The sequence below is a fragment of the Saccharibacillus sp. CPCC 101409 genome (genome assembly GCF_030518235.1).
Classification (GTDB): domain Bacteria; phylum Bacillota; class Bacilli; order Paenibacillales; family Paenibacillaceae; genus Saccharibacillus.
Window position 1 is genome coordinate 1 of the sequence record NZ_JAULSA010000001.1, and the last position, 230,686, is coordinate 230,686.

The 230,686-nt window shown below is 58.0% G+C and carries 197 protein-coding genes, 1 pseudogene and 2 riboswitches (1 of these 200 cut by a window edge); of the genes and pseudogenes, 132 read left to right on the forward strand and 66 right to left on the reverse strand.

The genetic code is table 11. The features are described from left to right. Window positions 1-559, forward strand: a 559-nt coding sequence (locus QWJ34_RS00005; protein WP_302724998.1) for a type II toxin-antitoxin system VapC family toxin, incomplete at its 5' end; no start/stop codon positions are given. A 54-nt stretch (window positions 560-613) separates the two neighbouring features. Here QWJ34_RS00005 and QWJ34_RS00010 read toward each other — a convergent pair. Together QWJ34_RS00010 and QWJ34_RS00015 are read right to left on the reverse strand one after the other, a co-directional pair. Next, complete coding sequence (locus QWJ34_RS00010) at window positions 614-1,153, reverse strand: hypothetical protein (protein WP_302724999.1); 540 nt, start codon at window positions 1,151-1,153, stop codon at window positions 614-616. A gap of 237 nt (window positions 1,154-1,390) precedes the next feature. After that, window positions 1,391-1,801 (reverse strand): YtxH domain-containing protein, encoded by a 411-nt coding sequence (locus QWJ34_RS00015; RefSeq protein WP_302725000.1) that lies wholly within the window; start codon window positions 1,799-1,801, stop codon window positions 1,391-1,393. Window positions 1,802-1,987: 186 nt separating this feature from the next. Between QWJ34_RS00015 and QWJ34_RS00020 the strand changes: the two genes are divergently transcribed. The 5 genes and pseudogenes from QWJ34_RS00020 to QWJ34_RS00045 all read left to right on the forward strand — a co-directional run bounded on the left by QWJ34_RS00020 (window position 1,988) and on the right by QWJ34_RS00045 (window position 5,698). Continuing rightward, window positions 1,988-2,647, forward strand: a complete 660-nt coding sequence (locus QWJ34_RS00020; protein WP_302725001.1) for a M48 family metallopeptidase — start codon at window positions 1,988-1,990, stop codon at window positions 2,645-2,647. A 157-nt stretch (window positions 2,648-2,804) separates the two neighbouring features. Continuing rightward, window positions 2,805-4,147: pseudogene (locus QWJ34_RS00030) on the forward strand (serine hydrolase domain-containing protein). An 83-nt stretch (window positions 4,148-4,230) separates the two neighbouring features. Next, on the forward strand, window positions 4,231-5,073 hold the full coding sequence (locus QWJ34_RS00035; RefSeq protein ID WP_302725003.1) for a WD40/YVTN/BNR-like repeat-containing protein: 843 nt from the start codon (window positions 4,231-4,233) through the stop codon (window positions 5,071-5,073). A gap of 65 nt (window positions 5,074-5,138) precedes the next feature. Continuing rightward, window positions 5,139-5,441 (forward strand): MerR family transcriptional regulator, encoded by a 303-nt coding sequence (locus tag QWJ34_RS00040; RefSeq protein WP_302725004.1) that lies wholly within the window; start codon window positions 5,139-5,141, stop codon window positions 5,439-5,441. Continuing rightward, window positions 5,399-5,698 (forward strand): hypothetical protein, encoded by a 300-nt coding sequence (locus tag QWJ34_RS00045; protein ID WP_302725005.1) that lies wholly within the window; start codon window positions 5,399-5,401, stop codon window positions 5,696-5,698. Before QWJ34_RS00040 ends, QWJ34_RS00045 begins: the two co-directional genes overlap by 43 nt. A 243-nt stretch (window positions 5,699-5,941) precedes the next feature. Here the strand turns inward: QWJ34_RS00045 and QWJ34_RS00050 are convergent, their stop codons facing one another. After that, entirely contained in the window at window positions 5,942-6,751 is an 810-nt protein-coding gene (locus tag QWJ34_RS00050) for a polysaccharide deacetylase family protein (RefSeq protein WP_302725006.1), read from the reverse strand. 256 nt (window positions 6,752-7,007) lie between these two features. Here QWJ34_RS00050 and QWJ34_RS00055 point away from each other — a divergent pair, with 256 nt between their 5' ends. From QWJ34_RS00055 to QWJ34_RS00085, 7 genes are all read left to right on the forward strand, one after another. Further along, on the forward strand, window positions 7,008-7,595 hold the full coding sequence (locus QWJ34_RS00055) for a hypothetical protein (RefSeq protein WP_302725008.1): 588 nt from the start codon (window positions 7,008-7,010) through the stop codon (window positions 7,593-7,595). Between the two features lie 20 nt (window positions 7,596-7,615). After that, complete coding sequence (locus tag QWJ34_RS00060) at window positions 7,616-8,512, forward strand: ornithine carbamoyltransferase (protein WP_302725009.1); 897 nt, start codon at window positions 7,616-7,618, stop codon at window positions 8,510-8,512. Window positions 8,513-8,603: 91 nt separating this feature from the next. Further along, the gene (locus QWJ34_RS00065; RefSeq protein WP_302725010.1) at window positions 8,604-8,795 is read left to right on the forward strand and encodes a hypothetical protein; all 192 of its coding nucleotides are present in this window, start codon (window positions 8,604-8,606) and stop codon (window positions 8,793-8,795) included. A gap of 191 nt (window positions 8,796-8,986) precedes the next feature. Further along, window positions 8,987-9,544, forward strand: coding sequence for a sigma-70 family RNA polymerase sigma factor (locus QWJ34_RS00070; RefSeq protein ID WP_302725011.1), 558 nt, complete (start codon window positions 8,987-8,989; stop codon window positions 9,542-9,544). Further along, the gene (locus tag QWJ34_RS00075) at window positions 9,541-10,938 is read left to right on the forward strand and encodes a hypothetical protein (RefSeq protein WP_302725012.1); all 1,398 of its coding nucleotides are present in this window, start codon (window positions 9,541-9,543) and stop codon (window positions 10,936-10,938) included. Before QWJ34_RS00070 ends, QWJ34_RS00075 begins: the two co-directional genes overlap by 4 nt. Before the next feature lie 394 nt (window positions 10,939-11,332). Continuing rightward, complete coding sequence (locus tag QWJ34_RS00080; protein WP_302725013.1) at window positions 11,333-12,181, forward strand: MerR family transcriptional regulator; 849 nt, start codon at window positions 11,333-11,335, stop codon at window positions 12,179-12,181. A gap of 110 nt (window positions 12,182-12,291) precedes the next feature. Then, entirely contained in the window at window positions 12,292-14,295 is a 2,004-nt protein-coding gene (locus QWJ34_RS00085; RefSeq protein ID WP_302725014.1) for an FAD-dependent oxidoreductase, read from the forward strand. 86 nt (window positions 14,296-14,381) lie between these two features. On the opposite strand, the gene QWJ34_RS00090 is transcribed toward QWJ34_RS00085, so the two are convergent. Then, window positions 14,382-14,777 carry a hypothetical protein gene (locus tag QWJ34_RS00090; protein ID WP_302725015.1) on the reverse strand — a complete coding sequence of 132 codons (396 nt, stop codon included), beginning with the start codon at window positions 14,775-14,777 and terminating at the stop codon, window positions 14,382-14,384. Window positions 14,778-14,780: 3 nt separating this feature from the next. Beyond that, window positions 14,781-15,116, reverse strand: a complete 336-nt coding sequence (locus tag QWJ34_RS00095; RefSeq protein ID WP_302725016.1) for a hypothetical protein — start codon at window positions 15,114-15,116, stop codon at window positions 14,781-14,783. A gap of 383 nt (window positions 15,117-15,499) precedes the next feature. On the opposite strand from QWJ34_RS00095, the gene QWJ34_RS00100 reads away from it, so the two are divergent. The 6 genes from QWJ34_RS00100 (at window position 15,500) to QWJ34_RS00125 (ending at window position 20,249) form a co-directional block, all read left to right on the forward strand. Next, on the forward strand, window positions 15,500-16,369 hold the full coding sequence (locus tag QWJ34_RS00100; protein ID WP_302725017.1) for a hypothetical protein: 870 nt from the start codon (window positions 15,500-15,502) through the stop codon (window positions 16,367-16,369). Between the two features lie 195 nt (window positions 16,370-16,564). After that, on the forward strand, window positions 16,565-16,882 hold the full coding sequence (locus QWJ34_RS00105) for a DUF2087 domain-containing protein (RefSeq protein ID WP_302725018.1): 318 nt from the start codon (window positions 16,565-16,567) through the stop codon (window positions 16,880-16,882). Window positions 16,883-16,904: 22 nt separating this feature from the next. Beyond that, entirely contained in the window at window positions 16,905-18,311 is a 1,407-nt protein-coding gene (locus tag QWJ34_RS00110; protein WP_302725019.1) for an MFS transporter, read from the forward strand. A 5-nt stretch (window positions 18,312-18,316) separates the two neighbouring features. Then, window positions 18,317-18,925, forward strand: a complete 609-nt coding sequence (locus QWJ34_RS00115; RefSeq protein WP_302725803.1) for a histidine phosphatase family protein — start codon at window positions 18,317-18,319, stop codon at window positions 18,923-18,925. Window positions 18,926-19,017: 92 nt separating this feature from the next. Beyond that, window positions 19,018-19,455, forward strand: coding sequence for a copper amine oxidase N-terminal domain-containing protein (locus tag QWJ34_RS00120; RefSeq protein WP_302725020.1), 438 nt, complete (start codon window positions 19,018-19,020; stop codon window positions 19,453-19,455). A 182-nt stretch (window positions 19,456-19,637) separates the two neighbouring features. Then, entirely contained in the window at window positions 19,638-20,249 is a 612-nt protein-coding gene (locus QWJ34_RS00125) for a DUF2087 domain-containing protein (protein WP_302725021.1), read from the forward strand. Between the two features lie 54 nt (window positions 20,250-20,303). Here the strand turns inward: QWJ34_RS00125 and QWJ34_RS00130 are convergent, their stop codons facing one another. The 6 genes from QWJ34_RS00130 to QWJ34_RS00155 form a co-directional block, all read right to left on the reverse strand. After that, window positions 20,304-20,579 (reverse strand): helix-turn-helix domain-containing protein, encoded by a 276-nt coding sequence (locus QWJ34_RS00130; RefSeq protein WP_302725022.1) that lies wholly within the window; start codon window positions 20,577-20,579, stop codon window positions 20,304-20,306. Further along, a complete protein-coding gene (locus tag QWJ34_RS00135) occupies window positions 20,536-20,934 on the reverse strand; it encodes a type II toxin-antitoxin system RelE/ParE family toxin (protein WP_302725023.1) in 399 nt (132 codons plus the stop codon). The genes QWJ34_RS00130 and QWJ34_RS00135 overlap by 44 nt, the downstream gene beginning before the upstream one ends. A 128-nt stretch (window positions 20,935-21,062) precedes the next feature. After that, window positions 21,063-21,479: a DoxX family protein gene (locus QWJ34_RS00140; RefSeq protein ID WP_302725024.1), complete on the reverse strand. Its 417-nt coding sequence runs from the start codon at window positions 21,477-21,479 to the stop codon at window positions 21,063-21,065. A gap of 192 nt (window positions 21,480-21,671) precedes the next feature. Further along, on the reverse strand, window positions 21,672-23,366 hold the full coding sequence (locus QWJ34_RS00145; RefSeq protein WP_302725025.1) for a cellulase family glycosylhydrolase: 1,695 nt from the start codon (window positions 23,364-23,366) through the stop codon (window positions 21,672-21,674). A 346-nt stretch (window positions 23,367-23,712) separates the two neighbouring features. Beyond that, a complete protein-coding gene (locus tag QWJ34_RS00150; RefSeq protein ID WP_302725026.1) occupies window positions 23,713-24,822 on the reverse strand; it encodes an aminopeptidase in 1,110 nt (369 codons plus the stop codon). A gap of 273 nt (window positions 24,823-25,095) precedes the next feature. Further along, window positions 25,096-26,814 carry a cellulase family glycosylhydrolase gene (locus QWJ34_RS00155; protein ID WP_302725027.1) on the reverse strand — a complete coding sequence of 573 codons (1,719 nt, stop codon included), beginning with the start codon at window positions 26,812-26,814 and terminating at the stop codon, window positions 25,096-25,098. A 239-nt stretch (window positions 26,815-27,053) separates the two neighbouring features. Between QWJ34_RS00155 and QWJ34_RS00160 the strand changes: the two genes are divergently transcribed. The 7 genes from QWJ34_RS00160 (at window position 27,054) to QWJ34_RS00185 (ending at window position 35,586) form a co-directional block, all read left to right on the forward strand. Further along, window positions 27,054-28,766: a methyl-accepting chemotaxis protein gene (locus QWJ34_RS00160; protein ID WP_302725028.1), complete on the forward strand. Its 1,713-nt coding sequence runs from the start codon at window positions 27,054-27,056 to the stop codon at window positions 28,764-28,766. Window positions 28,767-29,307: 541 nt separating this feature from the next. Beyond that, window positions 29,308-30,219 (forward strand): P-loop NTPase family protein, encoded by a 912-nt coding sequence (locus QWJ34_RS00165; RefSeq protein ID WP_302725029.1) that lies wholly within the window; start codon window positions 29,308-29,310, stop codon window positions 30,217-30,219. A gap of 75 nt (window positions 30,220-30,294) precedes the next feature. Beyond that, complete coding sequence (locus tag QWJ34_RS00170) at window positions 30,295-30,726, forward strand: NUDIX domain-containing protein (protein WP_302725030.1); 432 nt, start codon at window positions 30,295-30,297, stop codon at window positions 30,724-30,726. A gap of 122 nt (window positions 30,727-30,848) precedes the next feature. Further along, window positions 30,849-31,169: an AAA family ATPase gene (locus tag QWJ34_RS27075; protein WP_368046211.1), complete on the forward strand. Its 321-nt coding sequence runs from the start codon at window positions 30,849-30,851 to the stop codon at window positions 31,167-31,169. 165 nt (window positions 31,170-31,334) lie between these two features. Further along, window positions 31,335-32,882, forward strand: a complete 1,548-nt coding sequence (locus QWJ34_RS00175) for a phytoene desaturase family protein (protein WP_302725031.1) — start codon at window positions 31,335-31,337, stop codon at window positions 32,880-32,882. A 59-nt stretch (window positions 32,883-32,941) separates the two neighbouring features. After that, window positions 32,942-33,619 (forward strand): TetR/AcrR family transcriptional regulator, encoded by a 678-nt coding sequence (locus QWJ34_RS00180; RefSeq protein ID WP_302725032.1) that lies wholly within the window; start codon window positions 32,942-32,944, stop codon window positions 33,617-33,619. 125 nt (window positions 33,620-33,744) lie between these two features. Then, window positions 33,745-35,586: a hypothetical protein gene (locus QWJ34_RS00185; RefSeq protein WP_302725033.1), complete on the forward strand. Its 1,842-nt coding sequence runs from the start codon at window positions 33,745-33,747 to the stop codon at window positions 35,584-35,586. A 59-nt stretch (window positions 35,587-35,645) separates the two neighbouring features. Here QWJ34_RS00185 and QWJ34_RS00190 read toward each other — a convergent pair whose 3' ends face one another. Both QWJ34_RS00190 and QWJ34_RS00195 read right to left on the reverse strand, forming a co-directional pair. Further along, a complete protein-coding gene (locus QWJ34_RS00190) occupies window positions 35,646-37,352 on the reverse strand; it encodes an ABC transporter ATP-binding protein (RefSeq protein WP_302725034.1) in 1,707 nt (568 codons plus the stop codon). 469 nt (window positions 37,353-37,821) lie between these two features. Continuing rightward, entirely contained in the window at window positions 37,822-38,292 is a 471-nt protein-coding gene (locus QWJ34_RS00195) for a C40 family peptidase (protein WP_302725035.1), read from the reverse strand. A gap of 2 nt (window positions 38,293-38,294) precedes the next feature. After that, window positions 38,295-38,431: riboswitch (cyclic di-AMP (ydaO/yuaA leader) on the reverse strand. Between the two features lie 337 nt (window positions 38,432-38,768). Between QWJ34_RS00195 and QWJ34_RS00200 the strand changes: the two genes are divergently transcribed. The 9 genes from QWJ34_RS00200 (at window position 38,769) to QWJ34_RS00240 (ending at window position 49,398) form a co-directional block, all read left to right on the forward strand. Further along, complete coding sequence (locus QWJ34_RS00200) at window positions 38,769-38,924, forward strand: aspartyl-phosphate phosphatase Spo0E family protein (protein WP_302725036.1); 156 nt, start codon at window positions 38,769-38,771, stop codon at window positions 38,922-38,924. A gap of 214 nt (window positions 38,925-39,138) precedes the next feature. Beyond that, window positions 39,139-39,636, forward strand: a complete 498-nt coding sequence (locus QWJ34_RS00205) for a CYTH domain-containing protein (RefSeq protein WP_302725037.1) — start codon at window positions 39,139-39,141, stop codon at window positions 39,634-39,636. Between the two features lie 127 nt (window positions 39,637-39,763). After that, window positions 39,764-40,192: a hypothetical protein gene (locus tag QWJ34_RS00210; protein ID WP_302725038.1), complete on the forward strand. Its 429-nt coding sequence runs from the start codon at window positions 39,764-39,766 to the stop codon at window positions 40,190-40,192. Between the two features lie 89 nt (window positions 40,193-40,281). Beyond that, on the forward strand, window positions 40,282-40,560 hold the full coding sequence (locus QWJ34_RS00215) for a NifU N-terminal domain-containing protein (RefSeq protein ID WP_483314226.1): 279 nt from the start codon (window positions 40,282-40,284) through the stop codon (window positions 40,558-40,560). Window positions 40,561-40,823: 263 nt separating this feature from the next. Further along, window positions 40,824-41,495 (forward strand): vWA domain-containing protein, encoded by a 672-nt coding sequence (locus QWJ34_RS00220; RefSeq protein ID WP_302725039.1) that lies wholly within the window; start codon window positions 40,824-40,826, stop codon window positions 41,493-41,495. After that, window positions 41,495-42,283 carry a PP2C family serine/threonine-protein phosphatase gene (locus QWJ34_RS00225; protein ID WP_302725040.1) on the forward strand — a complete coding sequence of 263 codons (789 nt, stop codon included), beginning with the start codon at window positions 41,495-41,497 and terminating at the stop codon, window positions 42,281-42,283. Before QWJ34_RS00220 ends, QWJ34_RS00225 begins: the two co-directional genes overlap by 1 nt. Further along, entirely contained in the window at window positions 42,280-44,268 is a 1,989-nt protein-coding gene (locus QWJ34_RS00230; RefSeq protein WP_302725041.1) for a helix-hairpin-helix domain-containing protein, read from the forward strand. The genes QWJ34_RS00225 and QWJ34_RS00230 overlap by 4 nt, the downstream gene beginning before the upstream one ends. A 315-nt stretch (window positions 44,269-44,583) precedes the next feature. Then, window positions 44,584-45,291 carry a Na-translocating system protein MpsC family protein gene (locus tag QWJ34_RS00235; RefSeq protein WP_302725042.1) on the forward strand — a complete coding sequence of 236 codons (708 nt, stop codon included), beginning with the start codon at window positions 44,584-44,586 and terminating at the stop codon, window positions 45,289-45,291. Between the two features lie 174 nt (window positions 45,292-45,465). Then, window positions 45,466-49,398, forward strand: coding sequence for a collagen binding domain-containing protein (locus tag QWJ34_RS00240; protein WP_302725043.1), 3,933 nt, complete (start codon window positions 45,466-45,468; stop codon window positions 49,396-49,398). Window positions 49,399-49,547: 149 nt separating this feature from the next. Here the strand turns inward: QWJ34_RS00240 and QWJ34_RS00245 are convergent, their stop codons facing one another. Together QWJ34_RS00245 and QWJ34_RS00250 are read right to left on the reverse strand one after the other, a co-directional pair. Beyond that, the gene (locus QWJ34_RS00245) at window positions 49,548-50,735 is read right to left on the reverse strand and encodes a response regulator (protein ID WP_302725044.1); all 1,188 of its coding nucleotides are present in this window, start codon (window positions 50,733-50,735) and stop codon (window positions 49,548-49,550) included. Window positions 50,736-50,787: 52 nt separating this feature from the next. After that, window positions 50,788-53,919 carry a hybrid sensor histidine kinase/response regulator gene (locus QWJ34_RS00250; protein WP_302725045.1) on the reverse strand — a complete coding sequence of 1,044 codons (3,132 nt, stop codon included), beginning with the start codon at window positions 53,917-53,919 and terminating at the stop codon, window positions 50,788-50,790. 262 nt (window positions 53,920-54,181) lie between these two features. Here QWJ34_RS00250 and QWJ34_RS00255 point away from each other — a divergent pair, with 262 nt between their 5' ends. From QWJ34_RS00255 to QWJ34_RS00285, 7 genes are all read left to right on the forward strand, one after another. Further along, window positions 54,182-54,871 carry a Na-translocating system protein MpsC family protein gene (locus QWJ34_RS00255; protein ID WP_302725046.1) on the forward strand — a complete coding sequence of 230 codons (690 nt, stop codon included), beginning with the start codon at window positions 54,182-54,184 and terminating at the stop codon, window positions 54,869-54,871. Between the two features lie 159 nt (window positions 54,872-55,030). After that, window positions 55,031-55,438 (forward strand): response regulator, encoded by a 408-nt coding sequence (locus QWJ34_RS00260; RefSeq protein ID WP_302725047.1) that lies wholly within the window; start codon window positions 55,031-55,033, stop codon window positions 55,436-55,438. Between the two features lie 179 nt (window positions 55,439-55,617). Continuing rightward, the gene (locus tag QWJ34_RS00265) at window positions 55,618-56,256 is read left to right on the forward strand and encodes a deoxynucleoside kinase (RefSeq protein WP_302725048.1); all 639 of its coding nucleotides are present in this window, start codon (window positions 55,618-55,620) and stop codon (window positions 56,254-56,256) included. A gap of 66 nt (window positions 56,257-56,322) precedes the next feature. Then, the gene (locus tag QWJ34_RS00270; RefSeq protein ID WP_302725049.1) at window positions 56,323-56,997 is read left to right on the forward strand and encodes a deoxynucleoside kinase; all 675 of its coding nucleotides are present in this window, start codon (window positions 56,323-56,325) and stop codon (window positions 56,995-56,997) included. A 56-nt stretch (window positions 56,998-57,053) separates the two neighbouring features. Then, window positions 57,054-57,740, forward strand: coding sequence for a hypothetical protein (locus QWJ34_RS00275; protein ID WP_302725050.1), 687 nt, complete (start codon window positions 57,054-57,056; stop codon window positions 57,738-57,740). A 119-nt stretch (window positions 57,741-57,859) separates the two neighbouring features. Further along, on the forward strand, window positions 57,860-58,705 hold the full coding sequence (locus tag QWJ34_RS00280; protein ID WP_483314227.1) for an undecaprenyl-diphosphate phosphatase: 846 nt from the start codon (window positions 57,860-57,862) through the stop codon (window positions 58,703-58,705). Between the two features lie 533 nt (window positions 58,706-59,238). Then, window positions 59,239-60,132: a L,D-transpeptidase family protein gene (locus QWJ34_RS00285; protein WP_302725051.1), complete on the forward strand. Its 894-nt coding sequence runs from the start codon at window positions 59,239-59,241 to the stop codon at window positions 60,130-60,132. 151 nt (window positions 60,133-60,283) lie between these two features. Here the strand turns inward: QWJ34_RS00285 and QWJ34_RS00290 are convergent, their stop codons facing one another. Beyond that, a complete protein-coding gene (locus QWJ34_RS00290) occupies window positions 60,284-60,670 on the reverse strand; it encodes a hypothetical protein (RefSeq protein ID WP_302725052.1) in 387 nt (128 codons plus the stop codon). 3 nt (window positions 60,671-60,673) lie between these two features. Continuing rightward, window positions 60,674-60,874, reverse strand: coding sequence for a helix-turn-helix transcriptional regulator (locus tag QWJ34_RS00295; RefSeq protein ID WP_302725053.1), 201 nt, complete (start codon window positions 60,872-60,874; stop codon window positions 60,674-60,676). A 274-nt stretch (window positions 60,875-61,148) separates the two neighbouring features. On the opposite strand from QWJ34_RS00295, the gene aroD reads away from it, so the two are divergent. The 16 genes from aroD (at window position 61,149) to QWJ34_RS00375 (ending at window position 84,352) form a co-directional block, all read left to right on the forward strand. Continuing rightward, window positions 61,149-61,907, forward strand: coding sequence for a type I 3-dehydroquinate dehydratase (gene aroD, locus QWJ34_RS00300; protein ID WP_302725054.1), 759 nt, complete (start codon window positions 61,149-61,151; stop codon window positions 61,905-61,907). Window positions 61,908-62,164: 257 nt separating this feature from the next. Then, complete coding sequence (locus QWJ34_RS00305; protein WP_302725055.1) at window positions 62,165-62,722, forward strand: hypothetical protein; 558 nt, start codon at window positions 62,165-62,167, stop codon at window positions 62,720-62,722. A 255-nt stretch (window positions 62,723-62,977) separates the two neighbouring features. Then, entirely contained in the window at window positions 62,978-63,790 is an 813-nt protein-coding gene (locus QWJ34_RS00310) for a nucleotidyltransferase domain-containing protein (RefSeq protein ID WP_302725056.1), read from the forward strand. Beyond that, a complete protein-coding gene (locus QWJ34_RS00315; protein WP_302725057.1) occupies window positions 63,772-65,052 on the forward strand; it encodes a class I SAM-dependent methyltransferase in 1,281 nt (426 codons plus the stop codon). Before QWJ34_RS00310 ends, QWJ34_RS00315 begins: the two co-directional genes overlap by 19 nt. Window positions 65,053-65,098: 46 nt before the next feature. After that, window positions 65,099-67,795 carry an AAA family ATPase gene (locus tag QWJ34_RS00320; RefSeq protein ID WP_302725806.1) on the forward strand — a complete coding sequence of 899 codons (2,697 nt, stop codon included), beginning with the start codon at window positions 65,099-65,101 and terminating at the stop codon, window positions 67,793-67,795. 510 nt (window positions 67,796-68,305) lie between these two features. Further along, a complete protein-coding gene (locus QWJ34_RS00325) occupies window positions 68,306-70,363 on the forward strand; it encodes a hydantoinase/oxoprolinase family protein (RefSeq protein ID WP_302725058.1) in 2,058 nt (685 codons plus the stop codon). Further along, on the forward strand, window positions 70,360-72,537 hold the full coding sequence (locus QWJ34_RS00330) for a hydantoinase B/oxoprolinase family protein (protein WP_302725059.1): 2,178 nt from the start codon (window positions 70,360-70,362) through the stop codon (window positions 72,535-72,537). The genes QWJ34_RS00325 and QWJ34_RS00330 overlap by 4 nt, the downstream gene beginning before the upstream one ends. Window positions 72,538-72,781: 244 nt before the next feature. Beyond that, window positions 72,782-73,891 carry an ABC transporter substrate-binding protein gene (locus QWJ34_RS00335; RefSeq protein ID WP_302725060.1) on the forward strand — a complete coding sequence of 370 codons (1,110 nt, stop codon included), beginning with the start codon at window positions 72,782-72,784 and terminating at the stop codon, window positions 73,889-73,891. Next, the gene (locus QWJ34_RS00340; protein ID WP_302725061.1) at window positions 73,891-75,204 is read left to right on the forward strand and encodes an ABC transporter ATP-binding protein; all 1,314 of its coding nucleotides are present in this window, start codon (window positions 73,891-73,893) and stop codon (window positions 75,202-75,204) included. Before QWJ34_RS00335 ends, QWJ34_RS00340 begins: the two co-directional genes overlap by 1 nt. After that, window positions 75,201-76,106 (forward strand): ABC transporter permease, encoded by a 906-nt coding sequence (locus QWJ34_RS00345; protein ID WP_302725062.1) that lies wholly within the window; start codon window positions 75,201-75,203, stop codon window positions 76,104-76,106. Before QWJ34_RS00340 ends, QWJ34_RS00345 begins: the two co-directional genes overlap by 4 nt. After that, window positions 76,099-76,959, forward strand: coding sequence for an ABC transporter permease (locus tag QWJ34_RS00350; RefSeq protein WP_302725063.1), 861 nt, complete (start codon window positions 76,099-76,101; stop codon window positions 76,957-76,959). The genes QWJ34_RS00345 and QWJ34_RS00350 overlap by 8 nt, the downstream gene beginning before the upstream one ends. A 69-nt stretch (window positions 76,960-77,028) precedes the next feature. Then, on the forward strand, window positions 77,029-78,213 hold the full coding sequence (locus tag QWJ34_RS00355; RefSeq protein ID WP_302725064.1) for a M20 metallopeptidase family protein: 1,185 nt from the start codon (window positions 77,029-77,031) through the stop codon (window positions 78,211-78,213). A gap of 486 nt (window positions 78,214-78,699) precedes the next feature. Further along, entirely contained in the window at window positions 78,700-79,230 is a 531-nt protein-coding gene (locus QWJ34_RS00360; protein ID WP_302725065.1) for a helix-turn-helix transcriptional regulator, read from the forward strand. After that, window positions 79,223-80,014, forward strand: coding sequence for a CPBP family intramembrane glutamic endopeptidase (locus QWJ34_RS00365; RefSeq protein ID WP_302725066.1), 792 nt, complete (start codon window positions 79,223-79,225; stop codon window positions 80,012-80,014). The genes QWJ34_RS00360 and QWJ34_RS00365 overlap by 8 nt, the downstream gene beginning before the upstream one ends. A 316-nt stretch (window positions 80,015-80,330) precedes the next feature. Further along, window positions 80,331-81,002, forward strand: a complete 672-nt coding sequence (locus tag QWJ34_RS00370; RefSeq protein ID WP_302725067.1) for a LytR/AlgR family response regulator transcription factor — start codon at window positions 80,331-80,333, stop codon at window positions 81,000-81,002. 164 nt (window positions 81,003-81,166) lie between these two features. Beyond that, window positions 81,167-84,352, forward strand: a complete 3,186-nt coding sequence (locus tag QWJ34_RS00375; RefSeq protein ID WP_302725068.1) for an S-layer homology domain-containing protein — start codon at window positions 81,167-81,169, stop codon at window positions 84,350-84,352. 261 nt (window positions 84,353-84,613) lie between these two features. Here the strand turns inward: QWJ34_RS00375 and QWJ34_RS00380 are convergent, their stop codons facing one another. Continuing rightward, the gene (locus tag QWJ34_RS00380; RefSeq protein ID WP_302725069.1) at window positions 84,614-86,470 is read right to left on the reverse strand and encodes a DUF4127 family protein; all 1,857 of its coding nucleotides are present in this window, start codon (window positions 86,468-86,470) and stop codon (window positions 84,614-84,616) included. A 222-nt stretch (window positions 86,471-86,692) separates the two neighbouring features. On the opposite strand from QWJ34_RS00380, the gene QWJ34_RS00385 reads away from it, so the two are divergent. The 18 genes from QWJ34_RS00385 to QWJ34_RS00470 all read left to right on the forward strand — a co-directional run bounded on the left by QWJ34_RS00385 (window position 86,693) and on the right by QWJ34_RS00470 (window position 109,474). Then, window positions 86,693-87,037: a sigma-70 RNA polymerase sigma factor region 4 domain-containing protein gene (locus QWJ34_RS00385; protein WP_302725070.1), complete on the forward strand. Its 345-nt coding sequence runs from the start codon at window positions 86,693-86,695 to the stop codon at window positions 87,035-87,037. Then, entirely contained in the window at window positions 87,034-87,213 is a 180-nt protein-coding gene (locus tag QWJ34_RS00390) for a helix-turn-helix domain-containing protein (protein WP_302725071.1), read from the forward strand. Before QWJ34_RS00385 ends, QWJ34_RS00390 begins: the two co-directional genes overlap by 4 nt. Window positions 87,214-87,343: 130 nt before the next feature. Beyond that, window positions 87,344-87,769: a MarR family winged helix-turn-helix transcriptional regulator gene (locus tag QWJ34_RS00395; RefSeq protein ID WP_302725072.1), complete on the forward strand. Its 426-nt coding sequence runs from the start codon at window positions 87,344-87,346 to the stop codon at window positions 87,767-87,769. Between the two features lie 91 nt (window positions 87,770-87,860). After that, window positions 87,861-88,961: a YhgE/Pip domain-containing protein gene (locus tag QWJ34_RS00400; protein WP_302725073.1), complete on the forward strand. Its 1,101-nt coding sequence runs from the start codon at window positions 87,861-87,863 to the stop codon at window positions 88,959-88,961. Between the two features lie 128 nt (window positions 88,962-89,089). Beyond that, window positions 89,090-89,980: a radical SAM/SPASM domain-containing protein gene (locus tag QWJ34_RS00405; protein ID WP_302725807.1), complete on the forward strand. Its 891-nt coding sequence runs from the start codon at window positions 89,090-89,092 to the stop codon at window positions 89,978-89,980. A 359-nt stretch (window positions 89,981-90,339) separates the two neighbouring features. Beyond that, on the forward strand, window positions 90,340-90,966 hold the full coding sequence (locus QWJ34_RS00410; protein WP_302725074.1) for a LytR/AlgR family response regulator transcription factor: 627 nt from the start codon (window positions 90,340-90,342) through the stop codon (window positions 90,964-90,966). Between the two features lie 229 nt (window positions 90,967-91,195). Further along, entirely contained in the window at window positions 91,196-91,672 is a 477-nt protein-coding gene (locus QWJ34_RS00415) for a GNAT family N-acetyltransferase (protein ID WP_302725075.1), read from the forward strand. A 121-nt stretch (window positions 91,673-91,793) separates the two neighbouring features. Beyond that, window positions 91,794-93,101 carry an acyl-CoA dehydrogenase family protein gene (locus QWJ34_RS00420; protein ID WP_302725076.1) on the forward strand — a complete coding sequence of 436 codons (1,308 nt, stop codon included), beginning with the start codon at window positions 91,794-91,796 and terminating at the stop codon, window positions 93,099-93,101. A 249-nt stretch (window positions 93,102-93,350) separates the two neighbouring features. Then, a complete protein-coding gene (locus tag QWJ34_RS00425; protein ID WP_302725077.1) occupies window positions 93,351-93,773 on the forward strand; it encodes a hypothetical protein in 423 nt (140 codons plus the stop codon). Window positions 93,774-93,786: 13 nt separating this feature from the next. Next, window positions 93,787-98,889, forward strand: a complete 5,103-nt coding sequence (locus QWJ34_RS00430) for a DUF4132 domain-containing protein (RefSeq protein WP_302725078.1) — start codon at window positions 93,787-93,789, stop codon at window positions 98,887-98,889. A gap of 200 nt (window positions 98,890-99,089) precedes the next feature. Continuing rightward, the gene (locus tag QWJ34_RS00435; protein WP_302725079.1) at window positions 99,090-100,793 is read left to right on the forward strand and encodes an alpha-keto acid decarboxylase family protein; all 1,704 of its coding nucleotides are present in this window, start codon (window positions 99,090-99,092) and stop codon (window positions 100,791-100,793) included. Window positions 100,794-101,110: 317 nt separating this feature from the next. Further along, a complete protein-coding gene (locus tag QWJ34_RS00440) occupies window positions 101,111-102,577 on the forward strand; it encodes an N-acetylmuramoyl-L-alanine amidase family protein (protein WP_302725080.1) in 1,467 nt (488 codons plus the stop codon). 160 nt (window positions 102,578-102,737) lie between these two features. Continuing rightward, window positions 102,738-103,229 carry a hypothetical protein gene (locus tag QWJ34_RS00445; protein WP_302725081.1) on the forward strand — a complete coding sequence of 164 codons (492 nt, stop codon included), beginning with the start codon at window positions 102,738-102,740 and terminating at the stop codon, window positions 103,227-103,229. A gap of 206 nt (window positions 103,230-103,435) precedes the next feature. Next, the gene (locus tag QWJ34_RS00450; protein ID WP_302725808.1) at window positions 103,436-104,194 is read left to right on the forward strand and encodes a methionine ABC transporter ATP-binding protein; all 759 of its coding nucleotides are present in this window, start codon (window positions 103,436-103,438) and stop codon (window positions 104,192-104,194) included. 2 nt (window positions 104,195-104,196) lie between these two features. Continuing rightward, window positions 104,197-104,868: a methionine ABC transporter permease gene (locus QWJ34_RS00455; protein ID WP_483314237.1), complete on the forward strand. Its 672-nt coding sequence runs from the start codon at window positions 104,197-104,199 to the stop codon at window positions 104,866-104,868. 78 nt (window positions 104,869-104,946) lie between these two features. Beyond that, window positions 104,947-105,807, forward strand: coding sequence for a MetQ/NlpA family ABC transporter substrate-binding protein (locus QWJ34_RS00460; RefSeq protein ID WP_302725083.1), 861 nt, complete (start codon window positions 104,947-104,949; stop codon window positions 105,805-105,807). A 181-nt stretch (window positions 105,808-105,988) separates the two neighbouring features. Continuing rightward, the gene (locus tag QWJ34_RS00465) at window positions 105,989-107,692 is read left to right on the forward strand and encodes a methyl-accepting chemotaxis protein (protein ID WP_302725084.1); all 1,704 of its coding nucleotides are present in this window, start codon (window positions 105,989-105,991) and stop codon (window positions 107,690-107,692) included. Between the two features lie 153 nt (window positions 107,693-107,845). Next, on the forward strand, window positions 107,846-109,474 hold the full coding sequence (locus tag QWJ34_RS00470; RefSeq protein WP_302725085.1) for a glycosyl hydrolase: 1,629 nt from the start codon (window positions 107,846-107,848) through the stop codon (window positions 109,472-109,474). A gap of 427 nt (window positions 109,475-109,901) precedes the next feature. Here the strand turns inward: QWJ34_RS00470 and QWJ34_RS00475 are convergent, their stop codons facing one another. The 5 genes from QWJ34_RS00475 to QWJ34_RS00495 form a co-directional block, all read right to left on the reverse strand. Further along, complete coding sequence (locus QWJ34_RS00475; RefSeq protein ID WP_302725086.1) at window positions 109,902-110,318, reverse strand: nucleotidyl transferase AbiEii/AbiGii toxin family protein; 417 nt, start codon at window positions 110,316-110,318, stop codon at window positions 109,902-109,904. A 16-nt stretch (window positions 110,319-110,334) separates the two neighbouring features. Further along, window positions 110,335-110,976, reverse strand: a complete 642-nt coding sequence (locus tag QWJ34_RS00480) for a DUF6088 family protein (protein ID WP_302725087.1) — start codon at window positions 110,974-110,976, stop codon at window positions 110,335-110,337. A gap of 1,216 nt (window positions 110,977-112,192) precedes the next feature. Next, window positions 112,193-112,750, reverse strand: coding sequence for an NAD(P)H-dependent oxidoreductase (locus QWJ34_RS00485; protein WP_302725088.1), 558 nt, complete (start codon window positions 112,748-112,750; stop codon window positions 112,193-112,195). 110 nt (window positions 112,751-112,860) lie between these two features. Continuing rightward, entirely contained in the window at window positions 112,861-113,298 is a 438-nt protein-coding gene (locus QWJ34_RS00490) for a winged helix-turn-helix transcriptional regulator (protein ID WP_302725089.1), read from the reverse strand. Window positions 113,299-113,472: 174 nt separating this feature from the next. Then, a complete protein-coding gene (locus QWJ34_RS00495; RefSeq protein ID WP_302725090.1) occupies window positions 113,473-114,120 on the reverse strand; it encodes a stalk domain-containing protein in 648 nt (215 codons plus the stop codon). A 258-nt stretch (window positions 114,121-114,378) separates the two neighbouring features. Between QWJ34_RS00495 and QWJ34_RS00500 the strand changes: the two genes are divergently transcribed. The 3 genes from QWJ34_RS00500 to QWJ34_RS00510 all read left to right on the forward strand — a co-directional run bounded on the left by QWJ34_RS00500 (window position 114,379) and on the right by QWJ34_RS00510 (window position 116,181). Next, complete coding sequence (locus QWJ34_RS00500; protein WP_302725091.1) at window positions 114,379-114,876, forward strand: LURP-one-related family protein; 498 nt, start codon at window positions 114,379-114,381, stop codon at window positions 114,874-114,876. A 123-nt stretch (window positions 114,877-114,999) separates the two neighbouring features. Beyond that, window positions 115,000-115,578 carry an SLOG family protein gene (locus tag QWJ34_RS00505; RefSeq protein WP_302725092.1) on the forward strand — a complete coding sequence of 193 codons (579 nt, stop codon included), beginning with the start codon at window positions 115,000-115,002 and terminating at the stop codon, window positions 115,576-115,578. Window positions 115,579-115,671: 93 nt separating this feature from the next. Further along, window positions 115,672-116,181 (forward strand): hypothetical protein, encoded by a 510-nt coding sequence (locus tag QWJ34_RS00510; protein WP_302725093.1) that lies wholly within the window; start codon window positions 115,672-115,674, stop codon window positions 116,179-116,181. A 288-nt stretch (window positions 116,182-116,469) separates the two neighbouring features. Here QWJ34_RS00510 and QWJ34_RS00515 read toward each other — a convergent pair whose 3' ends face one another. From QWJ34_RS00515 to QWJ34_RS00525, 3 genes are all read right to left on the reverse strand, one after another. Next, the gene (locus tag QWJ34_RS00515) at window positions 116,470-116,970 is read right to left on the reverse strand and encodes a hypothetical protein (protein WP_302725094.1); all 501 of its coding nucleotides are present in this window, start codon (window positions 116,968-116,970) and stop codon (window positions 116,470-116,472) included. A gap of 123 nt (window positions 116,971-117,093) precedes the next feature. Further along, the gene (locus QWJ34_RS00520; protein WP_302725095.1) at window positions 117,094-117,873 is read right to left on the reverse strand and encodes a Cof-type HAD-IIB family hydrolase; all 780 of its coding nucleotides are present in this window, start codon (window positions 117,871-117,873) and stop codon (window positions 117,094-117,096) included. Between the two features lie 39 nt (window positions 117,874-117,912). Then, window positions 117,913-118,707 (reverse strand): Cof-type HAD-IIB family hydrolase, encoded by a 795-nt coding sequence (locus QWJ34_RS00525; protein WP_302725096.1) that lies wholly within the window; start codon window positions 118,705-118,707, stop codon window positions 117,913-117,915. A gap of 247 nt (window positions 118,708-118,954) precedes the next feature. On the opposite strand from QWJ34_RS00525, the gene QWJ34_RS00530 reads away from it, so the two are divergent. Both QWJ34_RS00530 and QWJ34_RS00535 read left to right on the forward strand, forming a co-directional pair. Next, window positions 118,955-120,361 carry an NAD-dependent malic enzyme gene (locus QWJ34_RS00530; RefSeq protein WP_302725097.1) on the forward strand — a complete coding sequence of 469 codons (1,407 nt, stop codon included), beginning with the start codon at window positions 118,955-118,957 and terminating at the stop codon, window positions 120,359-120,361. Window positions 120,362-120,587: 226 nt separating this feature from the next. Then, entirely contained in the window at window positions 120,588-121,358 is a 771-nt protein-coding gene (locus QWJ34_RS00535) for an SDR family NAD(P)-dependent oxidoreductase (RefSeq protein WP_302725098.1), read from the forward strand. A 327-nt stretch (window positions 121,359-121,685) separates the two neighbouring features. Here the strand turns inward: QWJ34_RS00535 and QWJ34_RS00540 are convergent, their stop codons facing one another. Further along, window positions 121,686-122,873 carry a helix-turn-helix transcriptional regulator gene (locus QWJ34_RS00540; protein ID WP_302725099.1) on the reverse strand — a complete coding sequence of 396 codons (1,188 nt, stop codon included), beginning with the start codon at window positions 122,871-122,873 and terminating at the stop codon, window positions 121,686-121,688. Window positions 122,874-123,042: 169 nt separating this feature from the next. Between QWJ34_RS00540 and QWJ34_RS00545 the strand changes: the two genes are divergently transcribed. Continuing rightward, window positions 123,043-124,029: an SDR family NAD(P)-dependent oxidoreductase gene (locus QWJ34_RS00545; protein WP_302725100.1), complete on the forward strand. Its 987-nt coding sequence runs from the start codon at window positions 123,043-123,045 to the stop codon at window positions 124,027-124,029. A gap of 287 nt (window positions 124,030-124,316) precedes the next feature. Here QWJ34_RS00545 and QWJ34_RS00550 read toward each other — a convergent pair whose 3' ends face one another. Continuing rightward, window positions 124,317-125,690 carry an LLM class flavin-dependent oxidoreductase gene (locus QWJ34_RS00550; protein ID WP_302725101.1) on the reverse strand — a complete coding sequence of 458 codons (1,374 nt, stop codon included), beginning with the start codon at window positions 125,688-125,690 and terminating at the stop codon, window positions 124,317-124,319. A gap of 109 nt (window positions 125,691-125,799) precedes the next feature. Next, window positions 125,800-126,699: a LysR family transcriptional regulator gene (locus QWJ34_RS00555; protein ID WP_302725102.1), complete on the reverse strand. Its 900-nt coding sequence runs from the start codon at window positions 126,697-126,699 to the stop codon at window positions 125,800-125,802. Window positions 126,700-126,908: 209 nt separating this feature from the next. On the opposite strand from QWJ34_RS00555, the gene QWJ34_RS00560 reads away from it, so the two are divergent. The 9 genes from QWJ34_RS00560 to QWJ34_RS00600 all read left to right on the forward strand — a co-directional run bounded on the left by QWJ34_RS00560 (window position 126,909) and on the right by QWJ34_RS00600 (window position 138,072). Next, window positions 126,909-127,568: a carboxymuconolactone decarboxylase family protein gene (locus tag QWJ34_RS00560; RefSeq protein ID WP_302725103.1), complete on the forward strand. Its 660-nt coding sequence runs from the start codon at window positions 126,909-126,911 to the stop codon at window positions 127,566-127,568. Between the two features lie 79 nt (window positions 127,569-127,647). After that, the gene (locus QWJ34_RS00565; RefSeq protein ID WP_302725104.1) at window positions 127,648-129,261 is read left to right on the forward strand and encodes an ABC transporter substrate-binding protein; all 1,614 of its coding nucleotides are present in this window, start codon (window positions 127,648-127,650) and stop codon (window positions 129,259-129,261) included. A gap of 96 nt (window positions 129,262-129,357) precedes the next feature. After that, on the forward strand, window positions 129,358-130,305 hold the full coding sequence (locus tag QWJ34_RS00570) for an ABC transporter permease (protein WP_302725105.1): 948 nt from the start codon (window positions 129,358-129,360) through the stop codon (window positions 130,303-130,305). A gap of 85 nt (window positions 130,306-130,390) precedes the next feature. Beyond that, window positions 130,391-131,728 carry an ABC transporter permease gene (locus QWJ34_RS00575; protein ID WP_302725106.1) on the forward strand — a complete coding sequence of 446 codons (1,338 nt, stop codon included), beginning with the start codon at window positions 130,391-130,393 and terminating at the stop codon, window positions 131,726-131,728. Continuing rightward, entirely contained in the window at window positions 131,700-133,073 is a 1,374-nt protein-coding gene (locus QWJ34_RS00580; RefSeq protein WP_302725107.1) for an LLM class flavin-dependent oxidoreductase, read from the forward strand. The genes QWJ34_RS00575 and QWJ34_RS00580 overlap by 29 nt, the downstream gene beginning before the upstream one ends. A 392-nt stretch (window positions 133,074-133,465) precedes the next feature. Then, the gene (locus QWJ34_RS00585; RefSeq protein WP_302725108.1) at window positions 133,466-134,170 is read left to right on the forward strand and encodes a copper homeostasis protein CutC; all 705 of its coding nucleotides are present in this window, start codon (window positions 133,466-133,468) and stop codon (window positions 134,168-134,170) included. A gap of 1,043 nt (window positions 134,171-135,213) precedes the next feature. Next, window positions 135,214-136,014 carry an ABC-2 family transporter protein gene (locus QWJ34_RS00590; protein ID WP_302725109.1) on the forward strand — a complete coding sequence of 267 codons (801 nt, stop codon included), beginning with the start codon at window positions 135,214-135,216 and terminating at the stop codon, window positions 136,012-136,014. A 218-nt stretch (window positions 136,015-136,232) separates the two neighbouring features. After that, the gene (locus QWJ34_RS00595; RefSeq protein WP_302725809.1) at window positions 136,233-136,970 is read left to right on the forward strand and encodes an ABC transporter permease; all 738 of its coding nucleotides are present in this window, start codon (window positions 136,233-136,235) and stop codon (window positions 136,968-136,970) included. A 13-nt stretch (window positions 136,971-136,983) separates the two neighbouring features. Next, entirely contained in the window at window positions 136,984-138,072 is a 1,089-nt protein-coding gene (locus QWJ34_RS00600; protein ID WP_302725110.1) for an ABC transporter ATP-binding protein, read from the forward strand. A 389-nt stretch (window positions 138,073-138,461) separates the two neighbouring features. Here QWJ34_RS00600 and QWJ34_RS00605 read toward each other — a convergent pair whose 3' ends face one another. The 3 genes from QWJ34_RS00605 to QWJ34_RS00615 all read right to left on the reverse strand — a co-directional run bounded on the left by QWJ34_RS00605 (window position 138,462) and on the right by QWJ34_RS00615 (window position 141,556). Further along, window positions 138,462-138,881, reverse strand: coding sequence for an HD domain-containing protein (locus QWJ34_RS00605; RefSeq protein ID WP_302725111.1), 420 nt, complete (start codon window positions 138,879-138,881; stop codon window positions 138,462-138,464). 272 nt (window positions 138,882-139,153) lie between these two features. Next, a complete protein-coding gene (locus tag QWJ34_RS00610) occupies window positions 139,154-139,984 on the reverse strand; it encodes an aldo/keto reductase (protein ID WP_302725112.1) in 831 nt (276 codons plus the stop codon). A 240-nt stretch (window positions 139,985-140,224) separates the two neighbouring features. Further along, window positions 140,225-141,556 carry an MFS transporter gene (locus QWJ34_RS00615; RefSeq protein WP_302725113.1) on the reverse strand — a complete coding sequence of 444 codons (1,332 nt, stop codon included), beginning with the start codon at window positions 141,554-141,556 and terminating at the stop codon, window positions 140,225-140,227. Window positions 141,557-141,858: 302 nt separating this feature from the next. Between QWJ34_RS00615 and QWJ34_RS00620 the strand changes: the two genes are divergently transcribed. Next, entirely contained in the window at window positions 141,859-142,365 is a 507-nt protein-coding gene (locus QWJ34_RS00620; RefSeq protein WP_302725114.1) for a DinB family protein, read from the forward strand. 180 nt (window positions 142,366-142,545) lie between these two features. Next, window positions 142,546-142,773 (forward strand): hypothetical protein, encoded by a 228-nt coding sequence (locus QWJ34_RS00625; RefSeq protein ID WP_302725115.1) that lies wholly within the window; start codon window positions 142,546-142,548, stop codon window positions 142,771-142,773. A 63-nt stretch (window positions 142,774-142,836) separates the two neighbouring features. On the opposite strand, the gene QWJ34_RS00630 is transcribed toward QWJ34_RS00625, so the two are convergent. Further along, window positions 142,837-143,148 (reverse strand): hypothetical protein, encoded by a 312-nt coding sequence (locus tag QWJ34_RS00630; protein WP_302725116.1) that lies wholly within the window; start codon window positions 143,146-143,148, stop codon window positions 142,837-142,839. Window positions 143,149-143,459: 311 nt separating this feature from the next. Further along, window positions 143,460-144,410, reverse strand: a complete 951-nt coding sequence (locus QWJ34_RS00635; protein WP_302725117.1) for an FUSC family protein — start codon at window positions 144,408-144,410, stop codon at window positions 143,460-143,462. A gap of 200 nt (window positions 144,411-144,610) precedes the next feature. On the opposite strand from QWJ34_RS00635, the gene QWJ34_RS00640 reads away from it, so the two are divergent. Beyond that, a complete protein-coding gene (locus tag QWJ34_RS00640; RefSeq protein ID WP_302725118.1) occupies window positions 144,611-145,270 on the forward strand; it encodes an HAD family hydrolase in 660 nt (219 codons plus the stop codon). Window positions 145,271-145,421: 151 nt separating this feature from the next. Here QWJ34_RS00640 and QWJ34_RS00645 read toward each other — a convergent pair whose 3' ends face one another. From QWJ34_RS00645 to QWJ34_RS00655, 3 genes are all read right to left on the reverse strand, one after another. Continuing rightward, window positions 145,422-145,799: a hypothetical protein gene (locus QWJ34_RS00645; protein WP_302725119.1), complete on the reverse strand. Its 378-nt coding sequence runs from the start codon at window positions 145,797-145,799 to the stop codon at window positions 145,422-145,424. Between the two features lie 35 nt (window positions 145,800-145,834). Further along, window positions 145,835-146,329, reverse strand: a complete 495-nt coding sequence (locus QWJ34_RS00650) for a hypothetical protein (protein WP_302725120.1) — start codon at window positions 146,327-146,329, stop codon at window positions 145,835-145,837. A 117-nt stretch (window positions 146,330-146,446) separates the two neighbouring features. Beyond that, window positions 146,447-147,265 carry a hypothetical protein gene (locus QWJ34_RS00655; RefSeq protein ID WP_302725121.1) on the reverse strand — a complete coding sequence of 273 codons (819 nt, stop codon included), beginning with the start codon at window positions 147,263-147,265 and terminating at the stop codon, window positions 146,447-146,449. A gap of 161 nt (window positions 147,266-147,426) precedes the next feature. Here QWJ34_RS00655 and cypC point away from each other — a divergent pair, with 161 nt between their 5' ends. Genes cypC through QWJ34_RS00670 form a run of 3 tightly spaced genes read left to right on the forward strand, consistent with a single transcriptional unit; the run spans window position 147,427 to window position 149,973 of the window. Beyond that, entirely contained in the window at window positions 147,427-148,692 is a 1,266-nt protein-coding gene (gene cypC / locus QWJ34_RS00660) for a CYP152 family fatty-acid peroxygenase CypC (protein ID WP_302725122.1), read from the forward strand. Window positions 148,693-148,732: 40 nt separating this feature from the next. Continuing rightward, window positions 148,733-149,791 (forward strand): TIR domain-containing protein, encoded by a 1,059-nt coding sequence (locus tag QWJ34_RS00665; protein WP_302725123.1) that lies wholly within the window; start codon window positions 148,733-148,735, stop codon window positions 149,789-149,791. Continuing rightward, the gene (locus QWJ34_RS00670) at window positions 149,788-149,973 is read left to right on the forward strand and encodes a hypothetical protein (protein ID WP_302725124.1); all 186 of its coding nucleotides are present in this window, start codon (window positions 149,788-149,790) and stop codon (window positions 149,971-149,973) included. Before QWJ34_RS00665 ends, QWJ34_RS00670 begins: the two co-directional genes overlap by 4 nt. A gap of 82 nt (window positions 149,974-150,055) precedes the next feature. Here the strand turns inward: QWJ34_RS00670 and QWJ34_RS00675 are convergent, their stop codons facing one another. Beyond that, a complete protein-coding gene (locus QWJ34_RS00675; protein ID WP_302725125.1) occupies window positions 150,056-151,258 on the reverse strand; it encodes a MalY/PatB family protein in 1,203 nt (400 codons plus the stop codon). Between the two features lie 363 nt (window positions 151,259-151,621). Here QWJ34_RS00675 and QWJ34_RS00680 point away from each other — a divergent pair, with 363 nt between their 5' ends. The 4 genes from QWJ34_RS00680 to QWJ34_RS00695 all read left to right on the forward strand — a co-directional run bounded on the left by QWJ34_RS00680 (window position 151,622) and on the right by QWJ34_RS00695 (window position 156,278). Then, window positions 151,622-152,608 carry an S-layer homology domain-containing protein gene (locus tag QWJ34_RS00680; protein ID WP_302725126.1) on the forward strand — a complete coding sequence of 329 codons (987 nt, stop codon included), beginning with the start codon at window positions 151,622-151,624 and terminating at the stop codon, window positions 152,606-152,608. A gap of 231 nt (window positions 152,609-152,839) precedes the next feature. After that, complete coding sequence (locus QWJ34_RS00685; RefSeq protein WP_302725127.1) at window positions 152,840-155,155, forward strand: glycoside hydrolase family 3 N-terminal domain-containing protein; 2,316 nt, start codon at window positions 152,840-152,842, stop codon at window positions 155,153-155,155. A 155-nt stretch (window positions 155,156-155,310) separates the two neighbouring features. Next, a complete protein-coding gene (locus QWJ34_RS00690; protein ID WP_302725128.1) occupies window positions 155,311-155,748 on the forward strand; it encodes a hypothetical protein in 438 nt (145 codons plus the stop codon). Between the two features lie 254 nt (window positions 155,749-156,002). Continuing rightward, on the forward strand, window positions 156,003-156,278 hold the full coding sequence (locus QWJ34_RS00695; protein WP_302725129.1) for a hypothetical protein: 276 nt from the start codon (window positions 156,003-156,005) through the stop codon (window positions 156,276-156,278). Window positions 156,279-156,347: 69 nt separating this feature from the next. Here QWJ34_RS00695 and QWJ34_RS00700 read toward each other — a convergent pair whose 3' ends face one another. Then, window positions 156,348-157,148, reverse strand: coding sequence for an SDR family NAD(P)-dependent oxidoreductase (locus QWJ34_RS00700; RefSeq protein WP_302725130.1), 801 nt, complete (start codon window positions 157,146-157,148; stop codon window positions 156,348-156,350). Between the two features lie 101 nt (window positions 157,149-157,249). Further along, complete coding sequence (locus QWJ34_RS00705; protein WP_302725131.1) at window positions 157,250-158,617, reverse strand: MFS transporter; 1,368 nt, start codon at window positions 158,615-158,617, stop codon at window positions 157,250-157,252. 253 nt (window positions 158,618-158,870) lie between these two features. Here QWJ34_RS00705 and QWJ34_RS00710 point away from each other — a divergent pair, with 253 nt between their 5' ends. The 5 genes from QWJ34_RS00710 to QWJ34_RS00730 all read left to right on the forward strand — a co-directional run bounded on the left by QWJ34_RS00710 (window position 158,871) and on the right by QWJ34_RS00730 (window position 166,145). Continuing rightward, window positions 158,871-160,640 (forward strand): ABC transporter ATP-binding protein, encoded by a 1,770-nt coding sequence (locus QWJ34_RS00710; RefSeq protein WP_302725132.1) that lies wholly within the window; start codon window positions 158,871-158,873, stop codon window positions 160,638-160,640. Beyond that, complete coding sequence (locus QWJ34_RS00715) at window positions 160,633-162,489, forward strand: ABC transporter ATP-binding protein (RefSeq protein ID WP_302725133.1); 1,857 nt, start codon at window positions 160,633-160,635, stop codon at window positions 162,487-162,489. Before QWJ34_RS00710 ends, QWJ34_RS00715 begins: the two co-directional genes overlap by 8 nt. 142 nt (window positions 162,490-162,631) lie before the next feature. Beyond that, entirely contained in the window at window positions 162,632-163,846 is a 1,215-nt protein-coding gene (locus tag QWJ34_RS00720; RefSeq protein ID WP_302725134.1) for an NAD(P)/FAD-dependent oxidoreductase, read from the forward strand. A 22-nt stretch (window positions 163,847-163,868) separates the two neighbouring features. After that, complete coding sequence (sigJ, locus tag QWJ34_RS00725; RefSeq protein ID WP_302725135.1) at window positions 163,869-164,798, forward strand: RNA polymerase sigma factor SigJ; 930 nt, start codon at window positions 163,869-163,871, stop codon at window positions 164,796-164,798. Between the two features lie 237 nt (window positions 164,799-165,035). Beyond that, window positions 165,036-166,145 carry a M20 family metallopeptidase gene (locus QWJ34_RS00730; protein ID WP_302725810.1) on the forward strand — a complete coding sequence of 370 codons (1,110 nt, stop codon included), beginning with the start codon at window positions 165,036-165,038 and terminating at the stop codon, window positions 166,143-166,145. A gap of 146 nt (window positions 166,146-166,291) precedes the next feature. Here the strand turns inward: QWJ34_RS00730 and QWJ34_RS00735 are convergent, their stop codons facing one another. After that, window positions 166,292-166,732 carry a hypothetical protein gene (locus QWJ34_RS00735; protein WP_302725136.1) on the reverse strand — a complete coding sequence of 147 codons (441 nt, stop codon included), beginning with the start codon at window positions 166,730-166,732 and terminating at the stop codon, window positions 166,292-166,294. Between the two features lie 3 nt (window positions 166,733-166,735). Continuing rightward, window positions 166,736-166,939 (reverse strand): helix-turn-helix transcriptional regulator, encoded by a 204-nt coding sequence (locus tag QWJ34_RS00740; RefSeq protein WP_302725137.1) that lies wholly within the window; start codon window positions 166,937-166,939, stop codon window positions 166,736-166,738. A gap of 202 nt (window positions 166,940-167,141) precedes the next feature. Here QWJ34_RS00740 and QWJ34_RS00745 point away from each other — a divergent pair, with 202 nt between their 5' ends. Continuing rightward, window positions 167,142-167,405, forward strand: a complete 264-nt coding sequence (locus tag QWJ34_RS00745) for a hypothetical protein (RefSeq protein WP_302725138.1) — start codon at window positions 167,142-167,144, stop codon at window positions 167,403-167,405. A 50-nt stretch (window positions 167,406-167,455) separates the two neighbouring features. Next, window positions 167,456-167,671, forward strand: a complete 216-nt coding sequence (locus QWJ34_RS00750) for a type II toxin-antitoxin system HicB family antitoxin (RefSeq protein ID WP_302725139.1) — start codon at window positions 167,456-167,458, stop codon at window positions 167,669-167,671. Window positions 167,672-167,711: 40 nt separating this feature from the next. On the opposite strand, the gene QWJ34_RS00755 is transcribed toward QWJ34_RS00750, so the two are convergent. The 4 genes from QWJ34_RS00755 to infC form a co-directional block, all read right to left on the reverse strand. Next, the gene (locus QWJ34_RS00755; RefSeq protein ID WP_302725140.1) at window positions 167,712-169,628 is read right to left on the reverse strand and encodes an ABC transporter ATP-binding protein; all 1,917 of its coding nucleotides are present in this window, start codon (window positions 169,626-169,628) and stop codon (window positions 167,712-167,714) included. Beyond that, a complete protein-coding gene (locus QWJ34_RS00760; protein WP_302725141.1) occupies window positions 169,625-171,598 on the reverse strand; it encodes an ATP-binding cassette domain-containing protein in 1,974 nt (657 codons plus the stop codon). The genes QWJ34_RS00755 and QWJ34_RS00760 overlap by 4 nt, the downstream gene beginning before the upstream one ends. A gap of 94 nt (window positions 171,599-171,692) precedes the next feature. Continuing rightward, a complete protein-coding gene (locus QWJ34_RS00765; protein WP_302725142.1) occupies window positions 171,693-172,157 on the reverse strand; it encodes a pyridoxamine 5'-phosphate oxidase family protein in 465 nt (154 codons plus the stop codon). Window positions 172,158-172,170: 13 nt separating this feature from the next. Further along, the gene (infC, locus tag QWJ34_RS00770) at window positions 172,171-172,644 is read right to left on the reverse strand and encodes a translation initiation factor IF-3 (RefSeq protein ID WP_302725143.1); all 474 of its coding nucleotides are present in this window, start codon (window positions 172,642-172,644) and stop codon (window positions 172,171-172,173) included. 308 nt (window positions 172,645-172,952) lie between these two features. Here infC and QWJ34_RS00775 point away from each other — a divergent pair, with 308 nt between their 5' ends. The 7 genes from QWJ34_RS00775 to QWJ34_RS00805 all read left to right on the forward strand — a co-directional run bounded on the left by QWJ34_RS00775 (window position 172,953) and on the right by QWJ34_RS00805 (window position 182,627). Continuing rightward, a complete protein-coding gene (locus QWJ34_RS00775) occupies window positions 172,953-174,479 on the forward strand; it encodes a glycoside hydrolase family 32 protein (RefSeq protein WP_302725144.1) in 1,527 nt (508 codons plus the stop codon). Window positions 174,480-174,606: 127 nt separating this feature from the next. Further along, window positions 174,607-176,010 (forward strand): zinc ribbon domain-containing protein, encoded by a 1,404-nt coding sequence (locus tag QWJ34_RS00780; RefSeq protein WP_302725145.1) that lies wholly within the window; start codon window positions 174,607-174,609, stop codon window positions 176,008-176,010. A 322-nt stretch (window positions 176,011-176,332) separates the two neighbouring features. Continuing rightward, entirely contained in the window at window positions 176,333-177,232 is a 900-nt protein-coding gene (gene gnd, locus QWJ34_RS00785; protein WP_302725811.1) for a phosphogluconate dehydrogenase (NAD(+)-dependent, decarboxylating), read from the forward strand. A 129-nt stretch (window positions 177,233-177,361) separates the two neighbouring features. Then, on the forward strand, window positions 177,362-178,033 hold the full coding sequence (locus tag QWJ34_RS00790) for a GntR family transcriptional regulator (RefSeq protein ID WP_302725812.1): 672 nt from the start codon (window positions 177,362-177,364) through the stop codon (window positions 178,031-178,033). Between the two features lie 96 nt (window positions 178,034-178,129). Further along, window positions 178,130-179,491, forward strand: coding sequence for a GntT/GntP/DsdX family permease (locus QWJ34_RS00795; protein WP_302725146.1), 1,362 nt, complete (start codon window positions 178,130-178,132; stop codon window positions 179,489-179,491). A gap of 128 nt (window positions 179,492-179,619) precedes the next feature. Next, window positions 179,620-181,167 (forward strand): gluconokinase, encoded by a 1,548-nt coding sequence (gene gntK, locus QWJ34_RS00800; RefSeq protein ID WP_302725147.1) that lies wholly within the window; start codon window positions 179,620-179,622, stop codon window positions 181,165-181,167. A 376-nt stretch (window positions 181,168-181,543) separates the two neighbouring features. Next, a riboswitch (SAM riboswitch) is annotated at window positions 181,544-181,675 on the reverse strand. Window positions 181,676-181,838: 163 nt separating this feature from the next. Then, window positions 181,839-182,627, forward strand: coding sequence for a carbon-nitrogen family hydrolase (locus tag QWJ34_RS00805; protein WP_302725148.1), 789 nt, complete (start codon window positions 181,839-181,841; stop codon window positions 182,625-182,627). Between the two features lie 45 nt (window positions 182,628-182,672). Here QWJ34_RS00805 and QWJ34_RS00810 read toward each other — a convergent pair whose 3' ends face one another. From QWJ34_RS00810 to QWJ34_RS00845, 8 genes are all read right to left on the reverse strand, one after another. Continuing rightward, a complete protein-coding gene (locus QWJ34_RS00810; protein ID WP_302725149.1) occupies window positions 182,673-183,782 on the reverse strand; it encodes a glycosyltransferase family 2 protein in 1,110 nt (369 codons plus the stop codon). Between the two features lie 30 nt (window positions 183,783-183,812). Then, window positions 183,813-185,342, reverse strand: a complete 1,530-nt coding sequence (locus QWJ34_RS00815) for a phytoene desaturase family protein (RefSeq protein WP_302725150.1) — start codon at window positions 185,340-185,342, stop codon at window positions 183,813-183,815. A gap of 52 nt (window positions 185,343-185,394) precedes the next feature. Continuing rightward, window positions 185,395-186,705, reverse strand: coding sequence for an aldehyde dehydrogenase family protein (locus QWJ34_RS00820; RefSeq protein WP_302725151.1), 1,311 nt, complete (start codon window positions 186,703-186,705; stop codon window positions 185,395-185,397). A 73-nt stretch (window positions 186,706-186,778) separates the two neighbouring features. Further along, a complete protein-coding gene (locus QWJ34_RS00825; RefSeq protein WP_302725152.1) occupies window positions 186,779-188,287 on the reverse strand; it encodes a phytoene desaturase family protein in 1,509 nt (502 codons plus the stop codon). A gap of 66 nt (window positions 188,288-188,353) precedes the next feature. Beyond that, window positions 188,354-189,175, reverse strand: a complete 822-nt coding sequence (locus tag QWJ34_RS00830; protein ID WP_302725813.1) for an alpha/beta hydrolase — start codon at window positions 189,173-189,175, stop codon at window positions 188,354-188,356. A gap of 240 nt (window positions 189,176-189,415) precedes the next feature. Beyond that, window positions 189,416-191,212, reverse strand: coding sequence for an S-layer homology domain-containing protein (locus tag QWJ34_RS00835; protein WP_302725153.1), 1,797 nt, complete (start codon window positions 191,210-191,212; stop codon window positions 189,416-189,418). Window positions 191,213-192,112: 900 nt separating this feature from the next. Then, window positions 192,113-192,946 carry a 1,4-dihydroxy-6-naphtoate synthase gene (locus QWJ34_RS00840; protein ID WP_302725154.1) on the reverse strand — a complete coding sequence of 278 codons (834 nt, stop codon included), beginning with the start codon at window positions 192,944-192,946 and terminating at the stop codon, window positions 192,113-192,115. After that, the gene (locus tag QWJ34_RS00845) at window positions 192,943-193,644 is read right to left on the reverse strand and encodes a futalosine hydrolase (RefSeq protein ID WP_302725155.1); all 702 of its coding nucleotides are present in this window, start codon (window positions 193,642-193,644) and stop codon (window positions 192,943-192,945) included. The genes QWJ34_RS00840 and QWJ34_RS00845 overlap by 4 nt, the downstream gene beginning before the upstream one ends. A 161-nt stretch (window positions 193,645-193,805) precedes the next feature. Between QWJ34_RS00845 and QWJ34_RS00850 the strand changes: the two genes are divergently transcribed. The 3 genes from QWJ34_RS00850 to QWJ34_RS00860 all read left to right on the forward strand — a co-directional run bounded on the left by QWJ34_RS00850 (window position 193,806) and on the right by QWJ34_RS00860 (window position 198,432). Next, window positions 193,806-194,324 (forward strand): mismatch-specific DNA-glycosylase, encoded by a 519-nt coding sequence (locus tag QWJ34_RS00850; protein WP_302725156.1) that lies wholly within the window; start codon window positions 193,806-193,808, stop codon window positions 194,322-194,324. Between the two features lie 161 nt (window positions 194,325-194,485). Further along, window positions 194,486-196,936, forward strand: coding sequence for an EAL domain-containing protein (locus tag QWJ34_RS00855; RefSeq protein ID WP_302725157.1), 2,451 nt, complete (start codon window positions 194,486-194,488; stop codon window positions 196,934-196,936). Between the two features lie 587 nt (window positions 196,937-197,523). Continuing rightward, the gene (locus QWJ34_RS00860; RefSeq protein ID WP_302725158.1) at window positions 197,524-198,432 is read left to right on the forward strand and encodes an aldo/keto reductase; all 909 of its coding nucleotides are present in this window, start codon (window positions 197,524-197,526) and stop codon (window positions 198,430-198,432) included. Between the two features lie 107 nt (window positions 198,433-198,539). Here the strand turns inward: QWJ34_RS00860 and QWJ34_RS00865 are convergent, their stop codons facing one another. Further along, complete coding sequence (locus QWJ34_RS00865; RefSeq protein WP_302725159.1) at window positions 198,540-198,845, reverse strand: hypothetical protein; 306 nt, start codon at window positions 198,843-198,845, stop codon at window positions 198,540-198,542. Window positions 198,846-199,321: 476 nt separating this feature from the next. On the opposite strand from QWJ34_RS00865, the gene QWJ34_RS00870 reads away from it, so the two are divergent. Both QWJ34_RS00870 and QWJ34_RS00875 read left to right on the forward strand, forming a co-directional pair. Then, window positions 199,322-200,506, forward strand: coding sequence for a polysaccharide deacetylase family protein (locus QWJ34_RS00870; RefSeq protein WP_302725160.1), 1,185 nt, complete (start codon window positions 199,322-199,324; stop codon window positions 200,504-200,506). 363 nt (window positions 200,507-200,869) lie between these two features. After that, the gene (locus tag QWJ34_RS00875) at window positions 200,870-202,141 is read left to right on the forward strand and encodes a methyl-accepting chemotaxis protein (RefSeq protein WP_302725161.1); all 1,272 of its coding nucleotides are present in this window, start codon (window positions 200,870-200,872) and stop codon (window positions 202,139-202,141) included. Window positions 202,142-202,238: 97 nt separating this feature from the next. Here the strand turns inward: QWJ34_RS00875 and QWJ34_RS00880 are convergent, their stop codons facing one another. Then, entirely contained in the window at window positions 202,239-203,159 is a 921-nt protein-coding gene (locus QWJ34_RS00880) for an AEC family transporter (protein ID WP_302725162.1), read from the reverse strand. A 283-nt stretch (window positions 203,160-203,442) separates the two neighbouring features. Between QWJ34_RS00880 and QWJ34_RS00885 the strand changes: the two genes are divergently transcribed. After that, window positions 203,443-203,913 (forward strand): hypothetical protein, encoded by a 471-nt coding sequence (locus QWJ34_RS00885; RefSeq protein ID WP_302725163.1) that lies wholly within the window; start codon window positions 203,443-203,445, stop codon window positions 203,911-203,913. A 142-nt stretch (window positions 203,914-204,055) separates the two neighbouring features. On the opposite strand, the gene QWJ34_RS00890 is transcribed toward QWJ34_RS00885, so the two are convergent. After that, entirely contained in the window at window positions 204,056-204,982 is a 927-nt protein-coding gene (locus QWJ34_RS00890; RefSeq protein ID WP_302725164.1) for a LysR family transcriptional regulator, read from the reverse strand. Window positions 204,983-205,220: 238 nt separating this feature from the next. On the opposite strand from QWJ34_RS00890, the gene QWJ34_RS00895 reads away from it, so the two are divergent. The 6 genes from QWJ34_RS00895 (at window position 205,221) to dhaK (ending at window position 214,604) form a co-directional block, all read left to right on the forward strand. After that, complete coding sequence (locus tag QWJ34_RS00895; protein ID WP_302725814.1) at window positions 205,221-206,462, forward strand: amino acid permease; 1,242 nt, start codon at window positions 205,221-205,223, stop codon at window positions 206,460-206,462. Window positions 206,463-206,851: 389 nt separating this feature from the next. After that, window positions 206,852-207,649 (forward strand): DUF4261 domain-containing protein, encoded by a 798-nt coding sequence (locus QWJ34_RS00900; protein ID WP_302725165.1) that lies wholly within the window; start codon window positions 206,852-206,854, stop codon window positions 207,647-207,649. A gap of 264 nt (window positions 207,650-207,913) precedes the next feature. Further along, entirely contained in the window at window positions 207,914-208,576 is a 663-nt protein-coding gene (locus QWJ34_RS00905; RefSeq protein ID WP_302725166.1) for an SGNH/GDSL hydrolase family protein, read from the forward strand. Window positions 208,577-208,760: 184 nt separating this feature from the next. Further along, a complete protein-coding gene (locus QWJ34_RS00910; protein ID WP_302725167.1) occupies window positions 208,761-210,608 on the forward strand; it encodes a diguanylate cyclase in 1,848 nt (615 codons plus the stop codon). 1,033 nt (window positions 210,609-211,641) lie between these two features. Next, window positions 211,642-212,778: a glycerol dehydrogenase gene (locus QWJ34_RS00915; RefSeq protein ID WP_302725168.1), complete on the forward strand. Its 1,137-nt coding sequence runs from the start codon at window positions 211,642-211,644 to the stop codon at window positions 212,776-212,778. 65 nt (window positions 212,779-212,843) lie between these two features. Then, window positions 212,844-214,604, forward strand: a complete 1,761-nt coding sequence (gene dhaK / locus QWJ34_RS00920; protein WP_302725169.1) for a dihydroxyacetone kinase subunit DhaK — start codon at window positions 212,844-212,846, stop codon at window positions 214,602-214,604. A 520-nt stretch (window positions 214,605-215,124) separates the two neighbouring features. Here dhaK and QWJ34_RS00925 read toward each other — a convergent pair. Continuing rightward, window positions 215,125-216,051, reverse strand: a complete 927-nt coding sequence (locus QWJ34_RS00925; protein WP_302725170.1) for an NAD(P)H-binding protein — start codon at window positions 216,049-216,051, stop codon at window positions 215,125-215,127. A 211-nt stretch (window positions 216,052-216,262) separates the two neighbouring features. Here QWJ34_RS00925 and QWJ34_RS00930 point away from each other — a divergent pair, with 211 nt between their 5' ends. From QWJ34_RS00930 to QWJ34_RS00945, 4 genes are all read left to right on the forward strand, one after another. Further along, window positions 216,263-216,643: a winged helix-turn-helix transcriptional regulator gene (locus tag QWJ34_RS00930; protein ID WP_302725171.1), complete on the forward strand. Its 381-nt coding sequence runs from the start codon at window positions 216,263-216,265 to the stop codon at window positions 216,641-216,643. Window positions 216,644-216,676: 33 nt separating this feature from the next. Further along, entirely contained in the window at window positions 216,677-218,737 is a 2,061-nt protein-coding gene (locus QWJ34_RS00935; protein ID WP_368046212.1) for a beta-galactosidase, read from the forward strand. 79 nt (window positions 218,738-218,816) lie between these two features. Further along, window positions 218,817-219,527: a pirin family protein gene (locus QWJ34_RS00940; RefSeq protein WP_302725172.1), complete on the forward strand. Its 711-nt coding sequence runs from the start codon at window positions 218,817-218,819 to the stop codon at window positions 219,525-219,527. Window positions 219,528-219,549: 22 nt separating this feature from the next. Then, on the forward strand, window positions 219,550-219,900 hold the full coding sequence (locus tag QWJ34_RS00945; RefSeq protein WP_302725173.1) for a hypothetical protein: 351 nt from the start codon (window positions 219,550-219,552) through the stop codon (window positions 219,898-219,900). 10 nt (window positions 219,901-219,910) lie between these two features. On the opposite strand, the gene QWJ34_RS00950 is transcribed toward QWJ34_RS00945, so the two are convergent. The 7 genes from QWJ34_RS00950 to QWJ34_RS00980 all read right to left on the reverse strand — a co-directional run bounded on the left by QWJ34_RS00950 (window position 219,911) and on the right by QWJ34_RS00980 (window position 229,212). Further along, window positions 219,911-220,435 (reverse strand): arsinothricin resistance N-acetyltransferase ArsN1 family A, encoded by a 525-nt coding sequence (locus tag QWJ34_RS00950; protein WP_302725174.1) that lies wholly within the window; start codon window positions 220,433-220,435, stop codon window positions 219,911-219,913. Window positions 220,436-220,740: 305 nt separating this feature from the next. After that, on the reverse strand, window positions 220,741-223,545 hold the full coding sequence (locus QWJ34_RS00955) for an endo-beta-N-acetylglucosaminidase (RefSeq protein WP_302725175.1): 2,805 nt from the start codon (window positions 223,543-223,545) through the stop codon (window positions 220,741-220,743). A gap of 157 nt (window positions 223,546-223,702) precedes the next feature. Then, the gene (locus QWJ34_RS00960) at window positions 223,703-224,395 is read right to left on the reverse strand and encodes a hypothetical protein (RefSeq protein ID WP_302725176.1); all 693 of its coding nucleotides are present in this window, start codon (window positions 224,393-224,395) and stop codon (window positions 223,703-223,705) included. Further along, window positions 224,392-225,081, reverse strand: a complete 690-nt coding sequence (locus QWJ34_RS00965; RefSeq protein ID WP_302725177.1) for an AAA family ATPase — start codon at window positions 225,079-225,081, stop codon at window positions 224,392-224,394. The genes QWJ34_RS00960 and QWJ34_RS00965 overlap by 4 nt, the downstream gene beginning before the upstream one ends. A 180-nt stretch (window positions 225,082-225,261) precedes the next feature. Beyond that, complete coding sequence (locus tag QWJ34_RS00970; RefSeq protein WP_302725178.1) at window positions 225,262-225,603, reverse strand: AAA family ATPase; 342 nt, start codon at window positions 225,601-225,603, stop codon at window positions 225,262-225,264. 230 nt (window positions 225,604-225,833) lie between these two features. After that, complete coding sequence (locus QWJ34_RS00975; RefSeq protein ID WP_302725179.1) at window positions 225,834-228,269, reverse strand: glycoside hydrolase family 94 protein; 2,436 nt, start codon at window positions 228,267-228,269, stop codon at window positions 225,834-225,836. 184 nt (window positions 228,270-228,453) lie between these two features. Then, on the reverse strand, window positions 228,454-229,212 hold the full coding sequence (locus QWJ34_RS00980) for a hypothetical protein (RefSeq protein ID WP_302725180.1): 759 nt from the start codon (window positions 229,210-229,212) through the stop codon (window positions 228,454-228,456). A 215-nt stretch (window positions 229,213-229,427) separates the two neighbouring features. On the opposite strand from QWJ34_RS00980, the gene QWJ34_RS00985 reads away from it, so the two are divergent. After that, window positions 229,428-230,219 (forward strand): DUF3891 family protein, encoded by a 792-nt coding sequence (locus QWJ34_RS00985; protein ID WP_302725181.1) that lies wholly within the window; start codon window positions 229,428-229,430, stop codon window positions 230,217-230,219. A 54-nt stretch (window positions 230,220-230,273) separates the two neighbouring features. Here the strand turns inward: QWJ34_RS00985 and QWJ34_RS00990 are convergent, their stop codons facing one another. Next, on the reverse strand, window positions 230,274-230,686 hold the 3' portion of the coding sequence (locus tag QWJ34_RS00990) for a hypothetical protein (protein ID WP_302725182.1). The gene runs 160 nt beyond the window's last position; only the last 413 of its 573 coding nucleotides appear in the window; the start codon falls outside the window, past its right edge; the stop codon is at window positions 230,274-230,276.

Below are 230,686 nucleotides of genomic sequence, written 5' to 3' on the forward strand. Positions count from 1 at the left end.
GGCTGGAGATCTACACACGAATCTTTTCAAAACGAACTGTTGCACTTGGATTGACAATTCGTCTTATTATATAGATGCAAATTCCTCGTATCATGCTTCGGTTGTGGAATTTTTTAAACGCTGTCGTTCAGAGGGGGACGATTTTTTTATTTCTACAACTACCTGGAATGAATTGAGGCGGCAGGACATTTTACTGCCTGCGAAGCAAAAAGAAATTTTGAAATTATTTTTGAGGGCTTTCGACCCTATTTCTCCTGAAGATCGGTATGACCGTCGTGCAACAAATTTAAGACGATTCGTTACCTGGATGAAAGAGCATCACCGAAAAACACATTGTTCAAACAGTCCGGTTGTCCCAGCTTTGGCGGATGCCCAGATTTGTGTAGTGGGTTTGCAGGAACAAATGACTATTGCGACCCATAATGTGAAAGATTTCAGCGTAGTTCGTTTTTTGGGTTTAGAGGTCTACAACCCTGTTACCGGGCGGCATTATCCACCTATAAAACTTACTAAGCAGCCGCCGTATTATTGGGATATTGCAGCAGCGGTATATATTTAAATAAGCCTCCAGAGATGCTTTATACATCTGGAGGCTTATTTGTTCAGGTCTGTGTTATAGTCCCAACTGCTCCTGCAAATGCGCAATCACATGCTCTTCGCCGAATACGTCCTCGTCCGACATAGCATGCGCGTAAACGAGCGTGCGTCCGCCGATATCGAAGTAGTCCGCGTGCACGTAGAAATTTTCTCCGTTCGGCACGGTCGGACGTTCTCCGATCTCGATATACGCGCTGGCAAAAACGTGCTTCTCCGTATAGCTTTGCTCGCCCCAATCCTTCAGAATCGGCAGATAGACGGACGCGAATTCGCCGTCCTGCGGGTTTTCAAGAATAGAGACGATCGGATCGTGCGCCCATACGCCCAGGCCTTTGCCGTCGAGCACGACGATGCCCATCCGTTCTTCGTTGGCCAGCAGCATCAGCTTGGTCGGATGCTCGGCGTCGGTGGAGTAGCCTTCGTCCACGATCGCATCGCGCTCATGGAAGCCGTACGTGCGAAGATTCGAAGACAGGTTGAAAAAGAAAAAATAAGCGAACAGCAAAACGGCAATCGCGACGATAAACGTCAGTTCCACATTTCTGCGTACTCTCATTCAATCCCTCCTTGTGTAAGATAGGGCCGGGATCGTGAAGTCTCGCATCAGATGCTAAAAAGCCCTTCTGCTTCTATTGTAAAGTTCCTCGGCGCGAAAGGCCAGGCTTTGAACGGATTTATCGGGGGATCGCCATATTTTTAGAAGAAATATCAAAAAGCCGCTCCCGGAAGTTTCGTTTCCGGGCAGCGGCTTTCGATTGGATTAGGACTGTTTAAGCTGTCGCAAGCGGGAATTTTAAATACTTCCCGCACTGCCGTCTTTCGGCTTATTCGGCGCCGCAGCGTTGCCCGCCGCTGCCGGGGTTTGCATCGCTTCGTTGTAGTCTGTGCTGTTGGACGAGCTCTTTACCGATTCCTGGACGTTCGACTTCACGTCGCGCGCGACCGAAGCGGTTTCGTCTTTCAGTTCTTTGACCGCGCCCAGCGTTTCCTTGACGACGCCGGTTACGTCCTGGCTTTTCTCCGCCAGGGCATGAACTTTTTCATTCACCTGCGGGCCTGTTTCGCGCAGAGCGTCGACGGCGTCGAGTACGGTATGGCGAATCTGTTCGCCCCGCTGCGTAGAGATCAGAGCGGCTGCGCCGGCCCCGATCAGGGCTCCGGCTGCGGCTCCGATAGCGGCTGTAGAAATAAACGATTTATCCATGAGTGTGTGTCTCCCTTCGTAATCGAGCTTTTCTGCTTGTTATTTACCCGGAAGACCGCGTATTGAACGTACAAGTCGGAATTATTCCTGCAACGAGGCGAAGAGCAGCCGACAATTGAAAGGATATCGAGACAGAAGTTACATCCTTTTCGCCTCGTTTCTAAACTTTTGTCATATAATAATTTCATGAATATTACTCACAACGAACAACTTATCGAATTTCACATCGAATACGCCAAGCGCAAGAAAATCTATATTCGTATCGAAGACAACGGCCTCGTGACGGTCAAAGCGCCGAACGGCATGCCGGAAGAAGAGATTCAAGCAGCGGTGGCGCAGCAGGCGGAGCGGATCATGGAAGTGCGGTCCCGGCTGGACAAAGCGCGCGAAGCGCCCAAAGCCAAAGAATACCGTGAAGGCGGGGAAGGGGACTTTCTGCATCTGGGTCGACGCTGCGCGCTGGATCAGCTGATTCCGATCGAAGGGCGCAGCGAAGAACAGCTCCGGGCCGACTTGAAGAAGTTCTACTTTTCCAGCTGCAAAAAGATCGTGAACGAACGCATCGGCGCTTATGCCAAACAGCTCAAAGCCGAGCCGAAGTCGATCGAGATCGTCGAATCCGCGACCAAATGGGGCAGCTGCGACTCGAGAAAACGTCTGAACTTCAACTATCTGCTGGCGATGGCTCCGGTGTACGCAATCGACTACGTGATCGTGCACGAGCTGTGCCATATCCACCATATGAATCACGACCGCTCGTTCTGGCGCAAGCTGGGCAGCATCCTGCCGGATTATAAAGAAAGGGAGGAGTATTTGAACCGGTACGGGCGATTTATGGTGATGTGAGCAAATAAAATTCGGCGTGTCCTTGCTCGTAATATTTCCACAGAAAGAAGGAACGGATTTGTCGTCTCAACTATTCGAATCGGCCGAACTGCTCGATCGGATCGAACGATCCGGCCTGGAAGTAAACAGCCTGATCCTGCTGCGCGGCGGGGAAAAGGTGCTGGAATTCTACCGCGAGCCGTATCGACGAGGCGCGGCGCAGCTGCTGTACTCGCTCAGCAAAAGTTTTACTTCGATCGCTGTCGGCATCGCGCGGGATCTGGGGCTGCTGCGGCTGGACGATCCGGTGATTTCTTTCTTCCCGGACAAGCTGCCGGCGCAGATTCCGCCCAACCTGTACGCCATGACGGTGCATCATCTGCTGTGCATGAATGCCGGTCACGACAGGGATATTTATCCGCTCGTTGTGCGCGAAACCGACTGGGCGGAGCATTTCTGGCGCAGCCGGTCGAGCATGAACCGGGCACGCATTACCGCTACAGCACGCCTTCGACCTATATGCTGTCCGCGATCGTCGAGCGCGTGTCGGGCATGAACCTGGTCGAGTTCCTGATGCCGACTTTATTCGAGCCGCTTGGAATCGGCAGGCCCGTCTGGGAAACGTGTCCGCTCGGCGTCGCCGCCGGCGGCATAGGCCTGAGTCTGCCGACCGGAGCGGTGGCGAAGTTCGGGCAAATGCTGCTGCAAAACGGGGGATACGCGGGACGCCGGATCGTATCGGCGGATTATATCCGGCTGGCCGCCGCGGAGCAAAGCGACAACCGCGAAGGCGTCAACCCGGAACGGATCGACTCGGCGCAGGGCTACGGCTACCAGTTCCATCTGTGCCGCTTCGGCGCTTATCGCGGCGACGGTTCGTTCGGCCAGCTGTGCCTGGTATCGCCCAAGCACGATCTGGTCGCCGCGGCCAACTGCGCATTCCCGAGCATGTCCGGCCTCCAGCCGCTGCTGGACTGGATCTTCGAGCTGGCGGGAGAAAAGGATGCGAACACGGCAGCTTCTTCCAGGTTGTGGACCGCCGCCGCTCCCGAGCCGCCGCGAGCGTCGCCCGCCGAATCGGTACGGTCTGCGTCCGACTCCGCCGCTCGCGAAGTATGCGCCGGAGCCGGCCCGCTGCCTTTTCAAACCGATACGACCTATAAGCTGGACGACAATCCGGTCGGACTGCGCTTCGTTCGATTCCGCTCCTCGCCCGGCAATCGCCCCGAACTGCATCTGGATTACGGCGACGAACGCAGCGGCACACTGCCGTTCGATCCCGCCCGCCCGCTCGAGTCGCGCAGCGTATTCGCCAAAGACCTGTCGCTGCATCTCCAGAGCGTCGTCATTTCGGCCCGCCGCCCGGACGAATCCACGCTTGAGCTTACGCTGCGCTATATCGAAACGCCTTACGTCGTCATCTATACAATCCGCTCTCAAGGCGACATAATCGTATTCCGGTACGACATCAACGTATCGTTCGGCTTCAAACATTACGAGTCGATCGGGTATCCGGTTTGATCCAAAAGTTACAAATCGGCATTAGAGTGTTACCTTTCCAGTTTCGCAGGCTGTTATGCTGGAACGGGAAAGGCGGGATGTGAATGAACAAGCTCAGAAATACAACCGCGAAATTTTCGGCGATTGCCTCGATAACGGCCGCGCTCGTACTGTCGGGCGGACTGCTGGCAGGCTGCTCGGCGGATCGGGAAGCGGCGGCCGGCGGTCGAGCCGAACTCTCCGTTTTAGTGGCGGCGCAGCCGGTGAAGTTGGCGGCCGAACATACGGAAACAGCGAATAAAGCCGACCGGAAAAAAGCCGATTCCAAGCAAGAAGAACGTGAAGAAGTTTCGACGACGGACTCCATCCTCTTCGATCTGCCGGACCGACAAACAGGCTGGAAACTGGCCTACGAAGCACAGGGGATGTTCAGCGTGGACAATACGTTGTACCGGACAGACGACGGCGGAACGAGTTGGCGGGAGATCGGGGATTCGACAACGGGCACGCTGCCGTCCGAGGCGGTAACGGATCTGCTTTTTGCCGACAAGGATCGAGGTTGGATCACGACCGATACGCCGCGGGAGAACGATCCGCGTCTGTACGAGACCCGCGACGGCGGACTTTCCTGGTCCAAGACCGAACTCGAACTCCCGGACGGCTTCGGACCGGTCTGGTTCGATGCGCGGACGCCGGTGCTGTTTGAAGGCACGGAGACCGGGCTGTTTATCGCGAATGCGGGCTATATGGGCAGCGGCCGCGAAGCGCCGACAGAGCTCCCGCTGCTGTTCTACATGACGACGGATGGAGGCGCCCGCTGGTCGCCTCCGATTACGAAGGAGTCAGGATCGCTGGGCGGCGTCAGCTGGCAGACGAAGAGAGCTGCGGACGGTAAACGGAGCTGGAAGGTTACGGAGGACGGGCATACGTGGACTTTTAAATCGTAAATTCCAAACGCCGCTTGACTCTCCCCCTGGGCATGGGTTTAGCATGGAGTCGGGAGGCGACCACGATGCGGATAAACGAAGTATGCGAAATGTGCGGGCTGACCCGCAAAGCGGTGGATTATTACGAACGGCAGAGACTTATTGCGCCGGAGCATGGGGAAAACGGCTATCGGAACTTTGGCGAATCGGACATTGGGCGGCTGCGTGAAATTTCCCTGCTGCGCGGAATCCGCTTGAGCATCTCCGAAATTCGGAGAATGAACGTCAGACGGGATATGCTGGAAGAAATTGCGGCAAAAAGATCGGAACTGAGCGACGCCGGAGTATGGACTTTCTTGCCCTGCGCGAAGCCGCTGAGCACCCCGTAGAAGCGATAGAAAAACGCCGCGAAACAATCGAAGCCTATCTGATATTCCGTCAGACCGCCGAATACCGTTCGAGCCCAGCGTATCTGCTCCAGCGGGAAATGACGGAGTTTCAGCAGACCTCCGGATACACCGACATATTTTTACCGCAATTGAAAGCTTTGAGTCCGGCCTACCGCGATTATTGCGAACGCCTTGAACGCGCCAATGCCGAATTTTTGGCTCTCTATCCGAAAGCGTCAGATCCATTCACCTCATAAAAAAGAGCGAGCCGAAGGCGGAAAAGCCTTTGGCTCGATGTGTTGAGAAGGTCTGGTTTTAAAAAGCCAATTAAGCAGAGGAGAAAATTTCGTGAAGGAGACCTGGCGTTCGCCTTTGAAACCGGGAAGATTCTACTTGAATCTAATCCAACTTCCTGGTTTCAACACGCGACCGAAACGAATTTTCTCCGCAGCCTGCACGGCTGTTTTACGGATTGGACTTTCTTGACAGTCAGAGCCGCATCAAGCCTCGATTCGTCGCGTGCCCCCGCCCACAATTTCCACCGCTTCCCCGTTCACCGTCACCCACACCGCAAGCGCCGACGGATTATGCACGAGCATCCCGTCGACGGAAAACGCCAGCCTTTTCAGCGCGTCCAGGTAGTCGATGATCTCGATATTCGTCGCGTACCAGATGTCCGTGCGGTCCGCCATTTTCGCGCAAAACTCCTCGATTTCGTTCCAATTGTCGTCGTTGTCGAACTCGTAGCTGTGGCCCCAGACGTAGAGCAGCGACAGATCCGTGTAATGCGGCGGCGGATCGAGCGCGAGAAACGACTCCCCGTGCTCCTGCATCTGTTTGTGGTGACAGGTCGGATGCCAGGTCAGCGGATGCTCGGGAACTTTGAAGCCGGAAGTGGATTTCACCGTGCGCGAATAACGGATGCCGAGCGAACCGACCGCTTTCGCCACTTCCTCGTTGTACGTCCCGTACGGATAAGACATGCCCCGCACCGGATAACCGGCCAGTTCCTCCAGCGAGCGCCGGTCGTCCATGATTTCCGTAATCAGCCGTTCGCGCGGAATGCGTTCCAGAAAAGGATGCGTCACCGTATGCGCGGAAATTTCGTGTCCCGCGTATAAATCGGCGACCTCGCCATGCTCCACATAACCGTCATCGCCGAACTTGCCGGAGTTGAGGTGAAACGTCGCTTTCAGGTTGTGCCGGTTGAAAATTTCGACCAGACGCCGGTCCTGATCGCGGCCGTCGTCGTAGCTGAACGTCAGCGCTTTGAAGCGCGCGCCCGGAAAAAGATTGAATCGGATATCCATCGTTATCCTCCTTGAATTCACATCGTCACACTAAGAATACGCTTACAACACAGCAGGGTCAACGGCTTGTCTTTTGCTTCGGAAAAAGAAAGCCGCTGCCCGAATACCGTTTTCCGCCGCAGTTCGTCAAAAAAACGTTCGATCGCGCTGCCTATCCGCCTCTCAAGCGGGTAAAATACGGGTAGAGAAGCAAGCGCGGCGGAAGCAGCCGGATCGCGGCGCCGCTTCGCACACCTGAGAGCGGGAGGAATCGCCGATGTGGAGATTGTTTATCAGACCGGAGAAAAAAGTGCAGAAACGCCATGTGCCCACCCGGGAGGAACGCGAAGAGCAGTGGTACCGCTATTTCTACGAAACCCATCCCCGGCTTGAAATGAAGGAATGGGCGCGCCGCATGTCCATTTTTCGTTTTTGCCGCGCCAACGCGGACCAGACGGGAGAACGCGACCGGTTAATGGCGGCGGTACGGTTTTCTTCGCGCGAAGAACTTGAAGAAACGTGCGCGCTGCTCGGCATCCCGTTGACGGAGATTCCGTCCGGCAGCGATGCCGCCGGCGTCTCGGAACGTGTCCGGGTTCAGCCGTATCCCGAGCTGCGGCAGCCCGGACATATCCGGCTGATGAAACTGCCAGCGCATGTCTGGATTCAATCCGATCGGATCGCCATCTCGCTGTTCGACGCCGACGATCCGACCGGTGTCACGGGACGCACGATCAAATCGGCGGCCGCGATCGAAAGCAGGCTCGAAGCGTTCAAAGACCGGCTGATCGATCCTCCGCTCAAAGACCGGCACTGCCTGTGCCCGAAATTCTATCCCGATCTGTTCCCGGACGCGGCCGAATAAAAAGACGAGAGGAGAAAAAGATGACCAGACATCTGCTGAGTATCGGGGAGCTGACGGAGCCGGATATCGGCGAGCTGTTCGAATTGGCCGACCGGCTGCGCGAGTCGACTCCCCATGCCCCGCTGCTGCGGGGCCGCACGTTTCTGCTGTTTTTTCCGGAATCGAGCCTGCGCACGCGGCTGACGTTTGAACGCGGCATCCGCGAATTGGGCGGAGAATGCGTGCTGTTTCCGCCGGAGACGCTCGACAAATCCGAGGATTTGCGCGACGTCGCCGGCTACGCGGCCAACTGGGCGCACGGGCTGATCGTGCGGCATCGCGATTACGCCCGGCTGCGGCAGCTGGCCTCCCGTTCTCCGCTGCCCGTCGTCAACGCGATGACCTCCCGCAATCATCCGTGCGAGATTCTGGCCGATCTGTACGCTCTGCGGTTGCGGCGGCCTGATTTTCGCGAATTGACTTATACATACGTGGGACCGATGAACAATATCGGGCGCAGTTGGGCGGAAGCGGCCGAGGTGCTGAGGCTGGATTTCCGCCACGTCTGCGCCCCGGGATACGGGCTGATATCTGAGCCTGCGGATTCTGGACCGGGCGTCGGGTCCGCCGCTTCGTCGCGGCACTACACGTTCTGCACAGAACTGGAATCCGCGCTGCCGCACACGGATATCGTGCTGACCGATTCGCTGCCCGGCGAGCTGAAAACGACCGAATATATGGACAAATACCGGATTACGCCGGAAGTCATGCGGATCGCGAAGCCCGGCGCGCTGCTGAATCCGTGTCCGCCTTTTTACCGGGGCGAAGAGGTGTCGGCGGAAGTGATCGATTCGGATTATTTCGTCGGCTACGACTTCAAAGAGCAGCTGTTGACCGTGCAGCAGGCGATCGTGCTGCTGTCGCAGCGCGGATATTGAAAGGAGGCATTCCAACGACGGCGACCGTCTGCTGGCGGCGGTATCGGCAGACAGCCGGGCGGAACTGGCGGGGATTCCGGCTCATGTCTGGGTGTATCCGAACCGGCTGACAATCAGCGTCTCGGACGCGGACGATCCTTACTCCGTGAGCGAATACACGGTCTCGGCGGCCGCGGAACGTCTGGAGCCGCTGCTTAATCCGCTTAAGGACCGCCTGATCGATCCGCCGCAGGACGATCGGAACTGTATTTGCCCCGGGTATCATCCGGAGCTGTTCGGGTGAAGGGAACGGATTTGAAGGCGCTCCCCGGCACCGGCATCCAAGAAGAACGCTCTATTCCGGCAGGTTTGCGCGTATCGCGCGGGCCTGCCTTTTTTTATTTTGCGAAAGGCTGAGAAAAAATGAAACGCCGAGCGAATACATAAGCGAATCAGGAAAGAAAAACATCGACTCGCGAAGGAGGGGGTGATTCCGTGAGGAACGACAAGGAACTCCGCGAAGCGCTGATCCGGCGCGAGCCGGAAGCGATCGAACAGATCATGAACGCTTACGCGGGGCTGCTGTGGAAAGCGGCGCAGCGCGTGCTGCACACGTCCGCGGCCGAAGAAGTCGAAGAATGCGTGGCCGACGTCTTTTTCGACCTCTGGCAGCATCCGCAGGCTTACGACCCGCAGCGTTCCGGCCTGAAAACGTACCTGACGCAGGCCGCGCGCTACAAAGCGATCGACCGCTGCCGCAAAGCGGGGCGAAGCGAGGCTTATCCGCTGCGCGAAGAAGAAGCGCGCAGCGGCGACGTACTGGACGAGCTGACCCGGCGCGAGAGCGCCGAAGAACTGCGGGAAGCCGTGCAAAGTTTGCCGGAGCCGGACCGCGAGATTGTAAGCCGCCGCTTTTACGAGAACCAGAAGCCGGATGAAATATCCGCCGCGATGTCGCTTCAGACGCGCCAGGTGAACAACCGGATCTACCGGGCGAAGCAGCGGCTGCGGGAATGGTGGACGAGCCGAAAAGGAGAGGAGCGAAGCCGATGAAAACGGAACGTAAGCGGGAAGCGCGTTTGACGGCGGGGAGTCTGGAACGGATCAAAACGGATGTGTATCGGAGGGCCGAACTGCCAGCCCCGGCCGGCCGAAGCCGTACCCGGGCCGGAAGACTGGCGCGTATGACAGGACGCAGAGCCGGAGCCGCGGCGTCGGCTGTACTCGTGCTCGGGATCGCGACAGGCGCGGCGAACGCGGCGGGGCTGATCGACCTGAACGCGGCGCTGGGTTTTATCGGCGGAGAGCGGGTGGGCATCTTGAAGCCGATCAACCGCAGCAGCGAGGACCAGGGGATTATGATGTCGGTGCTCGGCGCGGTTCGCGACGGCGATACGGCGGAAGTGTATGTGACGATGAAAGATCTGGAAGGAGACCGGATCGACGATAAGATGGATGTCTACGACTATTTCCTGCAGGGAGGAACCTCCTACAACGCCGAGCTGATCCGCTACGATTCGCAGCAGCAAGAAGCTACTCTGCGTTTTCTGGCGAGCGGCGCAAAAATGAACAGCCGGATGACGATGAATATCACCTCTTTTTTGCGGGGAACGCATGAGGAGAGCGGCTACGACGCACAGCTCGATCTGCAGAAACTTGCGGCTTCGCAGCCGGAACAATCCGATCGGACACTGAGCCGGCTAAAGGACGGCATCGGCGTGGCGTCTTCGGGCGAAACGTCGAAAGAGTTGGACAAGCTGGATGAATTCCACGTTCTGCCTCCTGGAGACCTGTCCGTGGAACTGCCGGGCCTGGACTGGCTGCAGCTGTCGAATATCGGCTTCGTCGACGGCAAACTGCATATCCAGTTCAATCCCGACAACGACATGGGGCGCTATAACCGCGCGGATTTTTATCTGACGGACGGCGAAGGGAATCGGCGGAACATCGAATATTATCGTCTGAGCTGGGGCGAATACGAAAAAGACGGCGTCGTCTACGGCGGCGATTACGAGGAGTACGTGTTCGATATCTCCGACCATTCGCAGTTAAAAGGGCTGAGGCTGATGGGGAGCTTGCTGACCTACCAGGAAATGGTGCGCGGACACTGGGAAACGACATTCGACCTGAAGCAGGAAAGCCGAATGCTGAAAGGGGCTGCGGACGTAAAACTTGACAGCGCGCAGATCACCGGCGCCGAAGTCTCTCCGCTGGGCGTTACGCTGACGGGCACGGGTTTCGACCGGGCGATTGAAGAAGACGAAGATATCCTGGGCAGGATGCGGCTTGCCGTCCATTTCAAGGATGGAACGAAGCTCGCAGCGGCAGGCGGATTCATACGCTCGGAAAACGGCCCGATCAAATGGCTGGCGCCGGAGACGCTTGCGGTGGAGGATGTGGATTACGTGAGTTTGAACGGGGAGAAGATTGTGCTAAGCGAATCGTAAGCGGGATAGAGAAGCCTTTCGAGGCTTCTTAATGTGTCGGAAAATTTGTTTTCAAAGCGGATAAGCGGAGAGAGAAATTCAGTGAAGGTACAAACTTTCGAAGAAAGTTACGTCGGAAGCATATGCTGATAGTGATCGCCTTTGAAATCGGGAAGATACCATTGAAATCTAATCCCTCTTCCCGATTTCAACACGCGACCGGAACGAATTTCTCTCGCAGCGTTTAGTCTGATTTTGCGAATAGGATTTTCTCGACACTCTCAGAAGCCTTCCAAGGCTTCTTTTTCACGAAATCGCATTCTCCAAGTCCAAAGTGAATCAATTCACAACATTTTTAACGTTCTTCCTTTATGCTGGTAACACAAGCGCAACCGCATACAAAGAGGGGATAGCAATGAGATATTGTATCAAAGAATTCGCGTCGATGCTGGGGCTGACGGTGGACACGCTGCGGCTGTACGAGAAGCATGAGATTGTAACGCCGGAAAAAGACGACCGCAACAATTACCGCTACTTCGGCGATCTGGACGCGCGCGGGCTGCTGATGAGCCGCTGGTATCGCAGCATGGGCGTTCCGCTGAACGAAGCCGCCGGACTGCTCAAGGAAGGCACGCTTGCGGACGCGGCGGCCAGTATCGGCGAAGTCCGGTCGAAGCTGGAAGAAGAGATTCGCCGCAGCACGCTGCTTCTTGCGCGGATGAACGAGATCGGCGCAGAGCTGGAAGGGCTGGGGGAACGGCTGTTTCGCTGCACGCTCAAGCGCACCCCGGGATTGTACCGCCTCAAGCAGACCGAGCGGAACCGGCTGCTGCGAGGCGACGAGTTGAAAAATGCGGCGGGAGACTGGATGGAGCTGCTGCCGTTTGCGTTTTACTCTTTTCGCATCGAGCCGGAGGAGCTGCCGCGCAAAGAAAAAGAATCGTTCGATCATAACTGGGGGCTGGCGCTCGAAGAAGAAGCTTACGCCCGGGCCGGACTCGAAGAATCCGCCAATCTCGAATATCTGCCGCCCGCCGTCTGCTTGTCCGCGATCGTCGCTTCGTCGGATGCCGGAATTCTGAGCCGGGAAACGCTGGGATTTATGCTGGAACCGCTTGCGGCAGCCGGCGGGCAGCCGGAGCAGGGCGCTTTCGGCAGACTGCTGCTGACGGAGAAAGCAGGGAACGGCCGCCGCGCGTATCTCGAAGTGAATATCCCGCTTCAACCGCCTGCCGTGGACAAGTTGATCATGCAGCTCCTTTAAGCAGGAAGAATAAGTTCTTTTTTTCACAAATGACTTGACCCTGGTCCGACCCCAACGTTTACGCTGTTAAAGAAGATCAATTCCGATAGCAGAGGCGGGGAAGTTATACCATGGGGAAAAGAAAAAGAATCGGTAAAACGCTGGCGACGGTGATGGGACCGGTACTGATCGTGTCGATGCTGGGCGCGTGCAGCGGGGAAGAAAAAGCGCAGACGGCCGCGGCCGATACGACGCAGACGGCGAAAACGACAGACGCAGCCGGACAGGGCACGGATCGAGAAACGGCCGCCGCATCGAATTTCAAAGCGGGCACTTATACCGGCAAAGCCGAAGGCAAAGAAGGCGAGATCGCGGTCGAGGTGGATATGAGCGAACCGGCGAAGATCGACGATATCCGGATTGTCGGCCAGTCGGAAACCGGCGGCATCGGCGCGAAAGCGCTGGAGCAGGTGCGGCAGCAGATTCTCGACAACCAGACGCTGACGGTCGACGCGGTTAGCGGCGCGAGCGAGTCCAGCAGCGGGCTGCTGGCGGCGGTCGAAGACGCGGTGACCCAGGCGGGCGGCGATGTGACGGCGTTCAAGTCGGGCGCAGTGACCAAAGCCGGCGAAGGCAAAACGGAGCAGCTTCAAGCGGACGTGATCGTCGTCGGCGCGGGCGCGTCCGGCACATCGGCGGCGGTTGCGGCGGCGGACAAAGGCGCGAAAGTCATCCTGCTGGAGAAAACGGCTACGATCGGGGGAGCGAGCAACCTGTCGTGGGCGGGTAAATTTTTCAACTCGTCCGCCGCGCTGGAGAACGGACTCAAAGTAGACGAAGAAGCGGCGATTAAAGAATGGATCGAGAACAATCACTGGCGCGTGGACGCGGCCGATATCCGTCAGTACGTCGCGCAGTCCGGCGAAACGTACGATTGGCTCAGCGAAAAAGGCTACAAAACGACGTTTATCAACTTCGCCGGCGAGCAGCTGCATATGCTGCCGGCATACGAGACGCGCGAAGACACGCTGCGCGCCATGCTGAAAGACTCGGTCGAGAAGACCGGCGGCCAGGTGCTGACGGAGACGACGGCCAAAAGTCTGACCACCGACGATTCCGGGGCGGTGACGGGCGTTGTGGCCGAGAAAGTCGACGGAACCACGCTCGAAATCACGGGTAAAAGTATCGTGATGGCGACCGGCGGCTACGCGGCGAACGCGGAGATGGTCAAAGAAAGCTTCGGCTTCGAAGGCGTCAACGGCGGGCTTGGACAAAACGTCGGCGAAGGGCTGGAAATGTCCTGGGCGGCGGGCGCGGCGGTGCCGGACAACTTCGGCGGACAGATGCTGCACCAGACGCTGGCACGGGCGACGGAGCATCTGAAAAAGCAGTACGATTCGTTCGAAGCCAGCTATCCGCTGATGGTCGGCTATCTGCCGAACTTTATGAACGTCGGCCAGTCCGGCGCGCGCTTCCGCGACGAAGCGGCGACGCTCGAAGCGGTGGCCGCGGCCAATACGAGCGCGTTCAACGGGCCGTATCATCTGGTCGTCGTCTCGCAGTCGCAGCTCGACGCGCTGACGAAGCAGGGCATGAACGGCGTCAAAGCGCCGAGCCTGCCGGGCATGCCGCCGGAATTCTACGCGGACTTCGCCGATCGGTTCAAGCTGGACACCCCGTGGAAAAACGCGCAGAACGTATTCGACGATATGGTCGCCAACGGCGACGGCTACAAAGGCGCGACCATCGCGGAACTGGCGAAAAACGCCGGCATGGACGAAAGCGTATTTACGCAGGCGTTCAACGATTACCGGGCAGCGATCCAAAGCGGCGTCGATACGGAATTCGGCAAAAATAAAGCGTACCTGACCCCGATGGGCGACAGCGGTCCGTATTACGCGGTGATCGCGGAGATCAACAATCTGGGTTCGGTTGGCGGCCTGGTCGTCAACACCCGGTTCCAGGTGCTGAACGACGACCGTGTGCCGGTATCGGGACTGTATGCCGTCGGCCTCGAATCCGAAGGCGTGCTGTTCAACGATACGTACGTCGGCAACGGCGTGGGCGTCGGTTACTCGTTCACTTCCGGCCGCCTCGGCGGAAGCGACGCGGCGGAAGCGGCGCTGGGCAAATAGGCGCGAACACCAGATGCCCAAAGAACCCTCACCCGTATACGGGCGAGGGTTCTTTCTTATTCGCTTGATTCTTTTGAATAAAAGTTCTACAGACGCGTGCTGGCCTGACTATAAGGGTCTTCGGGCGGACGGGGTTTTTCAAGTATACGAAATCCGATAGCCAGCAGCAAAACTTCGTGGGAAGACTCGTCGTAACGATAAATAATCCGCAGATCGGGATGTTCTTTCCGAGCGGGCGGATGCGAAAATAGTTTCACTTTGCGGTATCCCGCACTGCGAAGGGGTTCATATTCGCAGATCGGATTTTTATCTTCGACAGGCTTTTTGCGGATACGCTGCAAAGCTACGGTGATTCGGCTGCGGCATTCGTTCAGCGCTTCGGTATCATTGCCGAAGCGGCTTTCGATAGCCGCAATATCCGAAGCGATAGAAGGATGCAGAACCAGCACGGCGGGGAGTTTAGCGTTCATTTCTCCGGGCACTCCTTATTCCGCTTTCCGTGTATCCAGCCAATCGAACAGCGAAGCATCCGCCGGCACACGCTCCCATTGATCGCGATCGGTCTCAAGTCTCTGCTTCAGATTCAATTCTTGAAACAGCTCCTGCTCCTCCAGACGCTCCTGCAGCTTCTCGTACGATTCGATAGCTGCAACCATCGCCTCGTATTTTTTCATATCCAGTACAACCGCGGACAACTTATCTTTGATGACAATCCCGAGTTTGTCGTTTTCATCGAGGGAATGGAGAAGCTGTTTCTGATTAAGCGAACGCAGTTCTCCAAAAGCGACCATTTCTTCTTTTTTAAACGTTGTTGTCGGCATAAATCTTCCTCCTTTTTTTGTTCCGATCCCGAGCAGGGGTTAATTAGAGTATAGATCTTCTCTGTTTTTTGTTCAATAAAATGAGTAAAATGTTAAGCAAAATAATGCACAAAAACAATTATGCTTCAACTCTTATCCCCGGACTGTAATCTTACGTAGAAGCCCGATCGCGAGATCGGCCGACAACCATCCGTGCTGCGTGTATACCGCGATTCCGACGATGTTCGGTTCGTATGTGCGGCACGAGCCGTATGCGCCTAACCGCCGGACGAGCAGTACGGGCGGAGAAATCCCCTTTTGCAACTTTTCTCCGCGTGGTAGAATACATCAGTTGACCATACAGAAGCAATCGAGCATTGCACGCATTGGAGGAAAAAGAAAGCATGACTCTCGCACCACGCATTTACGCCACGATCCAGCATTTGTTTATGAAAGGCATTATCGACACGGTCGAGCTCCGGGAGAAGCCGGAACGCGAAGGCGACAAGCGCGATTACCTGCTGACCGAAAGCGGAAAGCCGAAGTACATGCTGCGCATGGATACGCCGGAAAATATCGCCATGGCCGAACAGCTGCATAAAGCTTATCCGGACAACCCGCTGCTGCCGAACGTCCTGTACGCCGATCCGGTCAAAGGCTATCTGGTCCAGCCGTACGCCGCCGGAACGACGGGAAGCGATCCGGCCGTCCGGGGCGCGAAGAAGGTCTGGCTTCCGGCGCTCGTCGCCGGGCTGCTGAATCGTTACGAAGCGGACGACGCCGGAGGCAAATGGGGCCGTTTGACCGAGCCGTGCTCGTCCTGGAGCGAATTCAACGAACGCGAGCTGTCGCGGGCGCGGGAGAACTTGAGCGGATTGCAGCCGGCCGAGGACTGCGAGCGCGTCGCGCTGCTGCTGGAGCCGCTGGCGGAAGCCGGAAGCAAATTCCTGCTGCACGGCAACGCGGACGTTCACCATTTTGTGTTTCTGAAAAACGAGCTGGCGGGCGTGCTTGAACCGCGGCCGACCGCCGGCCCGGTATTATACGATTTCGTGCAGGCGTTCTGCTCGACCCCGGACGATCTGTCGCTGGAAACGCTGTTCGACGCTTACAGCCTGCTGGATGCGAAAAGCGCGGATCAGGAGCGGCTGGTGCAGGAAACGCTGCTGCGTTTATACGGCCGGATCGGCGTGTGCGCGGCGGAAGGTTCGTCCGAGCTCGGCGAGTACCTGGCGGCGTGGCAGTTCTGGCGGATGCTGCTGCCGGAAGCGTAAGCTCGTTATCAAGCCCCAAATATCCAACCTTAAACCTCAAACGTTCGAAGCGCGGCCGCGATGCGGTCGCGTTTTTTGTGTTGACAAGGCGGCCGTCCGCCTTTATTATCTAGTTTAACGAATATCTAATTAGACAATTGTTAAATTAAAGCGAAGAAGCGAGGCCGGTTTCTTTGCCGCGAAGGAGAATAAGACATGACGGAACAACCATTAACGGAAACCGAACGCAAACTGCGGGATTCGGTGCTGCGGAACTTTTTCGGATCGGACGGACGGTTGAAAAGCATACCGGCGCAGCTCAAGAAAAAGCTGATCGTGCTCGAATATCTGGTGTTGAAACTGGAGCCGGAGCGGGCGTACGAAGAATCGGAGATCAATGCGTTTATCCGGTTGTATCACGAGGATTATGCGACGATTCGCCGCGAGTTTATCGTGCAGGGTTTGATGGCGCGCGAGCTTGAGATTTACAGGCGCGGTCCGCTGGCGGCCGCGCGGCGCTGGGAAGAACTGTAGGGAAAAGAAGGGGAGGAAAAAGATGAAAGAACTGCTTGAGCTGCTGCGGCGCGAGCCGGCCTACCGCAAACTGGCGGCGGCGAATTTCGTCAGCGGACTGGGCGACTGGTTCAGCAGCGTGGCGATCCTCGGCCTGCTGCTGCAAATTACCGGTTCCGGCATGGCGGTCGGCATTACGCTTGCCGCGCGGACGCTGCCGTATCTGGTCATGGGACCGATCGGGGGCGTCCTGGCCGACAAAGGCGGCAAGAAAACGCTCCTGATCGTGTCCGATTTCTCGCGGATCGCGCTGGCGCTGTCCCTGCTGCTGGTGGATTCGCCGGACCGGGTCTGGATCGCTTACGCGGCCACGGTCGGGCTGGTAATCTTCTCGGCGCTGGCGCTGCCGGCGCGGCAGTCGCTGATTCCGCGCATCGTGCGGAGGGAGAATCTGCCCGCGGCCAACGCGCTGGACCAGACGCTCGGCGGAATGAATATGACGCTGGGCGCCGTGCTCGGCGGCGCGGCCAGCGCGGCGTTCGGGCCGCAGCTGTCGTTTCTGTTCAACGCGGCGACGTTTCTGGCGTCGGGGCTGCTAGTCTGCACGCTGCCTTACGGGCGCGGGCGGAAGCCGGACGGTTCAGGCGTTAAAGGCGCCGGGCGGAAAAGCCGACCGGCGGCGGATGGTCCGGGGGTGGCGAGCGCGGAAAGCGCCGCGGCCGACGCCGGACAGGCGCGGCTTGCCGCCGGAGCGAACGCGGCTCAAGATCCTTTGGCTTCGGCAGCCGCGAACGCAGAGAACGAGGCGGACGCGTCCGCGTTCTGGAGAACGTTCCGCCGTTCGATGCTGATGAAGGTGGTCGCCGTGCAGTCGATAGCCTGGCCGATCGGCGGCGGAGCGATCAACGTATTGATCAGCGTATACGGTTATCAGGTGTTCGGCGGCGGAGACCGGGGCGTCGGCCTGCTGTACGGCTCGCTCGGAGTCGGGTTTGTGTTGGGCGGCCTGCTGGCGCCTTCGTTCAAACGATGGCCGGTCCAGGCGCTGATTCTGGGCGCGGCGGCGGAAGGGCTGGCGCATGTGGGCGTCAGCGCCGCGCCGAGTCTGCTGCCGGCCGCGGCCTGCATCATGCTGGCGACGCTGGGCGGGGGCGTCGGCAATACGGCGCTGACGACGCTGATTATGCGCGCCGTGCCGGAGAATGTGCACGGCCGGGCTTTCGCGCTGAACGAGACGCTGGCGAACGTCACGATGGGCGTCTCCATGCTGGTCGCCGGCCTGCTGCTCGATGTGCTGCCGGCGCGGACGATCGGGCTGATCGCCGGCCTGATGATCGTCGCTTCCTGTATTCCGGCGCTGGCATTGCTGCGGCAGCGGCGGACGCTGAACTCGGAAGCCGCGGGACAGGGCGGCGGTCGGCTCGCGCAAGCGGGAGGCGAAGCGTCGTGAGCGCGATGACGACATTCCGCTTGATCCGGCACGGGCTGAAAGTCCGGGAGATCGGAGACGTTCCGCTGACCGAAGCGGGTCTTGCGCAGGCGCGCCTTGCCGCCGGGGCGCTGCGGGAACGGAAGATCGCCGCGATCGTAAGCAGTCCGCTGCTGCGCGCCCGGGAAACCGCCGTCCCTCTGGCGCGGGAAACAGGACGTTCTGCCGTTGTGGACGATCGTCTGCGTGAGCGCGCGAATTGGGGCGACGTCCCCGGACAGACGTTTGCAGAATTCGTCGCCGTCTGGGAACGCTGCACGCGCGAGCCCGACTATATCCCGCCTTCGGGCGATTCGGCGCGGCAGGCGGCGCGGCGCATGACCTCCGCGCTGACCGACTGGGCCAGCCGTTATCCGCCCGGCGTCGAGATCGTCTTCGTTACGCACGGCGGACTGATTACCGACTTTCTCTCCTGCGCATTCAGCGAACAAGAACTGGAGAACGTTTGTCCCGGCTTTGCCGCCAGGCAGAGCGAGCTGATTCCGGAATGCTCGATAACGGATATAGGGTATGACGGAGGATGCTTTCGGTTGGGGAAGTTCGCGGATACCGGGCATTTACGGCAGGACGGATAAGACATCTTTTGAGTAAGAAAAAGAAATTTTGCGAAGTGTGCGTACAATACGACTCCCGGGGTTATTTAGTTAGTAAAAAGGAGGGATGTACGTTGAAAAAGACTATTGCACTGCTGTCCGTTCTGGTTCTGTTGTTTGTCAGCACGCCGGTCGGCCACGCGGCTTCGCCCGCCACTACTCCTGTTAAAGTTATCTTGAACGGTCAACAGATGAACTTTAAGCCTGGCGCGATGGTAATCGACGGAACGACGATGGTGCCTTTTCGTCAGCTGTTCGAAGCTTACGGAGCACAGGTAAGCTGGGATCAGAAAACGCAGGAGATCAAAGCGATCAAAGGCGATTTTAGCGTAACCATGACGCTGAACAATTACGAAGCCTTTGTAAACGGCGAGCGTATTCGCTTGACCCAGGCGCCTATGATGTACAAGAATTCGACGATGATCAATCTGCGGGCCGCCAGCGAAGCGCTTGGCGCGTGGGTGGTTTTCGATAAAGCGAAGATGACCGTCAATATTCGTATGAATCAATAAATTCATGCTGCGTAAGAGAGTGCGGGAATGAAGGTTTTCCTGTACATAGATTGCATTTGAAATTCTTGCAGGCCGCCATTTCTCAACAGAGGGCGGCTTCTTCTTGTGCCCGCTTGCCACTTTCGCCGGATTCGTGCTCTAATTAGATAAGAATCGAATCGACCGGAAAGGAGCGGATTAATATGCAGTTGGAGAAACTGGTCGCTTACCATAAAGCGCTGGCCGATCCGACGCGGATACGAATGCTGATCCTGCTCAGCGAAGGCGAGCTGAACGGACAAACGCTGGCGCAGCGGCTCAGCGTGACGCCGGCGACAATTACGCATCACGCCGCCAAGCTGCGCGCGGCGAGCCTGATCCGGGAGCGGCGCGACAAGAATACGATCTATTTCTCGCTCGACGAGTACTTTATCCGCACCGGCGGAGCGGCGACGGCGGATACGATCTACCGGCGCGGCGCGGATTCGCCTGGAGAAGCGGACCCGGAAGTGCTGGAGCGGCGGGAGAAAACGCGAGCTTCCGTACTGAAAAGCTTTTTTGCAGCCGACGGCCGTCTCAAAAGCATCCCGGCGCAGCTCAAGAAAAAGTTGATCGTGCTGGAGCATATGGTCGCGCGGCTGGAGCCCGGACGCAGGTACGGGGAGAAGGAAGTCAACGACTTCCTCAAAGAGTTCCATGACGATTACGCCACCCTGCGCCGCGAGTTCATCATGCACCAGTACATGTTCCGCGAGCACGACGTGTACGAGCTGAATCCGCCGGAGCTGTGGGAACGGTGGGAGACTCTGAAATAACAAGACAGGCTGACGGATCTTTGCCGGCAGCCTGTTTCTAAACAAGCTTATGAATTATTTGAATTGGATAATAAGTTCTTTGTCCATGCCTGCCGCAATTTCATCCAGCAGTTGGACAGATACGTTCATACTTCCATTCTCGATTCGTGCAATAGTAGACTGCGGCTTACCAATCTTCTCGGCTAACTCTCTTTGCGAAAGACCATTTTCCTCTCGAAGCTTCATCAAAGCAACTGCCGCTTTTAAGCGATGATCTTCCTTTCTAAATTCCTGTTCAAACACCGGATTATTTTTTCTCTTTTTTTCGATCAATTTGTTGATTGCGCTCATGCTGATCCTCCTTATAACGTTCACGAAGATTTTTGGCGTGCTCGATCTCTGTATGAGGTGTTTTTGGTGTCTTTTTTGTGAATCCATGAGTAATGACGTATTCGCTGCCGATTTTTTGAAAGTAAATAGCCCGCTGAATGTTGCTCCCTACTTTAGATCTTAATTCATAAAGATTGTCTTCCAGCTTTTTTACCCATTTCATTTTTATTGCAATACTTAGCCCTTGTTCTTCCGTATTTTTGATAACAGCCAATAACTTTGCCTGGTCTTTATCGGGTAGAGAATTAAGAAAGTCTTCAAATTCGCTCGAACCGTCTTCGTTGCAAATATATTCAAATTCTATTTGCTTTTCCATAACTCGATGATAGCGTATGTGCTATCTAAACTCAAGGAGTTTACTCGTCCACTTTTACTTTTTCAAAATAAAAAGCTGTCGAGAAATCTCGGACAGCTCAGTTTTATTGTGAAACTTTTTGAAAATATTCACCGCTGATTCTTCGGCGGCCGCGTGGCCCAGAGAATCCACCAGATCAACAGCGGCTGCGCCAGCAGGCGGAGCCATAGGAAGATCGGCGGCGTATCGGCCGGGCCCGGACCGGGGATATGGAAGATCGCTGCATAAATATTGGCCGGGAAAATGGCGATCAGGTAGATCGTAATTATAAGGCCCGTCAATTTGCGGATTCTCGGCACGAACAGCAGAATCGCCAGAATCCATTCGACCACGCCGGTGATCCAGATCACCCATTCGCGCAGCAGCAGCGGCAGGAAGTGAGGCAGCAAGGCGGCAAAACCGAGCGGTTCGAGGAAATGATAAATGCCGGCGGCAACAAACACCAGCGCAAACAAAACCCGCCCGATCGTACGCGGGACGGTGGTGGGGGGATTGCGGTCCTGCATGGATTCAACTCCTTTTGTAATCGCTATCGTCCATTACCCTCCCGTGAAGTGGTTCACGCCGCATCTTTCACGGTCCGTTCTTCCGCCGTGCAGGGTTCGGAAGCATCACGCAAAAAAAAGACGCACACGGCGAACCGCTTCGCCGAATGTGCGTCTTTGCGTCATTTTACACAGGCAGCTCGTACATTCACTTTACGAAGCCGTCCCCGTAACGTTCGAACCGTTCTTCACGATCGTGTAAGTCACTTTCTCGCCGCTCCAGAAGTAGAACGTCAGTTTGACGGTGCCGTCGTTCGTTTCGTTGAAAAAGGCCGGCTGGAGCTTGATCGAATTCGAAGTCGGGCTGAACGCCGTTTCGAATTCTTTGTAAGACGTCCAGTTCTGCGGACCGGCATTGCCTCCGTTGGCGTAAACGGCTTCCATCGTCGCGAGCTGATCGCCGTTAAAAGCGGTCGGGATCGAGAACGAAGACGTACTGCCGGTCGTGTTCGACAGCTTCGGCGTCTGGTAGAGCACAACATTGAACTTCCAGTCCGCTCCGCCGTTGAACTTTGCGGTAATCACGGCGCTTTTGCCGAGCGTGCCGGAAGAAGTCAGCTGCGTCAGGCGGGAAGCTTTGAACGTCAAAGTGCTGCCGCTGAGCGTGTAGTCCGTGCCGGATTTGAGCGTCGTGCCGTTTACCGTGAGCGAGGAGAGGGTGCGGCCGTTCAGGTTGAGCGTCACGCTTTTATCCGCAGCCGAGACTCCTTTTTTCACGTAAACCAGATCGCTCGAAGCCGTGGCGGAGCGCCCGCTCCAGCTTGCTTTCATGATGTTGAACAGATCGGTGTCGGCCCATTTATACTGCGTGCGGCTGAAGTGCTGACCGTTGTCCCACAGCATGGACGTGATCTGCTTTTGCTTCAGGTAGTAGCCGATATATTCGAAAAATTTCAGCTTCTCGCCCTGTTCGATTACGCCGGTGTTCTTGTCGAAGCCGAGCAGGCCGTATTCGCCGACGATCACCGGAATGCCTTTGGCGACAAACGTGTTGTAGACATTGTCGAACGTGGTCGTGATATCGCTCTGCACTTCCTGGTTAAACGTCGTATAGCCGGCGATATTTACGCTGAACGGCCAGAAGCCGTAGTAGTGCACGGTCGCGATAACATTTTTGTCGTTCCATTTGGAAATATTGTTGTACGTTGCCGTCATGCGCGTTTGCGTCGGCGAAGCTTCAAGCGTCGAGATCACGAGCGGACGCGCGGCATTGCCGCCGCCGGAAGACCGCACGATGCTGTGGAACGAATTGTTCAGCTCGTCCAGCAGCGCCTGCTGCTTGGCTTCGTCGGTCGTGCCGCCGTCGGTGAAGCGCGGCTCGTTGACGCTTTCGAACATCAGCTTGTTGGAGATGTTTTTGAAGGCGTTTGCAATTTGCGTCCAAACCGCGTTGTAACGGGCCAGCGTCTGGTCGTGGTTGTTTTCCATTTTGCTGATCCAGACCCACGAATCGTGATGCACATTGATCATGACGTACAGATTGGCGTCCAGCGCCCACTGCGTCACTTCCTTGACCCGGTTCAGGTAAGCGGCGTCGATCGTATAATTCGGCGCTCCGCCGATATGCGAATCCCAGGTCACCGGAATGCGGATACTTTTATACCCCTGCGCGGCGATGCCCTGAATCAATTCTTTGGTAACGCGCGGATTGCCCCACGCCGTTTCGTCCGAACCCACCGAGTCGAGCGAGTTGCCCAGATTCCATCCCGGCTGCATCGCTTCCACATACGATTGAGTCGCGCTGACCGGCGCCGCCGCCAAAACCGTTTTCGATCCCGGCAGCACAGACACCAGAAGCACCGCGACCATCATCAGCATACCGAACGATTTAACGAATCTTTTTCTCATACCCAATCCCCTTTTCATTAGAATTCAAAAACATAAAAACCAATGTAAGCGTTTGCTGATACTAAAATAACATATCCCTTATTTTGAGAACACCCTCAAAATCGGTTATTTTTTCACCCTAAAATTAGTGATTCGAAAACGGCGGCCGCTTTCGAAAAAGATTTGATAAAGCTTAAAAGATAAGCTGAAAAAGAGGAGGGAGTACTTCATGTAGGAACGGAAGTGTTCGCCTTTGAAACCGGGAATATTCCATATAAATACAATTAAATTCCTGGTTTCAACAAGCGACCGTAATGAAGTACTCCCGACTTTCGCAGTTGATCTTGATCTTTATCCTTATCTTTTTCTAAACCAGCATCTCCGGATTCAATCCGCTCAATTCCTCCACCACAAACCGACCGTTCTTGCTCACCAGCACATCGTCGAAATAAATCTCCCCGCCGCCGAATTCTTCCTTGAGCAGCAGCACGATATCCCAGTGGATCGCCGAAGAATTGCCGTTGTCCGCGTTGTCGTACGCTTTGCCGAGCGCGAAATGGATGCTGCCGTTGATCTTCTCGTCGAAGCCGATATCGTTCATCACGCGGTTGACGTAAGGGTTGACGCCGAGCGCGAATTCGCCGATATACCGCGCTCCTTCGTCGGTGTCGAGCAGCTCGTTCAGCTTGATGTCGTTGTCGCTGCGGCAGGAGACGATCCGCCCCCGTTCAAAAGTAAACGACACGTCGCTGAAACTCTGGCCCATATACGCCGCGCGCGTGTTGAACGCGATCGTGCCGTTGACCGAATCGCGCACCGGCGCGGTATAGACTTCGCCGTCGGGCAGGTTGACCTTGCCGTCGCATTTGACGGCCGGGATGCCTTTGACGGAAAAGCTCAGGTCGGTGCCCGGCGCTACGATGCGCACGCGTTCGGTCTTATTCAGCAGCCCGGTCAGCGGCTCCATCGCCGCGGACATCCGGCTGTAGTCCATGGTGCACGTGTCGTACAGGAACTGCGTATACGTGTCGGTGCTCATCTCCGCCAGCTGCGCGTACGCTTTGGTCGGATAATTGAACAGCACCCACTTTTTGCGGACCTGCTCATCGACGACGGGACGATAGATTTTGGTATACGCTTCGCGCTTGTCGGCGGGCACGTCGGCGTATTCGGATACGTTGTTCTCGCCGAGCAAAATGACGACCGCGTCCATCTGTTTCATCTGTTCCAGCTTCAGCGCCGCGTCGATACGGAACTGTTCTTCGCTGCCGTGGAGCATCATGCGCCGGTTGGTGGCATAGTCGCCGATATCGATAAACGCCAGGCCGCCGGCCCGATGGATTTCGTCGATAAAAGGAGCAAGCAGTTCAAAGTCGTGGACGTCGAGCGCGCGAATCAGAACTTTTTCGCCGGGCTGGACGTTTGTGGAATAGCCGACCGCCGTGCGGGCGAGCTGTTTCAATCTGGGATCTGTCATCAAAATTCCTCCGAAAATAGCGATTTGCCGCGCAGCCTGCCTTCAAGAATCGGAAACGGCGGCGAATCGGGATCGTTGTTCAAGCCTGCTGCGGGTTCTTGCTTCATCATACAGCGAAAGCCCGCGCTTGTCTTTGTCGTTTTAAGGCAGTTGTGCCAGCTTTTTAGTCAATAGGAACATGCAAAAATCGCCGTGCCCCGGATAACGGAACACGACGATCGCATGTACTCTGGTTCTGCTTGGGAAAATAAAGCCGAAGCGCGCAGCCGCGGATTACTCCGCCGGTCGGCCGCTGACGTTCGAGCCGTTTTTCTCAAGGATATACGTCACTTTTTCGCCGCTCCAGAAGTAGAACGTCAGCTTCACGGCTTCTCCGTCGCGCAGCGTATTGAGGAGATCCGGGCGCAGCACGATTTTTCCGCCTGCGTAGTCCGGGCTGAACGTCGTTTCGAACTCTTTGTACGATGTCCAGTCCTGCGGACCGGCATTGCCGCCCGAGACGTACACGGCTTCCATCGTCGCCAGCTTGTCGCCGTTAAAAGCGGTCGGAATCGCAAAGTCGGCCGTTGTGCCGGAAGCCTGGCTCAGTACCGGTTTGGCGAATACGGTCAGATAGAAATTCCAGTCCGGGCCTTTGGTGAAACCGGCGGTCAGGACCGAATTTACGCCGAGTTTGCCGGAAGCGGTCAGACGCTCGAGCGTTGCCGCCGGAATGGTCAGCGTTTCGCCGTCGAGTCTGTACTCTTTGTTGCGCACCAGACGTTTGCCGTCCGCTTTGAGCGAAGTCAGCTTGTTGCCGTTGAGTTGAAGTTGGACCGATACGTCTGCGATCTTGTCGCCCTGGCGCAGATAGATCAGGTCGGATTCGGCCACGGCGGAGCGCTGATTCTGCCCGGAGCGGATAATCTCGTACAATTCGGGATCGGACCAGGTATACTGGGTGCGGCTGAAATGCTGACCGTTGTCCCACCACATGCCGGTAATATGCTTTTCTTTGAGATAGGCGGTCAGGAATTCGAAAAATTTCAGCTTCTCGCCCTGCTCGATCACGTTGACGTTCTTGTCGAAGCCGAGCAGCCCGTATTCGCCCAGGATGACCGGAATGCCTTTGGCCGTAAACGTGTTGTATACATTGTCGAACGTCGTCGTAATATCTTTTTGCGTCGTTTCGTCGAATCTGGTCGTGCCCGCGATATTGACGCTGAACGGCCAGTAGCCGTAATAGTGCACGGTCGCGATCAGATTCTTGTCGGCTTTGAGCTGTTCAAAAGTCTTCGACAGCGCGTTCATCCGGTCCTGCGTCGGCGAAGATTCCAGCGTCGGCAGCACGAGCGGACGGGTGGCGTTCTTGCCGCCGGATGCGCGCACGATTTCGTGGAACGACAGGTTCAGCTCGTCGAGCAGCTTCTGCGCCGTCGCTTCGTCGGTCGTTCCGCCGTCGGTGAAGCGCGGTTCGTTGACGCTTTCGAACGAGAGTTTGTCGGATTCGTTTTTGAACTTATCCGCGATCTGCTTCCAGACGGCATTGTAGCGGGCCAGCGTCTGGTCGTGATCGTTTTCCATTTTGCTGATCCAGACCCACGAATCGTGGTGCACATTGATCAGGACGTAGAGATTCTCCGTGCGGGCCCAGCCGACGACTTCCGCGACGCGGTCCAGATAAGCCGGATCGATCTTGTAGTCGGGCGCGGGTCCGATATGGTTGTCCCAGGTGACGGGGATGCGGATGCTGTTAAAGCCCTGTCTGGAGATCTGCTTGATCAGCTCCCGGGTAACGCGCGGATTGCCCCAGGCGGTCTCGTCGGCGCCGACGGAGTCGAGCGTATTGCCGAGGTTCCAGCCGGGCTGCATATTGTCGACATACGTTTGCATTTTGCTTTTCGGCGGACTTGCGGAAGCGGCCGAAGCGGAAAAACCTGCGGGCAGCAGCGAAATCAGCAGAGCAGCGGCGAGCACCAGAGAAAACACGGGCGCAAAGCGGTTTTTGAACATTTGGGCCTCCCTATCGAAAAAGTATTGGCGAATCGCAACCGGAGCGGGACGATACCGTTATTTGTGTAACCGCTTTATTATTACCCGAGCCTGTAAGGACTGAACATAAAACGTTATCGGAATTTCAAAAAAACCTGGGGTCTTTATATTCCCGTCCAACTTGCCGATAACAAAAGACAAGGAAAGCCATTTATCGCTATCGTGGCTTTATTTGACAACAAGGGGTGTACAGCAGAGGGATGAAACGTTTGAGAATGTCTATCGCGGCCAAGATCGGCCTGGGGTATCTGGTTATTGTGCTCGGTCTGGTCGTGGCGGTCTTCGGCGTGCTGAGCCAGATCGACAAGCTGGAGACGGAGATGAATTTTATCGCGGGCCACGATATGGACGTGCACGACCGTGCCGGCCGGATCGAACAGAACGTCGTCAATATGGAGACCGGACAGCGCGGATTCGTGATTACCGGCGAAGACAGCTATCTGGAACCGTACAATACCGGCAAGCAGGACTGGGTCGAGAACTACGATGCGCTGCACCGGCTCGTCTCGGACAATCCGGCCCAGCAGGCCAAGCTTGAAGAGATCAGAGCGAAGATCGAAGACTGGATTCAGGTGGCGGGCGAAGCGACGATCTTGATGAAGCGCGCCGGCAATGCCGAAGGGCTGAACCAATTTTTCGCGGAAGATCCGGGCAAGCAGGATATGGACGCTTTCCGCGAGATGATGAATACTTTCGTAAGCACGGAAAAAGCGCTGACGGAAAAAAGAGTGGCGGCTCTGCACGCCAGCAACCAGTCGCTGAAATTCGCGCTGTACGTGCTGCTGGGCGGGGTCGTGATCGCGGCGGCGCTGCTGGCCTGGTTCACTTCCACCCGCATCAGCCGCAGCGTCAAATCGGTCGCCCGGACGATCCGGGAGATGGCGTCGTCCGGCGGCGATCTGACCCAGCGGATTCAAGTGCGCAGCAACGACGAGGTCCGCGATCTCGGCGACTCGACCAATCTGCTGCTCGGCAGTCTGCAGGAGATGATCGGCCATATCAAAGCCGATACGCTGCGTCTGACCGACGCTTCCGTGTCGCTGGAGCAGGGAGCGCGCGAGAACTCGCGCGCCGTCAAAGAAGTCACCACGTCGATTCAGCGCGTGGCGGAAGGATCGGAGCGTCAGGTGACCCAGACGGAAGATATCTCCGCCGTGATGCAGCAGACGATCGCCGGACTGGAACAGGTCGCGGGAGCCGCCGCGGATGTGGCGGAGCTTGCCAAAGAAACGCGCGGCATGGCCGCCGACGGCGAAAGCCGCATCAAGCAGAGCGTCGAGCAGGTACAGGGCGTGGCGGATACGTTCCATACGATCCGCGGCAGCGTCTCCGAGCTGGCGGAGCGCTCGAACGAAGTGCTGTCGATCACCGGTTATATTTCGGAAACGTCCAGCCAGACCAATCTGCTGGCGCTGAACGCCGCGATCGAAGCGGCGCGCGCCGGCGAGCACGGACTCGGCTTCAGCGTCGTGGCGTCCGAGATCCGCAAGCTGGCGGACCAGTCGTCGCGTTCGACCCAGGAGATCAGCCGCATCATTACGGCGATGACTACCGGCATTCGCGACATCGTTGAGCTGGTCGAATCGAGTTCCGGCGGCGTGGAGCACGGCGTGGCGTCGCTCGGCGACGCGGGCGCGGCATTCGACGCGATCGTCGACCGAATCGGCGCGCTCAGCGCGCAGATCGGCGAAGTGGCGGCGACGGTCGAGCAGATGTCGGCCGGCTCGCAGAGCGTGGGCACTTCCGTCATGGAGATTACGCGCGTGACCGAAGAGATGGCCGCGCTGACGCAGGAAGTATCCGCCATGAGCCAGGAGCAGTCCGCGTCGATGACCGAGATGGAAGGCACGTCGGTCCGTTTGAAAGAAATGGCGAATTCGCTGTCGGACATTGTGGATAAATTCAAGATTTAAGCGGTGAGCCTCCGGCGTAATTCCGGAGGCTCGAATTATCGAGAAACGATAGTCAAATTATCGAGAAACGATTGCATGTAAACCTGATAGGCAGGTTCGATTGAAGCGAAAGGCCGGAGAGGGCGAAAAGGCGGTAAAAGATGCACGTCGTTGAGTTTTCAAACACGCCCTAAAATAGCTGCGCATAGCTCCTTATTCAGGCTTAATCTTATGTTTTCGAGAAAATAACGACGCTCATACAATTATTTCAAGCTTTTTCGCTTCGCTTCGGCCTTTGGCTACCAAATAGTTGCACCTGCGTCGCTATTTGAACAAACCGAAGCGTTTATCCCCAAATAAGTGTACCTGCGGCGCTATTTTCCGTTTGGAACTCTAACCGGCTTTCTCGACACCCTGGACCTCCGGCGTACTGCCGGAGGTTTTCTTTGTTTATTGAGCAAGCGCGGTTTGGCCGTATCCGGGCAGATCGTTTAGAATAGCAGGACAGCTATTCGTTATGGAAGGAACCGATACAAGGAACCGAAGGAAAAGAGGCGATAACATGCAGCCGCGCTTGATTCTGGTCGAAGGACTGCCGGGCTCCGGCAAATCGACCACGGCCGTGCAGATCCGGTATCTGCTGTCACAGCGGTATCCCGAACGGGATGTGCGTTTGTTCGAAGAAGGCCGAAGCGACCATCCGGCCGATTACGAAGGCTTTGCGTATCTGACGATGAAAGAGTGGAGCGCTTTGCGGAACGCGCTGCCCGATTGGAACGAGCGTCTGGAGCGGACGTCGGAAGCCGCAGAGAATGGCCGGGTGCTGGCTTATCGCAGACTGGACGAGCAGACGGACGGACCGCTTCCGGAAGAGATTTGGCGCGCTATCGCCGGCCGGGATGTTTACGAGCTGCCGCTGGAACTGCATATGCGGCTGATCGCGGATCGCTGGACGTCTTTCGCCCTTCAGGCCGCACGGGAAACCAACGTCGTTTACGTGTTCGAATGCTGCTTCATCCAGAACCCCTTGACGATGGCGACGATTCGCTGCGGCGAAGAACCGGAAACCGTAATCGGCTATGTAAAGAGGCTGGAAGAGATTGTGCTTGGACTGAATCCGTTCGTCGTGTATGTGGATCAGCGCGACCTGGACTTTTCGTTCCGCAAAGCCGTGGCCGAGCGCCCGCGCGAGTGGTCGGAAGGATTTATGGCCTATTATTTGCAGCAGGGTTACGGAGCTGCGCATGTGTGCGGAGCGGATCGTGACGGCTCTGCCCGGAACGACGAAGAACGCGATATCACGGATACAATCGCGGTGCTACGGGCCCGTCGGGAGCTGGAGGAACAGATTCTGGATCGCCTGAACATACCTGTGCTGAAAGCGGACAATTCGCGCTACGACGAAGCCGAACGCGGTGACTGGCTGAGCGGCGGGCTGGAGCGCTTCTTCGGAAGCGGGGCTGCTGCGGAGTGAAGGATGCCGGGAAGAACATATAACCGCAAGATGTACAGCCAAATACATACACGATGAAGAGAAGGAGCGGATCGAATGTTTATCGTCAACGTGGAAGGCGCGATTCGCCGCGGCGATCGCTGGCTGTTGATTCGGCGCGGAGCGGCGGAAGAACACGCCGCCGGCACGCTCGCGCTGGTTGGGGGCAAAGTGGACGCGGACGGCCCGTCTTCGGATGTGCTGGAAAGCAATCTGCGGCGCGAAATCCTGGAGGAAGTCGGCCTGAACGTCGCGAAGCGGATGACCTATGCGCACAGCACGTCTTTCGTAACCGACCGGGGCGACGCCGTGGTCAACGTGGTGTTCGCCTGCGAATACGCGGACGGCGAAGCGTCGGCCGCCAGCCCCGACGAAGTCGCCGAGATCCTGTGGCTGACGACGCAGGAGATCCTGGAGCGCGAAGACGTGCCGGAGTGGACGCGGGCGAGCGTGGAGCGGGCGGAAGCGGTGTGGGGCGAGCGAGAGTAAACGAAGTATGGGCAGCGACAGAACTCGAAGTTTTCACTTCGGGTTCTTTTTTATAGAGAAGCCTTGAGACGGCCGGAACATGTATAATGAAGAAAGATTAAGAGCGCGAACACCAATTTATTTTGACGGGGTGCGAGTATGGAATACTTTATTTCAGCTCGTACGATCTGCAAGGCGTAGTCCTGATCGACGAGATCGAAACGCATCTGCACGTCAGTCTGCAAAAGAAAATCATGCCGTTTCTGACGACTCTTTTTCCGAAGATTCAGTTTATTGTGACGACGCATTCGCCGTTTGTACTGAACTCAATTCCGAATACGGTCATTTGCGATCTGGAAACTCGGACGGTCATGGAGGACTTCTCCGCTTACTCTTATGAGAGTATTGTAGAGAAATATTTTGGAACTGAATTATATTCCGAAGAGCTTCAAGAAAAGATCTAAGTGACTTTCTCGACAGCCTAAACGTAGACCCCAATCATTTGATGGGTCTGCGTTTTTTATTTCCCCCTTGCCTTTCCCCCCGAAAAAGAGTATTCTCTAATCAAAAGTTAACACTGTTAATTTATATTACAGTGTTAAATATAAATCGAACGGAGGCGTCTAATCGTGCAAAAAACAGACGTTATCATCATCGGATCGGGACTGGGCGGGTTGGCGGCGGGAGCGATACTGGCGAGAAAAGGACTGGAAGTTCAGGTATTCGAGCGGCATACGCTGCCCGGCGGATATGCGACGTCGTTCGAGCGGGAAGGATACCGGTTCGACGTCTCGCTGCACGGCATCGGCGGGCTGAACGAAGGCGGGACGGCGGACGGCGCGCTGAAAGCATGCGGAGTGGAAGGGCGGATCAAGCCGATTCGCAAGTCGTGCGCCTACTCGATCGAGTGGAAAGGCGAGAGCGTAGACGTGCCGGACAAAGCGGCGGAGTATGCGGAACTGCTGAGAACCATGTTTCCGAACGAGCGCGGCCCGATCGACGAGCTGTTTCGAAGAATCGAACAGTTTGAAAAAGGCTTCGCCGAATTCAATCGCATCCCGTCGGCTTTTCTGCCGAAACTGGCCGCTTTTGCAGCGCTGCCGCTGAAAGCGGGAACTTTTTTCAAATGGACGACGATGACCACCGCCCAGGTCATTCGCAGCTGCGGGCTGTCGGACGAGTTTATCGAATTTTTCGCCGCGCTCTGGCCGTATTACGGGCTGCCGCCGGAAGAACTGTCCGCGCTGTATTTTTTTATCCCCTGGCTGGGGTATCATAAAGAAGGAACGTTCTATATCGAAGGCGGAGGGCAGGCGCTGTCCGATGCGCTGACCGCGGTAATCGAGGAGAACGGCGGCAGGGTGCATCTGCGCTCGGGCGTAACCGAGATTCTGCGCGAGAACGGGACCTGCACCGGCGTACGTTTGAAAAAAGGCGGCGTCTGGACGGCGGAGCGCGTTATCTCCAACGCCAGTCCGCAGGCGACGTACGAGCTGCTGCCCGGCAGCGAAGCCGCCGCTTCCGCGCGCGTTGCCCTGCAGAAGCAGCAGATCGGCATCTCGCTGTCGCAGCTGTATATCGGGCTGGACTGCGAGCCGGCCGAGCTGGGGATCGCCGAAGAAGAACTGCTTATGCATAGCGGACTGCCGGCGTCCGAAGATTACCGGCTTGCGCTGGCGGGCGAGTACGAGCGGATCGGACTGAACCTGACCAATTACACAGAGATGGACCCTTCGCAAAATAAAGCCGGACAGGGTGTGCTGACGCTCACGCTGGTGGATCATATCCGCAATTGGCCGGAAGACCGGAGCGATTACCGCAAGCGCAAAGCGGAAGTAACCGCTATCCTGCTGGATCGGCTGGAGCGCCATTATCCCGGTCTTGGCGCACATGTCGCGGTCGCCGAACTGGGCACGCCGCGCACCATGCGGCGCTATACCGGCAATCCCGAAGGCGCGGTGTACGGCTTCGCCCAGACGGTGAGCCAATCCGGCATCAAGCGTCTGAAGCACACGTCGGCTCTGCGGAATCTGACGTTCGCCGGAGCGTGGACGCAGCCGGGCGGCGGTTATCTCGGCGCGCTGATGTCGGGCTATCAGGCGGCCGAAGCGGCTTCGCGCGGATTGACCGTCAAGCCGCCCGCAGAGAAGCGGCGGACTTCCGCGTCGGCGCTCTGAAAGCAGGGATCGATCCGGGATAAACGGAATTTCAACGAAGCGGACAGGAAGGAGCGGCAATGAGACATCGCAATAGACGGGAAAGAGAAAGCGAAGAACTGAGAAGCAAGATTCTGGACGCCGCCCGCGAGCTATTTGCGACGGAAGGCTACGCCCGGGTATCCATGCGCAAGATCGCGGACAGGATCGAGTATTCGCCCACGACGATCTATCATTATTTTGAAAATAAAGAAGCGATCGTGAGCCAGCTGCTGGCGGAAATCTATGCCGAGTTCTACGGAACGCTCCAGAGGCGCTACGACGAACTGATGGAAGCGGGCGCCGATCTGCCGGCCAGGCTGCTGCTGGTCTGCCGGGAATACGTCGAATACGGGATCACCCATCCCGAGCATTACGATCTGCTGTTCGTCAGCGATCTGGAAGGCGCTTCGCGTTCGCGGCTGGACAAGAACGACCGGTTGAACGGCTTTAATATGCTGCGAGACAGTATCGAAGAAGCGATCGGGCAGGATCTGCTGGACGCCAGTCCCGACGAATCCGCCGACATGATCGCCAAGTCCGCCTGGAGCGTGCTGCACGGATTGACCTCGACCCTGATCCGTTTCCCGGGCTCGGTGGAGATGTACAACGTCGGGCCGGATGCGGTTTCGCCGGAAGACCGGCAGATGATCGACTTTACGCTGCGGCGTTATTTCAGGAGTCTGCTGCGGCCGGGAACGGCGCTGCCGGAACTATAAAGACTATGCCTGTAGTTGAAATAAATACAACATACTTGCATAAATAAAAGCAAAGTATCAGTTACTTATAACTTGAAAGCATATGTAAAAATGAATAAAATGAAGAAGAGCAATAAAGGGCTGCGATGAGTCACCTTTATTGCTCTTCAACGTTTATTTTATACTTTTATATTAACTCAAATTCTTTTGGAAATCAAGAAAAGGGTGAGTATTTGCAAAGCGGAATGAATAATGATCGGCTTGAAAATGAATGGGGACTTTCTTCTAAAGGGCAAATCCTTTTTTGTCAAAAGTGGGCTGAGTTATTTCATCCAAACACGATAGATTCTTATAGATTCCGAACGAGGAATTTACATTCTTTACTTGTCGAACTGCTCGAATCTGTAAAGCATTTTAGAGAGCATTCCGAAGGATTTGCTAACATCAAGTCATTAATAGAAGAAGGTCGAGAATCAGCAGAATTCGATTATTCTTTAAAAAAGCATAACATGCCTCTCTACGGAAGAATGCTGGCAATTTTAAAAATTCCGAAGCAAGATCAAACACATGAACTTATTAAATTGGAATATCACCTGAAATTTGTTTTAAGAGAGCTTGAGAACAAGTATTTGAATTGGATTTTAGCCGATTTAGAAGAATCCGTCACTTTGGATGATTATAATCGCATAAATGAATTGAGTGGTGTTTTAGCAACAGAGCTTCTATACTTGGGATGGTCTCCAAGAGGATTGCTTAAGCTCATGGAACAAGAATTCAAACCAAGTCGATATTCTTTCGATCATAAGTGGCGGAATTTCAATTCCACTATATGTAGTGAACGACAACCTTTTTATTGTTACTTTCCATGGTCCGACAATATTCCTAAGAGTATTTTGAGGATGATTGGGATAAACGTTTTGGAGGGAGCAGCTCTTTGGAGGAAGCATCCGAAGTCCGGTTGCGGAAATTACATAAAACAAGACGGGGTATACATTGAATTGGAGGTTGAAGCTTTTTCGGGTGACATAGAAGAAGCAATAGAAAAGGCAAAAGAGATTTACCTCTCACAATGTTCATTGCTAAGTTATTACCACTATGAAATTAGTGAGATTGATACGGCTGTCGTGGTTCATTCGCAAGGTCTGCGAAGCCGTTCGGTTGAATTGAAAAAACTGTGGCATGTGATATCTCTACAATCAAACGGAAGATATTCGAATCTGGAGTATGTAGTTCCGTTGCTTACAACAAATACATTGGAAGAAACGAGCAGACAGAGATTGGCGAACGTATTTAGACAATATCGATTAGCAAGCACTTCTGTAGAAACTGAACTTGCATTTACAAATAGATGGATAGCAATCGAATCTTTAATGGTGACGGGAAGACATTCTTCTATCATTGAACACGTGAAGATTCTGCTTCCTTCAATTTTATGTACAAGGTATGTGTACAGATTGCTGAAGAACTTTATGTATGATTGTCAAAGATGCGGTGTAAGTGTAAAAAGCAAAGATCGCGAATTGAATTTAAAGAATCCTTCTCTGATCGATGTGGAAGCTGTACTGAACTTGTTTAAGACCGAAAACGATTATCAAGATCTTCTCAGGGCATGTTCAGTAAATAAGTTGTTATTTTTGCGCTGTGAGAGTCTTTTAAAGTCTTTCAAAGATGGGAAAGCGGTTAAAATAATGCTTGAAGCACATCATCGACGAGTCTCGCAGCAAGTCCAAAGGATTTACAGAGTAAGAAACAGTATCGTTCACTCGGCTAAAGTGGAAAAAGATCTAATGAATCTCACGATCAATATGGAATATTATTTGAATGCGGTTATTTCGGAAGTTGTTTTTAAGCTGAGCCAAGAAAGTTATTCTGATCTTAATGAGCTTTTTACTCACCTTGAGGAAAACTATCAGGCTACCCTTGGTTTTTTAGAGAGAGAACGCAATTACGATACACAGATGGTTATCAAAGGCCCTTTATTCATGTGAAAATTAAAAGCTGTTTCCGAGAGCTTGTGATACGGAAACAGCTTTTAATTATGCCTTATTTAATTTTCTCCGTCTTTACTCCACAATTCCCGGAAATAAGCGCTCCGCTCCAGCAGTTCGTCGAAGCTTCCTTCGCCGACCAGCTGTCCGCTTCGCATCAGCAGGATGCGGTCGACGCTGCGGATAGCGTGCAGGCGGTGGGCGACGACAATCAGCGTCCGGCCGCGAAAGCGGTCCAGCGCCGTTTTCATCAGCCGGCGTTCGCTGATATTGTCGAGCGCCGATACCGGCTCGTCGAGAATCACCAGCTCGCGGTCCTGCGCGAATACGCGGGCAAACGCCAGCCGCTGCTTCTCGCCGCCGGACAGCTTCATGCCGCGTTCGCCGACCGGCGTGTCGAGTCCGTCCGGCAGAGCGCGCATTTTCTCGCCGAGCAGCGCGTCGCCCAGCAGCCGGCGCAGTTCGCCGTCGTCCGCCGGTTCATCGAAAACGAGATTGCCGCGCAGCGTATCGTCGAACACCGGCGCGTCCTGCGAGATGTAGGAAAGGCGCGCGTACAAACTGTCCAACCGCAGTTCGTCGATGTCTTTGCCGTCCACCAGAATGCGGCCCGAGCTTTTCTTTAGCAGGCCGAGCAGCAGCTTAACGAGAGTCGACTTGCCGCTGCCGCTCAGGCCGACGATTGCGGTCGACGAGCCGGCGGGCAGGTGAAACGAAACGTCCCGCAGCAGAAGAGCCTGTTTTTTTCCATAGCCGAAACTCACCCGTTCAAACGCGATCTCTCCCCGCAGCTCCGAAATCTCCGCTCCGCGCTCCAGATTGCGGTCGGCCGGCGCGTTCAAGAAAGTCTCGAACCGTTGGTACGCGAGGCGGTGCAGCTTGTAGTCCACGTACACCACGTTGAAAATCGCGATCGGCGAATAGACTTTATCCACCAGCAGAAGCAGCGCCAGCGTTACGCCGATCGTCGAACGTCCCGCGATTATTTCCCGGATACCGAGCGCCAGCACCGCGATCTTGACCCCAACGACCAACAGCTCGAACATAGCGAAAAACGACTCGTGCACCATCCGAATCCGGACGTTCTTGCGCACTACGTCGTCCGCGGCGTCGTTCATGCGCCGAAGTTCGCGTTTGTAGCGGCGGTTCAGCCGGAACACGGCCAACTCCATGAAGCCGCGCACGGAATACCGGGATAGGCTTTCCTGGCTGGCCAGCAGCGATTCTTTGACCGAATACAGAAATTTCAGCAGCAGCCGGGTCAGTAGGAACACGAAGACGTAGCCGGCCGCGATCGTCAGCATGATAACCGGATTGTACAGGCCGATAAACAGCAGGCTGAACAGCAGCGTCGGCAGCAGCTCGTGCAGAATGCGCAGGTAGAATCCGTGCACGATGCCCGCGCCGGCTTCGGCTCCGTTGTCGACGATTTGGATCAGCTGTCCCGTTCCCATGTTTTGATAGGCGGCGTAATCCATTTTCGAAACGCGCGCCAGCGCAAGGACTTTCAGCTTCTCCGTAATCCCGCGCGGCAGCGCGGTTTCCGGATATTCGCTCAGATAGCTCAGCAGCGCGAATACCGCCAGCGTTCCTCCGTAGAGCAGCAGGGGAGCGGCGAGTTCGCCGAGACCGGACGCCCGGGGAACGGAATCGAGCAGCTGTTGAAAAAGATGAATGCCGTACGCGCCGCTGAACTGCAAAGCGAAGCCGAGCGCGACGTACAGCAGGATTTGTTTTTTGAATAAGGATACACAGGTTTTCAGCACAATAAAAGACCGCCTTCCAAATGGGTTTGCGCACCCGGACGCAGCAAAAAAGAGAATGCCCGCCGGGCACCGTCGTTGTAAATGAGTCCGATCGAGAAGGCGGACTACCCCCTTGATAGCCGGTACGCGTTTTGATCCGGCCCGAGACTCAATTACTTCGAACTGTGCGGCAGAACATTCTCCGATTCACCCCGTTTGGAAAGATGGGATTACTATAACAAAAAGCGGGAATGGCGGCAACGGAAGAAAAAGACAAAAAAATTTTTCTTGCGATGCAACTAAATGCGCGTTTCGCCCGTCAATGTATACGAGGAAAGCAAAAGAACGTGGATTAAGAAAATTCACCAAACATGAAACCCCGGACTGAACGATAGAAATATAAAACCCGTTCCCCGGCTCATGCGCCGGAAGGAACGGGTAAGTTGAAAGTCGATATGAGGAATCCGAAAACCGAAAACATACAGGGAAATTAGCCGTTGATCATCTGGCTGTATGCCCATTCGCTGGTTACGCGCTTGGCGGTTACATAGCGTTTGCTCCAATAGGAGTTGGACAGGCTGGCGATGCTTACGCCTTTGCTGCTGGAAGAATTGGCGAATTTGCCGTTGCCCACATAGAAGCCTACATGAGAAATGCCGCGTCCCGTCGTATTGAAGAACACGAGGTCGCCTACGCGCAGATTCGATTTCGAAACGGTCGTGCCCTGCTGTGCCTGGCTTGCCGCCGTACGTGCCAGCGTTACGCCGAATTTGTTGAAGATGTACTTGGTGAATCCGGAGCAATCGAAGCCGGATGTAGTGGTGCCGCCGAATTTGTAAGGCGTGCCTGCGACTTGACTGACTGCGGAACTGATCGGCGAAGAGCTTGCGGCATATGTACTTACCGTCCCCGATGTAAACAAGATGGCTGCTCCCAATACGGAAATCACTAGCTTTTTCAAAAAGTTTTTCCCCCTGATGCCTACGGAGTTAGCTAAGGGTTCGGTTGAAGGGATTCCCCTATACTCCCTCTGGAACAAGAATAATTCACCCGCGATGGTTCCCCCGTTTTCTTGCAAAGAAATTCGGCATTTATTAAGATTTTGTAACTATTGATACTCTACATGATGGCCTGCTGATTTGTCAAACCCAACTTCCGAACTTCTTGATACCGCATGATTATAACAGACCAAAAATGAATCACAAGTAACAGGTTTGTAACTAAATTCGCGTATTTGGCGTAGATTTGTTACAATTCAAAAAAAGTTCGTTCTGGAAGAAGCCTGTGTTTTAAACGGTCGACGTCCAAAAAATCCCGGTCCCAAACCAAAAAGGGGTACATACGAACGAATTTTGTCCATTTGCTGAATTTCCCCTTTCGTAGAAACGATCTTTTACCGATTTATGGTTTATAAGGGCTCGTGTGGGAGGAAGCGTGATGAACAAAGAAGAAATTCAAGACGAAATGGAACGTCAGCGCCGGCTTCTTCATCTGCTTGCGGATCAGTACGGTTTTATGGACGAGCGGGTGCTGGTGCAGTCCCAGAGGCTGGACCAATGGCTGAATGAGTATGAGCGGGAAAAGAGCCGGTAACGGACGGGACGGCGGCGCGGAAGAACCGGCGGACGGTCCGTTATCGACTTTCGAATTTCTACAGGCCTATGGATACCGACCGAGCTGCGGCCTTGTACCGCGGCCTTTTTTGCTGCGCGCTTTCGTTTCTTCCGGTCCGTTCGCGCCGCTTTCGCCGGGCCCGGCGTTCACGGTATACTGGAAGAGAAGGAACATGGACGAGGAGGAAGCGGATATGGGAATGGAGATCGAACGCAAGTTTTTGCTGGAGGCCGCGCCGGAAGAGCTGATTGCGCGGGGAGCGTTCGTCCGCAGATCGGAGCAGCGGATCGAGCAGACTTATCTGGCGCTGGACGAAGGGCAGGAAGTGCGGGTGCGCCGCTTGACCGACGCCGATACGGGCGAAGTGGAATACACGCATACGTTCAAAAGAGGCAACGGTCTGAGCCGCGAAGAAATCGAATATTCGATCTCGGCGAGTATTTACGAGCAGCTGTTTACCGCTTCGGGAGCGGTGCCGCTGACCAAAACGCGCACGACCGGCGAGTGGAACGGAGTTACCGTCGAACTCGACCGTTACGATCAGCTCAACCTGACGGTCGCGGAAGTCGAGTTCGATTCCGTCGAAGCCGCGCAGGCGTTTACGCCGCCCGACTGGTTCGGGGAAGACATCAGTTCCAAGCGCGAGTACAGCAACAAGAAGGTCTGGAAAGATTTGCAGAACCGCTCGTAAGATTCGGCTGCGCGCCGATTGATGGAGAAGGGTTGCGCGATAGGCCTTCCACTCCTTTCCACACCTTAGTAGAAAGAACGGCAGAAAAGAACAGTGCCTCTTTCCGCTTCGGCGGCAGGGGCTTTTTTTGCGAAGAAAAAGAAAAGCGGCGTTGTATATGCTGCTGGCTGTACTGGGAACCGTGCTGCTGGGTTTCGGATTTCCGGCGAGCGCGGGAAAATTCGCCGCCGCTGCAGGCGCCGCCGTAGGAATCGGCATAGCGGCGTTCGTGCTGGGACTCGGGCAATCGCTGCGGCTGCTGACGCTGTCTGACGAACAATTCGCGGCGGCGGCGCGCGCGGAGCGCATCGAGCTGCGCGACGAGCGAAACACGGCCGTTCGCACCCGGGCCGGAGCCGCCGCACACCGCGTAATCGTGCTGCTGCTTATCGCGCTGCTGCTCGGCCTGGGACTTTACGGAGCCGCGCTGCCGGTGATTCTGGCGGTTTCGGCCGTGCTGCTTACGGATCTGATTCTGCATATGGTTCTGGCCGGTTACTTCGCGCGCAGGATTTGAACGGCGCGGACGGGGCGCCGGTTATGGTACAATAAACGCGAACCAACAGGTCTCCGAACGCAGGCAGCGGCGGCCAATACCAAGAAGAGGTGATTCCCATCGCGATTCAATTTCAGATCCAACGCACTCCGAATCCCAACTCCGTGAGAATCGGCGCGGACGCGGTGCTGTTCGAAGGTCCGAAGAGCACATCCGTCAAAAAAGGCGAGCCGACCGACCATCCGCTGGCGGCGGCGCTTGTCGCAATCGACGGCGTGGACAATATTTTCGGCATGCGCGACTTCGTCACCGTAAGCAAAGAACCGGATGCCGATTGGGACAATATCCTTCCCGAAGTCGAAGCGGCGTTCAATACCGTTTACGAATAGCGGCAACTTCAATCGACCCGCAAACGCCTTTGCCGGTCCGGCGAGCATCGTCCGGATTCGCGCGGGGCGTTTTGCGGTTTCGCTTTTCGGAGTTCGCCGGCACGGTTATTAACTTATTAGAAGATACGGCGGCCGGGCGGCCGGAATCCGTTTGATAAAAAGACGGCAGGTAAAGCGGCTGCGTATCCCGAATCTAAGTAAAGATGCCGATATAACTCCGATATAACTAAAGATGCTTATTAACGATAAAGGTGGTTGTTCCGATGTTTGAATTCGACCAAATTCCATTTGCCGCCGAGTTTGCGGAAAATCCCGAGCCGAGATGTCCCTGCATTCTGCTGCTGGACACCTCGTATTCGATGAGCGGACAGCCGATTACCGAGCTGAACCGCGGCCTGGCCGCTTTTAAGGAAGAGCTGATGACCGACAGCATGTCCGTCAAGCGGGTCGAACTCGCGGTCGTCAGCTTCGGCCCGGTCCAGGCGACGTCCGAATTCGGGACGCCCGACGATTTCTATCCGCCGACGCTGACGGCGAGCGGCAATACGCCGATGGGCGAAGCGATCGAGAAAGCGGTCTCCATGCTGGAGAACCGCAAGAATGTGTACAAACAAAACGGCATTTCCTATTACCGGCCGTGGATCTTCCTGATTACGGACGGAGCCCCGACCGACAGCTGGCAGCGGGCGGCGTCGCTGGTGCGGGAAGGGGAAGCGGCAAAGTCGTTTATGTTCTTCGCGGTCGGCGTCGAGAACGCCGATATGAACGTGCTCGGACAGATTGCGACGCGCGCGCCGCTGAAGCTCAAAGGTCTGCGCTTTGCGGATTTGTTCTCCTGGCTGTCGAACTCGCTGAATTCGGTGTCGCACTCCACGCCCGGCGATCAGATCCGGCTGGAGAATCCCGCTTCGCCGGAAGGCTGGGCTTTGATCTGATGTGGAGGTATGCGCATGTCTCCGTCCGCGGCACGTCGCATGCGAAGACGGACAAACCCTGCCAGGACTTCTCGCTGTGCACGACGCTTGCCGGGCCCGGCGGAGCGCCGGTGCTGCTTGCGGCCGTCTCGGACGGGGCGGGCAGCGCCGAACGTTCGGATAAAGGATCGGAGCTGGCCTGCACCCTATTCGCCGAGGAGGTCGGCCGTCACCTCGAAAAAGGAGGAGACGTGTCCGGCCTGACTCGCGAATTCGGCGAAGCCTGGCTGGGCCGATTCCAGCGCGCGATACGCAAAAAAGCCGCCGAATCCGGCTGCCGTTCGCGCGAATACGCCTGTACGTTCCTGGCCGCTGTCGTAGGCGAAGATTCGGCGGTCTTTATGCAGATCGGCGACGGCGCGATCGTACTCTCTGGCGAGGAGGGCGTTTATATGTGGGAATTCTGGCCCCAGCAGGGCGAATACGAGAACACGACCTATTTCGCGACGCAGAGCGGAGCGCGCAAGTACTTGCAGCACAGTCTGCGCAGCGGAGCGGCCTGCGGCGAAGTGGCGCTGTTCACCGACGGTTTGCAGCGCCTGGCGCTGCATTACCAGACGCGGACGGCTTACGAGCCGTTCTTCCGTCCGTTCTTCTCGGCGCTGCGCAGGCAGGAGAAGCCGCAGGACGAACGCTATGGAGCTTCGCTGCGGTCGTTCCTCGATTCCCCGCGCGTCAATGAACGCACCGACGACGACAAGACCCTTGTACTGGCGACGCGTCTGGCCGGAGCGGAAGGTGCATCATGAAGAACGCGCACCGGATTGTAAACGGAAGCGGCGCGGAAGTGATCTTCGGCCGCGAACTGGGGCGGGGCGGCGAAGGCTCGGTGTTCGAGATTCCGGCGCGGCCGGGGCTGGTCGCGAAGCTGTATCATACGCCGCCGCCGAAAGACAAACAGGAGAAGATCGAAGCGATGGTGCGGCTCAAGACCGAGCAGCTGCTGCGCTTTACGGTCTGGCCTCTCGACGTGCTGCGCGATTCCGGACGCCGGATCGTGGGCTTTCTGATGCCTCAGCTTGCCGGCAAGGAAATCCATAAGCTCTACGGTCCCAAAACGCGGTTGAACGAGTTTCCGCAGGCCGGCTATCCTTTTCTTGTACATACGGCGGCCAATCTGGCCCGCGCGTTCGCGGCCGTGCACGAAGCGGGGCATGTGGTCGGCGATATCAACCACAGCAATTTCTATGTGACGGACCAGGCCACCATCCTGATGCTGGACTGCGACAGCTTCCAGATCCAGGCCGGCCGGAACCGTTTCGGCTGCGATGTCGGCATCCCGATGTATATGCCGCCCGAACTGCAGGGCGTAAAGTCGTTTCGCGGCGTAGCCCGCACCCGCAACCACGACAATTTCGGCCTGGCGGTGTTTATCTTTATGCTCTTGTTTATGGGCCGGCATCCGTTTGCCGGCAAATACGCCGGTTCCGGCGATATGCCGATCGAGCGGGCGATCCGCGAGTTCCGCTTTGCCTACGGCCCGTCGGCGCCGGCGCGCAAGATGCAGCCGCCGCCGGGCGCGCTGCCGCTTCAGGCGCTGCCGGCGCCGGTGCGGGAGCTGTTCGCGCGCGCTTTCTCGCAGGAGGCGATGACCAGGCGCCCGGATGCGCTGGAGTGGATCGCCGCGCTGCAGGAGATGGCCGGCGGCCTGGTGCCGTGCCCGCGCAGCGCCGGGCACCATTATCCCGCGGGCGCGGGGAGCTGCCCGTGGTGCGCCATGGAGGCTGCGACCGGCAGCCTCCTGTTTCACGCGTCGCCGGCCGCCCGCGCCGCGGCTTCGCCTTCCGGCGCCGCGCGCGAGGCGGCGCCCGAACCCGCCCAGGCGGCCGGCTTCCGCCTGCCGGCCGCCTGGGCCCAGATCCTGCGCGTGCCGCAGCCGCCGCAGGGACCGGCGCTGCCGGAGCCTGCGGCGCTGAGCGCACCGCCGTCGGCGCCCGTCGCCGCGTGGCTGCGGCGGCGGAGATGGCGCGCGGGCCTGTCGCTGCTGTCGCTGGCCTCGGCCGCGGCGGCCTGGACGCTCCTGCCGGGCGCCTGGATGCTGACGGCCGGCGTGCTGGCCGGCTTCAACCTGCTGCTCGTCGCCGCGGGGCGCGGACGCCGCGCCCTGCGCCGCGAGCGGATGAAGGACCGCGACGAGCTCCGCGTCCGCTGGAGCGAGATGTCCAGACGCTACGAGGAAGCGGGCAAAACCGAAGAGTTCGCGAGCAAGCTGCAGGAGCTCGACCAGGCCAGGCGCGAGTACCTGGATCTCGACACCGTCAAAGCGACCCGTTTGCGCCGCCTGAGCTCCAGACAGCGGAGCATCCAGCTGCAGGCTTATCTTCGGCAGCACCGGATCGACCAGGCGCAGCTCGACGGCATCGGCCCGGGCCGCAAAGCGACGCTGTCGCTGTTCGGCATCGAAACGGCGTTTGAAGTCATCCCGAACAAGCTGGCGCGGGTGCCGGGCTTCGGGCCGGCGAATACCCGGATGATGCTCGCCTGGCGCGACCGGATCGAGCGGCGCTTCGTATTCGACCCGGTGCGCGGACGCGTGCCCGGCGCCGAGATTATGGCGGTGGAGCGCGAGATCGAAGCGCGCACCAAAGAGCTGGAACGCCGCCTGGCCGGCGGCCCGTCCGAGCTGACCCGCATTTCCGGCGTTATCCGCGCCAGGCAGGAAGCCGTTCTGCGCGAAGCGAGCGGCACGGCGCGGGCGCTGGCCCAGGCCGAAGGCGATGTCGAAGCGCTGTGATTTCTGTCCGCGCCGCTGTCCGGCGGGTTTTTCCGTTGAATCGAAGCGAAAGATATTTCGTTTGCCTGCGGCAAAGCCGGCAGGAGAATCGCACATTCGTATAACCTCAAATTTCGATAATTGGATCCTGCGGGCTTTTGCTTTCGCCGGGTCTTTTTATTTGCGGCTTCGTTTGTTTTCCGAATACAGGTTCTTTTGTGTATAATGGAGAAAAGTACCCGCGTTCGAACGGCAAGTTCGAAACTTACGTTTTTTTACGGGCGTCGGGGCTGCCTGTTCAAAGGCAGAGAGGCGTATGTGCAGGATATGAGCAGGATGAGCGACAAAGATAAAGCCGTCAAGATCGCGGAAGGAATAGACAAACTGCTCCGAACGCGTTTCGGCAAAGCACCGGATTCACTGAATTTGTCGATGGATTCCGATTGTCTGGTGATTCATATGAAAGGGTTTGTACATCCTTTCGAAGCGGCGCTGCTGGCCGAGCAGAGCGAGAAGACGTTCCGCTACACGCGGGAATTGATGATGAAAGCGTTTGTGCCGGATCTGACCCTTCTGCTGGACGAGGAGAATTTGAACGCGGAAAGTTTTTATTACGATTGGAGCGCCGACGACGCATCCGGCACAATTGTCGCTTTGTTCCGGAGCGAGCCTTGTCATCGGCAGACCTATATCGGACGGGAAGAACTGCATGTGCGGCTCGATGCCGCTTTGTCGAGATCGCATAAAGTGCCTTCTTATATCGACTCCTGGTGGGTCGACCCCCGGACGCTCGTTATTTTTCGCAAAGGGATATTCGGGCTGTTGGAGAAAGAACTGTACGACCTGGATTATGAAGACATTTTAAAAACGGCCAAGCGCAGGCTGGAAAAAAGAACGATAAAACAAAATCTGGACATCGGCCGTTATGTGCGCAGGCGGATGAGCGAGATTTACGTCGATTGGAATTTTGGTAAAAGCGACAGCGTTCTCGTCTGCCGCTTCGACAGCGCCCAAAAAACAGAAGCCGGCCGAAGCATCGAATAGAGCGGCCGTTCCAGTCGTTTAAATACCCGGGACTCCCGCAGCGGAGTCCTTTTTTGCGTTGTCCAACTTCCCGCTGCGCATGTTCAGTTTTTGTATATGCGCGTGTCCTATGCTTCTATTCAGGCGAATGCCGAGCAAGCATGTCTACATAATCGTTGGGGAGGGTAACGCAAAATGAGAAAGAAAATGAGCCTGCTGGTCGTCGGCCTGCTGCTCGCTGTGCAGATCCTGCAGGGCTTCGGCTTTGCGGCGGGCGCGAGCGCGGAAGAAACGGCGGCAGCGGAGCGGGCGGCGGAAACGTCCGGGCCGGAGCAGACAGAAACACCGGGCCAGACGCAGGGTATATCCGAGCCGGATCAAGCACAGGATCATGCGGAAGAAGCCGCGCCCGAAACGGGCGGCGGCGAAGAAGCGGTCGATCCCGACGCAGCCGCGCAAGCGCAGGAGGAAGAAGTCTCCGCTCTGGCGGAAGAAGAACGCGAAGCGGCGCAGATCAAAGAAAACCTGCTTACAAACGTGGATCTTAAAATCAGAAACGGGGCCGGCGAGTATGTCCCGGTCGATAACGGCGTCGTATACGACCAGAATGCCGGCGTCGAAGTGTACTACGAATGGGCGCTGCCGAACGGCCACGGGTACAAAGGCGGCGACTGGTTCGTTTTCCGGCTGCCCGAACAATTCGTGCTCGCCGGCAGCTTGAGCGGCGATCTCAAATGGGGCGAAGGCTCGGTCGGGACGTTTACGATCGACAAAGACACGCTGGAAGTCAAAATGACGTTCAACGACTCCATCGCCGAATACGACGATGTGAGCGGAACGCTGTACGCCGAAACGACTTTCAATAAGCAAAAGTTTACCAACAGCACGGAGCAAACGATCGTATTTCCGATCGGCAGCGGGGAGAAGAAAGTCAGCGTAAAGATCAAACCCGCCGTGGACAAAGCCATTGTCAAGAAAGGCGTTTTCCGGAAAGACGAGAACGGCAAAGAAATCGCCTGGACGATCGACTTCAACCAAACATTGGCCGAAGTGCGGGACGCCAGGCTGACCGATGTCGTTCCGGCAGGCTTGACGCTGCAACCGGACTCGATCAAGGTCACCCGCCTGAACGTCAATATGGACGGAACGGTGACGCCCGAGGGAGAATTCACGGCTTATAAAGTCTCGAAAACGCAGGACGGCAAAGACTTTGAACTGACTTTCGACTCGGGCGGTATCGATTCTGCTTATCGCGTCGAGTATTCGACCGGCGTCGATGACGGCTTCGAAGGCACCAAAAAGTTTGTCAACACAGCCGTGCTTAGCGGCAGCAATACCGAATCGCTCAGCGCCGACGCTTCGGTGGAAGTAACGGTCGGCAGGCTGCTGGATAAAAAAATGACGAAGTACAATTCCGAAACGCAGCAGGTGGATTGGAAAGTTTACTACAACTACGGACAGAATCGGATTGCCGCGGGCGATGCCGTGCTGAAAGATCTGTTCAACGGTACGCAGGAACTGGTCGGCGGCACGGCTGGAATCAAAGTCTCCAGCGTAAATCCGTTGGGCGAGCGCGGCGAAGAAGGCAAACAGGAGATCGGTTCTTCGGAATACTCCGTTACCCCGATCGCGGGCGAGAACGGGCAGAACGGATTCGAGCTTCGCTTTGCCAAAGAGATTAGCTCGGCTTACGTGATCGAATACAGTACCAGAGCCGGCAATCCGGTTTACAACGTGAACAAAGAAACCGTAGTCAATACCGTCACAAGCGGCGACAAATCGGCTTCGGACCAGGTCGGAATCGGACAGGTGTTCGGAATCAAGTCTTACGTCAAAGCGAACGACAATTATGCGAATAAAACGGTCGGCTGGAAGATCGAGCTGAATCACAACAAACTGCCGATGAACGGCGTTACGATCACCGATAATTTCCCGAATAGCGGACTGGAACTGCTTCCGGACAGCCTGGTCGTCAACAAGATCGTTAACGGAAAGGTTTCCGGGAAACTGACGCTCGGCGACGATTATACGCTGGTTCCGGCGCAGGGCGGCGATTACGCGCAGGGATTCGCGATTGCCTTCGCCGATACACTCCGCGACGAGTACTCGATCGAGTACAACACGAGATTCAATCTCGACACGCTTCAAGCGGGCAAAACCTTTTTCCGCAACCAGGCGGTCGTCAAATGGACGGACGAAGCGGGGCAGGAGCAAAGCGTGACGACAAGCGCCGATTTTACGCCCAACGCGGCAACGCTCGCCAACGGCTCCAAATTCGGCAGCTACAACGCGGCAAGCAAAAAAATCACCTGGACGGTAAACGTCAACTACAACCTGAAGCAGCTTGCGCAGGCTTCGATCGTCGATACGCTGACGAACGGACAGAGCATGGGCGTAGAGGAATTGAACAGTCTCCGGGTCTTTGAAATGAAAATTGCGCCCGGAGGCCAGATTTCAAAAGAAACCGAAGTGCCGAAAACCGGGTATGAAGCGGCTTACGACAAGGACGGCGGAAAGCTGACCGTATCGTTCAAGCAGCCGATCGACACAGGCTATATCCTGATCTTCGATACGACGCTCGACGGAGCGGTCACGACCGGCAGAATTCCGAATACGGCCGTGCTGACGGACGGAGCGGCGGCGGTTTCCAAGCCGCTTACAAGCGCCGTCACCGTCGTGCAGGGCGGAGAATTCGTCGCGAAGACCGGCGAACAAAGCAAAGAAGACCAGGATGCTATCGACTGGACCGTCTGGATCAACCGCGGACAATCCACGGTCGACAAAGCGGTGCTTACGGACAAACCGAGCGCCGATCAGGTCATCCTGAAAGATTCGTTCAAATTGTATGCCGCGAACGTGGCGCAGAACGGAGCCGTAACGAAGAACGCGGACCGTTTGCTGCAAGCCGGCACGGATTACAAGGTTGACGTCACGGTCGACGAGAACGGAGCGGAGTCGTTCGTACTCGGCTTCGCGAAGCAAATTTCCACGCCTTACGTGCTGGAATACCAGACGCTGACCAATGCCAAGAACGGAACGAAAGTATCGAACGCGCTGAGTTTCATCGGAGAAAACGTCAATAAGGTCAGCCAGGAAACCGGCAAAGAAGTTCTTGTCGCCAGATCTTCCGGGGGAGGTACGGGCAGCGGGGTTTACTACCGTCTCTCCGTGCTGAAAGTCGAAGAAGGAGCGGCAAGCACGCTGCTCGAAGGGGCGGAATTCAAACTTGAGCGCGTCAGAAACGGCAAAAGCACCTTGATCGGAAACAACGTAACCGACGCGCAGGGCAAACTCGTCTTTACGAAGCTGCTGTCCGGCGATTACATCCTGACGGAAACGAAAGCGCCGAACGGCTATGAACTCGAACTCGACGAGAACGGGCAGCCGCTCGGAATCCCCGTAACGATCAACGGCGCGAACGCGGGAGAAGATCTGGTCGTGGAAAAAGAAGTCGCCAATAAAAAAATGCCGGCGACCCCGACCGATCCCGGAACGCCTCCCGTAGATCCGGGCACGCCGCCGACCGATCCTGGAACACCTCCGGGCCCGGGTACTCCACCGGTCGATCCTCAGCCGCCGGTCAACCCGGGACCTCCGGTCGATCCGGGTCCTCCGGTAACGCCGACTCCGGAACCGCCGGTACCGGTCCAGCCGACGCCGGAAACGCCGACGCCGAACACGCCGGGACTGATCCTGCCGGAATTTCCGCTTCCGGCGCCGCTGATTAACCTGCCGGAAGGCGGAACCCCTTCGGGCGGACTCGATGTCGAACCGGCTCCGTCGACGCCGGTCCAGCCGGAACCGACTCCGGTAACGCCCGAACCGGCAGCCCCTGTCGAGTCGGGTCCGGTTACACCGCCGGATAACGGAATCGAGATTACCGACGAGACGCCGCAGGGCGGTCTGGACGTTACCCCGGACCCAGCGTCCGTACCGGCCCAACCGTCGCCGGTCTACTCGCCGGACGGATCGGTTCCGGGCGCAGCGGTCGTAATCGAAGGCGGCGTGCTGCCGCAGACGGGCGAAACCGGCTCTCTGCCGACGCGCGCGGCGGGCTTCGCCCTGCTGCTGCTCGGCCTGACCGGATTCCTGCTCGTACGCAGAAGCGATGCGCAGAAACAGGATTGAATACGGAATCCGCCGCGCGATTTATCGGCTAGCGCATACACGTCCCGATCAAACCAAAAACCGCTTCCGAAGTGCGCACACTTCGCGAAGCGGTTTTTTTATGGTCCGGACGCATAGAGACGGAAGGGCTTGGGACTTCCGCAGCGAAATCAGCGGAAGTCCGTACGCAGGGCGGCGGGCAGAACGCCCGCGGCCAATTCGCCCGCGTTCCACTTCGTATACCACTCCGACAGCAGAAGCGGCAGCTCCAGGTCGAGTTCCTGTTCGAACAGCCGCTCCGCCTGCCGGTACTGCTCGTCCACCGCGCCCGGGTCGCTCAGCAGCGCGTAAGATTGCAGCAGCCCCAGATGCGCCTGCTCGACGTAAGGGTGCAGGTCCGTCAGCTTTTTGTATTCGGCCGCGGCTTCGGCGGCCCTGCCGCTTTCCAGCAGAAACAGCCCCAGGGCCAGGCCGTGGTTCAGCTGGACGGCGCGCAGCCGCTGGCGCTCGCCTTCGGCCCAGCCGTAATCGTAATCGACGAGATAATCGCCGATATAAAGCCGGGCCAGCCGCCGGTGCCCGGAGCAGTTGGCGAAGCCGATCGGCCCCAGCTCGCGGATGCCGCTTTCGAACCGGTCGATATCGAGTCCGACCTCGCGCAGATGCAGCGTATAGCCTTCTCCGCCGCTGGCATTGGCGATCTCCGCTTCGATCTTGGCCTGCTTCAGGCACTGGCGGATCTGATAGATCGTCGTATACAAATAAGTGGAAGCTTTCTTGAACGGCAGGTCGGGCCAGAACCGGTGAATCAGATTGTCTTTGCTGACGAAGCGTTCGCGGTGATGCAGCAGGTAAGCGAACAATTCCTGCGCTCGCGTGGTTCTCCAGCGGAAAGAACCGGCGTCCGCCGGCGCTTCCGGTCCCGCGTACGGACGCAGCGTCTTGAAGCAGCCGATCGCCGTATCGGCGGCGGACTGAACGGGCTGCGGCTCGTCCGCGCGCCTTATGTTCAGCCGCGAGAGCGTTTTGGCCAGCCGGGTCTTCTGCACCGGCTTGAGCACGTAATCGAGCGCGTTCAGCTCGAACGCTTCGATCGCGTAGCGGTCGTAGCCGCTCACAAACACGATATCCGAATCGGGGCTGGCCTGCTGCATCATTTCCGCCGCCTGCATGCCGTTCAGCTCCGGCATCACGATATCCAGAAAAATAACGTCCGGCTTCAGCCGGCGCGCCGCTTCCACGGCCGCCGCCGGGTCGGTATACGAATCGACGCTTTCCACGCCGGGCAGATCGCGCAGCAGTTTTTCCATATGCGCAACGGCCAGTTTTTCGTCGTCGATCAGCAAAGCTTTCACCATAATGGGGTTCACCTCGTTGCATTTTTATCCGAGTCGGGCAACTGCTTATTTTTCAGCTTCGGGGGATGCGGAACGCGACCGACGTGCCTTCGCCCGGTTTGCTGGCGACGGAAAGGCCCGAGCCGTACAGCCGCTTCAGCCGATGATCCGTATTGCGGATGCCGATGCCGCGTCCTTCGACGTGTCCGGGCGCCAGCAGCCCGCGCAGCGTCCGCTCGTCCATGCCCACGCCGTCGTCCTCGACGCGGAACGCGACAGACTCTTCTTCGGCCTCGATCGAGAGGGACACCCGGCCGCCGCCCGAGCGGCTGAGCACGCCGTGGCGGACCGCGTTCTCCACCAGCGGCTGAATGCAGAGCGGCGGCAAAGTCATCCCGGGATCGACGCTTTCGTCGATCGATACTTCGATGCTCAGCCGGTCCTCGAAGCGCATTTGTTCGATATACAGATAAGATTGGACCAGCTCAAGCTCGCGTTCGAGCGGGACGAGCGGCTGCGCGTTCCAGTAATCGAAGCTGATCTTCAGATAAGAACCGAACGCTTCGATCGTTTCGTTCATCCGGTCGAGATCGATCCCGCTCAGCGCCGTAATCGAATTCAGGGCGTTGAACAGGAAATGCGGCTGGATCTGCGCCTGGAGATAAGCGGCTTCGAGATTCAGGCGCTCGCCGACCGCGCGCTTGAGATCGGTCAGCGCTTTGACGCGGTGGGTCAGCTCCAGCGAATCGACCGGCTTGACGATATAATCGCTCGCGCCGGCCGCGAAGCCGGAATAAATATCTTCCGGCCGCCCGCGCGCGGTCAGCAGAAGGATCGGCAGTTCCGCTCTCGAATAGCGTTCCCGGATGCGCGCGGCCAGCTCGTAGCCGGACATCTGCGGCATCATCACGTCGGCGATGACCAGGTCCCACGGCCCGCCGCCGAGCTTCTCCAGCGCTTCGGCTCCGCTGAGCACGGCGGTCATCCGGTAGCGGTCCTGCGGGAGAATGCCGCGCAGCACGCGCAGGTTTACCGGGTCGTCGTCGACGGCCAGGATATTCGGCAGTTCGCCCCGCGGAACGTCCGGCTGCGCCGAAGCGGCGTTCGGTCCGCCCGGCCGGGAATCTTGAATGACCGTGTGTCCAATGCCGCCCGCCTCGCCCGGCGGTTCGCCGCCGAAGTCCGGCAGCGCTTCTTCCGCGGCGGAAGATTCCGCCAGCGGCAGCGAGAAGAAGAAGACCGAGCCTTCTCCGGGCACGGATTCGACGCCCAGTTCACCGCCGTGCAGTTCGGCCAGGCTGCGGCTGATGCTCAGACCCAGACCGATGCCTCCGCCCGCGGCGGCCAGCAGCGGATCGCCCTGTTCGTAAGGCGCGAAGATGCGCGCCCGTTCTTCCGAGCCGATGCCGGCCCCGGTATCCGAGACCCGGATCTCGGCGCGTCCGCCGATCAGCCGCGCGTCCACCGCCACCCGGCCGGATGTCGTGAACTTGATCGCATTGTGCACGAGGTTGAACAGAATCTGCGTCAGCCGTTTCTCGTCGGCTTGAACCGCCGGGAAGTCGGCGGGGATATTCTGCTCGAGCGTCAGCGCTTTGCCCGCCGACGTATAGCGCAGCATATCGAGCACGCCGGCGGCCGTCGATTGTACCTTGACGGGCTCGCGGCGCAGGATCAGCCGGTTCTCGCGCAGCTGCGAGACGTCGAGCAGATCGCCGAGCAGCAGCGCCATGCGCCGCCCGACCTGCGTCAGCAGCAGCAGGTCTTTGCGCGAGCGTTCCGTCAGCGCGTTTCCTTCGCCGCGCAGCACGCCGTCCGCGATATTGATCATGCCGTGCAGCGGCGTTCTCAGCTCGTGCGACGTGTTGGCGAGAAAGTCGTCCTTGGTCTTGTTCGCGCGCTGCAGCCGGTCCGTCAGTTCGACCAGCGCTTCGTTATTGCGGAAGTAACGCCCGATGCCGAATACGACCGTGCTGAGGAACGCGATCAGAATATCGAAAGCGTAGAAGCCGGAATCGGCGATCCCCGTATTTTTGAATCCGCCCCAGACGAGATTGGAAGCCAGGCTGCCCGCGGCCACCAGCAGGAACACCGCGTCGCGGTCTTTCTCGATCACATACCGGATCAGCAGAAACGGCACGACGATCGGCGCGATCAGCGTCATGAGACTGAATAGGCCCATATTGACGGTGATGAGCACCCACTGAATCGGGGCAAGGATAATAAACGCGCTGTAGAGGGCGGCCGGCACGAAATACAAGCGGTAAAATTTTTGCCTGGTCCGCTCCACGCAGAACGATACGGTCAGCTTCAGCATCAGCGCGGTCATCGCGTTGAACGCGACCAGGACCGTTTTCTTCGCTTCGACGAAATCCAGCGGGATCGCCGCCAGCAGAATCTTGTCCTCGTCCAGCGAAAGCCCGAACAGGGCCGCGATCAGCAGCAGCGTAAACCACAGGAACAACCGGTTTTTGCGGCTGAACAAATAGATGATTCCGATATAGACGGCGTGCAGCAGCAGGACGGCGAGCGTAATCAGCTGCATGCCGACGTTGTAGGTGCGCTCGGAATTGACGGCGTGGGATTCGCCGAACTTGATCGAGCGGGCGATGCCGCCGCGCAGCGGATTCTCGAAGTTCGAGACTTCGATCATCAGGTCGATTTCCGCCGCTTGCGGCAGAGTGAACAGCGCGGCGTTGACCTCCGCTTCGTGTCCGGCTGCCGTTTTAGACGTTCGGCCCAGTCCTTCCTCGACCTGCCCGTTCATATACAGGCGAAACGAAGTCTGAATATCTTTAATCATCAGTTTGTACGACGCGCCGCCGCGGTCTCCGAGCAGGATGCGCAGCCGATAGGTGCCGTAGCCGTTCGTTTTGGAACCGTCCGGAGCGGTGACGCCGCCCCAATTGCCCGGAACGTTCAGCAAAGCGGGGGCGGCGGCGGAATCGCCCGCGGGATCGGAGGCGATAAAGCGCTCCGGGTAAAATTCCCATTCTCCGTCGAGCGTCAGCGTATGACGTTCGTCCAGCGCGGCTTCGCGCAGATCGATGACTCCCTGCCGCGCCTGGGGCTGATTGTGCATGCCGTAAGGATTGGTCAATACAAGCCGGAGACCGGCAAGAAACAACAGCAGAAAAAAGAGCAGCAGCGCCACGGACGTTTTGGTGGTGAGGGCGGGCCGCCGTTTGGAGATTGAAGTTCTCATACTCCTACTTTAATCTCGATATACCGGCGAATCCACCTTTTATTTTTCGAATAAAGCGGTAAAATCAAGGAGATTTAAGGCTCCGATTCTTCCATTTATCACTGCGGGGGCGTTTTTTGCCTTTTTCTTCATAATCTGCTGTCGCCATTTTGTTAAAGTTGCAGTATACTGATACGGAATGCCCGGGTTCATGAATCGAAGTCTTACCGTGGTGCGATTAGTGAACGCGGTGCGTATCTTGTGAGCAGGTCCGGTGCTACATATGAATGAAAAAGAAATCGTAAGCCAGGCGACGAGCTACGTTGCCAAGCTGCTGCGAGCCCGGTTCGGCAAAGGACCTGAATCGATCGGCGTCTTCCTGTCCGACAAGTGCATTATGTTTCACTTGCGGAATTTTATGGGTCCCGTCGAACAGTTTCTGCTGACTCAGGAGGAAGAGAAGGCGTTTCGCCACACGCGTGAACTTCTGATGGAGTCGCTGCTGCCGGAAATGAAGATTTACCTGAAGGAAATTGCCGGACTCGGCATTTCCGAGTTTTACTACGATTGGGGGCTGCACAACGCCTCCGGAATGATTGTCGGCCTGATCCAGCCCATCCCCGGCGAACCGTCGGCGGATTACGAAGGCAAGGAACTGCTGCACGCGCAGATTGCGCAGGTGACGGCCGAGATCCAGAAAACCCCCGAATACATGGACTCCTGGTGGGTCGCTCCCCGGGCGCTCGCGGTCTTTAGACAGGGTATAACCTTACTGCTGGAAAAAGAAATGGTCGAGCTGGGTTATTCGGAAGTCCTCAAAGCGGCCAAGCGCCGTCTGGAAAAACGCAAGCTGGAGCAGGAAGTCGAAGCGGGCGAAATTCTGGACAAAACGGTGACGGACGTGTATGTGGACTGGGACTTCGATCGGGACAGAAGCATTGCGGTTTACATATTCAAGGAAGACGTGCGATGAATCAAAGCATATAAGCGTTGAAGCGTCATCGTATCAACAGCCGAATAGGTTTCGGTAACGATTCAGACATCCAGGTCGATGCGCTGATTAATCGGGCCGAAGAAAGGGTGGGAATCCACCTTTTCTTCGGCTTATTTTTTTGGAAGGATGGTCGAAAAGTTGCCGGAACAACCGCTGCAAGTCCTATACGTCGAAGATGATCGTTCAAGCATGCTGCTGATGCGGCATATTTTCAGAAAGAAGCTGCCCGGGATTGAGCTTTTGGAAGCCGCAACGGCCGAAGAAGGCGTGGCGATCGCCCGGAGCACTTTTCCTGCTTTGATCCTGACCGATATTTACCTGCCCGGATTGGACGGATTCGCCATGATTCAAAAGATGCGCGAGTACCCGGAAACGCGGAATATTCCGCTCTGGGCCGTCAGCGCCAGCGTGATGAAAGCCGATCTCGACAAAGGCGAACAAGCCGGCTTCGAGCGCTATATCCGCAAGCCGATCTCGACGCGCGTCCTGGTGGCGCTGCTCGAAGAGCGGCTCGGTTCGAAGAAAGAAACGGGGAACGAAATATGATTCCCGGAATCCGCCGGCGGCGGGCGGAAGATCCGTCCGGACAGAAGGAAGAAGCGAAGAGGCTTCTTCCTTTTTTTTGCCGTCCGATTTTCGGATTTGTCTATCCGGTTTTGCCGCGAGCTGTGATACAATGCTAAAGCGCGCACGGGGACGAACCCGCTCGCAGGCAGGAGGATTGGATGAATAAAGTTCCTTTTATCGCCGTGGAAGGACCGATCGGAGCCGGCAAGACGACGCTCGCGACGATGCTGGCCGCGGAATTGAATATGCCCGTATTGAAAGAAATCGTCGAAGAGAATCCTTTTCTGGGCAAGTTCTACCAGAACATCGACGAGTGGAGCTTTCAACTGGAAATGTTTTTTTTGTGCAACCGCTACAAACAGCTCGGAGACGCGGGGGCGCAGCTGACGGCAAGCGGGAAGCCGCTCGTTTCCGATTACCACATTTATAAGAACCTGATCTTCTCCGAGCGCACGCTCAAAGGAAAAGAACGCGACAAATACCGGCAGATCTATCACGTGCTGACCGACGACCTCGTCAAGCCGGGCGTTATCGTGTATATCCGGGCGAGCCTGGATACGCTGCTGGCGCGGATCGCGGGGCGCGGGCGTTCGTTCGAGCAGGATATGGACCGCGCTTATCTGGAGCAGCTGATCGAAGACTACGAGTCGGCCATGGCTTCGCTGGCGGTCACCGAACCGCAGACGCGCATCATCACGGTCGACGGGGACGCCGTCGATTTCGTCGCGAATCCGAAGCAGTTCGAAGACATCGCGGCCCAGGTCAGGGAATGGATGGGAAGCGGACAGGTCCGCTGATTACATTGCCGCCGGCGGGCCGATACGGACCGGGCGGAGCAAGCTATTGAAGAAGGAGTCCTGTTTATGACATCACACAATATTCCCGCGGACGCGCTGATTACGGTGGCCGGCACGGTGGGCGTCGGCAAATCCACGCTGACGGGCGCGCTGGCGCAGCGTCTGGGCTTCAAGACGTCGCTGGAAAAAGTCGACCACAACCCTTATCTGGAAAAGTTCTACCACGATTTCGAACGGTGGAGCTTCCATCTGCAAATCTATTTCCTCGCCGAGCGCTTCAAGGAGCAGAAAGCGATCTTCGAAGCCGGCGGCGGCTTTGTGCAGGACCGTTCGATCTACGAGGACACCGGCATTTTCGCCAAAATGCACGCCGACCAGGGCACGATGTCCGCGGTCGATTACGAAACGTATTCGAGTTTGTTCGAAGCGATGGTGCTGACGCCTTACTTCCCGCATCCGGACGTCCTGATCTATCTGGAAGGCAGCCTGCCGTCCATTCTGGGACGCATCACGGAACGCGGCCGGGAGATGGAGATCCAGACCGAAGTTTCTTACTGGGAAAAAATGCACGGACGCTACGCCGACTGGATCGGCGGCTTCGACGCCTGCCCGGTGCTGCGGCTCAATATCGACGAGTACGACGTCAACGATCCGGACTCGCTGGACGGGATTATCGGGCGGATCGGCGAGAAAATCGCGGAATCGCGCAGGGAGAAAGCGGCTGCGGACGTCATTAAATAGAGGTGGGCGGCCCGAATTCGGGCCGCTTTTTGGTAGGGAGAGAAAGGAGGGAGCGTATGAATCTGTTCGGTTTGTCGGCGGTGGTGCACGGGCGGGAGCGGATGGAGGAGTTTCTGGAGGACTGTTTCGTCAGTATCGGTTACCCGGGAATCGGCGATCCGGAAAGCGCGGACGCGCAGGAGGTTTCTAAGCGGCTCAATCGGGTGTATGGATATGAGGGGCGCGAGCTTGCCGGGCGGCTCGCGGCTGTCGAGACGTTCGTCCGCGGGATGCAAGACGGCGACTTCGTGCTGGTGCCGTATGGCGGGCATGTCTGGCTGGGCGATCTCGGCGATTATTATTACCGGGGCGACTACGACGACGAGGAGCAGGGCACCTGCCACCGCCGGGGCGTAACCTGGCTCGGCGTGCTGCCGGAGGAAGCGCTGAATCCGGCGCTGCGGCAATTTGCGGCGGCGGTACCCGTCGGCGCCGTAATGCGGTTCGACCGGCCGGCGGACGAGGCCGGGCTGGAAGGGTTTGCCGCGCAGGCGCCCGGCGGCGCGGGGCTTCCCGGGCCGGGCGCGGCGGCTGCGCAGCCGCGCGGGCAGGGGCCCGGCCGGGCGGAGGCGGAAGACTCCGCCGATCTGGCCGCCGCGGTAACCGAGGCGGTGGCGGTGCTGCGCGAAGTGCTGCGCGGCGGCGATGCGGAGCTGCGCGTGCGCGCGGCCGAGGCGCTGCTGCGGTACGCCGGCGGCAAATAGGACGCGTTCGCCCGGCGCCGTCGACGCCGGAGCGGACGGCCGCGGCGGGAGCGCGCCTTGCATTTGCTCCCGCCGCGGAGCCATACTGGGACTACACACAAACGGAGAGGCGGGAGAGCGTGGATTGGGATTTGTTTTCTTTGTTTAAATCGCTTATTTTGGGCTTTGTCGAGGGCATGACGGAGTTCGCGCCGGTCTCTTCGACGGGTCATATGATTATCGTCGACGATCTGTGGCTGAAGTCGGAACAGTTCTTCGGTTCGTCGTATGTGGCGAACACATTCAAGATTGTGATTCAGCTCGGCTCGATTCTCGCGGTCGTCATTTTGTTTCGCGAAAAATTTTACGAAATGCTCGGCTTCAGAGGCCGCCATTCCGGTGCGCCGGCGGGTACGCCCAAGCTGAATCTGCTGCACGTCCTGATCGGTCTGCTGCCGGCCGGCATTCTCGGTCTGCTGTTCGACGATTATATCGACGAGCATTTGTTCTCGCTGGAAACGGTGCTGGGCGCGCTTGTGATCGGAGCGATCCTGATGATCGTGGCCGACCTCGTGATGCGCAATTCCAGACGCCGGGTCATCGAGACCGTGGACGAAATTACATACGGAAAAGCTTTCTATATGGGGCTGTTCCAGTGCGTATCGCTCTGGCCGGGTTTCTCGCGTTCCGGCGCGACCATCTCCGGCGGCGTACTCGTCGGCATGAGCCACCGGGCCGCGGCCGATTTCACTTTTATCATGGCCGTTCCGATCATGCTCGGAGCAAGCCTGCTGTCGCTGGCGAAGAACTGGCAGTACTTTACGCTCGATGCGCTGCCGTATTTCGTGGTCGGCTTTATCAGCGCCTTTGTGTTCGCGGTGATCTCGATCCGCTTCTTCCTGAAGCTGATCAACAAAGTCAAACTGATTCCTTTCGCCGTGTACCGGATCGTGCTGGCCGCCGTGCTTTACTTCGTCTGGTTCTGATCGCTTTTTTTGCAAAGCTGCGCAGATCCATCGTTTGGTCCGCATAATCCGACGCCCACATCGCATCTTTGCGGAGCGGGCGTTTTTCTTATGCGCGGGCGGACAGCAAATGCGCGATTCCTGCCTTCCGCTTTGCGGATTGTTGAACGTTTTGTGAAACGTTTGCCCGCGCGGCGGCGTATAATGGAGCAAAGGACGGACGCGCAATGCCGGAAGACGTTCCCGGCGCCGGAGTGTTTACGATTCGGATACAATTCGGCGGTTTTTTCGCAATAAGCGGACGATAAAATGAAGCGGTGAAAGAGGAGGCGAGGCGGCAAAAGATACAGTTTTGACTCTTTTGCGCGAATCAATTGCAAGCGGCTTAGTTTGGGGTAAAATAGAACGGCGGCACTTCGGGCCGGGGCGTCGAGCAGAAGGAAAACGACATTTTCTGCAACTAATCGTACTTGTCCGGCGTCTAAAAAGAAGAGTAAGCGTTCGGTCCGAAGAAGAGAAAAGGATCAGACATAACGCATCAGGAGGGGAAGATATTGAAAAATTTACGTAGATGGACGGCCGTGCTTACGCTGCTGGCCTTGATTGTGGGAAGCTTCTCGTTTGTCGGTTCCGCGCAGGCGGCGGGATCGGAAGGGCAACTGATTATCATCAATAAGAAAACGAACCAGCTGGCCTTTTTCGATAACGGCAAGTTGAACTCGACCTTCCCGGTCGCGACGGGCAAATCGAACGATCTGACGCCGGAAGGCAAGTTCAAGATCGTGATGAAGATCAAGAACCGCCCTTACTACAAGGAACATATCGCGGGCGGCGATCCGAAGAACCCGCTGGGCGACCGCTGGCTCGGCCTTGAAGTCGGCAGCACCTACGGCACGACTTACGCGGTCCACGGCAACAACAACGAGAATTCGATCGGCAAATACGTCAGCGCGGGCTGTATCCGAATGCACAACGAAGATATCCGCTGGCTGTACGATCAGGTGGATAAAGGCAGTTACGCCGTCATCGTATCGTCCGACAAGAGCTTCGAGCAGCTTGCGGCGAACAGCGGCTACTCGCTGAACACCACCGACAAGTTTACCGGCAAAGTATTCGTGAACGGCAAACAGCAGAAGCTGGACGATGCGATCCTCATGATCGATTCCCGTCTGTACCTGCCGCTGCGCGAAGGCTTCGGACTGCTGGGCGGAATCGTAGATTGGAATCCCAATAACATGACCGTCACGGCTACCGTCGGCAAAAAAACCATTGTCCACAAAGCCAAGAGCACGACGGCCAAAGTCAACGGCAAGAGCGTCGAGATGACCGCTTCGCGCCTGATCGGCAACAAGCTTTACGTGCCGCTGCGCGACGTATCCAAGCTGTCGGGTTATACCGTTAAATGGAACGGCGAAGACAATCTCGTTTCGCTGATCGCGCCGAAGTAACAAGCCGTATTCCGCGGTTGAGCCGCATTCATCGCCATTACGATTTCGGGGTCCGGCATTTCGCCGCCCCGCTGGTCGAGGCGCTTTTTCCGAAAGGGAGAAGCGCCTCGACTTTTTTGTTGCGAAGACTTCGGCAGTTTCCCGTCCCTGTCTAACGATATCGGCGAACCTGAAAAAATTCGAGCATCGGATGCAGAAATATGCCGACGGCGAGCAGAATCAGCAGCGAAGGAGATTGGATGCCGTAAAGCAGCTTCTCGCCCAGCACGGACAGAAACAGCAGAATCAGCAGAATATAGTAGCCCAGCAGTCCGCTTTTTTCGGAAATGCGGCGTCCCAACTCCTCGTCCTGGCGTATGCCCTCCTCGCCTCTGAGCCCCCAGGTGATGCCGGAGAAGAACAGCATCAAAGCAATGCCGATCGAACTGAGCTCGCCGAACCCGATCTCCTGCCCGGCCGCCAGCCGGTACAGCGTAAAGCCGATCGTGAGCAGCACCGCCGCTATGCCGATCCATCCCAAAATTTTTCGCGTTTTCATTCGTCAGGCCTCCTTTTTCGGTATAAAGCATTCTTCCATCGTCAATTCCAGCACCCGGGCAAGATCGAAAGCCAGCTGAAGGCCGGGGTCGTACTTGTCGTTCTCGATCGCATTGATCGTCTGACGGCTGACATCGCAAAGCTCCGCCAATCGTCCCTGGGACAGACCGAGCCGTTCGCGCGATTCTTTAATCCGGTTTTGCACGGCAGCACCGCTTTCTCTAAAATGTGTAAAACATGTTTGACACTACGAGTGTAAACGAGACTGAGTCGGGTTGTCAAACATATTTGACATGATGGTTGGGTGCGTGGCAAACAGGCGGCGGATCAAGCCGTAGATCGAGCAGAGAAACAATGCGATTCGACAACGCCTCTGGCGTTCGGAACGGATATGCGTTACGGTAAAGGGACGAAGAATCATCAGCGTAAAAAGCGTAAGAACCGAGACGACAAACGGGTCGAAAGGAGCGGGAGCGGAAATGAAAAGAATCGTGGAAGTGAGAGGAATTAAACTGGGGGAAGGCGCGCCCAAGATTTGCGTGCCGATGACCGGGCGCACGCGCGAAGAGCTGCTCGAAGAAGCGGAGCTGCTGCGCGCAATCGATCTCGACTTTGCCGAATGGCGCGTCGATTTCTTCGAAGCGGCGGACTCGCTCGAACAGGTGCTCGCCGTGCTTGCGGAGCTGCGGGAACGCCTGGGCGGCATTCCGCTGATCTTTACGTTCCGCAGCGCGCGCGAAGGCGGGCAGCGGGAACTGCCGCTGCCGGATTACGCGCGCATGAACCGCGAAGCGGCGGCATCGGGTCATGCCGACCTGATCGATATCGAGCTGTTCACCGGTGAAGACGCCGTGCGCGAGCTTACCGGCGAAGTGCGGCGGCTTGGCGCTTACTCGATCGTCTCGAATCACGACTTCGACAAGACGCCGCCGAAGTCGGAGATCGAAGACCGCCTGCGCCGCGCCGCTTCGCTGGGCGGCGACGTGCCGAAGATCGCCGTTATGCCCCGCGATCCCGGCGATGTGCTGACGCTGCTCGAAGCGACCTATGCGGTCAACTCCGAAGGAATCGGGCCCGTCGTCACCATGTCGATGGCCGCAACGGGCGCGATCAGCCGCGTCGCCGGCGGCACGTTCGGCTCCGCGCTGACGTTCGGCGCGGCGAAGAACGCCTCCGCGCCGGGGCAGCTTGCCGCCGCCGAACTGCGCGGCATCTTGAAGACCCTGTACGGCGGCTGACTGCCTGAGCGCGATTGCCGCCGTTTCGGCCGGCCGAACGGTTCCCGTGCACATAACAACGGGAACCGCTCGGCCGAGCCGTTTTTTCCACGGCGTTTTTGTCAGCCGCTTCGCCCGATCCCGCATACCCGCGCGCCGCAATTTTGCGACGTTCAAAAAAAAGATAAAACTTTGTGAAAAAAATTACTTTATTCTTTAAATTTTATGATATACTGAGGTCAGTAAAGAGAATTATTCAAAAGGGGAGAGAAATCATCATGAAAAAAGTAGTAAGCTTGGGCCTGGTATTGGGATTCGCGCTGCTGGCGGGATGCGGCAACAACGAAGCGACGACGGAAACAACGAAAGGTACGGAAAATCCGGCTGCGGCGACGCAAACCGAAGCAACGGACGCCAAAACGAGCGCTTCGATCGTTAACGACAACGACGCATTTGTCAAAGCAATCAGCAAAGACGGCACCTGGATCATCGCCGCGCTGAACGACCTGACCATCGACCAGGATCTGGTTCTGGACGGACAATTTGAAAATAAAGGCGAACCGGCTCGTAAAATCGCCCTGTACGCACAGGATGCCGATCACAACGTAACCGACCGCTACACGCTGACCGCTCCTAAACTGACGGTTAATAGTGAAAACGCGCGTATCCAAGGCGGTACGTTTAAAGGCGACGTTTACGTAACGGCCAACGGCTTCCAAGTCGTCGACGCAACCGTGGACGGCAACCTGTACTTCTCGACTCAAGAGCAGTTGGACGCTTTCAAAATGGAAGACGGCGCGAAAGTAACCGGCGAAACGGCTGTTAAAGCCGAGTAATCCGGTATCGACCGATACGCCTCGATCCTTATATAACCGTACGATACAACAGCATGAGTAACTATGACCAAACGATGTACGGCTGTAACCCAAGCCCCGAACCGCACTGCGGTCCGGGGCTTTTTTGTATTCTTTTTCCGCAAAAGTCGCTATACTTCCGCCGTGTACCTCGTTCTCTTTGCCGCGCATAATAACATATATTCAACCCAAACCATCCCAAGCACGCATCTCCACAATAGACGAGGAGGAACCCCCATGACCGCCAACCCTGTCCGGCAAAAAATCGAAGAAGAATTGTCCCGCATCGAACGGGAAGAGAATGTGCGCATCCTGTACGCCTGCGAATCCGGCAGCCGGGCATGGGGATTTCCGTCCCGCGACAGCGATTACGACGTGCGTTTTCTGTATGTGCACGAGCCGGAGTGGTATATGTCCGTGTTCGACCGCCGGGACGTGATCGAGCGTCCGATCAGCGATCTGCTCGATATCAACGGCTGGGACCTGCGCAAAGCGCTGCGGCTGTTCCGCAAAAGCAATCCGCCGCTGCTGGAATGGCTGCAATCCCCGATCGTGTATCGGGAAATACCGGAAGCGGCGAATCCGATCCGCTCGCTGGCCGGCCCGGCTTTCTCGCCCAAAGCGTGCACGTTCCATTATCTGCATATGGCGAGCGGCAATTACCGCGACTACCTGCGGGGCGAGGCGGTGCGCAGCAAAAAGTACTTTTACGTGCTGCGCCCGCTGCTCGCCTGCCGGTGGATCGAGCGCTTCGGCGAGATGCCGCCGATGGCGTTCGATACGCTCAAAGACACGCTGCTGGAACCCGGCGAGCTCAAAACGGCGGTCGAACAGCTGCTGGAACGCAAAAAATCCGGCATCGAACTGAAAGAAGAACCTCGTATCGAGGTTATTAATCAATATCTGGAAACTCAGATTGCTTATTTTGAACAAAAGGCTCCGCGCATGCCGGACTCCGGCGAATCGGTCGACGACCGGCTCGATCCGCTGTTTCGCTGCCTGCTGCGGACGGCCTGGAAGGAGCAGGAGACATGGCAATCGTCCAACTAAGCTCGACGCACCCCGATTTTTCTTTTTTGATCCGCAAAAATCCGTCCACCGGCATGCTGATCCGCCCGATCCGCAAAGGACTGGCCTACGGCTGGTACGGCGATCCGCAGACGTTCAACGTGTATTTCAAAGACGCGGACAACGAAGTTTCCTACAAGCGCAGCGAGCAGGAGGAATTCGAGTATCTCAACGTTTCGCGCTACAACACGCCGCTGTTTCCGCTGAATGCGATCAACGAATTTTTCTCGCATCCCCTGAAACCGGACGAGCGCGATACCGAAGGGCATACGCACACCTTGTTTATCAACATGATCCATGTGGAGCGCGACCGCTATCTGCACTTTTTCGCCAAGCATCTGCCCGAGATTACGTTCGAGACGACGCACCTGGCGCACAAGAGCTATTCGATCAAAATGACCACGGACCGCAATCTGTATGTGCTGCTGCATGCGGCGAGCGTGCTGTTCATGTTCCTGTCGATGTTCGGCAAAGAATTCATGGACACCAGCGAGCCTGTACTGGAAAAGTATATCCGCAGCGTAAATATTATCGACGCGCCGTTCTATATCCGCAGCTTGTTCGTCCGCAACTTCCTTAATTCGCGCGCGCTGTTCCGCAAATATCGCGAAGAATTGGAGCGTACGGACCGTTATCGAATCGAGTTCGATTTCGGCGGCACGGCGTTCCAGCGGCGCAGCGCGATCACGAATCTGCTCTCGTTCGACAAGTCTATTCTGGATATCGGCTGCGGCGAAGGGTTCTATGCCATTCCGTATGCGGACCGGATCAAAGACGATTACAGCTATTACGCGATCGACGTGAACGAGGAAGTACTGGCCGAAACGGTGAGAAAAGCCGAACGCAAAGAACTGGACAATCTGATTCCGTTTGCTTCGCTGGACGCGTTTCTGGAAAACTACGGCGGCGAGCGAGTGGACGTGATCCTGACGGAAGTAGTCGAGCATATGGGCAAAAACGAAGCGGCGGCGCTGGTGCGGCGGGTGCTGGACCGCGTCGATTTCGCCCGCTTCGTCATCACGACGCCGAACGCCGACTTTAACCGCTATTACGAGCTGGAAGGCCTGCGGCACGAAGACCACGATTGGGAAATGAGCGAAGCCGAATTCAAAGCCTGGATCGGCGAACTGGCCGCGGGCCGCGAAGCGGAACCGGAATGGCTGGAGATCGGCGACCGGATCGACGGAGTTTCGACCACGCAGGGAGTCGTCTTGACGGCAAAAGGAGGAACGGCGCATGACTGAAATAACGAACCAAACAGCCGGTACGCAGCCGCAGCCGGTCAAAACGATGGAAATCCGTACCGATGTTCATACCATCCTGATGCTGATCGGCCCGACGGAATGCGGCAAAACGACATTCGCCGAGCAGGTGCTGATGCCTGCGCTGCGCTTGCACAGCGAGGAGCGCGGACTGCGTGGCAATGTGCAGTTGCTGTCGTCGGACCGCATCCGCCAGGAACTGCTCGGCTACGATTACGACAAATACGATTCGGTGATGCTGGAAGCGAGCGAGCAGACGTTTGCGCTGCTGTTCGAGCGGCTGCGGCTTGCGACGAGCTTTCCGCTCAATGCCGAATTCGTCATCGTCGATACGACGGGATTGTCCGAAGATTTCCGGGCGCGGGTGCTGGAGATCGGGCGGCAGAACCAGTACAACGTGGAAGCGATCGTGTTCGATTACCGCAAACGCAGCGATTATTACGCGTCGGAGCGCTCCAAGCGGCTGATCTCGAACCATATCAACCGGCTGAAAAAAGACGTGCTGCGCGCGCTGGCGGGGGAAGGCTATAAAGCCGTGCACCGGGTGCGGGCGAAAGATTTCGGCGAACCGGTCGTGCCGGAAATTGGCTTGGACGCGGGCGTTCCGGCACAAGCGGAAGCTTCGGACGCCGCGGCGGCGGAAGGCTCCAAACTCGTGATCTCGCCGGCGGAGGAAACGAAGACCGTTTATTCCGTTACGGTCGGCAACGAAGCGGACTATATCGCATCCGTCCTGCCGCAGAACCGCGATTATATCGTGATCGGCGACGTGCACGAGAGCGTCAACGCGCTCCGGGGGCTGCTGCTCGACTACGGCTGCAAGTTCGAAGGCGACAAGCTGCTCCTGCCGGACAAGCTGTCGCGGACACTGTTTATTCTGGCCGGAGACTGGATCGACAAAGGCAAGCGTACGCGCGAGATCGTGGAGTTTCTGCACGCCAACCGCGAGCATTTCCTGTTGGTCAAAGGCAACCACGAGAACTTCGTCTACAAATACCTGCGCGGGGAGATCGACGGCGTGGACGGCGAGCTGCTGGACAACTATTTCGATTCGATCCCCGTGCTGCGGGGCGACGAGGCGCTGCGTTTGAAGTTCGACGAGCTGGTCGAAGCTTCGCGCCCGTTCTACCGCCGTGTGGGCGTGGGCGAAGGACAGCCGTCTTTCTATGTGACGCACGCCCCGTGCGAGAACAAATATATCGGCAAGCTCGACGCGTACTCGCAGCGCCATCAGCGCACATTCCGGCTGCGGCCGGATATCGCCAAAGAAGAACAGCTTTCTTTCCTGCAGCAGGACGCGGTCGGCAACCATCCGTACCATCTGTTCGGCCATGTGGCGGCCAAGCAGGCGTTCCGGCTGCGAAACAAGCTGCACCTGGATACCGGCGCCGCGCACGGCAATCTGCTGACCGCGGTCAGCATGGGCTACAAGCCGTTCTTCAAATCGCACAAGTCGCTTTCGGCCGGCGTGACGGACGAACTGCCGACGCTGTTCCGCGAAGAACGGGGCCGGAGCATCCGGCCGCGCGTGCTGAGCGACGACGATATGCGCCGCCTGCGCTATATATCGCGCCACAAGATCAACTTTATCTCCGGCACCATGTCGCCGGCCGACAAAGACCTGAACGGCGGCGAGCTGGAATCGCTCCGCCGCGGACTGGATTACTTCCGCGGCCACGGCGCGGACGAAGTGGTGCTCCAGCCCAAGTACATGGGCTCGCGCTGCAACCTGTACCTGCACCGCGACGCGGAGCACAGCTTCGCGGTCAGCCGCAACGGCTACAAGATCAAAGGCGCCGATCTGACGAATATCTACGATAAGCTGCTGGAACGCTTCGGCGGATATATGGAGAAGCACGGGATCGCGATCTTGATCCTCGACGGCGAACTGATGCCGTGGCATACGCTCGGCGAAGGGCTGATCGAGCGGCAGTTCAAGCCGATCGGCGAAGCGCTGCGCAGCGAGCTGGACTTCCTGCGGGAGCAGGGCTTCGAACAGGCGCTGGACCGCCTGACCGAAGAATACGACGCCAGCGGCTTCGACCGCGACCGCATCCACGTGTCCAAAAGCAAGCTGATCGACAAGTACGGAAACGGCGCATACCAGAACTACAAATACGTGCACGAGATCCGGCAGGCGCGCATGCCGCTGGACACGCATGAAGAAGCGTATGCGGTCTACAAACGTCAGCTCGAGTTGTATGCCGGAGAAGGCGAAGCCGAGTACAAACCGTTCGGCCTGCTCAAGATCGTGTACGAAGACGGCCGCGAAGAGCAGCCGGGTCTGAACCGCGGCCAGTCCGAGCTGTACGAATTCCTGTCGGACGACGTGTTCCTGAAGCTGGACCTGACGCAGCCGGACGCTTACGAGCTCGCGGCCGAATTTTTCGGCAAACTGACGCTCGAAGGCGGAATGGAAGGCGTGGTCATCAAGCCCGAACTGCCGCAGGAAGGCATGGCGCCGAATCTCAAAGTGCGCAATCCGGAATACCTGACGATCGTGTACGGCTACGATTACCGGTTTCCACACAAATACGGCAAGCTGATCAAGCAGAAAAGTATCCAGCGCAAGCTGCGCACCTCGGTCGAGGAGCACAAGCTGGGCCTGCGCATGCTGGAAGTGCCGATCGGCGAGATCTCGCCGGAGCACGGGCAGTACCGGGAAGCCGCTTCGGATCTGCTGTTCGAGGTCGCCGGGGAGAAAGAGATCGATCCGCGGCTGTAAAGGCGCGGTGGCATCGTCCGGCAGACGGGAGACAGCGGGATTAACAAGAGCGAATCCGGCAAAAGAGCCAAACCGGCCGCTTCGGAACCGGACTCTCCGTCGAAGTACCTATATAGAACAGTTCTATAAGCAAGCGCCGTCGGTTGTGGGAGTTTCCTGTTGTTTGCAGGAAAAGCCCGGGCCGGCGGCGTTTTTGTCGTGCCGGTTATTAAACGCTTACAATAAAGCGCGCATAACCGAAGAGGAAACGCAGACGAAGAACAGGACTTTTCCGAACGAATAGCCGGGCAGCAAATCCAAATAAACTCTATACGAAATTCGCTGGATGAAAGATCAGGTTTTTTATGTATAGGGAAAATGAGGGAGAAAAATAGGGGTATTTGCTGAAATTTGACGAAAACAAGTGAAAAAAGTTGTGTTGCGCGATTGGTTGGACTATAATTCCGATAAAGTTAGTCTATTATAAAGGAATTAAAAAAAGCTGGGATACAGAAATAGGGGGTTACACAATTGGACAGCCGAAATTGGAGACTCGGTATCGATATCGGCGGCACCTTCACCGATTTGACCGTACTCGAACAAAGCAGCGGCCGAATGATTACGCTCAAGACCCCGACCGTACCCGCCGATCCGGCGCAGGGTATCGCCAACGGGCTTGAACTTTTGAAAAGACAGGGGATTTCCCCTTCGGATATCGGATACTTCGTGCACGGAACGACGATCGGGCTCAATACGCTGCTTCAGCGCAGGGGATCGAAGATCGCGCTGCTCGTCACCGAAGGATTCCGCGATATGCTTAACCTTCAGCGGCTGCGGCTGCCGGTTCCGTACGATTTTCGTTCCCGCCTGCCGGAACCGCTGGTGCCGCGGGAAAGAGTATTTACCGCCGAGGAGCGGCTGCTGCACGACGGTTCGGTGCATACGGAGCTGAACGAAGAAAAGCTGCGCAGCACGCTGGACGAGATACGCGCAAGCGGCGCGACGGGCGTCGTGATCTGCTTCCTGCACAGCTACAAGAACCCGGCGCACGAGAACCGGGCGGCGGAGCTGCTGGCGCAGTGGAGCGGCGGCGAACTGGACGTCTCGGCGTCGTCGGCGCTGTGGCCGCAGATGCGGGAATACGAACGCGCCGTCATGACGTCGGCGAACCTGTATATTCAAGCCAATGTGCAGAGATACTTTAGCACGCTGCAAGAGCGCTTGAACGCAGAGGGCGTGCCGAGCACGCCGTTTATCACGCAGTCCAACGGCGGCATCATGGATATTCGGTCCGCGGCGCAGGCGCCGGTGCGGACGCTGTTCTCCGGTCCGGCCGCGGGCGTCATCGGCGCGGCGCAGGCCGCCCGCTCGGCGGGAATCGGCAATGTGATTACCTTCGATATGGGCGGAACGAGCGCGGATATTTCGATTATCGAAGACGGGCAGCCGACTTTTTCGCAGAGCAACCATCTGGCCGGTCTACCGATCCCGCTGCCTGCGGTGTCGATGTATTCGGTCGGCGCGGGCGGCGGCTCGTACGGTTGGATCGACAACGGCGGCCTGCTCAAAGTCGGCCCGGAATCGGTCGGCTCCGATCCGGGACCGGCCTGCTACGGCAAAGGGGAATTGGCCGCGCTGACGGACGCTTTTCTGGTCTGCGGCTATTTGAACCCCGACCGCTTCGCGGCCGGAAACGTGCAGCTCTACGCGGATCGTTCGCTGACCGCGCTGGAGCCGATCGCCCGGCATCTGGGCATGGATGCCCGGAGCGCGGCCGATCGGATGATCCAGGTGGCGATCGCCAATATGTACGCGGAGCTGAGCGCCGTCATGGAGCAGCACGGCTTCGACCCGCGCGACTTCAGCCTGCTGGCGTTCGGCGGAGGAGGACCGGTTACGGCCAACTTCCTCGCCGACGAGATCCAGGCGCGCAGCGTCCTGATCCCGCCGAATCCGGGCACGCTGTGCGCGCTCGGCGCGCTGACGGCGGACTTTGCGCATGACGCGGTGCTGTCGCTCCAGCGCCTGGCCGCCGACGTGCCGTTTGCGCAGCTCGGCGGACATTACGCGGGGCTTGCGCGTTCGGCCGGGGAATGGCTGGACGCACAGGACGCGCCGGGCATCGAAGGACGGACGATTTACTACACGCTCGACGCCCGCTACAAAGGCCAGGCGTTCGAGATCGAACTGCCGGTCGCGCCGGAACTGCTGGAAGACGCCGATTATACGCGGCTTGAAGAACAGTTCCACGATCTGCACCGCCGCCAGTACGGGCACAGCGATCCAGGCGCGCAGCTTGAGCTGATCAATCTGCGGGCGCGCATCGTCGGCCATGTGCGCAAGCCGGAGCTTGCGACGATCGGCGCGGCCGAAAGCGCGGTGGTATCCTCCGGCACGCGCCGCACTCTGATCCGCGGCCGCGAATACGACGCGGCCGTCTACGCGCGCGGCGGACTGCGGGCCGGCCACACGATCCAGGGGCCGGCGGTCGTGGAGCAGGACGATACGACGATCGTCGTGCTGCCCGGCTGGTCCGGACGCACGGACGGCGCGGGCAATCTGATTCTGGAAAAGGAGGCGGAAGCATGAGAACCGATCCGGCAACGCTTGAGATTATGCGCAGTTATTACAACGCGATCGCAAGCGGCATGGGACATATCATCGAACGGACGTCGTTCACGACGTTCGTCAAGGAATCCGCCGACTTTGCGACGGCGCTGGCGGCTCCTTCCGGCGAATTCTACGTGTATCCGAAAACGGTCGGCGTCACCATTTTCCTCGGACTGAGCGTGGCGAAAGCCGTCGAGTCGGTCGGGCCGCTGGAAGAAGGCGATATCGTGATTACCAACGATCCGTACACGACGGACGGACTGGCAACGCATCTGCCCGACGTGCATGTGTTCAAGCCCGTTTTCTCGAACGGCGAACTGATTTCCTACGCCTGGGCGTTCGTGCACTGCAGCGACGTGGGCGGCCTGGTGCCGTCCAGCATTTCGCCGGAAGCGACGGATATTCACCAGGAAGGGCTGCGCATCCCGCCGGTCAAGCTGTACCGGCGCGGCGAGCGCAGCGAAGACGTGTATACGTTCCTGAATGCGAACAGCCGCGTGCCGCAGCTGAACGAAGGCGACGTGCACGCGATGGTCGCCGCCGTCAACACCGCCGAGCAGCGCCTGCTCGGGTTGGTCGGCAAGTTCGGCGAGCAGGCGGTCAAAGACAGCATCGAAGACCTGATGGACCAGGGCGAAGAGCGGGCGCGCAAAGTCATCCGGCAGATTCCGGACGGTACCTACACTTTCGCGGACTATCTGGACGACGATATGCTGTCCGATACGCCGGTGCGGCTGGCGGTCGACGTGATCGTCGACGACGGGAGCATTACGCTCGACTTTACGAAGTGCGATCCGCAGGTAAGAACGGCGTTCAATCTGGTCACGAACGGCAAGAAGCACTCGTTTCTGTACCAGGGACTGATCAACTACATGATCAGCGAAGATCCGTTTATTCCGGCCAACGGCGCGATCACGCGGCCGATCTCGGTGATCTCGCCGGTCGGCACGCTGGTCAATCCGGTGTATCCGGCGGCGGTCGGCGTGCGGCATACGATCACGATGCGCATGTATAACGTGGTGCTCGGCGCGCTGGCGCAGGCGATACCCGAACGGGTGCCGGCGGCCGGCGCGGGACAGTCGGCGATTGTGGTCTTGTCCACGCCGGACGCGGACACCGGGACGCGCAATATGGCGGTCGTGCAGCCGATGGGCGGCGGAGGCGGCGGAGGCGGCGGCCAGAGCGATATGGACGGCGCGGACGGCATCGACCATGCGTCGGGCTTCCTGAAGAACACGCCGATCGAAAGTCTGGAGCAGCATATCGACATCCTGGTGAAACGTTACGAATTCCTGCCGGACACAGCCGGCGCGGGGCTGAGCCGGGGCGGACAAGCGATCCGGCTCGACTTCGAGATCGTGCGCGAGAACTCGATCGTCACCGCCCGCGGCATGGAGCGGCTTCGCTTCCATCCGTGGGGCCTTGCCGGCGGAACGGCCGGCTCGCTGGGCCGCGTCGTGCTGAATCCCGGCACGCCGCAGGAGCGGCAGCTGCCGAAGATCAGCGTGCTGCATCCGCAGCCGGGCGACGTGGTCAGCATCCTGTCGCCGGGCGGAGGCGGCTGGGGCGACCCGCTGCTGCGACATCCGTCGCGGGTCGCGTCGGATGTCGCAGCCGGCCTGATCGCGCCGGACGCGGCGCTGGCGCAGTACGGCGTGGCGCTGGTCCGCGCAGGCGCGGACTGGGACGTCGACGCCGCCGCGACGGAAGCGGAGCGCGGTCGCCTTGCGGCCGAGCGCGATGCTCGGCCTGGCAGCGGCGGCAAGCCGGAGCTTGGGATAACACCGTCTCAAGAAGCAGGCGGGGCGGCCGGCAGTGCGGATCGCGAAGGCGGGGAAAACGCCGGCACGGTGCGGCTGACGGAAGGTTCGGCGTCCGCGCGCACGGCGGACGATACGGAGTCGTCCGCTCCGGAGACGCGGATCGACTTCGGTCCGGCGCGGATTGCTTACGAGGCGGTCTGGACGCCGGAAGCCAGCGACGAGCTGGCGCGGCTGCTTTATGAACTTCCGCCGACGCAGCGCGCGGCGCGCAAGCAGCGGGTGCACGAACGCGCGGCCGAGCTGTACCCGGAAGACGCGCTGGACGCGGACAAAGTCCGCGCGGTCTGGGCCGAATTCGCGGCCGCCGCATCGGCGGGCAGCCGGCTCTAACGGAACCGGCCGACGCTAATCCGCCGTTTACGCCGCTGCGCGGAAGCTAACGGAACTCAGGAGCGCTAATCGTCGGATTTCGGGCTTGCGGCCGTTTTTTTCGACCCGATAAGCGCGCCTCGTTCCGTTAGAATTCCGCAGAGGCCCAAAAGAGTGAAATAGCGGCGCTGTGTTCCGTTAGACCGTTAGACGCTATTTCATTCATTCGTTCATTCATCTTATTCCTATTCGAGGGGGCATTTATATGCGTTTAAAGAAAAAATGGTCGTTTTCCGCATTGGCATTGAGTTTGACACTGGCGGTATCGGGCTGCGGCGCGGCGGGCGACACGCAGAGCGCGGACGGCGGAGAGCCGAAAGCCACGGATACGGTCGTCATCGGCGTTTCGGGCGGCGCGTGGGAAGAAAATATCCGCTCGGCGGCGCTGGACCAGTTTGAAAAAGACACCGGCATCAAAGTGGAAGTCGTCGCCGGGACGGACGCCGAATGGTTCCCGAAACTGAAAGCGGCGAACGGCAATAATCCGAGTTACGACGTGCTGGTGCTCCAGCCGGATACGATCGAACGCGCGGCGGCGGCCAACCTGCTTCAACCGCTCGATACCGAGCACGTGCCGAATCTGGCGGATCTGTATCCGTCGGTGCAGGATCGTTTTACCAAAGACGGCAGTGTTTACGCGGCGGGCTTCAGCATGGGGCAGCTCGGCCTGGCTTACCGCAAAGATCTGGTGCAGACGCCTCCGACCAAATGGACCGACCTGTGGAACGAAGAATATAAAGGCCATGTGGCGATCTCGTCTCCGACCTACTCGGCGGGCCTGCAGTTCTTCTCCGGCCTGATCGGCGCTCTCGGCGGCAAAGCGGACAACGCGGCCGACGTGGACAAGACGTTCGCCAAGCTGGCCGAGCTGAAAAGCAGCGCGGTCGCGTTCCCGGACAACGCCGGTTCGATCCAGACGCTGCTTGAACGCGGCGACGCGTGGATCGTGCCGATGTGGGACGGACGCACATTCGCGATGGCGGACGGCGGTCTCGACGTAGGCTTCGCGTATCCGGAAGACGGTCCGGTCGCCGCGGTGGCGAGCTGGACGATTGCCAAAGGCAGCCCGAACCTGGCGAACGCCTACAAGCTGGTCGATTACCTGTCCAGCCCGGACGTGCAGAAGAAATTCTCGGATCTGTCCCTGTACGGCATGACGAACAAGAACGTGGAATACAGCGATTCGCTCAAAGAACGCGTGCAGGTCGGCGAAGACGCGTATAAGAAACTCACCTGGGTCGATTACAGCGTCGCCACGCCGAACCTGGCCGACTGGACGAACCGCTGGACCGAGGCGCTGGGCGGTGGGCAGTAATGAGCGGAATCCGCATTCAGGAGATTAGCAAAACGTTCGGCGACCAGACGGCGCTCAGCCATGTCGATCTGGAAGTCTTCGAGGGGGAGTTCTTCTCCCTGCTCGGCCCCAGCGGCTGCGGCAAAACGACGCTTCTGAATATGATCGCCGGCTTTCTGGAGCCGACGACGGGCGGGATCTTTATCGGGGGCCGGGAAGTGACCGGCCTTCCGCCTTACCGGCGCGAGATCGGGATGGTGTTCCAGGATTACGCGCTGTTCCCGCATTTGTCGGTCAGCGACAATGTCGCGTACGGTCTGCGCATCCGCAAAGTCCCGCGTAAAGAAGTGCAGGAGAGAGTGCGTGAAAGCCTCGCGCTCGTACAGCTTGAAGCGTACGCTTCGCGCATGCCGCACCAGCTCAGCGGCGGCCAGCGCCAGCGCGTGGCGATCGCCCGCGCGCTGGCGATCCGTCCGGCGGTGCTGCTGCTGGACGAGCCGCTCAGCAACCTGGACGCCAAGCTGCGCAAAGACATGCAGACCGAGCTGCGCAATATCCAGCGCCGCACGGGCATTACCACGATCCTGGTCACGCACGACCAGGAAGAAGCGCTCAGCCTGTCGGACCGGATCGGCATCCTCGGCGACGGACGGCTCCAGCAGCTCGGCACGCCGCTGGACGTGTACCGGCGGCCTTCGAACCGCTTTGTGGCCGAGTTTATCGGCCAGGTGAACCTGATCGCGGCCGCGCCGGAGGCCGCCTCGGCGGCGGGCGGCAGCTCGCCCGCCGAAGCGCCGCTCGGCGCTGCGGGCACGGCGCCTTATGCCGCGCCGGCCGTCCGCGAAGGCGGCGCGAACCTCGCCGCCTTCGCCGCGGCGCAGCTGCAGGCCGCGCCGGGCGAGCCGCTGCGGCTGCTCGCCGACCTCGCCGCGCCCGAAGGCGGCGCGGCTGCCTTTTCCGGCGCGCCTGCGTCCGCGCCTGCCGCCGCTTCCGCTTCGCCGGCTGCGCCCGGCTCCGCCGCGATTTCGGCGTCCGCCCCCGGAGCCGTTTCGCCCCAATCCGGCGAAACGCTGTTCATGCTCCGCCCCGAGCGCATCCGCGTCGCCGCGGCGGGCGAAGGCGCCGGCGTGAACCGTACGCCGGCTGCCGTATCCGGCGTCAGCTACGCCGGCAACGTGCTGCGCATCCGGTTCGAGCTGGCCGGCAGCGGATCGCTGACGGTGCACGCGTCGGACCCGGACTTTCCGGCGCTGCCGGAACCGGGGCAGGTGTATGACCTGTACTGGCGTCCGCAGGACCTGATTCCGGTCCTGCCCGGGGAGGGTCCGTTATGAGCGAACAGGGTACGCGAAGAATAAGCGCAAAGCGCGGGAAAGCAAGCGCAGGGCTGTTCCAGTGGCTGCTGCTGTCGCCTTCGCTGCTCTTCCTGACGCTGTTTCTGCTCGTCCCGTTCGTCATGCTGCTCGTACTCAGCTTCCGCGACGTGGACAGCCTGCTGACCGTGCTGCCGACTTACAGCTTTTCGCAGTATATCGACGTGTTTACGACGCCCGCTTACTCGCGGACGATCGGGTCCACGCTGTGGATGGCGCTCGTTACGACCGGGATCTGCGTGCTGATGGCTTACCCCGCGGCTTACCTGCTCGTGCGCACGCCGAGCCGGGGGCTGCGGACGTTCTTCTATATTCTGCTGGTGTCGCCGCTGCTCACAAGCGTCGTCATCCGCACGTTTGCCTGGATCGTGCTGCTGGCGCAAAACGGTCTGGTCAACGAAGTGCTGATAAACCTGCACCTGATCAACAAGCCGCTGTCGCTGCTGTGGAACATGAACGCGGTCATTATCGCGTACGTGCAGGTCATGCTGCCGTTCGCCGTGCTGCCGCTGGCGACGTCGATGGGCGAGATTCCGCCGAATCTGCGGCGCGCTTCGATGATTCTCGGCGCGGGGCGCATCCGCACCTTTTTCCGCGTGACGCTGCCGCTGACCATTCCGGGCATGCTGTCCGGCGCGGTGATCGTATTCTCGCTGGCGGCGGGCAGCTATATCACGCCGCTGCTCGTCGGCGGGCGGCTTCAGCCGCTGCTGCCGCTGGCGATCTACCAGCAGGCGGTGCAGGTGTTCAACCTGCCGCTCGCGGCCGCGATGTCGATCACGCTGCTGCTGATCGTCGGCATCTTCGTGGCGCTGGCCGGCTGGGCGACCAAACGATGGGAAGGGAGAATGCGCGATGTCTGACAATCATATCCCGGCAAACGGCTCTTCGGTTTCCGGCAGCTCCGCGCCTCGCCCGCGCAAACGCCGCCGCATCAGTCCGCTGACGATCGCGATCTGGGCGGCCGGACTGCTGGTGTACGGATTCCTGATCGTGCCCGTGCTGGTCATTTTCCTGTCGGCGTTCAGCCCGCAGGAATATCCGCAGTTTCCGCCGGAAAGCTTGTCGGTGCGCTGGTTCGAATCGCTGTTTACGAGCCGCCAGTGGCACAGCGCGCTGTGGAACAGCGCCCTGCTGCTGCTGATTGTCACGCCGCTGACGGTGATTCTGGGCACGGGCGCGGCTTACGCGCTCGGCCGGCTCCAGTTCCGCGGCAAACAGCTGCTGCAATCGTTCATGCTGTCGCCGCTGATGATTCCGCAGGTCGTGCTGGGTATCGCGCTGCTGTACGAATTGACGACGCTGCGGCTGATCAACTCGATCTGGGGACTGGTCATCGGGCATATGATCGTGGCGTTTCCGTATGTGGTCCGCACGGTCAGCGTCAGCGTATCGAGCCTCGATTCCAAGCTGGAGCTGGCTTCGATGAGCCTCGGCGCGGGACCCGTGTCCACATTTCGCCGCATTACGCTGCCGCTGATCCGTCCGGGCATCGTGGCCGGCGCGATCTTCTCGGCAGTGACTTCGTTCGGCGAAGTCTCGATCAGCTTGTTCGTATCCTCGCCGAAGACGATCACCGTCCCGGTACGGATCTTCGGTTATATCGACCAGACGTTCGACCCTTCGGTCAACGCGATCTCCGTGATCTTTATCGTCCTGGCGGTCGCGGCGCTGATCGTGATCGACCGGACGATCGGCCTGACCAAAGTCATGTAAGCTTCGAAGCCCGATAATTCTCGCGGATTATCGGGCTTCGTTAATTCATTGCAAGGAGGCGGTACCCGAATGAGCAATCTTGAAAAATGGCTGTCCCGCGCGGACGAAACCGATGCCCGCGTCAGGGAATGGCGGCGGCACTTCCACCGCTATCCCGAGCTGTCGTTCGAAGAGCACGAAACGTCCCGCTACATTTACGAAACGCTGGAGAACATCGGCGGGTTCGAGCTGTCCCGGCCGACGCCGACCAGCGTAGTCGCGCGCCTGTCCGGCGGCCGGCCCGGCCCGGTGCTGGCGCTGCGGGCAGATATCGACGCGCTGGCGATCCATGAAGAAAACACATTCGAATTCGCGTCCGAGCGTCCCGGCGTCATGCACGCCTGCGGACACGATTCGCACGCGGCGGTGCTGCTGGGCGCGGCACAGATTCTGGCGGCCGAGCGTCAATCGCTGCGCGGCGAGCTGCGTCTGATCTTTCAGCACGCGGAAGAAACGCCTCCCGGCGGCGCGCAGGAACTGGTGGAAGCCGGCGTGCTGGACGGCGTCGACGCGATCTTCGGCCTGCATCTGCTGAGCTGGCTGGACACGGGCAGGATCGGGTTGATCGAGGGCGCGGTAATGGCCGCGACCGACAATTTCGATCTGACCGTGCGCGGAAACGGAGGCCACGCCGCTTACCCGCATCACGGCGCCGACGCGATCGCCGCGTCCGCCCAGGTGATCGCCAATTTGCAGCATATCGTCGCCCGCCAGACCGACCCGATGCAGCAGGCCGTGCTGTCCGTCACCCGCATCCGCGGAGGCGAAGCGTATAACGTTTTCCCGGAAAAAGTCGAGATCGGCGGCACAGTCCGTTCGTTCGACCCGGAGCTGCGCGAAGACCTGCTGCGGCGCATCCGCCACACCGCCGGCCATATCGCCCAAGCGCACGGCGCTTCCGTCGAATTGTCGGTGCAAAAAGGCTATCCGGCGCTCTACAACGACGCTTCCCTGGTCGCCCTGGCCGAACGCGTGACCGTCTCGCAGTTCGGCGAAGCTTCGATCGAACGCTCCAAACCCACAATGGGCGCCGAAGACTTCGCCGCCTATACCCGACAAATCCCCGGAGCCTTTATCTACATCGGCGCCCGCAGCGAAGCCAAAGAAAGCCATTATCCTCACCACCACCCCCGCTTTACCGTAGACGAAGACGGCATGAAAACCGCTTTACGCTTCTGGCTGGCCCTCGTCGACCAATGGCAGCTCGAGCATTAATCCTCAAAGTAAGCCCGATCTCTTATCCTCCGGCCGCCGAAACCAAGGCGGCCCGCTCCTCCACCCACCAAAAAAACTCAAAAAAAGACCCCGATACCGGAACGCCGGTATTCGGGGTCTTAATATGTTGAGAAAGTCTGATTTTTATAAAAACCGAATAAGCGGAGGGAGAAATTCAGTGAAGGAACGATAGTGATCGCCTTTGAAACCGGGAAGATTCCACTGGAATCTAATCGATCTTCCTGGTTTCAACACGCGACCGCAACGAATTTCTCCCGCAGCCCACACACGATTCTTATACGAATAGGACTTTCTTGACATCCTAAGACCGAGAACCCCGGTCAACCCGGTATCGAAGTCTTTTTTTGAGAAAAACCAAAAAAAGGATTGACGAACCCTCGCATCGAGTCTATATTAAACGTATCAAATAGATATATCGTTTAGATATAAATCTGAAACGGTTCGAATAAACGGGAGGCTGAAAAAATGCTGGAGCAGGTAGCTCTGGGCGTGCTGATGCAGCAGCCGATGAGCGGATACGATATCAAGAAAGTGATCGACAGTTCGGTGGGCCTTTTCTACAAAGCGAGTTTCGGCAGTTTGTACCCGGCGCTCGGACGGTTGACGGACAAAGGCATGGTCAGCTTAACGGAACTGGAAGACAGCAAGAACAAGAAGATTTACACGATCGAAGAACCGGGACGGGCCGAATTTATAAGCTGGCTCCAAGAACCGCTGGAAGGCACGCGCAACGCGCACCTGATCAAGATCTTTTTCTACGATTACTTGGATGAAGAAACGAGGCAGTTCCGTCTGGCCGAATACGAAGCGGGACTGCGCGGCAAGATGGGACAGATCAAAGCGGTACAGGGAATCGTGGCCGGAGAGCTGGAGCAGATCGACAACCCCGACGATTATTATTACCGCATATCGGTGCTGAGTTACGGCTTGAAGCATTATGAGATGGAACAAAAATGGATCGCGCAGATCAAAGAGAGGATGAATCTAAATGACTGACATTCAAACATCCGCATCGAACGCAACGAAGTCCGGCAAGCTTACGTTTTCCCAGCGTCGCCCGGTCTGGGCCGTCGTCGTCATCGAACTGCTGCTGATGGTCGCGGTCGCCGCCGCCGGTACATACGCCACTTTGAAAGGATTGAGCTATACCGCGCCGGTACTGCTTTCCTTTATCCCGATCGCGCTGGCGCTGATCGTTTACATGACGCTGCGCAGAAGATGGGGCTACTACGGATTCCGCTCGCTCAAAAGCATTCCGAAATCCGGCTATATCTACTACCTGCCGCTGCTGGCCGTGCTGGTCGCGATCTCGTTCAAAGGCTTTCGTCCGCTGACGATCCAGGAGATTTTGTTTTTCCTCTTTTTCACCCTGCTGGTCGGCTTCGTCGAAGAAACGGTCTACCGCGGACTGATCTTCAAAACGATGCTGAAAAAAGGCGCGGTTGCCGCGATCGTCACTTCCAGCATCCTGTTCTCCATCACCCATGTGCTGAACGCGCTGTCCGGTCAAAGCCTGGCGGCGACGCTGCTCCAACTGCTGTACGCGCTGCTCGTCGGCTGCGCCCTGGCGCTGCTGCTGCTCAAGAACGGGAATATCCTGCCCCTGATCGCGTTCCATTTCCTGCACAACCTGATCCAGTTCCTGGGCGTGCAGACCGAATACATTCCCGCCGACGTCGTGGTCCTGGTTATCCTGGCCGCGCAGTGCGCATGGCTGATCGCCTCGATGAAAAAACGTCCGGCAGCCGCGATGATCGCGCCGACGGGAACGGTTTTGTAACTTCGGAAAGCCCCCAAGATCGCACAGCAAAAAGAGCCTCTTATACTGCCGCTTCGGGCAGGTGGGAGGCTCTTTTTTGACTGCTTGCTTTTTCCATAAAAGTTTAGTTAGGTATCGAGCAAGCATTCTGTTTATTTATGTAAAATGTGGATTTTGTATAGATTGACCTTTGAATTTTGCGTACTAAAATAGGGATATTCAACCAGAGAAGTCGTAAATTATCGTAAAGGAAGTGTCTATTAAAAAAGGTATGAGTATAAATGCGATTCGCCGGATCACGGTTGCGTATGGCGGTCCCCGGCAGCAGGAAAAAATTGTGCAAGAAATCGAAGAAAACTCGTTGTTGAAAGTCGGCGCGGCGATCGGCAATGCGTTCGAGTTGAGGCAGCTGCTGCGCGAACGCCGAGACTTTTCGGCGCTGCTGCTGGATACCGGGATCGACGGATCGTTCGTTTCGCCCGAATGGGAGACGGCCGCGCGGAATATCCCGGTTATCCTGCTCGCTTCTTCGCTGCCTTATCATCCTTACACAGGCGGGCTGAACGTGGTGGAGTTTATCCAGAAACCGCTGACGCCGTTCAAGATCCAGCAGGCCGAACTTCGGCTGCGGCGGTATTTGGGCAATCCTGCGGCGCAGTCTTCGCGAAAATCGGAGATTCCGGTCGTCAACGAAGAGATCGTTTATCTGGATTCATCGGACGTTTTGTTTATCGAATCGCTGAACCGGGACGTGATCGTACATACCCGGCAGGGCCGGTTTTCGACCCGCATCTCGCTCAAAGCGTACCGGAACAGTTTGCAAAATGAGTCTTTTATGATGACCCACCGTTCTTTTCTGGTCAATCTGCCGCACGCGGTCCGGATCGACGGGGAAGACCTTTTTTTCGAAGATTACGCACAGCCCGCGCTGATCTCGTCCGAAAAGAAAGCGGAGGTGCTGCGCGAACTTGCGCACTATGCGCCGAGGAACCGAATTGTTCAAATCTGAACATAAATTCCGTCTTTTGTAAAGAAGTATTCGTAACGACGAAAATCCATATCATTTTTGCGTTGTCAGGAATATACTTTCTTTTGTCTAAATTCTAGGAAAGCAGAACCGGGAGCCGCGGAAGATATGCATCTAAAGGCTTAAAGGTTCAGACGGAGGGGAACATGGGGAAACAGGGGAAATCGGGAAAAATCGCTTTTACAAGTATTTTGAGCTTGAGCATGGCGTTGGGGGCGGCCGGAACGGCCGGAGCGCAGTCCGCATCGGACATTCAGGGACACTGGGCCCAGAACCAGATTCAACAATGGTTGGATAAAGGAACGCTGCAAGGATATAAAGACGGAACGGTCAAACCGGACGGCACGATTACGCGCGCCGAGTTTGCCGCGATGGCCAACCGCCTGTTCGGTTATACCGAATCGGGCAGTGCTTCGTTCAGCGACGTATCGGCCGACAACTGGGCTTTTACGGACGTAACCAGAGCGATCAAAGCCGGTTACGTAGTCGGCAGCGCGGGCAAATTCCATCCGGGCGACAAGGTAACCCGCGAAGAAGCCGCCGTCATGGTCGCACGTATTCTCGGGCTCGACGCCAATACTTCCGCGAGCGCCAACGCGTTTACGGATGCTTCCGCTATTGCAACATGGAGCCGCGGCAGCGTAGCCGCAGCTGTAGATAAAGGCATTCTCAAAGGCTACGCCAACGGAACGTTCGCCCCGAAAAAAGCGCTGACCCGCGCCGAAGCCGTCGTGCTGCTGAACGCCGCGCTGGCGAATAAAGCGGTCGTTTACGACAAAGCCGGCGTGTACGGCCCGGAAACCGGAACCGCGGTGATCGACGGAGACGTGGTGATCGGAGCGGCCGGCGTGACGCTGCGTAATACGGAAGTCAAGGGCAACCTGCTGCTGGCCGAAGGAATCGGCAGCGGCGACGTAACGCTGAACGGCGTGCGCGTGCACGGCACAACCAACGTCCAGGGCGGCGGAGCCGATTCCATCCACTTCGTGTACAGCGTGCTGGTGAACATCGTCGTCAACAAAAAAGACGGCCTGGTCCGGATCGTAGCCGAAGGCTCGACCGTGACGGAATCCGTCGTCGTTCAATCCCCGGTCAAGCTGCAGGAAGAAGGATTGACCGGCGTGGGCTTTACCGACGTGGAGCTGGCGGCGGAGCTGCCGGAAGGCGCGCAGGTTACGCTCGACGGCAAATTCGACAGCCTGGAACTGAATGCGGCTTCTTTGTCCGTTCAGCTCGTGCGCGGTTCGGTGGACAGCCTGCAGCTTAACGCGGCCGCGGCCGGCGCTTCGCTGGATATCGCCGGCGGCGCAAGCGTCACTCGCCTGGTGCTGGAAGCTGTAGCCAAACTGATCGGTACCGGCACGATCCAAACAGCCGTAGTGAGCCAGGGCGCGGCCGGAACGACTTTTGCCACCACCCCGGCCAGCGTGCAGGGAAGCGGGGCCGCATCGGTAACGCTGCCGGCCGCGGCTGCGCCTTCCGCCGGAACCTCGACAGGCGGAAACGGCAGCACGGGCGGCAGTACCGGCGGCAGTACCGGCGGCGGAACGGGAGGCGGCAGCACTACGCCGACACCGACTCCGAGCGTAAGCAAAACGGCGCTGAATCAAGCGATTGAGGAAGCGGGCAAGCTGAAAGAAGAAGCCTACACGCCTTCCACTTGGAAATCGTTTAGCGAAGCCTTGACAGCCGCCAAAAGCGTATCGGCTTCTTCGTCTGCAACGAAGACTCAGGTGGACTCAGCTACCCTGAAACTGAACGAAGCTCAGAAATCATTGAAGGAAGCCGCCGATAAAACAGCGCTGAACGCGGCCATTGCCAAAGCCGAAGAACTGAAGCAGGCCGACTACACACCGGGAACATGGAGCAAGTTCAGCGAAGCGCTGACCGCAGCCAAGACAGCGGCCGGCGATGCGGAAATCGCGAAAGAAGAAGTAACGGAAGCGAAAACGAAATTGGAAGATGCGCAAGCCGCTTTGAAAGAACTGGTGAAAACCGAAGCACAACTGCGGCAGTTAAGCTCGATCAATGGCAATCACATTGAACTCGCCGGAGATATTACTCTGAGCGCAGAACTTAATATTACCGGCAAGAATATTGTAATCGACGGCACAGGCCATACGATTAAACTGCAAAACAACAACAAACTCGTAGTCCTGGGCGCAAACGATGTGAGTATCTCTAATGTGACCATCGTAGGCGCCGACGAATACGCGCTGCAAGCTTTCAAATCGCAGAACGTGAAGCTGAGCGGCGTGACGCTTCAAGGTGCGAAGAAAGGCGGCCTGCTCGTTAACGGATCGAGCGTAACCCTCGAAGCCGTGACGACTTCCGGAAACGCATGGGGCGGTATCGAAGTATCCCGGGGGAAAGAAGTCGAAGAGAAATCCGAGCTGACGCTCGGCCAGAGCAACCGCTTTACCGAAAACGTCGGCATCTGGACGATCAATCCGAAAGAAGGCGAAGCGGTCAGCGTTGTAACGGGCACCGGCACAGAAGACTTCGACATTTTGGAAAACGCCAAAGAAGACAGCACGGGCGTTTATACGTATTACCATACCAAAGGCGCGGCCTGGAACGTTTCTTCGGAAGCGGAACTGCGTAAGCTGAGCGCGATCGACGGTGCGAAAATCAAACTGGGCGCCGATCTCGACTTTGCCGACGCTCTGAACGTTACGGGAGCCGGAGTCGAAATCGACGGCGGAAATCACATTCTGACCGTGCAGGGCCAAAAGTTCGTCGTGCTTGGAGCCGATGATGTCAAAATTCACGATCTTACGATTGTAAACACACGGCGTTCGAACGACAACAAAGGCGAATATGCACTGCAAGTGTACAATTCGAAAGGCGTGAAGCTCGATAACGTGACGCTGACCAGCGCTTATAAAGGCGGCCTGCATGTCAACGGTTCGGAAGTGTTCGCCAGCAGCATTCATACAAAAGGCAACCCGTGGGGCGGCATCGAAGTATCCCAGGGCGTGGAATCGCCTGTTCCTTCGGTATTGACGATCTCCGGAACAAACACGCATGAAGACGCTGCGAATGTTGCAATCTGGATCGATCCGCAAAACAAAACGGGCGAAGGTTCCAAAGTGGTGGACACAGACGGGAAATACGATGCCAAGGCAGCTGTAGAAGCAGGGAAAGAAGGATTCATTTACTACACATTGAAATCCAATCAATCTTCCGCTCCGGTAGAAGAAACGGCTGCTCCGGAGACGCAGCAAAACGAGGATCAAGCCGGTGCGTCCGATCACGCGGGCGACGATGCAGCCGCTTCGGGCACAGATTCCAACGGCAGCGCTGAGCAGCCGGTTCAACAAACGGAATAAGTTAATCCGCAACCTTTTGCAGTCTTCGACAGACTCGACACACTTTAAGCCAGGCCGCTCATTCGTTGAGCGGCCTGTTTTTTTGCTGCTGCGGTTTTTCGTTGTTACGGTTTCCTGACGCGAAAGCCTTTCCCGCCCGGGTTCATTCACCGGATAATGAAGCCCGCGCTAAAAACGCCCCTCGCCCGCTTGAACAGCGGATAGAGGGGTGTTTGCACAGAGCCGAAACAAGATAGACTTGTCTCGACTTTCAATCCAATCCTACTCGCAATCCCCTTGAGCCGTGCGCTTCAAGTCCACTACCGGGCCCAGCGTAATCTCGAACGCGCGCCACCAGACGAAGTCCGGGTTCTCGCGCGGCAGCGAAGCGCCGGCGTACCGGGCGAAGCGCCAGTCGGACGGACTCGGCGCGGTGCCGCCTGCGGGGACGCCGAAGCGGCGCACGGCGCAGGAGGGCGAGTTCGAGCCGATGCCGAAAGCCGGCTGCGCGGCCAATTCGGCGGTCAGCCGCTGCATATCGGTACGCAGCAGTTCCGTCAGATAGTCGTAATCTTCCGGCGTATTGAAGATGCGCATATTCTGGTCGGCCGTTACATTGGTATACGGCGTGCGGGCGCGCGATTCCATACGGATCGCGGCGATCTCCAGCGTTTTGTACGAGTAGTCCTTGAGGAACCGTTTGAACAGCAGCGAGCCGTGCGCGTCGAGCGCGGGGCCGAGACTCCGCTCCTGCTTCTCGGTATGCAGGAAAGCGAAGCGCGACTGCGCCATGCCGAGCGCCATGCCGATCTTATTGCCCGCCGTGTTCCAGGCGCTGTAACCGAACAGGCCGCCGGTCGCCGAAGAAGCCAGCAGCTCCGGCGTGACGACCGTGCCGGCCGAGCCGCCGCGCGTGAAGTCGACGACCAGCGTCGGGATATGCGCCGTACGGTTGGCTTCGATCCGGGCGACGGCGTCCGCGATCCGGTCTTCGCTCGTCAGCGCGACGAGTTCAAGATCGTAGACCTGCCGGCCGCCGGCCGCCGGTCTTGCTGCCGCATCTTCCGGCTGCGCTTCGGCCTGCGCGATCTCGCCGGCTTGGGACGAACCCGGAGCGGTCCCGGTATTGTCGCCTGCGTACACGCCGCCCGCAATATCGATATGCCGCAGAATATTGGTATGCACATCCATATACTCGTACGAATTCACGATCTCCGATCCGTGCGTCCCGAAGTAGTTTACGGCAAAGCCAGGTTTGGCCGCCTGCGGACCGCCGAGCAGCGTCTGCGCCATGCGGCCCATGAGGGAGTGGCCGAGCCCGTCGGCATCCGGCAGAATGATCGCCCGCTCCGGATTCTGACCGCCGGTTCCGCCGAGCCGCTCGTCGATATGGGCTTCGATCCAATGGATCTCGTTCGCCTGGACGCCCTGCGTGGAAGCGTCGTCCACCCCGAAGGCCGCAAAGTCGACGCCGGCGCCTTGCAGCAGCGCTTCCAGCACATAGCGGTTGGTTTTGAATTTGCGGCGGCGCGCATTGTAATACAATTCCTTGTCGAAATAAACGGTCGGTTCATAATTCGTTCCGTCCGGCTGGAGATCGTAGCCGTTCAGGATCTCGTCGAAATCGCTTTGTTCCGGCCGCGGCTTCATCATCAGGGCGCGCGATTCGTTATAGGCTTCGAGCGTCAGCCCTTCCGCCATGGTCGTGGTCGCCAGCCGCATAATCGTATCGAGCACAAACACCGGCTTGTCCGGATAATCTTTTTTCAGACCCGCGATCGTGTCCAGCAGCAGTGTCGCCTGCGGATCGTAAGCGGGATAATCGCCGCCCGGGTCGCTTTGCAGCCTGCGGCTGCCGATCAGTCCGCCGTAGGCGAGCATATCGACCGAAACGATAAAGCCGTCCGCCTGCGCCGCATGGTCCAGCAGGAATCGGCGCACCGCCGAAGGATCGCCGTAAGACGCTCCGCTTGTGCCGACGACTTCCGTGCCTTCGACTTCCGCCCGGTCGTCGAGCCGGTTGCGGATCGCTCCGGCCGGCGGCGCCAGCACTTCGAGTCCCGCGCCTTTGCCCTGCAGCACCACGTCGTCGAGATTGGCCGGACGGTCGTCCAGCGGGATATATACGATTTTTTTCATGGGTATCGCTCCTTTGTCGGTGAAAGATAGTCGCCCTCGTATAAGAAGGAGAAAAACAGACCGTTTTTACAACCGGTCCGCAAAAAAAATTAGCCGGATTCTCTATGAATGTACGCCGCAGCTCTCCAATCGTTGTGGAATTTCGAAACTGTTTCTATCCAAAAGGCAAAGTTTATATTATAGTTAACGGGAACACATGTTCCTTTAAAAGGAGGAGAAAGAATGGAAGACGGGACGATGGAGCACTACCGGAGAGAGCTGCGGCGCACGGCCTGGAGAGCGGCTTACCGTCAGCGTATCCTTTATAGCAGGGAACTTCCGTGGCTGGAAAAAGACGAAGAGCCCGGTCCGGGGCAAAGACGGGCGGACGAAGCGGACAGGTCGGTGCGGGAGTTTGTCGATTCCATACCTTTTGACAAAGGAAAGGCCGTAATCGAAGCGCTGTTCATCGAAGACAAAACGGAAGCCGAAGCGGCCGCTTTACTGGGAATCAGTCAGCAGGGGGTGAGCAAATGGAAGCGCAAATCGCTGCTTTACCTGCGTCGGATGCTGAGTTCGTCGCTTTGATCCGGCGTTCCCGGGCGGGAGACGGCGAAGCGCTGAGGCATGCCGTGTCCCTGCTTGAACCGGAGATCGCGGCGCTGAGCCGGACGATGCGCATGGAAACGAACGACGCGGCGCAAACGCTGAGAACGAAGTTGATCGAATTGATTTTGAACGAATCGGGGCAAACCCGGGATTGACTTTGGCGAAAATCGTTCGATATAATAGGGCGTGCAATAAATGCAGATGCAACTATATGGGGCGGCGGTTCGATTGCGATGCAGCAGACCCCGTTGCGGCAGTCGAGTTCCGATCGTAAGGAGAATGAACATGGATCGTTACGGAGAAACGTTCGGTTTCCTGCTGTCGCGAACGTATCTGGCTTATGCCAGAGCAGCGGGCAAGGAAACGGCCGAACAAGAAATGACGCCCGAACAATACGGCGTGCTGCACCGATTGACGCTGGCCGACGGCGTTTCGCAGAAAAAGCTCGCCAGTCTGCATGTGCGGGACCAGACCTCGATCAGCAAAGTGCTGGACAAGCTGGAGCAAAAAGACATGATTGTCCGCCGCGCCAATCCCGCCGACCGCCGAAGCGTGCTCGTTTACTTGACGGATAAAGGCAGGGAAGCCGAAGCGGTGCTTACCCCTTTGATGCAGGCGCATAACGAGGCCGCGACGAAGGGGTTGAGCGAAGAAGAGCTGGAACTGTTCATTCGGGTGCTGGACCGGATTTTCGGCAACCTGTCCGAATGAATTTTTTTGGATATATAGTTGCACATTCATCTATTCAAAATTGAGACTTCGTCGCGATACGGGTCCGGTACACAAAAGGAGAGAAAACAGAGTGAAGAAGGCGTTTAAGAGTTTGATGGGCATTACGCAGACCCGGATCGGGATTGTATTTGCGCTGTTCGTTCCGCTGCTGTTTGTGCTGGTCTGGATGACCGGCTACCACGACGCGACCCAGCGGATCGACCAGCTGCGCGTCGCCGTGGTGAATCTGGACGGCGAAGCCGGACGCCCGGCAGCCGAAAGAATCGCCGCTTCCGCGCCTTTTCAGACGGAGACGGTGGAAAGCGAAGCGCTGGCGCACGCCCGAATGGACGCCGGACGATACGCGATGGTCGCGGTAATTCCGCCGGGCTTTGAGGAAGACGTCCGGACGGGGCGGGGCAAGCTGGTCTATACGATCAACCAGGGCACGTCCGAAGTGGCGGCCGCCATGATGGAAGGCGCGGCCGAACGATTGTCCGAGGGGCTGTCGCAGGCCGTGTCCGGAGCCGAAACGGCCGGAACGTCCGCGGTCGGAGCGGAGATCGTCAAAACGCACGAGCAGAGCAACTTTGCGGTCACGATGCTGCCCATGATTCTCGGCTTTATTCCGTATATCGCGATGATGACGATGAATATCCAGTTCAATATTTCGTCGCAGATTCTGAAGCGAGGCCACGGCAAATGGAACATCTTCTGGAGCCGGCAGATCCTGCTGGCGCTGGTCGCGCTCGGAGCGCCGCTGCCCGTGATCGGTCTGGCCCGGCTGTTCGCGGAACCGGCCGCTTCTTTCGGAAGTATGTGGCTGCTGCTGGTCTGCGTATTCCTGGCCAGCATCTGCGTGACGCAGATGAGCTTTGCGCTGCTGGGCAGCGCGGCTCCCCTGTTCAACGTGGCGCTCGTTCCGCTCCAGCTGATGACGGCGGGCAATATTGTTCCGTCTTCCATGCTGGCGCCGTTCTATCGGCATTTCGGCAGCTTCCTGCCTGCTCCGAACGGCATTCAGGGCTTTATGCGGCTGATCTACAACGGAGAAGGCGCAGGGACGTTTATGCTGCATCTGCTGCTGATCGCCGCCGTAACCTGGGGAATCACGCTGCTGCGGACGGGGCTGCAAAAGCCGGCTGTATCGCCGGCTGCGGGCGCGACTGCGGCCGCAGCCGCGGCGCACTGAATCGGAATACCGTCGGGATTCGGAATCCGGGGTTGAGCTTTTGCCGCCCGGGACACATAATAGACACAGAACCCAATCCGTCGACTGTGTCACCGGTCCACGTATTACATCCCGAAATGGAGCGCCGAATCTTGAAAACTTTCAAAAAAGTCTATATCGAAATTACGAGCGTCTGCAATCTGTCCTGTCATTTCTGCCCGCCGACCGCGCGCCAGGCCAAGTTTATCAAGCCGGAAACGTTCGAGCGGATTCTGGACAAGATCGATCCGCATACGAACCATATTTATTTGCACGTCAAAGGAGAACCGCTGCTGCATCCGAAGATCGACCTGCTGCTGGACGCCGCGCACGAGCGGGGTTTCAAGGTCAATATTACGACAAACGGCACGCTGATCGCCAAGAACCGCGACAAGCTGCTCGGCAAGCCGGCGCTGCGCCAGATGAATTTTTCGCTGCACAGCTTCGACGGTCATGCCGGCTCGACGGACCGCGACGGTTACCTGAACGAGATTCTTGCGTTCGTGCGCGATGCGTCGCGGCACGGGGTATCGGGCGGCGTGCTGTTCTCTTTCCGCCTTTGGAATCTGACCGAGGACAATATGACCAATGCCGCGCGCGAGCGGAACCGGGAAACGCTGGAGCTGATCGAGCGCGAATACGGTCTGGATTACCGGATCGAGGAGAAAGTGGAGCGGGGCAAAGGTCTCAAAGTTTCCGATAACGTCTACTTGAACCAGGACCACGAGTTCCAATGGCCGAGTCTGAGCGCGCCCGAAGACGACGGCAAAGGCTTCTGCCACGCGCTGCGCAGCCATGCCGCGATTCTGGTGGACGGCACGGTCGTGCCCTGCTGCCTGGACGGGGAAGGCGTCATCAATCTGGGCAACGTGCTGGAGCAGGAATTTTCCGAAATCGTCGAAAGCAAACGCGCCAACGATATGGTGTACGGATTCTCGCGCCGCGAAGCGGTGGAAGAGCTCTGCCGCAAATGCGGATACCGCAAACGATTCGGTGCCTGAATGTTCGGAAGTTCGCAAAACCGTTTCTTCGGAAACGGTTTTTTTGCGTGTTTTTTCGTATCCCGGGTAATAGACCGTAGGGCCTAGATTACATTTTGACGACAAAATTCTTACGAAACTATTTTATTTTCCTTTTTTTAGACTTAATTCTATTTATTCTCGTTGACATCTGAGTCCATGGAACTAAAATGAGATAAATAAACCAGTCAAATAGTTGTTATTCCAAAATAAAGCAGATAAGCGAGGAGTCAAACACCATGTCGGGCATCCATTTATTGATTGCGGAAAGTATTCCTGCGCAGCAAAGAAATCTGTCGGAAATAATCGGAAGAATCCCGGAAATCGGGGCTGTCGATTTTGTGGAAAACGTTGTTGAGCTGATGGAACGTTTGAAAGAAAGTTCGGGAATTTCGGCTTTGCTGCTGGACAGCGAAATGCCGGGATTGTTCGAAACGAGGGAATGGGAAGCGGCGGCGGCGGATCTTCCCGTCGTGCTGCTGGCGCCGAAGTCGGCGTATCTCAGCTACCGGGGCAGCTTGAATATTTTCGAGTTTATCGAAAAGCCCGTGACGGCGGAGAAGCTCGAACCGCTGATCTGGCGCTTGACGGGACGCCGTGCCGGCACCGGTCCGCTGCTGCATCACAGAATGGGCGTTCCGGTAGTCGGAGACAAAATCGTGAGGCTTGCGCCGTCGGAAATTCTGTTTGTCGAAGCGCGCGGCTCGGAAGTGATCGTACATACGCGCTACGAGCAGTGGCCGACGCGGATTTCTTTCGAGACGTATCGGAGTTACTTGAGAGAAGATCATTTCGTGCTGACCCATCCTTCTTTTCTGATCAATATGCTGAAGGTCGGCCGTGTCGACCGGGCCCAGGTGCATATCGAAGGCAGCGAGCAGCCCGTGCCGGTCGCGATCGAGGCGCTCGCGGAAGTCCGGCGCAAAGCGCGCAAATACGCCGCGTCGGAGAAGTCGATCCGCATTTGACGAAATACGCGCAAACGACGATACGGGCATACGAGGCGGTCCTTGCGGCCGGAAGAAACTCTGAAATACGCGGAAATGCGCGGAAATGCGCGGCGGGCGGATCGGAAGATTCGCCGCCGCTTTTTTTTGCGTTTGCGCCGGGCGGCCGCCGGAGAGGATAATAGAAGAAGCGGGCCGGGGCGCGCGAAGTCGGCGCGCCCCGGCAGCCATCGAAGGAGCGTGAACGATTGTGGAAGTTGTGATTCTAAAACCGATGAACGACGAGGAATTCAAACGGTTTCGCCGCGTCTCGGCCGCGGAATATGCCGAAGACAAAGTAAAAGCGGGAACATGGAAGCAGGAAGAAGCGCTTGGGCTGTCGGAAGAGGCTTACGCGAACTATCTGCCGGACGGCCTGCGGACGCGGGAGCATTACTTTTACAGTATCCGCCGGGAAAACGGTGAAGACAGCGCGGGCTGGATCTGGCTGCACGTTTCGGACGCGCCGGCGGGCAAACGGGCTTTCCTGTACGATATCCGGCTCGAAGAAGAATATCGGGGCCGGGGTCTGGGCCAGGCGGCGATGCGGGCGCTGGACGAAACCGCGCGGGCGCTGGGCGCGTCCGAGATCGGGCTGCATGTGTTCGGCCATAATCCGGCGGCGCTTCGGGTTTACGAGAAAGCCGGTTATGCGATTACCGATTATAAAATGGCGAAGAGTTTGTAGATCCGGCGAGGTGCGGAGAACGGGAACGAATTCCGAGTTGAGCGCTTTGCTTTTGAAGACTTCTTTTCTCTATAATGAGAAGAAGACAGACACAGCAGGCATACGGAAGGAATGAGCTGAAGTGACGAAGAAAGCGATCGATACGTTTGTAAGAAACGGGCGCGAAGCCGACCTGGCGCTCTGGGCGGACCGCCTGGCGGTCCGGTTTGCGGAGCGGGCGGCCAAGCACGACCGGGAAGGTTCGTTTCCGTTCGAGAACTTCGAGGAACTCAAAGCGGCGGGCTACGCCAAGCTGACGCTGTCCGAAGATGCGGGCGGAGACGGATTGTCGCTGTACGAGTGGCTGCTGGTGCAGGAGCGCATCGCGCGCGGCGACGGTTCGACCGCGCTCAGCGCGGGCTGGCACGGCGGCATGATGCTGCATTACCGGGAAACGGATATCTGGCCGGAGCCGAGTTACTCGGCGTTTAACCGGGACGTGGTGCGCCGCGGCGCGATGATCAATAAATTTGCGAGCGAAAAAGCGACCGGCAGCCCGACGCGCGGCGGCCGTCCGCAGGCGGCCGCGGTGCGCGAAGAAGGCGGCTGGCGGATCTCGGGCCGCAAAACGTACAGTACGCTGAGCCCGCTGCTGACGGACTTTATCGTCAGCGCGGGCATCGAGAACTCACCGGAAGTCGGCGACTTTATCGTCCGGCTGGACGAAGGCGGCGAATCGCCGGCGGTCGAAAGCGGTTCGCCGTTTGCGCCGGGCGGCGCCGCGCTGCCGGAGCCGGAGGAGTTCGGGCGCCGAGCGGAAGCGTCCGAGCGCCGAGCGGCCGAGCTGCGGCGGCGCGCGGGCGTGACGGTCGAGGAGACGTGGGATACGCTGGGCATGCGGGCGACCGGCAGCCACGATGTGGTGCTGGACGGCGTATTCGTGCCGGATTCGCAGGTTATGGGCATCTATACGCCGGGCGATCGCAAAGCGGGCATCGACGACGGGGACGGCTGGATGCTGCATATTCCGGCCTGCTACCTGGGCATCGCGCACGCCGCGCGCGATTATGCGCTGAAATTCGCGAAGAACTATACGCCCAACAGCCTCAAAGAACCGATCTCCACGCTGCCGCATATCCGCCAGTGGATCGGGCAGATCGAGAGCGAACTGCGTCTGGCGCGCACATTGCTGTACGACGTGGCCGACCGCTGGGACCGGAACCCGGAGGAGCGGGCGTCGATGCGTCCGGATCTGGGACTTGTCAAATACAACGCCACGCATCTGGCGGCGCAGGTCGTGGACAAAGCGATGAAGATCGTCGGCGGCGCCAGCCTGTCGAAAGACGTGCCGCTCGAACGCTACTACCGCGACGTAAGAGCGGGATTGCACAATCCGCCGATGGAAGACGCGGTGCTTCAGACCCTGGCGCGGCGGGCTCTGGAGGAATAACAACCGGAAGGCTCGCATCCGCCGCCCGAAGCCGTCTTTTATCGAATGCGTCGATTGCTTCTTACCGCGGACCCGGCTGCCTGAGCCTTCCCGCCTATCCGGCGCACACAGCCCGCCCGCTCTTTCGGCGGGTTTTTTCACGCATCGAATTCTGATACAATACAGTCAGATCCAATAGGAACATATATTCGGTATCGTTCGGCGAAAACGGCCTGCGGGCCGCTGCCGGGAACTCGGGAGGGAAAAGGAATGAAGCTGACCGCATGGGTGAAACGTCCGGGAAGCCGCCGGGGCATCGCGGGCCGGGAGCTGGATCTGCCGGGCATGCCGCGCACGCTGCGCGAGCTGATCGGGCAGACGGTGCTGCTGATGGTGGAAGAGTCCGGACGGAAGCAGGCCGGCGACAATCTGCTGCCTTACTTGACGGAAACGCAGATAAAGCAGGGAGCGCGGGACGGGAAAGTAGGCTTCGGAGCCGTTTACGACGAACGGGAACCGGACGCGGACAAATCCGTGGCGGCCGCGCTGCTTGGATTCGGGGACGGATTGTACCGGGTCTTTTTGCGGGGAGAAGAAGTGACGGAACTCGATGCGCCGCTGACGCTGGCCGACGGGGACGAAGTGGTGTTTATGCGTTTTACGATGCTTGCCGGAGGACTCTGGAGAAGATAAGGAGGCGTGTGCGATGGATGAAAGAGAGCGGGAAGAACGGTACTTTCAGACGTTGAAAAGCCGGGCGGAGAAGATGAAGGGAGAGGAAGGCGAAATCGCGGGACTGCTGATCGAGTTGAGCGATTCGACTTACATGCGCGAAGAAGAAGCTCCGTTCGTCCGGCTGAGGGAACTGCTGAACGGCCGGGCGCGGAACGAGCCGGATAAGCTGCTTGAGCCGCTGGTCCTCGCGGTAACGGAGCTGGCGGGCGAACGGGCGGGCGCGCGGGCGGCGTGGATCGCCGGGAACGCCGCCCGGTACCCGTATTCGTTCGGTTATCTGCGCAAACCGTTCCGCACCGGCGACCTCGATGCGCATCTGCCCCGCGTGCTGATGAAGATTTCGGCGCTGCTGTGGATGGAAGCGATGGAGTTCTCGCTGGACGGTTATTTGACCGCGCCGGATTACAAAGTAAGCAATATCTATCGCGCCAATCAGGCGATTCCCGACGTGATCGCGCAGCAGTTGGACGAACGCAGCGAAGCGGTCGAGTCGGCGCTGCGCGAGATTGTGCTGGGCGAGAACCAGACCGCGCTGCTCAGCCGGGACATGGTCTCCGGCATGCTGATGAGCCGGCGCGAAGATCTTTACAAGCTGGTCGGAGACCTGCTGATCGCGGCGCGGCTGCAGGAAGGGCTGCGGCAGTCGATCGTGGAAAGCATGGATTTCGGCACGCTGGACGCGCATTTGTACCTGCTGAAGCTGATTCGAGACAACGGCTTCGTCCGCTACGCCTCGGTCGTGCGCGCCACGTCGGTATGGACGGGCATTCCGCTGGAAGCGGCGGGACAGCGCGCGGCTTCCCAGGTGCTGGACAAGTTGTACACAGCGCTCAGCGACGCCGGCAAACGCCGGGATTGGCTCGATTCGCGCAGCGCGAACGAAGTTCACCTGGCGCTGTTCGCCCACGCGATGCGCGAAGAGCGCGATCTGCCGGAGCTTGCGGCGGGCCTGATGCGCGGAAGCGAGCATTACCGCAAAGTGGCGGCGCAGTACGTGCTGTCGATGAGCGGAAGCGCCGAGGTCAAGCATGCGTCCGCTCTGGATCTGCTCTACGGCGGCGAGACCGATCCGGAGCTGCTGAGCTGGATGATAAGCAACTATACATACGACTACCGGATCGAATGGATCATGGCGGACGACCTCGACGACCAATCGGCCTGGATGCGCGACGAGCCTCGCCGGCTCAATCTGCATCGCGCGCCGGGTCTGGCGGACAAAGAAGAGCGCAGACGTCAGTTCGAAGCGTTCGAATCCCTGCTGGAGACCGGTCCTTCAAAACGTATCGAAGCGGTGTCGGGCGCGCTCGATTTTCTGGTGTACGCCTACGAGCCTTCCGACGCGCTGCGCAAAATGATGGTTTTGACCGCTTACGATATGGACCCGCTCTGGGTGGAGAAGCTGATCGTTCACGCGGGGCGCATGCAGGCCGAACAGCGGCAGGAACTGTTGAAGTATTTTCTGCTGCACCCGGAAACCGAAGCGCAGCGCGCGTTTATCTTCGACTGTCTGACCGACAAAAATATCCGCAACCGGGAAACGGCGCTCAAGCGCGCTTCCGGACTCACGCTGTCCGAAGACGAGCTTCGGCGCGTCGAGGCGCTGCTCAAACTCAAAACGGGCACGCTGCGCCAGAGCGCGGCCAGGCTGCTGCTGTCGCAGCCGGCTTCGCTGCTGGAAGGTTCTTTGCTTCGGCTGCTCGGCGCCAAAGCGGAGCTTCAGCGGCTGACCGGGCTGGAGCTGCTGACCGAGCTTGCATCGGACAAAGAACGCGCCGGCGATTCCGGCAAATGGATTGCGCTGGCGCGGATCGCAGAGAATCCGACGCCCAAAGAAACGCAGCTTCTGGAGAAGCTGAACGCTTCGGGGCGGGCGGAATACACGCCGCAAAACGGCTTCGGACTGTACGATCCGCAAGCCGCGGAAGCCTGGCTGACCGGCGGCCGGGAGCGTGCGGCGGACCCGGAGCGCGTATTCACGCTGGACGCAGCCCGGGCGGAGCTGTTCCTGGAAGGACTGGAGCAGCGCATTCACAAGTTCCGCGACGTGGAATACGAAGTGGAGTATTACGCCGGCCGCAAAGAAACACTGCTGCTGGGCGCGGAACTGCGGCGTACGGCGCCGGCCGGCGGATGGATCCATTCGCTGGAACAAGATCGCTACGAGCGCCAAAATGCGCTGGATATGTATCCGCTGGCCGACGAATGGCGCGCTTATCTGGAGGAAAGCGGCTTCCGCGCCGACGAGCTGCTCCAATTGTACGTGCTGCGCCTGCTGGGCGATCTGGACGGCAAGCTGGACGACCACTACGGCGAATTCATCGCGCATTACGAATATCGTCAGCTTCAACGCATTCCGCTGCTCGAAGGCTGGCGCGAAGAATACGCCGCTTCGCTGCTTCCGCTTCAGCGGCTGCGCGAGCTGTCTAAGCTTCTGCTCCAATACGAGCGCGCGGGCAATCTTCTGGATGCTTTTTTCCTGGACAGCGAGCGCGAAGAATCGTTTGAGACGGCGGCTTCCGTGCTGGAGTCGCTGATTGCGGCGTATCCGCAGGACGCGCCGGCCCGGGACCGGCCGATCTGGGAAGTGCTGGCTTCGCCGTGGCGCGCGATCATGCGCGGCCGCGTGCACGACGACGATACGTTCAAACGCTGCCTTGCGCTGACGTTCCGGTTCGATAGCTGCCGCGAGCAGGAAGAGCCGAACGGCGAACAAGCCGTCGCGCTCGAGCTTCCGCTGGCGTTCAAAGCGTATACGCTCGGTATGGTCGGGGCCAACGAAGTATACAAAGCGATGCTGAACCGCAGCGCGTCTTATACGCTGCGCAGCCTGACCAACACGCACCACGCGTCCGACTGGCTCAAGCGCAGCGAAGATCTCCGGGACATGCTGAAGCGCGTCGTGGACCGGCTGCTGGAGATCGAGCTTGCGCGCGGCGATCTGGCGACCGCGGCCACGCCGCTGACGATGGCGCTCCAGCGGATCGAAGGGCTGGACGTCCTGATCCGCATCCTGGTCAGCCTCGGCGGCGAAACTTTCGTGCGCGGCTACATCTACGGCTACGGCGACAACCAGACGAAGAAAGAATCGCTGAGCCATCTGCTCAAAGTCTGCTATCCGTCCGAAAGCGACGATGCGCGGGGACTCGGCGAGCGGCTGGAAGGAACGGGCATCGCGGAGCGAAGACTGCTGGAAGCGGCCATGTACGCGCCCCAGTGGATCGACATCGTGGCGGAATATCTGGGCTGGCCCGGCCTGCGCAGCGCCGCCTGGTACTTTCACGCGCATATCAACGAAACGTTCTCGGCGGAAAAAGAAACGATCGTCGCGCATTATTCGCCGATCACGCCGCAGGAATTCAACGACGGCGCATTCGATGTGCAGTGGTTCGAAGATGCCTACGCCGTGCTCGGCGAGCAGCGGTTCAAGCTGCTGTACGAGTGCGCCAAATACATCTCGGGCGGCGCGAACCACCGCCGGTCGCAGTTGTTCGCGGACGCGGTGCTCGGCAGGCTCAAGCTGAAGGAAACGCGCGGCCAGGTCGCGGCCAAGCGGGGCAAAGACCAGCTGCTGGCGTACAGCCTGATTCCGCTCGACGGCAAACGCGAGTCCGATCTGCGCGAACGCTACGACTTTATCCAGAAGTTCCTGCTGGAAAGCCGGCAGTTCGGCGCGCAGCGCCGGGCCAGCGAAAGCGCGGCTTCGCAGATCGCGCTCGGCAATCTGGCGAGAAGCGCGGGCTACGCGGACGCGACCCGCATGCAGTGGGACCTGGAAGCCGGCAAGCTGGACGATCTGCTGGCATATACGCAGCCGTACGAGGTCGACGATGTGCGGGTGCGGCTCGTCATCGGCGACAGCGGACTGCCGGAGATCGAAGCCGGGAAGAACGGCAAGCCGCTCAAGTCGGTGCCTTCGCGCCTGAACAAGAACGAATACATCGTGCGGCTCAAAGAAATCAAAAGCGAGCTGACCGAACAGCATCGGCGCTTCGTGCGCGAGCTGGAACGCTCGATGGAAACGGCGGCCGCGTTCGCCGTGTCCGAGCTGGTCAAGCTGCACGGCAATCCGGTCGTTTCTCCGCTGCTGTCCGAAATCGTATTTCGGCTTGCGGGCGACGCGGCCGGCGAATCGTCGTCCGCGTCGGGAGAAGACGGGCTTCGTCTCGGCTGCTTCCGGCCGGAAGACCGCAGGCTGGTCGCGCTCGGCCGGGTGTCGGAGCCGCTGCCGGAGCAGGCGGAGCTTGTGATCGCGCATCCGGTCGATCTGCACGCAAGCGGGCTGTGGCCGAGCCTTCAGCGCGATCATATCGAACGCGGGCTGGAAGCCGGACGCAGCGACCGCGCCCCGCGCCGCCAGCCGTTCAAGCAGCTCTTCCGCGAATTGTATCTGCCGAACGCGGACGAGCGGGCGGCCGGCACGCTGTCTTCGCGCTACGCGGGACACCAGGTACAGCCGAGCAAGACCGTCGCGCTGCTGCGCGGGCGGGGCTGGACGGTCAGCTACGAATCCGGCCTGCAAAAAGTCGACTACGGCCGCAACGTAATCGCGACGCTGTACGCGATGGCGGACTGGTTCTCGCCGGCCGACACGGAAGCGCCGGCGCTCGAAACGATCGAATTCAGCGACCGCCGCACGCATAAGCCTATCAAGCTCGAAGACGTGCCGCCGGTGCTGTTCTCCGAGATCATGCGCGATATCGACCTGGTGGTCAGCACGGCGCACGTCGGCGGCGTCGATCCGGAAGCCAGCCTGACCACGATCGGGCTGCGCACGGCGATCGTGCGCGAATCGCTTGCGCTGCTGGGCACGGCCAATGTCCGGCTGGACGGCAATTACGCCCGCATCGAAGGCTCGCTCGGTGAATACGCCGTGCATCTGGGCAGCGGCGTCGCGTACAAGCAGGCGTCCGGCGCGCTCAATATCATTCCGGTGCACGCCGGGCAGCGCGGCCGATTCTTCCTGCCGTTCCTCGACGAAGATCCGCGCACCGCGGAAATCCTGTCGAAGATCGTGCTGCTGGCGGAAGATAACAAGATCAAAGACCCGCAGATTCTGGAACAGATCAAGAACTGAGCGCGCGAAGATCGGGCTTCGGGAGCGGCGGGGCGTGTCTTCAAACTTCGAAGAAAGCGATTTGAAGACACGGCCCGGCAAACGATTTTCAAAAATTCCGACCCGCCGGCCCGCTTCCGGGGTAATCATAGTTAGAGGTTTGCGGGCCGGTTCCGAACCGGTCCCGTCAAGCCGCGCGATCACGGAAGGAGCGTGCAAGCATGAACAAAGTCATTATGGGGAAAGTCCGTTCGAACACGCAGGGAGAAGGCGGAGCGACGCTCGGCACCTATCTGTTCGACTGTTTGAAAAAAGAAGGCGTGACCGAGGTGTTCGGCGTGCCCGGCGATTACAATTTCACTTTGTTCGATACGCTGGAGCAGTGCTCGGGCATCAAAGCCGTGCCGACGCGCAACGAGCTGAACGGCGGTTACGCGGCCGACGGTTACGCGCGGATCAAAGGACTGGCGGCGCTGATTACGACATTCGGCGTCGGCGAGCTGAGCGCGGTCAACGCGATCGCCGGCGCAAGCAGCGAGAATGTGCCGATTATCCATATCGTCGGCTCGCCGAAGTCCGAGAAGCAAAAGCAGCGCAAGCTAATGCACCATACGCTGATGGACGGCGACTACGACGCGTTCCGCAGAGTGTACGAGCCGCTGTCCGCGTATACGGCCGTCTTGACGCCGGACAACGCGATGATCGAGATCCCCAAGGCGATCTCGATCGCCAAGCGCTTCAGAAAACCGGTGTACCTGTCGGTGGCGATCGACCTGGTGCAGCAGCCGCTGGCGATGAAGGTGCCCAAGCTCGAAGCGCCGAAGACCGACGAATCGTCGCTCAAGTCGGCTTCGAAGCAGGCGCGCAAAATGTTGAAATCTTCGAAGCGGGTCGTGCTGCTCAGCGATGCCAAAGTCAAAAGCTGGCGGCTGGAACCGCTGGTGCGCGAAGCGGCCGAACGCTTGAAGATCCCGGCCGCTTCCACCGTCATGGGCAAAGGCGGCTTCGACGAAACCCATCCGAATTATATCGGGCTGTACGGCGGCAAGCTGGGCAGTGAAAAGGTGCGCGAAGTCGTGGAAGGAGCGGACTGCGTCGTCGCGGTCGGGTATGTGCCTTCGGACATCAATACGGCGAGCGAGACGGCCAAGCTGAATCCGAAAAAGATGATCGTGGTACAACCGGAGTCCGTAACGGTCGGCAATCAGGAGTATAAAGACGTACTGGCTCAGGATATGCTGCGCGAACTGGCCGGGCTGGGACTGACCGCGGAAGAGGAAATTCCGGCGGCCGACCATCCGTACGACAGCGGACAGCAGCTCGACGGCAGCCGTCCGCTGAAAGCGGCAGAGTACTATCCGCTGATTCAGCGGCTGCTGCAAAAAGGCGATATCGTGCTGGCCGAGACCGGCACGTTCGCTTACGGCCTGTCACAGGTCCAGCTTCCGCAGGGCGCATCGTATATCGGGCAGAGCGGCTGGCAGAGTATCGGCTACGCGACGCCGGCGGCGCTGGGCGCAAGCATCGCCGCTCCGAAGCGCCGGGTGCTGCTGTTTACCGGGGACGGGGCGCTTCAGCTTACCGTCCAGGAACTCAGTTCCATGATGGAGTACGGCTGCAAGCCGATCGTGTTCGTGCTCAACAACGGCGGCTACACGATCGAGAAGTTCCTGAACTTCCGCGTGCCGGTGGAAGAGCAGCCGTATAACGAAATCCCCGGCTGGAACTACACCAGGCTGATCGAGTCGTTCGGCGGCAATCCGTATACGGAGCGCGTGCGCACGATCGGGGAGCTGGCCCGCGCTTTCCGCGAAGCGGAACTGCAGCGCGAAGAGCGGTTGTGCCTGATCGAGCTGGTGGCCGATCCGATGGACGCGCCGGAGTATCTGCGCCGGATGAGCGAAGAACTGGAAGACCAGGAGTAAGCGGTGGCGTCCGCCCGTTTGTCGGACGCTGCGGCCGGTACAAAGCCCGGTCCAATCGGAAGCCGGAATTCTCTGCGGAGGATTCCGGTTTTTCGATAGGGAACGCAAACCGGCCCGGGATTCTTTTTTGAAATTTTCATACAGGCTTCGTTCCTGCCGCGCCGTTTCTTCGGTCTTCGGAATTTGGCAAAAGTTCGAAAAATCGCGTTTTGAACCTGAAACTTTTAAAAGGAGGTAAGCGTCTATACTTACGACGTGTCAAAATAAGGATGACCTGAACATAAAGGTCGAAAAGGAGCAAACGAGGTGGCAAAAGGATGAAGGTCAAGGCGTGGACGGCAGTAGGCAGCCGGGTCATTTTGGCGGCCGTTTTTGCTTTGGTGGCGGTGTTTTTCCTGTCGGTTCATACGGGACAGGCGGCTTCGAGCACGAAGATCGTGCTCGACGACAGGGAAGTGACCGGTGCCAGGGACGTGTTGACGGTAAGCGGAACGACGATGGTGCCGATCCGGGTGATCTCGGAAGAACTGGGATACTCGGTCGGCTGGAACAAGACGAGCAAGCAAATTACGATCAGCGGTTCGAGAGAAGACGTACAGCTTACGCTCGGAAGCAAGTCCGCCCGTTCGGCGGAAGGAACCACCGTGTCGCTGGAACAGGCGCCGCTGCTGCGATCCAATACGACTTATGTGCCGCTGCGGTTCGTCGGTACGCAGATGGGCCTGGCCGTTAAGTGGGACAACTCGGCCAAGACCGTGTACCTGACTTCCCGGCCCGATTCCGGAGCGCCGCTCGACGGCGTGGGTCCGAACGACGACGTCGATCCGCCGGAGCAGGTTCCGGGCGGCGTGCCGAATACGGCCGCGCAGGTGGAGCAGATCAGCTTCAGCGAGAACCGGCTGCTGATCGGCATCAGCGGCGATACGCAGCCGAACGTTACGGCGATCGATTCGCCGAACCGGATCGTGATCGATCTGCCGAATACGTCGTTCAGCCCGTTGTTCGCCGAAGGCCAGGGGCTGCTGATCGGCCAGCAGGGACAGATCTCGGCTCAAACTTCCGCGGACGTCACCGCAATCCGGTTCGCGCTGAACAACGATTCGCCGATGCGCGTGCGGGTCGTGATCGATCTGAACAAGACGAAGGGATATCAGGTGTACCGCGAAGGCAGCCTGATCTTCGTCGACCTGAATAAGCAGGGCGGCACGTCGACGCCGGGAGTGGGCGGGGACGGCAAGAAGATCGTCGTAATCGACCCGGGTCACGGCGGCAAAGCGACCGGGGCCATCTATAAAGGCGACGGCCTGACGCTTCAGGAGAAAGACGTCAATCTCCAGATGGCGCTCAAAGTCGAACAGCTGCTGAAGCAGGTGAACGGGCTCGACGTGGTGCTGACGCGCAGCGACGATACCGACGTTTCGCTTCAGGGACGGGTGGACATTGCGGAGAACCTGAACGCGGACATCATGGTTTCGATTCACGCGAACAGCATGCCGGTCGGCTCCAAAGCAACCAGCGGCACCGAGACGCTGTATACGAAGAACGAAAGCAAGCTGCTGGCGCAGACGATCCACAAATACGTGATCAAAGCGACCGGCCTGCCGGACCGCAAAGCCAAGTACCAGAATCTGCACGTGGACCGCGAATCCAACCTGCCGACGGCGCTGGTGGAAACGGGCTTCCTGTACGCGGGCGGCGATGTGCAGAAACTTACCGATCCGCAGTGGCAGGATCGGGTGGCGCAGGCGATCGTCGACGGAATCGTCGAGTACCTGGGCTTGTAAGCAGTACGGAACGATTGTAACGCATCGAACCAAGCGGACTGCCGGACATCGGCGGTCCGCTTTTTGTTTGGCTTCTGGTTTGCCGGAGCCGGCCGGGGTTAAATGCGTGTGAGGCGCGTCGGCTAAGGAGTCGAGAACGCCGGTTGAAGGAGGAATGCAAATGACAAAGGATTCCCGCTCCCGCATACGGAGAATCGCCGAATACGCCGCAGCCGGCCTGGCGGCGGGAGCCGTGCTCGGCTTTCTGCTCAAAGCCGTCCAGAGCCTGAGCGGACACCGGGTGTACCGGCTGCTGCTGAATGCCGACTATGTGCCGGTGCTGAACCGCTTCCACTTGAACGAAGCGGCGGAGTTCGGCATCCATCTGCTGATTTCGGCGGGGCTCTGCATCGTGCTCGGGCTGCTCTGGCGGCGCAAAGCGCGCGCCGTTCTTCCTTCTCCGGTCCGGATGGCGTCCGTTACGGCTGTGATCGGGCTCGCAGTCGGCCTGCTGCTGTATCCGACCACGCTGCTGTCCGCCGGAGGCACGCCTCCGATAGACAGCCTGCCGGCGCTCGCCTGGTGGCTGGCGGTACACCTGGTTTACGGCGCGGCCGCGGGACTGCTGCTTGCGCCGGCGGTCCGCGAAGGCGCCCCGGAAAGCGGCGGATAAAACGGCGAATCGAGCTTTCGAAACGTTTCTAGAGAAATAGGCTGACCTTTATTGTGCAAACAAGCATGCCCGCCGCTGCGGGAATCTTTAATTTTAAATTTGAAATGTTGTTAAAAATGGTGACACAGCGAATGAATTACCTTATAATTTAGTCGATTAAAGAATATAACAGGACAAAAAAATACTGATACAAGGAGGCGGCGGTTATCCTTTCCCTGCAGGAAGTAAGCAAGACGTATACGGCGCAGGGCCAGACTTTCCAGGCCGTTCTTCCGGTCAGCATGGAGATCGAGACGGGCGGCATCCACGGAATTATCGGCACGAGCGGAGCGGGCAAATCGACGCTGCTGCGGCTGATGAATCTGCTGGAACGCCCGGATACCGGCCGGGTCCTGTTCGAAGGACGCGATCTGACGGCGATGGGCGAGCGCGAACTGCGCGCGGAGCGGCGCTCGATCGGGATGATCTTCCAGCAGTTCAACCTGGTGCATAACCGGACCGTGCACGGCAACGTCGCCGCGGCGCTCGAACTGGCGAAGACGCCCAAGCGGGATCGGGAACGGCGGATCGCCGAGGTGCTGAAGTTCGTCGGTCTCCAAGACAAAGCGCGCCAGTACTCGGCCAGGCTGAGCGGCGGCCAGAAGCAGCGCGTGGGCATCGCCCGGGCTCTGGCAAGCAGTCCCAAGCTGCTGCTGTGCGACGAACCGACTTCGGCGCTCGATCCCCAGACGACGGAGGATCTGCTGAACGTGTTGCTGCATATCAACCGGACGCTGGGCGTCACGATCGTCGTCGTCACGCACGAGATGGAAGTGGTGCGGCAGATCTGCACGACCGTTTCGGTGATGGAGATGGGCGAAACGGTCGATACGTTCCATATTCCTCGGAGCGGAGCGGAGAGTATCCGGCCCAAGCTTTCGTACCGGGAACAAATTCTCGGAACGGCCAGGGAGGCGGACCGATGAGCATGGAGCGCTTTATGGAGATCTGGACGCAGTATCACGAACAGATCTGGGAATCGATCGGCCAGACGTTCTATATGGTGGGCATGTCCACGCTTGCGGCCGTAATTCTGGGCATCCCGCTGGGAACGCTGATCTTTTTGACGCGTCCGGGCGAGATGCTGTCGAACCGCACGGCATCGGCGGGTATCAATATCGTGGTCAATGTGATCCGTTCGTTTCCGTTTCTGCTGCTGGTCGTGTTTATGTTCCCGCTGACCCGGGCCATCGTCGGAACGACGATCGGGACCACGGCGGCGACGGTGCCGCTTGCGGTCGTGGCCGTCGCGGGTTATTCCAGGCTCGTCGAGCAGGCGCTGGTCGAAGTGCCGCGCGGCGTAATCGAAGCGGCCCGCTCGATGGGCGCGTCGAAGCTTGAGATCGTTTGGAAGTTTCTGTACGTGGAAGCGCGCTCGGGCCTGGTGCTCGGACTTACCACGTCGATCGTCAGCTTCATTTCGTATTCGACGGTCGTCGGCATTGTCGGCGGCGGAGGCGTGGGCGACTTCGCGATCCGCTACGGCTACCAGCGCTTCGAGATGGACGTCACGCTCTGCATGGTTGTGCTGATGGTGCTGCTCGTCCAGGCCGTGCAGGTCGGAGGCAGCTATATTTCTCGCAGGATCGACAAACGTTGAGTTTTCCGCTTATCCAACGATTTGGTGCCTTACCTTTAGCTTTGACAAGATCTTATCAATCGGGGGTTACGAATTATTATGAAAAAGTATTTATTCATCGTCCTGGCCGCGCTGATCGTTATCTTGTCCGGCTGCGGACAAAGTTCGTCCACGCCGGCGGCGCCAAGCGATTCCGGCACGGCAAACAAGACCGACGGCGCGGACAGCGGCGATACCAAGGAACTGACCAAGCTCAAAGTCGCTTCGCTGCCGGCGCCGATGGACGCGATTCTGCTGCTCGTGAAGCCGCTGCTCGTCGAAGACGGCATCGATCTGGAGATCGTCGAGATGTCGGACAATATCCAGCCGAACGACGCGCTGGCGCACAAAGAAGTGGACGCGAACTTTTTCCAGCACGTGCCTTACGCCGAAGCGTACAACGAAGCGCACGACAGCGACATAGTACCGGTGCAGCCCGTTTATAACGCTTTGTATGCCGGCTATTCGAAAAAGTACAAGTCGGTCGACGACCTGCCGGACGGCGCGATTGTCGCGATTCCGAACGACCCGCCGAATATTGCGCACTCGCTGCTGCTGCTCGAACAAAACGACCTGATCGAACTGAAAGAAGGCGTCGGCATCAAAGCGACTCTCCAGGACATCACGTCGAATCCGAAAAACCTGGACTTCAAAGAAGTCGATCTGCTGACGCTCAACCGTATGATGGACGACGCGGACATGGTTACGATGTATCCGGCGTACGCCAAACCGCTCGGCCTGTCGGCCAAGAAAGACGCGCTGATCGTCGAGAAGGATATGCAGGCGTTCGCGATTACGCTCATGGCGCGCGAAGACAACAAAGACGACCCGGCGATCCAGAAGCTGGCGGAACGCATGCGCGGTCCGGAAGTGGAGAAGTTCCTGGAAGAAGAATATACCGATACGTATCCGGCATTTTGACGAACTCCGGCTTTATGCCGGCACGGCCGCCGCGTATCGCATGACCGTTCGGCGGAAGCCGGGCGGTTTTTTTTCGCAAAAAAGCAACCAGGCATTCATAAAAGCCGGCAGGTTACCGAAGTAAGGTGTGGAGCAATTTAATTTGCACAAATATAGGCGGAACGGAAAAGGAGAGCACCAGTTGAAGCTTACGATTAAACAAAAACTGCTCGGCGGATTCGGCGCAATGATCGTAGTCATCGTCATCTTGAACACCATCACCAATTTGAGCACTTCCATGCTGAGAGACCGGTCGGATCTGCTGCGGGAGCAGAATATTCCGAACGTCGTTTCGCTTGAAAAAATGAACGATCGCCTGAAGACGACCGATCAGCTGGTGATGCGCAATATTCTGGATACGGACAACTCGAAAATGAGCGGCAGCCAAACCGAAATCGATCGGAACATGAACGAATTTACCGAAGCGCTGAGCGCTTATGCGGCTTCGCTGACTTCGGACGAAGAGAAACAGGAAGCCAAAGCGCTGAGCGCAAACTTTGCCGAGTATACAAGCTCCGTCGGACGGATTCTGGAGCTGTCGCAGGCCAATCGGGACGAAGCGGCGGCCCGGGTGCAGACCCAGGCGGAAACGATTGTGACGCAGATGACCCAATCGCTCGGCCAACTGATCGACCGCAATATCGAGGTCATGAACGGCGCGGCGCTGGAGCAGTCCGAAGCGACCCGCTCCATGTTGACCACTTCCATCGTGTCAGTGACGGTCGCTCTGGCGCTGGGCGTTCTGCTGGCTTTCCTGATCTCGGGCAGCATCACGCGCCCGCTGGGACGGATGACCCGGCAGGTGGGTTATATGGCGGACGGCGAGCTGGACAAGATCGACGAGCTGCCGACCGGACTCAAAGGCGAACTGGGACGACTGGCCGCCGTGCTGCGGCAGATGGGCGAGAACCAGCGCGAGATTCTGCTCGAAGTCGAGCGGACTTCCGGGGCGCTGGCGGCTTCGGCCGAAGAATTTAAATCGGTGGCGCAGGAGAGCGCGACCGGAGCGGAGCATTCGGCGACGTCCATGCAGCGCATGGCGGAAGCGAGCGAAGCCCAGCTGTCGAATTCGCGCCGGGGCGGCGATCTGATGCAGCGCATGCTCGACAAGATCGTGGTGATCCGCGACCGCGTCGGGGAAACGTCGGACACGGCCGGGGCGGCCGGCTCGCATTCCGACGAAGGCAGCCAGGTGGTTCAGGAAGCGGTCAGCCGGATGGAATCGGCATCCGCGGGCATGAGCGAAATGACGGAAGCTGTCGACGCTTTGAACCGCCGTTCGCAGGAGATCGGCGGCATCGTGCAGCTGATTACCAATATCGCCAAGCAGACCAATCTGCTGGCGCTCAACGCTTCGATCGAAGCGGCGCGGGCGGGCGAGCAGGGCCGCGGCTTCGCGGTCGTCGCCAGCGAGGTCGGCAAGCTGGCCGAGCAGTCGTCGGCTTCGGCGGCGCAGATCATCGAGATGATCGATCTGGTGCGCCGGGACGCGGAGCGGCTGAGCGATGTGATCGGCCAGGCGTCGGAGCAGGTAGCGGCGGGCCGCGATTCGGTCGATGCGACCGGCGGTCTGTTCGGCCGGATTCGCGAGACGGTCGGCCGGGTCGGCATGCAGAGCGATCAGGCGGTGCAGGCTTCCGGCGAGATGGTGCAGGTAGTCGAGACGGTGGCTTCGGCCATTATGGAAGGCGGCTCGCAGATGGAGCGGACGGCCGAAGAGATCCAGAACGTCTCGGCGGTGTCCGAACAGCAGGCCGCCGCGATGCAGCAGATGTCCGCAAGCGCCGTGTCGCTGTCGGAAATGGCCGGCGAGCTGGAGCGCATGGTCGGCCGGTTCAAGCTGTAAGTTGTTTTTGCCGCGTCCTCGATACGAAGTTGGACAGGGACCCCATTCCTAAAGGTTTGGGGTCTTTTTGCCGATAAAAGTCAAGATAGCCTGCAAGCAAGGCAGCGAGCGGACGATGCGAGAAACGCAGGCGGACAAAAAGGGAGTGGAAGCATGTTGGGGGACGGTAAAAAGAGATGGAAAAAAACGCTGGCGTTCGCGCTGGCGGCTTCGCTGCTGCTCGGGGGAGCGGCGGCGGTCGGACCGGAACAGGCGGAAGCGTACAGCGTCTGGAATGTGTACAGCGACGCGATGAAGCTGGAGAAGCAGGGGAACTACGCCCAGGCGATCGCCAAGTACGAACAGGCCGGGCGCGAACTTGCGGCCGGACGCGAATACGGCAACGCGGGCCGCATGTACCGCAACGCGGGCGAAGTGTACGTCAAGCTGTACCAGTACGACAAAGCGGTATCCAGCTGGGATCTGGAGTCTTCCTATTACGCCAAAGCCGGCCTGACCCAGGACAGCCTGGCGGTCAAGAAGAAAGCGGACGCGCTGCGCAGTTCCGTGCAGCTGTATTACGAGAACGGTCTGTCGGCCGCCGCGCTCAAGAACCGGGGACGCGGCCTGGCGCCGCTCGAACCGGCGAACGGCGCGCTGATCGGCGCTTACGCGGAGCAGGACAAGCAGGTGCACAGCAGCGCGGGCGGCAAATTCTATACGGACAACTTTCCCAAGCTGACCGGTAAAAAGCACGCGGGCTACCTGGTCTATTTCTCGTACGGCCAGCCGCTGTCTTCGGTCCGCACCCATATCGAGAAAGCGAAAAAGAACGGAACGGCGCTCGAACTCGGCGTGCAGCCGCTGTCGGGTCTGGGACAGGTCAAAGACGACGCTTATCTGCACCGGCTCGCCAAAGACGCGGCCGCTTCCGGCGTGCCGATCTTTCTGCGCTTCGCCAACGAGATGAACGGCAACTGGACGCCCTGGACGACCACGCCGAAAAATTATATCGAGAAATTCCGCCTGGTCGCCGACGTCTTCCACAAAGAAGCGCCGGACAACGTCGCGATGGTGTGGGCGCCTGGCGCGAATCCGGTCGATTCGATCCCGTCTTATTATCCGGGCGACAAATACGTCGATTGGGTGGGCGTCAGCCTGTATTCCATCTACAATCCGACCGGCGATCCGCTGGGCCAGGGCATGGACCGGACCAGCCATATCGAGAAGCTGGACGCAATCTACAAGCTGTACGCGGACCGCAAGCCGATCATGATCGCCGAAGGCGGCGTCTCGTATATGTATCCGGAGAAAAAGCGCGACGTGACCGAATGGTCCGTCTACCAGACGCAGCAGCTTTACGCGACGCTGCCGATGAAGTATCCCAAGGTCAAAGGAATCTTCTGGTTCGACGTCGATTCACAGGGAACCGGCGACCGGGTCAAATATTACGGCTTGTCCGGCAACGCCAAACTGCTGGCGGCTTACAAGAAGCTGGTGTCGAGTCCGTATTACCTGAGCACGGTGGGCGACGGCACCACGCTGGTCTACAGCCCGATCGCGCAGACGGTCCCGGCCAAGAGACTCAAAGTCTCCGGCTACGTCAAAACATGGTCGCCGACGCTCGGCAAAGTGGTCTACGAAATCGGCGGCAAACAGGCCGGCGTCTCGACCGCTCCTCCCTGGACGGCCGAGATCGACTTTGCCAAATACAAAGGCAAAACGATCACGATCAACGTCCGGGCGTACGATAAGCAGGGGAAGCTGGTGAATACGCAGGCGGTGAAGACGAAGGTGCAGTGAGCAGATCGAAAAGGCGCGCTTCCCAAAGGAAGTGCGCCTTTTTCCGTAAACCTACGCAAATAAATTTCTATTCAAAAACGCAGCTGCTCAAAAATCGGCTTCAAATAATCTGCGATCGAATCATAAGTCAAAGGAGATCGAAGCAGCTGTGCAGTAAGGACTTCGTAATCGTTTTGATAAAAATTCGAGTTTAACAATTCAAGCAGTTTCTCTGTAAAAGGATATTCAGGTGCGCAGGAAGGGTTGTGTATAAGATCGGCGGAAAGATCGGATTTCAACGATTGATACAGGGTGCGGAGTTCATTTTGATTGTGTTCGACCCGAGGCCAGAGGTGATATAAATCGTATAAGTGTCTGGAATTTCCAAGCGAATTTTTAAGTTCAAAACGATCGCATAAAGCGAAACATTTGTCGATAAACGTCCGGCTCAAACAGGGTAGGGCACAAAGTGACAATAAGTTTCAATCAACAAATGATTTTTCAAATGACTATCGGTATATACATTCGGATAGTTCACTTCGTAACGGTTAAACTTGCGGCGTGACTGAACATCCTCAAGATTACCGATCGCAAGCCCTGCTTCTTCGACGGATGTCAAAATCTTTCTTTTTAATGTTCGGCGCTGAGCATCTGAAGGAGGAGAAAGATTCTCTTGAAAAAAAGAAAGATCGATATCTTCCGAAAAACGATCGATTAATTTATAGGCTTTGGATAGAGAAGTTCCACCTTTGAAAATAATTTCGGGTATATGTTCACCGATAGTTTTGAGTACGACCGAGACATAATAATCTTTTTCAATAATAGCTTCGGCTATCCGAAAATATTCGCTTGCAAGAATCAACAATTATTGAAAAGTTTCTTTATCCTCGTATAAGTACATGATCCAATTCCAACTCCATCAGACGTTTGGCTGTTTTGTTCGGATAGTTTAATACGATTGTTCGGATTATCTCCGAGGAAAGTTGTAAATCATCCAAATAAGAAAAAGCTTTTCGTTTCAGCGTTTGAGTATCCACCTCGGCATAAATTTCGGTTTCGGATAGCAGATCAAGAATCTGAAGAAGTTTTACATTTTGCGCAGTTACAGGCACACGTGGAGATTTCAAAGTTAGCCGATAACTTTTTAGTTGGATCGTTCTTCGTTTACTGGCAGTTTTTTCTGTTACAATTTCAAGATGTTGGGGAACTTGAGTCGTAATCCCTAACTGATTAGCAAAAGCAAGCCCGGACAAATATCCGTAAACCCGGTCGCCCGAACGAATATATTTTCTTTCGACGACCAGGCGCTCGCTTAGTTTGCTATTTTGTTTAAGCACTGAATTCCATTTAGTGAAAAAATAGACGCCGTTACTAAACCGTTGGAGTTCTTCATTTTGCACCATTCGATTCAGGTTTCGACGCAGACTTTCTGCCGAGAGGTTGACATCCATATGTTTGAGTTCGTTAGCAATAATTGGTTCGTTATAGCCGTAATTTTCGAACAAAATTTCTTTGAGCGACATGGAATCTCTCCTTTCACTTATTGAAATTATACCCTATTTTTAAATTAAAAGTTCAAAAACGAGACAAAATGATGTTCAATGACTTTTTGCATCTGAATATTATTGTAGAAGTTTTATCGTGTTAATAGGGCTGTTTCTATACGCGGCCTTATAAACTCCGCATTCCGCTTCATTCTCGTTTTCGGCACTTTTTTTAGTCTTCAAATCGAGAATGAATTGGATTTTCGCGGGACAAACTGCTGGACTGAAAACTTAATCATTTTATATTTACGAAAGAAGGTTGAATCATGCCCGGCTTTTTTTATATCATACTTCCGATTCTTTGGTTATGTATTTGTCTTCAATTTATCCTTCGCAAATTCTATGTTGATGACTTATCGAATATCGGAATGAGCTTGTCGGGAATCTTGACGCTGTATGGATTCTCACATGAAACATCGATCTATCCTTCACTTTTATATTTTGTATACTTGAGTGCTACTATCGCATTTTTAATAGTTTCGATTATTAGCTTTGTATCAGCTAAATTTAAATTGAAAAGAGATTGAAACGGTTAGACTTTGTTGGGGACTCAGGATTTTCTTCGATTTCTCTATTTATTAAGCGCAGCGCAGCTTGTAAGCTGTGCTTTCAAAGTGCCGAGAAAGCCGGGTAGGGTGTCAAACCAAAAATAGCGGCACAGGTACACTTATTTCGGACGAAACGCTTCGGCTGCTTCAAATAGCTTCACTCATACAATTATTTTAGAGAAAAAGACCGAATAGGAGCGTAAAAGTTCGAAATAGTTGTACTAGCGCAGCTATTTGCTCGGAAATGCAAAATTTACCCGAAATAAAGGCCTATATGATGCTATTTTGAATTCTTGTTGACTCTTGCTTCGGTTTCCGTTTATTTTAACGCATCGTCGTGTCTCGACAATCTGGAAGCACAGCTTATAAGCTGTGCTTTTTTGTCATGCTAAATTCCGAGAATCTTGGGGCGTGTTTGAGAACTCCGAAGGAAGCAGATTTTGCCGAATTTTCGTTCTCCACAAGGAACTTTTTCGCAGTCGTGCCGGGGCACGTCAAGAGAAAGTGACGCCGTCGGCGAATGAAGCGTGTACGCTTCTGGTACGGTTCATTCGTTGAATGAAGCGTACACGCTTTAGGTACGGTTCGGTTCATTGGAGGGCGAAAAGGCGGTAAAAGATGCACGTCGTTGAGTTTTCAAACACGACCTAATTAGGCGATGCAAAAGACCGGTTTATCTTATACGACAGCAGATGCCGCGCATAAGCTTCCGCGCTGCGCGCGATCTCGTCGTCGCTCATGCGCGAGCCGGCTCCGTACAGTACGAACGGGGCTTCCCAGCCGGCTTCGAGGTAGCGGGCGGTCGTGGCGAGCGGGCTCAGCAGCGTGTGGATATCGAGACGGTACCGGCCTTCGCGCCGATAATCGTCTTCTTGGCTGCCCCCGGAAACAGCGGCGCCGATCGTTTTGCTCGCAAACAGGTCGATGCCTTTGCCGTATGCCCAGTCTTCCAGCAGTACTTCGTCCAGCCACTGCTTGAGCAGCGGCGGGGAGCTGAACCAGTACAGCGGGAACTGGAGCACGATTCGATCGTGATTCTCCGCCAGCCGCTGTTCGCGCGCAATATCGATGACGCCGTCCGGGTATTTTTCGTACAGCGAACTGATCGTAATTTCTTCGGGATAGCGCCGAAGTTCTTCCAGCCACCTGCGGTGGATGCGCGATTCGTGCAGCGCCGGGTGAACGGCGATGACCAGCGTTTTCATGGGACAATCCCTCCTCGTTTGAATTCCGGTGCGGAATACGGCTCATTGTAGGAGAGTCGAAGAACGTTGTGAAGTACGCACTTTTAGGTAACTGCACGCGGCCCGAACGGTTAGCGCGCGGAATTCTCCGCCGAATCTGCTGTTTGCGCCGAACGTTCGACGGCCGGATCTTCCCTGTGCTCGTCGTCGGCAAAATCGTCTTCCAGCATCAAAGACCTGTCGCCGTACACCCGGTCCAGATGCGCTTCGCCCCAGTGGCAGAAAAAGTCGAGCACGTCGATCAGGCCGCTTCCGTATTCGCTCAGCGCGTATTCCACTCTCGGCGGCACTTCTTCGTAATCGCGCCGAATCAGCAGCCCGTCCCGTTCGAGCTCCCGCAGCTGCTGGGTCAGCATTTTGGGACTGACGTTCGGGATCAGCCGCTTCAGCTCGTTGTAACGTTTGACGCCTTCGACCAGATGGTACAGGATCAGGCTTTTCCATTTGCCGCCGATTACGTCGAGCGTGACTTCGACGCCGATCCGGTACTTTTTTGACGGCTGCTGCATATGGGTTCACTCCTTTATTCGGCGTTCTGCGCGGTTTCGCCGGCGGTTTCTTTGCTAACAGCATAACAGACTGCGCCGCTTCGCCGCGATCTTCGGCCGCGCGCGAACAGCCCCGATTCCCGCAAAACGCGGAAACGGGGCTGTTTTTCGGTGCTCGACCGGCGGCGCAGTCTTTTACTTGCCGCTCCAGATCACGTCGATCCTGTTGTAGCCTTTATTGCTGCCGGTGCCGGGAGCGCCGTCCAGCGTAACGGAAAAGGCGCTGCCTGCGTCGATAATCGTGAAGGACGATGCGCTGACCTGTTCGGATTTGCTCGTCGCGCCTTTTTTGGCGAAGTACTGTTTGTACGTATTGCCGAGCGATTCCAGATCCTGTTTGGTCAGATAGCTGAACGTGACGGACTTCTGCCCGGCGGCCGATCCTTCGATCACATCGTAAACTTTGGCGTCCGAAGGCAGCGGGAAGTCGGCCGGCAGATTCTGCGGACGCTGCACCGTCGACGTGCCCGGGGAAGTCGTGCCGCCCGACGAAGACGAGCCTCCGATCAGGACTTTGCTGTTCTTCGCGTCGTAAGTCACCGAAGTGCCCAGCGCTTCGCCGACCGAGCGGACCGGCAGGTACGTGGTGCCGTTGTACGTGATCGGGGCGAGCGTTTTTCCGTTTCCGTCTTTGGGCGTATACGCTTTTCCGTTGACCACGATGCCCAGACCGTAGTTCAGCGACGCGCGGATATCCTGCAGATTGCTGCCCGCGTACACGCCGGCCGAAGCCGTCAGCGTCATGCCCAGCGCAATGGCGGTGACCGCCAGCTTTTTCTTCATCGTTCTATCCATCCTTCCGATTTCGAGGTATACCGACGTGCGTATTGTATGTATGTTCCATTGTATGTAAGGCCGGTAAAGTCAATTACCCAGAATCTTTTGAATTTTAAACGAGTTGGGCGGCACTTATGTGATCTTTTTCCAGGTAATTGATAAGAAACGGGCCGGTAAACGGATAAATGATGCAACTCCCGGCGCAAACGGGCGTAAAAAGGCGTAAGACGCATCGTAAAAAATCGTTCAAAGGAGCGTGACGACATGGATCTTTATTTTGCGGACAACTTTTTCAATATGGGCGTGACGAAGATTATGAACGAAGCCGGGGAGATGGCGGGCACGATCGATCTGAAGAGCGCTTTCGGTTCTTCCGTCGACGTTTACGGCTTGTCCGGATCGCTGCTGTACACAGGCAAATTCCAGCTGATGCTGAACCGGTGGAGAGTGCTGGACAGCGCCGGAAACGATATAGGGCTGCTGCGTCCAAGGCTTACTTTTTTTACCAAAAAGTTCGAATACGACGCGGGCGAAAACGGGGTGTACGAGATCGAATCGCCGAACTTTTCCAAAGAATACATCGTGACGGAACGCGGGCAGACCGTGGCGACTTTCGCCAAAACGAACGGCTGGCTGCGCACCGACGCTTACGGACTGCGCAATGCTTCGAGGCTGGACGATTACGAGCTGGTCGCCGTCGTGATGGGCGTAAACGCGATCCGCAAGCGGCAGAATTCGGCGGCAAGCTCCGGCGGCGCGTAACCGCGCAAATTCGGCCCAAGCCCGTCCGAACGCCTATGCAAACCCGCGGCGGGCGGCGCAGCGGCAAACTTTTCCCGGCTTATGGTACACTGAAAGAAAAAGATCGGGGAGGCTTTGCCGAACGTGAAAAATTTGCTGGTTACCGGCTACCGCGCAAGCGAGCTGGGCATCTTCAACCAGAAGCATCCGGGCATTCCGTTTATCCGCGAAGCGATCAAGCGCCGGCTGATTCCGCTGATCGAGGAAGGGCTGGAGTGGGTCATCACCCCCGGCCAGTACGGCGTCGATCTGTGGGCGTGCGAAGCGGTTATCGAGTTGAAAAAAGAGTATCCGCAGCTCAGGCTGTCGGTGCTGGCCGCGTTCGCGAATATGGACGAGAAGTGGAGCGACGAGAAAAAAGAATACTGGCAGGAGCTGCTCAAAGGCATCGACTATTACGGCCTGGTCAGCAAAGAACCGTACAGCGGGCCGTGGCAGTTCAAAGCGCGCGACGCGCTGCTGCTGCGCAAAACGGGCGGCATGCTGCTGGTCTACGACGACGAAGCCGCGCCGGGCAGTCCGCGCTACTTCAAGGAAGACGCGGAGAAGATGCGGGACGGGGAGGGCTATCTGCTGATCCAGATCACGCCGGAGGATATCCAGTCGGTGGCGGACGATATGCAGAGCGAGCTGGCCGATACGCAGGGCGGGGACTGGGGCTGATCGCCCGCATCGGCCTGATCGATTGAACGTGCGCCGACCGGCCGGGCGAGGAAAAAAGGAATGGCCGGTCTGCGAAAGAACGGAGGGATCCGGATGGAGCTGCATTTCGGCGGCAAAAAGCTGGCGGTCGGCAAAGACCGTATTCGCACGTCGGACGGCGCGCCGGCGGGAACGATCGAACTTCACGGCAGCAAAGGTTCCGTGTATGTGCTGGACGAGCAGGATTACGTGCTGTTCCGGGCTTTTTGCGAGCGGCGGCCCAAGCGCTGGTCGGTGCTGGACGACCGCGAGGAACTTGTCGGCACGCTGCGCATGCAGCCCGGGCTGCTGCGCCGCAGGGTGTTCGAATACAACACGTACGCGAACGGCGTTTACCGGATCGAAGGCATCCGGGGAGAGCGCGGATACCGGGTCGAAGGGCCGGATACGTCTTTTTTCCTTGCCCGCCGGCGCCACTGGTGGAAAATGAACGCGTATACGCTGGATGTGCCCGAGACCGGCGCCGTGACCCCGCACGAGTGGGCAGCCGTGGCGATGGGCATCGAAGTGCTCCGGGAGCGCTCGCTGATCTGGGCGGACCTGATCAGCGGCGTGCTGAACTGACGGCGCCGACTCTGCGGCTGCGGGATTCTGCGGCGGCCGATTCGAAACGAACGCAGACGATTCCCGCTGAATATTGCGCAGATGCATCATTTCGAGGAGATATCGGCTTTAAACTAAAAAATGTTGCGGAGGTGCATCATTTTTCGGCTTTTTCCAGGCGAAATACGGAAATGGGCTGAAAATGATGCGCTCTCGCAACATTTTTCGATAAACAGGCACAGCGGCGGCGAAAATGATGCGCATCGGCATCATTCGCGCCTGCCGCCAACGGTAGACGGGACTGCGGCGTTACCGGCGCGAGAATCCTTCTTCGGCCAGATATTCCTCGGCTTCTTCATGCGTTTCGAACGCCATTTCCAGACTGGACCCGGAGTAGATAAAGAAGGTCTCGTCCTCGCATCGAAGCGTCAGCTCCTGGCCTTCGGCGTCGGTCCAGACATCGGCGTCGCCGGAAGGGAAGGCGGAAGCCGCGGCGGACGGGCGGCACGCGCCTTGAGCGGGCGATCCCGGCGACGGCGCGAGCGAGCGGATCGAAGCGTCGACGATCTCGCGCAGCTGCGCTTCGGTATAGTCGCGCACGTTGACCAAGCCTTTGTCGTCCGTCTCGTAATCGCCGACCAGTCCCGCGTAGACGAATCCGTTGCCGTTTTTATGAAAATGAAAAGCGACCGTTTTTTTCTCCTGCGCGCTATCCGGATAATGGTAGTTGACCCGGCCGAGAGAAACGTCTTTGCGTTCCAGCTCCGGGAAAGAGTCGAGGATCGCGATTTTTTTATCGAAAGTCAGCATAATTGAATATAAAACCTCCAGGGGGATAAAGTCGTAAAGTCGGTGTTCGACGGTTCCGCGGCGCGAAAGCCGCCTGTTATTATAACACGGGCGGCATGCGGTCGGGCGGCGAAACGCGCTTTTTTACAGCAGTCCCGCCAGCTTCAAACCGTAGGCGATGCCGTCGTCCTCGTTGGTTCTGGTGACCCACCTGGCGATTTCTTTGACTTCCGGCAGGCCGTTGCCCATGGCGACGCTGTTCGGAACGCCGGCCAGCATCTCCATATCGTTCAGCGCGTCTCCGAACGCATACTGGCGCTCCGGCGGAATGCCGAGTTTCTCCGTGATCTTGCGGATACCGGCCATCTTGCTGCCGCCCGCGGGCAGTACGTCGGCCGACAGCGGCGTCCAGCGGATAAAGTCCAGCGCCGGGAAGATCGCTTCGTACAGCGCTTCGTCCGCCTCGCTGCAAAACAGCGAAGCCTGGTACACAAAGCGCTCTTTGTAAAAATGCGGGTCCGGCGTCGACAGCGAAATATAATTCAGCATCATGCCGAAGCCCTGGGCGACGAATTCGTCGTCGGGAACGGTCGCTTTCATTTCTTCGTCGTCGATCAGAATGACCGGGTGGTTATGCTTCAGCGCGATATCCGTCATCTGCTCCAGCGAGCGGGTGTCGATCGGATTGGTGTAGATGACTTCGCCGTTCAGGACGACATACTGCCCGCTGTAGCTGACGTACGTGTCGATGCCCAGCTCTTCGCGGATCTCGCGGAACATGAACTGCGGCCGTCCGGTGGCGATGGCGACGATATGTCCTCTGCGTTTCAGCTCGAATACGGCTTCCCTGGCGGACTCCGGAACTTTCTTGCGTTCGTCCACCAGCGTGCCGTCGATATCGAAAAAGATAATGCTCTGCTCCATTTCCGCGTCCTCCTCGAAATTTTTTTGCGATGTCGTCGGCTACAGCAGCCCCGCCAGCTTCAATCCGTAGGCGATGCCGTCTTCTTCGTTGGAGCGGCTGGTCCATCTGGCGGCGGCTTTGGCTTCCGGCAGGCCGTTGCCCATGGCGACGCTGTTCGGGATGCCTTCCAGCATCTCCAGATCGTTCAGCGCGTCGCCGAACGCATACTGGCGCTCCGGCGGAATGCCGAGCTGTTCGGTAATCCTGCCGATGCCTTTGAATTTGCTGCCACCGGCCGGGAGAACGTCGAGCGAAAAAGGATGCCAGCGCACAAAATCGAACGATCCGAACAATTCTTCGTACAGCTCTTCCTCGCCTTCCGCGCAGAACAGCAGAGACTGGTAGATAAACCGGTCTTTGTAGTAGAGCGGATCGTGCTTCGGCAGCGCGCCGATATTCAGGGTGCCGATACTTTCGGCGACCCGGTCGTTCCCGGACACATTGGCGCGCATATCTTCATGGTCCATATAAACGACCGCGTGCTTGTTTTTGAGCGCCAGATCGGTCAGCTTTTGCAGCGCGTCTTCATTCAGCGGATTGGTGAATACGACTTCGCCTTCGTGCACGACGTACGAGCCGTTGTAGCTGACATACGTATCGATATTCAGTTCCCGGCGCACATGTTCGAAAAAGAACGGCGCGCGGCCGGTGGCGATGGCGACGATATGGCCGCGTTTTTGCAGCTCGGCGATCGCTTCGCGGGTTGACGGATTGATCTCTTTGGCGTCGTTCAGCAGCGTGCCGTCGAGATCGAAAAAAACGATGCTGCGTTCGTGTTCCTGGCTTGCGCTCATATGGGTTTCCCTCCGTTTGCAAAGTCCCGCTTGCGGGCGGCGGACTTCGCTTTCTCTCGCGGTTGCTTTTTATTTGTCTGGTCCATTATAACACGACAACCGTTCGCGGCAGGGCAAGCCGTTCGGCCGCCGATGACTCTTTTACCCGCGGACTGTGTTATAATAAGTCCGGAATTCCAATGTAAGCGTTATCGAAGACGGCGAGCAAATCAAGCATCTTACTAAACCGCATTTCAGGAGGTAGACGATGGCCCTTGGAACAAGTATAACGATACGTTTGGAAATGGATAAAACCCGGGTCACGTTCGGCGAGGTGGCCGCCGCGATCGGCGAAGGCGGCGGCGACGTGGTGGCGATCGACGTGATCCACGCCAGCGCCGACAGCACGATCCGCGACCTGACGATCAATCTGCCGGAAAGCGCGCGCGAAGCGGTCCTGAAAGCGGTGGGCGAGCTGCCGGGAACACGGATCGTCAACGTCTCGGACCGGACTTTCCTCGCCCACCTGGGCGGCAAGATCGAGATCCGGGCGAAGACGCCGGTCAAGAACCGGGAAGACCTGTCGCATGTGTACACGCCGGGCGTCGCCAAAGTCTGCATGGCGATCCACGAAGATCCGCAGAAAGCGTTCACGCTGACGATCAAGCGCAATACGATCGCCGTCGTCTCGGACGGCACGGCGGTGCTGGGCCTGGGCGATATCGGACCGAAAGCGGCGATGCCGGTCATGGAAGGCAAAGCGATGCTGTTCAAGCAGTTCGCGGGCGTGGACGCGTTCCCGATCTGCCTGGATACCAAAGACCCGGAAGAGATTATCCGCGCGGTCAAACAGATCGCGCCGGCATTCGGCGGCATCAATCTGGAGGATATCTCCTCGCCGCGCTGCTTCGAGATCGAGCGCAGGCTGGCCGAGGAACTGGATATCCCGGTCTTCCACGACGACCAGCACGGCACGGCCGTGGTCGTACTGGCGGGGCTGCTGAACGCGCTGCGCATCGTCGGCAAGAGTCTCGAAGACGCGAAGCTGGTCGTGCTCGGCGTCGGCGCGGCGGGCGCGGCCTGCATCAAGATGCTGCTGGCGGCCGGCGCGAAGAACCTGATCGCCGTCGACCGCTGCGGCGCGCTGCACCGGGCGGAGAAGTACGACAACGAGATGTGGGAATGGATCGCGGGCAACTGCAACCCGAACGGGGAAAAAGGCGAGCTGGGCGACGTGATCGCCGGAGCGGACGTATTTGTCGGCGTGTCGCGGCCGGGCCTGCTGACGGTGGAACATATCAAGTCCATGGCGCCGGACCCGATCGTGTTCGCGATGGCGAATCCCGATCCGGAGATCGACCCGGAACTGGCCGAGAAGCATGTGCGGGTCATGGCGACCGGACGCAGCGATTTCCCGAACCAGATCAACAACGTGCTCTGCTTCCCGGGCATGTTCCGCGGCGCGCTGGACTGCCGCGCGCGGGTCATCAACGAAGAGATGAAGGTGGCCGCCGCCCAGGCGATCGCTTCGGTCGTGGAAGACGACGAGCTGAACGAACAGTACATCATCCCGAGCGTGTTCAACGACAAAGTCGTGGACCGCATCCGCCAGGGCGTCGTCGAAGCGGCGCTGCGCACCGGCGTGGCGCGCCGGACGCCGCCGGATTTCCGGTAAGCCAAGCGGCTTGCGTGAACCCTGCGGACTGAGCAGGGAGGACGGGACCGGAATATTTAAGACGCGTCGACGGAAGAATGATCCGTCGGCGCGCTTTTTTTGTTATGCGCCTGAATATGCAGCACGCCAAATACTTGCGCAAACAATATTTTCAAAACCGCAAGAAAGGGGTACAATATAATATATAGTATAAAAAATATAGTTACTACGGAAAAGAGGAAGAAACATGCAATTCACGGATAAAGTCGTTCTGATAACGGGAGCTGCCGGCGGCATCGGAATCGCCGCAGCCAAAGCGTTTGCCGCGGAAGGCGCCAAGCTGGCGCTGGTCGATCTGAAGCTCGAACCGCTGCAAAAAGCGGCCGAAGCGCTGGAAGGCACGGAAACGCTGCTGCTTACGGGCAACGTAGCCAAAGAAGCGGACGTGCAAAAATACGTCGAAGATACCGTCGCCAAATACGGCCGTATCGACATCTTCGTCAACAATGCCGGTATCAACGGCACGTTCGCTTCGATCGTCGATCAAACGGAAGAGAACTTCTCGAACGTCTTCGGCGTCAACGTGATGGGCGCGTTCTTCGGGCTCAAACATGTGCTGCGCGTGATGCAGGAGCAGAAAAGCGGCGCCATCGTCAATACCGCGTCGAACGGCGGCCTGCTGGGCGCACCGGGCATGGCCGCGTATGTCGCGTCCAAGCACGCGCTGATCGCGCTGAACAAGACGGCCGCGCTCGAAGCCGCCGATTACGGCATCCGCGTCAATGCGGTCGCGCCGTCGGGCGTCGATACGAACATGATGCGTTCGATCGAAACGAACGCCGCGCCGGGCTCCGAGAACGAAGCCCGCAAGAACTTCGAGAACAGCGTGCCGCTGAAACGCTACGCCGAAGCGTCCGAGATCGCCGACCTAATGGTCTTCCTCGCGTCGGACAAAGCGTCGTTTATCACCGGCTCGTACTACCGCATCGACGGCGGGCAGGGCGCGACTTCGGTCTGATTCCGCTTCATCGGGTCGAGAAATGTCTTCAAATATCAACCCAACCCCGAAACGATCATAGCCAGCGATAAAAAAGCGGAAAAAGCAGCAGTCCATTGATTATCATGGACTGCTGCTTTCTTTGACGATTTTTCAGCTCGTTAAACAAGTACTCGATTAAAAGATGCTCCTTGTAGATCCACCGATCTTTATTATTTTCTTGCATGGGGATCAACGTTTTCGGTACTCCGTTAAATCCTTATCGACCATGAGCAACGAAATCGGTTCTATCATTTATCGTCTATCGTCCATATAAAAGATTTTGATTTAATCCGCTTGATTTTGCTCTCATACAATTGCCGATCTTCTAAAAGCGTGTGGGGTAATGTGAAATTGTTCCTTGAATGCTCTTTGAAAATGGCTTTGGCTGGAAAAGCTAAGATACGAGCTGATTTCGCTAATACTTTTGTCGGTGAAGGCGAGCAGGTCTTTGCCTTCTTCCAACTTGCGCTCTTTTATGAAATCGCTTAGATTCTGTCCGAGTTCTTTTGAGAACCTTCGGGAAAGATAGGAGCGATTGTAGCCTACATGATCGGCCACGTCTGCAACGGTTATTTTTTTATTTGTGTTCTGTTCAATAAATTGGACGGCTTCGTATAACGTATTGTCCAATTTAGCGAATGAACCGGCGTTTTTGACGCGATGTGTGTAATCGCGCAGTACCTGGCTAAATAAATAAGAAATAGAAGAGCTATCGGTCATACGTTCGACATGTTCCAGATATACATTGTATAACTGGTATGAAATGCTTGGAGTAAGCCCTCCCCTGATAGCAGCCCGCGAAATTAAAGCGATTTTAGCTATGAATTTATTTCGAACCTGCCGAAGAGTATCACTTTCGTTCATACATATTCCCGATTTCTTTACTCTATCCGTTAACAGTCCCAAGCCGTCTAAATTTCCGGTTTCCACATAATGAAACATTTCCGTTTCCATACTATAATTATTGTCCAAAATTTCTTCTTCTTTGTAATCGTATAAGTCCGTCGAATATTGTTGATGAATGGACTGTTTGATTTTTCCTTTTGTACAAGCGGTAATGTCCCGAATGGTACATTGCAAATTATTCAAAGTAAGATTGATGAAAATAAGGGAATTCAAAAAAACATCCAAATTTTTCGAAGGTATGTTATGGAAAAACGCAGAAAATTCTTCTGTTTCAGATAGAGTTGCTGAAAATTCCTTGCCTATATGGAGTATCGTTTCTTCGGAATAGGAAATGTCGTTTATAGGGCCGATCACTAGCGAATAGCCGTATTTCTCAATCTTGACACATCCGTAATAAGCATGAAAGGAAGTCATGACATAAGAGACGATATTCGGTGTGTTCCACATTTGCGACAAGTAAGAAAGGGGCGGCAAAGTATCCTTATTTTGTTCAGGGTAACAAATCCTCAAGTCGTCGTGCTCGTATAAGTACACAGGAATATAAAACGTTTGATATAAATATTCGCAGTATTTCGTGAAGTCGTGCATTGCTGTCCCTCCGGAATCCCAATATTGAACCGTCCAAAGAAGTCTGCTCTACGATGTCGCTATTGTATAAAAAAACAAACATACATGCAATATTTTTAAGGGTGTCGAGTTTACAATAAGCATTGTAATCGGAAAAGGCAGTCCTTGTTTGTATGAGGACCCAATTTATTTGAATGAGGAGATGAAACAATTGGCAGCTGCTTTTGGCGCTAAATCGACGACGGAAGATGTTCTGGCCGGTATTGATCTTAAAAATAAGCGTTATCTTATCACGGGTGTTTCTTCCGGAATGGGCATTGAGATCGCCCGGTCGCTGGTGGCTCACGGTGCAGAAGTGGTTGGTACTGCGCGTAATCTCGCAAAGGCCGAAGAGGCAACGGGTCAAGTGCGTACGGCTGCCGAGACAAGCAGTGGAAGCTTTGATGTTATCGCTCTTGATCTGGCGGATTTGGAAAGTGTGCGTACATCAGCTGATAAGCTGGTTGCAGACGGCGGCGCCTTTGATGCAATTATCGCGAATGCCGGTATAATGGCGACCCCATTCGAAAGAACCAGGGATGGATTTGAAAACCAGTTCGCGACCAATTATCTGGGGCATTTCCTTTTCGTGAACCGTATCGCTTCTCTGATTCGGGAAGGCGGCCGACTCGTTACGGTTTCTTCAAACGGCCACCGCTGGGCCGATATCGATCTGGAAGACCCGAACTTTGAGAAAAGAGCTTATGATCCATGGGACAGCTACGGCGCAGCAAAAACGGCCGTTGTACTGTTCGCGGTTGAGTTTGACCGGCGGTACCGTGATCGCGGTATAAGAGCGACTTCTCTGATGCCGGGGGTAGCGAATACGGGGCTTGGCCAACACTTGACACAAGAGGATCTTGCGGCACTCATAGAAAGAACCGAACGTGAAAATGCAGCAGCGGATCTGCCGCCATCCGAGTTCAAAACAATCCCTCAGGTTGCAGCGACATCTGTTTGGGCCGCGGTCGCAGCCGACGGAGACGAGATTGGCGGACACTACTGCCAAGACTGCCAGGTTGTGCCGATTGACGATACACCGGGGCTCCGCAGTGCGGTAATGTCCTACGCAGTGGACCCTGAGCGTGCTAAATTGTTGTGGACAAAGAGTGAAGAATTGGTCGGCGAACACTTTTAAATCGTTGAATGTAAAACGGTCTTGTCCCGGGAATAAACCGGATCAAGACCGTTTTCTTTTTTTGTTTATTTGGATAAAAAATACTCACCGGATATTCCGCAACCTTTAAGACGGCAAGTAGTCCGTTTGATTGCTTGCCGATCTGAATAATCGCCATGAAATTCGTGACTATCCATAGGGCCGGTTTTTCTGCTTGCTGTCGTCGGCTCCGCTTTTTTTATCGCTGCGCGAACGTACGCGGGCGGGAACGGGCCGAGAACGCTCGCGGGAGGCTCTCCGCCGCGGGATTAACGCGCATCCGGCGAGGGCTGCCGGCGGAACGCCGCGCCGGGGTGGTCGTCTGGCAGCTTCCGGCGGCCCGGTCCGAACAGCCGCTCGCGCAGCGTGTCTGCTTCGTATTCGCGCCGGAACAAACCGCGCTGCTGAAGCACCGGTACGACCAGCTCGACGAAGTCGCGCAGCGTATCCGGCAGCAGATAGCGCTCCAGATTGAAGCCGTCGATATCCGCGGCTTCGGCCCATTCCTGCATGCCGTCGGCGATATCTTCCGGCGTTCCGCACAGCCGGATGCCGCGGAATTCTTTGTCCGCGAAGTTGTCGGCCACCTGCCCGGCGGTCTGCACGCCGCCGGAGTGGCGGGTATAGCGCTCGGTATGCGAGCGACCGCGCTCCGTGCGGATTCCGGCGAACGGAGCGTCCGGGTCCAGCGAAGCCAGGTCGATGCCGGTCGCGTTCTCGTAGGTGAGCAGCGCGGCTTCGCGGCTGCGGTAAGCCCGGTAATCGGCTTTTTTGCGCGCGGCTTCCTCGCGCGTGCGGCCGACGACGGCCGACAGGCCGGAGAAGATCTTGATGCCGCGCGGATCGCGCCCGTGCGCTTCGGCGCGCCGGCGGATATCGGCCGCCTGTTCGCGCAGCGCTTCGATCGTCGGCGCTTTGAGGAATACGCCTTCCGCGTGCTTCGCCGCGAAATCGCGCCCGCGCTCGGAGCTGCCGGCCTGGAACAGGACCGGCGTGCGCTGCGGCGAAGGCTCGCAGGCATGCGAAGCCTCGAGCTTGAAGTACCGTCCTTCGTGCCGGACGACGTGCACTTTCGAAGCGTCGGCGAAGATTCGCCGCTCTTTGTCGCGCAGCACCGCGCCGTCTTCCCAGCTTCCTTCCAGCAGCTTATAGCTGGCTTCTAGGAATTCGTCCGCCTGCTCGTAGCGCTCCGCGTGGCCTGGCGCTTCGCTTCGGCCGAACGCTTTGGCCGCGCTGCTTCCGCCGGACGCGACCACGTTCCAGCCGATTCGTCCGCCGCTCAGATGATCGAGCGTGGAGAAGCGCCGCGCGTTGGCGAACGGCTGCTCGAACGTCGGCGAAGCCGTCGTCACGAAGCCCAGCCGGGTAGTCGCGGCGGCCAGCGCCGACAGGATCAGCATGGGATCGGCGACCGGCGCGTACACTGCTTCGCGCAGCGCCAGTTCGGGCTTGTTCTCGGGGTAGCCGTAAGAGTCCGCGAAGAAAATAAAATCGAATTTGCCGCGCTCGAGCAGTTGGGCGATCTCGATCCACAGCGGCAGCGTGTTGTAGCGATGGGACTCATTGCGCGGATGCGCCCAGAGCCCCTGGGTCATCTGGTTGGGCGTGAGAATATCGAATACGCCGAGATGCAGTCTGGTCATCGGATAAAGCTCCTTTCCGTATCGTTCCTGTGAAATACGATCTACAATAACGGAATATTCGCGCCATATCCAATTGAAAAAGCGAAACTTGCAGTTTAATAAAACGAAATCAGTACGGCAGCGCGATCTCCGCCACGCTGTGCGTGATTTCTTCGATCAGGTCTTCGGTGATCTTCGCCGGAGCCGGCCCCCCGCGGCGGGTCAGCAGCCCGAGCACCGGGCCTTCCGACAACCCGTCGATCGGCTTGACGATCGTGCCGGGCAGCGGCGGGGACACGGCGACGACCGGGGCGAGCGCGATGCCGATGCCAGCCTGGACGAAGTATTTGATCGCCGTGATGCCGGCTACTTCGACGGGCGGCTGGCGCAGCGAACCCACCTGCACGGACAGCAGCGCTTCGATGCGGATACGGAACGGGCAGGTGCCGGGCGTGAACAGGAATTTCTCGTTTTTCAGGTCGCTCAGCCGCACGCGGTCCAGCCGTCCCAGGCGGTGGCCCGCCGGAAGGAGCAGCACGAGCTGCTCGTATACCAGCGGCGAGAAGTCCAGATCGAGATGCGATTCCGGCTGGTTGCACAGCGCGATATCGATCTCGTCGTCCAGCAGCATGCGGATCAGATCGCGCGAGGTGCCGATCTTGACCTGGAGCTGGACTTTGGGCTTGCGCGCGGTGAACGACGCCAGGATGCCCGGCAGCCGGTTGCTGGCCGAAGGTTCGGACGCCCCGATGCGCACGATGCCGGCTTCGCCCGACACAAAGTCGCTGATTGCCGTATTCATCGCTTCGTATTCGCGCAGCAGCGCTTCGGCGCGCCTGCTGAACAGCCTGCCCGCGCTGGTAAGCGTGATCGTCTTGCCGCGGTCGAACAGTTTGAAGCCGAGTTCGTCTTCGAGCTTCTTGATCTGGACGGTCACTGTGGGCTGCGAGTACTGCAGCGCTTCGGCCGCTTTTTGGAAGCTGCCCAGCTTGACGATCGTCTGGAACGTTTTAATTAAGCGAATCTCCATTCCCGCTCCTCCGTTTCTCCATAAATTCAACAGCTTTCGACAGCTTTGCGGCGGGCCGGATTGCGAGAATTTAATATTTTTAAATTGAGTGTTTAAAATTTTCAATTATACGTAAATCGTGATTTGTCCTATTATAACAGACATATACCCGACTAAATCAAGTGGAATACCTGACAAAAATATTTAACCCGAAAAGGAGTTTTCTAACGATGCCGAATGAAAGTTTGTACATCCGCCGTTCCCGGTCTTATTCCGCGGACTTCGCCGCCGCGAACCCGGAAGCGTTCAAAGCGTTCGGCGCGTTCAACGCCGCCGTGTTCGCGGACCGGGAGCTGAGCCTCCGCGTCAAAGAACTGATCGCCGTCGCCGTCGCCCACATCACCGGCTGCCCGTACTGCATCGAAGCGCATGTGCGCAAAGCCAAAGCGGCCGGCGTCGACGCCGCCGAACTGTTCGAAGCGTCCGCTGTGGCCGCGGCTGTCAGCGCGCATTCGAGCTTCTATAACGGGCTGCACGCGCTGAACGCTTACGAGGATTCGCGTCGGGAAGAACTGTACATACGCGCCGACCTCGAGCGGATCGGGCGGCTGGAAGACGAAGCGCCGGAAGCGTATACCGCCTTTTTCGAATACGTGGAAGGTGCGCTGCGCCCGGTCCGGCTGACGCTCAAGGAGAAGCTGCTGATCGCCGCCGCTTCGGCGCATGTGACGGGCAGCGCCTACAGCATCGAGATTTTCGCCGCGCGGCTGCGCGACGCCGGAGCTTCGCTGGCCGAAGCCGCGGAAGCGGTATTGTCGGCGACCGCGCTGGCCGCGGGCGGCGTGCTGGCCCACCGGGTGCACACGATCGCCGCGTACGGGCGCGAATGAACAGGGTCCGCGCCGCCGCTTTTTTCGACAAGACCAAAGTAACCGATCCCTATTCGCCAACCCCAAGGAGGAACGCCTTATGAAGTCCTACCGCTCCAGAATCGGATTGACCCTCGGCGCGCTGCTGCTTGCTTTCGCGTCGGGATGCTCCGACGGCCCGGACACGACGGGAGCGTCGTCTTCGGCAGAAGCGAAGGCGTCCTCGCCGGCCGCGGCCGTTTCCACGGATACGCAGACGCAGGGAACGCAGATCAAATACCCGCTGAGCCAGAGCCTGCCGACGCTCGATCCGCATTTGTCGCTGGGCGGCAGCAATGCCACGGTCGTGCTCAATATTTATGAAGGATTGTTCGCGTTCAACGAGAATTACGAGCCGGTGCCGATGCTGGCCGAGTCGTTCGACGTCAGCGAAGACGGCCGGACTTACACGTTCAAGCTGCGGCAGGGCGTCAAGTTCCACAACGGCAAAGAAATGAAAGCCGAAGACGTCGCCGCCTCGCTCAACCGCTGGAAAGACACTGCGCCGCGCGCCAAAAGTTCTTTCGGCGAAGCTTCGTTTAAAGAAGACGGCGATTATACGGTCGTGCTGGAACTGAAAGATCCCAAAAACGATATACAGGCCCAGCTCAGCCACGTGCTGAATTTCGCGGCGATCATGCCGAAAGAAACGATCGATTCCGCGTTGCCGGACGGCGTGACCGAATATATCGGCACCGGCCCGTTCAAATTCGTCGAATGGAAAAACGACCAGTACGTGCATCTCGCGAAGTTCGACGATTACCGGCCGGTATCGTCCGAAGCTTCGGGTTTCTCGGGCAAAAAAGAAGCGCTGGTGCAGGATGTGTACTTTACGCTCGCAACAGACAACGCCACCCGCTTCTCTTCGTTTCTGGCCGGCGATTTCGACGCGGTGGATATCAACAGCGACACGCTGCCGCAGGTGGAGAACGATCCGAATATTACGCTGATCAAAGACCTGTCGTCCGACTTCAATCTGGTGTTCAACAAGAAATCCGAACTGTTCTCGAACGTGAAGTACCGGCAGGCGGTCACGGCCGCGCTCGACGCGGACCAGATCCTGCTCGCCGTCACCTCGACGCCCGACCTGTACCGGCTGAATCCGAGCTATATGTACAAAGAAAACGCGCAGTGGTACAGCGAAGCCGGCAGCGAAGCTTATAACCAGAAAGATCCGGACAAAGCGAAAAAGCTGCTGGAGGAAGCGGGGTACGCCGGACAAACGGTGCGCCTGCTGACCACGAAGGAGACCGGCAATTTCTACAATGCGACGCTGATGCTGCAATCGCAGCTTGAGCAGATCGGCGTCAAAACGCAGATCGACATTTACGATTACGCGACGATGCTGACCAAGCGCGGCGAAGAAGGCTCGTGGGATCTGTATCTCGGCCCATTTCTGGTGCCGTCCACGCCTTCGCAGCTTCTGTACCTCAATCCGACCTACGGATTCGCCGACGACGCCGAGCTGGCGAAGCTGCTGCAAAACGCCACGTCCGCGATCGGCGAAGACAAGATCAAGCAGGCCAACGACGAGCTCCAGGCGTACGAATGGGAGTACCTGGCCGCGGCCAAGATTGGCGATACGTACAAGTACACCGCGATCCGCAGCGATCTGAAAGGGCTGACGCTGCTCGGCGGGTTCCCGAACCTGGCGAATACGAGCGTCAATCCGTAACGTGGAGAAAGCGGAACGGGAACGCGCGAAGCGCGTTTGCCGGTTGGGGAACACGGGCCGGCGAACATCGAACGTTTGAAGCGAAAGGAGACGCTTATGGGCGCTTATCTGCTAAAAAGGATCGGGGCACTGATTCCGACGCTGCTGATTATGTCGGTGATCGTGTTCCTGATCGTGTACCTGATTCCCGGCGATCCCGCGCGCGTGATGCTCGGCGAAGGCGCGGACGAAGATTCCGTGCGGCAGCTCCGGCAGCAGATGGGGCTGAACGAGCCGCTGCTGCGGCAGTATGTCGACTGGGCGCTGTCCGCGCTGCGCGGCGACATGGGCGACTCGTACGTGCTGCGCAAGCCGGTCACGCAGGCGATTCTCGAATATATGCGGCCCACGCTGTCGCTTGCGGTCGCGGCCGAAGTATTCGCGCTGGCGATCGCGCTGCCGCTGGGGCTTCAAGCGGCGAGCCGGCGCGGAGGCTGGGCGGACCGGCTGCTGTCGGCGTATTCGCTGCTCGGCATGACGGTTCCGGGCTTCCTGCTCAGCTTGTTCCTGGTGCTGCTGTTCTCGGTCAAGCTGCACTGGCTGCCGGTGTCGGGCTACGCGCCGCTCAGCACGGGACTCGGCAACTTTCTGAAATACCTGATTCTGCCGGCGGTGTCGGTCGGCGTGCTGATGTCGGCGCTGATCGCGCGCATGGTGCGCGCTTCCGTGCTGGAAGTGCGCAATCAGGATTACGTGCGGACCGCCCGGGCCAAAGGCGTGCGCGAAACGCGGATTCTGTACCGGCATATGCTGCGCAACGCGCTGATCCCGATCCTGACCGTGGTGGGCGGCACGTTCGGTACGCTGGTCGCCGGAGCGGCGATCGTCGAAACGATCTTTAATATCCCGGGCATGGGGCAACTGCTGGTCAGCTCGGTATCGCACCGCGATTACGCCGTGGTGCAGGGAATCGTGCTCGTGATCGCGGGCATGTACGTACTGGTCAATCTGGCGGTGGACCTGCTGTACGCGGCGGTCGATCCGAGAGTGAAGATTCGCGGGTGAAAAAAGGCCCTCCGAACAGGGACGAAGGGAAGGCGCCGGTTGGTCGAAATCCGACGAGCGGACCGCCGGGAAAGGAGGAGTCGGCATGGGAAAAGCAAACGAACGAAGACCGGGACCCGGCGATTTCGAACGGGTTCCCCGGAACTTTGGGGAACACGGACGGAGAGCGGATTCCGCCGCTGCCGAAGCGGCGGGGACTGCTTCGGACGAGTATTCCGCGTCCGACGATGCGGAGCGGACTGCATCGGACGAGCGTTCCGCGTCCGACGATGCGGTGCGGACTGTGGCGGACGAGTATTCCGCGTCCGACGATGCGGTGCGGACTGCGTCGGACGAGCGTTCCGCCGGCCGAGGCGGCGGCCGGAAAGCAAAGACTGCTCAGCCGGAGCGGCGGGCGGATACCGGAGCCCGAGCGCGTCCGGGCGGCGCGCGCGGCGATGCGGCAGGCGGCCGGACGAAGCTGCGGCCGGGACGGCTGGCAGGCGGTTTGAACGCTTCGTTCGCCGCCGGGGGCCTGCTGCTGATTCTGGCGCTGGCGGCCGTGCTGCTCAAGCCGCTGATCGCCGGCTACGGTCCGCAGGACGTCGATATCGTCGGCCGTCTGGCGCCGCCCGGCGGAAGCCATGCGCTGGGCACGGACAATCTGGGCCGCGATGTGCTGAGCCGCGTATTGTACGGCGCGCAGATTTCGCTGCTGATCGGCTGCTGCACGGCGATCGCCTCGTCGCTGCTCGGTCTGGTCATCGGCTTGTACGCCGCCATGTACCGCCGGCTCGACCAGGTGCTGATGCGGTTTATGGACGCTATCTACGCGTTCCCGGCGATCCTGCTGGCGATCGCGATCGTGGCTGCGCTCGGCCCGAGCGTGCGGAACCTGATCTTCTGCTTGTCGTTCGTGTTTATTCCGGCGGTGGCCCGGATCGTCCGCTCGGCGGCGCTGGTCGCCCGGGAACAGACTTACGTGGAAGCGGCCAAAGCGCTCGGCGCTTCGAATACACGCGTGATCTGGCGGCATATTCTGCCGGCGGCGCTGGCCGCGCTGATCGTACAGGCGACGTTTATTTTCGCCGAAGCGATTATCGTGGAAGCGGCACTGAGCTTTCTCGGCGCGGGCATTCCCGCGCCGACGCCGAGCCTCGGCAATCTGCTGTCCGAAGGCAAGCAGTTTATTTACAACTCCTGGTGGATGACGGTGTTTCCCGGACTGGCGCTGATCGTGCTTGTGCTGGCCGTCAATCTGCTGGGAGACGGGCTGCGCGATCTGCTCGATCCGCAGACGCGGACCGCGCGGAGCGGCGGAGTATCCGGCCGGCTGCGTCTGGGCGCGTTCGGCGTCCGGCGCGGCCAACGCGGCCGGGAGCGGGAGAATCACGCAAGGGAGAGGGGAATCACAGTTGAAAAACATTCATCTGGGCGTGTTTGAAGTCAACGGGATCAATCACCTGACGCAAGGCATCTGGGCCCATCCGGGCCAGGAGCGGGTGCGCTACAACGAGCTGGATTACTGGATCGAGATCGCGCGGATTCTGGAGCGCGGCAAATTCGACTTTATGTTCTTCGCCGATTCGTACGGCTACCCGAAGAAAGGGCGCGAGCTGCTGCTGCGCGAAGCGTCCGGCACGCCGGGCAATGATCCCATGCTGCTGATTCCCGCGCTGGCCGCGGCGACGGAACATCTGGCGTTTACGATGACCACGTCCACCACGTACGAAGCGCCTTACGCCAACGCGCGGCGCTTCTCGACGCTGGATCACCTGACGCGCGGGCGCATCGGCTGGAACGTGGTGACGACGAGCAGTTCGACGGCCGCCGACCTGTTCGGCGGCGGCGAGCTGATCCCGCACGACGAACGTTACGACCGTGCCGACGAGTATATGGACGTCAGTTACAAATACTGGGAAGGAAGCTGGGAAGACGACGCGGTGCGGCTCGACCGCGAGCGGCGCGTCTTCGCCGATCCGGACAAAGTGCACCAGGTGCGGCACGAAGGCCGCTACTTCCGCTCGACCGGCGTGCTCTCGTCCACGCCTTCGCCGCAGCGCACGCCGGTGATCTTCCAGGCCGGCAGTTCCGACCGGGGCCGCGAATTCGCGGCGAAGCACGCCGAAGGCGTTTTTCTCAAAGCGCCAAGCGTCGAAGTGCTGGCGGAGCAGATCCGCGATATCCGCCGGCGCGCCGCGGAAGCCGGGCGCGATCCGCGCGGCATCAAGATCTTCACGGGGTTGTCCGCCGTCGTCGCGCCGACGCGCGAAGAAGCGGAGCGCAAGCACGACGAGTACCTGTCGTACCAGAGCCGCGAAGCGACGCTCGCCAGCTACGCCGGCGTGACCGGGATCGACCTGAACGCGCTCGATCCCGACGCGTATTTCGAGAACATCCATACCGAGATGGGACGGACCCACACCGACCGGTTCACCAAATACAGCAGGACCCGCCGGACGGTGCGCGAAGTGACCGACGATTTCCTGCGCAAAGGCTTCCGCGGACTGACCGTAATCGGCACGCCGGAAGACGTGGCCGACAAGATCGAAGAATGGACGGAAGCCGCCGACCTGGACGGCTTCAACCTGGAGCCGTACATCCTGCCGGATTCCTACAGCGACTTTGTCGATCTGGTCGTGCCGGTGCTCCAGGAACGCGGACTGTTCCGGCGCGAATACGAGCCCGGCACGTTCCGCGAGCGGCTGTTCGGCCCGGAAGCGCCGAGACTGCCGGACACCCACCCCGGCGCAGATTTCCGCCCGGTGCCGCAGCGGCAGGACGGGTAAAGGAGGGAAGAGCGGGGACAGGTAGCTGGAGTGTAGGGATTGGAGGATGGAGCTGGAGCATAGAGTTAAGCTATTTGTATGGAACTTGGCTCGGACAGTTAAGCGAAGCTCGCTCCACAGAGTCGAAATAGCGGCGTACGCGCATTTTTTTGTTGGGAATATTTTTGTTGCGTATAAAAATAAACTTGACCGGTTTTGGGTGAATTCTAGCGTTCTTACCGGTTTGCAGCCGCCGCATTTCGGCGGCTTTTTCGTATGCATAAGTCCGTGTGCAATGGACAGAAAATGCTTGAAACGCCTCGGCCTGGCTTTTCAAGGCGTATGCGCTACAATAAGAAAAAGCGTGGGAACGCGGCGCTGCATACAACGGAAAAGAAAACGGAGGAATGATTATGCTGCTTGAAGTGATTGCTTGCACGCCGGAAGAAGCGGCCGCGGCCGAGCGCGGCGGGGCAGACCGGATCGAATGGATCACCGATCCGTCGGTCGGCGGCGTTACGCCGGACTTGTCGCTGGCGGAACAAATGCGCCGCGCCGTATCGGTTCCGATCCGGGTCATGGTCCGGCCCCGGGGAGGCGGGTTCGTCTACGCCGAAGACGAACTGGAGCAGATGCGTCGCGATATCCGCCGCATCGCCGCCGCAGGCGGCCTGGACGTCGTGACCGGCGTGCTGACGCCGGAAGGGACGGTAGACCAGTCCGCGCTGGCGGGACTGCTGAACGCGGGCCCGGGGCTCGCGTTCACGTTTCACCGCGCGTTCGACGAGGCGGGAGACCTCCCGCGCGCGCTTGACGAGCTGTCCGTCCACCCGCAGGTGACGGACGTGCTGACCTCGGGCGGCGCGCCGGCCGCGCCCGAAGGAGCAGCCGTGCTCGCGGAGCTGCTGCGCCGCTCCGCCGGGCGCCCGCCGCGCATTCTCGCCGGCGCGGGCCTGACGGCGGAGAACCTGCGTCCGTTTCTGGACGCGGCAGGCGCGGACCGGATTCATATCGGGTCCGCAGCCCGGATCGGCGGCGCTTCGTCGGCGCCGATCGATCCCGCGCGGGTGCGCGAAATCCGCGGGATTATCGCGGATTGGTCTGCGGCGCGGCAGTAGCGCCACGACGCGCCGCTCCCCGGCCGGCTCGCAAGCAGCCGGCCCCCGCATTTTCGCGCGTGTCGGGGGCGAAATGCCGCGCCGCTCGATCGGGGCGGCAGCGTGGTCGCGGATGGGTTCTGACGCCATCTTTGTTGGCGGTCCTGCTTATAACCAGCCCGCGTTCGCGGCTTCCGCAATCTTATATTCGATAACGCGGTTCGCAGCATCGGCCTCCATGCATTTCGTCGGTGCTTCGAACCCGCCGGCTGCTTCGTTCTTGCTGTCGCTTTTCAAGCAAATAACTGCCTCTGTACAACTATTTTCGTTGTACTGGCGCTTTTTGGCCAAATAGCTTCGCACATACATTTATTTGTACCGCTTTCGACGTATAAGCCGGCTGCGGAGCGAATTAGTTGTATGAGCGCGGCTATTTTTGATTTTCGTTACTTCCGCGAGGAAATAACTGCATCCACGCAGTTATTTGCGCAAACCGTAGGAAAAAGCGCTGTCTGCTTCGGCCTCAGGTTTCCAATTTTCCTAGGGCGTGTACGTAAACTCCGAAGGAAGCAGATTTGGCTGAATTTTCGTTCGATGCGACTTGTCTCAAATCGATGTTTGGTTTCGTCCGTTTGAATCGCACCTAAACCGTGTGCCATTCAAACGAACAAAAGCCTACTATAGGAGTGAGACAAGCGACTGTGCAAAGAACTTTTCCGAAGGCGTGCCGGGGGCGCGTCAAGGGAACGTGACGCGGCCGTTGAATGAAGCGTATACGCTTTAGGTACGGTTCATTCGCTGAATGAAGCGTATACGCTTTAGGTACGGTTCATTAGAGGGCGAAAAGGCAGATGAAGATGCGCTTCAGTGAGTTTGCGTACACGCCCTATTCCGAATCCCCGGTTCTCGATTCAGGCTTGCCCGTCTCTTCGTCTCGGCCCCCTTTTTCCAAAAAACGCTTGCAATCTCTTTCCTCGTTCTGCTATATTAGTGACCTTCTCTTTTTTCTCACCTTGTCTGAAGTGGACGTTCACCGTCGACACAAAGCTTATCGGAGGTGTAAGATGATTTCTTTCAGGAGCAGTACCCGGCTTTATTTTGTGCTGGCCGCCAAAGGCTACGCGCGCAACATTCAGTACAGAGGCTCGCATCTGCTGCATAATTTCGCGAGCGCCACGTTCGGCTATCTGTACGCCTGCATCTGGATCGGGCTGGGCCGCGACTATTCGCTCGGCGAATACGGCACGCTCGGGATGATGCAGTACATCACATTCACCCAGATGTCGCTGTGGGTATCGAGCTTTATGACGAATGGACTCGGCATTCCGCAGTCGGTCCGCACCGGGCAGATCGCGCTCGATCTGATGCGGCCGGTCCACTTGTTCGCGCAGCTGATGGCGAGGGAATGGGGGCAGATCGCGTATCAGTTTTTCTACAAATCGGTCCCTATCTATCTCGTTATGCTGCTTGCGCTCGGCATGCTGCCGGCCCACGGAGGCAGGACGCTGCCGCTGGCGCTGCTCGCCCTGGCGGGCGCGGCGTATCTGTCGATCTGCATCAATTATCTGATCGGCGTCAGCTCGCTGTGGACGACCGAATCGTCCTGGCTGTACTGGGGCAATCAGGCGCTGATGAATCTGCTCGCCGGATTCTTTATCCCGATCCAGTGGCTGCCGCTCTGGCTTCAGCAGATCGCGTGGGCGTCTCCTTATCCGTTTATGCTCTATGTTCCGACGCAGCTGTACCTGGGCAAAGCAAATCCCGTTCTGCTGCTCGGCACGCTGGCCTGGGGGCTTGCGCTGACCGGACTGTGCCTGCTGGCGACGCGCGTGGTGCGGCGCAGGGTGGAGGTGCAGGGCGGATGAGCGAAGAAACGAAACGGAACGCGAACGGCGAAGCAGGTTTGAGTATTTGGGAAAAGGAAGAGAACGTCGGCGCAAACCGAGGAACGGGCGGCTGCGGAGGTTCGTTCGCGAGTTCGAGCCCGAATCCAAGCGGCGGAAACCGCCGCAGCCGCAGCGAAGCGGTTCGCCGATACATAGCGCTCTATCTGCTGCTGATCCGCACCAGCATCCGCAGCCGGATGCAGTACCGCTTCAACTTCGTGCTGGGTACGCTGCTGGCGGCGGTGATCCAGCTGTCCGAATTCCTCATGGTGGCGATCGTGCTGGCCAAGTTCGGCGCGGTGCAGGGCTGGAGCGTGCACGAAGTCGGCTATTTGTTCGCGGTGATGACTTTTTCCAAAACGCTGTACCGCACATTCGCCGACGAAGTGCATCATCTGGAGAATTACCTGGTCGAAGGCTCGCTGGACCAACTGCTGACCCGGCCGCTGCCGGTGCTGTTGACCCTGCTGCCGCGCGGATTCAAGATCATGTTCGGCGAGGTGATCCAGGGCAGCGCGATTATGGTCTGGGCGCTCGGCGAGATGCTGCGCAGCGGCCGGGTGACGTGGACGGCGATTCCGCAAACGCTGCTCGCGATTGTCATCGGCGGCGTGCTGCTGTTTGCGATCGGGCTGGCGACGGCGACATGCGGATTCTGGACGACGCGGATCTCCATGCTGCAAAACATGACCGAAGACGCGGCGCAAACCGCGGCCCGCTACCCGATGACGCTGTATCCGAACTGGCTGTCGGGCCTGCTGTTTACGGCGATTCCCGTCGGATTGGTGAACTATGTGCCGGCGCTGTACATTTTGCGGGGAGAGCTGGGGCCGTGGGTATTCGGGCTGACGGCTTCGGCCGCGGCCTGCGCCCTGCTGCTGTCGCTGTGGTTCTGGCGGTTCGGACTGAGCCGATACCAGAGTGCGGGAAGCTGAGAGGAGGAGAATCATGCAAACGCAACACGCGGTACGGTCGGCCGGGGAGCCGGCGATCGAAGCGGTCGACTTGTGTAAAAGCTTCAAAACGCCGGTAGCGGCGAAAGGAAAGTTTGCGGGGATGCGTTCGATGTTCAGCCGGGAATATACGGTCAAGGAAGCGGTGCGAGGTATCGATTTTACGGTGGAAAAAGGAGAATTCGTCGGTTATATCGGCCCCAACGGAGCCGGCAAATCGACGACCATCAAAATGCTGACCGGCATTCTGCATCCCTCGTCGGGCGGCGTCCGGCTGGCGGGTATCGATCCGCACGCCGACCGGAAGCGCTGCGCTTCGCGGATCGGCGTGGTATTCGGCCAGCGCAGCCAGCTCTGGTGGGACCTGCCGGTGCGCGATTCGTACGAGATCCTGGCGCAGATGTACGGCGTGAGCGAAGCGGATAAAGTCAGGCGGCTCGGCGAATTCGCCGAGCTGCTGGACCTGAACGAATTCTGGGACACTCCGGTGCGCAAGCTGTCGCTGGGCCAGCGGATGCGCGCCGATATCGCGGCGGCGATGCTGCACGACCCGGAGCTGCTGTTCCTGGACGAGCCGACGATCGGGCTGGACGTGAACGCCAAGCGCAATATCCGCGGCTTCCTCAAAGTGCTGAACGAACAGTTCGGCAAAACGATCCTGCTCACCACCCACGATATGGACGATATCGAGCAGCTCTGCCGCCGCGTGATGGTGATCGGCGGCGGCCGGCTGACCTACGACGGCACGATCGAAGGACTGCGGCGGGAAATCGGGCTGCCGACGGAGATCAAAGTGACGTATCGGGGCGGGTACGAAGTGCCGGACGCGCGGCGCGAAGAAGAAACGCGCCGGCCGTCCGAGGCCGGCATTCCGGTCGGGCGGCGCGCCGGCTCGACGTCTTCCGAAGAAGCGCCGCCGATGCGCGTCTTGACGCGCGGCGAGCGGACCCTGACCGTCGAGGTCAACCGGCAGGAGACGCGTACCATGGACGTGCTGCGCGAACTCGGCCGGTGGGGCGAGATCGACGACGTGGAAATGCGGGAGCCGGATTTTGAAGAAGTGATTAGGCGGATTTACGGTTAGAAGCGAGAAGCGAGAAGCGAGAAGCGAGAAGCGAGAAGCGAGAAGCGAGTGGCGGGGAGCGGAAAGAAGGAAGTGGGAGCGTCAAAGAAATGCGACAATCCACTTTATTTATGGGATTGGCGTTTTTTTCAAATCATGAAGTGCAAAAATCCACTTTATTTGCCGGAAATGACCTGAAAAGGCGGGAATCCGGCGTATAGAGTGGATTTTTGCGATTTATTCGACTTTTAAGCCTTGCCAACGCCGAATAAAGTGGATATTTGCAGTTTAGTTTAGCATAAGGCTTGGGGCCCGATATGGCTGGGCCGGTCGGCGCGCGGGTCGGGCTGCACGATACGCAGATAGGTTCAGTCGCTTTACGGTCTTTCGCTCGCTGCCGATTTCTTTCTTTACGACAGCAGCACATCCAGCGCCCGGCTGTACTTCTCTACCCGCTGACGGTCTTCTTCCGAAGATTCCTTGATCCGCGTCAGATCCATATTGTCCTGCAGATCGAGAATCTTGACGCGAGCCGCAAGCCGGTGGCCTTTGATGCGCAGGATGAACGCTTCGTAGGTCTCGCTTTCGCGGCGCGACAAACGGTCGACGGCTTCGACGATCTCGTCGGAGAAGCCTTCGCGGCGCAGGTCGTCCAGCGTCAGGTCGCTGTCTTCGACCGTATCGTGCAGCGCGGCGACGATCTGCTCGTCCTCGGTCAGCGCGCGCAGCATCAGGCGAAACGGATGAAAAATGTAAGGCTGGCCGCCTTTGTCGGTCTGCCCTTCGTGGCAGCGGGCGGCGATGGTGATGGCTTTGGTGAGCATGGACATCTTAATCCCTCCTGGTCGGGCGATTTCGGGAGGACCGTCGCAGAGGCCGGTCCTCGAACCCGGTTTCTATAAAAGCATTACCCGCGCGGCCGCGACCGTTACACAGGCGGAGAAGCCGCTTCGGTTCAAATCCGGCGGATCGGAGCGTCCGTCCGCAACTCCTGATAGATCGGCCCGACACTTGGACAGGAAAACAATAAACCGCCCTCCGTAATGGAAGGCGGTTCTTTTCGTAGAACTTGGCGGCAAATTCTCAAGCTGCAAAGTCCGGCTTAGAAATTGAAGTTGTCCGGGTCCGGGCCGGTGCGCTCGTTCTTGTTCAGCGCTTCGAGGCTCGAAATTTCTTCCGGCGTCAGCGTAAAGTCGAAGATATCGGCGTTCTCGATCACGCGGCTTTCTTTGACGGAGCGGGTCAGCACGACCACGCCTTTGTCGAGCACCCAGCGGAGCTGGATCTGCGCCGGGGACTTGCCGTATTTGTCGGCCAGGGAAGTGAGCGCTTCGTTGTCGAACAAACGGCCCTGGGCGAGCGGGGACCAGGCTTCGACCTGGATGCCTTTTTTCGCGCAGTAGTCGATCAGTTCGCTCTGGGTCAGCAGCGGGTGGAATTCCACCTGGTTGACCGCCGGCACGACTTCCGCGTCTTCGAGCAGATCGTCGAGGTGGTGCGGCTGGAAGTTGCTGACGCCGATCGAACGGATGCGTCCGTCTTTGTACAGCTTTTCCATCGCGCGCCAGGTGTCTTTGTATTTGCCTTTAACCGGCCAGTGGATGAGGTAGAGATCGAGCACGTCGAGACCCAGCTTCTGCATCGTCGCGTCGAACGCGGCCAGCGTCGATTCGTAGCCCTGATCGCCGTTCCACACTTTGGACGTGATGAAGAGGTCGTCGCGGTTGACGCCGGATTCGCGGATCGCTTCGCCGACACTTTTCTCGTTCTTGTACGCGGCAGCCGTATCGACGCCGATATAACCGGCTTTAAGCGCGGCTTTGACGGAATCTTTCGCTTCTTCGCCGTCTTTTACCTGCCATACGCCCAGACCGAACCAGGGCATTTCCACGCCGTTGTTCAGTTTTACTTTTGCAGTCAAGCTCGTAGTCATCGAAAAATTCCTCCCTATTCTTGAACATTCGGGCGGATGCCGCAGCGCGGCCCGCCGCACAGTTACTTATTATAACAAACCTGTTTACCGAACGCACATGGCACTGCCAGGCGTATCCATCTATTAACATACCCGTTGAACAAAGGTTCAATCCGTTTCGGCAAAAAGAACCGCAGGAGGTCGGTCGATCGGCGAAAGGCTCGGCCGAGAAAGCCGGCGGCGCTGGAACCTCCTGCCGCTTTATCGGCCGTTCTCCGGTTTGCGATACGGCACGCGCAGCAGCGCCAGCAGGCCGAGCACCGCCATGACGACCAGCGAGAGCAGCGCGGCGCGGCTGGCGGCCGTGCCGTAATCGGCCAACACCCAGGTAACGGTGCCGTAGACCAGCGGGCCGACTACGGACGACAGCTTGCCGGAAAAAGCGAACAGTCCGAAGAACTGGCCTCTTTTTTCCGGGGGAGACAGTTCGACGATCATCGTGCGCGACGTGACCCACAGCGAGCCCATCGCGACTCCGTAGAGGCAGGCGGCGATCCAGAATACGGCGTCCGTAAACGCGGAAGCGGCCAGGACCAGCGCGGCGATCAGCACAAAGGCGACGAGGGCCGAAGCGTTCTTGCTGCCGATCCTGCGGTTGATATAGCCGAACGCGAACGAGCCGATAATCGCCCAGACCGTCGCCACCAGGTACAGCAGGATAAACTGGCCGGTGCTGAAGCCCATCACCGCCGTGGCGTAGACGCTCATCATGGCGATCGCGGTGGCGACGGCGTCGTTGAAGAAGAAGTAAGCGATCATAAAAGTAAAGATGGCGCGGTACTTTTTCGCTTCGCGGAATGTCCGATAAATCTCGCGGTAGCCGCTCCAAAAGGAAGCTTTCGCGTTCGTTCCGGGAGCGGGCACGGCGGGCTTTTCGCGGTAAAACAGCACGATCGGCAGGGTGAACAGCAGGTACAGCGCGGCCGTCAGCACGAACGCCAGCGGATAATCGCCGCCCGCGACCACATAAACGACGAGCCCCATCAGCGTGCCGACGTAGCCGACCGCGACGCCGAAGCCCGAGACGAGCGGCACGTCCGGACCGGAGGCGAGATCGGGCAGCATATTGTCGTAGAACAGCTGGCCGGAATTATAGAAGAATTTGGCCGCGGTGAAGAAGACCAGCACAAGCAGCACGGACAGCGGCAGCCCCAGCCCCGACACGGGCGCCCCGACCGGCGAGTAAGCGGCGAAGCCCATCAGAAACGTGCAGGCGATCGAAGCGAACGCGAACGGAATAAGAAATGCTTTTTTGCGGCCGGTGCGGTCCATCCAGACCCCGAGCAGGGGCGTGAACAGCACGAGCAGCAGGCCGGACAAGGCGTTGGCGTAGCTGATAAACGTGCTGGCGAGCTGGTCCATCCGGGCGTCGCCGCCGAGCGCTTCCCGCAGGTAAAGCGGAAAAAAGATCGTGACGATGTTGGAAGAAAAAATCGTGTTGGCGAAATCGTAAAGCGCCCAGCACAGGACGGGCAGCGATAAAAGCAGGCCGGCCCGGCGGCGAGGCGGTTTGGAAGCGGAAAGGTTCGGCATGGCAATCCCCTTTTCGATCGATTTGGCGCTGCGCGCCGGGAGAGGTCGTAGACGAGCCCCTCGTTAATCCGATCATATCACCGCGGGGCGCGGGTCAAGAAGAGCGGCAGGCAACATTTACGGCGCGCAAACAATTTTGACGCCGCGTTTACGCTTGCGCCGGCAGGATGAAAGTCTGCGCATCGGCGCGAATTCGACATTCCCCGGACAAAAGAATACGATAGAAGACGCAGCCGCGCCCGCCGGATTGGCAAGCAAAACGGCCGGGCCGGCCAATCGGCAGACGAAGGAGACAGGGCGACATGACGACAAACACACCGGCGGCGCTGGAGAAAACGCTGGAGACGAGAAAGCAGCTATGGAAAAGCGTGGAGGGAATGGACGACGAAACGCTGAACCGCCGTTCGCAGCAGGGCGGCTGGACGATCGCGCAGGTGCTGGAGCACCTGTATCTGATGGAAGGCGCGATATCTTCGAGCCTGACTCAAGCGCTTCGGGCGGAAGGCGACCATCCGACCGACCGCAAGCCGTTCCACCTGTCGCTGGACCGCTCGCGCAAGATCGAAGCGCCGGAGTATCTGCGGCCCGCGGAAGAATTCCGCACGCGGCTGGAACTGGAAGCGAAGCTTGAGCGTTCGCGCGACGCGCTGGTCCTAGCGGCCGGCAGCGTGGACGAGGAACGGCTGCCGTTCAAATCGTATCCGCACCCCGTGTTCGGCCTGATGGACGCCGCCCAGTGGCTGGAGTTCGTCGGCGTGCACGAACAGCGTCACATGGACCAGATCGAAGAAATCAAACGCGCGCTGTAATCGGGTCAAAGGGGTTTAATTCCTATCAGATAAGTGGAGGTATTACGGTTTCGGACGGATTTCTCGCGAAGTGATGAAACTCTTTAATTCCGGTTGAAAAGGGTTAACGGTCGTAGTAATTTGGGTATGTAAATACCAGCTAACGAAATAAAATTAGAGAATTCCGAGGAGGAAAACACAATGGAAAAGATGGCGATGGAAATGATGATGACGATGTGCATGGACGAAATGATGTGCAAGATGAACACGATGAAAATGTGCATGGAAAAAATGTCCGGCATGGAAGGCATGAGCATGAAAGACATGAACATGGATATGGACATGATGATGAAGAAAATGCAAGAGTGCGACGAAATGATGACGTCCTGTATGTCTATGATGCGCAAAGAAATGGAAATGTCGAAATAAGGTTTCGTCTTTAAAAGCTTCGCATGATAGGCATGCAGATTTTTCTGCCTGCCTTTTTTGCGTTTAAACGCGGATGTATCGTCCCCGAATCTGCTGCGAAACGTTGATGCGCTCCTGCTTCAGCTCCCAGATCTGCTCGATCCATCCGCTCTGGTGGGCGGAACGGGATTCCAGACGGACCCTGGCAAACAGGTTCAGCAGGTCGGCGTTGATACGGTCGAAGCGTTCCCAGAGCTGCGCGAGCGTGCGGTCCTGTTCGGAAGCGGGCGCGGCGGCGGCAAGCCGGAGCATCGAATCGACAAGGCTATTCTGCCATTCGGCATCGTTGATGGACTTGGCGTAGTTGTACAGATCCAGATAATCGTCTACGGACATTGCGGGGTCAGCTCCTTTATTTCTATTACCGAGTATTATACTAGGTTTTATCGAATTTACAACCGTGTTTTTTAATTTTTTTCGTTTGATACAGTTATCGGTTCGATCGGCCCATAATTCGACATCGGTTTTACGAATATCCTAATATAGATAAAGAACGCATCACGGATTGGACGATAAAAGGAGAGACTTCGGGGGGGTTATTCGAACAGGACAGGCTTCGCTTCTTCCGTCAGCGGAAGCAAAAAAGCGCCGCGCCTGGCCACGGCGGGCGCTTTCCTGCTGCTGCCGGGCAGTATCGCTTCGCCGGCTTATTCCGCTTCGAGGCGGTCCGGCTTGTTCGCGCCGGCTTCGGGACTCGGCTCGAACGGATAAGCGATATCCGTCGGCACGACGAGCCCCAGCGTCTGCATCTCGCCGAGAATGCAGGCGACGTGATAGCGGTAGATGACCGCCTGGGAATCGGGCGACAGCGCGCTTTCGGCTTTCTGGTTCGAAACCTGGAGCAGGCTGACGCCCAGGCTCGCCACCTGCGCCGGATCGTCGTCGGTCAGCAGGCGGATCATGCGCATATGCGAGTACGTATTGCGGTAGACGTCGAGTTCCTGCTCGATCCGTTCGACCAGATCGTGTTTTTTATTTTTGCCGAGGTCGAATTCTTCCCGGTACGTATCGTAGGCTTTCTGGAGCGTGGCCAGGTCTTTCTTGAGCGGGCTGATATGAAGGCTCCCGCCGAGGCGGAGCAGCTCGTGCGAGAGCTCCGTCAGGTGATGGCGCACCGCCAGCCGCGAACGCTCCAGATTCCGGTCGTGCTTGGGCGGAACGACGAAGTAATTCACCAGCACGGCGACGCCGATGCCGAGCAGCGTGTCGAGCACGCGGTGCAGCGCATAGGTGAACGCGCCTTCGCCAGGATGCAGATTGAGCATGATCGCAAGGAACACGATGCCGGCGATCGAGACCGACTTGTTCCATTTGAGCAGATTGCATACATAGATCACGCAGACGATGCCGATCGCCGACAGCAGCGCGTTGTGCGGGGCGACGAAAGCGAACAATCCGCCGAAAGCCGCGCCGACCAGCGTGCCCATCGTCCGGTTTTTCCCGGCGACGTACGAGCTTGTGATCGAACTTTCCATCGCGATGATCGTGGCGATCGCCGCGTAGAACGGATATTCCAGATCGAGCGCATAGGAGATCAGCACACAGATAAATACCGCCAGCGCCGTCTTGATATTACGCATCCCGATTGCAAACCTCATGATGATGCCACGCCTCCCGAATCACGATTTCAAATTTGAATAACGTATTTTAGAAATATCTCTATGTGAAATATTATACGTACTTGCGGCGCGCAGGGCAATTGACGAATACGTGGCGAAAAAAGTCGGCGGCTTGCGAAAACCGGCGTCGACAGGTAAGTTGGGAAAGAGAAATCCAGCGCCGAAAGGAGTTTATACCAATGATTGAAGCTTTTATTTTCGATATGGACGGGGTTATTATCGACAGCGAGCCGCTGCACTTCGATGTGGACCGGCATACGATGGATTATTTCGGACATCCGATCACGCAGGAGAAGCTGGAGGAGTACGTGGGCATGACCAATCCCGAGCTGTGGGCGTCGATTCGCGAGGAATACGGCATGGCGCAGACGGTGGAAGAGATTATCGAGTACCAGCTGACGTATAAAATGGAGGTGCTGCGCGCGTTCGAGACGGAACCGATCGACGGCATCCGGGAGCTGATTGCGGAGTTGAAAAAAGGCGGGATTCCGCGCGCGATCGCATCGTCGTCCCCGCCGGTGTTTATCGAAGCCGTGCTGGAGAAATTCGGTCTGCGGGAAGAATTCGCGCAGGTCGTCAGCAGCGAGCAGGTTCCCAAAGGCAAACCGGCGCCGGACGTCTATCTGCGCGCGGCGGAACTGCTCGGCGCCGATCCGGCGAACTGCGTGGTGCTCGAAGACGCCAGACACGGCATCGCGGCCGCCAAAGCGGCGGGCATGCACTGTATCGGCTTCGTGAATCCGAATTCCGGCAACCAGGATCTGTCGCGGGCGGACCTGATCGTCGCGTCCGTTCGCGATATCAAGCTGGACGATCTGGCGAAGGTGGAGGAGAAGTAAGGGCGGATTCAAGCATCGGGCCGGATAACCGGATGGATTTGGGAAAAGCGCAACACAAAAAGCCGCGAAGGCGCGTTATACGCCGGCGCGGCTTTTTTAGCAATATTTAAGAGCGATTTTATTGGAATCTTGAAAGCTGATTGGGTACAGGTTAACTTTTCTTTTTCATTTCCAAATAGGGGCCTCTAGTATCATGATAGATGTGAAGATGTCTGCCGATACCTTGTTTGCTTTGATCGTAAGATCGAATATCGTTTTTCTTTAGTTTGAGTAGCACTTTAGGTTTGTGACTAGCCTGTGATGCGTTAAGGGTAAGTATTTCAATCCCTAAACGTCCCGTAATTTCTCCGCTTCGAATCTTATTTTGGAATCGTTTAAATCTCCGTTTTTCTCGGTAGCGTTTTTTGATCAATTCGGCGCGTTCCAGCAGTTCTTGTTCGCGTTCTGGTGTTTGTGGATGCAACCAATTCGCCATTTGTGGAAGTTCGTGGATGACGATCGGAGACTGATCCGGCTTAGGATGACTCATTTTACTCGCCTCCATGCTTCGAAATGATTTCAAAGTTAAGCAGCTTTAAGAACAATACCATAATTATTTTCGCTGTAGTCTACAAATATATCCGCACGTTTTTTATGAAGTGTCCAACTGGATAGGGTTCTATGTTTAATAATCGGTGATACTCCTCCAACTTCTACATGCTCCCACCAATCGGGTCGCTGCTCCCAACTTAGCCCGCGATAAACGATCAACGAATCGACATTCTTTTCACACAGAAGTTTTTGGGTAACGTCATATATAACTTTTACAGCAGCTATTTCGTTTTGATTGAGTTCTGAAATTTCTTGAATCTTGGCATCATAATGATAATAGGGTATATCCAGCATCTTAGAGACTGCTTTTTCCATAGCCATAGATTTGGGCGAATTGGCATCTATAATCCATTTGGCGCGTAAATCGACCGTCGCATCGACAACTTTTTCAGCTATGTCTTCACTTATCTTTTCAGTCAGAAAAAGTTCAAAATCTGCGCCATATTGATTATCGGTCAGATACAGCATTCCTTCGATTCCTTCGATTATCTTTCCTGGCAATAGTAAAACTTCCAACTTAAACAGCATTTTACCTGTACAGAGTGCGTTCGTTCAGACTTGTTCCCTTTATAAGCATTGCTGCGATCAAGGCCGTTTAACCGCGATCTCCCCCATCCGCTCCGTGCCGTAAGCACCGGGGTTCAGCGTATTGTTTTTCGGTCCGTACGAGATGCGCAGGGAAGTTCCGTCCTCCAGGTGAATGCGCAGAAAAATCCGGTATTCCGGCGGGTTGTTTTTATAAATCTCGTCGGAGCCGACGTATTTCAACGGCAGCATGTCGGAGATAAACGCTTCGGTATCTTCCGGACTGAAATCCCACATAGGACTGCCGTCGTTACCGCTCTCTCGGCTGAGCTTGAGCACTTTGCCTTCGATATCGTACAGATCGCCGATCGTTTCCGCGCGCGGATTGTCGTGAACCTGGTAGATTCGGCCGTCGGCGAGTACCCGAAAGTCCGGATCGTAGCCCTTGAGCGCATAAACTTTCGTTCCGACCGGCAGGTAAGCGGCGTCGCCGTTCTGCGTCACATGGTCGGTGCAGGCGCTCTCGGACAGATTGTATTCGGTCTTTCCGATCGGCTCGCCGATCCATTCTTCCGGCACTTCCGTGTCGGGATTGTCCAGGCTGGTGTACGTCATATCGTTCAGCATCAGCACGTCGATCCATTCGAGAATAGCCATGCACGGCTCGCCGGATTCTTTTCTCGGACCGGAAGGCGTTTCGCCGCCCGCTTCTGCGTCGGCAGGTTCCGGCTTTGCTTGCTGCACGGTAGCGGAATTAGGCCGGACGCTTTGCTCGCTGCGTTCCGCGGAAGAACCGCATCCTGTCAGCAGCAGCACGCCGAGCAGGGGAAGCAGCAGAATCCGGCTCCAGCCCTTGGATGCTCGATCCATTTTGTGCACGTTTATCACCCCTTTCTTATAAAACGAATGTATTGCGCGAAAAGTTACATCGGACGGTATCGGGAAACGGGAATCCGAGTATTTCGGTTCGTCTTCCGCGCGGAAGAGGTAATACATAAAGACGGAATCGACTTATCCCAAACGGAAGAGGTGCACGCTGGATGACGCAAAACGGACAAACGCCGCAGGAGCACACGCTGGACAACAGTCTGGCCCTGCTCAAAGACGGCTACGATTTTATTTTGAAACGGCGCAGGGAAATGGATACGGAGATCTTCCGCACGCGGCTGCTCGGGCAGCCCGCGCTCTGCATGGGCGGCAAAGACGCGGCGGAATTGTTCTACGATACGACGAAATTCAAGCGGTCCGGCGCGATTCCGAAACGGATTCAGAAATCGCTGTTCGGCGTGGACGCGATCCAGACGCTGGACGGCGAGGCGCACCGGCACCGCAAGCGGTTGTTTATGTCGCTGATGTCGCGCGAGCGGCTGGACGTCTTTATGGAGCTGCTGCGCGAAGAATGGGAAGCGGCGGCGGCCAAATGGGAAAGACTCGAAGAAATCGAACTGTTCGGCGAGTCGCAGGAGCTGCTGTATCGCGCGGCCTGCCGCTGGTCGGGCGTTCCCGTCGACGAAGAAACGGCGCGCAGGCGGGCGGACGATATGGGCGACATGGTCGAAGCGTTCGGCGCGGTCGGTCCCCGGCATGCGGCGGGACGCAGCGCGCGGCGGCGGACGGAGGACTGGCTGGAAGGTTTTATTCTCGATCTGCGCGCCGGAGAGTTCAAAGTCCCGGAAGGCACGGCTGCTTACGCGATGGCATTCCACCGGGATTTGCAGGATCGCGAGCTGGATTCGCGCATGGCGGCGATCGAGCTGATTAACATCGTCCGTCCGATCGTGGCGATCGGGCGCTATGTGGTCTTCAATGCCATGGCGCTGCACGATCATCCCGAATACCGGGAGAAGCTGGCCGCGGACGAAGGCAAATACCGCCAGTGGTTCGTGCAGGAAACGCGCCGTTATTATCCGTTTACGCCTTTTCTCGGCGCTTCGGTCATCCACGACTTCATCTGGAAAGGACACGAATTCGAGGAAGGCACGATGGTGCTGCTCGATATTTACGGCACGACGCACGATCCGGCGCTGTGGGACGAACCGGACAAGTTCAAGCCCGAACGGTTCGAGCACTGGGGCGGCAGCCCGTTCGACCTGATCCCGCAGGGCGGCGGCGACCCGAATTTCGGACACCGCTGCGCGGGCGAATGGCTGACGATCGACGCGATGCGGGTCGGGCTGGAATTTCTGGCGGGGCGTCTCGACTACGACGTGCCGGAGCAGGATCTGGACCTGAGTTTGTCGCGGATGCCGGCGCTGCCGGACAGCCGGTTTGTGATGAGGAATGTGCGGCGCAAGTATCAAATTTGATTGTTGATTTTCGTGATCAGAATCCGCAAAAGACACATTCATGCATATTGAATTGTGGTACTATAAAGGGGAATATTTCTTTTTGTGGAAAGGGAAAATCATGTCTGATATTAAACCGAAAGTTTTTATCGGCTCTTCTGCCGAGGTAGTAAAAGATGGTTATGTAGGGGCTGTTGCAAGAGCGCTAACTTATCATGCCGAGGTAACCCCCTGGACCTCTGGTGTATTCCAAGTGAACAATGCGACAATGGACGATTTGGAGAAGCAAGTTGAAGCAAACGACTTTGCTGTTTTTGTGCTCGCGGCAGACGATGTTGTGAATTTGCGCGGTGATATGTTTTTAACGCCGCGCGATAATACAACGTTTGAATTGGGATTATTTTGGGGGAAGCTGAAGCGGGAAAGAGTTTTCTTTATTATGCCTGCAGCAGTTAGCGAAGTATTTCAAGAAACAAAGCTCACAAGGCTTCGAATTCCTTCTGACCTTCATGGATTAACTCCGCTCTACTACGATGCAAATACAGAAAATAAAGATGCTGCCGTATTCGGTGCTTGTGATGCAATAGCAGCAAAAATCAATGATCTTCAAAAATTTGTGAGTTCTGATCATTATCCCTTGATTAACTTCTTGACGCAGTTCAGCAAGGAGCTGCTTCTTGATCCAAAAGGGCGCTACAACCATCTTTACGAGGCATTGCGCACAGCTTACTATACAACTGTAATACCTGAAGCTTCTGTTTCAGGTGCTGCAGTTTGGCTGGTTAGGGAAGAAGAGGGAATTGAACAAGTAGCGGGAAATGTAGGACGTGGAAGGTTTTATAAATTCAAAGATTACATCTCAAAAAATAAAGATATAAAACAGGCGCCGAGCGTAATGAACGTTCATTTATCAGGGACCGAACAAGCGATTAAATATGACGAGACCGGCGTTGCGAATGTATATTTGCTATGCTATCCTGTGAGTAAGAATATCGTTGTAACCATTCATATTACAGTGAATGGGAGAAGGGCGGCAACTGGTGTAATCGAACGACTTATGGACGTCAACGAGGAATTAATGAATTCGATCAATTATGTATTTGGAGGTGAAGGGATATGAACAGAAGAAATACTTCGCAAAGAGTTATAAAATTGCCTGTTCAAGGAACTTACCCGCGAAAAATTAATGCGGTAACGCGCGAAAAAGTCTCAGCTCCTACCTTGGGTAGCGGAAACGATAGTATAGGTACAGTAATTATTAAAAGAAAAGCTCAGTATAAGCGTCCGGCTTTTCTCAAATAAAACAACTATAAAAAGGACACTCCAGCCTGTTTTCTGGCCGGAATGTCCTTTTTTGTTTTTTTGAAAAGTGAAAAAGAATCGATTATTTCCCTTCCCGACATTCAGCCACGGCCGTCTTCAACTGCTCCATCGCCTGTTCGATCACGCCGCGCGAGCAGGCGACGTTCATGCGCATAAAGCCGGCGGCTTCCGTGCCGAACATGGTGCCGTCGTTCAGCGCGATACCCGCTTTGTGCAGCAGGAACTGCATCAGGTCCTTGGCGCTCAGGCCGAGGCCGCGGAAATCGATCCACAGCAGATAGGTCGCTTCCGGCAGGCGGACCGACAGTTCCGGCAGATGCTCCGCAATCTGGTCCCGCACGTATTCCATATTGTCGCGCACGTAGCCCAGCAGCTCGTCGAGCCATTCGCCGCCGTACGTATACGCGGCCTCCGTCGCCGTCGCGCCCAGCGTGCTGATCGAGCCGAGCCCGTGCATCTTGGCGACGGTGCGCTCGAACGACAAGCGCAGCTTATCGTTCGGGATCACGATATTCGATACCGACAGCCCGGCCAGATTGAACGTTTTGCTCGGCGCCGTACAGACGATACAGTTATCGCGCGCCGCTTCCGAGACGGAAGCGAACGGGATATGCGACTTCGGTTCGAAGATCAGGTCGGCGTGGATCTCGTCGGCCACGACCAGCACGCCGTGCTTGGCGCACAGTTCCGCCAACCGCTCCAGATCTTCCCGTTTCCAGACGCGTCCCACCGGATTGTGCGGGCTGCACAGGATCAGCATTTTCACATCGTCGGCCAGCTTGCGGTGTAGATCGTCGAAGTCCATCTCGTAACCGCCTTCTTCGGTCGCGGCCAACGGGTTCGTGACCAGCTGGCGTCCGTTCTCGCGCACGATGTTGTAGAACGGCGGGTAGACCGGCGTCTGAATCGCGATCTTGTCGCCCGGCTTGGTGAAAGCTTCCACGGCAAAAGCCAGCGCGGGCACGACGCCCGGCGTAAAGGTGATCCAGTCCGGTTCGATCGTCCAGTTATGGCGTTCGCGCATCCAGTTTACGACCGATTCGAAATAGGCCGGGGTACGGAACGTATAGCCGAATACGCCGTGATCCACCCGTTTATGCAGCGCGTCCAGCACCGCCTGCGGCGCGGCGAAATCCATATCGGCGACCCACAGCGGCAGCGCATCGGGAACGCCGAACACTTTTTCGCGGCCGTCCCATTTCTCGGAAGCGCTCTGCAGACGGTCGATCTGCGTATGGAAGTCGAAGCTGCTTTTTAAAGTCATATCAGTAATTCCTCCTCGGTTCGATAAGCGGGTTTCGCAAACGTTCATTTGAATTATTATGCGTCAAAGAAAAATCGAAAGCAACGCAAGTTAGGCACTCGGAAAAAGAGGATAAAGCGGCCGAAAACGCATAAAATAGACAGCGAGCGGAACAACTTTTTTCCAAAACAAGCGTCTTTTATAGTAGGGTTATTTTTGCGCGAAGGCTTTTTGAAGCAGGAAAGCAATCGTAGGGTTGGCGATGATCGGGATATAGCAAGCGTTCAATACGATAACCTGAAATTGGGTAATGGTTGGGTGTCCGGGCTTTCGAAAAAGCCATTCTACTATTTGAAGGTACAGTTTAAGGAGGAGAAATCGATCATGAACAATTCGAACGCAAACAAACCGGCCAAGCCGCTGCTGGTTCTGGCGGCTGCGGCGCTTATCGCCGCGCCTGCGCTGAGTCTGCCGTCCGCGGATGCCGCGGCGGCATCCGCGACCAAATCCGCCGCTTCCACCGCCGCGCCTGCGGCCGATAAAGCGGCTGCCGCGTCCAAGACCGCGACGCCGGCGGCGGCAGCCAAACCCGCCGCGAACCAATCTGCGGCGCAGAAAGCCGCAGCCGCCAAAGCGGCCGCAGCCGACGCGGCTGCCGCGGCGAAAGATCCGTTCGGCGACATCCTCAAAGATCCGAATCGCGCAGCGATCATCACGCTGTTCGAGAACGAGATCGTTATGCCGGCCGCGGACCGCAAGTTCCGTCCGAGCGCCGAGATCGGCCGCGCCGATTTCACCGTTATCCTGGGACGGGCGATGGACGCCAACGGCAGCGTGTTCGACGTTAAGTTTACCGATCCGATTCCCGACTGGGCGATCCGCTACGTCGGCGGTCTGTCGGCGGCCGGCGTATACGACGGCTACCTGGTGACGAATGCGTTCGGACCGAAATCGCCGGTTACGCGCGCCGAAGCGGCGGCCATGGTCGCCCGCGCCGCGCATCTGGAACCGGTCGCCCTGCCTTCGGGCCTCGGCGGCGCCGGCAATATTCCGGTCTGGGCCCGCGACGACGTAGGCGCCGCTTACGCGGCGGGGTTGATTCCGGTTACGTCGAGCGGAACGCTGAACCCGAACAAGAAGGTCACGCGCAGCGAGATGGCGGCGATGATCGCGCCGATGTATGTCGAAGGCGCTTTTCTGCCGAAGGAAGAGGAGCCGATCGAAGAGCCGGTTGAAGAACCGGTTGTGGAGCCGATCAAGATTCCGGTCGAGACGCCGAAAGAAACGCCGTCCGAAACCCCGGCCGGCACACAAACGCCAGCCGCGCCGGCGGGCACACAAACGACGCCCGCAGCAGCGCCTGCAAGCTAAATTCGAATAAGCGCAAACCACGGCTTTCCTGCGGGAAAGCCGTTTTTTTGCCGGCTGCACAGGGTTCATAGCTTTTTTCGAAAAGGTTTTATATAATGGAAAACAGCATATAAAGCGTTTACATAACTGATGAATATATACGTGTAAACGACTCGAAAGGGGACGAACAGCATAAGCTACAAAGACGCATCGCAATCGTGGGAAGAACGCGCGGACGACCTGCTGGCGCAGATGACGCTGGAGGAGAAAATCGCCCAACTCACCTCGGCCCGGACGGGCAGCATGATCTCGGATGTGGAAAACTTCGTTTTTTCCGCCGAGCTGACCGCAAAGAACGTTCCGCACGGCTGCGGTTATATCGGACGGATCGGCGGAGCCACGGACCTGCTGCCGGCCGAGATGGCCCGGGCGATGAACGAAATCCAGAAACATTTTATGGAAGAAACGCGGCTCGGCATCCCGGTGCTGTTTATGACGGAAGCGACCTCGGGCGTGCTCAGCCGGAATCATACGCTGTTTCCGCAAAATATCGGTGCCGGCGCCATGTTCGACGAAGAGCCGGTGCGGGAGATGGCCGACGCGATGCGCCGGGAAATGACCGCGACCGGGGAGCGCTGGGCGCTCGGTCCGGTGGTGGACGTGATCCGCGATCACCGCTACGGGCGCTACGAAGAATCGTTCGGCGAAGACGTTTACCTGGCGAGCCGGTACGGTTCGGCGTATGTGCGGGGACTCCAGTCGGACGACCTGACCCGGGGCGTCGCGGCGACGCTCAAGCATTTTGTAGCCCAGGGTATCAGCGACGGGGGACGCAACTGCGGACCGGTGCATGTGACCGACCGCGAGCTGCTCGACGGCTACGCCGTTCCGTTCGAAGCGGCGATCCGCGAGGCGGGCGCGCTGTCGGTAATGGCGGCGTACCACGAGATCGACCAGGTGCCGGTGCACGCGTCTTCCCATATTCTGCGCGATCTGCTGCAGGATAAGCTGGGCTTCGACGGCCTGACCGTCTCCGACGGCAACGGCATCCAGCTGATCCAGTCGTTCCAGGAATACTGCGGAACGCAGGAAGAAGCGGTGAAGCTGGCGCTGGAAGCCGGGATCGAATGCGAGCTGGACTTTATGTTCACGCAGTATTTGCAGGGGCTCGTCGAACGCGGCGAAGTGAAGCAGGCGCTGGTGGACGCGGCTGTGCGCAAAGTGCTGTCGCTCAAATTCCGCCTGGGATTGTTCGACCGCCCTTACGTGGACGAATCCGCCGTGGACGCCTCCGTTTGCGCGCCGGATATGGTCGAGCTGTCGAAGCGGATGGCGCTGCGCTCGATGACGCTGCTCAAGAACGAAGACGGCATCCTGCCGCTTAATCCTTCTTTTAAAAAGATCGCCGTAATCGGTCCGCTCGCGCACGTCAAAGAGTTTGCTTACAGCGATTACTCGTACCCCGCCCATATCGAAGACATGTACTACTCGTCGGAAGGGCTGACCGAAGAAGAAGTACTGGCGCGGACGCTTTTTTTCAAAAAGAAAAATACCCGCTACGAAGACCTGTATCACGATATGCACACCGTATACGAAGCGTTGAAGTCGGCGCTGCCGGAAACAGAAGTGGTCTACTCGGCCGGGCTCAAAGATACGTACGATTACCATGGGGACGCAGACTTCTACCGGATCGACGAAGCGGTGGACGCGGCGCGGGACGCCGACGTCATTATCGCGGTCTGCGGCGACACGAGCGGCATGGGACGCGAGAACGACAGCGGCGAATCGACGGACCGCGTGGAGATCGGCTTGTCGCAAGAACAGAAAAAACTGCTGAGAGACCTCAAGGAAACCGGCCGGCCGGTCGTGCTCGTTCTGTGCAACGGCCGGCCGCTGGAGCTGCTGGAAGAAAGCGAAAGTATGGACGCCATCCTCGAAGCCTGGAAGCCGGGCATGCGCGGAGCCGAAGCGATCGCGGAAACGCTGACGGGCGCGTACAATCCGGGCGGTAAGCTTCCCGTCACGCTGCCCAAAGCGCTCGGCCAGCTGCCGGTGCATTATTCGCAGCTTGCGACCGGACACAAGCAGTTCTGGCGCGGCAAGTATCTGGAGATGGATCTGGCGCCGCTGTATCCGTTCGGCTACGGGCTGAGTTACACGACGTTCGAAGCGGAAAATGCGAAGTTCGAGCTGACGGACAGCGGCGTGAAGATTGAGGCCGACGTGCTCAATACGGGCGAAGATGGCGGCGATCAGGTGGTGCAGGTGTACGTACGCAAAAAGTACGCCAGCGTGCTCCAGCCGGAGCGCGAGCTGAAAGCGTACAAGCGCGTAAGTATCCCGGCCGGCGGCCGCGCTTCGCTTGTCTTCGAGATTCTGTTCGATTCGATCGGCTACCACGACCGCGAGATGAAGCTGGTGCTGGAGAACGTGCAGCTCGACGTCATGCTCGGCTTCTCGTCTCAGGATATCCGGGCGGAGAAGACGTTCAAGCTGGAGTTTGAAGGCGGGAGACGGGAGATCGGGTGGAGGGTGTTCGGGAATAAAGTTTTATTTCGTTTAAAATAAATATTTGAACAAAAAGGAAACGAGGATTTTATAACCCGTTTCCTTTTTTATTATAATAAATTTTATTTTATGTCATGTAAAATGTCGTTTAAAAGTCATATAAAATGTGATATTCTAAGCATAGTGAATGTAAATCAATATAAGGAGGCTAAATCATGGAACTTTCAAATGAATATGTACGGCAGCGGCAGAAAATCGAACCGGAACAAGAAGAAGCCAATTTGGAAGGTATTCAATTTTTCATGAATAATGTTATGAATATAAGCGAAGCAACCCGCAAAAATAAGCTGGCCGAGATTTTGGAAAACTTTGCTGTAAAGCAGGATAAAAAAGTATACGTCATTCAAAATAGTAAGAAAAAAGAAGCTGCAGGAGTCGTAAGCAGTCTCAAACATTATCTGGATCGAGAAAAGATGTTAAGAGAACTTCAGGATGAGGTATTGCGTCTTAGCGAAGAAGTGCTGCTCTTAAAGGTGCAGGTTAGAGAAGATCAGCCGACTCTGACTTTAGCTGAGGCAATGCAGAAGATGAACTTCGATGAAGCCGAGTTGAAAGATATTTTCGATAATGCGGATGAGGTGAAAATCGACTAATGAGCTTGGAGCAGCTTATTCAGAACTTTACTGAACGGATGCTTCTCGAATACAAAGTCGATATCCGTTTTAAACTAGGGCGTGTTTGAAAACTCCGAAGGAAGCAGATTTTGCCGAATTTTCGTTCTCAACAAGGAACTTTTTCGCAGTCGTGCCGGGGCACGTCAAGAGAAAGTGACGCGGTGGAGGGCGAAAAGGCGGTAAAAGATGCACGTCGTTGAGTTTTCAAACACGCCCTAGGCGTATTCGATGATTTGCAGCAGTATCCGAAAGGCGATATAAATAAGATCTTTAAAGCGATTATTCAAAGATTTCGCTCAAACGCAAATCCGCATGAGATCTCTCCAACCTGGAGATTACGAGACGATCTGTACGGAGCCTATAAAATTCGCTTGCTGGACGAAGGAATACGAATTATTTATCGAGTAGCCGAAGAGCTGCCGACACACACTGTTATCGAGATTTATGCAATAGGACCGCGAAAAAACGAACTTGCTTACCAAGTAGCAAAGCGGAGAAAAGACTGGTGAAGTAAAGAATTCATACAAAAAACAGGCGCCAGGTCTCCGACTTTACGGAATACCGGGCGCCTTCTTTGCTCAGCCCACAAACAACGATTCCGCCCCGTCGATATGCACGACCGCGCCGCTGATATGCTCCGAGTCGTCGGAAGACAGGAACGCGACCAGCTTGGCGACCTGTTCGGGTTTGCCGCTGCCCTCGGGCAGGGGGACGGTGCCGTCCGGGTATTCGACCGGCTTGGTGTCCATGTCCTCGGCTTCCGGTTCGATGTCGCCGCTGCCCGAGATGTTTGTCTCGATCGTGCCCGGAGCGACGATATTGACGCGGATATTGGAAGGCCCCAGCTCGAACGCGGCCATCTGGCCGAAGGCGGCGATCGACGCTTTGGACGTGCTGTAGGCGGAGAAGCCTTTTTGCGAAAAAACGCGGGTGCCGCTGAGCGAGCTCGTGAGTACGATGCTGCCTTTTTCATTGGCTTTCAGGTACGGAATCGCGTATTTAACGCTGGTGAACGTGCCTTTGACATTGTTCAGCAGCGTCGCGTCGAACTCGTCGTCTTCGATCGATTCGATCGGACCGACGACGCCGAGGATACCGGCATTGGCGAAGAGCGTATCGATCCTGCCGTATCGGGATACCGCCTGCTCCAGCGCGTCCCGATACTGGCCGGGCACGGAGATATCGACGGTAAAGGCCAGCGCTTCGCCGCCGGCCGCTTCGATCTCCGCGCGAACGCCTTCCACGAACTGCGTATCGCGGTCGATCAGGATCAGCCTGGCGCCTTCTTCGGCCAGCAGCAGCGCGGCGGCGCGGCCGATGCCGGAACCGGCTCCGGTGACGACCGATACTTTTCCGTTCATTCTGGAGGAACTTGGCATAGTGAAGCACTCCTTCGGGATAGGTTTTTTTGATCTCGGCTTATCCTTACCCCTCGGAGAACGAGTCAATCAATAGATCAGCCGGTTGTCCGTCTAAAAGGTCAAATCCTCGTGCGTCCGGCGGCTCGCAGCCGGGCGAAAGCCGCGGCGGCCAGCGCGATATCGACGACGCAGACGATCCAGTACGGAATTTGCAGCGAAGCCGTCCGGCCGAGACCGAGCGACTCCTCGCCCAGCGAAACGACCAGTCCGCCCAGCAGCGCGCCGATCGCGCCCATGCCGAGCGACAGGAAGCGGAACACGCTGCCGACCCGGCCCAGCAGATGATCCGGCACGCTGCGCTGGAGAATCGAAGAGCGCACGACATTGTAGGTCACGATAAAGAAAGCCGCGAGAAAGTAAAAAGCGCCGACCACGTACGGGCTGCGCGTCAGCCCGACGATGCCGTAGCAAACGCCGAGCGCAAGCAGCGACAGCAACATGACCGTATTCGCTTCGGCCCGCTTGCGCCAGCGCGCGACGGCCTGACCGCCGATCACGCTGCCGACGGTGGCGATCGCCAGCAGCACGCCGAAGCCCAGCGAGTCCAGCCCGAGCACATCCTGGACGAAGAACACCTGCGTGGCGACCATGCCGGAGAACGTGAGCGTGACCAGCACGGACATGACGGCAAGCAGCCGCAGAAACGGATCTCCGCCTATATAACGGATGCCGAGGGACATTTCGCGCAGCCAGCCCGTACGTTCGCGCTTGCCGGGGCGAGTGCTGCCGCCGGAAGCGTCCGGGAGTGCTTCGCCGGCTGCTCCCTGCGCTGAATCGCTCTGCGCCGGACCGTCCGGCGCGGGCTCCGGCCGGAACGCGCCCCGCAGCGAGAGCAGGATCAGGAACGACAGCAGCGCCGTCGCGGAATCGATGGCGAACGGGATGACGAGGCCGATCGTCACGATCAGGCCGCCGAGCGACGCGCCGAGAATATCGCTGGTGATCAGCTGGCCCGCGGTGAATTGGCCGTTGGCTTTTTCCAGCCGATCCTTATGTACGATGCGCGGAATCAGCGTCTGCACGGTGCTGTCGAACGCGACCCGGCTGACGCCGATCAGGAACGTGAAGACCATCAGCAGCGGAATACTGACGGCGTTCAGGGCAACGCAGGCGGTCAGCGCGATCAAAGCGGCGGCGCGCAGCAGACTGGACAGCACGGCGATTTGTTTGCGCGAATGCCGGTCGATCAGCACGCCGATCGGCAGGCTGAACAGCAGCCAGGGCAGCCGCATGGCAGTTGTGACGAGCGAAGCCTGGAAGGTGTCGCGGGTCACGCCGGAGATCAGCCACGGCACGGCGGTCAGCGTCAGCCCGTCACCGAGAAACGTCAGGGCGACGGCCGCAAACAGCCGCTTGTAGTTGGGATTGGCGCCGAGTTTTTCTTTCGATTGTTCGGGAACATTGGAAGATAAAGAGCGACCTGCCATGAACGAATATTCTCCTTTATATGAAAGATTTATCTCTATACTAATCGAAACCTTTCAAAATTTCAGCTTTCCGATTGTAAGATCGTTATTTTGAATGAGGGAAGGGTAAATAATTTTTAACATATTCATGCTTTGTTTTGTAAAAAGGTTAACGTTTGTCAGGCCCATGTAACGGAAAGTCGGCTATAATGGAAATAATGTCTGCCGTTTTGTTTGAGTCTTTATAAATGCCGCACGGTTCGGAGGAATGATTATGGGTCTAGTCTTTAGCTTTTTAAAGAAGTACCGCACCGCATCCATCCTGGCGCTGCTCATGATGGTGATCGAACTTGCGGTCGAACTGTCGCAGCCGTATCTGATCTCGAAAATCATCGACGAAGGCATCGTGCAGTCCGATCTCGGCATCGTCTGGATGTGGGGCGGCATTCTGGTCGCGGGAGCGGCGGTCGCGTTCGCGGCCGGCATCGCCAGTTCCTTTCTCGCTTCGTACGCCAGCCAGGGATTCGCCAGCGATCTGCGCGGCGCGCTGTATGAGAAAGTGCAGTCGTTCTCGTATTCGGTGTTCAGCCGTTTCGCCACGTCTTCGCTGATTACGCGGATGACCGGCGATATTACGCAGCTTCAAGATACGGTATTCATGAGTCTGCGGTTTATGACGCGCGTGCCGCTGGTCGTAGCGGGAAGCGTTATCATGGCGCTGATCGTCAACGTCAAGCTGGGACTGCTGCTGGCGCTGACCGCGCCGCTGCTGTTTGCGTTCGTCATGCTGATTATGCGGCGGGCGGGAGCGATGTTCAAAAAGGTGCAGCGCCGGCTCGACAAAGTCAACGGCGTGATTCAGGAAAATCTGACCGGTATCCGCTTGATTCGCGTATTCGTGCGCATGAAGCACGAGAACGGACGCTTCGCCGCTTCCAGCGGCAAGCTGATGAAAGGCACGGTGTCCGCGCTGCGGCTGACCGAGACCACCATGCCGTTTATCATGCTGGTCATGAACGCGGCGATCGTCGCCGTGCTGTGGTTCGGCCGCGCCGATATTTCCTCGGGCGAAGCCAGCGTCGGCGAAGTGGTGGCGGTCGTCAACTACGCGCTGCGCACCATCGGGGCACTGTCCGCGTTCTCGTGGATCGCGGTCACGTTCTCGCGGGCCGGCGCTTCGGCGCAGCGGGTACGCGAAGTGATGGACACCGAGAACTCGGAAGCGGAGAACGCTTCGCCGCCCGCCGCCCGCGCGCAGTCCGCCGATCGCGGTTCTGCCGCGGACCCGGGAGAAGCGATCGAAGGCGGCGTGGAGTTCGAGCATGTCGTGTTCAAATATCCGACCAGCGATATCAAAGTGCTGGAAGACATCTCGTTCGAGATCGAAGCGGGCCGCCGCGTCGCGATCATGGGCGCGACCGGCTCCGGCAAGTCGTCGCTCGTGCAGCTGATTCCGCGTCTGTACGACCGCGATCAGGGACAGATTCGTATCGACGGCCGAGGCATCGAAGAGTGGGACGTCGATCTGCTGCGCCGCAGCATCGGCTATGTGCCGCAGGAAGTGCTGCTCTTTACCGGTTCGATCCGCGAGAATATCGCCTGGGGCCGCGAAGACGCGACGCTCGAAGAGATTACGGAAGCGGCGAAGATCGCGCAGATCCACGAAACGGTCGAGAAACTGCCGAACGGCTACGATACGCAGCTGGGCCAGCGCGGCGTCAATTTGTCCGGCGGCCAGAAGCAGCGTTTGTCGATCGCGCGCGCCCTGGTGCGCCGCCCGGCGATCCTGATTCTCGACGACAGCACGAGCGCGCTCGATGTGGCGACGGAGTCCAAGCTGCTGGGCGCGCTGGAAAGCATCTCCTGCACCACATTCCTGATTACGCAGAAGATCAGCTCCACCCAGGCGGCGGATTTGATCCTGCTGCTGGACGAAGGCAAACTGATCGCCGGAGGCACGCATGGCGAACTGATGCGCGGCTCCGAGCTGTACCGCCATATCTACGAATCCCAATTTGAAAAGGGGGAAGCGCTGCATGCCTAACGCGCTGACCGAGCCGTTTCGCCAGCCGAGACCGCCGGTCATCGCCGATCCGTCGAAGGCGGGCGGCGACCACAAGAAACCGAAAAAAAGAGCGAAAAACGTTTCCGGCACGCTGGCGCGCATCTGGACCTACCTGGCCCGCCGCAAGCTGAAACTGTCGCTCGTGCTGTTTATGGTGCTGATTACCTCGGCGCTGTCGCTGCTCGGCCCGTACATGATCGGGGTGGCGGTCGACGACTACCTGGACGGCTCGCGCGAGTTCTGGGGCATGGGCTGGGTCGCGTTCCTGATCGTGCTCGGCGTCGTATACCTGCTGAATCCGCTGACCATGTTTCTGCAAAGTATCTGGATGATCGAGATCGCGCAGGAAACGGTGTACCGGATGCGCGTCGATCTGTTTTCCCATCTGCACAAGCTTCCTATCCCGTTCTTCGGCAAACGCCAGCAGGGCGAGCTGATGAGCCGGGTCACGAACGATATCGAAAATGTCAGCGGAACGCTGAACAGCTCGGCGATCCAGATCTTCTCCAGCGTGCTGATCCTGATCGGGACGCTCGGCGTGATGCTGAGTCTCAGCCCGCTGCTGACGCTGCTCACCTTTATCGTCGTGCCGCTGATGGCGTTCGGCATGCGCTGGATCACCCGGCGCACCGGCCCGCTGTTCAAAGAACGCCAGAGCAATCTGGGCGACCTGAACGGCTATATCGAAGAAACGCTGTCCGGGCAGCGCATCATCAAAGCGTTCTCGCAGGAAGATCGCGTCAAGCGCGAATTCGGCGAGCGCAACGAGCGTATCCGGCTGTCGGGCTTCTGGGCGCAGACCATTTCCGGCATGATCCCCAAGCTGATGAACGGCCTGAACAACCTGAGCTTCGCGCTCGTCGCGGGCATCGGCGGCATTCTGGCGATCAACGGCCAGGTGACGATCGGGATCATTATTATCTTCGTGGAGTACGCGCGCCAGTTCACCCGTCCGCTGAACGATCTGGCGAACCAGTGGAACACGCTGCTGTCCGCCATCGCGGGCGCGGAGCGGGTGTTCGAGATCATGGACGAAGACGTGGAAAATAAAGACGAAGGTAAAGCGGCGAAGCTGGATAAAGTCGAAGGCGCCGTCAAGTTCGAAGGCGTATCGTTCGGCTACGACGAAGGGCAGACGACCCTGTCCGATATCTCGTTCGAAGCCAAGCCGGGCGAAACGATCGCGCTGGTCGGACCGACGGGCGCCGGCAAAACGACGCTGATCCAGCTGCTGTCTCGTTTCTACGACGCCAGCGGCGGACGGATCACGATCGACGGCCGCGAGATCGGCAGCATCCAGCGGGAGAATCTGCGCTCGCATATGGCGTTCGTGCTCCAGGATACGTTTCTGTTCGAAGGCACGATCCGCGAAAATATCCGTTACGGCCGGCTCGACGCCACCGACGAAGAGATCGAGGAAGCGGCTAAGCTCGCCAACGCGCATTCGTTTATCGCGCGGCTGGAAGGCGGCTACGACAAGATGCTGACGGGCGGCGGCAGCGGTATCAGCCAGGGGCAGAAGCAGCTGCTGGCCATCGCCCGCGCGATGCTCGCCGACCCGGCGATTCTCGTGCTGGACGAAGCGACGAGCAGTATCGACACCGTCACGGAAATCAAGATCCAGCAGGGCCTCCAGCGCCTGATGAAAGGCCGCACCAGCTTCGTGATCGCCCACCGCCTGAACACGATCCGCCAGGCCGACCAGATCCTGGTGCTCAAGGATGGCGGCCTGCTCGAACACGGTTCGCACGACGAACTGCTGGAGCAGGGCGGCTTCTACAGCGGCCTGTACCACGGGCAGATCGTGCAGGAGGAAGCGGGAGATTAAATCGGAATTCATAAAGAAAAGAATCGCGGATTACAACGGCTTCGCCTTCGGGCGGAGTCTTTTTTTTGCGAAAAACAGCTTATCGGTCACAAAAGAAGCCCGCCGCTCGTTCCATGCACATCACCGGAAAGGGGAGAAGAAAATGAAAACGAGCGAGGCGGCGGTTGTGGAACGGAAACATGGGCGGACGGCGCAAAACGGAGCGTTTACCGTCGTCGTGATCGGAGGCGGGTACGCGGGATTGCAAACTCTGCTTGCGCTGCGCAAGGAACTCGGCCCGGATGCGGCGAATCTCATCTTGATCGATCGAAACGAAAGCCATCTGCAAAAAGTCATGCTGTTTCGCAGAGCGGCATCTGCGGAGAACATCGAAGTGCCGTTTACGCGGCTGCGGCGGCACGGCGCGGCGTTTATCCGGGCCGAGGTACGGAATATCGACCGGGAGTCCCGCGCGGTCGAACTTGAGCTTCCGGACGGAACAAAGGCCGTTCAATCGTACGACCGCCTTGTGATCGCCGCGGGTAGCATCGCGGCGGCCGCTCCGGCGGACCGGGGCGGCATCGAGCTGGCGGGTCCGGGGGAAGCGGACCGGATTCGCGGCGAGCTGCGCCGCCTGGTCGATCGGGCCGCGGGCGGCGGGACGATGCCGCGGGTCGTTGTGGTAGGCGGCGGCGCGTCGGGCATCGAGACGGCGGCCGAGATCGCGGCCGGACTCAAGCGGATGGCCGCGCAGGCGGGGCTTCCGGCGGAGCGGGGCGCCGCCGTCACGCTGCTCGACCGGGGCGAGCGTCTGCTGCCGCAGGCGTCCGCTTATGTGAGCGGCCGGCTGGAGGCCGAGCTGCGCAAAGCGGGCGTCGAGACGCTGAGCGGGCGCAGGGCGGCGCGCTTCGCGGACGGCGCGGTCGAGCTGGAAAGCGGCGAACGCCTGGACGCCGGTCTGTGCATATGGACGACCGGACAGCGGGCGAATCCGGTCTGCGCGGCCTGGGGGCTGCCCGTCGATCCCGAGGGGCGGGTACTTACGGAAACCGGCTACCGGTTGAAGGGCTCGGCGGATATTTACGCGGTCGGCGACTGCGCGAGGGTCTGCGATCCGTCCACCGGCCGGATCGACGGAATGAGCTGCCGCGAAGCGACCGCCCAGGCGCGCCTGCTGGCGAAAGCCATCGCCGCGGATTGGGAACATCGCCCTGCGCCCGCGCACCGCGCGGCTCCGTTCGTGCTGTGTCTTGCGCTCGGGCCGGATCGGGGCTTTGCCTGGACCCGATTCCTGCATCGGGACATCGTCCTGACCGGGGCGCTCGGCTTGAAAGCGCGGGAATATACGTGGAGCCTGACGAATCTGCTCGGCAAATAAAAGAAAAGAAAGGAGGCGTTCTATGGAGCGGGACACGGAGCGGCTGTATACCCGGTACCGGCCGCTGCTTTTTTCGCTGGCTTACCGGATGCTGGGCACGGCGGCGGACGCGGAGGACGTCGTGCACGACGTGTTTATCCGGCTGGAAGAGCAGCCGATCGAAGCCAAAGCGCATATGAAAGCCTATCTGTGCAAAATGACGACCAACCGCTGCCTGGATGTGCTCAAAAGCGCGCGGGTCAAGCGCGAGGTCTACATCGGGCCGTGGCTGCCCGAGCCCGTGCCGACGGGCGAGCACGATCCGGCGGCTGTTTATTTGCAGGACGAGAGTGTCTCTTACGCGATTCTGCTGCTGCTGGAATCGCTGGAACCCGAGGAACGCGCGGTGTATATCCTGCGCGAAGCGTTCGCATTCGATTATCGGACGATTGCGGAAGCCGTCGGCCGTTCGGAAGCGTCCTGCCGCAAGACGATGAGCCGGCTGCGCCCGAAGCTGGCCGCGGCGCTGCCCGAAGCCGGGCTGCTGAGCGCCGCCGAAGCGGAGCCGCTGGCGCGGCAGTTCCTGCACGCCGCGCGCACGGGCGATATGCAGGGCATGATGGAGCTGCTGCATCCCGATGTCGTGCTGCGGGCGGACGGGGGCGGCCGCGTAACCGCCGCGGTTCGTCCGGTATCCGGCGCGTCTTCGGTCGCGGCGTTTCTGGGCGGACTGTTCCGCAAATATATCGGCTTGGCGGCAAATCCCGAATCCGCGCCCGAACCGGATGCGAACAATGCTGTGCAGGCGGCGGGCGAGCCCCTGTCGCTCCGCAGCGTAAACGGCCGGACGGGAATCGTGTTTACCGACGGGCAAACGGCAAATACGGTATTCGTCGTCGAAGCGTCCGCCGGACGGATTACATCCGTGTACGTTGTGCGCAATCCCGAGAAGCTGGAGCGGATTCGGGGATAACATCGTTTTCGACCTATAGAATCTTTTTTACGCGGACCCGCAGATTCTATAACCTGCCGCCTGCCCCCTCGTGCCTATAATGAAACGAATACCGCACAGGGGAGATGAGCAGACATGACGGCAGGAGAAATCGGAAGAGCCGGCGAAGCGCCGGCGGCCGAAACGGGAACCGCGCGGGCCGCCGATCCGGCAGCCGGCAAGAACGCCGGGTGGGACTGGGCGCAGGCCGAGCGGGAGATGCTGGAGCTGATCGGACAGCTCGTCGATATCGACAGCGGAACGTTCGACAAAGAAGGCGTGGACCGGGTCGGCGGCTTGCTGGCGGAAGAGTACCGGAAGCTCGGCTTCAAGGTCGAAGCGCAGCGGCGCGAGGAGAGAGGCGACAATCTGCTGATTACGCATCCGTACGGCAGGAAAGCGGATATTCTGGCGATCGCGCATATGGATACGGTATTTCCGAAAGGAACCGCGTCGAAGCGGCCTTTTTCGCGGGATGAACGCAAAGCCTACGGACCGGGCGTGATGGATATGAAAGCGAGCCAGATCACGACGCTGTACGCGCTGAAATACCTGATCGCTTCGGGCAGTCCGGCTTACCGGGACGTGCGCCTTGTGCTGAACACCGACGAGGAAGTAGGCTCCGTCCACTCGCGGCAGCTGATCGAGGAGCAGGCCCGGCAGAGCCGGTATGCCCTGATCGTCGAACCGAGCGACGACGAAGGCACGCTGGTCACGGGGCGGCGCGGCGGAGGCAAATACTATTTGTCCGTTGCCGGCATTGCGGCGCACTCGGGCGCGGAACCGGAGAAAGGGCGCAGCGCCATCGCCGAGCTGGCGCACAAGATCCTCAAGCTGCACGCGCTGACCGACGCCGAAGCGGGCATCCACGTCAATGTCGGCGTGATCTCCGGGGGCACGTCGAGCAACACGATCGCGCCGCACGCGCAGGCCAATATCGACGTGCGCATGGAAACTGCGGAACAGGCGGCCGAGCTCGACCGCCGCGTGCGCGAAATCTGCTCGTCGGTCGATATCGAAGGCACGAGCCTGGAGCTTACCGGCGGCATCACGCGCCCGCCGATGATTCCGACGCAGGCGTCGGAACGCCTGCTGGGCATCGTGCAGGAAGAATCGCTGAAGCTGGGCGAGCGCATCGTCGACAAGAAAGTCGGCTCCGGCTCGGACGGGAATCTGACCGCCTCGGTCGGCATCCCGACGATCGACGGTCTGGGCCCGAGAGGCGGCAGCGCGCACAGCGCGGACGAATACCTGCTGCTCGACTCGCTGATTCCGCGAACGAAGCTGCTGGCGGCGGTGATCGAGCGGCTGAGCGGCGAGCGGGAGTAAGCAAACCGGAAGCGGCTGTTCAATCCAGTTGACTTTTGGGTTGATTTTCCAAAAGACAGAGTCCTATTTTTGGCAAACAAAATGCGGACAGCCCTTTTCGCTGAGAAAAGGGCTGTCCGCATGCTTTACGGGCAGCGAGTACCTTGTCAATTCCGTTTCGCAAAATAGATCCACATCGAGTAAAACAAAACGACCATGAACAGCAGCGCGCCCAGAAGAGAGAAAAACACCGCGGCGTTCAAAAATCCGGCAATCACCGTGGCGACGCCAAGCGCGGCAAACATGACCAGAGCCGTCATCGAAGCCGTTTTTTGGATAATCAGGCCGAAACGTTCGTCGTTTTCTTCGATACGCATCTTTTTGAGCGCGGCATCGTTTCTGGAACCTTTAATATTTTGCGCAAGAAACCCCAGAATCACAAGCTCCAATCCGAAAAAAATGCCTTGATGGAATCCTTTCGTAAAGCTGTTCAAGATCGGCAGCTCCGAGCGGTACAGCATGAATCCTGCATAAATCAACGCCACCCCTACCGCCAATGCCGTCAATACGCGAATACGGGTCCGTACTTTTTGGTGAAAAAGGTCCATCGTCTATTCCTCCACTTCGCTGAAATCAAATACTTCTTCGATCGTCAGCCCGAAATAGCGCGCAATCTTGTAAGCCAATACCAGGGAAGCCGTATATTTGCCGACTTCGAGCGACGTGATCGTTTGCCGGGTGACGCCGACGGCCAGTCCCAACTCTTCCTGCGACAGCTTGCGCTGCCTGCGCAGTTCCGGGATTCGCGTTTTCAACCGAACTCCTCCCTTGTCTCTTGCAATGTATACTTTGCATTTTTAGTATAGTCAGCTTTGCATAAAATATCAAGCCAGCTTTGCATTTTGATTTCTTTTTCGAAAAGGTAAACAAAAAACGAGTCTGCGGAATCTTCTTTGCAGCCCGTTTGCATGATCATGGTTTATAATAAAAAGAATTGAAAAAGGGGGCGGATGCATCGTGTTGGTTTGGTTGATGTTGGGGCTGCTGCTGTGTTGGACCGGAGTCATTGTGTATCGGGTGATTCGTCACGGCGTACAGCATCATTTCGTCGAAAGTGGAGGAGTGGCAGTCGTGGTATTAACAAGTAGTTGGATCTCTCTTGCGCAAAGCCCGGATTGGTTTCGATATGTCTGGTACGGCTTTCTGGCGCTGGCGATTGCTTACATCGCGTACGGGTCGTACGACAAGTACCGCGGGGGAACGGACGGGTTTGGACAGTGAAGAGCAGTAAAGCGACTTTGAATACCTTTAGAACAGGAGGAATTCAAACGATGATGAAGCATAAGGGATATATAGGAACGGCCGCCTATGATAAAGAAGCACAGATCTTTCACGGTGAAGTTGTAAACACACGCGACGTTATAACTTTTCAAGCCGATTCATTGGAAAAGTTGAATTCGGCTTTTAAAGATTCGGTAGACGACTATTTAGAATTTTGTATGGAAAACGAAGAGCATTCAATCCGCTCAGAAGACGGATCTCATTAGTAAAGTAAATGAGGTCCGTCTTTTCCATATCGACTATCAATCAAACCGTCTGCTTCTCCGTATAATACTCCGCCTGCGCTTCCCACATCTCCCGGTAAACCGCGCAGTCCGCCAGCAGTTCTTCGTGCGTGCCCAGCCCGGCGCGCCGGCCGCCGTGCAGCACGAGGATACGGTCCGCCAGCCGGACGGAGCCGAGCCGGTGCGTGACGATCAGCGCGGTGCGGCCGGCGGCGGCTTCGGCGAAGCGGCGGTACACGCGCGTTTCCTCCAGCGGATCGATCGCCGCCGTCGGTTCGTCGAGCACGATGAATCCGTGCGCGCGGTACAGGCCGCGCGCGATCGCGACGCGCTGCCACTGGCCGCCGGACAGCTCGACGCCGCCGAATTCGCGCGACAGCATCGTATCGAAGCCGTCCGGGAAGACGTCTTCAGTCAGCGGAAGCCCGGCTTCGCCGGCCGCGGATTCCAGCTTTTCGCAAAGAATGGGCGGTTCCGCGCCAGGCGATTGGGACGATCCGGCGGACTTGAGTCTCCATTCCCCGATCGTCACGTTGTCCGCCAGCGTCATGCGATACCGCCGGTAATGCTGAAACACCGCCGACGTCCCGGCAAACAATTCTTCCGGCGGAAGCTCCGATGTCGGCACGCCGTTGTGCAGCAAGGCTCCTTCCGTCGGGAGATACAGGCCGGTCAGCAGCCGCACCAGCGTCGTTTTGCCGGAGCCGTTGGCTCCGACCACGGCGAGCGTTTCGCCCGGATGGATATCGAGGTCGATCCCGTCCAGACTTTTATGCGGCGCGGACGGATAGGTAAAACTCACATTTTCGCATACGATGGCGGGCGGGCAAGGTTCAGTATTCGCAGTTGAATCCTCCGCCGCCGAAACGGTCTCCGCTCCACGCTCCGGCAGTTCCATCGCCCGCAAATAATTGCGGATTTTTCCGAAATTCTCCGCGTTCTTCGCCAGCCGTCCGGCAATCAGTTCCTCCATAAGCTGGAACATGCGGTCGATCGACGCGAACACGGCTGCAAAAGCGCCGACGCCGATACTCCCTTGAAGCAGCGAAGCCGCCAACAGCGCCATCACGCCGAAGTAGCCCGCAAACGTCAGCAGCTGCGCGCCGAGCTCCAGCAGATTCGCCCGCGTGTCCGCTTTTTGCTTGAGCGTATTCAGGCTGCGCAGCGCTTCGACGTACAGCCGGTAAAAGTACGGAAAACCGCCGAGCAGCCGTGTCTGCTTGAGCGCCGTCCGTCCGGCGATGCTGTCGGCATAGCTGTCCATTTTGCGGCGCGCCGGCGACGATCGGTCTTCCAGCCCGGCGTACAGCCGCGCGCGGATCAGCTGGCCGAGCAGCACCGGCGCGAACGCCAGCAGGACGGACAGCGTAAGCGCAGGCCGCAGCATAAACAAGTACGCGCCCATAAACAGGAGCTGCGGCACATACACGATACACACGTCCAGCATCGTATTGACGTAGGCGACCGCGTGGCGGATGCCGGCATAGGCTTTTTCGATCGCGCTTAGCGTGTCGGGTTCTTCGAACGAAACCGGGTGCAGGCGTCCCAGCTTGCGGCTCAGCAGTTCGGTCAGGCGCGCGGTCGAATAGGAATCGTACGTTTCCGCGATGAAGTAGGCGACGCCGTTGACGAGCTGCCCCGCCGTTTTGATCGCGAACAGCATCAGCAGCGCGGCCGCCGCTCCGGCCAGCATCGTACCGGCGTCCGGCGGCTGCGCCGAAGCGGCGATCCGGTCGAACAGACGCTGCATCGCCCGGACGGAGAGCGGGAAGAAAGCGGCGTCGACGACGAACAGCAGAACGTATCCGGCAAAAAGTTTCGGCTGGACCGACGCGATCCGCGGCAGCAGAAAACGCAGGATGCGCCAGGGCGAGAAGCGCCCGCTGCCGCCGTTTGCCGTTTGTACGGACGTGTTTGCGATCCGATTGCCGGCGCTCATCCCGTCCCCTCCATCGTTCCGGAATCGATCCGCGTTTGGCTCTCGTCCTGACCGGTCCGTTCTTCCGCATACCAGCTCCGCTGCGATTCGTACATCTCGGCGTACAACCCGCCCGCGAGCAGGAGTTCGGCGTGGCTGCCGGTCTCCGCGACCGCTCCGCCGTCCAGCACCAGAATCTCGTCGGCCGATACGGCCGCGCCGAGCCGGTGCGTAATCTGGATCACGGTTGCGCCCGATTCTTTGCCGATCGCTCCGAACAGCTCGTACAAGCGATGCTCGCCGACCGGATCGAGCGCGGCGGTCGGCTCGTCCAAAATATGCACCGGAGCGCCGCTGAGCGCGTTGCGCGCCAAAGCGACCCGCTGCCATTGTCCGCCGGACAAATCGGCCGCGCCCGTTTCCAGGCGCCCGAGCGGCGTCTCCGTCCCGAGCGGCAGCGTATCGGCAAGCCCGCCCAGACCGACCTGCTCCAGCGCCTTCCGGACGGGATCGGAGGAAGCGCCGCCGGGCAGATGGCAGTTATGTTTGATAGAGGCGCTATCGGTGTCTGTGCCAAAGTGCCGCGAACCCAGCGCTACCTGCGCCCGCAGCGGCACTTCGTAGTTCGCATAATCCTGAAACGTCACGGCAAACGCCGCTTTGAGCTCTTCCGCCGGCCACTGCCGCAGATCGCGCCCGCCGACGACAATGCTGCCCGTGTAGTCGGTGTAAAGACCGGTCAGCAGTTTGACGAGCGTGGACTTGCCCGCGCCGTTGCGGCCGACGATCGCGTAGCGTTTGCCGGGTTCGAGCGTCAGGCACAGATTATCCAGCACGGGATGCGCGGAGCCGGGGTAAGCGAAGCCGACGCGGTCGAATACGATAGCGCCGAGCGGCTCTTCCTGCGCGGCGAAGTCCGGCGTGAGTTCCGCGCCCGGAACTTCGTCCAGCGCCATAAACGCGGTCCAGTCCGCCAGAAAAGCCCGATTCTGCGCGACCTGCTGGAAGACCTGCGACAGCCGCCACGACATCTGCTCGGACAGATTCCACACCGCCGTCGCCAGTCCGATGTACATCCCGGCGCTCAGCGACCCGCGCGTCAGCGGCAGCAGAAGCAGCAGCGATACGATCAGCCCGAGCAGGGACGTCAGAATCGCGGCGCTTTTGGTGCGGATAAAGTTGCGGCGAAGCGCATGCCGGACGATCAGCCGCGCTTCTTCGAACGCCGCGCTCCATCTGCGTCCGACTTCTTCGCCGTAGCGGAACAGCGTCCGTTCTTCCAGGTCGGCGCGCGAGGACAGCACGTCGCGCAGGTAATCGGCGCGTCTTGCGGGCGTTTGGGCGGCGGCATAGGCCAGATAATCTTCGCGTCCCAGCGAGAAGGCGAGCTTCGTCAGCGGCACCGCGGCGGCCAGCGTCAGTGCGCCGATCCACCAAGCCTGGGCGGACAGCACGGCGAGAACGCCCCCGATGCGGACGACGTATTCGGCGGCGTCGAGCAGATTGTAAAAAGCGCCGCTCAAGCGTTCGGACGGATTTTTGCCGACACGGGCGATCAGGTCCCAGGTTTCGTCGTTTTCGATATGAGGGTAGGAAAGCGAGCCGCGTTTGCGCAAAATCCGCGGGTCGACGGCTTCGCGCATCCGGCGCCCGAGGCGCAGCTTGAGCGCGTTCAGCAGCAAAGACGCCAGACGCGAAGAAAGCAGCGTCAGCGCGAGCAGAGCAAGCGGGCCTGCGATCGCGGTAAATCCGTCTTTCATCGCGACTGAGGCGGCAGCGGACACGCCCGGTGTTCCGCCCCCGGCGCCGGCGGCGGAACCGACAACTGCCAGCGCCGTATTGACGAAATCGGCCGTGACCGCGATCAGAAGGCTGGGCGCAAGCGCCGCGGCCGTCAGCAGCAGCAGAATAGCGAGCGTGTGCAGCGGCGCGACTTTGAGCGGAATCTTGATGTAATAAAGCGGGGTATAAGAGCGGGCTTCGAGGTTCATGGGCGGCGATGCTCCTTCGGATTGATGGCTGTACGGGTCAAAACAATCCGCAAAAGCATAGCATGGATTTACTGGGAGCGCAGTTAATTAATTCTCATTGCTTCAATTCTTCCAACGTCTCGATCCAGCGTTCGACGACGGCCGGCGCATCATGCAGGACTATCGTGATTCCGCTCGTCAGCTCGGCATATTTGGCCGTGTCGGCGCGGACGTCGACGATGTCGGCGGCGAAGCGCGCTCTCGGATGCCGGGCTCCGTCAAGTTCGGGCAGCGGCTCGCAGTCCAGGCGGATCGCGTACGAGACGCCGCCGTATACGACCGCGAGCAGCGCTTTGCCCGTGCGCAGCAGATTGCCGGTCGTGCCCGTGCCGATCCACAGCGCGATACGCAGCCGTTCGCGCGACTCGGCCAGCACTTCGCCCGCGCCGACCATCGCCTGGTGCGGGTAACCGTCTTCGCCGACGGTGTGCAGCGTCATGGCGAGACGGGCTTTGTCCGCCAGGCTGCGGCCGTCGAGCAGGCTGAAGAGTTCTTCGTTCAGATTGGGCTGATTGGGCATGATTGGCATCCTCCTAAATCGGGTCGACCTGCACCGCCGCCTGCTTGCCGCTGATCTGGATGCCGGTTTTTTTCTGTCCGTCGGCTTTCAGGTCGCGCAGCAGTTCTTCCAGCAGTTCTTTCGCTTTGGCGCCTTCTTTGCCGGAGACTTTGACGACGAATTGAACGGAATCTCCGCCCTGGAGGATGCGCTGCGCCTGGTTCTTTTTCGTTTCGTAATCGTGCTCTTCGATATTCGGCGTCAGCCGGATTTCTTTCACTTTGGCCGGGCGGGCCGCTTTTTTCTCCTGCTGCCTGGCTTCTCTGGCTTTGCCGGAAGAAATCAGCGAGCAGGGAGGCGGACTGGAGTAAAGGGAGGTGCAGACGAGGTCCACACCCAATTCCTTCGCCAGCTTCAACGCTTCGCTTGTCGTCATGACGCCGAGCGCTTCGCCGTTCACGCCGGTGACGTCGACTTCGGCCGCTTTGATTTTTTCGTTTTTGATCATGACTCTATCGCTCCGTTTCCTGAAATGTTCTAGCTGGAATGTTCCGGGTTGAAAAAGACTGCGTATGCGTGTTTAAGCAAACTTTCTTTTTCAAGCCTAACGCGATCGGGACGACCGTGCAACAGCCGCATATCCACATCGGCAATGGTTTACAAATTTATCCATGCCAGGCCTGCAATATTGAAGATTTCCGGCAGGACTCGGGCAGCCGTTCGACGAAAGGAACAAAGGAAATCCAAAAGACAAGCGGCGCGCGGATCCGGGAAGCCTGACGACCGGGCCGGAGCCTGCCGCGGGAGGAGCGAAAAATGTCCGTACAAACGGGTCGGCAGCAGCCGGATTACCGGGGGAGCTATCATTTTTCACCGAAAGCGAATTGGATCAACGATCCCAACGGGCTGGTTCACTACGACGGGGAGTACCATCTCTTTTTCCAGTATCATCCGTTCGGCACGATCTGGGGACCGATGCACTGGGGGCATGCGGTTTCGAGCGATCTGGTGCATTGGGAAGAACTGAATATCGCGCTTGTGCCCGACGAGCACGGCGCCATCTTCTCCGGCAGCGCGGTGGTGGACTGGAACAATACGTCGGGATTTTTTTCGGACGGACCCGGCTTGGTCGCGGTCTTCACGCATCACGCCGAAACGCCGGGACGGCCGTTTATCCAGCATCAGAGTCTGGCGTACAGCGCGGACCGCGGACGGACCTGGACCAAGTACGAAGGCAATCCCGTGCTGCGCAGCGAAGCGCCGGCGGACTTTCGCGATCCCAAAGTGTTCTGGCACGCCGATACGTCTTCCTGGGTGATGATCCTGGCCTGCGGACAGGTCGTGAAGCTGTTTCGTTCGCCCGATCTGAAAAATTGGACGGAAAGCTCGTCGTTCGGCGACGGAATCGGCTGCCACGACGGGGTCTGGGAATGCCCGGACCTGTTCCCGCTGGCCGTGGACGGAGACTCCTCCCGGATCATATGGGTTATGCTGGTCAGCGTGGGCGCGCAGCCCAATCTGGCGGAAGGCTCGCGCACGCAGTACTTTACCGGGAATTTCGACGGACGGACGTTCGTTCCGGACGAAGCGTCGCGGCAGATCCGCTGGCTGGATTACGGGCGCGACAACTATGCCGGAGTCAGCTGGTCGGATGTGCCGGCCGAAGACGGCAGGCGGCTGTATATCGGCTGGATGAGCAACTGGCATTATGCCAATCAGACGCCGACCGAAGGCTGGCGCGGCGCGATGACCATCGTGCGTGAATTGACGCTGGAAACGCACGGCGCGCAGACCGTTCTGGTCCAGCGGCCTACGCGCGAATTGGAGGAGCGGCGCAGGCCCCTGCTGGAGCTCGGCCGGTCCTCGGCCGAGGAGCTGAACGAAGCGCTGGACAAGCTGGCCCCGCGGCTGCCGGACGGCTATGAAGTGACGGTCCGCGTTCCGGAGGGCGTTTCGTTCGGAGTGCGGGTAAAAGAAGGCGCGGGCGCGGCGGACGTCAAAAGCGGAACGCTGATCGGCGTGGACGCGGCGGCGAATACGCTCTACGTGGACCGCACGCGCTCCGGCGTATCGGATTTTCACGAATTGTTCGCGGGCCGGCACACCGCGCCGCTGCATGATCCGGTCGCGGAATCGGCAGGCGGCGCTCTCGAACTGCGGATCTTCGTGGACCGCAGCTCGGTCGAGGTATTTGCGGGCGACGGCAAAGCCGCGGTCACGGATTTGATCTTCCCGCGGGCGGGCGCGAACGGGATATCGGTATCGGCGGACGAAGCGGAAGAAAAAGAAGGAGCGTTTGCAGTGGAAGAATTCCGGCTTTACGCAATCGGCGGGGAAGCCTGAACCGCTTGGTTCCGCAATTTGCGCGACAAGGAAATTTCCTCCTAAAATCGGCCGGATTATGCTACATTAGTAGCAAGCAGGCTTAGAATGAAACGGATAGGCTTTAAGCACCAGGGAGGGGTCAACCATGTACTGCAGCAAATGCGGAGAACGGCAGCCGGAGCACGCATCTTTCTGTTCCAAGTGCGGAACGCGCCTCGGCGCGTCGAAACCGCAGGCGGGGCCGGCCGCCCGCGGCGAAGAGAAAGGCCAGGCCAAAGGAGCGCCCCGCGTATTTCCGTCCGACATGCTGTCCAAAGACAAGCCGTCCGCTTCGGGCGGACGCCGTCATTACGACGGAAACCGGTACGCCGAACCGAGCCGGCGCATGACGTTCATGAGGCAGAAATGGGTGCCGCCCGTGATCGCGCTGGCGATCCTGGCGGCCGCGGGCGGCGGATACGGCTGGTACGAGCATGAGACCGGCAGCGCCGCGCAGGCCGCGGAGCTGCACGAAGCGGCGAGCAAGCTTGCGCTGGAAGGCGATTATCCGGCAGCACTGGACAAGCTGGCCCGGGCTTCGGCGCTGGCTCCGCAGCACGAAGGCATCCGGACCGACCGGACTCTGGTCGAAACGGCGCAAAGCGCGCAGAAAGGGCTGGACAAAGTGTCCGGCCTGCTCGATCGGGGCGACGCGGAATCGGCGGCGGAATCGCTTTCCGCTGTCGAACAGCTGCTCGGCGATCGCGGCGAGCCGCTGTTCGAGCCGGAGAAGGCACAGGCCGAAGACAGCCGCGAACGGCTGTCCGTGCTGAACATGAAGCGGGAAGTGGAGCAGCTCGGCGACGTGGACGCGCTGGCTTCCCGGCTGGACGAAGCCGACGCGCTGAGCGGCGGCGATGCGAAAGAAGTGCGCGGACTGATCGTCGCGAAGATCGTGTCGGTCAGCTCCGCGCGCGCCGAAGAGCTGCTGCAAAGCGGCAGCTTCGACTCAGCCTCCGCCGTCGTCGGCTCGGCGCTGCGGTACGCGGAAGGCGATTCCGCGCTGACCGGGCTGCAAAGCCGGATCGACTCGGAACGCAAAGCGAAGGAAGCGGAGCGCAAAGCGGCCGAAGCGGAACAGAAAGCCGAGGACGCGCGGCAGCAGGCCGCGGAGGCGGCCGAAGCCCAGCGGCAGGCGGAAGAAGCGGCGGACCGCGCCCGCGTCGAATGGGCGGCCGAGCAGGGCGAAGCGGAATACGCGGTCCAGTCTTTTTACGACAATTTGAATATGCAGAACTATTCGGGCGCGTACAATCTGCTCGGCGGCCGCTGGCAGAAAGGAACGGGGTACGCCGACTTTGCGGCCGGTTACGCCGATACGTATTCGGTCTGGATCGATTCCATATCGTCGGCGCGCAAAGACGGGAACGTCGAAGTCACGATCGGCATCACCGCCTGGGAAGACAAAGATTCGGAGATGCAGTATTCGACCTACAAAGCCGTTTACCAGGTAGGCTACGAGAACGGAACCATGAAGATTTTGAGCGGCAAAGGCGAGAAAACGAACTGACCGCGAATGGAATGGAAAATATTGTTTATCTCGACCGCAGGCGGGTAATGGATTACCGGAGCGTTCCGCCCGCGCTGTTTTTTACCGACGCGGCGGCATCCTTAAAGGGTGCCGTTTTTGTTTCTCTGCCGATGTTGTCCCCCGAGCGGACAGCCGTGAACAAACCTTACGATTCCGGCCGCCGATAAACCGCTTACAAATTTGTCTTTACAAATCCGCAAGCGGGAGAGTAAGATAAAACCGAAAGTTGTATACAGGTATACTTGTTTAAATTTTAGGCGGAACGGTTATGGATACGAGGGAAAGAAAAGGAGTGATCGTCTTGAAGCTTGGCATGATCGGTCTGGGCAAAATGGGCTACAATCTGGTATTGAATTTGCTGAACAATGGGCACGAGGTTGTTGTAAACGATGTCAATCCGGCCCCGGGCGCGGAACTGGCGGACAAAGGCGCGTTTGCGGCGGAATCCGTGGCCGAGCTGGTCGGTCGATTGGAGAAGCCGCGGATCGTCTGGGTGATGGTGCCGGCGGGTCCGATCGTGGACGGCGTGCTGGACGGGCTGTCCGCGCTGCTCGAAGAAGGCGATATCGTAATCGACGGCGGCAATTCGAAGTACAAAGACTCGATCCGCCGGGCGGAGGCGCTTGCGCGCAAAGGCCTCTTTTTCTTCGACGCGGGTACGAGCGGCGGCATGTCGGGCGCGGAGAACGGCGGCTGCTTCATGGTCGGCGGCGACAAACAAGTCTTCAAGACGATCGAGCCGCTGTTCCAAGACCTGTCGGTCGAAAGCGGCTATCTGTATACCGGACCGAGCGGCAGCGGGCATTATCTCAAAATGGTGCACAACGGCATCGAATACGGCATGATGCAGGCGATCGGCGAAGGCTTCGAAGTACTGGAGAAAAGCGCGTTCGATTACGATCACGAAGCGGTGGCGCGCGTCTGGTCGCACGGGTCCGTTATTCGCGGCTGGCTGATGGAACTGACCGAGAACGCTTTTTCCAAAGACCCGAACCTGGACGAGATCAAAGGCGTGATGAAAAGCTCCGGCGAAGGCAAATGGACGGTGCAGGAAGCGCTCGATCTGGAAGTGAGCACGCCGGTGATCGCCCTGTCGCTGCTGATGCGGTACCGCTCGCTGGAGAACGATACGTTCCACGGCAAAGTGGTCGCGGCGCTGCGCAGCGAATTCGGCGGACACGCGGTGGTCAAAGAAGATTGAGTTTCGGCGGCGAACGCTTCGTTTCATGGAACCTTCCGGAGCAAATATGCTAGAATCGGGAGAGTGCATCCGTTTGACAAGGCCTTATCGTTCAAGCGGGCAAATCCAGCAACGGGGAGTCGTTCAATGATGCAATATCCTTCCGCCTGGCTCCAGGGAGCTTCGCTCGGCGAGTCGATCGCCAGCCGGCTGCGGCTGCAAATCATCAACGAAGAGATCAAGCCGGGAGAAGTCGTCTCGGAGAACCGCATCGCGGAAAGTTTCGGCACCAGCCGTTCACCGGTCCGCGAAGCGCTGAAAATGCTGGCCGGCGAAGGCCTGATCCGCCTCCAGCGCATGGGCGCGGTCGTGGTGGGCCTGAGTCTCGAAGACGTCAAAGAGCTGTACGACGTGCGCTACCTGATCGAAAGCTTCGCCCAGCAGCGGCTGGCCGGCCGGGATAACGGCGCGCTGACCGCGCAGCTCGAACAGGCGATCGACAAGATGAAGCTGGCCGTCAAATACGGCGATTACGAAGAGTTCGCGTACCAGGACCTTTCGTTTCACGAACGGATCGTCGCCGAAGCCAAACATACGCGCATTCTGCATCTGTGGAACAGTATCCGCCCGATCGTCATGACCGTGATTCTGCTGACGACGGAGAAAGGCTTCCGGCAGGGCGAGGAGCGGATGAACTGGGTCGCGGACAAGCACCGGATGGTGGTGGACGGGTTGAAATCCGGCGACGCCGCGAAGATCCGGGAAGTGGTGCAGGCGTATTTCGACGATTCGGGCGAGACGCTGAACCGCAGCATGCCGTGAAGAACGCCCGTGCCGGGCTTCTCCTCCCATAAAGTTGTCGACAAGTATACCGATTGTTGTTGTAAGCGTTCTACATATATTCAAGGAGGGTTCTGTATGCAAAATTTATTCGGACTCAGTCATAATGCGACGCTGCTCGTATGGACGGCAGTCGCGATCGTTTTCCTGGTGCTGCTGATTGCAAAGTATAAATGGAACCCGTTCGTCACGCTGCTGATGTCCGCGCTGGCGCTTGGGCTGCTGGCCGGCATGGACTCGCAGGAGCTGATCAAATCGGTCACCGGCGGTCTCGGCGGCACGCTCGGCACAATCGCGATCGTTATCGGTCTCGGCACGATGCTCGGCAAGATGATGGCCGAATCGGGCGGGGCCGAGCGGATCGCGAATACGCTGATCGACCGTTTCGGCGAAAAAAGGGTCCACTGGGCGATGGTCGTCGTGGGCTTCGTGGTCGGCATTCCGGTCTTTTTCGAAGTCGGCGTGATTCTGCTTATTCCGATCATCTTCCTGGTCGCCCGCAAAACGGGCATGTCGCTGCTGCATATCGGCATCCCGATCCTGGCCGGTTTGTCGACCGTGCACGGACTGGTGCCGCCGCATCCGGCTCCGATGATCGCGATCGACGCGTTCGGCGCGAATCTCGGCACCACCATTCTGTACGCGCTGATCGTCGGCATTCCGACCGCGATTATCGCGGGTCCGGTATTCGGCAAGTTTATCGGCAAAAGAATCCTCGTCACGCCGCCGGCGGAACTGGCGGACCAGTTCTCGGCCAAAAGTTCGGACAATCTGCCGGGCTTCGGCATCACGCTGTTTACGATCCTGCTGCCGGTGCTGCTGATGCTGCTCGGTTCGATCGCCGGCATCGTCGATCCGGAAGGGACGAGCGGCTTTACGCATTTTGCCGAATTTGTCGGACACGAAGTGATCGCGCTGCTGATCTCGGCCGTGTTCTCGTTCTTCTCGCTGGGCTTCGCCCGCGGTTTCACCAAGTCCGACCTGTCTAAATTCACGAGCGAATGTCTGGCTCCGACCGCGTCGATCATCCTGATTATCGGCGGGGGCGGCGCGTTCAAGCAGGTGCTGATCGACAGCGGCGTCGGCGGCGCGATCGCGGCGCTGGCCAACCAGTCGCATATCAACGTGATCCTGTTCGCCTGGCTGGTCGCGGCGCTGATCCGCGTGGCGACGGGCTCGGCGACGGTCGCGATGACGACGGCCGCGGGGATCGTCGCTCCGGTGCTGGCAATCTCCACCGGCGTCAACGTCGAGCTGGTCGTGCTGGCGACCGGCGCGGGCTCGCTGGTATTGTCCCACGTCAACGACGCCGGGTTCTGGATGATCAAAGAATTTTTCGGTATGTCGGTCGTGCAGACGCTCAAATCGTGGACGGCGATGGAAACGATCTTGTCCGTCTCGGCTTTAATCTTTATTCTTATATTGAGCGCGATTGTGTAAGCCGGTTCCAACCGGACGGGATCGAACCGGTCCGGCGAAACACAATCCGGCGAAAAATGTGAATACGCGGACGCAAGTGGACCGGAGACTCCGGTCCGCTTTGCCGCATTCGGAAGGAAGGTTGTACAATGAGCGAAAAGTGGATGATCGGCGTCGATATCGGCACGACGAGCACGAAGGCGGTGCTGTTCCGGGAAAACGGCGATGTAGCCGCGCAGGAGAATATCGGCTATCCGCTGCATACGCCGTCGCCGTCGGTGGCCGAGCAGGACCCGGACGAGATTTACCGCGCGGTAATCGCGGCGATCTCGGGCGCCGTTCGCGCGGGAGGCGCGAAGCCGGAAGACATTCTGCTCGTCTCGTTCAGTTCGGCGATGCACAGCCTGATCGGCGTGGACGGCGGCGGAGCGCCGGTGACGACCTGCATCACCTGGGCGGACAACCGCAGCGCCGGCTGGACGAAAAAGCTGCGGGAGGAACTGGGCGGACACGAAATTTATCTGCGCACGGGCACGCCCGTGCATCCGATGTCGCCGCTGTCCAAGCTGCTGTGGCTGCGTCATGACCAGCCGGAATGGTTCGACGCTTCGGCGAAATTTATCTCGATCAAGGAATACGTATTCTTCCGCTTGTTCGGACAGTATGTGGTCGATCACTCGATCGCTTCGGCGACCGGGCTGTTCAATCTGGAGCATCTGGATTGGGACAAGGAAGCGCTGGAGATCGCCGGGGTAACGCCGGAACGGCTGTCGCAGCCGGTGCCGACGACGCACGCCGTGCGCGGACTGGACCCGCTGCTGGCGGAGCAGCTGGGGCTTGAGCGGGATACGCCGTTTATCGTCGGCGCAAGCGACGGCGTGCTGTCGAACCTGGGCGTCGGCGCGATCCGCCCGGGCGTCGTCGCGGCGACGATCGGGACCAGCGGGGCGATCCGCACCGTGGTCGACCGTCCGGTCGTCGATCCGAAAGGGCGCTTTTTCTGCTATGCGCTGGCGGACGGACTGTGGGTCATCGGCGGTCCGGTCAACAACGGCGGCATGCTGTTCCGCTGGGTGCGCGACGAATTCGCCGCTTCGGAAGTCGAGACGGCCAAGCGGCTGGGGATCGATCCGTACGACGTGCTGACGCGAATCGCGCAGCAGGTGCAGCCGGGTTCGGAAGGACTGCTGTTCCATCCGTACCTGACCGGCGAACGCGCGCCGCTGTGGAACCCGGATGCGCGGGGCTCGTTTTTCGGCCTGACAATGAACCACAAGAAAGAGCATATGATCCGCGCGGTGCTCGAAGGCGTTATTTTCAATCTGTACACGGTGATGCTGGCGATGGAAGAGCAGATCGGCCGGCCGGAGAAGATTCACGCGACCGGCGGCTTTGCGCGCTCGCCGCTGTGGCGGCAGATGATGGCGGATATCTTCGACCAGGAAGTCGTGATCCCGGAAAGCTTCGAAAGCTCCTGTCTCGGCGCGGCCGTACTGGGTCTGTACGCGCTCGGACGCGTCGATTCGCTGAACGTAGTCGAAGACATGATCGGCGGCACGCACCGCCACGAGCCGGTCGAAGACAACGCCAGAGTGTATAAACATCTGCTGCCGATCTTTATTTCCGTGTCGCGCAGCCTGACGCACGAATACGAAGCGATCGCCCGGTTCCAGCGGGAGATGGCAGGGGAGCTGTAGCGTTTTTGGGTAAGAACAGAATAAGGGCATAGAAAAAGCCCTTCGTCAGCCGAGCCGGGAAAGCTCGCCTTGCGAAGGGCTCCCTTTTTGGGCGCCGGAGGTCCGGATGATCGCATTTGAGGATGGAATCATGCGTTTATGCAGCCGGGATCGGAATGAAATCAGACCGATCCGGACAATACGCCGGCGCGAGACGGGGCAACGGTGAGGCAGCCGGCCGCCCGGAAGCGGCCGGCGGGGCGAAGGCGCGCGGCCATAAGCCGCGGCGCAGGCCCGTATAAGAACCGGCGGCTGCCGGACTTACGCGGAAAACACGGAAGCGGAGACGGCAAAAAGCCTCTTCCGACAAGAAGAGGCTTGAATAAGCGAAAGTCTCTTCTTATCTCTCCGTTCGTTCGATTCCGCGCGGCGGAATTTCGAGCGAACGAGCAAGAATTAGCACCGTGCCCCTATGGGGTCGGTTGCCGGGCTTCATCGGGCTGGTCCCTCCGCCTGCTCTTGATAAGATGTTTCATTCCCTGCACATGGATCGTGTACTTCTGTGAATCGTGCCTATTATCCCACGCTTCATCCGGAGTGTCAACGGCGGGAGGCGCTGCGCGGAAACTCCGTATACTTGCAAATGAACCGCAAACGAACCGTAAGCAAAACCCGAACAGGAGGCTGAGAAAATGGCGAAATGGAAAATCACTTGCATTCAGCATAACGTGATCTTCGGCAATCCGGAAGCCAACTATAAAGCGTTCGAGCAGCAAATCGAAACGGCGATGAAGGGCGGACCGGATATTCTGGTCCTGCCGGAGCTCTGGACAACAGGTTACGATCTGGAGCGGCTGAACGAGATCGCGGAAGACGATGCGGCGCGGAGCAAAGCTTTTCTCGCAGAGCTGGCCCGCAAGCATAACGTCCATCTGATCGGCGGATCGGCCGCCAAGCGTACCGAAGAAGGCGTATTCAATACGCTGCTGGCTTACGACCGGGAAGGACGGCAGATTGCGGAGTACAACAAAGCGCATCTGTTTCAGCTGATGGACGAGCATCTCCATCTGCAGGCGGGCAGGGAAACCGGAGATTTCGAACTGGACGGCGTCAAGACTGCGGGCGTTATCTGTTACGATATCCGGTTTCCCGAATGGATTCGTCTGCATGCGGCGGCGGGCGCCGAAGTGCTGTTCGTCGTCGCGCAGTGGCCGGTGGAAAGACTCTCGCACTGGCGCGCTCTACTGACGGCGCGGGCGATCGAGAATCAGTGCTGGGTAGTCGGCTGCAACCGCAGCGGCACCGATCCCGATCACGACTTTGCCGGCAGCTCGATGATAATCAATCCGTTGGGAGACATTGTGGCGGAAGCCGGCAAGAATGACGAACTGCTCAGCGCCGAGATCGATACTTCGGAGACCGCGGAAGCGCGCGGACATATTCCGGTCTTCGAAGATCGCCGGACCGAGCTGTACCGTTAAACGGATTCGGGAACGCGTTCTTGGTTTGAGCATGGATGGGAACGATCATACTTTTATTTTACGGCCTCTCCAATTCACGGAATGGAAAATGTTCACCCGGATGAAGGAATACAAATAGATGCCTACGAAAAACGAAAAGAAAATCGGATAAACCAGGAAAACCGCTTTGTTGAAATTGCCGACCCTGCCCGCAAATCCTGCCGTTTGAACAGCATACAGCGCATACAATATCCCGCTGAACAAGATGGCGGCGGGATTCCATTCTATCAGGGAAGAGATCAGGGCTGCCGCGGCGATGAAACTGCCGGAAATCCATAAGACGACCATGAACATGACGGCGGGATGAGTGGACTTGGAGCCGACGGCGAAACTTTTGCACCAGCCCTCGATCAGACTTCCTACGCCTTCCGGGTACATGCGCAAAGAGATGATGCCTTTGCCGCCGAGACAGCGAACAGGAAGATCCTGTTCCAGAAACGCTTCGCCCAGCGCCAGATCGTCCATGATGGCGCCTTCGATTTTTTGGTGGCCTCCGGACAAAAAGTAATCGTCCCGATTGCATAGGATGCACGGGCCGAACGAACCGGCCGTTTTGAACCGCGAACCCCAGACGGTAAATAGATTCATGCCCACGACAACGATGATGTTGAAGACGACGGAGATGTATTCATACCAACGCTCGACGGTATGAAAAGGCTGCAGCGCCGTAATGCCCCGGGCTCCTTTTTCCCGGTAGAAATGCAGCAGATGGCTTAATCCGTCCACGCTTTCGAACCTTGTATCGGCGTCCAAAAATAACAACCAGCTTCCTTTGGCCTGTTGGGCGCCGTACCAGCAGGCCGCCGATTTTCCTGCGCCTTCGTTCCGCAGCACCCTGGCGCCGAAGCTTTCCGCGACAGCCGCGGTCCCGTCCGACGAATCGTCGTCGATAACCAGAATTTCGAACGACCTGAACCGCTGCTCCTGCAGCGATCGCAGCAGAGGCGGGATTCGGCTTGCTTCGTTTCTGGCCGGAATAAGGATGGACAGAAACGGGAGGCCGGCCGCGGATGAGGTGGAGGGACCGGGGACCGGCAGCGACCGGAACATCAGGACACCGATCGCCGCCGCCGCAAATCCGATTGCCAGTTTAATCATTTCCAAAGCCGTTATCATATCCGCCGCCTTTCTTCATCCGATCTTTTTTTATTTTACCGAATAATCGAACAGCTCGCCCGTATCGTCCTGGATCAATTCCTGGGCGGCGATTTTGGCCGACAGCAGCACGATCGGGACGCCGGCGCCGGGATGCGTGCTGCTTCCGGTAAAGTACAAATTTTCGCAATGGCTCGCTTTGCTTTGCGGGCGATAGTGGTTGCTCTGCTTCAGAATAGGCTGCAAACCGAACGCGGCGCCGTTATGCGCGTTGAACTTCGAACGGAAATCGAGCGGCGTGGTATGCGTTTCCGCAACGATCTCGTTCTCGATATTTTCGAAGCCGCGAATCTTCTTCAATTCGTTAAGGATGTAAGCGCGATAATAAGAAACCGTCTCCTCGTCCCATTCGTAATTCGATTCGGCCGCATTCGATACGGGCATCAGGACATACAAGCCGTCTTTCCCTTCGGGCGCCAGAGACGAATCCATTTTCGAAGCGATGTACACGTAGAAAGAAGCGTTCGTCAGTTTTTTGCCGTCGAAAATATCTTTGAGATTCCGGTCGAGGTTTTCATTGAAAATAAAATTATGCACATGGTCGATTTCTTCGTACTTTCGGTCCATGCCGAGGTAAAGCAGGAAACAGGAACAAGAATATTTCAGGCTGTCGACTTTTTCGTCGGTATATTTGCCTTTGGCCGGCTTGTCCTGGACCAGATGTTTGATCGCATACGGGAAGTCCGCGTTGCAAACGACATAATCCGAAGCGATTTTTTGCCCGTCCACGACAATCCCTTCCGCTTTTCCGTTTTGAATAGAGATCTCCTGTACGTTCCTGCCGTAATGAATCGTCCCTCCAAGTTCCTTGAAAAGCCTCTCCATCGACAAAGCCATCGTATACATGCCGCCCTTGATAAACCATACGCCGTACAGAAATTGAAGCATGGGAATCATCGTATAAAAAGAAGGGCTGGTGAGAGGGGAGATGCCGATATACAGTGTTTGAAAGCTGATCATTTGTCGCAGCCTTTTGTTCTTGATATACCGGCCGACGAACCGGTCCGCGGTATCGTAAGGCTTCAGCTTCACGGCTTTTTTGAGCATCGGTAGGTTGTAGAAATCGCCTCTTTTGCGGAAAGGTCTTGGAAGAATGTAACGCTTGGCGATGATGAATTTCTGGTAGATTTCATGCATATAACGAAAAAAGCCCGCCGTGTCTTCTTCGCTGATCGATTCGATCGTCCGGGTCAACCGGGTCATATCGGAAGAGATATCGAACGGCCGGTGGGGAATATCGCTGAAATAAGCCCGATAAATCGGGTCCAGTTTCTCCATCGGAATATAGTCGTCCGGATCGCGGCCGCACAGTTCGAACACTTCCCGGTAGATTTCCGGCAGCATCACGATGCTCGGCCCCAGATCGAATTTGTATCCTCCTTCCAATTCGATACGGTTCATTTTGCCGCCGGGCATCGAGCCTTTTTCATAGATTTCCGCCTGGTAACCCGCGGCCTGAAGCCTGATGGCAGAAGCGAGCCCCGCCACCCCGCTTCCGATGACAATCACCTTTTTGCTCATGCAAAATCCTCATTTCCGCATCCTGTTTTCTTTATTCCGGTATCGATTGCTATTACAGCAGCCACTTCCTCAACTTTTTCAACGCGTTCAGGTTTCGGTCGGAATACGGCGGGAATTTCCCGGGAAAACGCAGGTAATGATAGGTTCGGACATGCGTTTTTTCGTAACTGAAAGCTGTAAAACCGGCTTTGCCGTGATAAGCGCCGTATCCGCTTTGTCCGACTCCTCCGAACGAGATATGGGGGCTTGCGGCATGATGGATCACTTGATTGACGCCGATGGTCGAGGAGCGCATATATTCGTTGAACCGCTGAATGCGATGTTTGTTTGTGCTGAAAATGTATCCGGTGAGCGCATCGCGCTGGAGACTGCCGCCGGATAATAAAGTTTCCAGATCGGCGTAGGGAATAACCGGAAGAACCGGCCCGAAAATTTCTTCCCGCAAAACGGAACTTCCCGGTTCGATGTCCGTCAGCACGGTCGGAGCGATAAAGCGGTCGGACCGGTCGTGCGCGCCGCCGCGGCGGACCGTGCCCTGGCCGATAAACCCAACCACCTTTTGAAAATGGGCGTCCGTACAAATCCTTCCGTAATCTCCGCTTGCCTGGGGCTGCTCTCCGTAGAAAGCGGAAAGCGCAGCGGAAATTTCGTCCAGCGTCTGCTCGTAAACGGATTGATGGACGAACAGGGTATCCGGCGCGATGCAGGTCTGGCCGGCATTGAGGAATTTACCCCAGACGATGTCCCTGACGGCTGCCGGGGAAAATCCTGTTTCGTCCAGGATGCACGGGTTTTTCCCGCCGAGTTCCAGGATTACCGGCGTAAGCCGTTTGGCTGCCTGATCGGCCACAAGCTTCCCCGTTTGCCCGCTGCCCGTGAAGAAAATCAAGTCGAAAGGGGCCGACGTCAGCAGGCCGGCGGTTTGTCCATCGCCCGTCACGACGTGCAATTGTTCGGGAGGAAAGGCCCGATTGATGATTTTTTTCAGCAGTTCGGCCGACGCCGGCGCGTATTCGGACGGTTTGACGACGCAGGAGTTCCCGCCGGCGATCGCCCCGATCACAGGCATCAGCGTAAGCTGGACCGGATAATTCCACGAGCCGATAACCAGTACGCTTCCGTACGGATGCCTTTTTTTTCGAAGCGCTTCTACGTAACCCAATTTAAGATGCCGCGATTTCCGGGACCGGTTCCAGTTGGACAGGTGCCTGCACACATAATCGATTTCGTTCAACAGAACGGCGATCTCGGACGAAAAAGATTCGAACGCCGGTTTGCCCAAGTCCGCATAAAGGGCGTCGGTCAATTCTTTTTCGCGCTCCAAAAGGATACTTTTCAGCTTTAAAAGCTGCTTTTTGCGCATCTCGCTTGAAGGACTTCCTTTGGATAACAATTCTTCGCGCTGTCTTTCCGGTAAGGCTTGCAGAACATCCGCTTTATTGTCCGGCATGGGAAAAATCCCTCTGAACGATTTTCTTGCTGACAAGCTGGCCGCTCAAAGTGACCATAGGCATTCCGCCTCCCGGGTTTACGGTTCCGCCCACGAAGTATAAATTGTTATAGCGTTCACTTTGTTTCGGATGCTTGAAGCCTTTATTTTTTTTGCGGTTTGACAACGTTCCGTAGATCGCGCCCCGGTCGGAGCCGTACATCTTCTGGATATCTTCCGGCGTCCATACGTCTTTGGTCACAATATTGGCCCGCAGATCGTGCAGGCCCATTTTCTCCAATTTGATCAGGGTCCGCTCGGCAAATTGTTCGTACTCCTGCCGGGTAATCGGGTTCCGGTCCTGAATATAAGGAATATGAGGCAGCACTTTGATGTTCTCATGCCCTTCCGGAGCCTGCGAAGGATCGGTTTTATTGACGTTGACCAAATAAATAACCGGATCTTCCGGCAGTTTATGATCGTGGAAGATCGATTGCATCTGCTGCTTCATGTTTTCCGCGAAAAAGAAATTATGATGGCGAAGCTGCGGATAGCTTTTTTTTACGCCCAGATGCATGACCAGGCCCGAGCTGGCCGGTTCGAATTTTTTCTTTAATTGTTCTACGAAATGACGGTCTTCCTCCAGCAGCCGTTCGTAAACCGGGATGACTTCCATATTCGAAACGTAATAATCCGCGGTCAGCTTCGTTCCGTCTTCCAGAAGGGCTCCCGTAATTTCGCCGTTCTTTTTTTCAAGCTTGGCGATCGGGGTCCCGAGGTGGAACCGAACCCCTTCTTCCTCGGCCAGCTTCACCAGACCGTCCGCCAGCTTATTCAAACCGCCGGGTACGTACCAGACCCCCTGGTCGTGCTGCATGTAGATCATCATATTCAGAACGGCAGGCGCATCGTAAGGAGACGAACCCACGTACTTGATGAAATAGGACAGCATATCGCTGAACTGTTTGTTGCTGATCCGTTTGTCGATCGCCCGCCGGACGGTAGAAAACAAATCGAAGTTTTTCAAAGCGGCAAACAGGGTCGTATGTTTCATGATTTCTCTCGTTGTATCGACGCCGTGCGTAAAATAGGTTTTGTCCGTCATCTCGTAAAGCATCTTGGAATAGCGGAGCAAATCCTTGTATTCGCGCATGTCTTTTTCGTTCAGGGATTGGTTGTTCTCCTGCATGTCCTGCAAATCTTCGTACAAGTCTATGATGTTTCCGTCGGGGAAAAAGGAGCGCCATTGGTGATCCAGCTTCTCGATCGGAACGTAGTCTTTCATGGATTTGCCGCTGGCGGCAAACAAATCTTCGAAGACCCGGGGCATCGTCAGAATGGACGGGCCCAGATCAAAACCGAAACCGTCCTGGTCCAGCCGGTTCAGCTTTCCTCCGATGTGATCGTTTTTCTCGTATAACGAGACACCGTATCCTGCCTGAGCCAGCGAAATCGCGGCCGACAGCCCTCCAAGTCCGCCTCCGATAACCAGTACGTTTTTGTTTGTCGTGTTCACTTGTCGGGTTTCTCCTTCCCATGAATCGAAAATGGCGTTCGTTTTTGTGCCGGGCCGGCATGGTTGTTACGTGATCGCGCACGCCGCTTCTCTGAGTGTGCGGGCAACCGTTTCCCAGGCTTCTTCCGCTTTTTCTTTCGGACCCAGGTGGCTAAAAGCGTGTTTGCAGTCTTTGAACACTATTGCCTGAACGGTTACCCCGGCTTCCCGCAATTTCTCCGCGTAACGTTCCGCTTCCGGCCTGAACGCGTCCTGTTCCGCGATCAGGATAAGAGCGGGCGCCAACCGGCCGCTGACCGCCGCGTACACGGGAGAAGCGAGCGAGTTCTCCGCCTGGCCTTTGCCGGGCACGTAACACAGGTTCAGGAAATGGGCGGCTTGCGGATACCGGGCGCGCCACATGTCCGTTTCCGGTTTGTTCGAATGCGGCGTGGCAAAATCCAGCATCGGACAGTTCAGCATCTGGAGCAGCGGCTGATCTTCTCCTTTTTCTTCCAGATAGAGACAAAGAGCGGCAGCCAGATTCGCGCCGGAGCTTTGTCCGCCGATCATGATCCGCTGCGCATCGAGATTCAAGTTGTCGGCATTTTTCTTGATCCAACCCCAGATTTCATACAGCTGTTCGATCGGTTTTGGAAAAGGATACTCCGGCGCTTTGGCGTACTCGACGTTAACGACGACGCATCCTGCCCGGTTGGCCAGGTAGCGGCAGTACGGATCGTCCATCTCTTTTTCGTGCATGATAAACGCCCCGCCGTGCAGGTTCATATACACCGGGAGCTTTTGCTGCGCGGCTTCCAAAGGATAGTAGAGGGAAATATCCGTAAGTTTTACGGATGTTTCGACGGTCGTTTCTTTTTTCTCTTTCACCGGCTCGAAGGGGAGCATAGGCGTTTTTTTGGCCCGATTGGGCAGGAGACGCAGAACCTTTGCCGCCATAAGGGTGAACAATAGGATAACCTCGCTTTTTTGACCGTTTCGCTTGCATAAAGTCTATGTACACTCCCGCAATAATTATAGTTACCCGAAAAAGAAAGCGGCGGATGCATAACTTGATAACTTCCGTAAAAAAACAAGCGTCCCCTTTTGCGGGAGACGCTTGTTTGTGCCTTGCATCGAGGTCGAAGATTAATCGACCGGGGACGAGTGGTCGAGCGAAGCGGCCATGATGTCGCCGTACGCCGAAGCGGAAGACGGAACGTCGCTCCACGTTACCGGCAGTTCCGGCGCGGACGGACGCTGGGTCAGCCGGTTGATCAAGACGACGGTCTCGGCTCGCGTCAGCGGCTGGTCCGGACGGAAAGTTCCGTTCGAGTAGCCGCTGAGCACACCTTGCGAAGCGGCGGCGGCAATCGCCCGGGAAGCCCAGTGACCGTTTACGTCGCTGAACGACGAAGCGGTACTGGCAGCAGGCGTCCACTGGTAAACGTTCATCAGGATCTGAGCCATTTCCGCCCGGGTTACGGCCCGGTCGGGTTCGAAACGCGTACTGCTTGTTCCGCGCATCCAGCCTTGTTCGACGGCTGCCAGGATATCGGCGCGCGCCCATTTGCCGAGCGATACATCGTTGAAGACGACGGCGCTATCGACAACATCTTTTTTCTGCATCGTGCGGTTCAAGATCGCGGCCAGCTCGGCGCGGCTGACGCTGCGCTGCGGCTGGAACGTGCCGTCCGGATATCCGCGCATATAAGCGGTATACGGCCGGGTGTTCGGGTCCATCGCAAAGCTGTACTCGGCGATCGTCTGCCCGACGTGGATATTGCCGTCCCGAATGTAGCTGTCGGGATCGAACGTCGCGCTTGTCGTCGATTTGCGGCTGTCGAACGGCTGGTAGCCTTCTTTTTCCGCCAGGATGTAGTAGTCGCCTTCCGGGAATACCATCCAGCCGTACTGACCCTGCGCGTTGCTGTTCTGCGGATCGGCGTTCTGGTTCGGCGCGAAATCCGGCAGGGCGGGCAGAACGACCGGCGTGTTCGGCGTGCGGCCTTTGGCGCGGTTGTTGGCCGTATCGGCCCAGTACAGCGTCGCTTTGACGCCCGGAATCGGCCTGCCGGTCGCGGAGTCGGTAATGACGCCGTACGGGTCGATCAGCTCGGCGTTAAGCGTTGCGTTGCCGGCGGCATCGACGGTCAGCGTGGCCGGAGGACCGGCCAGACGCTCGCCGCTCGGGGCGACGACGTTGAGCGCCAGGCGGTACGTGCCGCTCGGCAGCGAAGCCGGGATATTGATCGTGCCATTGGGCAGCAGCGTCAGTTCGGGCACGCCGGCGACCGGCTGTCCGTTCGCGCTGTACAGCACGCCGCGCAGCGGCAGGTCGGTCCCGATATCGCGGGTGATCGGCGCGGCGGCGGTCTGTCCGCTGTTCGGGTTGGTGACGATCACCTGGACGCTGCGGGTGGCCGGCGCCGGTGTCGTTGGCGTCGGTGTCGGAGTCACGGGCGTCGTTGTGCCGGGATCGGGATTAGGGTTTGGATTCGGTGTTACCGTCGTGTCCGTAACCGTGACGACGGCTTTGGCGGTCAGGTTGTTCGGGTTCAGATATCCGCATCCGCCCCGTTCCCGCTTGATCGAGCTGCCTGCGCCGTATAAAGGCTGGCGGGCAAAACTCAATTGTTGGACCAGACAGCCTAAACTGCCTTCGAACGTATACGTGCCAGCGGCTCCGTTGAACTCAGGAGTTCCCGTATCCCACTTTTTGACTGGAATATCGGCCGTCTTGCCGTTGCTGAACGATCCGACTACGCTGCTGGGAAGCTTGTTCTGCGCATCCGATAATGTGGAACCGGTCGGCAGAGTGAAAGACGGAATTGACTTGAGCGAGTCCAGATTGGGTTCTTCGATGTAAATCCCTAAATATTTTTCTCTCAAACTGGCAGGATAAGTCGGTTCGAAAATCAGATAGGGATCTTTCGGATCGAGCATTGCCGTTCCCGGAAAGCTCTTATATCCGCCGATATCGCTGTAAGTCCAACCAGCGGGGTAGGACGGGTACGGAGGGATTTCGAAGTTAGATTTGTCCCATATGATCGGCAGCTTGTAAGCAGTAGCATTAAAGTCGTACGAAATATAGGCATCCACCGTCGAAGGCCAGGTAAAGCTGTTTACGGTTGTACCGTTAGGCTTTGTCAGACTTTCCGGCGATGAAACGTTTATGATATATCCGTAGGTTTTGAACGTTTTGGGTCCTACGTATTGCGTAGGTTCGCCATCAGGAGTGAAAAAAGTGTAATATTCATACTCGGTATACGGCTTTAAGCCGGTAAGGTTATAAAAGAATTTGCCCGGTGTAGTGGATGGAATTGTTGAAAAAGGTCCTTGGTATCCGGTGGGCGGAGGAGAAGGCGAAACACTCGTTTTTTCTCGATAATAAAAGCCTACTTCATCGTCGGGAGACATTTGAATGAAGATTTCGCCGCGAAGAATCGCCGTAGTATCGGTCGTTTCGGATCTGTCCACATCGGAAAGTGTCAAGGCCGGCTCGGCATGTGCGGAAGGCACGAACCCGTTCAACCCCAGAGACAGCAGCAGAACGAAAAAGAGCGGAAAGCAGGCCAATCGTTTGATTTTAATAACATTCGCCCCCTGTAAATAATAGAATGTTCTTCGTGTTGAATTGCTTAATGCATACATACCCAGTCCAAAGGACTAAAAACCTTAATATGTAAAAAATGAATCGAAATTGTTAGTATGTTTGAATTGGACGAATTGAATGAAAGAGGAGAGCAGAATTGCATAAACATAGAAACAAAAAAACCGCCTTCGAAAAGGCGGCTCAAATATTCGAAATAAGCGACTTTTAATAATTGGCGGTTTTTAAATAAATCATCGTCCCAGCAGCTTCTCGTCGAACTCCGGCACCAGGCCTTCCTTCGCCGCGCGGACAAGCAAAGAACGGATCGCGGCGTATCCGTCTTCGCCGAGGTCGGCGGTGAATTCGTTGACGTAGAGCGCGATATGCGAATCGGCGACCGACGAATCCATTTCCTGGGCGTGTTCGAGCACATAGCCTCGGGATTCTTCGGGGTGCTTCCAGGCGTATTCGACGGATTCTTTGATCCACTTCGTCAGCGGCGCGGGATCGACGACGCCGCGCTTGGCGATAATCGCGCCGAGCGGGATCGGCAGGCCGGTGTCGGATTCCCACCAGTCGCCCATATCGGCCAGCTTGTGCAGGCCGTAGTTCCGGTAGGTGAAGCGCGCCTCGTGGATCACGAGGCCGGCGTCGATCTCGCCGCTCTGCACGGCGGGCATGATCTTGTCGAACGGCATGACGACGACTTCGCCGATGCCGCCGGGAATGGTCTGCGCCGCCCACAGGCGAAACAGCAGGTACGCGGTCGAACGCTCGCTCGGCACGGCGATGCGCCTGCCGGACAGTTCTGCCGGCGAAGCGGCGTCTTTCGTCAGCACGAGCGGTCCGCAGCCGCGGCCCAGCGCGCCGCCGCACGGCAGCAGCGCGTAGTCTTTGAGCACCCAGGGCAGCGCGGCGTAGGAGATCTTCATGACTTCCGGTCCTTCGCCGCCGGCCGCCCAGTTATTGGTGATATCGATATCGGCATAGGTGACTTCGAATTCCGGAGCGCCTTCGATCCGGCCGTGAGTCAGGGCGTGGAACACGAATGTATCGTTGGGGCAGGGGGAAAATGCGATCTTCAAGCGTAAAACACCTCCGGTAAAATTGAACTTGCGCGGCGAAGCGCGCCCAGCGCTTCGCCGATCTTCCAGGCGCCGCGGTCGCGCGGGCCGACCGCGTTCGAGATCCCGCGCAGTTCCAGCGCGGGCAGACCGAACTGCCGGGCGGCTTCCGCCACGCCGAAGCCTTCCATGCCTTCGGCCGCCGCGCCGGGCACGCGGGCGGCCAGCGCCTGCGCGCCGGCAAGCGTGCCGGTCGTCGTCGCGACCGTCAGCACCGGCGCAAGCCGCGCGTCCAGCCCGGCGCTTGTCAGCGCGCCGGCCAGGCGGGCCGAAACTTCGTCTTCGGCCGGAACGACCGACGAGCCGAAGCCCAGCTCGTCCACGGAAATAAAGCCGTCCGGGCTGTCCGAGCCCAGGTCGGCCGCAACCATGCGGCTCGCGACGACGAGCGAGCCGATCTCCGCTTCGCCGGCGAAGCCTCCGGCGATGCCGGCGCTCAGCACGCGGCCGTAGCCGCCGCGCGCAAGCCGGGCGGCGGTGCCCGCCGCGGCCGCCGCCGCGCCTACGCCGGCGGCGATCACGTCGAAGCGCGAATCGCCGGCGAGACCGGCGAGCACCGCTTCGCGTTCCGCTTCGACGGCGGTAACGATCAAAGTCCGGACTTCGCCGGCGTTTCCGGCAAAGCCGGAGTCCTGCACAGATTCAAGCGGCTGGTACATCCGATCGACTCCTTGTATGATAAATAAGTTAGACGCATTTTAAACAACCTGTTGCCTTTAGCGTTGACAAGGTACTATCCCTATAACGTTACCGCTAAAAACCGGGCGTGTAAAGCGAGGCGCCCTACAAAAAAAGAAAGCGGGAAAGGAGCTGAAGCGCCGTGCCGGAAATCGACGACCATCTGGATTACGGGCTGTCCATTCTGTTTATCGGCTTCAATCCGAGCCTGCGCTCGGGCGAGACCGGGCATCATTACGCCAATCCGCGCAACAACTTCTGGCGTCTGCTCGAAGAATCGGGCATCACGCCGAGGCGCTATGCGCCGCAGGAAGACGGCGAGCTGCTGAAGCTCGGATACGGATTTACCAATATCGTCGCTCGTCCGACACGCGGCGTGGAGGATATCGCGCGGGAAGAATATCGCGAAGGCCGGAAGATTCTGCGCCGGAAGCTGACGGAGTACCGGCCGCGCGTCGCCTGCTACGTGGGCAAAGGCGTATACACCGAATTTACCGGAAACAAAAAGGCGGACTGGGGACTCCAGCCGGAATCGGCGGTCGACGGCGTCGTCGATTTCGTCGCGCCTTCGTCCAGCGGACTTGTCCGGATGCCGATGCGGGATATCGTTTCCATTTATACGCAGCTGCGGTTTTTCGTCGAAGACGAACTGGCCGACTGAGGACGGAACCGGCCGCAAGAGCGATATTTTTTGCCAAACGACTGTAAAAACGGGAGACAGCGACCGATATAATCTTTATAATAAAAATTGCTCACAATCTAAATTCATAAAATGGAAATAAGGCGTTGCTCTAAACGTCATAGCCCAAAGGGAGTAAAACGATGGAAAGCGTACAGGGGACTTACAATCTTGGCCTGGTATTCGTATCCTGCGTCATTTCGGTGCTGGCTTCGTATTCCGCGCTGAACCTGGCCGGCCGAATTCATTTGACGCGGGGAACCATGCGTCTGTTCTGGCTGGCCGGAGGCGCGGTATCGATGGGAATCGGCATCTGGTCGATGCATTTCGTCGGCATGCTGGCGCTCAAGACCGATATGCAGATGAACTACCGGATTCCGCTGGTCGCATTGTCCGTGGTCCTGCCGATTATCGCATCGTTCGTCGCACTCTGGACCGTGACGAGGAAAAAGCTGACCTATATATCGCTGACGATCGGCGGCATTCTGATGGCTTCGGGAGTCGTGGATATGCATTACGTCGGCATGAGCGCGATGACGATGCGGATTTCTTACAATCCGTGGCTGGTGGCGCTGTCCGTTATAATCGCCACGATCGCTTCGATCGTCGCGCTGGGGCTGATGCGAAGTTTCCGCGAAGGCCAAGGCCGTACCCTGTTCAAATGGATCAGCGCGCTCATCATGGGATTCGCGATCGCCGGGATGCACTACACCGGAATGGCGGCGGCGACTTTTTATTCGGATGAGCATGCAAGCATGGGCGCCGTCGGCCATACGACCGGGATGGAGCGCATGGACGGAGCGGAGCTGGTCGACACGCATACGCTGGCGCTTATCATTACGCTGAGCAGCCTGCTGCTGATCGGCTTCACCATCTACGGCATGTTTATCAACGGACGTTTCAACCAGAAAGACAAACAGCTGCGCAAGCAGCAAAACTGGTACCGCGCGCTGTATGCGAACAACGTCGACGGCATCATCTCGGTCGATACGTCCGGCAGAATCATCGATATGAACCCGGCCATTCTGGCGCTGACGGATTCGACGTTCGAAGCTTTCGACGGACAGCCGATCGAGCTGCTGGGGCGCTTTTTCGATCCGGGTCACTACGAAGAAGCACGCAGCAAGATTCGGGGAAAAGGCGCGTTCGGCGAAGGCAGCTGCGAAACGCAGATTCGTCATCCGGACGGCCGGGCGATTCACGTAGCGGCGATCAGCGTTCCGGTATCCGTGGACGGCGAAGTGACCGGCATGCACATCATCGTGCGCGATATTACCGAGCAGAAACTGACGCAGGCCAGAGTCGAGCACCAGGCTTTCCACGACGAACTGACCAATCTGCCCAACCGCCGCCGCTTCGATTCGATCGTGCAGGAAGAGATCGAACGCAGCGGAAGCGCGGGCCGCTTTGCCGTCATGGTGCTGGATATCGACCGGTTCAAGATGATTAACGACTCGCTCGGCCACGCTTACGGCGACGATTTTCTGCAAAAAGTCGGCCAGCGGATTACCGAAGTCATCGATCCGCGGTTCGTCACGCTGTCGCGGATGGGCGGGGACGAGTTTGCGCTCGTCTGCCGGTCCGCCGTGTGCGAGAACGAAGTCGAAGAACTGGCCAAGCGGATCGTGTCCGTGATCCAGGTGCCGTATACGCTGAAAGACAACGACTTTTACGTAACGGCAAGCGTCGGCATCGCGATGTATCCGGAGCACGGCTCCGGCCGGGAAGAACTGATCAAGAATGCCGATTCCGCCATGTACGAAGTGAAGCGCGGAGGCAAGAACGGCTATCGCTTCTACTCGCCCGATCTCGACAGGGAGCTGCTGTTCAAGATCGAGATGGAAGGCGATCTGCGCAAAGCGATCGAACGCGATGAGCTGGAAGTGCATTATCAGCCGCAGTACCGGATGCCCGGCCGCGAACTGATCGGCATGGAGGCGCTGCTGCGCTGGCGCCATCCGGCGCGCGGACTGGTTTCTCCGGGCGTGTTTATCCCGATTGCCGAGGAAACCGGGCTGATTATCGAGATCGGCCGCTGGGTGCTCCGCGAATCCTGCCGGCAGATGAAAAAATGGCACGACGCCGGTTATCCGAAGATCCCGATCTCCGTCAACCTGTCGACCCAGCAGTTCCACCAGCAGGACCTCGAATTCCAGATCGAACAGGTGCTGGTCGAGATCGGCCTGGACCCTCGCTACCTGGAACTTGAAATCACGGAAAGCATGATGATGGACGCTTCCGCGTCCATCGCCATCTTGAACCGGCTGAGCGGACTGGGCATCAGACTCAGCCTGGACGACTTCGGTACCGGCTACAGCTCGCTCAGCTACTTGAGCGTGCTGCCGATCAGCCGCCTGAAGATCGACCAGTCGTTCGTCGCCCGGATCGAAGACCGGGACAACGAACGCGCCATCGTCACCACCATCGTCGCCATGGCCCGCAGCCTCGGCATGGACGTGATCGCCGAAGGCATCGAGACGCAGGGCCAACTGGAAATCTTGACCGCCCAACAGTGCGTGGAATTCCAGGGCTACTATTTCAGCCGCCCCCTGCCCCCGGCCGAATTGTTCGACGACCGCGCCCATACCGCCTGAATACAGGCCGCAGGCGTCCGCACTACCGTCACCCCCCACCCAAACCAAAATAAAAAAAACGCGAAGCGCGTAAGCTTCGCGTGAGGGCGTCGAGAAAGCCGGGGAGGGTACCAAACGGAAAATAGCGGCACAGGTACACTTATTTAGGGCGAAACCCTTCGATTTCTTCAAATAGCGACGCAGGTGCAGCTATTCGGGAGCCAAAAGCCGAATCGAAGCGGAAAAGCACGAAATAAGTGTATGAGCGCAGTTATTTTCTCGAAAACGTAAGATTAAGCCGGAATAAGGGTATATACGCATCTATTTTAGATTCGCCTTGCCAATCGCTTAGTTCTCCAGCTCTTTCCCCGATCTTTCATTCCAATGGAATCTACCTATTTAGTACTTTGTCACACTTCAAATGGTGGGTTTACGTTTGGCTGAAATGCACACGGTTCTAGTGCGTTTCAGCCGAGCGTAACCTTACCTTCATCTGGGACAAAGTACTAGGTTGACATCCAATCGTTTCCCGACACCCCGCGCGAAGCCAACACGCTTCGCGTTTTTGTTTATATGAATAAAGACAAACAAGAAAGCGAGGCGTTCACATGGAAGATTACTCACAAACTTCGCAGGACTCGCAAGAACATATCCGCGCCGCGATGAAGGCGCGCACGATCGCGCTGCCGGACGGAACGGAGCTGCCCGCGCTCGGCCAGGGCACCTGGTACATGGGCGAAGACAAACGGGAAGCGGAGCGTGAAGCCGACGCGCTCCGGCTGGGGCTGGATCTGGGCATGAGCGTGATCGACACCGCGGAGATGTACGGGGACGGCGGCGCGGAAAAGGTCGTCGGCCAAGCGATCGCCGGCCGCCGGGACGATGTGTTCCTCGTCAGCAAAGCGCTGCCGGGCCATGCCGGACGCAAAGCGATCGTGAAAGCGTGCGAGAACAGCCTGCGGCGGCTCGGCACCGATTACCTCGACCTGTATCTGCTGCACTGGCGAGGAAGCGTGCCGCTCGGCGAGACGGCGGAAGCGCTGGAGGAACTGAAGCGAAGCGGCAAGATTCGCCGCTGGGGCGTATCCAATCTGGATACCGGCGATATGGAGGAGCTGCTGGAGACGCCGGACGGAGCGGGATGCGAGATTAATCAGGTGCTGTATCACCTGGGTTCGCGCGGTATCGAATACGATCTGCTGCCGTGGCAGCGGGAGCGCCGCATGCCGACCATGGCCTACTGCCCGATCGCGCAGGGCGGAGCGCTCCGGCGCGAGCTGATGAATCATCCGTCCGTGCGCGAAACCGCGGAGCGGCATTCCGCTTCGCCGGCGCAGGTGCTGCTTGCGTGGGCGATCCGGGAAGGGGACGTGCTGGCGATTCCGAAAGCTTCGTCCCGCGAACATGTGACGGAGAACGCGGCCGCCGCGGCGCTGAAGCTGGACGAGGACGACCTAAAAAAGCTCGACGCGGCTTTTCCCGCCCCGAACCGCAAGGTTCCGCTGGATATCGTTTGAGCGGGAAGAACGACCTGAGAACGACCTAAAAGAGACCTGGCATCCAAAACGCGTTTTGGAAGTCAGGTCTCTTTGGTAAGGGGATCGGCCATACCGGTTGTCATCGGTCAGCCTTTCACTCCGTCTCTATAGTTTTTGCTCCAGTGTTTGTCGCCGGTGTGCAGGAAGTCCTGAACGGTCTTTTCCAGCGTATCCAGCAGGTCGGCTTTGATCTGCGATACGGTGTCGAAATAAACGCGTTCTTCGTTTCCGTTAATCTTGTCGCCGTAGATGGCGAGAGCGGCGTTCTGGCAGCGGTGCTGTTCGACCAGCTGGTCGATGGATTGGAGTGCATGCTCCACATAGGACGAAATACCCTTTTGTTCTTTCGGCAGCATGTCTCTCAGTTCTTGAACTCGGTTTTGCATTGGCATGATGGGTCACCTCTTCGTTGAATGTAAATTTACAATATCACATTTTCACAAAAAGTTCATTAAATTCTCCTTAAATCGTCAATATTGCTGATGAAACAAGGAATGAAAAGAATGAAACGAAAGAAAATGCGAGTTCGTACAGTGAAGCTCTTGGAGAGGGCGACGGAGCAACCTGGTTGTTAAAAGTGTCTGTGTTGTGTCTAACTACTATTTCGGAATTCCATTTTCATTTATTTATATCTTTTTTCCCTGATTGCTAAATAATTTTTAAGGGACTTTTAGACTATTTCATTTCGTGTCGAAAAAACAATAATATTCTAAGAATTTGTAACTTTTTTTAACCGCGATGTAAAGACATGTCCGGCTTCCGGTCTTTATACTGAAACGCAGGGATTGGCTTCGGAAAAAGAAAAGGCCTCGAGCCGCTTCGAAGCCCGCATAACGATTCGTATTCCCGGAAGATGGAGGCTGAGCCAGTGAATCACACATGGAAATTGACCAAGAAAACGGGCGGATTCATCGCTCTGCTGACGCTCCTGCTGCTGCTGGGCGCGGCTTCGCGAACGGAGGCGGCCGGCGCCGGCATCCTTGAGCTTCCGCTCGGCTACAACGACGATTTGACCGTTATCAAAGCCGAACTGAACGAAGGAGCGCTGTACGTCCCGCTGCGCGAGACGGCGCAGATCCTGCATCTCGAAGTCGGCGGTTCCTCGAAGTCGATCGTTTTGACGGGCAGCAAACACAGCGTGACCATTGTGCCCGACGAGCGGAAAGCGATCGCGGGAGATCGCGCGACAACGGTTAAAACTTATGCAAGCGCGGGGCGCACCATGATCCCGGTTTCGCTGCTCAAAAGCACGTTCAATTTCGGCGCCGCGTACGACGCGAGCGTGCCGGTCGCCCGGATCACAAGCGGCAAACAGAAGCTCAGCCTGGAGAAATTTATCGCCGCCAACCTGGAGTCGCTCAAGCCCGCCGCTCCCGCGGAAGCGAACCCCAAGCCGGAGCAGCCGAAGACGCCGGACAAACCTCAAACGCCGGAATCGAAAAAGCCGATCTATCTGACGTTCGACGACGGTCCGACCGCGCACACGGCCCAACTGCTGGATATCCTGGACAAGTACGACGCACGCGGAACCTTTTTCATGCTGGGGCCGAATATCGCGTCTTACCCGTCCGCCGTCAAGCGGCTCGTCGATTCGGGCAGCTCGGCCGGCCTGCACGGAATGACCCATGTCAAAAACAAGTTCTACGCTTCGCCGGCTTCGGCGCTGAAAGAAATGCAGGACGACAATCAAGCGCTGTACAAAGCCGCCGGCGTCAAAACGAAGCTGATCCGCACGCCTTACGGCAGCAAGCCGTACTTCACGAAAGCGTATCGGGATAAAGTACTGAGCGCGGGTTTCCATTTGTGGGACTGGAACGTGGATTCGGAAGACTGGAAATACAAGACCGACCACAAGCGCGTCATCCGCAGCATCCTGGAGCAGATCGACACGGTCGAACGGCAGGGAACGGTTCCCGTCGTGCTGATGCACGATCAGGCCGCTACGCTCAAAGTGCTGCCGGAAGTGCTCAAAACGCTGCGCGACGAAGGCTTTACGTTCGAAGTGATCACGGACGATACCGCGCCGGTTAATTTTTGGAAAGACAAGCGCTGAGGGGAATCGCGAAGCGCCAAACAGGTTCGTTCCGCTTTCGGAACGGGCCTTTTCTTTATTTTGGGTCTTCAATATAAGTGTCCAATATGTGATAATTAGCATATTAGGCTATTGGACTTGGGTATTAAGAAGCTGCCGGTTTAAAAAGGGGGAAAACGAAGGGAGGGCAAAAGGGATATAGAGGAAAAAAGAGCAGCTGTTATTTTTTTAAAAGAAATCGCTCTTTTTGTTAAGTGAAGCGGTTACATAGACGATATAAAAATTTTGGGATAACGCAATTTGAACAATCGCGCTTGTGAAGCGCATGACCGCGCACGCGGTTCGGGCAGTGGATTCTGCAAACAAAAGGTTGGGGGACCGGAAATGAAACTGAATTTGGGCACCAAAATGGTCGGGGGCTTCGTGCTGATCTCCGGCGTGACTTATGCGACAAGCGCCGTTTTTATTTTCTTTTTGAAAAATTATATCGCCCGTTCGATGTCGGAGTGGCTGTACACGACGATCATTCTGCTGCTCGGGATCGTCTGGAGCGGAATTCTGGGCTGGGTCGTGTCGCGCCTGCTGACCAAGCCGCTCGTCCGGCTGGCGAAGACCGCGCAGGAAGTGGCGGACGGCAATCTGGCGGTCGAGGTTCCGGTCCGGCAGGCCCAGGACGAGATCACCGTGCTGAACGATTCTTTTCGCCGGATGGTGGGCAATCTGCGCGGCATGGCCGAGGATATCGCGTCCGGCGCGGCGGTAACGTCGGAGAACGTGCGGCTGATGAGCGACGCCATTACCGAAGCGGCCGGCCAGATCGAAGAGATCTCGGGCGGAGTGGACCGGATTTACGATGGCGTGGAGCGCCAGCAGAAATCGGCCGAAAGCTCGCGCCGCAACGCCGACGAGATGCGGGACGCCTTTCGCGGCATGAAAGGAAGCTCCGAAGAGATGATCGGACTGTCCGGCTGCATGGAAGATTCGGTGTATTCGACCCGCGGCATCTTCTCGTCGCTGCGCGAAGGCATGGGCGAATTGTCCGTGTCCAGCCTGCGCTCGCGGGAAATGGTCGGACGCCTGGAAAAAGAAGCGGCCGATATCGAAGTCATCAACCGTTCGATCCGCGATATTGCCGAACAAACGCATCTGCTGGCGCTGAACGCTTCGATCGAAGCGGCGCGGGCGGGCGAACACGGGACCGGCTTTGCCGTCGTCGCGCACGAGATCCGCAAGCTCTCCGAGCAGAGCGCCGAATCGGTCGGTCAGATCGGGAGCCTGATCGGGCGCATTCAGAACCAGGTGCGCGAGACGGTGGAGCTGATCGGGCAGCAGAGCGACCGCGTCGCGAAAGAAGAGCTCCATACCCGCGACGTCGACGAGAAGCTGGAGCGGCTCGGATCGGCCGTCGAAGGCATGGTCGGGTCGGTGCACAGCATCGAGACGATGATCTCGCAGCAGACGGAGCGCGTCGAGCTGGCGCATCGCCATGCCGGCGAGATCAGCGAACGCGCCGTAATGTTCGCGGAGGAAGCCAAGCGTATCGCAAGCTCCATCCACGAGGAGACGGCGATCGTAGAGGAGATCTCGACCTCTTCCGAAGAACTGAACCGCATGACCGGGCGTCTGCTGGACAAAGCGACCGCTTTCCGCATGTAACCCATACCAATAAGGAATCCCCCGCAGCGTAACCGGTACTTTGCCGGCGCTGCGGGGGATTTGTTTTCCGATGCCGATTAGAAAAGAACTCGAGCGGTTACAATCCTTTGGCGACGGTAATCAGGATAGTGACCGTGACGATATTGAGCAGGGTGGACACAAGCACCGTCTGGGCGGCAAAGTCCGGTTCGTTGCGGTATTCCTCGGCCAGGATCGACGAGTTGACGCCGGTCGGCATGCCGGAAGCGATCAGCAGCGCCTGGGCGGGCAGTCCTTTCATGCCGAAAGCGAGGATCAGGATATAGCCGATCACCGGCGCGATAATCAGCCGCAGGATCATGCTGAAGTAAATTTCGAGCCGGCCCAGCCGCAGCGGATACTGCACGATCTGCGCGCCGAGCGTCAGCAGGGCGATCGCGACCATCGAGTTCTGCACGTAGCCCAGCGGCTGCGTGACGAAGTTCGGCAGCGGCACGGCAAAAGCGTGGAAAGCGAAGCCCAGCACGAGCGCGTACGGGACGGGCATTTTCATAAAGCCGATCAGCACGCTGCGGTAGTTGCCGCTAAGCCGGGCTCCCTGGATCGAGATGACCCCGTATGTAAAAGTCAGCAGGCTTTGAAACGCCATCAGCAGCGCCTGGATCGAAGCCGCGAGCGGGGAGCCCGCGAATACGAGCTGGTTGATCGGAAGCCCGTAATTGCCCGAATTGTCCAGCAGAACGCTGTTGGTAAAAGCGGCTTTCATGCCGCTCGTATACTTGAACGAACGCGTGAGTATGAAGCAGAGCGCGTACAGGACGCCGATGTATATTCCGTAAAAAAGCGCGACGCCTCCGAGCAGTTCGACGGAAATCGCGGAGCGGTACAGGCTCATAAAAACGACGGCCGGCGTGATGTAATAGAAGTTGATCTTGGACAGCGTGTACAGGTCGAGCCGGAACAGCCTCTGCATCGCCGAACCGGCGACGATCAGGATAAAAACGGGCAGCACCACATTGAGCAGGATCTGAAAAATCATCGGATTTCAGCTTCTTTCGGTCGGGGTTTGCGTTGCTTGGCTTCGCAGCCGGATCGTGTTTCATTATAGCATCAACCGCGCGCGGCACGGGCACAAAGTTGGACCGAAGACTCCGTAGAATTTCGCGCGTCGGGGATTGCTGTACAAAAGGAACGGCGATAAGGTAAAGTTAAACGTAAAGAAGCGGTGCCCGACGCGCGTAAACGCGGCTCGATTCGGCGTAAAAACCGTCTAAGCCGATGCACGGAATGGGGATTTGGCGGCGCACAAGGAGGAAACGGAATTGACGCAAACCGAAGAAAGAGCAAGACTGTCCCAATGGGACGCGATTCTGCTGGAAAATTTGCGGGGGCTGGGCTTGAGCGACGAGGAACTGCTGCATCGCACGGCGGAAGGCGATCTGCCCGCGTCGGCGGACGGGGCGGGGCCCGACTTCGCGCCGCTGCTGACGCTGCAGGCCGAGCAGCCGGAGCTGTTCGAGCAGGCGGTCACGCGGGGCTACCGGATCAAATACAACACGCTCGGCGGCATTCGCACGTGGGTGCGGACCGTCTTCGGCTATGACGGCGAGATCGAGCGCGAAGAAGGCCGCGAAGGCGTGCGGGTCGAACTGACGCCGGAGCAGCGCGATCGGTTGGAGCCGGTGCTGTCGATCGGCTGGACGATCGTCGCGGAAGAAGAAGAAAACGCCGGAGCGGCCCGCGATACGGAAACGGCGGTATACCGCGTCGTTCCGGCCCGCGCCGTCGACTAAGCGGTTCGAACCTTGAACCGATTCGCAGCTTCAATCAATCGATCCAACGGCGGCTTGAACCGACCGGCGCCGCCGCGTTTCGAGGCGAAGCGGGACGATCGGCCGGAGCCCGGAAGATCCCCTGTTAACGGGATCTTCCGGGCTATTCGCGTCGGCCGGCGGGAATCCGGTCTTCCGCGTTCCAGCGCCGCGCATGTTCGCGCACGATGCGCAGAAATTCGAGCAGCGCGGGGGAGCGCCACTTCTTGCCGTGGTAAGCGACCTGCGTCGAGACGCGCTGATCCGTATCGTCCCAGTCCAGGCGAGCCAGGCGGCCGTCTTCGCATTCTTTTCGCACCGCGACCCGCGGCAGAAAAGCCAGACCGAGACCCGCGGCCACGCACTGCTTGATCGCTTCGAGACTCCAGAATTCCAGCATCGGGTCGGGAAATACGCCGAAGCGGTTCAACCGCTGCTCGAACAGCGCGCGGTAGGAGCAGCCGCTTTCGGTGGACAGGATCGTTTCGCCGCGCAGGGAAGCCGCGTCCACTCTGCCGCCGGAGGCAAGGGGATGGTCCGGCGGGGCGATCAGCGCCATTTCTTCACGGATCAGCGTTTCGATCTCCATCTCCCGGTCGGCCGTTTCCGGCTGAAGCAGGAACGCCAGATCCAGCTCGCCCGAACGGGCGGAAGCCAGCAGTTCCCAGCAGGGGCCGGGCCGCAGCACGATCTTGACGCCCGGATAGCGCTTCTTGTAGTCGCGGATCACGGCGGGCAGCCGGAAAGCGGCCAGTGATTCCGGCGCCCCGATCGTCAGCGTGCCGCCGATCCCGCTGCCGGAATTCAGCGCGCCTTCCGCCAGCAGGTGCATTTTCTGGATCTCCTGCGCGAACGGAAGCAGCCGTTCGCCGGCGTCGGTCAGCCGGATGCTTCGCCCGATCCGGTCGAACAGCGGCTGGCCGATCTCCGCTTCGAGCGCCTGGATCTGCGCCGTAACGCTGGACTGGGCGTAGTCCATTTTCTGCGCCGCTTTGGTGAAACCGCCGGTTTCGACCACGACCAGAAACGTGAATAAATGTCTGGATTCCATCCTTGTCTCTCCAATCCATCGGTTTTTTGAATGGATAACATCTGAAACATCCGTTTTTCGGATGGATTCATTGTCTGTTAAGCTGAATGAAAAATCAAGAGAGGCGGCAGCGGAGAAGATGACAAAGACGGAACGAGGAAGTGCGATGGAAACCGGCTCCGCCGGAAACGCGTCCGCCGCGGCGCGGCGGGAAGAAGCGCGGCAAGGAGGGGAGGCCGGGCTGGCCCGTACGATCGGCATGCCGCAGGCCGTCGCCCTGTACATCGGCGCGGTGCTCGGCTCGGGCGTTCTGATCGTGCCCGGCCTCGCGGCGCAGGAAGCCGGACCGGCTTCGCTGATCGCCTGGGGGCTGATGGCGCTGCTCATTATTCCGATGGCGCTCAGCATGGGACTGCTGTCGGCCGCTTATCCGAGCGCGGGCGGTGTCTCGCATTTCGTGACGCTGGCGTTCGGACGGCGGGCCGGGGCGCTGACCGGTTGGTTCTTCCTGCTGTCCGTGCCGATCGGCGCGCCCGTGGCGGCGCTGACCGGCGCGGGCTATCTGGCCGAAGCCGCGGGCTGGGGCGAACCGGCGCGGATTGGAACGGCGGCGATCGTGCTGCTCGCCGGGCTGCTGATCAACGCCGTCGGCATGAAGACGGCGGGACGCGTCCAGGTGGCGGTCGTCGTCGCCATCGTGCTGGTCCTGCTGCTGGCGGTGGCCGCGGCCGTGCCGCAGATCCGGTTTGAGAACCTGCGGCCGTTCGCGCCGCACGGCTGGCTTAGCGTCGGGCACGCCGCTTCGATGCTGTTCTGGTGCTTTATCGGCTGGGAAGCCGTCGCGCACCTGTCGGAAGAATTCAAGGACCCGCGCCGCGCCGCGGTCCGCGGGGTGGGGATCGCCGCCGTTATCGTCGGCGGGCTGTACGCCGCGACCGCGTTCGCGGTGGTCGCTTCGGGTTCTTATATCGGCTCCGGCGCCGATACGGCGCTGGTGCGGATGACCGGCGGCGCGCTCGGGCCGGCCGGAGCGCTGGTGCTCGGCCTGACCGGATTGTTTATCTGCGCCGCGACCATCGTCGCCTATGTGGGCGCGGCTTCGCGCGTCGCTTACGCGCTGTCGCGCAGCGGCGAAGCTCCGCGCCGGATGGGCGCGCGTTCCGCCCGCTACGGCACGCCGACCGGCGGAATCGCGTTTCTCGCGGTCTGCTTCGCGATCGTGCTCGCCCTGTACGCCGGAGGGCTGCTTTCGCTGAACGCGCTGATCCGGCTGCCCAATGCCACGTTCATCCTGACGTATCTCGCCGGCTGCGCCGCCGGAATCCGTCTGCTGCGCGGAAGCCGGACCGGCTTTGCGGTCAGCCTGATTTCGTTTGCCGTGATGGCGCTCGTTTTTCCTTTTACCGGCTGGGCGATGCTGTATCCCGCGGGAATTCTGCTGGGCTTTGCCGCGCTTCGCCGGCTGAACCGGAATCGCCACCGCGCCAACCATGAAAATTAGGGCGTGTTTTAAAACTTCGAAGGAAGCAGATTTGACTGAATTTTTGTTCGATGCAAGGAACTTTTCCGAAGGCGTGCCGGGGCACGTCGAGGGAAAGTGACGCGGCCTTTGAATGAAGCGTACACGCTTTAGGTACGGTTCATTAGCGGGCGGAAAGGCAGGTAAAGATGCACTTCTGTAAGTTTTAAAACACGCCCTAATAATCGCAACAAGTAAATCGCGCAAAATCGCATGAGCCGGAGTACCCGAATTTTGCCGCGTCTTCCCGGTTCTTCTCCATCCTTCTGAGTCTCGGGCAGGAGTTATTCGTAACCCCTGCTAAATTTTTGTTTACTGCGGGTAAATAATATATCGACTCTACATAAAATTATGTCAAAGGAGACATGGAGATGGAACTGTTCGAACGGCATGGCCAGGAACAGCGGAGAATGCGTCCGGACAGCCGTCGACCGCGTATGGAAGCGGGCGCGACGCTGCTCGGTTTCGTGCTGCTGCGCGAAGCCGAATGCGATTTTCCGCGCTTTATCCGCAATTTGAAGAACGACTGGAATATAGAAGCGGATGCGCTTCCGGAACACGGTTCGATGCTGTTTGAGGCGGATGGTCTTCGGGTGGTGTGCTCGCTGGTTCGCGCGCCTTTTCCCGGGGGAGAAGTGGAAGATTGCTGCGGGATCAATCCGCTGTGGCCCGAGGCGGAGGAGGAGATCGACGGATACAGGGCGCATGTGATCGTATCGGTGTCGGGCGTAATCGATCCGGTCGGCGGCCATGTGCTGTTTACGCAGGTGCTGTGCAGCATGCTGAAGCAGGAGCAGGCGCTGGCGCTGTATATGTCCCCGATGGTCATGTCGGCGGAAGCGTACATCCAGAGCGCGATGCTGCTGAAAGAAGGCGAGCTGCCGGTGCAGCTGTGGGTGTTTGTCGGCCTGTACGAAGAAAGCGAAGGCGTTTCCTCCTACACGGTGGGCCTGCGCCATTTCGGACACGAAGAGATCGAGGTGCTGCGCTCTTCGCAGGACTTGACCGACGTGTTCGAGCTGACGTTCAATATCGCGGGCTATATCGTGGACTGCGGCGCGAAGCTGAACGACGGCGAAACGATCGGCTTTTCCGAGGAGCAGCGGCTGTCTTTGACCCTTTCTCCGGGCATTGCGGTGGAAGGCGATTCGATCAAGATCGGCTATTGAAAAAAGGCTGCGGTTTCCGAGACTTATGCGGGTGTCGGGGAGCTGCGTGCGAAGAGGCGAAGAACCCCCGCGTCCCCGATTGCCGGGGACGCGGGGGTTCTTGATCGAGCCGGGATTTCGGGCGCGCCGCGAAGCGTCCGCGGCGCCGCCGGAATGTTTTGGCGGAGTCCGACGCCTTATGATAAGATGGGGCGAACACGGAAAAGAGGCGGCGCCCGGCAAAGCGCGCGCCCGGAACAAGAAAGATCGAAAAGGAGATTGCACATGAGCAAGCAGCGGGAACCGCGCAAAATTTTGTTTCAGGGGGATTCCATCACGGACGGCAATCGCGGACGCGACGCCGATCCCAACCATATTCTGGGACACGGCTACGCGTTCTGGATCGCGGCCGAACTGGGCGAGTCGCTGGCGGCGCGGCGGCCGGAATTCGTCAACCGGGGGATCAGCGGCAGCCGCGTGAGCGATCTGGCGGCGCGCTGGGACGAAGACGCGCTGGAGCTGCGCCCGGATACGATCAGCATCCTGGTCGGCGTCAACGATATCCTGATGTCGATCGCGACGGAAGAAGGCTTCGACCGCGCCGCTTACGAAAACGGATACCGGAAACTGCTGGAGCGCACGCGCGAGGCGCTGCCCGGGGTCCGGCTTGTGCTGTGCGAGCCGTTTATTCTGCCGCTCGGCCATACGCAGTCGGACTGGGAAGGCTGGCGGTCCGCCGCCGATTTCTGCGGCGAAGCGGTCCGCCGCCTGGCGGCCGAATTCGGCGCGGTGTTCGTGCCGCTCCAGGACGCGTTCGACCGGGCGTGCGAGATCGCGCCGGCGTCGTACTGGATCTGGGACGGCGTGCACCCGACGACGGCCGGCCACGGCCTGCTGGCGAAGCGCTGGCTGGAAGTCGTGCAGGGCGGCGAAGCGGCGATCCGCTGAGCCGAACCGCGCCGCCGCTTCGGTGCGGCGAAAAGAATCAAACGGGGTCCGCGCTTTTCGGTGCGGGCCTTTTTGTCTAACAAAAAAACCGCATTCGGCAGATAATAAAGGATAGGGTGTAATTTGTGAAGGAATGCGGGCCGGCGGCGGAACGGGGCCGAGCGGTCGTAAGGAGCGGCGGAAAATGAAAAAAATGATGGTCGATGTGATAAAAGGACGGAAATTCGTGGGTTCCAATCTGGTCAAAGGCAATATGCTGTTCATGATCATTTTTATCCTGAACGTGACCGTTTGTTTCGGATATATGACGTATTCGCTTCAGGCCGACTACCAGAAAGTCAAACAGACGGTCGAACTGCGCATTCAGCTGCTGATGCTTGAAAATGCTTTAATCGACCAGGAAACCGGGCAGCGCGGGTATCTGCTGACCGCCAAAACGGAATTTCTGGAACCATTCGACCGCGGAGCCCTGGATTACCAGGCGGCTTCGATTCAGCTGCTGCATATCGTCGACGAATTGAACGAAGCCGAAGGGTTCGAAGCGGATATGAAGCAGCTGATCGACACCGGAAAGAATTGGAAAACCGGGTACGGCGACGCGCAGATCCGCAAAGTGATGACGGGCGGCAACGTAACGGAAGCGGAACTGCTGGCCGGCAAGCAAAAGTTCGATACGTTCCGCGCCCGCGAAGCCGATCTGCTCGCCGCCGTGGAAAAGATGCGCGCCGAGCAGCGGACCGAGATGCTGAACAGTTTCTACAGATTGTTCACCATTATGGGAGTCGTCTTTATTACGATCCAATCCGTCATGCTGTTCTATCTGCATCGGGGACTGAGCCGGTTTACCCGGCCCATCATCCAGCTGGACGAAGCGGTTTCTTCGTACAAAGGCGGCAATATTCAGGCGCAGCTGCCTTCCTACAGCGAGGATAACGAGATCGGCCGGCTGGTCGAGAACTTTAAGCTGATGCATCAGGAAATGAATAAAGAAAAGCGCGTGCTCGAAGATACGTACCGGATGATCAATATCCTGAATCAGGCGCGCAGCGTGGAAGATTCGTACAAAGTGACGCTGAGATCGACCTGGTCGCTGCTGCCATGCGAAAGACTTTCGATCATTACGCAGAACCCCGATCAGACCTTTTCGATCAAAGCCGTGCTGGACAAAGACTCCGTGATCTACAAAAACATGCCGCTGACCGGCGAAGAACGGGACGTGCAGGACCTGCTTCAAGGCGGATTCTCCATGATCCATACCGACTGGTCGCAGTACCGGGCCGCGGGCAGGATTACCGACCAGCTGTACAGAAGCGGGATTCGTTCTTCGATGCACATCATTTTGCGAAAAGAAGCCCGGATCTTCGGCGTGCTGAACTTTATGTCGCTTGAGCCGAACTTTTTCACCCCGCAGAGCAAAGAACGCATCGAACTGCTGTCCCCGATGATCGTGACGGCGCTGGAAAACGTCAGCGAAACGACGCGCATCCAGGACATGGCGATGCGCGACGGGCTGACGGGACTGTGGAACCGGCGTTACTTCGAACAGTCGGCCGATAAGCTGATGGCGAGGATCGACCGCAGCCGGGGCGAAGCGCCGCCGTTCGGCCTGATCCTGCTCGATATCGACCATTTCAAAAGATTCAACGATACCTGGGGGCACCAGGAAGGCGACGTGGTCCTGAAGCATCTGGGCGAACTGCTCAGCGTATGCTGTCGGCCGAGCGATATTCCGGTGCGCTTCGGCGGCGAAGAATTTGCCGTGCTGCTGCCGAACGCTACCCTGCCGGAAGCGCAAAAAATCGCCGAGCGTCTGCGCAAACTGCTTGAATTCGAATCGCCGTCGCACAAGCATTTTATTACCGCAAGCTTCGGGGTGGCCGTCTGGGACGGCGCGCAAACCAAACAGCGGCTGATCGAAGCCGCGGACCGCGCGCTTTACAAAGCCAAAGCATCCGGCCGCAACCGCGTTTGCGTCTGGGACGAAGAACGGGAAGACTACCCGCAGGACCCGCCTCAAAACCGGATCGTGTGAACGAACGCAAAAAACCGCCTGCATGGGCAGGCGGTTCAGATTGCCGATAAAGTCACGCAGGCGGGGGAAGCGAGCCGACTCCGAGGGGAATTCGTTCCAGTCGCGTGTTGAAATCGAGAAATGGAATTGAATTTCAGCGGAATTTTCTCGATTTCAAAGGCGACCGCTATCGCTCTTCCACTGAATTTTTCTCTCCGCCGTCTCGCTTCTAGTTACGTTAACTAGGGCGTGTTTGAAAACTCAACGACGTGCATCTTTTACCGCATTTTCGCCCTCCACGTCGTCACTTTCTCTTGACGTGCCCCGGCACGACTGCGAAAAAGTTCCTTGTTGAGAACGAAAATTCGGCAAAATCTGCCTCCTTCGGATTTTTCAAACACGCCCTAGACTTTCTCGACACGTTGAACCGCCTGCATGCGCAGGCGGTTCAACGTGTCGAGAAACGATTGGATGTCAACCTAGTACTTTGTCCCAGATGAAGGTAAGGTTACGCTCGGCTGAAACGCACTAGAACCGTGTGCATTTCAGCCAAACGTAAACCCACCATTTGAAGTGTGACAAAGTACTAAATAGGTAGATTCGATTGGAATGAAAGATCGGGGAAAGAGCTGGAGAATTAAAGCGATTGGCAAGGCGAATCTAAAATAGATGCGTATATCCCCTTATTCCGGCTTAATCTTGCGTTTTCGAGAAAATAACTGCGCTCATACACTTATTTCGTGCTTTTCCGCTTCGATTCGGCTTTTGGCTCCCGAATAGCTGCACCTGCGTCGCTATTTGAAAAAATCGAAGGATTTCGCCCCAAATAAGTGTACCTGTGCCGCTATTTTCCGTTTGGTACCCTACCCGGCTTTCTCGACGCCCTGAACCGCCTGCATGCGCAGGCGGTTTTTTGCGCGGCGTCTTCTTTTGCGAAAAAAGATTTTGCCGGGAGCCGCAAGTGTAATGAATAAAGTAGAGACGGCATAAAAGCGAAATGACCCGCCACAGCCATGCCAACCAACCAAACTTGGGTATTGGAGGAGATTTTTTTATGAGAAAAGCGTTTATCAGCCCCGCCAAGTACGTCCAGGGAGAAAACGAACTGCTCAACCTCGGTTATTTCGTCGGTTCTTTCGGCACATCGGCTCTGCTGATCGCCCATCCCGATGACGCGGCGCGCGTGAAAGACAAGCTCGACGCCACCTCGGAAAAGTTCGGGGTAACGTTTGTTGAAAGCGGTTTTAAAGGCGAATGTTCGCGGGAAGAAGTAGCGAGACTCCAGCGGATCGCGGAAGAGCACAACTGCGACTGCATCGTCGGACTGGGCGGCGGCAAAGCGATCGACGCGGCCAAATGCGTGGCGCAGGGCGAGTCGCTGATTATCTGTCCGACCATCGCCGCCACCGACGCGCCGACCAGCCACTCGGCCGTGCTGTATACGCCGGAAGGCGCTTTCGACGACTATGCCTACTTCAAGCAGAGCCCGAGCGTGGTGCTGGTCGATACGACCGTGATCGCGAACGCGCCGACGCGTTTCCTCGTATCCGGCATGGGCGACGCGCTGTCCACTTATTTCGAAGCGCGCGCCACGTCCCGCTCGTATTCGAACGTCAACGCGGGCCTGCCGAGCGGGGCGAGAGAAGGCCAAACGGCTCCGGCGGTCGGTACCAACGCGGCGCTGGCGCTGGCGACTTTGTGCTACGAGATGCTGCTGCGCGACGGTCTGAAAGCCAAAACGGCCTGCGACGCCAACGTGGTCACGCAGGCGCTGGAAAATATCGTCGAAACGAATATCCTGCTGTCGGGGCTGGGCTTCGAAAGCGGCGGTCTGGCCGGGGCCCACGCCATCCACGACGGCCTGACCATCCTCGAAGGCACGCACCATTACTTCCACGGGGAAAAAGTATCGTTCGGCACGATCGCCCAGCTGGTGCTGGAGAACGCGCCCGCCGAAGAACTGAACCAGGTGATGGATTTCTGTTTGTCGATCGGCCTGCCGGTCTGTCTGGAAGATATCGGCGTCGATTCGGTGACAAGCGAAGAACTGCTGCAAGTCGCGGAGAAAGCCTGCATTCCGGAAGAATCGATCCACTCCATGCCGTTCCCGATCACGGTGGAACAGGTAGCCGCGGCGATCCAAACGGCGGACCTGACCGGACGCGCCTACAAAGCGGCCAGAGAGCTGTGAAATCTGCCGAAAACGCCGAACTTTATCCGATTTCCGCGTAAACCCTACCCGAGGAGGGACCTTTTTTGAAAAAAGTCATCAACAAACCCGAAGACCTGGTCATGGAAATGTGCGGCGGACTGGTGCTGGCGCATCCCGAACTGGAGTTTATCCCGAAGTACAAAGTCATCAAGAAAAAAGAGCTGAACGCCGATAAAGTCACGCTGATCAGCGGCGGAGGCAGCGGCCACGAACCGGCGCACGCGGGCTTGGTCGGCCGGGGCATGCTGGATGCGGCCGTCTGCGGCGACGTGTTCGCTTCGCCGTCGCAAATTCAAGTGTATCAGGCCGTCAAAGCGGCGGCGGGGAACAAAGGCGCGCTGCTGATTATCAAGAACTACAGCGGCGATATGATGAACTTCAAAAACGCCGCCCACCTGGCCGCCGAAGACGGCGTCCAAGTCGATTACGTGCGCGTGGACGACGATATCGCCGTCGAAGACAGCCTGTACACGGTCGGCCGCCGGGGCGTGGCCGGCACGATCTTCGTGCACAAGATCGCGGGCGCGGCGGCCGAAGAAGGCCGCTCCCTGGCGGAAGTGAAAGCCGCCGCGGAGAAAGCGGCGGCGAACGTGCGCAGCATCGGCTTCGCGCTGACTTCGTGCACGGTGCCGGCCAAGGGATCGCCGACGTTCAAGCTCGGCGAAGACGAGATCGAATACGGCGTCGGCATTCACGGCGAGCCAGGCATCCGCCGCGAGCGCATGGCGACGGCCGACGAACTGGCCGCCCATACGGTGGGCGACCTGCTGCGCGATATGCAGCTGGAAGGCGGCGCAAGCGAAGAGATCGCGCTGCTAATCAACGGCTTCGGCGCGACGCCGCTGCAGGAGCTGTATCTGTTCAACCGCGCGGTCACGCGCGAACTGACGGAGAAGAACGTCCGCATTAACCGGACGTTTGTCGGCAATTATATGACCAGCATCGATATGGCGGGCATCTCGGTCACGTTCATGAAGCTGGACGACGAACTCAAAGAACTGCTGTCGCGAGAAAGCGACACGCCCGCGTTCAAAGTCTCCGGTCCGGCCTTGCAGCCGGCTTACGAAGAGCCGGCGACCGCCGGCGGCGAAGACGCGCCGGCTTCGTTTACGGTCGAGACGCCGGCCGATTACGCGGCGGTATCCGCGAACGCGATTACGCGCGATAACGTCGTCTATCTGGTCGACAAGATGAGCGAGATTATTATCGAGAACGAGATTCCGTTCTGCGAGCTGGATTCGCAGGCCGGCGACGGCGACTTCGGCATGAGCGTCGCGAAAGGCTTCAAGCAGCTCAAGCGCGAATGGCCCGAGATCCTCGCGAATGGCGGCGAGTCGATCGGCGGATTCTTAAACGAGTGCTCGCTCGTTATTATGGAATACTGCGGCGGAGCTTCGGGGCCGATCTGGGGCTCGGCGTTCCGGGCGGCGGGCCGCGCCGCGGGCGAACGGACGGAATTGTCCGCGGCGGAGTTCGCGGAGCTGATGCAGGCCGCCGTGGCCGGCATCCAAGCGACCGGCGAGCGGTCTTTCGGCCGCGGGGCGGTTGTCGGCGACAAGACGCTGATCGACGCGCTCGTGCCGTGCGCGGAGGCCTGGACGGCGAGCGCGGCCGCCGGCGACGACGTCAAGACGGCGTTCGCCAAAGGCGCGGAAGCGGCCGTGGCGGGCGCGAAGAAGACGGAGGAGATCGTCGCGCGCATGGGGCGCGCTGGAGCGGTCGGCGAGCGCAGCATCGGGTACCCGGATGCGGGCGCGCACGCGCTGGGCGTGATCTTCACGCAGCTGGCGGGAAGCCTGAAATAAGACTTTCCGGCGGCATGTCCGGAGAGCGGCAGCGGCACAGACAGGTGCCTCTGTTCGAGCCGGCCGATTCGCCTTTTACAAAATAACGACGCAGATACAACTATTCGCGTTCGCCGGCGCGCTTTTTTCGAAATAAGCGCGCAGGTGCAGCTATTTCGCCAAAAAAGCCGCGCAGGTCAGCAAAAACGCGGATTTAGATGTATAGGCGCCGTTATTTAGCCGGAAAAGCCGAATTTGCAAAAAATAAGTGTATGTAGGACGTTATTTGCGAATTTGCTTCGATTTACTTTGGTGGGCGCTTTCTTTTCGACGAGTGCTTTCGCTTCGCCGACCGTCCCGGCAATCGAGCCGGATCGAGCTCTGGCCGCGAAGAAAAAAGCCTCGATTTCCACGGTAGGGTGGAAATCGAGGCTTTTATATCTGCTCGCTTTCGTTTATTCATCTAATCGTTTATTCATCCAATCGCTTATTTAATCGTTTATTCGCCTGCGCGTCTAACCATCCGCGCGGTAAAGCTTCCTCACCCGTTCGCCGAACCCGCGAAAGCTTCCGCCAGCACGCGCTCCAGGCTGCGCGGAGCGCGGCCGGACAAGTGCTCGACATCTCCGGTGACGATGTCGAAGCGGCCGTCGGCAAAGTCGCGCTGAATATCCAGAATCGCGCTGACCGACTCTTCCGGAAGGCCGGCGGCCGCAAGCTGCGCGCGAAGCGTATCGGCCGGCAGCGCGGCGAAAGCGACGGGCCGGCCGCTTGCCGCGGCGACCAGCCGCGCGCGCTGCGCTCCGCTCAGGCTTGCCGGTCCGGTGGCCTGGTACACGGCCTCGCCGCCGAACTCGCCGACCAGCAGCCCGGCCGCCGCGCCCGCCACATCGTCTCGGGACACCAGCGCCGCCCGGTTCTCGGCCAGCCCCGTCAGGCTGCCCGCCGCCGCGGCCATCGCGGCTTCCTGCGCAAACGTCTCGGCAAAGTAGCCCATGCGCAGGATCTGCCAGTCCGAAGCGCCGCGGATCAGATGCCGCTCGCTGGACCAGTAGGTCGAGCCGTTGCTCGGCACGGCCGAACCGCGGGCGCTGGTCGAAGACAGCAGCACGATGCGGCCGACGCCGGCCGCAATCGCCGCGTCGATCGCCGGATTGAGCTGCTCCGCCCGCCGTCCGGCGGCAAGTTCCGGCGAAGGGATCAGCAGCAGCCGATCCAGACCGGCGTAAGCTTCCGCCAGCGACTCGGGCCGATCGTAATCGCCGAAGCGCCATTCGACGCTTACCGCTTGGGGTCGTCCGCCTCCAGCCGCCTCGCCTGCGGCGCGCCGCTCGTTCGTCCATTCGCTTTCGGCCCGTTCGGGCGAACGGGTGATGCCGACCAGTCGATGATCGCTTTTCCGGCCAATCAGGTCTTTCAATACGGAAGCGCCCAGTTGGCCGCTCGCTCCGCTTATTCCGATGTTCATGATAACCGCTCCTTTGACGGGATATTGGATGCCCTAACCGCTCGTTCGATTTATTGCCGGGTTTGTTGCTGGATTTGCCGCCGAACTTGTTGCCTGCCCGCTCGTTTGGTTTCATGTCCGCTCGACGATCGGACTGGTGGACCAACCGGTATACGTTGTATACTTGGCTTATTGTAGGACGAGAACATCAAGCGGACAAGGAGGCACTTTTTTGATACCAGAGCACATTGTGGATCCCGCCGAACGGGCCAACTGCGGCGCGCTCGGCGGTATTCTTTCGCTGATCGGCGACAAATGGACGATTGTCATCGTGGGCACGCTGTCGTCGGGCCCCAAACGGTTCAACGAATTGAAGCGGCTGAGCGGAGGCATTACGCAGCGCATGCTGACGCTTTCGCTGCGCCGGCTGGAGCGCGAAGGCATCGTGTCGCGGACGGTGTTTCCCACCGTGCCGCCGCGTGTCGATTACGCGCTGACGCCGCACGGGCAAACGCTGACCGAGCCGCTTAAAGCGCTGGCGGACTGGGCGAAGCATCATTACGAATCCGGCGCAGCGACCGCGTCCGAAAGTATCGAAAACGGGAACGAATAAAAACCGATATCCAAGCGCGAAGGAGAGCCTAACGTGGAAAATGTGTTGAAGAAATACGAAGCGGTGCAGATGGGCGTTTGTTACTATCCGGAGCACTGGGACGAAGCATTGTGGGAAAAAGACGCGGCCAAAATGGCGGAAACCGGGGTCAAAGTCGTGCGGGTCGGCGAATTCGCCTGGAGCCGTATGGAACCGACCGACGGCGTATTCGAATTCGACTGGCTGGACCGCGCGATCGACTTGTTCGGCCGATACGGCCTGGACGTGGTGATCGGCACGCCTACGCATACGCCGCCCAGATGGCTGACGACCAAGCATCCCGATATCCTGCCGGTGATGGCGAACGGCGATTTGTACCAGCCGGGCGTCCGCGGCCACCGCTGTTTCAACAGCCGTTCGCTGCGCAGCTACGGCGAGCGCCTGATCGACAGGCTGGCGCAGCGCTATTCGCGGCATCCGGCGGTGATCGGCTGGCAGATCGACAACGAATACGGCATGCTGGACAGCCGGGGCGAGCAGGCTGCGGCCGATTTCCGCGATTGGCTGTATCGCAAATACGGCACGCTGGAACGGCTGAACCGCGAGTGGGGCACCGTCGTCTGGAGCGGCGAATATTCCGAGTGGAGCGAGATCGTGCCGCCGCCCGCCAGCCACCGCAACGAAAATCCGTCGTTCCTGCTCGACTTCGCGCGCTTCCAGTGGGACTCCGTCGCGCAGTTCCAGGCCTGGCAGATCGCGGCGATCCGCAGGCACTGCCCGGAGCATTTTATTACGCATAATTTCCACAGCTACCCGCAGCGGCTCAACATGACCGAAGTCGGCCGCGGGCTGGACGTCGCCGCGTTCGATTATTATCCGAATACGTCGCCGGATAAAGTCACGACCGGACCGTACAGCGGAGCGCTGTCGCTCGATTTGACGCGCGGCATCAAGCGGCGGAATTTCTGGATTATGGAGCAGCTCAGCGGTTCGCCGGGTTCCTGGTTCCCGATGTGGCGCATGCCGCAGCCGGGCTATATCCGGGCGTTCGCCTGGCAGGCGATCGCGCGCGGCGCGGATACCGTCGTTCATTTCCGCTGGCGCAGCGCCAATATCGGCGCGGAGCAGTTCTGGCACGGCCTGATCGACCACAGCAACGTGCCGGGCCGAAGGTTGAAAGAGTTCGCGGATTTGAGCGCCGAAGTGAACCGGCTTGCGCCGAAGCTTGCCGGCACAAGACCGCTGGTCCGCGCCGCTATCCTGCATTCGTACGAACAGCTCGAAGCGCTGCGTATCCAGGCGCAGGCGCCGGGCATGGACTACTATGAAAATATCAAAGCCTACCACCGCGCGCTGACCAAGCTGGGCATCGGCTGCGACGTGATCGACGCCGAAAGCGCGGACGGCCTGGAAGCTTACGATCTGGTCGTGGCGCCGCATCTGTACGTGCTGCACGAAGAAACGGCCGAGCGGCTGTCGCGCTATGCGGCTTCGGGCGGAACGCTGCTGCTGACCTCGCGCACCGGCGTGAAAAACAGCGAAAACGTCTGCGTCATGACGCCGCTGCCGGGGCTGCTGACGGAATGCGCCGGCGTGACCGTGCGCGAATACGATCCGCTCGGCGAAGACGTGGCGCGGCTCGATACGGAAGAGGGCGGACAGTTTGCCTGCTCGCAGTGGGCGGATATTCTGGAGCCGGACGACCGCGCGGAAGTGATCGCCCGCTACGGAAGCGAATTTTTCGCGGGCGAAGCGGCGGTCACGCGCTATCCGTTCGGGCAGGGCGAAACGTATTATCTGGGCACGCATCCCGAAGAAAGCTATCTGCGGCAGCTGTTCACGCAAATAGCCGAAGCGAAGAACATCCCGTATTTCCCCGAACTGCCGATGGGCGTGCAGGTGTCGCTGCGCGGCGGCGGGGCTTCCGGCGAACCGGCGTATCTGTTTGTGCTCAACTTGAGCCGGGAAGACAAAGAAGTGAAGCTCGATCTGCGCGCAGACGGCAGGCTGCGTCATCTGGACGGCCTGAACAGCCTGCTCGGCGGCGGCCGGACCGACCGGAGACTCAAGCTCCGGCCTTACGGCGTCGAGGTCCTGGAGTACAGGCCGGATTGAGCGGCCAACGTAGCGTTTTCCCGGTCAGGCATGTTACAATTTCACAAAAGCTTTATTTTAGAAAGGGGACAGCGCGGCCATGATCAACGTATACCCGGCAAGTTCGCGTTTTGAATACGATAAAGGCTGGCTCAAAGGCGGCCACAGCTTTTCTTTCGCCGACTATTACGATCCCGAGAACGTCAAGTTCGGCCCGATGCGCGTCTGCAACGACGACGTGATCGCGCCGGGCAAGGGCTTCGGTGCGCATCCGCACAGCGATATGGAGATTCTGTCGATTATTCTGTCCGGCAAGCTGCGGCACGAAGATAGCCTCGGCAATGTGGCGGTGACCGGCTTCGGCGGCGTGCAGCGCATGAGCGCCGGCACGGGCGTAATCCATACGGAGCATAACCCGTCCGAGCACGAAGACGTGCATATTCTCCAGCTCTGGTTCGAGCCGCTGGAGCGGGGCAAAGCGCCGTCGTATACGACGGGCGAGTTCGATACGGCGGCGCTGGACGGCGCGCTGGTTCCGATCGCTTCCGGCCGGGGGCTCGAAGGCGTTACGGCTATGGGGCAGGATATGACCGTGTACCTGAGCCGGCTGGAAGCTAGGCAAGTGCTCGATTTCAAACAGGCCGTCGGCCGCCGGATCTTCCTGTTCGTGATCGAAGGAGAGCTGGAAGCCGCGGGAGCGGGCGAGACGGTCAAGCTGGGACGGCGCGATACGGCGCGGATCGTCGACGCGCCCGAGCTGTCGCTGGTCGGCGGCGCGCCGGTCTTTTACATGCTGATCGACCTGCCGTAAGCGTACAAAGGAGGAAGAAACCATGACCGCACAAGAAGCGCACGATCACGACCGGATTCTCGTCAAGCACGCGGTGACGGGACGCATGTTCGTCAACAGCGGCGCCGACGATGTGACTTACACGCTGGAGCGTTCCGCGGAAGGCGGGGCGATCCTGAGCATCCGCGGCATCCCGCCGTGGCTGGCGGAAGACATCCGCGGCGTCCGGCGGGAGCTGAACGTATTCCACTTCGAAGAACCGCCCGGCTTGCCGCCGGTCAAACACTGGTTCTATGTCGGCGAGAAAGACGTCGTTTACGACGAAGCCTCCTCCACGCTGACGATCGAAACCGGCGCGGAGATCACGTACAAGCCGGACGAATACTGGGCGTAACGGATGCGCATCATCCCAGCAGCTTTTCCATAATCATAACGTCGATCCTTTCGCCGTCCAGTATGCCCTGCTTCTCGAACGTGCCGACTTCCCGGTAGCCCATTTTGCGATATAAGCGCTGTCCGGCCGAATTGAACGGGAAAGTGAACAGGACGATCTTGTAGAATTCCCGTTCCAGCGCCGCAGCTTCCAGTGCTTTCAGCAGCCTGCTTCCAACGCCCGCGCCCCTGGCGCTGCGAGCGATATAGACCGAAAGGTCGGCCACTCCATCGTAGGCGCTGCGCTGCGAATAACGATTCAACGAAGCCCAGCCCACGATCCCGCCTCTTTGTTCGGCGACCAGCACGGCATATCTGCCCCGATGATCTTCGAACCACTTTCGCATATCGTCAAGGCTTTTGGTCTGCGTCTCCAGGGTAGCGACCCGGTCTTCGATGCCCTGATTATAAATGTCGCGGATTGCGGCCAGGTCGTCCGGCCCGGCGGACCGCACAAGCACAGTTTCCCGTTGCCGACTATCGTTGATTTGTTCCATATCGATTCTCCTTTCGGGTCCCGGCGACACTGAGGGGCGGATCGCGGCGGAATAAATTTACGAGTTTATCCTACTGCAAAAGGCAAACGTTTTTCAAACAGCCTGTTGAGCAACGATCGGTTCGGAAAATGAAGATTCCAAAGAGCCCTGCTTCTCCGCGGAGAAGCAGGGCTCTTAACGTTTGTTTGCAGACAGGCGGCTGCAAGGCGGCTGCATCCGGAATGCATCGCCGGAATGCCCGACCGTGCCGGAAGAGACGGGAAGGGAGAAGAGGCAGAGCCGCCGCTTCGCTTATCGCCCCGCCGTTACTCGCCTTTGAGAACCACCGGCTCGGACTTGTTGCCGCTGTAGTCTTCCAGCACGACTTCGACTTTCGAAGCCGTCGAGGTGAAGCTCAGGCTTGCTTTGGTGGTGCGGCCGCGGATGATGCGGTCGCGGTCGCCGACGCTGTAAGTCGTCGGGAACGAGCGCAGTTTGCCGTCTTCGTAGACGTACAGGTAGCGCCAGTCGCGCGTATTCGGCATCGGCAGATTGAGCGTACTGCCGTTCCACGACCAGTTCTCGGCATACGGCTCGGCAATCTTGTCGGCGAACGTACCGGCGATCGACACCGGCGTCAGGCCGGCTTTTTCCACCGTCACGATATACTCGTCGCCGTTCACCGGCACATCCTTGAACACCGCCGTCGTTTGGCCGTGCGGGATGGTCAGCACCGTGTCGATCGGCTGCGGCGTAGTCGTCCGGTTGACCGAACGCAGGCTGACGGTTGTGTCGCCTTTGACGCTGCGCGGAACGGTCCATTTGACGGTCAGTTCGCCGCTGCCGCTTGCGGAAGCTTTGAGCTGCTCCGGCGCGGTGTTGAGATTGAACGGAATTTGAGCCGCTGCGCTTTCGGTTCCGTCCGCGCCGACAGCCGTGACTTTGACGACGCCGGATTTGGCCGGAAGGTCTTTGATATAGAACGTTTCGTCGTATTTGCCGCCCACGAACACATCGTTCACGTAAACGTTGTACAAATTCACTTCGGAATAATCCTCGTCCAGATTCCAGTTTACGATCATTTCATTGCTCGCCGGGTATACATGCTCGATCGCAAGACCCGTGGGAGCGGCGAGAGCCGTCTGCGAAGCGCTTGTCAGCCGCAGTTCGCCGACGTTCATGCGATAGTCCTGAATCGCTTTGGCGCCCGGGTCGAACACGAGGCCGAATGCCGCGATCTCACGGCCGGCATAAGCGCTCAAGTCCGCCTGCGTCGTTTTCCAGCCCTGCGTTTTGCCGCCGCTGCCCGGAATATCCACTTTCACGACTTCGTTCGGGCTGTCTTTGAAGATCAGGCCGAGACGCATCGTCGATGTGTCGCTTTTGACGCTTTTGTTATAAGTGACGGCCATGGACGAGTCCCGGGCGACGGACAGATCCGTTTTGTACAGCCGCAGGAAGCTTTCCGCGTCCAGCTTGCCGCGCACCGCGAGCGAGCTGCCGCCTTCGTAAGCGCCGACCAGCGGGTGATCGAACCGTCCGCTGCCGCCCGTGTCGTACTGGCGGCCGTAGTCGTAAGCGACGTCAAGCTTGCCGCCGCTGCCTTCCTGCCACCACTGCCAGGTGACCGGGGTGTCCTGCAGGCTCATATTGGACCATTCTTCGTCGTTGGACACTTTGCCGTTCACATAGTAATCCAGGCCGTGTCCGGTATTGAAGTTGGTGTAGAAAGCGTCTCCGTCCACCGCCGAGCGCTCCGCGATCACGGAAGCGATGCCCGGCCAGTAGCGGTTGTCGGCATACACGTCGGACGCTGTGTTTTGCGCGGAAACGGCCGTGTTCGTCGGATCGACGTTCGGGCCGGACCACCACAGCTGCTCGCGTACGTCGGTCATCCATTGGTAGTCGTTCTCGTTGCGGTGCCGGCTCGGCCATCCCTGGCCCATGTCCTCGTCGAGGCCCGCATGCACGAAGTCCGCTCCGAGCGTCGCGAGACTGGTGCGCAGTTTGCCGGTTGCGTCGAGTTTGTTTTTAAGCGCCGTCCCCTGCACATTTTTGAACCGGTCGCGTCCCGCTTCCAGTCCGGCAAAGCCGTTTTCAAGCAGACTGTAATCCGTACCGTACTTTGCGTTCCAGTCGTTCAGGAATTTCTCCGCGGCGTCGATCTGGGTCTTGCCCATGCCGTAGTCGAAGAAGAACGAGTCCGATACCTGCTGTCCGTCTTCGGCGTCGTGCAGAAAAGCGATGTTCTTGTCGCGGAACGTCCGGGCGAACGTGTTCGCGCCGTTGGATGTATCGAGCGAGTCGTACCACTGGATGTACAATCCGGCCTGTTTCAGCGTTTTGATAAACTCCTGGTAATCCGGGATATCCGCTACGGCAACGTTCGGCCCGATCTCTTCCTGGTTGACGAAATAGCCGTCGTAGCCGAAATACCGGGCCATCTCGATCAGCTTGTCCGCCACCGGGAAATTTCCGTTTTCGTCTTTGACGATCATCTGCTTGTACGTCTGCTGGCCGCGGTCGTTATTGGAGAAAAAGATGCCGGCCAGCGATTTTACGCCGTTTTTGTGCGCAGCGTCGGTGTAGGTCGGATTGGGAATATTGAGCATGCCGAACTCGAACCACTTCTGCTGCCAGTCTTTCTGCGCCAGCTCGTCGTAATATTCGGGCGGCGTATAAGCGGTCGCGGTGCCGTGCCAGTACGAATAATAATCGATATACTGCCAGAAGCCGAAATGATACTGCGCAAACTTGTTCGTGTAAGGCGCATTTTCGATAAAAGCGTTTCCATAATCGCCCGCGACATTGATCATCTGCACGTTCGGGTCGAGCTGCGGATTGGCCTGCGTCGCGGCGAGCGGCGCGATTCTCGGCTGAAGCGGCACGCGCGAACGCAGCAGTTCCGCGTCCGGATCGCGCTCCGGCGTCCAGTCCAGAATATGGCCGCTGGTGTAACCGTGCACGCTCGGCTGGTTCTCGCCCTGCGCGCTGTCTCCTTGAAACGGCCAGGTGTCGCCGGCCTGCGCATGCAGCGGGAGTCCCGCCGCGGCGACGGACAGGGCCAGAACGGCCGCCGCCGCTTTGACGGAAGCTTTGGATGAAGGTTTGCTCTTTTTGCGAGTGGTCATGATGTTCCTCCGTTTCGATTGGAATCTTATTCTCTATTAAGCTATATGATGTAAGCCTTTACATAAAGAGTTGAAACTAAAGATCCCGTGTTCAAACTAAAGAAAAAGCACAAAGCTTTAAAAACTTCCGCTTTATCTTATAGTTAGAAGGATTCGATTAAATATGAAGCAGCCTATCGTGCAATTTCTCAGCTTGAGAACAATAGCTTCTTACATAATCCCAATTGTCGAGTATAGCGGGTAAGACTTCTCGGCTGTACTTAACCTGGTTCTTTTTGGGTTTTCCTTCTTTTCGGGCAATGACTTTAAACGGAGGTTTGGACAGAATATCGTCCGGCTTATGCACACATTCAATATATTTGCCGTCTCCATGATAGTTTCCGGCATGATCGAGGGCTGTTAAAGCCCAAGCTTCTGTATTGTCCGAAGGAATGCAGCATATGATTCGATCTCCAAAGTGATCAATGTCCAAACTGTTTCTGATTAAGTATTCAAGTTCTGCAACGGTAGATTCTGCTTCGGGGCAAGGCTTTGCGCAGTCTATATCAGGTTCTCTGGATACATCGGCGTCGAGCTGAATAATCAAAATATCGATCCGCAGAGACTGCAAAAATTCGTTCACACCCATGCTTGAAAGATCCGCAGAAAAACTTCTGCACCAGGACAAAACGCTTTTCCAACCGTTGCTATGCCTATCGGATGATTTTTGTCCCAAGCCTTCTGTTTCCGAAAGGTTTGGCTGGATAGGCAAAAAAATATGAGAGCCCGGAACAATCTTATTAACGATACCGGCAATCACTTGAAAATGTGTTGGGCCTTCTGATACTACACCAATCCTGTACGCATTCATAGATTGGGAACTCCTCCCAGCATTCCTGTCACCCACAACCTGGATAGACTGTTGTTCGTAGCGAGTAATTTTTCGTCTACAACGACTCTTTCAATTTGGGTATGTCCGTCTATGTCTCTATCAACCGTAAATAATCTGATTCGGTTATCGTTTAGATTCAAGCCATCCAGCACCAGCGGATTGTGAGTCGTAATAAAACACATTTTATTATTCTCGATAACTTGTTCGCAGAAAATTCGAGTTAAAGTTCTCGCTAACCGGGGATTCAACGCCTGATCGAAATTATCTATTGCAAACATTTTAGGTGTTTTACTGTGTAGAGCGAGAGTTAACATAAACAGAACATAAAGAGAACCTTCGCTTGCATCGTAAGGAGTCAACTCATTCCGTCCTTCTCGCATAAATCGGTCTGTAAAACGAACCGTTTTGGAAGCGATAGGTACATTCGGGGATACTGTATCTTTCGTCGCTTTTCCTATGGCAATATTTTGAGTCCACTGTAGTAGCTCCAAAAGATCGTCCAGATCCATATTGCCGAAACTTTCGTTTTCCAAATCCAATAGATCGTCGATGGCTTCCGGTAACCTGCCGCCCAACAAACCGACAGGATCTCTTTGAAAAGGATCGGTTTGAACGCCTCTTAGAGTAGTGGTGTTTGGCGTATAGATCGAATAGTCTTTAATCAACTGATATAAATCTTCTGCATAACCTGAAGCACCGGAGTTCCCTATTCCCTGAAGAAAGGAAAGGAGGCCCTTATAAGCATCTATTTTGATATCCGGGAAATTTTCCAGTTCATAACGGGTGGCTCTGGAACGACCGAAAATTTTTTTATTGTTTTTAGTCAGAAGCTCGGAATGATATTCCTATGCAGGTTTGGGGTCATCGATCGGATTGCTGAGGTTAACTTTATAATCCCAATTTTCGTTTTCTTTTTTCCAAGTTACATTAAATTCGATGGTTAAAGGAGTGCGTGAAGCGCTCTTAAAAGCGGATTTATACAGCGAAGGAGTTCCTAATCTTACGCCTTTTTGATTAAGAGCAGAATCATCTACTTTTTCTGAAATAGCAGAACTTAAAACGCCCAAAGCTTCTAAAAGAGCACTTTTGCCCGTTCCGTTTGCACCAATAAATACATTAATTGCACCAGGTTCGATGGTTATGTCGGAAAGAGTTTTGAAGTTTTTTATATTAAGTCTCATTTCCATTGATTGTTCACTCCAATTTGGATTGGCATTAAATTTTTAGCCCAGGCTTTAGAATCTTAAAATCATGAAATTTATGGCTGATATTTATGTACCAATTGTATCAAAGTCGCGACTATCGTGATAGTTAAGGATTTCTCTAATCCGAGAACAGGAGAGTATGCAAAAAAAGAAAGGCCACCAAAGGTGACCTTTCGCAATGATAGATCATTCGCCAAAATCGATAAAAAATTTTAGCCCAGCTCCACAACAACGTCGTGGCTGCTGCCCGCTTCGAATACCGGCAGCACGTTTCCTTCGACGGTTTTGCCGTCCACGGCGACGGACTTGACGCCTTTCGATACATGGTTCGGGTTCCGGATCTCGATCTTGTATTCCGCGCCGCGGAACGAGCGGACGATGCGGTAACCGTCCCAAGCCTGCGGGATACACGGATCGACGCGCAGGCCGTCGTAATCCGGCTGGATGCCGAGGATCGCCTGGGTGATCGCGACATAGTTCCAGGCCGCCGTGCCGGTCAGCCAGGAGTTCTTCGCTTCGCCTTCGCGCACGGCGTCGCGGCCGGCGATCATCTGCGAGTAGACGTAAGGCTCCATGCGGTGCACTTCGCTGATGTCTTCCAGGTAAGCCGGCGCGATCTTGCTGTACGTCTCGAACGCGCGGTCGCCGCGGCCGATGACGGTCTCGGCGATCGTGACCCACGGGTTGTTGTGGCAGAAGATGCCGGCGTTTTCTTTGTAGCCCGGCGGATAGGTCGAGATCTCGCCGAGGTTCAGGTAATACTTCGAATAAGCCGGCTGCTGGAGCATGATGCCGTAATCCGTTTCCAGCCGGTCGCGCACGGAGTTCAGCGCTTTCTCGGCCAGTCCTTCTTCGACGCCGATGCCGGCCATGACGCAGAAGCCCTGCGGCTCGATAAAGATCTGGCCTTCTTCGTTCTCGCGGCTGCCGATCTTCTCGCCGTGGTAATCGTAAGCGCGCAGGAACCAGTCGCCGTCGAAACCGTGCTCGATCGTGATCCTGCGCATGTTCTCGATCTCGCGTTCGGCGCGCGCGGCTTCGTCTTCCAGGCCGCGTCTGCGCGCAAGTTCCGCGTAGTCCGGTCCGGCAAATACGAACAATCCGGCGATAAACACGGATTCCGCCGTTTTGCCGTCCAGGTTGGTCGTCGTCTGGAACGATTCGCCCGGTTCGTTCGAGAAGCAGTTCAGGTTGAGGCAGTCGTTCCAGTCGGCGCGTCCGATCAGCGGCAGGCCGTGCGGTCCGAGATTGTTCGTCACATGGTCGAACGAGCGCTTGAGGTGCTCGAACAGCGTCGCGCTGCCCTGGCGTCCGCTGTCGAACGGCACGTCTTCGTCGAGAATGCCGTAATCGCCGGTTTCCTTGATATACGCGGCCGTGCCGGTAATCAGCCAGAGCGGATCGTCGTTGAAGCCGCTGCCGACTTCGTTGTTGCCCTGCTTGGTGAGCGGCTGGTACTGGTGATACGCGCCGCCGTCGTCGAACTGCGTGGACGCGATATCGATAATCCGTTCGCGGGCGCGGTCCGGAATCTGGTGCACGAAGCCGAGCAGATCCTGGTTGGAGTCGCGGAAGCCCATGCCCCGGCCGATGCCGGATTCGAAATACGACGCGGAGCGCGACATATTGAACGTGACCATGCACTGATACGGGTTCCAGATGTTGACCATCCGGCTGAGTTTGTCGTCGCTGCTTTGAATCGAATATTTGCCCAGCAGCCCGTCCCAGTAAGACGCCAGATCGGCCAGCGCCTGATCGACCTGTTCATCGGTATCGAACGCGGCGATCATGGCTTTGGCCGGCTTTTTGTTGATGACGTCGAGGCTTTCCCATTTCTCTTCCTGCGGGTTCTCGACGTAGCCGAGCATTAAGATGAGGGACTGTTCTTCGCCCGGAGCCAGCTCCAGCTGGATGCCGTGCGAAGCGATCGGCGACCAGCCGCTGGCGACGGAGTTGCCGGATTTGCCTTCGGACGCCACCTGCGGCGTATCGAGACCGTTGAACGCGCCGAGGAACGCATCGCGGTCGGTATCGAAGCCGTCGATCTTGCGGTTGACGGAATAATACGCGTAGTGGTTGCGGCGTTCGCGGTATTCGGTTTTATGATAAATGACGGAATCTTCGATTTCGACTTCGCCGATGCTCAGGTTGCGCTGGAAGTTGGTCATGTCGTCGTGCGCGTTCCAGAGACAGAATTCCAGGTACGAGAACAGCGAAACCCTTTTCGGAGAATCGCCGGTGTTGCCCACGGTCACGCGGTACACCTCGGCGTTGAATCCGAGCGGAACGAAAGCGAGCTGGTTGACCTTGATGCCGTTACGCTCGCCGGTGATCGACGTATAGCCGAGGCCGTGGCGGCATTCGTAAAAGTCGAGATCGCGCTTGACCGGCATCCAGCCCGGCGTCCAGTAATCTCCATCGTCATGTACATAGAAGTAACGGCCGCCGTTGTCGAGCGGAACGTTGTTGTACCGGTAGCGGGTCAGGCGTCTCAGCCGGGCGTCGCGGTAGAACGAATAGCCGCCCGCCGTGTTCGAGATCAGGCCGAAAAATTGCTCGTTGCCCAGATAGTTGATCCACGGATAAGGCGTTTTTGGCGTTTGGATGACGTACTCCTTGTTGGCGTCGTCGAAATAACCGAATTTCATCGTTTGAACTCCTTTCAAATATCGCGCAAATGATCGGAAACAAGTAGAGTATAATGGGGCTGTAAGCGGTTTACAATAGGTTGAAGGCAAATGACGCGAAATATTCGGAAATCGTTTTCGGAAAAATGAAAAAGCCGGTTAAAAAGGAATTTGAGAAAAGATAAGCAGGCGGATTTACATCGTTTCATCGGGCGTTACGGACTCCCAGTATGCGTTCGCGCTTACCGTCGCTCAGGATCAGGACCAGTTCGTCATCGTTAAATGAATAGCCGCGGAACGAATAGGAATTCGATTCTTCGTCCTGTTGTAGAGGAGCTTCGTTAAAAGAGCCGCCGGTCAAAGTGGAAGTATGCCTGTCGAGCCACATATCCTCAAGCGGAATCTCGATGGTGCGGCTGCCGTTGTCTCCATCCTCCACGGTAAGGCGGGCGCTTGAAGTCAGGTGAACGGCCTGCCTGGCATGATTGGTGATCGCGAACGAGCAGTTTCCTGAAACGGTTTCCGAGTTTTGACTGCCGCTCGATTTGATCGTGCATCCCGAGCGATCCGTATCGACGGCGACCGCATATACGCCCGGCGCAATCAGTGTCTGAAAACCGGTCAATATCGCGCCGCAGAGCATGGGAAGAATCCAAACCGCGACAAGACCGAACAAAATTCGGTGCCGCCGAAGCGAAGTCCAGTACAGATACAGCGTCCAAATAACGAGAGCGCAGAAGGTCAAACCCGCATGGTTGAAGTGTACGCTCCCGGGAAAAGAAACAGATAGCGGCAGCCGCATGGCGAGCAGCGCTTCTTCATACAGCGGACGGACGCCCGGATAGCGCAGTGACGACAGCATCAGTAAAAACGCCAGGATCACAGCCAGCCGGAATCGCTTTTTGTCGCGGACCCAGGGCGGCTTTGCGGCAGGACGCCGCCCGGCCGAAGGTATGGTTTGCATCGGGATTCACTCCTTTCAACGGGATCGAAAAGTCGCTGCGGCGATTCAGGCATCTTCTTGATTAACGATTCCCGTAAGCTTTTCGTTACGATAAAATGCCGATTCGGTTAATAGAGATTATAGCGGCGCGGCTTCCGCGCCGGGAAGACGAGAGAATATCGCCGGACTCCCGCAGAGACATACGGAGCACCGGCTGCAGAAATGGGGAATATGTCATGATCGTACGCGAAACCGACCAATCGTTTGTACTCGTCAAACAGCACGACCACGCCAAATTTTCGGGAGAAGCCGCCGAGCGTTTCGCGGATAAGTTCTATATGATGGAGCGTGTGGAGAAGTCGCCCGGCATGCCGGAAGTGACGAAGGACGCGATCGTGCTGGGCGTGACCGAGCACGATCGCGGCTGGATTCGGCCCGACGACACGGCGGTGTGGGACGACCACCTGCACGCGCCGTATTCGTTTAACGAGTATCCGATGCTGCCCAAAGTCACTTTTTATCAAATGGGCATCGACGAACTGGAAGAAAAACATCCTTACGCCGCGCTGCTGAGCAGCCTGTACTACAGCGTATTCGAAGATATACAAACCTCCGAGCGCGAGGACTGCGTGGCGTTCGTCCATCACGAAGAAGAGCGCCAGCAGCGCATTCGCTCGGCGTATACGGGCGTGCAGGAAGAAACGCTGCTGCTGCACCGCCAGGTGCTCCAGACGTGCGACGGATTGTCGCTGTACGTCTGCCTGAACGCGCCGGGCATCGGCAAGGAAGACGAGCATCCGTGGTTCAAAGACGGCGTGCCCGGCTCCGAGCCGTTCGGCGGAGGCGGCCTATTGCAGTTGAGCTGGCAGGACGATCGCACCGTCAAAGCCGACCCGTCGCCGTTCGACCGCGAATTCACCGCCACGCTGCGCGAGAAGCATGTGCCGAAAGACCGCATCCGCGAAGTCGGCGTCGCAAAGGCTTACGAGGAAGCGGAGTGGACGGAGCGGGAGATTACATTTGTATAATCCATAAAACAAAACGGACACCGGCATTCCCGGTGTCCGTTTTATCGTTCGCTTTTACTTAAACGTAATATACACCTGCGTGGTCGAACTGCGAATACCCGCCAGCGATTCGGCGTACTGGATGCCCAGGAAGTCCAGCTTCTTGTTCCAGGTTTCGCGTTCCGGATCGTCGTAAGCGTCGCCGTAGCGGTCGAGCACATAAGTCAGCGTATAGATGTCGATCAGCGCTTTGCCGTTCTGCATTTTCGCCCAGGTGGACGGCAGGACAACTTCTCCTTCTTTGGCCCGGATTTTTTCGCCCGAAAAATTCAGCACCGCCGACCTTCCGCCGTTGGCGACGGAAACCGTTTTGGCTGTGGCATCCCAGCGAATCGCGTCGACCTGGCCGGCAAAAATATCTTTGACCGGCACGAATCGGCCCTCGTAGGTCTGTCCGCTCTTGGCCTGCTCCGGCGTGAAATCGCCGC

Coding starts and splice junctions, on each gene's coding strand:
- QWJ34_RS00445 (WP_302725081.1), top strand. CDS start 102,738: ATGACAAAGGATTCCCGCTCCCGCATACGGAGAATCGCCGAATACGCC.
- QWJ34_RS00815 (WP_302725150.1), bottom strand. CDS start 185,342: ATGAGCAAAAAGGTGATTGTCATCGGAAGCGGGGTGGCGGGGCTCGCT.
- QWJ34_RS00290 (WP_302725052.1), bottom strand. CDS start 60,670: ATGAAAACGCGAAAAATTTTGGGATGGATCGGCATAGCGGCGGTGCTG.
- QWJ34_RS00350 (WP_302725063.1), top strand. CDS start 76,099: ATGTCTGACAATCATATCCCGGCAAACGGCTCTTCGGTTTCCGGCAGC.
- QWJ34_RS00085 (WP_302725014.1), top strand. CDS start 12,292: ATGGGGAAAAGAAAAAGAATCGGTAAAACGCTGGCGACGGTGATGGGA.
- QWJ34_RS00765 (WP_302725142.1), bottom strand. CDS start 172,157: ATGCCCAATCAGCCCAATCTGAACGAAGAACTCTTCAGCCTGCTCGAC.
- QWJ34_RS00570 (WP_302725105.1), top strand. CDS start 129,358: ATGGGCGCTTATCTGCTAAAAAGGATCGGGGCACTGATTCCGACGCTG.
- QWJ34_RS00670 (WP_302725124.1), top strand. CDS start 149,788: ATGAACAGAAGAAATACTTCGCAAAGAGTTATAAAATTGCCTGTTCAA.
- QWJ34_RS00820 (WP_302725151.1), bottom strand. CDS start 186,705: ATGCGCAAAAAGCAGCTTTTAAAGCTGAAAAGTATCCTTTTGGAGCGC.
- QWJ34_RS00430 (WP_302725078.1), top strand. CDS start 93,787: ATGGATGAAAGAGAGCGGGAAGAACGGTACTTTCAGACGTTGAAAAGC.
- QWJ34_RS00460 (WP_302725083.1), top strand. CDS start 104,947: ATGAAAAAGTATTTATTCATCGTCCTGGCCGCGCTGATCGTTATCTTG.
- QWJ34_RS00500 (WP_302725091.1), top strand. CDS start 114,379: ATGGATCTTTATTTTGCGGACAACTTTTTCAATATGGGCGTGACGAAG.
- QWJ34_RS00830 (WP_302725813.1), bottom strand. CDS start 189,175: ATGCTCCCCTTCGAGCCGGTGAAAGAGAAAAAAGAAACGACCGTCGAA.
- QWJ34_RS00595 (WP_302725809.1), top strand. CDS start 136,233: ATGCAGTACCGCTTCAACTTCGTGCTGGGTACGCTGCTGGCGGCGGTG.
- QWJ34_RS00245 (WP_302725044.1), bottom strand. CDS start 50,735: ATGGTGAAAGCTTTGCTGATCGACGACGAAAAACTGGCCGTTGCGCAT.
- QWJ34_RS00905 (WP_302725166.1), top strand. CDS start 207,914: ATGAGCAAGCAGCGGGAACCGCGCAAAATTTTGTTTCAGGGGGATTCC.
- QWJ34_RS00365 (WP_302725066.1), top strand. CDS start 79,223: ATGACTGACATTCAAACATCCGCATCGAACGCAACGAAGTCCGGCAAG.
- QWJ34_RS00220 (WP_302725039.1), top strand. CDS start 40,824: ATGTTTGAATTCGACCAAATTCCATTTGCCGCCGAGTTTGCGGAAAAT.
- QWJ34_RS00635 (WP_302725117.1), bottom strand. CDS start 144,410: ATGAGGTTTGCAATCGGGATGCGTAATATCAAGACGGCGCTGGCGGTA.
- QWJ34_RS00315 (WP_302725057.1), top strand. CDS start 63,772: ATGGCAATCGTCCAACTAAGCTCGACGCACCCCGATTTTTCTTTTTTG.
- QWJ34_RS00265 (WP_302725048.1), top strand. CDS start 55,618: ATGAATAAAGTTCCTTTTATCGCCGTGGAAGGACCGATCGGAGCCGGC.
- QWJ34_RS00495 (WP_302725090.1), bottom strand. CDS start 114,120: ATGAAGAAAAAGCTGGCGGTCACCGCCATTGCGCTGGGCATGACGCTG.
- QWJ34_RS00925 (WP_302725170.1), bottom strand. CDS start 216,051: ATGAACATCGGAATAAGCGGAGCGAGCGGCCAACTGGGCGCTTCCGTA.
- QWJ34_RS00675 (WP_302725125.1), bottom strand. CDS start 151,258: ATGACTTTAAAAAGCAGCTTCGACTTCCATACGCAGATCGACCGTCTG.
- QWJ34_RS00080 (WP_302725013.1), top strand. CDS start 11,333: ATGAGATATTGTATCAAAGAATTCGCGTCGATGCTGGGGCTGACGGTG.
- QWJ34_RS00395 (WP_302725072.1), top strand. CDS start 87,344: ATGGATCGTTACGGAGAAACGTTCGGTTTCCTGCTGTCGCGAACGTAT.
- QWJ34_RS00240 (WP_302725043.1), top strand. CDS start 45,466: ATGAGAAAGAAAATGAGCCTGCTGGTCGTCGGCCTGCTGCTCGCTGTG.
- QWJ34_RS00700 (WP_302725130.1), bottom strand. CDS start 157,148: ATGCCAAGTTCCTCCAGAATGAACGGAAAAGTATCGGTCGTCACCGGA.
- QWJ34_RS00895 (WP_302725814.1), top strand. CDS start 205,221: ATGCCGCAGGCCGTCGCCCTGTACATCGGCGCGGTGCTCGGCTCGGGC.
- QWJ34_RS00060 (WP_302725009.1), top strand. CDS start 7,616: ATGACCAGACATCTGCTGAGTATCGGGGAGCTGACGGAGCCGGATATC.
- QWJ34_RS00345 (WP_302725062.1), top strand. CDS start 75,201: ATGAGCGAACAGGGTACGCGAAGAATAAGCGCAAAGCGCGGGAAAGCA.
- QWJ34_RS00555 (WP_302725102.1), bottom strand. CDS start 126,699: ATGGAGATTCGCTTAATTAAAACGTTCCAGACGATCGTCAAGCTGGGC.
- QWJ34_RS00010 (WP_302724999.1), bottom strand. CDS start 1,153: ATGAGAGTACGCAGAAATGTGGAACTGACGTTTATCGTCGCGATTGCC.
- QWJ34_RS00330 (WP_302725059.1), top strand. CDS start 70,360: ATGAGAACCGATCCGGCAACGCTTGAGATTATGCGCAGTTATTACAAC.
- infC (WP_302725143.1), bottom strand. CDS start 172,644: ATGATCAAAAACGAAAAAATCAAAGCGGCCGAAGTCGACGTCACCGGC.
- QWJ34_RS00050 (WP_302725006.1), bottom strand. CDS start 6,751: ATGGATATCCGATTCAATCTTTTTCCGGGCGCGCGCTTCAAAGCGCTG.
- QWJ34_RS00335 (WP_302725060.1), top strand. CDS start 72,782: ATGCGTTTAAAGAAAAAATGGTCGTTTTCCGCATTGGCATTGAGTTTG.
- QWJ34_RS00540 (WP_302725099.1), bottom strand. CDS start 122,873: ATGCACGACTTCACGAAATACTGCGAATATTTATATCAAACGTTTTAT.
- QWJ34_RS00855 (WP_302725157.1), top strand. CDS start 194,486: ATGGAAAGCGTACAGGGGACTTACAATCTTGGCCTGGTATTCGTATCC.
- sigJ (WP_302725135.1), top strand. CDS start 163,869: ATGGAGCGGGACACGGAGCGGCTGTATACCCGGTACCGGCCGCTGCTT.
- QWJ34_RS00615 (WP_302725113.1), bottom strand. CDS start 141,556: ATGCCGAACCTTTCCGCTTCCAAACCGCCTCGCCGCCGGGCCGGCCTG.
- QWJ34_RS00975 (WP_302725179.1), bottom strand. CDS start 228,269: ATGAAATTCGGTTATTTCGACGACGCCAACAAGGAGTACGTCATCCAA.
- QWJ34_RS00375 (WP_302725068.1), top strand. CDS start 81,167: ATGGGGAAACAGGGGAAATCGGGAAAAATCGCTTTTACAAGTATTTTG.
- QWJ34_RS00150 (WP_302725026.1), bottom strand. CDS start 24,822: ATGACAGATCCCAGATTGAAACAGCTCGCCCGCACGGCGGTCGGCTAT.
- QWJ34_RS00915 (WP_302725168.1), top strand. CDS start 211,642: ATGAGAAAAGCGTTTATCAGCCCCGCCAAGTACGTCCAGGGAGAAAAC.
- QWJ34_RS00510 (WP_302725093.1), top strand. CDS start 115,672: ATGGAGCTGCATTTCGGCGGCAAAAAGCTGGCGGTCGGCAAAGACCGT.
- QWJ34_RS00625 (WP_302725115.1), top strand. CDS start 142,546: ATGGAAAAGATGGCGATGGAAATGATGATGACGATGTGCATGGACGAA.
- QWJ34_RS00310 (WP_302725056.1), top strand. CDS start 62,978: ATGACCGCCAACCCTGTCCGGCAAAAAATCGAAGAAGAATTGTCCCGC.
- QWJ34_RS00610 (WP_302725112.1), bottom strand. CDS start 139,984: ATGACTACGAGCTTGACTGCAAAAGTAAAACTGAACAACGGCGTGGAA.
- QWJ34_RS00810 (WP_302725149.1), bottom strand. CDS start 183,782: ATGATAACGGCTTTGGAAATGATTAAACTGGCAATCGGATTTGCGGCG.
- QWJ34_RS00480 (WP_302725087.1), bottom strand. CDS start 110,976: ATGTCGCTCAAAGAAATTTTGTTCGAAAATTACGGCTATAACGAACCA.
- QWJ34_RS00970 (WP_302725178.1), bottom strand. CDS start 225,603: ATGGAAATGAGACTTAATATAAAAAACTTCAAAACTCTTTCCGACATA.
- QWJ34_RS00075 (WP_302725012.1), top strand. CDS start 9,541: ATGAAAACGGAACGTAAGCGGGAAGCGCGTTTGACGGCGGGGAGTCTG.
- QWJ34_RS00385 (WP_302725070.1), top strand. CDS start 86,693: ATGGAAGACGGGACGATGGAGCACTACCGGAGAGAGCTGCGGCGCACG.
- QWJ34_RS00600 (WP_302725110.1), top strand. CDS start 136,984: ATGCAAACGCAACACGCGGTACGGTCGGCCGGGGAGCCGGCGATCGAA.
- QWJ34_RS00340 (WP_302725061.1), top strand. CDS start 73,891: ATGAGCGGAATCCGCATTCAGGAGATTAGCAAAACGTTCGGCGACCAG.
- QWJ34_RS00200 (WP_302725036.1), top strand. CDS start 38,769: ATGAACAAAGAAGAAATTCAAGACGAAATGGAACGTCAGCGCCGGCTT.
- QWJ34_RS00115 (WP_302725803.1), top strand. CDS start 18,317: ATGACGACATTCCGCTTGATCCGGCACGGGCTGAAAGTCCGGGAGATC.
- QWJ34_RS00720 (WP_302725134.1), top strand. CDS start 162,632: ATGAAAACGAGCGAGGCGGCGGTTGTGGAACGGAAACATGGGCGGACG.
- QWJ34_RS00485 (WP_302725088.1), bottom strand. CDS start 112,750: ATGAAAACGCTGGTCATCGCCGTTCACCCGGCGCTGCACGAATCGCGC.
- QWJ34_RS00235 (WP_302725042.1), top strand. CDS start 44,584: ATGAGCGACAAAGATAAAGCCGTCAAGATCGCGGAAGGAATAGACAAA.
- QWJ34_RS00205 (WP_302725037.1), top strand. CDS start 39,139: ATGGGAATGGAGATCGAACGCAAGTTTTTGCTGGAGGCCGCGCCGGAA.
- QWJ34_RS00880 (WP_302725162.1), bottom strand. CDS start 203,159: ATGATTTTTCAGATCCTGCTCAATGTGGTGCTGCCCGTTTTTATCCTG.
- QWJ34_RS00780 (WP_302725145.1), top strand. CDS start 174,607: ATGTACTGCAGCAAATGCGGAGAACGGCAGCCGGAGCACGCATCTTTC.
- QWJ34_RS00165 (WP_302725029.1), top strand. CDS start 29,308: ATGCAGCCGCGCTTGATTCTGGTCGAAGGACTGCCGGGCTCCGGCAAA.
- cypC (WP_302725122.1), top strand. CDS start 147,427: ATGACGCAAAACGGACAAACGCCGCAGGAGCACACGCTGGACAACAGT.
- QWJ34_RS00490 (WP_302725089.1), bottom strand. CDS start 113,298: ATGCAGCAGCCGTCAAAAAAGTACCGGATCGGCGTCGAAGTCACGCTC.
- QWJ34_RS00250 (WP_302725045.1), bottom strand. CDS start 53,919: ATGAGAACTTCAATCTCCAAACGGCGGCCCGCCCTCACCACCAAAACG.
- QWJ34_RS00305 (WP_302725055.1), top strand. CDS start 62,165: ATGAAAAAAGTAGTAAGCTTGGGCCTGGTATTGGGATTCGCGCTGCTG.
- QWJ34_RS00530 (WP_302725097.1), top strand. CDS start 118,955: ATGGCCCTTGGAACAAGTATAACGATACGTTTGGAAATGGATAAAACC.
- QWJ34_RS00735 (WP_302725136.1), bottom strand. CDS start 166,732: ATGGACCTTTTTCACCAAAAAGTACGGACCCGTATTCGCGTATTGACG.
- QWJ34_RS00125 (WP_302725021.1), top strand. CDS start 19,638: ATGCAGTTGGAGAAACTGGTCGCTTACCATAAAGCGCTGGCCGATCCG.
- QWJ34_RS00380 (WP_302725069.1), bottom strand. CDS start 86,470: ATGAAAAAAATCGTATATATCCCGCTGGACGACCGTCCGGCCAATCTC.
- QWJ34_RS00565 (WP_302725104.1), top strand. CDS start 127,648: ATGAAGTCCTACCGCTCCAGAATCGGATTGACCCTCGGCGCGCTGCTG.
- QWJ34_RS00110 (WP_302725019.1), top strand. CDS start 16,905: ATGAAAGAACTGCTTGAGCTGCTGCGGCGCGAGCCGGCCTACCGCAAA.
- QWJ34_RS00890 (WP_302725164.1), bottom strand. CDS start 204,982: ATGGAATCCAGACATTTATTCACGTTTCTGGTCGTGGTCGAAACCGGC.
- QWJ34_RS00145 (WP_302725025.1), bottom strand. CDS start 23,366: ATGAGAAAAAGATTCGTTAAATCGTTCGGTATGCTGATGATGGTCGCG.
- QWJ34_RS00180 (WP_302725032.1), top strand. CDS start 32,942: ATGAGACATCGCAATAGACGGGAAAGAGAAAGCGAAGAACTGAGAAGC.
- QWJ34_RS00360 (WP_302725065.1), top strand. CDS start 78,700: ATGCTGGAGCAGGTAGCTCTGGGCGTGCTGATGCAGCAGCCGATGAGC.
- QWJ34_RS00230 (WP_302725041.1), top strand. CDS start 42,280: ATGAAGAACGCGCACCGGATTGTAAACGGAAGCGGCGCGGAAGTGATC.
- QWJ34_RS00650 (WP_302725120.1), bottom strand. CDS start 146,329: ATGCTGTATCTGACCGATAATCAATATGGCGCAGATTTTGAACTTTTT.
- QWJ34_RS00355 (WP_302725064.1), top strand. CDS start 77,029: ATGAGCAATCTTGAAAAATGGCTGTCCCGCGCGGACGAAACCGATGCC.
- QWJ34_RS00590 (WP_302725109.1), top strand. CDS start 135,214: ATGATTTCTTTCAGGAGCAGTACCCGGCTTTATTTTGTGCTGGCCGCC.
- QWJ34_RS00585 (WP_302725108.1), top strand. CDS start 133,466: ATGCTGCTTGAAGTGATTGCTTGCACGCCGGAAGAAGCGGCCGCGGCC.
- QWJ34_RS00685 (WP_302725127.1), top strand. CDS start 152,840: ATGACGCTGGAGGAGAAAATCGCCCAACTCACCTCGGCCCGGACGGGC.
- QWJ34_RS00095 (WP_302725016.1), bottom strand. CDS start 15,116: ATGCCGACAACAACGTTTAAAAAAGAAGAAATGGTCGCTTTTGGAGAA.
- QWJ34_RS00900 (WP_302725165.1), top strand. CDS start 206,852: ATGGAACTGTTCGAACGGCATGGCCAGGAACAGCGGAGAATGCGTCCG.
- QWJ34_RS00270 (WP_302725049.1), top strand. CDS start 56,323: ATGACATCACACAATATTCCCGCGGACGCGCTGATTACGGTGGCCGGC.
- QWJ34_RS00795 (WP_302725146.1), top strand. CDS start 178,130: ATGCAAAATTTATTCGGACTCAGTCATAATGCGACGCTGCTCGTATGG.
- QWJ34_RS00470 (WP_302725085.1), top strand. CDS start 107,846: ATGTTGGGGGACGGTAAAAAGAGATGGAAAAAAACGCTGGCGTTCGCG.
- QWJ34_RS00645 (WP_302725119.1), bottom strand. CDS start 145,799: ATGAGTCATCCTAAGCCGGATCAGTCTCCGATCGTCATCCACGAACTT.
- QWJ34_RS00640 (WP_302725118.1), top strand. CDS start 144,611: ATGATTGAAGCTTTTATTTTCGATATGGACGGGGTTATTATCGACAGC.
- gntK (WP_302725147.1), top strand. CDS start 179,620: ATGAGCGAAAAGTGGATGATCGGCGTCGATATCGGCACGACGAGCACG.
- QWJ34_RS00715 (WP_302725133.1), top strand. CDS start 160,633: ATGCCTAACGCGCTGACCGAGCCGTTTCGCCAGCCGAGACCGCCGGTC.
- QWJ34_RS00105 (WP_302725018.1), top strand. CDS start 16,565: ATGACGGAACAACCATTAACGGAAACCGAACGCAAACTGCGGGATTCG.
- QWJ34_RS00940 (WP_302725172.1), top strand. CDS start 218,817: ATGATCAACGTATACCCGGCAAGTTCGCGTTTTGAATACGATAAAGGC.
- QWJ34_RS00140 (WP_302725024.1), bottom strand. CDS start 21,479: ATGCAGGACCGCAATCCCCCCACCACCGTCCCGCGTACGATCGGGCGG.
- QWJ34_RS00865 (WP_302725159.1), bottom strand. CDS start 198,845: ATGCCAATGCAAAACCGAGTTCAAGAACTGAGAGACATGCTGCCGAAA.
- QWJ34_RS00690 (WP_302725128.1), top strand. CDS start 155,311: ATGGAACTTTCAAATGAATATGTACGGCAGCGGCAGAAAATCGAACCG.
- QWJ34_RS00760 (WP_302725141.1), bottom strand. CDS start 171,598: ATGAACCTCGAAGCCCGCTCTTATACCCCGCTTTATTACATCAAGATT.
- QWJ34_RS00130 (WP_302725022.1), bottom strand. CDS start 20,579: ATGAGCGCAATCAACAAATTGATCGAAAAAAAGAGAAAAAATAATCCG.
- QWJ34_RS00035 (WP_302725003.1), top strand. CDS start 4,231: ATGAACAAGCTCAGAAATACAACCGCGAAATTTTCGGCGATTGCCTCG.
- QWJ34_RS00155 (WP_302725027.1), bottom strand. CDS start 26,814: ATGTTCAAAAACCGCTTTGCGCCCGTGTTTTCTCTGGTGCTCGCCGCT.
- QWJ34_RS00845 (WP_302725155.1), bottom strand. CDS start 193,644: ATGTACCAGCCGCTTGAATCTGTGCAGGACTCCGGCTTTGCCGGAAAC.
- QWJ34_RS00835 (WP_302725153.1), bottom strand. CDS start 191,212: ATGCTCGATCCGAAAGATCCCTATCTGATTTTCGAACCGACTTATCCT.
- QWJ34_RS00575 (WP_302725106.1), top strand. CDS start 130,391: ATGGGAAAAGCAAACGAACGAAGACCGGGACCCGGCGATTTCGAACGG.
- QWJ34_RS00435 (WP_302725079.1), top strand. CDS start 99,090: ATGAACAAAGTCATTATGGGGAAAGTCCGTTCGAACACGCAGGGAGAA.
- QWJ34_RS00225 (WP_302725040.1), top strand. CDS start 41,495: ATGTGGAGGTATGCGCATGTCTCCGTCCGCGGCACGTCGCATGCGAAG.
- QWJ34_RS00750 (WP_302725139.1), top strand. CDS start 167,456: ATGATGAAGCATAAGGGATATATAGGAACGGCCGCCTATGATAAAGAA.
- QWJ34_RS00055 (WP_302725008.1), top strand. CDS start 7,008: ATGTGGAGATTGTTTATCAGACCGGAGAAAAAAGTGCAGAAACGCCAT.
- QWJ34_RS00985 (WP_302725181.1), top strand. CDS start 229,428: ATGATCGTACGCGAAACCGACCAATCGTTTGTACTCGTCAAACAGCAC.
- QWJ34_RS00320 (WP_302725806.1), top strand. CDS start 65,099: ATGGAAATCCGTACCGATGTTCATACCATCCTGATGCTGATCGGCCCG.
- QWJ34_RS00910 (WP_302725167.1), top strand. CDS start 208,761: ATGAAAAAAATGATGGTCGATGTGATAAAAGGACGGAAATTCGTGGGT.
- QWJ34_RS00980 (WP_302725180.1), bottom strand. CDS start 229,212: ATGCAAACCATACCTTCGGCCGGGCGGCGTCCTGCCGCAAAGCCGCCC.
- QWJ34_RS00775 (WP_302725144.1), top strand. CDS start 172,953: ATGTCCGTACAAACGGGTCGGCAGCAGCCGGATTACCGGGGGAGCTAT.
- QWJ34_RS00805 (WP_302725148.1), top strand. CDS start 181,839: ATGGCGAAATGGAAAATCACTTGCATTCAGCATAACGTGATCTTCGGC.
- QWJ34_RS00790 (WP_302725812.1), top strand. CDS start 177,362: ATGCAATATCCTTCCGCCTGGCTCCAGGGAGCTTCGCTCGGCGAGTCG.
- QWJ34_RS00730 (WP_302725810.1), top strand. CDS start 165,036: ATGCTGGAGCTGATCGGACAGCTCGTCGATATCGACAGCGGAACGTTC.
- QWJ34_RS00875 (WP_302725161.1), top strand. CDS start 200,870: ATGAAACTGAATTTGGGCACCAAAATGGTCGGGGGCTTCGTGCTGATC.
- QWJ34_RS00425 (WP_302725077.1), top strand. CDS start 93,351: ATGAAGCTGACCGCATGGGTGAAACGTCCGGGAAGCCGCCGGGGCATC.
- QWJ34_RS00525 (WP_302725096.1), bottom strand. CDS start 118,707: ATGAGCGCAAGCCAGGAACACGAACGCAGCATCGTTTTTTTCGATCTC.
- QWJ34_RS00275 (WP_302725050.1), top strand. CDS start 57,054: ATGAATCTGTTCGGTTTGTCGGCGGTGGTGCACGGGCGGGAGCGGATG.
- QWJ34_RS00045 (WP_302725005.1), top strand. CDS start 5,399: ATGGACTTTCTTGCCCTGCGCGAAGCCGCTGAGCACCCCGTAGAAGCG.
- QWJ34_RS00665 (WP_302725123.1), top strand. CDS start 148,733: ATGCATATTGAATTGTGGTACTATAAAGGGGAATATTTCTTTTTGTGG.
- QWJ34_RS00520 (WP_302725095.1), bottom strand. CDS start 117,873: ATGGAGCAGAGCATTATCTTTTTCGATATCGACGGCACGCTGGTGGAC.
- QWJ34_RS00605 (WP_302725111.1), bottom strand. CDS start 138,881: ATGTCCATGCTCACCAAAGCCATCACCATCGCCGCCCGCTGCCACGAA.
- QWJ34_RS00020 (WP_302725001.1), top strand. CDS start 1,988: ATGAATATTACTCACAACGAACAACTTATCGAATTTCACATCGAATAC.
- QWJ34_RS00710 (WP_302725132.1), top strand. CDS start 158,871: ATGGGTCTAGTCTTTAGCTTTTTAAAGAAGTACCGCACCGCATCCATC.
- QWJ34_RS00535 (WP_302725098.1), top strand. CDS start 120,588: ATGCAATTCACGGATAAAGTCGTTCTGATAACGGGAGCTGCCGGCGGC.
- QWJ34_RS00960 (WP_302725176.1), bottom strand. CDS start 224,395: ATGAATGCGTACAGGATTGGTGTAGTATCAGAAGGCCCAACACATTTT.
- QWJ34_RS00015 (WP_302725000.1), bottom strand. CDS start 1,801: ATGGATAAATCGTTTATTTCTACAGCCGCTATCGGAGCCGCAGCCGGA.
- QWJ34_RS00620 (WP_302725114.1), top strand. CDS start 141,859: ATGACGACAAACACACCGGCGGCGCTGGAGAAAACGCTGGAGACGAGA.
- QWJ34_RS00860 (WP_302725158.1), top strand. CDS start 197,524: ATGGAAGATTACTCACAAACTTCGCAGGACTCGCAAGAACATATCCGC.
- QWJ34_RS00515 (WP_302725094.1), bottom strand. CDS start 116,970: ATGCTGACTTTCGATAAAAAAATCGCGATCCTCGACTCTTTCCCGGAG.
- QWJ34_RS00455 (WP_483314237.1), top strand. CDS start 104,197: ATGGAGCGCTTTATGGAGATCTGGACGCAGTATCACGAACAGATCTGG.
- aroD (WP_302725054.1), top strand. CDS start 61,149: ATGAAAAGAATCGTGGAAGTGAGAGGAATTAAACTGGGGGAAGGCGCG.
- QWJ34_RS00560 (WP_302725103.1), top strand. CDS start 126,909: ATGCCGAATGAAAGTTTGTACATCCGCCGTTCCCGGTCTTATTCCGCG.
- QWJ34_RS00550 (WP_302725101.1), bottom strand. CDS start 125,690: ATGACCAGACTGCATCTCGGCGTATTCGATATTCTCACGCCCAACCAG.
- QWJ34_RS00185 (WP_302725033.1), top strand. CDS start 33,745: ATGAGTCACCTTTATTGCTCTTCAACGTTTATTTTATACTTTTATATT.
- QWJ34_RS00755 (WP_302725140.1), bottom strand. CDS start 169,628: ATGAGCGCCGGCAATCGGATCGCAAACACGTCCGTACAAACGGCAAAC.
- QWJ34_RS00955 (WP_302725175.1), bottom strand. CDS start 223,545: ATGACCACTCGCAAAAAGAGCAAACCTTCATCCAAAGCTTCCGTCAAA.
- QWJ34_RS00950 (WP_302725174.1), bottom strand. CDS start 220,435: ATGGAACAAATCAACGATAGTCGGCAACGGGAAACTGTGCTTGTGCGG.
- QWJ34_RS00945 (WP_302725173.1), top strand. CDS start 219,550: ATGACCGCACAAGAAGCGCACGATCACGACCGGATTCTCGTCAAGCAC.
- QWJ34_RS00680 (WP_302725126.1), top strand. CDS start 151,622: ATGAACAATTCGAACGCAAACAAACCGGCCAAGCCGCTGCTGGTTCTG.
- QWJ34_RS00705 (WP_302725131.1), bottom strand. CDS start 158,617: ATGGCAGGTCGCTCTTTATCTTCCAATGTTCCCGAACAATCGAAAGAA.
- QWJ34_RS00160 (WP_302725028.1), top strand. CDS start 27,054: ATGAAACGTTTGAGAATGTCTATCGCGGCCAAGATCGGCCTGGGGTAT.
- QWJ34_RS00100 (WP_302725017.1), top strand. CDS start 15,500: ATGACTCTCGCACCACGCATTTACGCCACGATCCAGCATTTGTTTATG.
- QWJ34_RS00440 (WP_302725080.1), top strand. CDS start 101,111: ATGAAGGTCAAGGCGTGGACGGCAGTAGGCAGCCGGGTCATTTTGGCG.
- QWJ34_RS00255 (WP_302725046.1), top strand. CDS start 54,182: ATGAATGAAAAAGAAATCGTAAGCCAGGCGACGAGCTACGTTGCCAAG.
- QWJ34_RS00170 (WP_302725030.1), top strand. CDS start 30,295: ATGTTTATCGTCAACGTGGAAGGCGCGATTCGCCGCGGCGATCGCTGG.
- QWJ34_RS00630 (WP_302725116.1), bottom strand. CDS start 143,148: ATGTCCGTAGACGATTATCTGGATCTGTACAACTACGCCAAGTCCATC.
- QWJ34_RS00135 (WP_302725023.1), bottom strand. CDS start 20,934: ATGGAAAAGCAAATAGAATTTGAATATATTTGCAACGAAGACGGTTCG.
- QWJ34_RS00040 (WP_302725004.1), top strand. CDS start 5,139: ATGCGGATAAACGAAGTATGCGAAATGTGCGGGCTGACCCGCAAAGCG.